The organism is Rathayibacter oskolensis (assembly GCF_900177245.1).
GTDB classification, from domain to species: domain Bacteria; phylum Actinomycetota; class Actinomycetes; order Actinomycetales; family Microbacteriaceae; genus Rathayibacter; species Rathayibacter oskolensis.
Window position 1 is genome coordinate 1 of sequence record NZ_FXBM01000002.1, and the last position, 227,867, is coordinate 227,867.

The window sequence follows — 227,867 nt, forward strand, 5'->3', positions numbered from 1 at the left end:
TCAGCGCCGATGGTACTGCAGGGGGGACCCTGTGGGAGAGTAGGACACCGCCGGACACCATTCACGATGGCCACCCAGACACTGGGTGGCCATCGCTGTTTAACCACCCGGTTCGTTAGGGTGGTCGCACCGCGTGCTCCGGCACGCACTCCCCGTCTCCCGGACGGGTCAACTCCACAGAGCATCACCACGACAGCGAGGTACGCATGGACGACTCAGCTCCCGACCGCAAGGACCGCGGATCGGACAAGCGCGACCAGCGCCCGCCCCGGGCAGGCGGCTCCGGCCGCTCGTCCGCTCCTCGTGATGATGCTCGACAGGGTCGAGGGCCCGATCGCGACGGAGCAGGACGCCCCCGTCGGGAGGGCGACTCCCGTCCCCGGTCAGACGGCGACTCCCGTCCCCGACGCGACGGCGATTCGCGTCCACGTGCCGACGGTGACGCACGACCTCGCCGCGAGGGAGAGTCACGCCCTCGGCGGGAGGGCGACGACCGCCCCCGCACCGACGGTGACTCCCGGCCGCGTCGTGACGGAGACTCGCGACCGCGGAGGGAGGGCGACTTCCGTCCGCGGACAGATGGCGACTCCCGTCCCCGCCGTGACGGCGATTCCGGCCCGCGGCGGGAGGGTGGCTTCCGTCCTCGGACCGATGGCGACTCGCGTCCTCGCCGTGACGGCGACTCCGGCCCGCGGCGCGAGGGTGGCTTCCGTCCTCGGACGGATGGCGACTCGCGTCCTCGCCGTGACGGCGACTCGGGACCGCGGCGTGAGGGTGGCTTCCGTCCTCGGACCGACGGTGACGCCCGTCCCCGACGCGACGGCGACTCCCGGCCGCGCACGGACGGCGACTCGAGGCCGCGCCGCGACGGCGACTCCCGCCCGCAGCGCGGCGCCGACGCACGTGGCGCGCGCGACAGCGGTGCACGCAGCTGGTCGGACGACCGCCGCGGAGGCGGCGACCGAGCCGGCGGTGCCGGTCGCGGACGCGACGGCTTCGCCGGGCGCGGCGCTCCTCGAGAGGAGCCCGAGATCTCGGAGGAGGAGCGCGAGCGGCGCTCGCTCCAGTCGGTGCGACCCCGCCACGACGATCCCGAGCTGCCCGACGACGTGCAGGCGAAGGACCTCGACCGGGTCGCGCGCAACGAGCTCCGGACACTCACTAAAGAGAACGCCGAGTGGGTCGCCATGCATCTGGTGATGGCGGGACGCCTCCTCGAGGAGGACCCCGAGCTCGCGCACCGTCACGTGCTCTCGGCTGCTCGTCGCGCGGGGCGGATCGCGATCGTCCGCGAGTCCCTCGCGATCTCGGCCTACGCCATCGGCGACTACGCGTTGGCGCTGCGGGAGCTGCGCACCTACCGCCGCATCTCGGGCTCCGACGAGCAGGTTCCGCTGATGGTGGACAGCGAGCGCGGCGTCGGTCGCCCCGATCGGGCGCTCGAGCTCGGGCGCTCGATCGACCGCACTGCTCTGAGCCCCGGGGCCCAGGTGTCGCTCGCGATCGCGATGTCGGGCGCGCGTCTCGACCTCGATCAGACCGAGCTCGCCCTCATGGAGCTCGAGATCCCGCAGCTCGATCCGGATCGCGCCTTCTCGTACAGCCCGGCGCTGTTCGCCGCCTACGCGCTCGTGCTCGACGAGCTCGGCCGGACGGCGGAGGCCGCCGAGTGGCAGCGTCGCGCCGACATCGCCGAGCGGGCGGTCTTCGCCGCCGAGGGTGGGGGCGACGACGAGACGATCGAGGTCGTCGAGGAGGAGGGCGTCGCTCTCGACCCCGCCGTCGACGAGCCCACCGCCTCCGACGCACCCGTCCCCGAGGAGCCCGCCGCGCCCGAGGACTCCGTCGAAGCCGACGAGCCCGTCTCCGAAGCGGACGAGCCCGTCTCCGAAGCGGACGAGCCCGTCTCCCATGCAGACGAGCCCGCCGCAGCCGACGCGCCCGACGCCGCCGACACCGCAGACGAGCCCGCCGCGGCCGACGCGTCCGACACCGCCGACACCGACGAGGAGGGCTCCGATGTTCCGAAGCTCGAAGACTGACCCCACGCCGCTCGACGGGCGCGATGCCGTCCTCGCCGATCTCGACGGCGTCGTCTACAAGGGTGCCGACGCGATCCCCTATGCCGTGGAGAGCCTGAACCGAGCCGCCGAGACGCTGCGCGTCGGATACATCACGAACAACGCCTCCCGCACCGACGCCTCGGTCGCGGCGCATCTCTCCGACCTCGGTCTCACCGTGCGTCCGGAGGACGTCGTCACGTCGCCCCAGGCCGCGGTCGTGCTGCTCGCCGATCTGGTGCCGGCCGGTTCGACGGTGCTCGTCGTGGGCGGCGAGGGACTGACCACGGAGGTCGAGCGCGCGGGCTTCGTCGTCACGCGCAGCGCCGAGGAGTCGCCCGCTGCGGTCATCCAGGGGTTCGCCCAGACCGTCGGCTGGGAGCAGCTGGCCGAGGCGTCGTTCGCCCTGCACACCGGCATCCCGTGGGTCGCGACCAACACCGACTGGACCATCCCTGTCGCCCGCGGCATCGCGCCCGGCAACGGCACGCTCGTCTCGGCGGTGCACACCGCGGTCGGCCGCCTCCCCGTCGTCGCGGGAAAGCCCGAGCGGGCGATCTTCGACGCGGCGACCGCGCGCTTCGGATCCTCGAACGCGCTGTTCCTCGGCGACCGTCTCGACACCGACATCGCCGGGGCGAACGCGGCAGGCATGGCCGGCGCACACGTGCTCACCGGCATCGACCGCGCCAAGCAGCTTCTCGCGGCCGAGGCGAAGCTGCGTCCGCAGTACATCCTCGGCGACCTCCGTGAGCTGCACCTGCCCTACCCGGAGACGACGGTCTCGAAGAACGGCACCCACGCGGTGCGCTCGGCGAAGGTGCGTCTCGAGGGCGACTCCGTCGTCATCGTCAGCGCCGGCGACGACCCGACCGATCTCCTCCGTGCCGCGTGCTCGGTGATCTGGAGTTCGGGGCGGGCCATCTACGGGCTCGACGTGCCGGAGTCGCTCTACAGCTGATCCCTGAGGGCGGGCTCCTCCACGCCCTCGCGGCGGAGGAGCCCGCTGAGACGGCCGGCGAGCAGCACCGCGCCGAGTGCGACGAGGGCTCCGTAGGCGAAGGTGGCGCCGAAGACCGCCGCCCCGCCTCCGACCAGCCCGGTGACGCCTGCGGCGAGCAGCCCGGTCAGCGCGAGTGACACCGATCCGCCCGTCGAATCGGCGATCTGCAGGGCGGAGCTGTTGAAGCCCTCGCGTCCCGGGGCCGACAGGGCGAGCGTCAGCGTCCCCATGCGCGGGAACATCGCACCCATCCCGCCTCCCGCGAGGAACCAGCCGACCCCGGCGACGATCGGCGAGAGCGCGAGGACGACGGTGGCCAGGACGACGAGGATCCCGCTCAGCAGGAGCGCCGTGCCCAGGCGCATTGCCGCGCCGTGCGACAGCCGGGTGCCCGGGCGGCCCTGCAGATTCGAGCCGAGGGCCCACGACACCGCACCGGCCGTGAGGGTCGCGCCCGAGAGCCAGGGCGGCAGGCCGTACTGCTCGCTCAGGAGCAGCGGGAGGTAGACCTCCGTGCCGAAGAACGCGGCGGCGACGAGCGCTCGGAGCAGCATCGTCGACGGCAGCACGCCGCGCGCCAGGAGCGTCCCCGCGGGCAGGAGCGCCCGGACCGCCAGGACGACCACCACGATCGCGGCCGCGGCGAGGAGCCAGGCGGCGTCGGGGGCGATCTCGGCGCTCGCACTCAGCACGACGACTCCGGCCGCGACGACGATCGCGCGGAGGACCCGGGCGACGGCACCGCGGTCGAACGGGCGCTGCTCCCGCGGCTCGAGCGCTCGGAGGGTCGGCGCGATGACCGCGCTCGCGACGCCCACCAGGACCACGACTCCCAGGAAGACCCAGTGCCAGCTCACCAGCTCGGCCACGAGGCCCGCGGCGAACGGGCCGATCAGCGAGGGGACGACCCACGCCGCGGCGAACGCGCCGAAGATCCGCGGATGCAGGTCGGCGGGGAAGACGCGGGCGACGAGCACGTAGAGGGTGACGGTGATGCCTCCGCTGCCGAGGCCCTGCAGCAGCCGGGCGGCCACGAAGACCTCCATCGTGCTCGCCGTGCCGGCCGCGATCAGCCCGAGGGTGAAGAGCGCGATCGCCGTGACGAGGGCCGGAGTCGGGCCTCGCCGGTCGGCCGAGGACCCGGCCGTCACCATCCCGACGACGGCCGCGGCGAGTGTCGCGGCGAACGCGAGCGGGTAGAGCGCGCGCCCGTCGAGATCGGCGCTGACGATCGGCATGATCGTCGTCACGGCGAGGGCCTCGAAGGCGCAGAGGAACACGAGGCTCGTCGTGCCCACGGTGGTCAGGAGGAAGGGTGCCGAGGTGAGTCCGCGGCGATCGACGGAACGCACTCTCGCAAGACTACGCCGGAGAAATCGGACGGCACCTCAGCGGTAGACCGCCCAGTCGTCCTTGGTGAGGACGGTCGGTGTCCCGTCGATCTCGACGAGCCAGCCGGCGTCGTCGCGCTGCAGATAGCGGCCCTGCACGATCTCGGGCGCCCAGCCGCCGTCTCTCGACGAGATCCAGCGGACGAAGCGGACGGTGCCTCCGGGGCGGAACAGGGTGCCGTTGTGGTCGCTCATGCAGTGCTCCTCCGGGGGCGATCGCGAGGGAAGCCCCCGTCGCGGCTGAAGAGGGCAGGCGCCCGACCGCTCCGATCGACCCTACGGAGTGGTTCAGCCGGTTAGCCAGTTGAGGACATCGGCCGTGTCTGTGTGCTAGACGTCGCGCCCGTCGCGCAGAGAAGTGGTTCGATGGCTGGGGCGAGCACCCGCTCGGGGCGCCCGCCGACCCCCAGGAAGGCGCGACGCCGTGGATGCCCGACCCGATCTGTTCGCACTGCTCACGCGCCTGCGCTCCGCCGAGCGCGACTACGACGCGCGGGTCGAGCGACGCCTCGGCATCGGCACCTCCGACCTGGCCGCGCTCCGCCTGATCGGCATGGGCGCCGACCGCGACGAGATCGTCCGCGGCGTCGACCTCGCCGGCGCACTCACGATCACGACGGCCGCCGTGTCGCTCCTGGTCGACCGCCTGGTCAGGGCGGGCTACGTCGATCGCGTGCCCGACCCCTCAGACGGTCGGGGCCGCATCCTCTGCCTCACCGAGAGCGCGCAGCACGCGATCGCCGAGACGGACGCGCCGACCTACGGCGCCATCCGCACGATCGCCGAGGCGATCCCCGACGCCGTCGCCGTCAGTTTCGGGGCGCTGCTCGACGAGGTGAGCCGGGTCCTGGAGGGGCAGCCGCCGGCTCTCGCGCCCGAGGCCTGAGCCTCAGCGGGTCAGGCGCTCGATCAGCTCCCGGTAGCGCGCAGCGGTCCGCTCCACGATCTCGTGCGGGAGGCGGGGCGGTGTCCCGCGCCCGTCCCAGTTGTCCGACAGCCAGTCGCGGACGATCTGCTTGTCGAAGGAGCGGCCACGGATCCCCGCGTCGTAGGCCTCCGCGTCCCAGTAGCGCGACGAGTCGCTCGTGAGCACCTCGTCGCCGAGAGTGACGACTCCCGACGCCGGCTCGACGCCGAACTCGAACTTCGTGTCGGCGAGGATCACGCCCCGCGCGAGGGCGATCGTCGCCGCCTCCCGGTAGACGTGCAGGGAGAGGGTGCGCAGCGCCTCCGCCGCCTCGTCGCCCACGAGCTCGACCGTGCGCTCGAACGTGATGTTCTCGTCGTGCTCGCCCTGCGGTGCCTTCCAGGCCGGCGTGTAGATCGGCTCGGGCAGGCGGTCGCCGTCGGCCAGGCCCTCGGGGAGGGCGACGCCGCAGACGGCACCCGTCGAGCGGTACTCCTTCCAGCCGCTGCCCGAGAGGTAGCCGCGGACGACGCACTCGATCGGGAACATGTCGAGGGTGCGCACGAGCATCGCGCGGCCGCGCACCGCCTCCGGGATCTCGCCGGGAAGCAGGTGGTTGGGGACGTCGGCGAGCTGCCCGAACCACCACAGGGACAGCTCGGTGAGCAGCTCGCCCTTGCCGGGGATACCGGGCTCGAGGATGCTGTCGTAGGCGCTCACGCGATCGCTCGCGACCACGAGCATGCGGTCGGCGCCGAGGACGGGATCGGCGTCGTCGGGCGTGTAGAGATCGCGGACCTTGCCGGAGTAGGCGTGCTGCCAGCCGGGCAGGGGCGTCTCGGGGTCGAAGGTCGGGGCGTCGTGAGTCACCCGGCCATTGTCCCCTGTCGGCTCCGGTGGATGCGCGTCCTCCCGAGGTGCCGAGCTGTCAAGCACGCGCGGGGCCGGCCCTGTCGCGCCTACCGTCGGAGCATGACTTCCGAGATTCCGAACGACCAGAACACCGCGAAAGACCAGTACACCTTCGAGGACCCGACGAAGATGTTCGCCGACATCGACACCGAGGAGCAGTACCAGAAGGGCTCCGGCCTGGACTCGAAGATGAAGGACCGCGCCGACCGCGGCGAGGACACCTACCGCGGCTCCGGCCGTCTCGCCGGGCGCAAGGCGCTCATCACCGGAGGCGACTCCGGCATCGGCGCGGCCGTCGCCATCGCCTACGCCCGCGAAGGCGCGGACGTCGCCCTCGTCTACCTCCCCGAGGAGGAGTCGGACGCGCAGGAGATCGTCGCCCTGATCGAGGAGGCCGGCCGCACCGCCGTCGCCATCCCCGGCGACCTCACCGACCACGACTTCACCGTCGGCGCTGTCGCCACGGCGGTCGAGGGCCTCGGCGGGCTCGACATCGTCGTGAACAACGCGGGCAAGCAGCAGTTCGTCGAGGACCTCCTCGAGCTCTCGGACGAGCAGTTCGACGAGACCTTCAAGACGAACGTGTACGCGATGTTCTGGCTGATCAAGGCGGCCCTGCCGCACCTCGCCCCGGGCTCCACGATCATCAGCACCTCGTCGATCCAGGCCTACGCGCCGTCGCCGACGCTGGTCGACTACGCCTCCACCAAGGCGACGATCAACACCTTCTCGAAGGCGCTCTCGCAGCAGCTCGCCCCCAAGGGCATCCGCGTGAACGTCGTCGCGCCCGGCCCGATCTGGACGCCGCTGCAGACCGCGGGCGGCCAGCCGCCCGAGAAGCTGCCCGAGGTCGGCTCCGAGACGCCGCTCGGCCGCTGGGGTCAGCCCTCCGAGCTCGCGTCGGCCTACGTGTTCCTCGCGTCGCCCGAGTCGAGCTACGTGATCGGCGAGACGCTGCACGTCAACGGCGGCATGCCGACGCCGTAACACTCGGCGACTCAGAGAATCCCGGCAGTGCGCGGGAGGCCCGGAGATCCGGTCTCCTCCGCCCACTGCCGGGGTTCTCGCATTTAGTTGTCGTAACAATGGGTCCGGAGATACCGATCTGCGAAAGGCTTTCCCCATGACCGAATCCCTGCCGATCCTCGACCTGTCCCGCCTCGACCAGGGGGAGGAGGAGGCCGCCGCCTTCCGCCGCGACCTCCGCGAGACTACCCACGACGTGGGCTTCTTCTACCTCGTCGGCCACGGCGTGCCGCAGGACCTGCTCGACGACGTCGTCGCGGTGTCGCGACGGTTCTTCGAGCTCCCGGAGGCGGACAAGCTCGCCATCGAGAACACCCTCAGCCCTCAGTTCCGCGGCTACACCCGCTTCGGAGCCGAGCTGACGAACGGCGACATCGACTACCGCGAGCAGGTCGACATCGGCATCGACCGCGACGTCGTCGAGCAGGGGCCCGAGGTGCCCGACTACCAGCGCCTCGAGGGCCCGAACCTCTGGCCCGAGGCGCTGCCGGAGTTCCGCACGCTGTTCGAGCGCTGGCACGCGGAGCTCGCCGCGGTCGCGATCCGACTGCTGCGCACCTGGGCGGTGGCTCTCGACGCTCCCGCCGACGTCTTCGACGAGGCGTTCGCCGAGAAGCCGTTCTCGCTGGTCAAGGTCGTCCGCTACCCGGGCACCTCCGACCCCGAGCCCAAGCAGGGCGTCGGCGCGCACCGCGACGGCGGCGTGCTGACGCTGCTGCTCGTCGAGGAGGGCAAGGGCGGTCTGCAGGTCGAGCACGACGGCCAGTGGATCGAGGCGCCGGCGATGCCCGGTGCGTTCGTCGTCAACATCGGCGAGATGCTCGAGCTGGCGACGGGCGGCTACCTCAAGGCGACGCTGCACCGCGTGATCTCGCCGCTGATCGGCACCGACCGCATCTCGATCCCGTTCTTCTTCAACCCCTCGCTCGACTCGACGATGCCCTCGCTGCCCCTGCCCGAGGAGCTGAAGTCGGGGCTGTCGGTCGACCCGACCAACAGCCCGATCCTCGAGACGTACGGCGAGAACGCGCTGCGCTACCGCCTCCGCGCGCACCCGAACGTCGCCGAGGTGCACCACGCCGACCTGCTGGCGCCGACGAGCTGACCGGCACGGGAAGGGCCCCCGCCTCCGCGATGAGCGGAGGACGGGGGCCCTTCTCAGGGAGGCGCCGGCGCCGCCTGCCTGCCCGAGCGGCGAGCGCGCCGATCTCGACGCGCCCGCCACTCGATCAGCAGGTGGCCGCCGCGGAGGGCACCGTCGCCGTGAAGGCCGGCTGGCCGACGGCCGACCCGGTCACGGTCACGGTGCCGGCCGGAGTCGACTTCAGGCGCGTCGTGAACGCGGCCGAGGCCGAGGATCCGGGGGCGACCGAGGTGAACGACTTCGAGCCGAAGGCGGACTCGACGGTGACGTCCGCCGCGACGGTGTCGTTGTTCTTGACGGTCACCGTGAGGACGACCTTGCCGGCGACGCAGCGCGTCGAGACCACCGGAGCGAGATCGAGCGTGTCGAGCGACACCGCGGCCGAGGCCGACGTGTTCACGAGCGCGTCGGCGTAGCCGTTGTAGGTCGCGGTGACGCTGCCGACACCGGCGGGAACGGTGGCGCTCGCCGAGCCGCCCGCGAGCGGGACGGTGCTCGACCAGGTGCCTCCGGCGAAGGTGACGGTTCCGACGACCTCGCCCTGATCGGCCGCGGCGACCGTCGCGGTCACGGTGCGGCCGTCGGCGGTGACCGTGGTCGTGGAGTCGACGGCGGCGATCCCCGTCCAGTCCTTCATCGCGGTGAGGACGGTCTGCGGGACGCTCACGAACGCTCCGTGGCGGGGGCTGGCCGGCAGACCGCCCTTGGTCGAGACGGTCCAGTCGGCCGACTTCGAGAGGCGCGCGTTCTGCGTGCTCCCCGCGATCGCCGCGCCGCTGGTGACGAAGGCCTTGTAGCCGCCGCTGCCGTAGTTGTCGACGAGGAACGCGTAGCCGTCGCCGTTCGCGGTGGTGTCGTTCGGGTCGCCCGCGTTGAGCTTGATGATCTCGGGCCCCTCACCCGCCTGGCCGGTCTCGAGCGAGGTCATGTTCGTGTCGGTCAGCTGCCACGTCGTCGTCGGGTCGGCGTTCCAGTTCGACGAGGTCGTCGGCGCGGTCAGCACCGTCGACTTCTCGAGGAAGATGTCCTTGCCGGCCTCGAGGGTGCCTGCGGCGCCGCCCTCCTCGTTCTTGGTGAAGCGGTAGTAGTAGTCGCCGATCTTCGTCACCGTCGAGTCGATCCGCGCGTAGCCCGTGTCCTGCCAGGTGGTCGGCGGGTAGGTGAAGGTGCGGAAGTCGCGGGTGATCACCGAGAAGACGCGGGAGTAGAGCTTGTCGGTGTTGGTCTTCGTCGCGTCGGAGTAGAGGCGGGACGAGAAGAAGACGACGTACGACTGCAGGGCGTCGTCCCAGTACGCCTCCGGGGCCCAGGTCATGCCCGCGGCGGGCTGGTTGACCGTGATGCCGGTGTCGACGCCGTTGGTGCGGTCCCAGTGGACCAGGTCGGTCGACTCCCAGACCTCGATCTTGAGGCTGCCGTTCGACTGGGCGGGGCCCCATCCGGTGCCGCACGAGATGCAGAGGTCGGTGGCGACCATGTAGTACTTGTCGCCGTTGTGCGAGCGGAGGATGAACGGGTCGCGCAGCCCCTTCGTGTCGGTGGTGGAGGTGATCACGGCCTTGCCGCCGTTCACCGGCGAGAAGGTGAAGAAGTCGTTGCCCGCCGTCGCCGCCTGGTAGATCTTCTCGTCGCCGTCCGACCTGAAGTACGCCGAGGCGTAGCCCGCGTCGGGTGCCGTGCGGCCGAGCTCGGCGATCGTGAGGGTGAAGGTCCGCGACTCCGAGACTCCGTTGAGCGTCGCCTTCGCGGTGAGGGTGACCGTCTTGTCGCCTGAGCCGTAGGCGGGGCGGGTGACGACTCCGCCGCCCCGGTACGGGTCGGCCGCGCCGACCGCCGGAGCGGTGTAGCCGGTGTTCGTCGGGGTGACGAGCGCCGGGTCGGAGGAGGTCCAGGTGATGGCGGTGCCGTTCTCGGCGCCCGTCACCACGAGGGGCAGGTTCTCGGTGGTGCGGCTCGCGAGGGCGAGGGCGTCGAGGTCGTCGTTGATCGTCGGAGCGAGCACGATCACGTCGAAGGTCAGCGTGCTGCCGACGCTCGTGGTGGCGGTGAGCGTGACCGGGGTGTCCTGCGCGAGGGTGCGCGAGACGACTCCGGTGGTCGAGACCACGGCGGGGTTCGACGACGACCAGGTGAGGGAGACGCCGCTGCTCGTCGCGGGCAGCGTCAGGTTCGACGAGACCCGATCGAGCGACGGGTTGCCGGCGAGGAGCACGGGGAGGACGTCGGAGCGCAGCAGTGCCGAGGTCGCGGCGGACTTGGCGGCCGCGGTCGGCATGCTCGAGCCGACCTGGTCGGCGGTGAGCGCGGTGTCCCAGAACTTGACGTCGGTGACGTCGGCGGTGAGCAGGGCGTCGCCGGTGTAGAGGGAGCGGCCGAGGTAGCCGAGCGTCGAGCCGGACGGGATGATGCTCGCCATCGACTTGCTCGCCGTGACGGTCGAGATCTGCGTGCCGTCGCGGTAGAGGGTGAGCGTCGTGCTCGAACCGGTGCCGGAGCCGACCAGCGTGAGCGTCGTGAAGCCGGGGTTGAGGCCGCCGCCGGCGGGCAGGCGCGTCTCGCCGTTGCCGCTGTCCTTCACGCGGATGCCGGAGAGCACCTGGTTGCTGTAGCCGCCCTCCGAGCTGCGCGGGTTCACGAAGACGTGGTTGCCCAGCTGCGTGGTGTTCCAGGCGCCGACTCCGTCGCCGATCACCCAGCCGAACTGGTTGGCGGCGGTCTGCGTCTTGACGGTGTACTCGACGGCGAAGGAGTTGTCGGTGCCGGTGACGAGGCCCTTCGGCAGCGCCGCGTAGCCGTTGCCCCTGAACCGCGCGACCTGGTCGCCTCCGGCGTCGGCGAACGAGGTGTCGGTGAGGCCGGTCAGGGTGGCGTTGCGCCCGTTGCCCGAGATGTCGAGCAGGCTCGAGCTGGCGTGCGACATGTCGTAGTGCGCGGTGGGTGCGGGCACGTCGGCGGCCTGAGCGGCGACCGGGACGAGGGCGCCTGAGAGGGCGACGCTCGTGCACGCGAGTGCGGAGAGGAGGAGGGAGCGTGCGCGCCTGGGCGCGGCGGCAGAGGGCTCCGGGGAGCGTCGTCTCATCGTCGAGACCTTTCCGGTCGAGGAGGTGCTGGGCCGCCGAGAGGACCTGCTGGCGGCTGGTGTTCACGTTAACATGGGCCCCGTTGCGGGGCTAGGGCCGAATCCGACGACCCGGCTCAGAGCCAGAGCACGACATGCCGCCCGGCGACCCGCTCGACGGCGACCGGCGTGTCGTAGAGCGCCTCGAGGTGGGGTGCCGTCACCACCTCCGCCACCGACCCGTGGTGGACGACCCGCCCGTCGCGGATCGCGACGATCTCGTCGGCGAACTGCGCCGCGACGTTGATGTCGTGCAGGACGACCACGACGGTCGTGCCCCGCTCGTCGACGAGGCGGCGCAGCAGCTTCATCAGCACGACGCCGTGGCGCGGGTCGAGGTTGTTGAGGGGCTCGTCGAGGAGGAGGTGGTCGGTGTCCTGCGCCAGCGCCATCGCGACGAAGGCGCGTTGACGCTGGCCTCCCGAGAGCTCGTCGAGGAAGCGGCCGCGCACCTCCGAGAGATCGAGCGCCGCGATCGCCGCGTCGACCAGCGCGCGGTCCTCGGGCGAGGTGCCCCGGCCTCCGTGCGGGAAACGGCCGTAGGCCACCAGCTCCTCGACGCTCAGGCGGATCGCGAGGTGATTGTCCTGGCGGAGGATCGCGAGGCGGGTCGCGATTTCGCGGGAGCGGGTCGTCGCGACGTCGAGACCGTCGACGGTGACGACTCCCTCGTCGGCTCTCACGAGACGCCCCATCGCGGCCAGCAGCGTCGACTTGCCGGAGCCGTTCGGCCCGATGATCGCGGTGAGACCGGCTCCGATCGCGAGGTCCACGCCGTCGACGGCGACCAGGGAGCCGTGCCTCTTGGTGAGGGAGGTGGTCTGGATCATGTCAGCGGGCCCTTCCGGTCAGGACGAGGAGGAGGAAGAGGAGGCCGCCGACGAACTCGATCACGACGGGCAGCTCGGTGCCGAAACCGAGCACTCGGTCGAGGATCAGCTGCCCTCCGACGAGCGCGACGACGCCGACCAGCACCGCGGCGGGGATGCTGCGCAGATGGCGGTGCCCGACGACTCCGTAGGCGACGTTCGCGACGATCAGCCCGAAGAAGGCGACGGGGCCGACGAGCGCGGTCGAGGCCGCGACCATGACAGCGATCGCGAGGACCACGTGCATCACCGTGCGTCGGTGCTCGACTCCGAGCGACACCGCGGTCGCCTCGCCGAGCGCGAGCACGTCGAGCGAGCGCCGGATCGGCCACAGTGCCGCGATCGCCGCGACGACCAGCACGCCGGTCGGCAGCAGGAGCTCGCGGTCGACCGAGGTGAAGCTCGCGAAGGTCAGGTTCTGCACGATCGCGAAGGTGTCGGGGTCGAGGAGGCGCTGCAGGAACCCCGTCGCGGAGCGCAGCAGCACGCCCAGCACGAGTCCGGCCAGCACGATCACGTGCAGATCGAGTCTGCGCCGCACGAACAGCCAGGAGTAGAGCGCGACGACGACGCCGGTCATCAGCACCAGCTCGACCAGCCAGGTCACCAGCGCGGGCGCCGCGACCAGCAGCGCCGGGCCGATCGCGAAGGCGGTCACCACCTGGATCATCAGGAACACCGCGTCGAAACCCATGATCCCGGGCGTCAGGATGCGGTTGGCGGTGATGGTCTGGAAGAGCACGGTCGCGACTCCGATGGCGGAGGCGGCGATCGCCATCCCCAGCACGGTGCGGCCGCGGAGCCCCAGGGCGTACTCCCAGCGACCGGGGAGATCGGTGAGGAGGTAGAGGCCGACGACCGCGAGGGCGGCCGCGGCGAGCAGGAGGAGGCGGGTGCCGGGCGAGGCGAGGCGCAGGCTCACGGGACGGTCCTCCTGCGCGAGGGGCCGATCAGCAGGCGGAGGAACACGAGTCCGCCGACGATCCCCATCACCAGCGAGATCGGCAGCTCGAAGGGGAACCGGACGGTGCGCCCGATGATGTCGCAGGCGAGGACCAGGGCGGCGCCGAGCAGAGCGACCAGGGGCACGGAGCGGCGCATGCTGTCGCCGACCATCCGGCTCACCAGGTTGGGCACGATGAGGCCGAGGAAGGGCAGCGCCCCGGTGACCACGATCATGACCCCCGTGACCACGGCGATGACGACGACTCCGATCAGCATCACGGCGCGGGTGTCGAGCCCGAGGCCGCGGGCGGTGTCCTCGCCGAGGGCCGCCACGGTGAAGCGGTCGGCGACGATCCAGGCGACGGCCGCGGCGGCCGCCGCGACGTAGAGCATCTCGTAGCGTCCGCGGAGGATCCCCGAGAAGTCGCCGATGCCCCAGTTCAGCAGCTCCTGCTGCGTGTCGGTGCGGTAGGCGAGGAACGTGGTGGCGGCTCCGATCACCCCCGCGTAGAGGATCCCGACGACCGGCACGAGCACACTCGAGCGCGACGGGATGCGCCGCGCCAGGGCGAGGAAGCCGAGGACCCCGGCGAGAGCGCCGACCGACGCGAGGGCCGCCTTCGACCACATCGGCAGGTCGGGCGCGAGGAGGAGGATCGCGAGCAGCGCCAGGGTGGCAGCGTCGGTCGCGCCGGTGGTGCCCGGTTCGACGAGCCGGTTGCGGGTCAGCAGCTGCAGGATCAGGCCGATGACGGCGAAGGCGGACCCCGCGAGCAGCAGGGCGAGGGTGCGCGGCAGCCGGCTCTCGACGAGGACGAAGGCGTCGAGCTCAGCGACGCCGAGGAACAGCGAGAGCGTCGCGAGGGCGGCCACGAGGGCCGTCCCCGCGACGATCAGGGCGCGGGGCGTCACGGAGTCGGGATCGTTCCGCTCTCGAGGCGCGCTCAGGCCCGCATCGCGTCGTGCACCGACTCGAGCACGTTCTGCACGGCGGTGAGGCCGTTGATCACGATGTAGAGCTCGCTGGCGGGGAGGAGGACGATGGCGTCGTCCTGGGCGGCCGGCGTCTGCGCGACGAGGGCGTTGTCGAGGGTCTGCTCGGCCGTGCTGCCCTCGCCGGTGGCGGCACCGCGGTCGAAGGCGAAGATCCACTCCGGTGCCGCCGTGAGGATGAACTCGTTCGTGACGGTGTCACCGTGCGGCGACCCCTCGGCGCCGGGCAGCTCCGACGCCGGGACGGCCGGGGTGAATCCGAGTGCGTCGAAGAAGTAGCCGAAGCGCGAGCCCTCGCCGAAGGCGCCGTACTCGCCGCCCGAGACCGAGAGCACCAGGGCGGTGCCCGACGCCTCGCCGCTGATGGTCGAGACGAGCTCCTCGGTCTCGGCGGCCGCCTCCGCGACCTCGTCCTCGCGGTCGAAGATCTCACCGAGCTGGGTGGCGCGCTCGAGAGCCGCCGCGGGGTCGAAGGTGCCGGCGTAGCTCCCGGTCAGGTCGATCGTGGTGGCGATCTCGGACAGCTCGTCGTACTGTCCTGTGCTGCGCGCCGCGGTGACGATGAGATCGGGCTCGAGCTCGGCGACGGCCTCGAAGTCGGGCTCGAAGAGCGTGCCGACCGTGGGCAGATCGGCGTATTCGGAGAGGTACTCGGGCAGCGTCACGTCGGGGATCGCGACGACGGCGTCGCCGGCGCCGATCGTGTGCAGCGTGTCGAGAGTGGCGATGTCGAAGGTCACGACGGCGGAGGGGGACTGCGGCACCTCGACGGAGTCGCGCGCGACCGTGCGGTCCTCCTGCAGCGACTGCTCGCCGTTCTCGTCGACGAGCGTGAGCGTGGGCTTCGCGTTCTCGACGACGATCGTGGCGGCGCTGCTGGGAGCCGCGCCGGAGCCTCCGGACGAGCAGGCGGAGAGCAGGAGAGCCGCCGCGGCGAGGCCGGCGACGGACAGGGCTGTGTGGTTTCTCAGGATGCGGTTCACGAGGGCAGCCTAACCTAAGCCCAGAGAAGGGTCACCTAACTTCTCGGCGCGCGTCAGATCCCGGTGATCTGGAGGACCGCCGAGACGATTCCGCAGACCACTCCGATGCCGGTGAGCAGCAGGCCGGTCAGACGGAGGACGCGGAACGGCTCGCTCCGGCGGTGCAGGCGGATCCGGCTGGGCTCGTCCTCGCGGTAGTACACGGTGCGGCGGTCGGAGTCGCGCGGGGTCAGCGGGTCGTGCTCGGCGAGCGGCCGCGAGCCCACCTCGCCGGCGTCGCTGATCCAGTGCAGCGCTCGGGGCGGGCCGTCCTCGAGGTAGGCGGTGGTCGTGTGCCAGCGCCCGTCCGCGACCAGGGCGATCAGTGTCGCGGCGAGCACGAGGAGTCCGAGGGGGATGCTGACGAGGGAGAGGACCTCGAGGATCGTCGCCAGCATGCAGGGCTCCCCTCGACGCGTTCCGACCGAGGGTAGCGGGCTCGGGCGGCTGGAAGTCGAGAGAACGCTCAGCCGATGACGGGGGTCTCCTCGGGATAGCGGAACTGCAGGTTCCTCCGCCTGATCGCGAGGGCGGAGGCGAGGCCGATCGGTCCGATCCGTCCGGCGAACATCAGCGCGGCGAGGATGTACTTGCCCGCCGGAGTCAGCTGCTCGCTCAGCCCCACGCTGAGCCCGCAGGTCGCGAACGCCGAGATCACCTCGAAGAGGATGCGGTCGAGCGGTTCGTCGCTCACCAGCATGATCGCAGCGGTGCCGCCGAGCACGAGGGTGGCGCCGAGGAACGTGACGCTGATCGCCACGCGGAGGGCGCCCTGGGGCAGGGTGCGGCCGAAGACCATGACGTCGCGGTCGCCCTTCGCCTCCGCGACGATCGCGAGGAAGAGGATCGCGATCGTCGTGACCTTGATGCCTCCCGCGGTGGAGGCGGAGCCCCCGCCGACGAACATCAGAGCGTCGGTCGCGAGGAGGGTCACCGACTCCGACGCCGCCGGGTCGACGAGGGAGAACCCGCCCGAGCGCATCATGACCGACGCGAAGAGGGCGTGGAAGAGCTTCTCGCCCGTGGACATCCCGCCGATCGTGTCAGGGTTGCCCCACTCCAGCAGGCCCCAGATCAGTGCGCCGACCAGCATCAGCGCCGTGGTGACGGTGAGCGTGAGCTTCGCGTGCAGCGACCAGCGGCGCCAGTGATGGCGGCTCAGCATCAGCACGAGGAACACCGGGAAGCCGAAGCTCCCGACGAACACCCCGATCATGATCGGCACGAGGATCCACAGGTCTCCGTCGAAGGCGGCGAGCCCGCCCTCGTTCGCCGCGAACCCGGCGTTGTTGAACGCCGAGACGGAGTAGAAGACGGCGTGCCAGGCGCCGAGCGGCACCGACTCCTCGGCGAGGATGAAGGCGGGCATCAGGACGGCCGCGAGGGCGCCCTCGATCACAAGGGTCGTCAGCACGACGATCCTCAGAAGCGACTGCACTTCGCCGAGCTTGTTCGTGCCGATGCCCTGCTGCGCGAAGATCCGCGAGCGGACCCCGAAGCTGCGGGTCACCGCCCGCGAGAGCAGAAGTGCGATGGTCACGATCCCCAGGCCGCCGATCTGGATGGCGAGGAGGATGACGAACTGCCCGAAGAAGGACCAGTGCGTCGCGGTGTCGAGCGAGACGAGTCCGGTCACGGTCACGGCGGAGAACGCCGTGAACAGCGCGTCGTGGAAGGGCGTCATCCTGCCGTCGGCGGCCGAGATCGGCAGGGCGAGCAGTGCGGTGAAGAGCACGGCGACGGCGAAGAAGACGGCCAGCGCGAGCACAGCCGGCGAGATCCGCGAGAGCGGGCTCACAGCCATAGCGGCATCCGTCGGCTTCCGGTTCAGGCTGCCGTTCCTCATGGTCGGACTCCGTCAGCCCGTCGCGCCGACGCGCGCTCCGGAGCCCTCGACGACCGGTCGAGGATCGTCGGGCTCTCGTACCAGGGGTCGAACCGCATGTGTCCCACCGTACGGAGGGTGCCGGCCGATATGGTGCGCCTGGTTCCTCCGCAGCTCCGCGGAGGCGGTGCGCTGGTCGTCAGGATCGCCTGGCTCGAAGCGGCGATCCGGAGGCTCGTGCTGGGCGGGCGCTGACCCCGGATCCCCCCGAACGGGCCTTCCGTGCTCGGATCCGGGCCTCGTGCTGGCAGTCTGGCCGCGGCAGCGCGCATCGGGCGCGGTGGTCCTCGGCGAGGAGAGCTTCATGAGCACCATCGAGGGCCGGACGGCCGACGACGGGACCGCCGACGACGGGATGGCCGAGTTCGGCTACCGGCAGTCGCTCGCCCGCAGCATCGGCCGCTTCGGCAGCTTCGCGGCCGGAGTCAGCTACATCTCGATCCTGACCGGCACGTTCCAGCTGTTCGCCTTCGGCTTCGCCAACGGCGGCCCCGCCTACTGGTGGTCGTGGCCGCTGGTGTTCGCCGGCCAGCTCGCGGTGGCCCTGTGCTTCGCCGAGCTGGCGGCGCGCTACCCGGTGGCCGGGTCGGTCTACAACTGGAGCAAGCGCGTGGCCGGGCCGACGGTGAGCTGGCTCGCGGGCTGGATGATGGCCACCGCCTCCGTCGTGACGCTCGCGGCCGTCGTGCTCGCCTACCAGGTGACGCTGCCGCAGATCTGGAGCGGCTTCCAGCTCGTCGGCGACGGCAGCGGCACGAGCGCCGGCGTCAGCGCCGTGATCTGGGGAGCGGTCCTCGTCGCGTTCACGACGGTGGTCAACGCCGTGGGAGTCCGGCTGATGGCGCGGATCAACAGCGCCGGCGTGGTCATCGAGCTCGTCGCCGCGGTGCTGCTCGTGATCGTGCTGGCCGTGAACGTCGTGAACCCGCCGAGCGTGCTGGTCGACACGGCGGGCTACGGCGAGGGCGTCCCGGGAGGGTACGCGGGCGCGTTCCTGATCGCCGCGATCGCCTCCGCCTACGTCATGTACGGCTTCGACACCGCAGGGTCGCTCGGGGAGGAGACGGTCGATCCCCGCCGCACCGGGCCGACCGCGATCCTCCGCGCGGTCGTCGCCTCCTTCGTGATCGGGGGCCTGATCCTGCTCGGCGGCATCCTGGCCGCACCCGACCTCACCGATCCGGCGCTGGCGACGGGCGGCCTGCAGCTCATCGTCCTCCAGGTGCTGGGCGGCCCCCTGGGGCGCGTGTTCCTCGTCTGCGTCGTCGTCGCGATCACGGTCTGCGCGCTCGCCGTGCACACGGCCGGGATCCGGATGGTCTTCGCCATGGCACGCGACAACGCCCTGCCCGCGAGCCGGCTCCTCGCGCGGATCGACCCCCGGCGCCGCACGCCGCTCGCGCCCGCACTCGTCATCGGGGTGCTCGCGGTGCTGATCCTCGCGGTCAACATCGGCACTCCCGAGATCTTCACCGCGGTCACCAGCGTGGCCGTGATCATGATCTACCTGGCCTACCTGCTGGTGACGGTCCCGCTGCTGCTGCGGCGTCTCGCGGGCCGCTGGCCGACTCCGGACGCGCCCGCCGGGTACTTCACTCTGGGGAGGCTGGGGCTGCCCGTGAACATCGTCGCGGTGCTCTGGGGAGCGGCGATGGCGGTGAACCTGGCCTGGCCGCGGGTCGAGGTGTACGGAGACGGACCGCTGCGGTACATCGCATTCGTGGTGATCGGGGGAGTGGTGGCGGTCGGCCTGGGCTGGTACCTGCTGCGGGGCCGGCACCGGCTGGGGACGCTGCCGGAGCACGCGCGCGAGCAGTGAGCCCCGGCACGCGGGACTGAGGACGGACGACGCCCTCTGACCGTTAGCGTGACCGAGGGCGTGCTCGTGTGCACGCGGTCCCCCTCGGGGGATCCCGACGTCGCGGAGGAGGCCGGAGTGCGAGATCGTTCGACCGCGGCGCTGCTCCTGCACGCGACGCTGATCCAGGCCGTCGCGTTCCTCCTGCGTCCCGCCGCGGTCTACCAGGCGATCCAGCTCGACGTGCCGGCCTTCGCGCTCGGCGCGCTCGGCGCCTCCTTCGCCGTCGTGCCGCTCGTGATCGCGCTGCCGGTCGGCGGCCTCGTCGACAGGATCGGCGCGCGGGCGGTGATGGCGTTCGGCTCCCTCGTGACGCTCGCCTCCGCCGCGGTGCTGCTGCTCGCGGGAGGCGGCATCGCGGGCCTGCTCGTCGGCATCGCCCTGCTCGGCGCCGGGCATCTCGGCTGCGTCGTCGCCCAGCAGGCGGTGGTCGCGGGCGGCGCAGCGGGCACTCGCCTCGACAGCCGCTTCGGCTACTACACCTTCGCCGCATCCCTCGGCCAGGCGATCGGGCCGGCGTTCATCCCGGTCTTCGCCGGCGGCGCCGTCCGGCCCGATCCGGAGCCGCTCTTCGTCACCGGAGGCGTGCTCGCCGTGGTGCTGCTCGCGGTGACCGCGGCGGTGCGGTCCTCCCCCCGCCAGGCGTCCGCGCCGTCGCCGGCCGGCTCCACGCTGGGCCTCCTGCGCGTCCCCGGCCTGGCCCGAGCCCTGACGACGAGCGCGGTCGTGGTCGCCGCCGTCGACCTGACCGTCGTCTACCTCCCGGCCCTCGGCGCCGAGCGCGGACTGCCGGCGGGCGTCGTCGGCGCGCTGCTGACCGTGCGCGCGCTCGCGTCGATGACCTCGCGCCTCGTGCTCGGAGTCGTCACCGCCCGCTTCGGACGCACCCGCGTGATGGTGCTCGGCATCCTCGTCTCGGCCGTGTGCCTCGTGCTGGTGGCCCTTGCCGCTCCGACGTCCCTGCTCTTCGTCGCCGTCGCCCTGATGGGCCTGGGCCTGGGGATCGGCCAGCCGATCACGATGTCGTGGCTGATCGAGCGCACCCCCGCCGACAGGCACGGGCGGGCGCTGTCGCTCCGGCTGGCGGGCAACCGCATCGGGCTGATCGCGCTGCCGACGGTGCTCGGAGCGATCGCCGCGGCGGCGGGAGCGGGCGGGGTGCTGGTGGGGACGGGGATCGTGGTCGGCTCGACGCTGGTGCTGCTGCGCGGGGTGCGGCTCGACTGAGGCTCAGCCCGGCCGCAGCCCGCTCACGTGCACGGTTCCAGGCGGGCGACCCGGTCGGAGAGGGTCCCGGTCCCGCCGAGGAGCACCACCGTGCTCGGACGCAGTTCCGCGATGTCGTCGAGGACGGCGGTCGGGACGCAGTCGGGCTGCACGGCGTAGAGCGGGCTGTCGGTGTAGCCGGCCGCCGTCGCGCCGGCGAGGGCGTCGGGGAAGTCCTCTCCCGTGGCGAGGTAGACGGTGCTCGCCGAGGTGAACGCGGCGCTCATGAGCCGCTCGGACGTGTCGTAGCGGTCGACTCCGCCGATCCTGGTCGATCGGACCGGGAGCGACCTCGCGATGCCGTCACTCACGGACAGGGCGCTTCCCGCGATGGTCACCGAGGTCACTCCGAGATCCGCGACGAGTCGCCGCGTCCGAGAGTCCGCGGTCGCCAGGCCCCCGTTCACGAGGAGCACGGGTGCGTCGAGGGAGCCGGCCGCCGCGGCAGCGCTGAGCGCGTCGGGGAACTTCTCCCCGGTCGCGAGCCACGCGGTCGACCACCCGTTGGGGAACGCGTCCCGCACGATCTTGTCGGCCGTGTCGTAGCGGTCGACCCCTCCGATGCGCTGCACGGTGCCGGAGTAGGCCCGCAGCTCGCGCAGCAGGGCGTCGCTGACGCTCGCCGACGAGCCGACGACGACGATCCTGTCGGGAGTCAACCGCGCCAGCTCGTCCCTGACGGGCTGGGACATCGAGTCGCGATCGACGAGGAGCAGCGGTCCGCCCTGCCTCGCGGCGGCGGGAGCGGCGCTCAGCGCGTCGGCGAACCGCTCGCCCGTCGCGATGTAGACCACCGGGACGTCGGGAGCGAAGGTGGCCCTCGAGATCGCGACCGCCGTGCCCTGCCGGTCGACACCGGCGAGGCGCTCGACGGCGACCTCGGTCGCCACGGTGACGACCTGGTCGATGAGGGGATAGCTCCTCGGCGCCACGACTCCGAAGCCGTCCGCACCCTCCCACCGGCCGATGGCCTCGACGTGGACCTCGCCGCCGTCGCTCGGGTAGCACTGCTCCGAGTAGGTGGTGGACTCGAGTCCCGGGAGCGTGTCGACGAGCACACCGTCGAGGAGGATGTCGACGGAGTAGGTGCCGATCGAGTCGAGACCCTGTGCGAAGACCGTCACGCAGAGCTCCAGCGGTCGGCTCGAGCTCGCTCCGGAGAAGTTGTTGACGAAGGGCGGCAGCCGCTCGCCGACGTACTCGACCGGTCGTCCGTACCGGTCGGAGCCGACGAGAGTGGAGGTCGCGGTGATGAAGACATCGCCCGGCCACGGCGCGGGCATCGTGAACTCGTGATACCCGGGTCGGGTGTAGCGCTGCTCGAACACCTCGATCGTCGCCGTGGGGTCTCGGGGATCGATCTGGTGGCCGCGGAGGACGACGTCGCCCTCGGGCCGGGCGCCGTCGGCCAGAGCGAAGGTGAACCCGCCGTACAGCTCCTCGTCGCCGCCGCTCGCCGAGAGATCGATGATCCGCCAGGTCGTCAACGACCCCTCCGAGACCACTGCCTGCGTCCGGACCGCCGGCGCGAACGGCTCGTCGACGGCGCGCGGGATCTGCCAGAACAGGACCGTGTAGGTGCCCGGAGCCAACCCGCTCCAATCCTGCGAGACGTGGCGGTCCGAGCGGATCTCCGTCTCGATCCGGGGCCCGTGCGAGCTGCCGTCGGGGTCGAGCAGTTCGTAGCGGACCCAGCCGCTGACGTCCGCGGTGTCGAGCGTCGCCTCGAAGTCGACGATCACGCGGTCGCCGTAGTCGGAGGTCGTGTACTCCGCGATCGTCAGCGCCGACCCGTCAGGGTTCAGGTTCGACGGTTCGGCGCGGGCGGGCGTGGCGACGACAGTCGTCGCCACGACGACGAGGGCGGCGATCCAGCGGCTGAGAACGGAACGGTTCACGGGCGGTGCGTCCTTCGGGGAGGGGCCGGCGGGGCGGGGATGGGAGGAGGGGAGACGGCGGTCGGGTTCATCGGGGGATCGGCCGCACGCGCCGGGGCGCGGACCTCGTCGGGCGCGCCGGCCACGGTCATGCGGTCGCCCACCGGCTCGTGAACTGCTCGATCCGGTCGACGTGCTCGGCCAGCAGGCCCTGGTCGGGGTCGGTCCTGATCAGCAGCGTCGGAGGCGTCGTCGAGTCGGCCCAGCGGAACGCGTCCCGGCCGAGCACGTCGTCGATCCAGACGATGCAGGTCGGACGCTCGTCCGCGTCGATCCGGTCGATCCACCTCGCCACCGACTGCAGCTTCGGGGTCTCGCCGGTGAACCCCTCCTGCGCGGGGAGGCGGTCGACGAGGGTGACGCGCTCGAAGCGGGCGCCGCTGCCGACGGCGTCCGACAGCGCGGTCGTCACGTCGAGGTGGGCGGACGACGCCCAGGCGAGCCGCCCGAGAGCGCGGATCCTCTCGAGGTGCCGCAGGCGGTCGGGGGTCAGTCGAGCCGTGAACCTCTGCTCGACAGGGTCCAGCGCCACGACCGGATCGAGCACCCCGTCGACATCGACGAGGATCAGCGCCGTCATGGTCGATCCGGGAGACGGAGGAGGTCGGACGACGGCGGCCCGTCGGTCGCCTGATCGTCGAATCCGGTGCCCGCGTTCACTACGAGGCTCCCCTCCGTGGCGTCGGTCGTGCCGATCCGGATCGTCGCCGTCGCACGGGTCGTCCAGTCGCCGCTGCGGACGGCGCCCTCGAGACGGACGAGCCCGTTCGGGCCCCAGCTGTCGTCGACGTGTCCGACGCGCAGGGTCACCCGTCTCGTCACGGTCTCGCCGAGGTGCGAGCCGACCAGCACGACGTCCTGCCCGGGCTCGGGCACCGGACGGCCCCCGGCCGGCGTCGCGAGGATGAGGGGCGCGGCCGAGAACTCGGGCGGCGCCGGTTCGAGCCCGGCCCTCGGGGAGTAGAGCCACGCCTCGGGTCCGGAGTCGGGGAGGACCCGGACGCGGCCGGAGAGCGGCTCGCAGTCGGCGTCGAGGCCGCGCATCTCCGGATAGGTCAGCTCGAGAGCCGTGACCGGCAGTCGGTCCCGACAGGTCCCCCTCCTCAGCACGGTGCCCGCGAAGTGCGACGGCGGCACGGGCGCCCCCGAGTGCACCGAGGTGAGGCGGTACCCCGCCAGCTCCGCCTCGACCGACGCCACCGTTCGGCCGAAACGGCGCTCACGGCCGGTCGCCGTCGAGAGCGCACCCCAGACGAGCACCCGGTGCAGGAGGACCGCACGGGCGGGCGCCGCAGTGTCGGCCATGTCCGTGTCCTCTCGGGGGATCCGTGACGAGGGGCCGCGCCGCACCGTCCGGTCGTTGCGAGCGTAGGGGGTCCGAACTCGGCGCACCAGAGAGAAGAATCACCTGGTCGGGCCGCGAGAACGCCGTGTCACCGGTTCGGTGACGGACGCTGGTCGCGGTGTCGCGGCCCCCTTACTCCTCCCGCACCTCGCTCGCCGACTTGTCCGCCCGCCACCCGCGCCACACGCTGTGCCGCAGCGTCCCGGAGGCGGTCCGCTCGCGGTAGCGCACCTCGCCGACCAGCACCGGTGACACCCAGCGCACCCCGCGCGACTCCTCCACGGGCACCGAGACGGCCGGCTCGTCGGTCGCGTGCTCGGCCAGCCTGTCGACCAGCCCCCGCCGCTCGCGGTCGCTGAAGCCCGTTCCGACGCGGCCCGAGTAGGCGAGCACCCCGTCGGCGTCGGGGATCGCCGTCAGCAGCGACCCCATCAAGCCCTGCAGCCCGCCCTCGCCAGGGCGCCAGCCGACGATCACCACCTCCTGCACGCGGTGGTGGGTGAGCTTGATCCAGTCGCGGGAGCGGGCGCCCGCCTGATAGCGCGCGGAGCGGCGCTTGGCGACGACTCCCTCCAGCCCCAGCGCGAGGCTCGTCGCCATCGCCTCGTCGAGGTCGCCGTCGAACACCGACGGCACGTGCACCCGCTCGTTCTCCTCCACCAGCTGCTCGAGCGCCGCGCGGCGGACGTCGTACTGCCGGCCGGTCAGATCGACGGGGTCCTGCGACAGCAGGTCGAACAGCATCAGGTGCACCGGAGTCGTGCGCGCCGCCGCCTCGATCTCGCGCGGCTTCACGAGCCCGCCCCGCGTCTGCAGCATCCCGAAGTCGGGTCGCCCCTGCGCATCGAGAGCGACGATCTCGCCGTCGAGCACGGCGTCGACGGACACCGCCTCGCTGAGGGGCCCGAGCAGATCGGGGAAGGCCGCCGTCAGGTCGTTGCCGTTGCGGCTGGTCAGGGTGACGACTCCGCCGCTCACGCGCACCAGGGCCCGGTAGCCGTCCCACTTCATCTCGATCGCGGAGTCGGGGTCGATCTCGCCCGCGCGGCCGGCGGTGGCGAGCATCGGGCGGAGGTCGGTGGTCTTCCGGGGCGTCGGTGCGGGCGATGCTGCGACACCGCGCCCCTGAGGCGCGTGCTTGCCCGGGCCTCCCGTCATCAGGTGCAGCAGCCAGTTCTTCTCGTCGCCCTTCCCGCCCTTCGCCCCGGTGTGCAGCAGCGCGTAGCGGCGCGGCTCGCCGCCGAGCCCGCCGTCGGGCCGCCCGGTCAGCACCGCGATCACCTCCTCGCCCTCGCGCCACTTCTCGAGCGCATAGGTGCCCTCGTCCCAGATGCGCACCTCGCCGCCTCCGTACTCCTTCGCCGGGATCGTGCCCTCGAAGGTCGCGTACTCGAGCGGGTGGTCCTCGGTCTGCACCGCGAGCCGGTTGGGGTCGCCGTCGAGCGGTGGGCCCTTCGGCACGGCCCAGCTCACCAGCACCCCGTCGTGCTCGAGGCGGAAGTCGTAGTGCAGCCGGCGCGCGTGGTGCTCCTGGATCACGAAGGTGTCGCCGGAGGTGACGATCCCGGTGCCCGGATCGGGGACCGGCTCCGGGGTCTTCGACGCGTCGCGCATGCTGCGGTAGGCGGCGAGGCGGTCGGCGGAGGCGTCGGTCGCCGCGAAACCGGCCAGGCGCTCCGGAGTCGGCTCGAGACCCGCCCCGCGTGCGGCGAGCACCGGGCGCAGCAGGTCGCCGTCGGTGCGGAGGCGCTCGACCACCTCCTCCGGGGCCAGGTGCCGCAGCTCGCGGGAGCCGAGCTCGTCCCAGGTGCGCGGCGCCGCCACCCGCGGCAGCGCCCGTCCGCGCAGCGAGTACGGCGCGATCGTCGTCTTCGCCGCGCTGTTCTGGCTCCAGTCGACGAGCACCTTCCCGTCGCGGAGGGTCTTCTTCATGTCCGACACGACGAGGTCGCGGTGGTCGGCCTCGAGCACCTTCGCGAGCTCGTGGGCGACGGAGGAGATCTGATCGCTCGACGCCGACGCGTCCAGCGGGCAGTAGAGGTGGATCCCCTTGCTGCCGCTCGTCACAGGGAACGGCTCGAGCCCCATCCCCTCGAGCAGGTCGCGCGCGAAGAACGCGACCTCTGCGCACTCGGCGAGGCCCGCGCCATCTCCCGGATCGAGATCGAGGACGAGGCGGTCGGGAGGTCGGCGCGCGCCGTCGGACGCGAGCCGCCACTGCGGGACGTGCAGCTCGAGCGCCGCCTGCTGTGCGAGCCAGGTGAGACCGGCGACGTCGTCGACGAGGGGGTACTCGACGTCGCGCGACGAGTGGCTGAGCCGCGCCCGGCTGATCCAGTAGGGCGCGGAGGAGGGCAGGTTCTTCTCGAAGAAGACCTCGCCCGGGTGCTCGGTCGTGCCGACGCCGTCGACCCAGCGCTTGCGGGTCACGGGGCGGCGGGCGAGGTGCGGCAGCATCGCGGAGGCGACCGAGGCGTAGTACGCGAGGACGTCGGCCTTGGTGAACCCCGCCTCCGGGTAGACCACCTTGTCGAGGTTGGTGAGCCGGAGGCGCCGCCCGCCCACCGACACGAGCTGCTGCGAGGAGGCCATGCCTCCCATGCTGCCGTCCGCCGGGGCGCGCGGCGAGGGGCTGGACGGGAGCGGCGCCTCGCGGCGTGCTCTCGGCCTCAGTGGATAGCCTGGCGATCCCGCCCCTGAAGGAGACACTCGTGCCCGAGACGATCACCGACATCCCGCTCACCACCATCGACGGCACCGCGTCGACGCTCGCCGACTACGCGCCGGTGAAGCTCATCGTCAATGTCGCCTCCCGCTGCGGGCTCGCTCCGCAGTACGAGAAGCTCGAGGCGCTCCAGAAGACCTACGGCGAGCGCGGGTTCACGGTGCTCGGGTTCCCGAGCAACCAGTTCCTGCAGGAGCTCAGCGACGAGGACCGCATCAAGGAGTACTGCTCGACCACGTGGGGCGTGACCTTCCCGATGTTCGAGAAGGTCAAGGTCAACGGGCGCTCGGCGCACCCGCTCTACGCCGAGCTCACCAAGACCGAGGACGAGAGCGGCAAGGCCGGCCGCGTGAAGTGGAACTTCGAGAAGTTCCTCGTCACCGCCGACGGCACCGTGCACCGCTTCCGCCCGACCGTCGAGCCCGACGACCCGCGGATCGTCGGGCTGATCGAGGAGTCGCTCCCGTCGTAGCGGCTCGAGCGGCCGTCAGCGGGCGCGCAGGCCCGCTGCGGCGCGTGCCTCGGCGGGCTCGACGCCCTCGGGGCAGACGATGTCGGTCACCTCGAAGGGGGTCGCCCGCGTGAACGGGATCATCTCGATCCCGTCGACGTGGCGCAGCATCACGGAGGCGCCCGTCCCGTCGCGCAGGCTCCGCCGCACCTGCCGCAGGAAGATCCCGGCCATCTCGAGCTCCACGGTGAAGGCGCGACCGCTCACGTCGATCCGGCAGCCGAGGACCGGCTGACTCGTCGTCGACACGGTGTCGGGCACGTGGCGGGCCTCGGTCGGCTCCTTCGCCGCGGCGCTCGGGGTGCTCGTGAAGGTGGGCCGGTCGTTCGTTCGCGCGGTCTCGGTCATCATCGTCTCCGTCCGTCGTCGCGACCGGCGGAGCACCGTCGGTCGCTGAGCACGACGCTACGACCTGACCCTGAGACGGGGGGTGGGCTTGACGAGCGCGAGAATGAGAGGCAGACGGCGCGGGTTCAGGAACCCTGATGCTGCTCCTGCGGGCCAGGGGTCACCCGGCCGGCTCGTCCCACCCGCGCTGCGGCGTCGCGCAGGTCCCCCGGAACACGTACTGCGACGGCAGCTTGCGCTGGTGCGACGACCAGTCGATCGCCGGCCGCCGCTGCTCCTGAGGCAGGTACCCGAGCCGGTACACCGCCATCAGCTCCAGCGAGTCGGGCACCGCCAGCAGCGACTCGATCCGCGCCCACGCCCCCGGCACCTCCATCGGGAACGACACGAACTGGATCCCCATCCCGACCTCCACGGTGGTCAGCCACACGTTCTCCATCGCCGCGCCCATGCTGAACACCGAGTAGAACGACGAGAGCTCGCCCGGCCGGTACTCCGAGCGGTCGAGCATCACGCCCAGCAGCAGCGGCGAGGAGGCGACCAGCCGCCTGTTCTCCTCGCCGAGCGTCTGCGGCACCCGCAGCGAGTTCATCAGGAACTGCCCGCGCCGGGTGAACACCTGCTTGGTGAACGGCCGGAGGGGAGCGGGCAGCCGGTCGAAGAGCATGCCGTCGCGTCGCTGCTCCATCTCGTCGGCGCTGAAGCGGAAGTAGGGCTTGTAGCGCTCGAAGAACGTGCCGTTCGACATCGCGGTCGTCATGCTCGCACCGCTGATCTCGGCGATCCGCTCGATCGTGTCCCGCTCCTCCACGAGCACGAAGCGCCAGGGCTGGCTGTTCAGCTGCGACGGCGCACGGCCCGCCACCTCCATCAGCAGCCGCTGGTGCTCCTCCGAGACCGGATCGGGGAGGAAGGCGCCGTTGGTGGTCTTGCGCCGACGGACGACGTCGAGGAATTCCATGACCGCATCCTCCTCCCGCGGGTGCTCGTCTGCCAGGCGCCCAGGCGCCCCGGCGGCCCGGCTGCAGGGCCTCGCCCGAAACGCGATCGTCTTCCTCCCGTCACGGGCGTGACCCCCTTCAGGGAGCGCTCTGTGCTTAGACTGTGGCTCGCCTCCCCCCTCCCGCCGATCCGAGGACGCCATGACACTCCCCCCTGCCCCCGCTCCGGGGCGTCGATCCGCCTCCGCCGCGCAGAAGCCGCGGCTCCCCTGGGTCGACGTGGCGAAGGGGATCGCGATCACCCTCGTCGTCCTCCACCACGCCTGGCAGTTCCTGGGCGCGACGGGCTGGTCGGTCGCCTGGTACGACGCGGTCGACGTGGCGCTGACGACCCTCCGGATGCCCCTGTTCTTCACGGTGTCGGGCCTGCTCGCCGCGTCCATCGTCACGATGGACTTCAAGACCCTGTTCCGCAAGAAGCTCGCACTGCTGCTCTACCTCTACCTCCTGTGGTCACTGGTGCGGACGGTGATCTTCAGCTTCGTCCCCTGGCCGCTGAGCGACTTCGATCCGCTCGGCAACTTCTTCCTCGCCCTCGTCTGGCCCTCGAGCGGCCTCTGGTACCTCTACGCCCTCGTGCTCTTCACGACCATCGCGTGGCTGACCCGCCGGATGCCCCGCTGGATCGTCGTCGGCGCGGCGACCCTGCTCTCGGTCGCGTTCGCCGCCACCTCGCTGAGCACGAACCTGTGGACCTGGGACGCGATGATCGTCTACCTGCCCTTCTTCCTGGCCGGGATGTCGTGGCGCGCCGCCATCATCGACTTCGTGGCCCGCGAGAAGTGGTGGCTGCCGACCGTGCTCATCGTGGCGTACCTGGCCATCGAGGCCGTGGTGCTCCTCACGGGTCGCGGCGTCGGGCTCTCCCGCATCCCGGTGTCGGCGCTCGCCGTCGTCGCCGGCCTGACGCTCTCGGCGCAGATCGCCACGACCTGGGCCGGGAGGGGCCTCAGCACCCTCGGCCGGCAGACGCTGCCGATCTACGTGCAGCACCCGATCGTCATCGCGATCGTGGTCTTCGTGGTCCCGCCGATCCTGCCCGGCTGGGTCGCCCTGTTCGTCGTGGCGGCGTTCGCGATCGCCGTCTCGCTCCTCCTCCACCGCCTCCTGAACCGGTTCCCGGGTGTGTACACCCTGCCGACGGGCCGCAAGCGGCTCGCGACGCCGCCGGAGCAGCCCCTGGGACCGGGCGCGGGCGAGCGCCGGCGCGATCAGACCCGGTCCTGAAGTCCCCGGGCGGCTCGGCCGGTCTGCACACCGGGGCTGCCAGGCGGACGGGATACCCTCGCAGAGTCCGCGCCGGTCGACGAAAGAGTGCATGCCATGAAGACGAGGGTCATCTTCTACCTCATCGGAGGCGTGCTCATCCTCGGCGCGGGGATCTCCTCCGCCACCACGGGCGGGGCGAGCGTCCCCGACCTCATCACGATCGCCTGCGGGGTGCTGATCCTCGCTCTGGCCGGGTGGCAGTACAGCCGCAGTCACGGCGCGGAGGCGGATCCGCCGAAGGGTCCCGACACTCCCGGCAAGCTCTAGCGGAGCCGGAGCCGCGCCCGCGTCACCGGCGCGAGAGCACGAGCGCGGCCAGCACGAACGGCGCCGCCGCGAGCGCGATCAGCGGATGCCTCCGGCCGTGCGTCCCCGCGAAGGGGATCACGGCGAGCGGCAGGGCGGCGGGCGCGAGCGCCCGGGCCGCCCGTGGATCCGAGCGCAGCAGGGCGGCGAACGCGACCGCCGACAGGCTCGCCGTGCAGACGTAGAGCGCGTGGTGGATCCAGTGCCAACGGCCCGTCCGCACGACGCCGGTCGCCACCGCGGCGCCGAGGGCGCAGTTGGCCGTGTAGCCGAGAGCGGCGGCCGTCATCCAGGCACGCCCGCCGCCCTGCGTCATGACGACTCGCGCGTCAGCAGGAGGCGGTACGGAGCGGCCCGCTCCACCCGCCAGCCCTCTGGCGCCACCGCGCGCAGCTCGGGTGCCGTGTAGCTCCGGCGGACCGAGAGCGAGCCGTCGTAGTGGAGGAACGATCCGTTCGCGAGCGGCCGGGTCGCCACGGCGTAGGCGGTGTACGCGAGCCGCGAGCGCTCGATGTCGTTGTGCAGCGCGCGGGGAGCGAGGCGCTCGGTGTCCGCGAGGAGCGACTGCAGCGCCTCCGGAGAGAGGTGGTGCAGCAGGTGGTTCGACACGACGAGGTCGAACCGCGCGCCCTCCGCCACGAGCTCGGTGCTGCTCGCCCGCCGGAACTCCACTCCCGCGGGGGCGGGCCGGGAGGTGGCGAAGGCGTAGGCGCGCTCATCCGGATCCGCGGCGGTCAGCGACAGGCGCAGCCCGTCCTCGCGCGCCCAGCCGGCGAGGGCGCGGGCGATGTCGCCGCCCCCGGAGCCGATGTCGAGCACCCGTGTCGGCCGGTCAGGACTCAGGAGGGGACGCACCCGCGCCCGGTAGAGCCCGCGCCAGCCGGCGACCAGCCGGTTCACCACCGGGAAGCGCGCGTACGTCGCATCGAGCAGCACGCGGTCGGCGGCGGGGTCGTCCATCAGCTCCTCCGCGTGCACCTCGCGTCGCGCGAGGTCGGGCCGGAGGGGCGCACGGACGCTCACACCGCGCTCCGCTTCGTCAGGAGCGCCATCTCGACCGTCAGACCGGGGCCGAACGCCATCGCGCCGATGCGCTCGCCGTCGGCGGCCTCGCCGTGGAGGAGTCGGCGCAGGATGAACAGGACCGTCGCGCTCGACATGTTGCCGTTCGTGCGCAGCACCTCGCGCGAGGGCAGCATCTGCTCGTCGTCGAGGCCGAGCGCGCCCTGCACCCGGTCGAGGATGCTGCGGCCGCCGGGGTGCACGGCCCAGCGGGCGACCTCGCCGACCGAGACGCCCGCCGCGTCGAGAGGCACGGCGAGCGCCTCCGTGATGTTCTTGCCGATGATCGCGGGGACGTAGGTGCTCAGCCGCATCGAGAAGCCGTGGTCGCCGATGGTCCACGCCATCTCGTCCTCGCCCTCGGGGGTGAGGGTCGAGGCGAGGGAGTCGATCTCGAGCACCGGGGTGCCGGGAGCGGCCGGGCGGGCGGTGACGACCGCCGCCGCACCGCCGTCGGCGAAGACCGAGGAGGCGACGATCTGCTCGGGGTCGTTCGAGCTGGTGAGGTGGATGCTGCACAGCTCGACCGCGACCACCAGCACCACGGCCTCGGGGTCGGCCTCGCAGAAGGCCTGCGCGGCGCGCAGCCCCGGGAACGCGCCGTAGCAGCCCATGAAGCCGAGGTGGAAGCGCTGCGTCGACGGAGCGAGGCCGAGCCGGCGCACGAGCTGGTAGTCGGGGCCGGGGGCGTAGAAGCCGGTGCACGACACGGTGACGACGTGCGTGACGTCGGCCGACGCGAACCCGGCGGCGTCGAGGGCGCGGCGGGCCGCCTCCGTGAAGAGCTCCGGTGCCCGGGCCGTGTACAGCGCGTTGCGGGTGGCGGTGCCGGGGTCGAGCAGGTGCCCGGACTCCCGGTCGTAGAAGACGCTGCCGCCCTCGTGCTCGCCGCGGTCGAGCTCGTCGACGACCGTGTTGCGCGTGTCGATCCCGGAGGCGTTGAACGCCGCGCCGATCAGCCGCGACGCGAGGCGGGTGACGCCCGGCTGCTCGGCGAAGAGGTCGCGGATGCCCGCCTGCTGCAGCACTGTCGGCGGGACCGCGGTCTCGATGCTCCGGATGTGGACGCTCACCTGCGGGAACCTATCGCACGTTCCTGCGGGCGAGCGGGGGCCGCGGGGATCAGAGGATCGGCTTCCCGCCGGTCACGGCGATCGTCGACCCGCTCATGTAGCTGGCGTCGTCGGAGGCGAGCAGCACGTAGGCGTGCGCGACCTCCGCCGGCTGGCCGGGGCGGCCGAGCGGGACCTGCTCGCCGAACTCGGCGACGACCTCCTGCGGCATGGTGGAGGGGATCAGCGGCGTCCAGATCGGGCCGGGGGCGACGCTGTTCGCGCGGATGCCCTTCGAGCCGAGCGCCTGGGCGAGCGAGGCGGTCATGCTGAGCATCGCCGCCTTCGTCGCCGCGTAGGGGAGCAGCTGGTACGACGGCTGGTCCGACTGGACGGAGCTCGTCGCGATGATCGAGGCACCGGAGGCCAGGTGCGGCAGCGCGGCCTTGACCAGGTGGAAGTAGGCGCTGAGGTTCGTGGCCAGGGTGCGGTCCCACTCCTCGTCGGGGATGTCGGTGACCTCCTCGCGGCTCATCTGGAACGCGGCGTTGCTGACGAGGACCTCGAGGTGCCCGAGCGTGTCGATCGTCGTGGCGACGACCTCGCGGCAGTGGGCGGCGTCGCGCAGGTCGCCCGGGAGCAGGAGCGCCTCGCGGCCGGCCTCCCGCACCCACGTCGCCGTGTCCTCCGCGTCCTCGTGCTCGTCGAGGTACGAGATCGCGACGTCGGCGCCCTCGCGGGCGAAGGCGATGGCGACGGCCTTGCCGATCCCGCTGTCGGCGCCGGTGACCAGCGCGACCTTGCCGCTGAGGCGGCCCGTGCCGCGGTAGCTGGTCTCGCCGTGGTCGGCCTTCGGCGTGAGCTCGGCCTCGGTGCCGGGCGGAGTCTGCTCGGGTGATTCCGGAGTCATGGCGGTCCTCTCGTCTGGTGCTTCCATGCAACAGGGTCCGGCGGCGCCTCCCCAGGGGCTTGACGGCCCCGTCAACCCCGCGACAGCGGAGGGGCCGAGGCCCTTCAATGAGTGCACTGCCGCTACTCCGCGGCCATCCGAGGAGGCCCCCATGAGCATGCCCAGCGACCGCGACGGCTCCGACACGAACCGGACCGAGCGTCTGCCCGACACGTCGGCCCACGCCAGCACGGCGTCCGCGACCGGCAGCGTCCCCTCGAGCACGTCCGCCAGCACGTCGGAGTCCGACGCCGCCCACCGCGCTCCGCTCGACCAGGACTCGGCCGAGGCGAAGCAGGCCCGGGCCGCCGCGCGGAAGGACATCCACCAGCGCGAGCGCGAGCGCTTCGGCGGGCTCAAGATCGGCTGCGCGTTCTTCGGCTGGCTCGCGGCCACCGGCCTCGCGGTGATCCTCACCGCGCTCGTCACGGCGATCGGAGCGGCCGTCGTCGGCACGCAGGACGTCGGCGCCGATCTCGCCGCCGACCCCGCCGCCTACGGGTGGGTCGGCGCGATCGCGCTGCTGGTGATCCTCCTCGTCGCCTACTACTCGGGCGGTTACGTCGCCGGGCGCATGGCCCGCTTCAACGGAGCGAAGCAAGGCGTCGCCGTATGGGCGTGGGCGGTCGTCGTCGCGATCCTCGTGGGCATCGCCTCCGCCATCACCGGCGGCAGCGAGGTGCTGTCGGCGATCAGCGGCTTCCCGACCATCCCGCTCGACGCTGGTGACGCCACGGTCGCCGCGATCGTGACGGCGCTCGCCGCGCTGGTCGTCGCGCTGATCGGTGCGGTGCTCGGCGGCCTTGCCGGCATGCGCTTCCACCGCCGCGTCGACCGCGAGGGCCTCTCGGGCCTGGCCGTCTGACCCCTGGCGTACGCTCGACCGGTGCGCGCTCGACGGCTCTCCCTCGACCTGGCCGAGTGGCGTCCGCCGCACCGGCTCGAGGCGCTCCGCGACGAGTACCTCGGCTTCCTCGACCTGCACGGTGAGGAGGCACTCGAGCGCGGCAGAGGGCCGGAGCACGTCACGGCCAGCTGATTCGTGCTCTCGCCGGAGCTCGACCGGGTGCTGCTCTGCTTCCACCGCAAGGGCCGGTTCTGGGTCCAGCTCGGCGGGCACATCGAGGCGGGTGACCCCTCCGTCGCCGATGCCGCCGCGCGGGAGGCCCAGGAGGAGAGCGGCCTGCGCGAGCTGAGGATGCTCGGGCGGCTGCCGGTCGACGTCGACCGGCACGGGCTGGGCGGCGGCTTCGGGCGCTGCAGCCGGCACTGGGATGTGGGCTATGCGGCGATCGCCGACCCCGCGGAGCCGGTGGTCGTCAGCGACGAGAGCGACGACGTGGCCTGGTGGCCGGTCGATGCGCTGCCGGACGACGTGCCTCCGGGGTTCGCGGCCCGGCTCGGCGGCGCCGTCGAGGCCGCTCGGGAGTCACCGCGTCCGCGTCCGTGAGGCACGATGGGGCGATGAGCACTGCGGAGCGCCCCGTCGTCGTCCTCGCCGGCGCGAGCGGATTCCTCGGCACCGACCTCGCCCGTCGATTCGAGGGCGACGGCTGGAGGGTGCGGCGCATCGGCCGCTCCGGCGCCGACGCGCAATGGGGAGACGCCGCGGGCGTCACGCGGGCGCTCGACGGCGTGCGGCTGCTCGTGAACCTCGCCGGGAAGAGCGTCGACTGCCGTTACACGGCCGCGAACCGCGCCGAGATCCTCCGCTCGCGCGTCGAGACGACCCGGGAGCTGCATCGGGCGGTCACCGCGGCGGCGTCGCCTCCGCCCGTCTGGATGAACGCGAGCACGGCGACGATCTACCGTCACGAGGAGGAGCGCGCCAACACCGAGCGCGACGGCGTGCTCGGCGAGGGCTTCTCGGTAGACGTCGCCCGGGCGTGGGAGTCGGCGTTCTTCGCGGGCGCGACCCTGGGCACGCGCCGGGTGGCGCTGCGGATGGCCATCGTGCTCGGCGACGGGCCGGCGACGGCGATCCTGCTGCGGCTCGCGCGCCTCGGCCTCGGCGGTCCGCAGTACGACGGGCGGTGGCCGGCCACCCGAGCGCGGCGCGAGGCCGGGGTGCACCACGAGTACCGGCCGACGCACGGGCGGCAGCACTTCAGCTGGATCCACGTCGAGGACGTGTACCGCTCGATCCGGTTCCTCGAGGAGGCGGACCTCGAGGGCCCCGTCAACCTCGCGTCACCGAATCCCAGCGACAACACCGAGCTGTCGCGGCTGCTGCGCGCCGCCGTCGGGCGCCGCGTGGGCGTACCGGCTCCCCGCTTCGTCCTCGAGCCGGCCACCCTGCTGCTCCGGACCGAGCCCGAGCTCCTCCTCAAGAGCCGCTGGGTCGTCCCCGCCCGCCTCGAGGACGCCGGCTTCGCCTTCGCCCACCCCCACCTGGCCGCGGCCCTCCGCGACGTCGCCGCCCCCTCCCGCTGATCGCACCCTGCGCTGGGCCTGGATCTCGAGTGTCTGAAAGTTGTCGTACTCGAGTGTCGAGTACGACAACTTCTGCGGAGTGGACCTCGCTCTGCCGGGAACAGGCTCGAGCGGTCAGGACTTGGCGACGCGCGCCGCGATGTCGCGACGGTACTGCCCGCCGTCGAGGTGGATCAGGTCGAGCGCCCGGTAGGCGCGCTCCCGCGCCTCCGTGAAGTCGGCCCCGCGGGCCACCACGTTCAGCACCCGTCCGCCCGTTGCCACGTAGCGCCCGTCGACCAGCTGCGTCGCGGCGTGCGCGAGGGTGACCCCGGGCACGGCCTCCGCCGCCTCCAGCCCGCTCAGCGCGCGGCCGGTGACCGCGTTCTCGGGGTAGCCCTCGCTCGCGAGCACGACCGTGACGGCGACCTCGTCGGTGAAGGCGGGCCACGGGACGGAGGCGAGCGACCCGGTCGCCGCCGCGAAGAGCAGGGCCGAGAGCGGTGATGCGAGGCGGGGCAGGACGACCTGTGTCTCGGGGTCGCCGAAGCGGGCGTTGAACTCGATCACCCGGATGCCCGCGCGCGTGACGATCAGCCCGCAGTAGAGGAGTCCGACGAAGGGCGTCCGCTCGCGCTCGAGCTGCCGGATGGTCGGGATGGCGACGGTGTCGATGACCTCGTCGACGAAGGCGCGCTCGCTGGGCCAGCGGTCGGCGAGCCAGGGGAGCGGCGAGTAGGCGCCCATCCCGCCCGTGTTCGGGCCCTCGTCGCCGTCGCCGAGGCGCTTGTAGTCCTGGGCGGGGGAGAGGGGGACGACGTCGTGGCCGTCGGAGAGGAGGAAGAGCGACACCTCCTGGCCCGCCAGGAACTCCTCGATCAGCACGTCCCCCTGCTGCAGCCAGAACTCGGCGTGCGCGACGGCGGCGCTGCGCGACTCCGTCACCAGCACGCCCTTGCCCGCCGCGAGCCCGTCGGCCTTGACGACGTAGGGGGCGCCGAACTCGTCGATGACGCGGTTCGCGTCGACCAGGGTCGAGACGCGGGTGGCGCGCCCGGTGGGCACGCGGGCCATGTCCATCACGCGCTTCGCGAAGGTCTTGGAGCCCTCGAGGGCGGCGGCGGCGCGGTCGGGGCCGAAGGTCGCGATGCGGCGCTGGCGGAGCGCGTCCGCGACTCCGGCGACGAGCGGTGCCTCGGGGCCGATCACGACGAGCTCGATGCCCTGCTCGAGCGCGAACTCGGTCACCAGGCGCGGGCTGTTGGTGTCGAAGTGGATGACCTCGACGTCGCGGGCGATGCCGGCGTTGCCGGGGGCTGCGATGATCTCGTGCTGCTCCTGCTCCGCGAGGAGGGCGGTGATGATGGCGTGCTCACGGGCACCCGAGCCGAGGACGAGGATCTTCACCCTGACAGGATAGGCCCGGCCCCCGGAACGCCGACCGCCGCCCGTCCCGGGACGACACCGGCCGCGATCACGGAGCAGGACCCGCCGCGACTCCCGGCAGGATGGACGCATGGCCAAGGGACGCATCGACGAGCAGAGCGGGCAGGCGGCGGTGCGCGCGGCGCTCGCCGGAGCGGTCGACCGCTCCACGACGGCCACGGCGGTCAGGTTCCTCCTCCAGATCATCGAGACGACCGTCCCCGGTCGCAGCGTCGAGGTCCGCGTCCCGCCGTTCGGAGCGGCCCAGTGCGTGGAGGGGCCCGGTCACACCCGCGGCACCCCGCCGAACGTCATCGAGATGGACGCCGCGACCTGGCTCGCGCTGGCGACCGGCGCTCTGCCCTGGGTCGAGGGGCTCGCGAGCGGCAGGATCCACGCCTCGGGTGTCCGTGCCGATCTCACGCCGTTCCTCCCCATCCTCCGCGTCGTCTGATCGCGGGGAGGGAGGCGCCGGAGAGCGCGCTGATCGGCACCGATCGACGTCTCCCGCGATCCCGCGGACGGCGCATTAACTTCTCGTAAACGCAGCCGCCCCCTCTGCCGGAGGGTTTGACGCGGACCCCCGCGTCCGCTTGTCTGGGAAAGTTCCCCCACTGCGGCAGGAGTCCTCTCCGAGTCGCCGCTCGATTCTTGGAGTCCTCCGCCAGATGCGCACCCCCGACCACGGCCGACGAGGCCTCTCCCGACTCCTCTCCGCGGCGGCCATCAGCGCCGTCGCCGGAGCGGCCATGCTGGGCGCCGCGCCCGCGCAGGCCGCCGACGAGAGCGTCATCGACGTCTACACGATGAACGACTTCCACGGCCGCCTCGAGGCGACCGCCGGCGCCTCCGTCTCGCAGAGCACCGCAGGAGCCGCCTCGATCGCCTCGGCGTTCGCGACCCTGAAGGCCGAGAACCCCGACAACTCCATCCTGGTGTCGGCGGGCGACAACGTCGGTGCGTCGACCTTCACCTCGCTGGTGCAGGACGACAACCCGACCATCGACGCGCTCAACGAGATCGGCCTGAGCGCGACGGCGATCGGCAACCACGAGCTCGACCACGGCCGCGAGGACCTCGACGGGCGCATCATCCCGCGCGCCGACTACGAGCACATCTCGGCGAACCTCCTCGAGAAGGGCACCGACGAGCACGCCTACGCCCCCTCCTACGTGCAGGACTTCGACGGCGTGAAGGTCGGATTCATCGGTGCCGTCACCGAGGACCTGCCGTACCTCGTCAGCCCCGACGGCATCGCGACGCTCGACGTCGCCTCGATCGTCGACTCCGTGAACGACGAGACCGCGCGCCTCCAGGACGGCATCGACGACAGCGCCGACGCCTCGATCCCCGTCGCGGACAAGAACCTCGAGGCCGACGTCGTCATCGCCGTCATGCACGAGGGCGCCGCCTCGCCCGACGTCAGCTTCACCGACCCGGCGTCGGTGTTCGGCTCGATCGTGAACGGGATCGGCGGGAACGTCGACGCCATCGTCTCCGGCCACACTCACCAGGCCTACAGCCAGGAGGTGACGGTCGACGGCAACACCCTCCCCGTCATCCAGACCGGCAGCTACGGCACCTACCTCGGCCACCTCGAGCTGACCGTCGACACCGCGACGAAGGATCTCACCTCGATCACCTCGAACCTCGTCGACCTCCTCACTCCCGTCGAGGTCACGAACCCCACGACGGGCGTCGTCTCGACCGTCTACCAGCCGATCTACAGCGCCGACTCGACCCCCGTCGGCCAGTCGGTCGCCGCGCTCGTGCAGGACGCCGTCGACGTCGCGAACGTCGAGGGAGCCGTCTCGATCGGCTCCGTCACCGGTGACATCCGCCGCGGCGTCCAGTCCGACGGCAGCGAGAACCGCGGTGCCGAGTCGACGATCGGCAACCTCGTCGCCGATGCTCAGCTGTGGGCGACGCAGGAGGATCTCGGGACGCAGATCGCGTTCATGAATCCCGGCGGCATCCGTCAGGACATCACCTACGCCTCCAGCGGTGAGGGCGACGCCGACGGCAACGTCACCTACCGCGAGGCCGCCATCGTGCAGCCCTTCGCCAACACGCTCGTCACCGAGACGCTGACCGGCGCGCAGATCAAGACCGTCCTCGAGCAGCAGTGGCAGCCGGGCAAGTCGCGACCGGAGCTGCACCTCGGCATCTCGGCCGACCTCTCGTACACCTACGACCCGACCGCCGAGGTGGGATCGCACATCACGGGCGTGTTCTTCCAGGGTGAGCCGATCGCCGATGACGCCACCTTCAAGATCGTCACGAACTCGTTCCTCGCGGCGGGCGGCGACAACTTCACCGAGCTGGGCAACGGGACCGACAAGGCCGACTCCGGCCGCGTCGACCTGACCGCGTTCACCGACTACATGGCGGCGTACTCGCCGGTCTCGCCCGACCCCGCGTCGCGCTCGATCGGCATCGTCGAGACGAGCGAAGAGGGCGCCGAGACGCTGAGCTACGAGCTCTCCTCGCTCGACGTCAACAACTCCGCCGTCCGCGACGACGAGGTCCAGGTGCTGATCGACGGTCAGCAGGTGACCACGGCGCCGATCGACCACAGCGTCGTCGACACGACCGACGAGCAGGGCCGCGCCTCGGTGAGCTTCTCGGTGAGCGAGCTGTCCGCGGGTGACCACGAGCTCGAGTTCGCCCTGCCGACCACGGGCGTCTCGGTCCTCTACACGCTGACCGTGACGGACGCAGCCGGCCCGGGCACCACGCCCGAGCCCACGCCCACCCCGTCCGAGACCGTGATCCCCACGTCTCCGTCGACGCCGGCTCCTGCCGTCCACGCCCCGACGACGCCGACGAAGCACCTCGCCGCGACCGGCATCGACGCGACTCCCGCCTTCGCAGCGGGCATCGCGGCCCTGCTCCTCGGCCTGGGGATGTCGGCGGCGCGCCTGCGCCGACGCACCCTGACGAAGTAGCGGCGACCCGCACGCAGAAGGCCCCGCGAGGATTCGCGGGGCCTTCTGCGTGCCCGGGGAGATGCAGGAACGCCGCCTCCCACCCGGGAGACGGCGTTCGAACGCGATGAGGTGCTGTCGCTGAGCGCGGGGCTCAGTGCTGGGCGGGGACCTGACGGTAGCCGTCGCGGCTGGCGACGAGCACCGTCGACACCGTGCCCCACGCGGCGAGGGCGCTGAGGACGACGAGGATTGCGATGCTCATGAGTGTTCTGCCTTTCGTTGTGGCGGGGTCTGGTCCGTCCGCCTCTGATGCTCTGTACAACGTCTACTGTGCCCCCGGCTGTTCCTTAGGACAATCGATGAGTTCTTGGCCTGACGTGTAGCTTTGCTTCATGGACGTGCGGCGACTGGAACTGCTCAGAGAGCTCTCGATGCGGCGCTCGATCACGGCGGTGGCGGAGGCGACCCACCGCACCCCCTCCGCCGTCTCGCAGCAGCTGAAGGTGCTGGAGCGCGAGGCCGGCGTCCCCCTGATCGAGCGATCGGGACGGGGGGTCGTGCTCACCGCCGCCGGCCGCGAACTCGCGCGCAGCGCCACCGAGATCGCCATCGCGCTCGAGCGCGCGGACGCGGTGTGGCAGACCTTCAAGAACAACCCGATCGGCGAGGTGACGATCGCGACCTTCCCGACGGCCGGGCAGATGCTCCTCCCGAACGCTCTGGTCGCTCTGCGCAGCGTCGAGGGTCTCGTGGTGCAGTGCGAGGACGTCGATCCGGGAACGGACGAGTTCGCCGATCTGACCGCCGACTTCGACATCGTGCTCGGCCACTCGCCGAACGGCCGCAGCGCCTGGGCCGGGCGAGGGCTGGCGATGGCCGAGCTGATGGTCGAACCGCTCGACATCGCTCTGCCGCTCGACCACCGCCTCGCCGACCGGCCGACGGTGACGGCCGCCGACCTCGTCGGCGAGACCTGGATCGGCGTGCCGGACGGGTTCCCCTTCGAGCGGATCATGCAGGAGATCGAGACCGCGTCGGGCGGGCCGGTGCGAGTGGAGCAGCGCTTCGCCTCGACGAGGGTGACGGAGGCGTTCGTGGCGGCGGGCCTGGGCATCGCCGTCCTCCCGCGCTACACGGCGGGGATGGCGGGGATCGTCGTCAAGCCGCTGCGCGGGGTCAGCTCGGTCCGGCACATCGTCGCTCTGATGCGCCCCGACCGGGCCGAGCGCCTGTCGGTGCGGACGGTCGTGCGCGAGCTGCGCGCGCAGGCCGGTCGCCTCGTGCACGCGATGTGATCGCGCCTCCGGCCGGCGCGTCGGGGGAGCAGGAGCCGGGACCGCAAGAGGTCCGCGGGGATCCGTCTGCGGGGGACAATGGAGCCATGACCGATCCGCTCGACTCCTCGCCGCGACCCGACGACGTCGAGATCATCCGCGAAGAGGTCGAGATGCGCCGGTCGCCCCGGGTGTGGCGCATCCTCGCGCTGGGCGCGGGGCTCGGCGCGATCACGGCGTTCGTGCTCACCTTCGCCCTGCCCGAGACCGAGGGCTTCTCGACGGGTCAGATCTTCGGCTTCAGCCTGCTGCTGTTCATCACGCTGTTCGGCGCTCTCGCCGGCCTGGTCGTCGTGATCCTCGATCGAGTCGTCGGTCGCCGGGTCGTGCGGGTGGCCGCGGAGCGGACGGTCGCGCGGGAGTCGGCGGCCGACACGTCGGAGCCGCTCGAGACGCCGGACTCGCTCGAGACGCCCGGCCCCGCCGAGACGCCCGGCGCCGGCGACGAGCCGGACGTCCCCGCGCGCTAGTGGTCAGCGGCCCTTGCGGGTCGTCCGGCGCGCCTGGTTCTGCGTGGCGCGCTTCGCCTTCTGCGCCTTCGAGACCCGGCGCGCGATGAAGGTCAGGATGAACGGCAGCAAGCGGTAGATCACGGGGACTCCTCGTCTGGGTGCGCTCGGTATCGCGCACGACAACGATCATGCGGGGTCGGCGGCCCTCCGATCACCCGCTTGCGCGCCGGCGAGGGGTGTGCGGGTCGCGCGGCCGTCAGCTGAGCTGCGTGCGCTCGACCCAGTCCAGGTACTCCGGAGTCACGGTGCCGGTCACGTAGTCGCCCGTGAAGCAGCTCGTCTCGAGATCGGTGACGTCCGACCCCTCCAGGATCGCCGCCTTCATGTCGGCGACCTCCTGGTAGATCAGGTAGTCGGCGCCGATCGCCTCCGAGATCTCGGGGATCCTGCGGTTGTGGGCGACCAGCTCCTGCCGCGAGGGCATGTTGATCCCGTAGACGTGCGGGTAGCGCACGGGGGGCGCGGCGGAGGCGAAGGTGACGGTGTTCGCGCCGGCCGTCCTCGCCATCTCGACGATCTCCTTCGAGGTCGTCCCGCGCACGATCGAGTCGTCGACGATCAGCACGTTCTTGCCCTTGAACTCGCTCGACATCGCGTTGAGCTTCTGGCGCACCGACTTCTTGCGCACCGCCTGGCCCGGCATGATGAACGTCCGGCCGACGTAGCGGTTCTTGTAGAAGCCCTCGCGGTAGGGGATCCCGAGCTTCTGCGCGACCTGCATCGCAGCCGGGCGCGAGGAGTCCGGGATCGGCATGACGACGTCGATCGCACCGCCCGGCGTGTAGGCGGCGATGGTGTCGGCGAGCCGGTCGCCCAGGCGCAGGCGCGCCTCGTACACCGAGATGCCCGACAGCACGGAGTCGGGGCGGGCGAGGTAGACGTACTCGAACGAGCAGGGGATGAGGCGCGGGTTCTTCGCGCACTGGCGGCTCGTCATCCGCCCGTCGGGGGTGATGAAGATCGCCTCGCCGGGGGCGACGTCGCGCACGATCTCGAAGCCCTGGGCCTCGAGCACGAGCGATTCGGAGGCGACCACCCAGTCGTCGGGCGCCGCGACGTTCGAGCGGCGGCCCACGATGAGCGGGCGGATGCCGAACGGGTCGCGGAATGCGAGCAGGCCGTGACCGGCGATGAGCGCGATGGTGGCGTAGGAGCCCTCGACGCGCTCGTGGACGCGCGCGACGGCGTCGAAGACCTCGTCGGCGTCGAGGTCGCGGCCCGAGATCGACGCCTGCAGCTCGTTCGCCAGGACGTTGACCAGGAGCTCGGTGTCGGAGGTCGTGTTGAGGTGGCGGCGGTCGACGCGGAAGAGCTCCTCGGTGAGCTCGCGCGTGTTCGTCAGGTTGCCGTTGTGGATGAGGATGATGCCGTAGGGCGCGTTCACGTAGAACGGCTGCGCCTCCTCCTCGCGCTCGGCGTTGCCCTTCGTCGCGTAGCGGACGTGGCCGAGGCCCATCGTGCCGATGAGCGAGCGCATGTCGCGGGTGCGGAACGCCTCCCTGACCTGCCCCGCCGCCTTCTTGATGTGCAGCGTGCTGCCGTCGGCCGTCGCGATGCCCGTCGAGTCCTGGCCGCGGTGCTGCAGGAGGGAGAGGCTGTCGTAGATGGACTGGTTGACGGGTCCCGAGGAGACGATTCCAACGATTCCGCACATGCCGGATGGGCTCCCAAGGGGATGCTGAGGGGGATGGACGGTCCATCCTGGCACGCGGGCGGCGCATCCCCTAATGGTTCGCCCTCGGCGGATCAGCCGGTCGCGTGAGCGCGGTCGGGCTCCGGTCGGGCGCATCCGCCAGCCGATCCGCAGGGCCTCGACGGCCGGAGTAGACCGGTCGATCCGGTGCGTTCGGCCCCGTTCCGGGGTGTCTCCCGGAATCTCGACGGGGGAGGCAGTGGGTAGGGTCGTCGCGTGACGAATGAGACGAGCAGCTACGCCCGCGCAGGAGTCGACACGGCGGCGGGTGATCTCGCGGTCGAGCTGATGAAGGCGGCCGTGTCGGCGACCCACGACCGCAACGTGCTCGGCGGAGTGGGCGGTTTCGCCGGCCTCTACGACGTGTCGTTCCTGAAGGAGTTCCGCGCGCCCCTGCTCGCGACCTCGACCGACGGAGTCGGCACGAAGGTCGCGATCGCGCAGGCGATCGACAAGCACGACACCATCGGCCAGGACCTCGTCGGCATGGTCGTCGACGACATCGTCGTGGTCGGCGCCCGGCCGCTGTTCATGACCGACTACATCGCCTGCGGCAAGGTCGTGCCCGCGAGGATCGCCGACATCGTCGCCGGGATCGCCCGGGCCTGCTCCGCCACCGGCACGGCGCTCGTCGGCGGCGAGACCGCCGAGCACCCGGGCCTGCTCGGGCCCGACGACTACGACGTCGCGGGAGCGGCCGTCGGAGCGGTCGAGGCGGATGCGGTGCTCGGCGCCGATCGGGTGCGCGACGGCGACCTCGTGATCGCGATGGCCTCCTCCGGTCTGCACTCGAACGGCTTCTCGCTGGTGCGGCACATCCTCGCCGAGAAGCGGATCGGCTTCACCGACCGCTCCGACGAGCTGGGCGGGGTCGTCGGCGAGGTGCTCCTCGAGCCGACGCGCCTCTACACCGCGCCGCTGCTCGCGGTGCTCGACGACGACGCGCTCGGGTCGGCCGTCCACTCGATCAGCCACGTGACGGGAGGCGGCATCGCGGCCAACCTCGCCCGGGTCCTGCCGCGCGGCTCCTGGGTCGAGCTCGACCGGGCGTCGTGGAGCCCCGCCGACGTCTTCCGCGCGCTCGCGGCGATGTCGGGTGCCACGCTCGAGAGCACCGAGGGCACGTGGAACCTCGGCATCGGGATGTTCGCCGTGGTCTCCGACGACGCCGCCTCCGCGGTGATCGCGGCCCTCGAGCGCTCGGGAGTGCCGTCGTGGGTCGCGGGTCGCGTCACGATCGGCGAGCGCGGGCTCGACGGCTTCGAGCAGGGCGCCAAGGGCGTCGACGGAGGCGCGGTGCGGCTCGTCGGCTCCTACGCCGGCTGACCCGGAGACCGTGAGCGCGCGGCTCAGGCCGAGCGGCCGCGCATCCCCGAGCCCTGCCGGCGCTCGGCGCCGTGCTCGCGCTCCCAGGCGTGCTCGTGCCGGGTCAGCAGCCGCGACCCCCACGCGCACAGGACGAACGCGGTCGCCGTCGCCAGCAGCGCGGCGATCCAGGTCGACGCGTCGCGGCTGACGAGCAGGTTCGCGGAGGCGACCAGCACGCCGAACGCCGATCCGGTGCTCGTGCCGAGGACGAAGGCGCGGTCGCTGCGGCTGACCGCGCGGGCCGACACCATCCCGGCGACGGCTCCTGCGCCGCCGGCGACTCCGATGCCCGCTCCGGAGGCGATGCCCATCAGCATCCCGAAGCTCACGAGCGCAGCGGCGTCGAGCGACCCCGACAGCAGGGCGGCCGGCAGGTACAGCACGAGGGCGACCGCGGCGCCCACGGCGCCGCCGACCAGGATCGCGCCGACCAGCAGCGCGGCAGTGACACAGCTGATCCGTGCCACAGGGCGCACGGATCCTTCGGGTTCGAACATCGCGGCTCCATCGACGCGAGCCCGCGGGTCGTTCCACGGGCCGTCCTCGGACCCTACGCCAGCGCGGCCCGTCGCGGGAGCACCCCCGCGGACCCGTCGTGAGACGGGCGGGGATCGGCGGAGGTCAGGGGACGAGCCCGCGGTCCATCCAGAAGAGGCCGAGCGCTGCGACGGCGGCCGTCTCGACGATCGCGCCGGAGCGGACCAGGTCGGCGACCTCGCGGTCCGAGAACCACCGTTGGACCATGTCCTGCTCGGTGGCCTCGCGCTCGTGCTCACCGTGCTCGAGATCCTCCGCGAGGAAGATCTCGACCGACTGGGCCACGAAGCCGTAGGCCTCGTTCAGCCGCCCGAGGTGACGGAGGCGGCCCGCCCGCAGTCCCGTCTCCTCGCGCAGCTCGGCTCGGGCGAGCGCCTCGGCGTCGCCCCCGGCCGACCCGTGCGGCCAGCCTCCGGCCGGGAACTCCCACGCCCGCCGCCCGATGGGATAGCGGTACTGCTCCACGAGCCAGAACCCGTCGCCCTCGCGCGGCAGGACGAGCGCGTAGTCGGCGCGTTCGACGACCGAGTACACGCCGGTGCTGCCGCCGGGCCAGAGCACCTCGTCCTCCCGGACGCGGATCCACGGAGTCTCGTAGGCGATGCGCGTCGACAGCTGCTCGACGATCGGCGCCGCCCCGAGCGCCCGCGGACGCCTCTCGGCGTCACGCACGCTTCTGGTGCTGCTCCTCGACGAAGTCGGTGTCGTCGCCCTCGTCGTCCGAGGGGTCGATCCACTTGGAGTAGTCCGGCTCGTCCGGGTGGCTGAGCTCGCGCTCGAGCGCACTGTAATCGACCGCCGGGCTGAACGACTTCAGCTCACGAGCGATCTTGGTGTTCTTTGCCTTCTGACGGCCGCGCCCCATGGGTGACCCCCTCACGATGACAGGCCAGACGGGCGGTGAGCCAGCTGGGGAAAAGAAGCAGACAGAGAAGAATGAAATCTAGCCGGTAGTTTAGCAGACGGGCCATCCGCCACTCCGGGCCGTCAGCCGCCGGACGAGAGCCGCCCCTCGACCCCGTTGGGAGCACCGTGACCCGTGCTCTCGATCCGCGCTCTGCCGTGGTGATCGGTGCCGGCCAGGCGGGGCTCTCCGTGGCCTACTACCTGCGCCGTCTGGGGCTGCGACCGGGCTCCGACTTCGTCGTCCTCGACCGCGGGCCGCTGCCGGGAGGGGCCTGGCAGTTCCGCTGGGAAGCGCTCCGGCTCGGCTCCGCGCACCGCGTGCACGACCTTCCCGGCATGGACACGATCGGCCTCTCCTTCGCCACGGCCGACCGCCGACGGCCCGCGAGGGACGTCGTCACGGAGTACTACCGGCGCTACGAGGACGCCTTCGAGCTCGCGGTGCAGCGACCGGAGGCGGTGCGCAGCGTCACGAGTGCGACGCCGGGCGACCGCTCGGCGGATCTTCTCGTCGAGACGGAGCGGACGACCGAGCGGACCCGGCTCCTCGTGAACGCGACCGGCACCTGGGGCTCGCCGTTCGTGCCGTACTACCCCGGGCGCGAGCGCTTCCGCGGGACCCAGGTCGACACCACCGAGTACGTGCGGGCCGCGGACTTCGCCGATCAGCAGGTGATCGTCGTGGGAGGCGGGACGTCGGCGATCGGGTTCCTCCTCGAGCTCGAGCGCGTCGCCCGCTCGGTCACCTGGGCGACCAGGCGGCCCGTCAGCTACCGCGACGGCGAGCAGCTCGCCCTGGAGTCGGCCGTCGAGGCGGTCGCGGAGCAGGACCGCGCGGCCCGGGCAGGGCGCGCGCTCCCGAGCATCGTCAGCGGCACCGGGGTGCAGCGCACGCGTCGGGTGGTCGCGGGGATCGAGCGGGGTGTCCTGCGCGAGCACGAGATGTTCCGCTCCCTCGAGGAGGACGGCGTGCGCTGGCAGGACGGGTCGTTCAGCCGCGCCGACGCCGTCATCTGGGCGACCGGGTTCCGCCCCGAGCTCCGGCATCTCGCGCCGCTCGGGCTGCGCGAGCGCGAGGGCGGCGTCGCGGTCGTCGACGGCGCCTCCGTCACCGATCCGCGCGTCTTCTTCGCGGGCTACGGGCCGACGGCGTCGACGATCGGAGCCAACCGCTCCGGTCGCCGGATCGCCCGCGCGGTCGTCGCGCGGCTGTCCTGAGGGCGGAGCGTCGGCCTCGTCAGACCCTTCCGTCCCAGTCCACGGGCACCACGGAGCCGCGGTACCGGATCCCGTCGACGCGGATCGCGCCGGCCAGCGCGGGCGTGAGCGGCGCGACGGCGAGGGTGCCGCCTCCGGGAGCGAGACCCAGGGCGGCGGTCAGCACCGCCACCGCCGCAGCGGCCGACCACGCCTGCGGCCGGCACGACGACGGGTAGGGGACCGGAGCGGGCGCCTCGGCGGCCGGATCGCCCGAGTGCAGCTCGGGCATGCGGTAGCCGAACCCCTCGGCGGCGGCGAGGAGCCCGCGCGAGAGGAGCGTCGCCTCGGCCCCGAAGCCCTCTCGGGCGAGGCCGGTGACGGCGATGGCGGTGTCGTGGGCCCAGACCGAGCCCCCGTGGTACGAGAGCGGCCAGTAGCCGGACGAGTCGGTCGACAGGGTGCGCAGGCCGTACCCCGACGCGAGCTCCGGCGACACCAGCAGCTCCGCGACCCGCGTCGCGTGCTCGCGCGAGAGGATCCCGGTGCCGAGCAGGTGCCCGATGTTGCTGGTCACGGTGTCGACCGGGCGCTTCCGGGCGTCGAGGGCGATCGCCGGGTGGCCGCCGTCGGGGGTCGCGATCCAGAACGCCTCGGCGAAGCGGGCTCGGAGGGCGGTGGCGTACTCGCGCCACTCGGCGCCGTCGCGGCCGAAGTGCTCGAGCAGCGCCGCGCCACCGACGGCCGCCTCGTGGGCGTAGCCCTGCACCTCGCAGAGCGCGATCGGGCCCTCGGCGAGCGAGCCGTCGCGCCACTGGATCGAGTCGCCCGAGTCCTTCCAGCCCTGGTTGGCGAGGCCGTGCCCCGTCGTGTCGATGTACTCGAGCAGACCGTCGCCATCGGAGTCGCCGGAGTCGCGCAGCCAGCGCAGCGCCGCCTCGAGCGCCGGCAGCAGCGCCTCGACCTCGTCGTCGGGCAGTCCCCAGCGCCACGCGTCGTGCAGGAGGCAGATCCAGAGCGCCGTCGCGTCGACGGTGCCGAAGTAGAGCGGGGGCAGCGACACGCCCTCGCCGGGGATCTCGAGCGTCGTCGCCCGCAGCTCGTGCATGATCTTGCCGGGCTGCTCCGCCGTCTCGGGGTCGTCGCGGGTGCCCTGCAGCCCGGCCAGCACTCGGAGGGTGGAGCCCGCCAGCTCCGTTCCGAGCGGGAGCAGCATCCGCGCCGCCCAGATCGAGTCGCGGCCGAACAGCGTGAAGAACCACGGGGCGCCGGCGGCGAGGAACGGGTCGCCCGGGCGATCGGCGGTCACCATCCGCAGCGCGTCGAGGTCGTCGAGAGCGGCGCGGCACCAGGAGGCGAGACGCGAGTCGCCGGTCTCGACGGTCGTTCCGAGCCACTCGGCCGGGCCGGGTGCCGCGGCCACGACGGCGGCGCTGTCGGTCACGTCGATCCTCCACGCGACCTCCACCGAGCCGCGTGCGGGGACCACCACGTCCCAGCCCACGGTGGCCGCTGCCGCGCCCTCGATCACGGCGCCGACCGCCGTCACGACGGCGCGCGCGGTGGCGTGGCTCCACTCGAGGGAGTCGCCGTCGACGGTCGTCGCGATCGCGACCTCGTCGCGGAGCCCCGCCTTCACGACGTGCACGAGCGAGAAGTCGGCCTCGAGCGCGAGCTCGATCCGGGTGGCGACCGGTTCGGGCAGCGCCGACTCGAGCCGGAGCGTCTCGTGCAGCGATCCGGCCGACACGGTCCGGGTGCGGACCAGGCGGATCAGCGGGTCGGCGGACGGGTCGTCGAGGTGCCGGGTGAGTGCGGTGAAGCGCGCGGAGGAGGCGCCGTCGCGAGCGGCCGAGACGGGCTCCGGCCGGTGCCCGCCGACGAGGAGCCGGGCGCCCGCGAGCACTCGGACGTCACCGTGGTAGAGGCCGTGGATCGGCAGTCCGCCGAGCTCGCCCGCCTCGTCGGACCAGAGCTGGGACGGGGCGCGGAGCAGGACGACGGCGTCGTGGAGGAGCGGCTGGAGGGGCGGGCGGTTCTGGTCGTCGCGCTCGGTCGTCACGGTCGACTCCTCACTGAATCGTCGGTACGGCAACGGCGTCGGGCGGTCTCCCGGTTGACACCACCGCGGTCGGAGGTAATGTAGCACCCGGATTGGATCGATCAAATCGGGACTTGAACGCCTTGGTTTGAACGATCAAAGCCGCTCGCCGTCGAGGAGGACGCATGGCACTGCCGACCGTCGCAGACGTCGCCCGCGTCGCCGGAGTCTCGCGGCAGACCGTCTCGAACGTGCTGAACAGCCCCGCGATCGTGCGCGACGCCACCCGCGAGCGGGTCGAGAAGGCCATCGCCGAGCTGAAGTACCGCCCGCACGCCTCCGCCCGCCGCCTGCGCACGCGCAAGTCGGGCACGATCGGCGTCCGGATGGACCGGGTGCTCGACGGCGTCTCGGGCAGCCTGCTCGACCGGTTCCTCCACGCGGTCACCGAGCAGGCCGACGCCCGCGGCATGCGCATCCTGCTCTACACGGCGAGGACTCCGGAGGAGGAGATCGCGCAGATCGGACGGCTGCGCGACGGAGCCGATGTCGACGCCTTCGTGCTCACCTCGACGTTCTACGGCGACCCGCGCACGGCCTGGCTGATCGCCGAGGGCGTCCCCTTCGTGACCTTCGGCCGGCCCTGGGGAGTCGACGACGAGAACGACCCGCAGCACCTGTGGGTCGACGTCGACGGCGCCTCCGGAGTGGCCCAGGCGACCGAGCACCTCGTCGCGAGCGGCAGCACGCACATCGCGTGGCTCGGCTGGCCCGACGGCTCGGCGACCGGCGACGACCGTCGCAGCGGCTGGGAGCGGGTGCTGCGCGAGCGGGCGCCCCTCGCCCCACTGACGGTCGCCTCCGCGGAGGACGACGTGCAGAGGTCCCGAACGGCCGCGATCGCGCTCCTCCGGGACTCCCCGGAGGTCGACGGGCTCGTCTGCGCGTCCGACTCCCTCGCTCTCGGCGCCTCGATGGCGGCGATCGCCGTCGGACGGCCGCAGCTGCCGATCGTGGGCTTCGACAACACCCCGGTCGCAGCGGCGGTCGGCCTCTCGAGCGTCGAGCAGGACCTCGACGCGGTCGCCGCCGGCGCGCTCGAGCTGCTGCTCGGCGAGGACGGGGACGACATCGTCCACCGCGACCTCGCCCCCGGCGAGGCGCACCGCCTCATCGAGCCGCACCTCGTGGTGCGGACCCCGCCCACGCACCAGCCCTGACTCCCCACCGACCCCGACCTCCGGCCCGCTCGGCGCGGCCGGCGCACCTCCACCCCACCCCCACGAAAGGCCAGATCATGACACCCACCCACACCGCGGCACGATGGGGTGCCGCGCTGCTCGCGAGCGCGACGATGCTCACGCTCGCCGCCTGCTCCAGCGGAGGCGCTACCGACGGGTCGAGCGACTCGGCCGGCCTCACGGTGATGATCGGCTCCTCCGGAGACGCCGAGACCACCGCGGTCACCGACGCGGTGACCAGCTGGGGCGAGGAGAACGGCACCGAGGTCGACGTGGTCGCCGCGAGCGACCTGACGCAGCAGCTCGGGCAGGGGTTCTCGGGCGGCAACCCGCCCGACCTCTTCTACATGAGCTGGGACCAGTTCCAGACCTACGCGAGCAACCGCTACCTCGAGCCGTACGCTCAGGACGCCGAGAACGCCGACGCCTTCTACCCGGCTCTGCGCGACGCGTTCACCTACGACGACCAGTTCTACTGCGAGCCCAAGGACTTCTCGACGCTGGGGCTCGTCATCAACACCGACCTCTGGGCGGCGGCCGGGCTCACCGACGCCGACATCCCGACCGACTGGGCCTCGCTCGAGTCCGCCGCGACGACGCTGACGGCCGACGGCGTCGCCGGGCTCTCGTTCGGCGCCGAGTACGCCCGCATCGGCACCTTCATGAACCAGGCCGGCGGCTCGCTTCTGTCGGAGGACGGTGAGACGGTCACGGCGGACACCCCCGAGAACGTCGCCGGCCTCGCCGAGGTGAAGAAGCTCCTCACCGACGGCACGCTGAAGTTCCCGGCCGACCTCGACTCCGGCTGGTCGGGCGAGGCGTTCGGCAAGGGCGCCGCCGCGATGGTCATCGAGGGCCCCTGGATCAACGGCGCGCTCGCGGCCGACTACCCCGACGTGAACTACACGGTGGCCGAGCTCCCCGCGGGCCCGGGCGGGAAGTCGACCTTCACGTTCAGCAACTGCTGGGGCATCCCGGTCGGCAGCGAGACCGCCGAGCAGGCCGAGTCGCTCGTGACCGCGCTCACGTCGGACGAGCAGCAGCTCGCCTTCTCGGACGCCTTCGGCGTGATCCCCTCGACCGAGACAGGAGCCGCGGAGTACGCGACGAAGTACCCCGAGAACGCGGCGTTCGTGACGGGCAACGACTACGCCGTCAGCCCCGTCGCGTTCGCGGGTGCGGCCACCGTGATCACCGACTTCAACTCGGCGCTCGAGGGACTGGCGACCGGCGATCCGGAGGCGATCCTCGCCGACCTGCAGACCAACCTGCAGGACGCGCTCGACACCGCCAACGCGCAGTAGTCCGACTCCGGGAGGCGGCGGACCCGACCGCCGCCCCCCGGGCCCACCCGCACACGAATCGTCGAAGGAGACGCATCGATGAGCACCACCGTCGCCCCGCGGAGGCGCCGCTCCGGCATCCGCGGGCACGAGGCCCGCTACGGCTGGCTCTTCACCCTGCCGGCGATCCTCGTGGTCGGCGTGTTCCTCGTCGTGCCCATCGGGCTCGCGCTCTGGGTGAGCGTCAGCAACTGGAACGGCCTCGGCTCGCCGCTCGGTCCGACGGCGCAGTTCGTCGGCACCGACAACTACCGGGCCGTGCTGATCGACTCGGGACTCGCGCAGAAGGACTTCGGCACCGCGATCCGCAACAACGTCTACTACGTGCTGCTCGTCGTCCCGTTGCAGACCGCGCTCGCGCTGTTCCTCGCCGTGCAGGTCAACCGGCGCGTGCTGCGCGGGCGCGGCTTCTTCCGCACCGCGTTCTACTTCCCCTCCGTCACCTCCTCGATCGCCATCACGGTGATCTTCCTGTTCCTCTTCAGCGCCTCGGGCGTCGTCAACGCGGTGCTCGGCTGGTTCGGGGCCGACGGCCCGACCTGGATGGCCGATCCGACCGGAGTCCTGCACACCCTCCTCGGGCTGATCGGCCTCGACGGAACGGGCTTCGGCGGCGCGGCCCCGCTCGGACTCACCTGGTGGGACTGGCTGTCGGGCCCCTCCGTCGCGATGTGCGTGCTGATCACCATGGCGATCTTCACGACCTCGGGCACCTTCATGCTGCTGTTCCTCGCGGCACTGCAGAACATCGGGTCCGAGATCGACGAGGCCGCGCTGATGGACGGCGCAGGTCCGCTGCGGAAGTTCTTCTCGGTGACGCTGCCGATGCTGCGGCCGACCCTCTTCACCGTGCTCACCCTCGGCCTCATCGGCACCTGGCAGGTGTTCGACCAGATCTACCTCACCGGAGGCGGGTCGCCGGGCAAGACGCTGCTCACGCCGGCGTTCCTCGCCTACGAGTCGTCGTTCACCGATCTGCGCTGGGGCCAGGGCGCCGCGATCGCGTTCATCCTGTTCTTCATCATCGTCGTCCTCACGCTGCTGCAGCGCGCCCTCCTCCGCGAGAAGGGCGAGCCGCGGCGCCGGGCCGCCCGCGCCGACGCCGCGACGACCCTCACCACGGGAGGTGTGCGATGAGCACGCTCGTCGACTCCGGCACCGCAGCCACCGCCGACACCGGGCACGAGGAGCCGCCGACGCGGATCCCGCACCGGCGCGTCCACCTCGGCGCCCGCGGTCGCGCCTCCCTGATCGGCGGGTACCTGCTGCTGATCGGACTGGCGCTGGTCTACATCTACCCGTTCCTGATCTCGGTCGCCTCGTCGTTCAAGACCGACTCCGATGCGACCGCCAACCCGCTGTCGCTGCTCCCCGCGACCTGGTCGTTCGCCTCCTACGAGCGCCTGTTCACCGATGTGCCGCTGCCGCTCTGGACGCTCAACTCGGTGATCGTCACGGTGGTCGTGACCGTCGGACGGGTCTTCTTCGACTCGCTCGCGGGCTACGCGCTCTCACGGCTGCGCTTCCGCGGTCGGGGGCTGCTCTTCGCGCTGTTCATCGGCGTCATGAGCGTGCCGGGCGTGGTGCTGCTGATCCCGCGGTTCCTGATCCTCAAGCAGCTCGGGCTCTACGACAGCTACGCGGGGATGATCGTGCCGTTGATCGTGGACGCCGCGGGCATCTTCATCATGAAGCAGTTCTTCGACTCGATCCCCGCGTCGATCGAGGAGGCCGCGCGGATCGACGGCGCGGGGGTGTTCCGCACGTTCCGATCGATCGTGGTGCCCATGGCGCGGCCGGCGATCGTGACGCTGTTCATCCTGTCGTTCCAGGGCTCGTGGAACGAGTTCTCGCACTTCGTCGTGTCGAGGCAGTCGCCGGAGTTGAACACGCTGACCACCGGAGTCGCCTCGCTCGTGTCGGGTCAGCTCGGCACCGGCAACCAGTACCCGCTGCAGCTCGCAGCTGCGGTGCTGATGTCGATCCCGGTCGCCGTGCTCTTCTTCGTCTTCCAGAAGCGGATCATGAACACGACGGAGGGCGCCGAGAAGGGCTGAGCCGCGGACGGAGCGAAGGGGGCGCCCCGCCGATGCGGAGCGCCCCCTTCGCTCGTCCTGCCGCTACTTCGCGAGGAACTCGAGGACGACCCGGTTCCACTCCTCCGCGTGGCTGACGTTGACGCCGTGCGGGGCGCCGGCGACGACGTGCAGCTCGGAGCCGGGGATCGCGGCATGCGTCCGCGCGCCGGAGCCCTCGAACGGGACGGTGGCGTCCCCGTCGCCGTGGATGACGAGCGCGGGGACCGAGACCTTCGGCAGGTCCTCGCGGAAGTCGGTGGTCGCGAACGCGGTCATGCAGGCCAGCGCCGCGATCTTCGACGACTGCTTCGCGAGGGCGAGCGCGTCCTGGCGCTGCGCCTCCGTCACCTTCAGCTCGCCGTCGACCGAGAAGAACTCGGTCGTGAACTGCTCGTAGAACGAGTCCTGGTCCTTGGTGAGTCCGGCGGTCATCCCGGCGGCGGCCGACTTCTCGAGCGGGCCGTCGGGGTTGTCGTCGGTCTTCATCAGGTACGGCGGCACTGCAGAGGCGAAGACGACGCTGCGGAGGCGCTCGGCGCCGTACTTCGAGAAGTAGCGGGCGACCTCGCCGCCGCCCATCGAGAAGCCGACGAGCGTCACGTCCTGCAGGTCGAGCTCGGTGAGGAGCGTGTGCAGGTCCTCGGTGAGGGTGTCGTAGGTGTAGCCGGTCAGCGGCTTGTCGCTGCGGCCGAATCCGCGACGGTCGTACGTGACGACCCGGTAGCCGGCGGCCGCGAACGCCGGGACCTGCTCGCTCCACGACTCGCCCGAGAGGGGCCAGCCGTGGATCAGGACGATCGGACGGCCCGAGCCGCCGGTGTCGTCGACGTGCAGGTCGGTGTCCTTGAAGAGCCCGTGGTGGGCGGTGATCTCTGCCATGAGTCGTGCTCCTTCCGGCGCCGAGCCTCGGCGTCATCGTCTGTTCGAAGCAGTCTGACCACGCGGATGGGGAGGACGCCGAGAGGGGAGGGACCCTTGACAGCCCGGCGCGGAACTGGCAGCCCTCAGGGCGTCGAGGCGCTCGCGAGGACGGCAGCCGCGAGCTGCTCGAGGGCGGCCCGCAGCCCGGCGAACGCGGGATCGGCCGGTCCGAGCCGGGTCTCGAGGACCGCGTTCGCGGTGGCGACGACGACCGGGAGCGCCGTCGAGAAGGCGACCACCGGGCGGCGGAGGGGGGCGGGGACCCGGACGAGGAGCTCGAGCCGGGAGCTCTGCGCGCGCGTCCGGAGGGTCGAGGCGGCACCGCCGGGGAGTGCGGCGAAGCGGCCTCGGGAGAGCTGCTCCGCCACTCCCCTCGCCGAGAGCGCGGCCGTGCCCTCGAGCGGGACGAGCAGCAGGACGAGGCCGGGTGCGACCGAGGAGGGCCTGCGGAGGGACGCCGCGCCGTGGGCGAGACGGCGGACCGCGAAGCCCGGTTCGGCGGCCTCGTCGGCGTGCAGCAGCAGCGGAGCGGGTGCGTCGGCATCGACTCCGCGCTCGGCGAGCCACGCCAGGGCGAGGGAGTCGGTCAGGGTGGTCATGCGGGGCGGGAGGGGGTGGGCGAGCGGTTCATGGAGGCTCTCGGTGCGGAGGCGGTTCGGGTGTCGCCGGAAGTGAGCAACCATCACTTTACCCGCGCTTGCTCATCCCCGCGCCCCCCGTCGCGGCGCGTCCCCTCCCGGACGCACGAATGCCGCCCCGGCGCGGACACGAGTCCACGGGCGGGGCGGCATCCGGGTGCTGCCGGTTACTGGAATCCGCCGCCGCGGTCCTCCGGGTCCTCGATCGGGTCGGAGTCGGGCGCGTCGAGGGAGTACGTCACGTGGACGGACTCGCCGACCTCCTTCGCCGAGACGGAGGTGTAGACCAGGTGCGTCTCCTGGCCGTCGACCGCCGCATAGACGTCGACCTCCTTCTCGTAGCCGCCGTCGGTGCTGACGCGGGTCTCGGTCTGGCCGTCGAACGGCCCGCCCTGGAAGAAGGCGAGATAGCTCTCGCCGTCGGAGAGTGCGCGGATGTCATTGCTCATGCCCCTAGTCCTACCACTGCGAGCAGAGCGTCCGCGCGGCCTTGCCCTCGGCCTACGGTGGAGGGATGACCGTCGTGAGTGCTGAGCCGATCGAGATCCTGCGCCGGCGCACGAGCGCCAAGTGGCGCCTGTTCGCCGCCGACGTGCTGCCGCTGTTCGTCGCCGAGACCGACTACCCGCTCGCCCCCGTGATCGCCGAGCGGGTCGTCGAGCGCGTGCGCGCCTCCGACACCGGCTACGCGTTCGGGCCCGGTCCCCTCGCGGGGGCGTTCGCCGCGTTCGCCGAGCGCCGCTGGGGCTGGCAGGTCGATCCGGCGCACGTGCGGAGCGCGACCGATGTGAGCGTCGCGATCGTCGAGACGCTGCGCGTCCTCCTCGCTCCCGGCAGCCGGGTGGTCGTCACGCCGCCGGTGTACGCGCCGTTCTTCGAGCTGATCCCGGAGGCGGGGCACGAGGTGGTCGAGGTCGCGCTGCTCGAGGAGTCGGGCGCCCACCGACTCGATCTCGGCGGCATCGAGCGCGCCCTCGCGGCCGGGGCCGCGGCGGTCCTGCTGTGCAACCCGCACAATCCCCTCGGGCTGGCGCATCCGGCCGCCGAGCTCGCCGAGCTGGCGGTGCTCGCCGAGCGCTACGGCGCGCTCGTCGTCTCGGACGAGATCCACGGGCCGCTGGCCCGATCGAGCGACGGCTTCACGCCGTTCCTCTCGGTCTCGGAGGCGGCGGCCAGGGTGGGCGTGGGCGTCACCTCCGCGAGCAAGGGCTGGAACCTCGCGGGGCTCAAGTGCGCCCTCATCGTGACCGCCGACGAGCGCCTCCGTGCGGTGCTCGAGCGGATGCCGGAGGAGGTCGCCTGGCGGACGGGCCTGCTCGGACTGCACGCGAGCGTCGCCGCGTTCGAGGAGGCGGAGGACTGGCTCGACGGCGTGATCGCGTCGGTCCGCGAGAGCGGAGCCCTGCTCGAGACCCTGCTCGCCCGGCAGCTCCCCGTGGCCCGCTACCGACCGCCGGGGGCGGGCTACCTCGCCTGGATCGACCTGCGCGGAGCCGGGCTGGGGGACGACCCCGCCGCGGTGATCCTGGCGGAGGGTCGCGTGGCGCTCACCTCGGGACTCGACTTCGGTCGCGAGGGACGCGGCTTCGTGCGGCTGAACCTCGCCTGCGCTCCCGAGGTGCTCGAGGAGGCGGTGTCCCGCATCGCCGCGGTGGCGCGCTGAGGGGCGCCCGCGCCTCCGCCCGGAGGTGGGCGAGAACGTAGGATGACGGGGATGACCATCGGACGCCGCATCTTCCTCTCGGGGGCCGCCTCGGGGGTCGGCCTCCTGGTCCTCGCGGGGTGCACGCCGCCGCGTCCGACACCGACGCGATCCGTCACCGAGGCGCCCGTCCCCACTCCGAGCACCACGGCCGTCCCGACGCCCGCCGCCTTCGTGCGCTCCGACTGGGGCGCCGATCCCTACGCTCTCGGCGCCGCCTCCTACCTGGCGGTCGGGGCGACGCCCGAGCACCGCGAGGACCTCGCGCAGAACGTGCTCGACCGTCTCTTCTTCGCGGGCGAGGCCACCGACACCGACGCGCCGGCGACGCTGCAGGGCGCGTGGAACTCCGGTGTCCGAGCGGCCGGTGAGATCGCCGCGATCGCCGCGGACGGTGAGCGCATCGCGATCATCGGAGGGGGGCTCTCGGGTGCCGTCGCGGCGCGCCGCCTCGTCGACGCCGGCTACGACGTGACGCTCGTCGAGGCGCGCGAGCGCGTCGGCGGCCGCATCGCCACCACCACTCCCGACGGCTGGCCGATCGCGGTCGACAGCGGCGCCTGGGCCCTCGTCGGGGCCGGCCCCGCGCTGCGGGAGAGCGTCCTCGACGCGGGCGTCTCCACCTCCGCCGTCGACCTGGCGACGGTGCTCTCGGTGACCGACGACGGTGCCGAGGTGGACACCGGCTCCACCGGACCCGACGCGCTCACGCGCGCCCTCGAATGGGGCGCCGAGCAGTCGCGCGACCTTCCGCTGGCCGAGGCGCTCGCCGGGTCCGGAGCGCCGGATCCCGCGAGCGCGGAGGCGGGAAGCGGCGACGGCGACTCGCAGCGGGTCGCCGCCTACCTGGCGGGCGGTGCCGCCCTGCGCACGGGCGCGGCCGCCGCCGAGCTGTCGAGCTGGTACGGGCTGGGCGACGCGTCGGCCGCGGTCACCGCGGAGGAGCTGAGCGACGCCTCCGACGACGCCGACGCCGTCGTCACCGACGGTCTCGCGCCGCTCGTCGAGACGCTCCTCGCCGACGTCGAGGTGTCGCTGCGGGCCGCCGTCAGCGGCATCGGCTACGACGAGGACGGCGCGAGCATCCGGCTCGCGACGGGGGAGTCGTTCACGGCCGACCGGGTGCTCGTGACCGTCCCGATCGGCGTGCTCAAGACCGACGCGATCGTGTTCGACCCCGCACTCCCGTTCGCGCACCGCACCGCCATCGCCGCCCTCGGCTCCGGTGTCGTCGACTCGCTCTGGCTGCGCTTCGACGAGCCGTTCTGGGACACCGGGGCGGTGACCGCGGCACGCTGGTCGCTGATCGGCTCGGACGCGGGCATCACCGAGTGGGTGAACCTCGAGCCGGTCACGGGAGAGGCCGTGCTCGTCGGGCTCGTCGGCGCCGATCAGGCTCTGTCGCTGCAGGCGCTGAGCGACGACGAACTGCTCAGGGTCGCGCAGACGGCGCTGGAGCCGTTCGCCGCCGTCTCCGGCTGAGCTGCTCGCGCAGGCGCGACAGCGGTCCTCGCCACTCGGTCGTCCTGGGTGCTCCGAAGGGGCGCACCCGGCTGAGCGCGACGACGAAGGCGGCGATGCCCGAGATCAGGCCGAGGACGATCACGTCGTAGAGGACGAAGGCGACCGGCCCGTCGACCTGACCGGGGTCGAGGAAGAAGTAGGGGTACCAGCCGATCAGCGCGCCGCGCACCAGCGTGACGACTCCCCAGACGATCGGGAAGCCGAGGACGGCGAGGGCCGCACGCCAGCGCACGGGCCGCCGGCCGGGCCCGAGGAGCCAGTCGAGGACCGCGAGCGACGGGATGACGAAGTGCAGCAGTGCGCTCGACCACGGCACGTCGACGCGCACGCCGCGGTTGTTCGCCTCGACGGCGATCAGGCCGAAGACGATGCCCGAGACGACGAGATAGGTGAGCACGATCGCGCGGAGGGTGCTGAGCCACCGCGGCTCCCGCTCCCGGGCGAGCGCGACCAACCCGGAGAGGCCGAGGACGACGACTCCGGCCATGTTCGACTGCGTCGTGAAGTAGGCGAAGAAGTTGTCGATCTGGAAGGCGCGGAACCCGAGCGTGTAGAGGAAGTCGGCGACGAGTCCGACGACACCCAGGCCCGCGAGCGCGAGTCGGAGGATCGCGAACGCCTTCCGCACACCCGCTCCGATCCGTCGCACCCCGCCCGGCGGGCCGGACCACCGTGTGATTCTACGGTCGCCTCGATCGGAGCTCCCCGATCGGGCGACCGCTGACCGGGAGGTCCGGGATAGCGTGCACTATGCCGTTCACGCCGAGTCACGCCGTCGTCGCTCTGGCGTTCTCGAACGGCCGCGTGCCGGCCGCCGCCGTCGCCATCGGCGCCATGGCCCCCGACATCGGGCTCTACCTGCCCGTGCGGTGGGCGCGGGAGTCGACCCATTCGCTCCTCGGCGTCGTGACGCTCGACCTGCTCCTCGGCGCGGTGGGTCTGCTCCTCTGGAGCGTGCTGCTCGCGCCGGCCTGGCGCGATCTCGCCCCGTGGCTGGTCAGGGTGCGCCTGCGACCCCCGCCGCGCCGGCCGCGGGGCGCGCGGGCGTGGGCCACGACGCTGCTCCTGTCGGCGGCGGGGCTCGTCATCGGCTCGGCCACCCACGTGCTGTGGGACGGCTTCACCCACGCGGGCGGGCCGTTCGTCGCCGCCGTCCCGTTCCTGCAGGAGGAGTTCGGACCCTTCCCCGGATACAAGTGGGCGCAGTACGCGAGCGGGGTGCTCGGGCTGCTGGGGCTCGGGATCGGCGCGGCGGTCTGGTACGTCACTCGGCGCCCGCACCTCGTCGAGGCCGACGCCCGGGGCCCGATCCGCCTCGCGGCCTGGAGTGCGGTGCTCGCGGCGGCGATCCTCCCAGCCGGCATCGTGCTCTCGAGCACCGGGCTCGATCCGCTCGAGGAGGCGTACCGCTCCTTCGTGGTCGACGCCGCGATCCTCACGGTGGCCTGGACCAGCGCCGCGGTGGTCGTGGTCGCCGCGCTCTGGCGGCTCGGAGTGGCCGCGGCGCCCCTGCCTGGGGTGGACGCGGATCCGTCGTGAGGAGGATGCGGCAGTCCATAGCCTGCCGATAGCTTCGAGGTGGCCCGTTGGGGCGGGCCGCCTTCGGGGGAAGGCACAAGGGGAAATCGAGGGCCCGCAGGCTGAGCCGCGGGCCCTCTACCCGTCCCGGCGAGGGCCCAGGGGCCGTGCGGTCAGCGGCGCTTGGCGCGGGCGCGTGCCGCCGCCGAGGGGCGCGGCTGGGGGCTGCGCGGGGCGCCCTCCCCGGCGGCACCCTTCGGGAGCACCGAGGCGGGCGGGATCGGCCGGCGAGTGACCGGGCGGACCGGTTCGCCGCGACGCGTCTGGCCGGGGATCGGGCGCGAGCGCCGGCCGTAGATCAGCTCGGACGAGTCGAGGAGCCAGGGCACCAGCGCGACCGTCACGCCGTGCACCAGGAGCAGCTTCTGGCGGATCCGACGCGACTTGTGGTTGTGGAGCGGGGTCTCCCACCAGTGCCCGACGATGTACTGCGGCATGTAGACCGTGATGATCTCGGAGCCGTGCTCGAGGCGGTGCATCTTGATGTACTTGATGAGCGGGTACGAGATGTCGCGGTAGGGCGACGCGATGCAGCGCAGCGGGACCTCGATGTCCATCCGCGCCCAGTCGGCCTTGAGCTGCGCGGTCTGCGCGTCGTCGATGGAGGAGTGGACCGCCTCCAGGGTCTCGTGCCGCGCGGCGATGGCGTAGTCGAGGGCCTTGAGGGTCGGCTTGTTCATCCGGCCCACCAGCACGATCGCGTGGTCGCCGTTGGCGCCGAAGGTCGTGGTCGGGTCGACCTCGATCTCCTTCTCGACGTCGCGGTAGTAGCGGTAGACGCCCGCCATCAGGAATCCGAGGATCGGCATCACCAGGTAGACGAGCCAGGCGCCGTGGGTGAACTTGGTGATCGTGACCACCACGAGCACGGCGAAGGTCAGGGTCGCGCCGAACAGGTTGATGCCGAGGCTCGTGTAGACGGTCCGGGAGCCCTCGCCGTTGCGGATCATGCGGATCCAGTGCTTCACCATGCCCGACTGGCCCAGCGTGAACGAGACGAAGACGCCGATGATGTAGAGCTGCACCAGGCTCGTGAGCGAGGCCTGGTAGACGAGCAGGATGATCGCCGCGACGAGCGCGAGGATGATCACGCCGTTGGAGTAGATGAGGCGGTCGCCGCGGGTGTTCAGCGACTTCGGGGCGTAGCCGTCGCGCGCGAGGACCGAGCCGAGCAGCGGGAAGCCGTTGAAGGCCGTGTTCGCGGCGAGCAGCAGCACCGCGGCGGTGGCGGCCTGGATCACGAAGAACAGGATCGTGTTGTTGCCGAAGGTGGCGGCGGCGACCTGCGCGATGACCGAGCGCTGCGGCGTCGTCGCGCAGTCGGCGAAGCCGACCAGGTCGCACGCCCTCTCGGCGTAGTGCACGTTCGAGAGGAGCGCGAGCGCCGTGAGACCGATGAACAGCGTGATCGCGATGCCGCCCATCGCGACGAGGGTGCGCTGTGCGTTCTTGACCTTGGGCACGCGGAAGGCGGGCACGCCGTTCGAGATGGCCTCGACTCCGGTGAGGGCGGCGCACCCGCTGGCGAACGAGCGCAGGAGGAGCAGGATGACGGCGGCCTGGGTGAGCTGCTCGCCCTCGACGGTGTAGCCCGCCGACTCCGCGACCGGGGTGTCGCCGAACGCCGTCCGGGCGAGACCCACGACGACCATCACGAAGACGCTCGCGACGAAGAGGTAGGTGGGGACGGCGAAGGCCTTGCTCGACTCCGAGACGCCGCGGAGGTTGACGGCGGCCAGGAGCACGACGAAGAGGATCGCGAGCTCGACCCGCAGTGGCGCGAGCTCGGGGATGGCCGAGATGATGTTGTCGACTCCGGAGGCGACAGAGACGGCGACCGTGAGGACGTAGTCGACGAGGAGCGCGGCCGCGACGGTCAGCCCGGCCGTCTCGCCGATGTTGGTGCGCGCGACCTCGTAGTCGCCGCCTCCCGAGGGGTAGGCCTTGATGAGCTGCCGGTAGCTGAGGACGACGACCACGAGGAGCACGACCACGCAGGCGGCGACCCACGGAGCGAAGGTGAGGAAGGAGAGTCCGCCGAGCAGCAGGATCATCAGCAGCTCCTGCGGCGCGTAGGCCACGGAGGAGAGCGGATCGCTCGCGAAGATGGGGAGCGCGAGGCGCTTCTGCAGCAGCTGTCCCTCGAGCTTGTCGCTCGGCAGCGGCTCACCGATGAAGAAGTGCTTCGCGGTGCGGAGCTCGTTGGGATCGGTGGGTAATTCCTCCGCGTCGGACGGGGGGACCTCGTGTGTCACGAGCGACGACACTACTCCGTGGCAAGGGCGAGTCAAGCCGCGTGGACGCTGGGCGAGAGGCCCCTGAACCCGCGCTGTGACCGGGGCTTCCTCCGGGTGGGCCGGGGTGTCTCCGTTCGGGTCACCGAAAAGGGGACATCGAGGGTAATCACCCCCGTACTGGGTACGCTCCCGATGCTGTGAAATCACCCGAAGTCTGTTGAAGTCGGGAGTGAGTCACTCCGATGGGGGGAGCCGGCGGCGCTCAGGCCCGTCGACGCTCGGTGCGATTCGACCGCCACGCCGCCTCCCGGCCCGTACCCGAGCCCCGCAGCAGCGGCGCGGGCGCCCGTTCGAGGCGTCCGCTCCTGGCCAGAACCGCACCACCGACCCGTCGGCCCAGACGCCGACAGAATCGACGGAACCCGTGTCCTCCCCTCGTACCGATCAGGCCACCGCGCCGCCGGCCCGATCCCTCCTCCGCCGTGCCGCGGCCCTCGTGACGGCGTTCGCCGTCGTCGGCGGCCTCGCGCTCGCCGGCTCCGCCCCGGCCCAGGCCGCCACCTCCGGCCGCTACCTCGTGACGGTCGACTCGAAGTCGGTCTCGCAGCAGCTCGTCGACGCGCTCGGCATCGCCGACGAGATCCAGTACGAGGGAGGCGTCGCCGGCTTCACCGCGACCCTCACCGAGCGCCAGAAGGCGATCCTCGAGTCCGACTCCCGCATCCTCGGCGTCGCCGCCGCGGATCAGGTCGTCGAGGGCCAGGCGCAGACCATCCCCTCGCACGTGCTCACCGCCGAGGCCGACAAGGCCCCCGTGCGCGCCGGCGACGGGGTCTCGAACTACAACGGCCCCGCGGTCGCCGTGATCGACTCGGGCGTCAGCGCCCACCCCGACTACAACCTGGCCAAGCAGGTCAACTGCTTCGGCTCCGGATCGGCGGAGGACGCCAACGGCCACGGCACCGGAGTGTCGGGCTACATGGCGGCGCTCGACAACAGCGTCGGCTCCGTCGGCATCGCGCCCGGTGCGCCGATCTACTCGGTGCGTGCGCTCGACAAGAACAACCGCGGCGACACCTCCACCCTGATGTGCGCCCTCGACTGGGTGTCGGCGAACGCGAAGACCTACAACATCAAGGTCGTCAACATGTCGCTCGCCACCTACGGCACCGACGACGGCAACTGCGGCCGCTCGAACGGCGACGTGATCCACCAGGCGATCTGCGAGCTCGAGAGCAAGGGCATCGTCACTGTCGGCTCGGCCGGCAACACGACCGAGGACCTCGCGGGCTGGATCCCCGCCGCGTACAACGAGACGCTGGCCGTGACCAACATCGCGAACTACGACGGCAAGCCCGGCGGGCTCGGCTCGGCGCCCTGCGGCGTCCAGACCCGCGACGACACCCCCTCGAACACCAGCAACTTCGCGGCGTCGGCCTCCGACCAGGCCCACACCATCGCCGCTCCCGGCATGTGCCCGTACACCACCAAGAAGGGTGGCGGGTTCGCCTACATCCAGTCGGGCACCAGCATGGCGGCCGCTGCGGTCTCCGGCGTCGTCCTCGACTGCCTGAGCTCCGGCGGATCGTGCGTCGGCAAGAGCCCGGCCCAGGTGCGCGCCCAGGTCATCGCCCAGGCGAAGGCCGCGACCAACCGAGGCCGCACCTTCCAGGGCGACCCGACCCGCGGAACCGCCGGCCGCTACTTCGGCTACATGGTGAGCACCGTCCCGACCGGAAGCGCTCCGGAGCCCACGGCGACTCCGACCGCGTCGCCGACGGCGACTCCGACGTCGACCCCGAAGCCCACGGCGACGCCGACGGCCACCCCGACGCCGACCCCGACCTCCACCGCGGTGAGGGACACGGAGAAGCCGACCGTGCGCATCACCTCGCCCGCGTCGGGCACGACGATCTCGGGCTCGATCCGACTCGTCGCCTCCGCGAGCGACAACGTGGGAGTGACGGCCGTCGCGTTCTACGCGGGCTCGACCAAGCTCGGCAACGGAGTGAAGCAGTCGAACGGGACGTGGACGCTCTCGGCGAGCTCGGCCTCGTACCCGAACGGCAGCTACCAGGTGACGGCCAAGGCGCAGGACAAGGCGGCGAACGTGGGCACCAGCGCCGCGATCACGCTGCGCGTCGCGAACTAGCGGTTCGCCGGTAGCAAGCACTGACGAAGGGGAGTGAGGGTGTGCCGCGTGCACACCCTCACTCCCCTTCTCGCGTGCGTCAGGCGCGCGTGGCCGCGCCGATCAGGTGCGACAGGCTGTCGCGGAGGGCGACGAGGTCGTCGAGGGGGAGGTCGAGCCGCTCGACGATCCGCGGGGGGACCAGCAGGGCCTGCTCGCGCAGGGCCGCCCCCTGGGCGGTGAGGGCGACGTCGAGACGCCGCTCGTCGTCGGCGCTGCGGGTGCGGGTGACGTGGCCGCTCGCCTCCAGGCGCTTCACGAGCGGGCTGAGCGTCGCCGGCTCGAGGTGCAAGGCGGCGCCGAGATCGCCGAGAGAGCGCGGACTGCGCTCCCAGAGCGCCAGCATCACGAGGTACTGCGGGTGCGTGAGCCCCAGCGGCTCGAGGACGGGCCGGTACAGCCCGATGACGGTGCGCGCCGCCACGGCGAGCGAGAAGCAGACCTGGTTCTGCAGGGCGAGCGGGTCGGGTTCCACGCGATCATCCTCTCACTCCCATCGAGCGCTAATCATTAGTACTATAATCAATATGCGCAAGAAGCCGGGCTCCCTCTACCAGCGCTTCAACGCGCGCCTCTTCCCCTGGATCGGCCCGCCGCCGCTCGGTCCCTACGACCAGCCCGAACCCGAGGCGCCCGCCGGCCGCGCGTGCCCGCTCTGCGGTCGCCCGATGTCCGAGCACTCGATCGACCGCTCAGGCCCGCGCACGCAGCTCTACTGCCCGACCGACCCGGCCTGACCCTCGCCGCACGTCCCCTTTCGAGGGCCACCACTTCGCGGGGCGCTGGGCAGAGGATGAGGCATGAACCGTCTGCGCTCCGACTCCAGCCGTGTCGTCCAGTACTCCCGTTTCGGCGGTGTGGACGTGCTCGAGATCGCCGAGGTCGAGAGGCCGAGGCCCGGGAGGGGCGAGGTGCTCGTCGAGGTGCTCTCGGCAGGGGTGAACCACATGGAGGCGTTCATCCGGCAGGGGATGTTCGACTCCGATCACTCGGCGGTCTTCCCGATGCGCCAGGGGACCGACTTCGCCGGGATCGTCGTCGGCCTCGGCGAGGGCGTGGGCGACCTGCGCCTGCGCAGCGAGGTCGTCGGCCACGCCCTGGTCGGCTCGCACGGCACGCACGTCGTCGTCCCCCGCGAGAACCTGGTGGCCAAGCCGGCGTCGGTCAGCTGGGAGGTGGGCGGGGCCCTCTTCCTCGCCGGAGTCACCGCCTGGCGCGCCCTCGAGGCGACCCGCGTCCGCGAGGGCGACACCGTCGTGGTCTCGGCCGCGGCGGGAGGCGTCGGGAGTCTCGAGATCCAGCTCGCGAAGCTCCGCGGCGCCACCGTCCTCGGCACCTGCGGGGAGCGCAACTTCGACTACCTGCGGCAGATCGGCGTGAAGCCGATCGTCTACGGCGACGGGATCGCCGACCGCATCCGGGCCGCGGCGCCGGGCGGCGCGACCGTGTTCCTCGACAACTTCGGCGGGGACAACGCCGCGCTCGCGGAGGAGCTCGGCGTCGAGGAGGGCCGGTTCCACTCCAGCGACGACCGCAAGGAGATCGAGCTGCGCGCCGTCTGGCCGGCGCCCGAGACCGCCCGGCGCGACACCGAGATCCTCGGCGAGCTGGTCGGGCTCGTCGGCGCGCAGAAGCTGCGGGTCCTCGTGTCGGGCTTCCACCCGTTCGACCACGTGCAGGACGCGTTCGACGACCTCGAGAAGCGGCACTCGCGCGGCAAGATCGTGCTCGGGATGAACCCGGTCGACTCCGCTCGGGTGACCAAGGCGCGCGATATCCACGAGGCGCGCGCGTAGCCGCCGCCAGAATGGACCCCGGAGGCGCGGCGTGCGCGCCCCGGGGAGGGGAGCGCGGTGGAGGAACCCGTCGTCGCGATCATCTGGATCGTCTCGTTCGTCGTCGTCACCGTCATCGTGACAGGCCTGTCGGGGCGGGCGAACTGGTCGGCTCCGGTCGCGCTCGTGCTCGTGGGGGCGCTCGCCTCCTTCGTCCCCGGGATCCCCGAGGTCGTGGTGGAGCCGGACGTCGTGCTCTACGGGATCCTGCCGCCGCTGCTCTACGCGGCGGCGATCCGCACCTCGGTCCTCGACGTCCGCGCCCGCGGCGACAGCATCCTCCTGCTCTCGGTCGGCCTCGTGGTCTTCACGGTGCTCGTGGTCGGCTCGGTGGCCTGGGCCGTCGTGCCCGCGATCTCGATCGCGGCGGCGCTCGCGTTCGGGGCGATCGTGGCGCCGACCGACGCGGTGGCGGTGACCGCGATCGCGGGGCGGCTGCGCCTCCCGAGACGCATGCTGACCGTGCTCGAGGGCGAGAGCCTGCTCAACGACGCGACCGCGCTGGTGGCGCTGAACGCCTCCCTCCTCGCGATCGTGAGCACCGTGACGCCAGGGCGGATCGCGCTCGACTTCGTGCTGGCCGTGGTGGTCGGCGGAGGCGTCGGCGTGATCGTCGCCGTCGTGCTCGGCTTCGTGCGCAAGCAGGTCTCGTCGTCGGTGCTCGACACGAGCCTCTCGCTGGTGACGCCCTACATCGCCTTCATCCCGGCGCAGCTGCTGCACGGCTCCGGTGTCCTCGCCGTCGTCGTCGCGGGGCTCGCCCTCGGCTTCCGCTCGCCGGTGATCCAGTCGGCGCAGGCACGCATCGCGGAGTCGCTGAACTGGCGCACGATCCAGTTCCTGCTCGAGAACGCGGTGTTCCTCTTCATCGGGCTGAGCCTCTCGTCGGTCGTCGAGGCGACGGCCGACTCGGGCATCGGCGTCTGGGACACGGTCGGCATCAGCGCGGCGGTCCTCGCGGCGCTCATCGGCAGCCGCGTGCTGTGGATGTGCATGACGACGCTGCTGTTCCGGCACGGGCCGCAGAGGCTGCAGCAGCGCGGCTGGACCTGGCCGACGGCGATCGGCGTCTCGTTCGCGGGGATCCGCGGCGTGGTCACGCTCGCGGCGGCCTTCCTCCTCCCCGAGGAGACCCCGCAGAGGGCCTTCCTGCAGTTCCTCGCGTTCGTCGTCGTGGCGGGAACGCTGATCGAGGGGCTCGCGCTGCCGCGCCTGGTCCGCGCACTCAAGCTCCCGCCTCCGAACGAGATGCAGGAGCACGTCGAGAAGCAGATGCTGCTGGCCGAGGCGCAGACGGCGGGCCTCGCGCGGCTCGACGAGGAGCCCCAGGACGGGATCGAGGAGCGAGTCCTCGATCGGCTGCGGCGCAACGCCACGTTCCTCGCCGACGCGCTCGAGAACCCGCCGGCCGACGGGGAGCCGCTCACCCGCTCCTACAACCGGCTGCGCCGGGTCATGATCGCGGCCGAGAGGGAGGCGGTGCTCAAGGCGCGCGCGGAGGGCCGGTACCAGGAGCCGGCCGTGGTCAGCGCCCTCGCGTTCCTCGACGTCGAGGAGGAGGCGCTCGCGGTCGGTCGGCAGTAGCTCGCGGAAGCAGAATCCTATAGGATCGATTCTGTTCGGCGGAAGCGCCGCACGACTCGATGATGAGGAGCCGACGAGCATGACCCGTCTCTGGAACGAACCGGCGGACTTCGCCGACGACATGGTGGACGGCTTCGTCCGCGCCAACGGCCGCTGGGTCCGCAAGGTCGCCGGAGGCGTCTCGCGCTCCACCCGCTCGGAGGAGCCGGAGGTCGCCGTCGTCATCGGAGGCGGCTCCGGCCACTACCCCGCCTTCGCCGGACTGGTCGGGCCGGGCCTCGCGCACGGCGCCGCGATGGGCAACCTCTTCGCCTCGCCCTCGGCACACCAGGTCGAGTCCGTGATCCGGGCGAGCGAGCAGGGCCGGGGCGTCCTGCTCAGCTACGGCAACTACGCGGGCGACGTGCTGCACTTCACCGCCGCTCAGGACGTGGTGCGCGCCGAGGGCATCGACTGCCGCACGGTCACCGTCACCGACGACATCTTCAGCGCCCCTCCCGCCGAGGCGCACAAGCGCCGCGGCATCGCGGGCGACCTCACCGTCTTCAAGGTCGCGGGCGCGGCGGCCGCGGCCGGCTACGGCATCGACGACGTCGAGCGCGTCGCCGTCGCGACGAACGACCGCACCCGCTCGCTCGGTGTCGCCTTCACCGGCTGCACCCTGCCCGGTGCCGACGAGCCGCTGTTCACCGTCCCGGAGGGCCGCATGGCGGTCGGGCTCGGCATCCACGGCGAGCCGGGGATCGACGAGGTCGACATCCCGAGCGCCGCCGAGCTGGGCGAGCTGTTCGTCACCCACCTGCTCGCCGAGGCCGAGATCCCCGAGGGGGTCACGGTCGAGGGCGCCCGGGTCGTGCCGGTCCTGAACGGGCTCGGCTCGGTCAAGAGCGAGGAGCTCTTCGTCGTCTACAGCACGATCGCCGATCGGCTGGAGGAGCGCGGAGTCACCCTGGTCGACCCGCAGGTCGGCGAGTTCTGCACCAGCTTCGACATGGCCGGCGTCTCGCTCACCCTGTTCTGGGTCGACGACGAGCTCGAGACGCTCTGGACGGCTCCGAGCGACACGCCCGCCTACCGCACCGGCTCGGTCGACGGCGGCGCGCTCGTCGCCGTGGCCGCCTCCTCGGACGAGGTCGAGGAGGAGGAGCTGCCCGAGGCGAGCGAGGAGTCGCGCGCCGCCGCGTCCCGCCTCGCCGACGCGCTCGACACCGTGCGCGGGGTCATCGACGCGAACGCCGACGAGCTCGGACGCCTCGACGCCATCGCCGGCGACGGCGACCACGGCATCGGCATGAAGCGCGGCGCACGCGCGGCGGCCGAGGAGGCCGCGGCCGTCCGCGACCGCGGGGCCGGCGCCGCCTCGCTGCTGGCCCGCGCGGGCGACGCCTGGTCGGACCGGGCGGGCGGCACCTCCGGAGCGCTCTGGGGCGTGATCCTGAACAAGCTCGGCGGCGCGCTCGGCGACGATCGTGCCGTGACCGCCCAGGACGTCAGCGCCGGCGCGACCGCCGCCTCCGACGCGGTGCGCGCCTACGGCAAGGCGACGGTGGGCGACAAGACCATGGTCGACGCGCTCGTGCCGTTCGTGGACACGCTGGCCGAGCGGGTCGCGGCGGGCGACGGCCTCGCCGACGCCTGGACCGCCGCGGCCGGTGCCGCGCGCACGGCCGCGGACGCCACCTCCGAGCTGATGCCCGGACTCGGACGCGCGCGCTCGCACGGCGAGAAGTCGCTCGGCACGCCCGATCCCGGAGCCGTCTCGTTCGCGCTGATCGTCGAGGCGATCGCCCCCCTGCTGACCACCACTGCGAAGACGACGAAGGAGACACCGTGAGCACCACCTGGAGGATCGTCATCGGCTCGGACGATGCCGGCTACGACTACAAGGAGATCCTGAAGCGCGATCTCGAGGGCGACGACCGCGTCGTCTCGGTGGTCGACGTCGGAGTCGACGCCGACGGGCACACCGCCTACCCGACCGTCGCGACGACGGCGGCCGAGATGGTGGCGCGCGGCGAGGCCGACCGCGCCCTGCTGATCTGCGGCACCGGCCTCGGCGTCGCGATCGCGGCGAACAAGGTCGAGGGGATCCGCGCCGCGACGGCCCACGACAGCTACTCGGTCGAGCGCAGCGTGCTCTCGAACGACGCGCAGGTGCTCTGCATGGGGCAGCGGGTGGTCGGCATCGAGCTCGCGCGCCGCAACGTGCGCGAGTGGCTCGGCTACGTGTTCGACACGTCGAGCGCCTCGGCCGAGAAGGTCGCCGAGATCGTCGCCTACGAGAAGGCCTAGCCGGGGGAGCCGAGGGGGCCCCGTTCCGGGGCGCCCTCACCGGGGGCTGTCCTATGCTTTCGAGCGGGCCCGCCAGCCCCTCTGCCGTTCGAATCCGCGAGGCCCCTGATGACCGACCCCGTGTTCCGACTGACCGGCTCGGAGTCGATCGAGCGGCGCGGTCTGCGCGACCACGTCTACGACCGCGTGCTCGACGTGCTCCTCGGGCCCGACATCGAACCGGGCATGCGCCTGTCGATCGATGCGGTGTCGCGCGAGCTCGGCGTCTCGCCGACGCCCGTGCGGGAGGCGCTCGTGCAGCTCGAGCGCACCGGCCTGGTCACCCGCGTGGCCAACAAGGGCTACCGCGTCGCGCCTCCGCTCGCCGACGACCAGCTCGACGCGCTCTTCGACGCGCGCCTGGTGCTCGAGAGCGGAGCGGCCGCACTGGCCTCGGCCCACGAGGCGGCGCTGGTGCCGCGGCTGCAGGCGGCGCTCGCCGAGCACGAGGCGATGACCGCCGTGGTGCGCGCCGCGTCGACGACGGGGGAGCTGCCGGTCGCGCTGCTGCGCGAGTACTTCACGGTCGACTGGAACTTCCACCACCTGATCTTCGAGGGGACGCACAACCCGTTCCTCATCGACATGTCCGAGGCGATCTCGACCCGCGTGCACCGCATGCGGCAGACGGTGCAGACCGGCGTGAGCGACGCCGACGAGGCGGTGCTCGAGCACCGGGCGATCGTGGACGCGTTCGCGTCGGGCCCGGAGGCGGCGGCCGCGGCGATGCGGGCGCACATCGAGCGGGTGCGCGAGCGCTCGCGGCGCGACTCCGTGCGCTGAGACCGAGAAGGGCCCGGCCGCGGGGAGCGACCGGGCCCTTCTCGAGGGATCAGCGGGTCAGTGCTGCGCCTGCACGCTCGTGGTCTCGAGCAGCTCGTCCGCCTTGGCGCCGCGGAAGAACTTGGTGCTGAACATCATCGCCGAGGCGAGGAACGCGAAGACGCCGAGCGAGACGATGCCCCAGACCCCGCTGTCGGTCGGGATCGCCTCGTTGAAGCCGTTGCGCATCAGCGGCGCGACGAATCCGCCCAGGTTTCCGAGCGAGTTGATCAGGCCGATGCCGGCCGCTGCGGCCGCACCCGTGAGGAACGCGGTCGGGTAGGCCCAGGTGATCGGTCCGACCGAGAGGAAGCTCGCCACCGCCAGAGTGATGAACAGCAGGCCGATGATCGGCTGCTCCGTCGCTCCGGCCCAGGCCGAGCCGAAGATCGACAGGCCGGTGAAGATGTAGAACATCGCACCCCAGGAGCGACGACGGCGGATGGTGTTCGCGTGCTGGCCCACGAAGTAGCAGGCGAACAGGCCGACGAGCCACGGGATGGCCGAGACGAGACCGACCTGGAATCCCACGTCCTGGCCGATCAGGTTCGCGACCTGCTGCGGGAGGTAGAAGGTCGTGCCGTAGACCGCGATCTGCAGGCAGAAGTAGATGATCGTGAAGTACCAGACCTTCCAGCTGGCCATCGCGCGCCAGATGCCCGTCGGGCCGTCGGCCTGGCGCACGGTGTCCTCGCGCTCCATCGCCGCCGTCAACGAGTCCTTCTCGCCCTGCGTCAGCCACTTCGCCTTCTGCGGATGGTTCGTCAGGAACTTCAGCGCCGCGAATCCGGCGATCACCGCCAGCAGACCCTCGGTGAAGAACATGACCTGCCACCCCTCCCACGGGGTGATCTGGTTGCCGATGCTGATCAGGCCACCGCTGAGGGGTGCGCCGAGCATCTGCGAGAACGGCTGCGCCAGGTAGAAGATCGCGAACATCTGCACGCGGACCTTGTTGGGGAACCACTCCGACAGGAACATGATGACGCCCGGGAACAGGCCCGCCTCGGTCACGCCGAGGAGGAAGCGCAGGATGATGAACATCGTGTCGCCGGTCGTGAACGCGAACGCGGCCGCCACGATGCCCCAGGTCACCGCGATGCGGGCGAGCCAGAACCTCGCGCCGAAGCGCTTGAGCAGCAGGTTGCTCGGGATCTCGAAGATCGCGTAGCCGATGAAGAAGATGCCGGCGCCGAGGGCGAAGGCTCCGTCCGAGATGCCGCGGTCGACCGACAGCGCCTCCTCGGCGAACCCGACGTTGGTGCGATCGAGGAACGCGACGAAGTAGAGGATGACGAGCATCGGCATGAGATGCCGGGACGCCTTGGAGATGGCGGACTTCAGGGCTGGATCACGAGTGGATCCGAGAGCCGCGGACGGCGAGGGGTTGGACAAGGCACTCTCCTTTGAGGGTTGACCGGGGGACGCAGGGAAGGGAGGTCAGGGGCCCAGTGCGGGCAGGATCTGGGCGGCGCCGACTCCGACGAGGAGGACGCCGACGGCGAGGAAGAGGATGCGGCCGATCGACCACGTTCCGACGAGCTTGTTCATGAGGGTTCCGATCCGGGGCTGGGTGTCAGTGCATGTAGAGGCCGCCGTCGACGTTCAGGGTCTGGCCCGTCACGAATCCGGCGTCCTCGCTGATGAGGTAGGCGATGGCCGCGGCGATGTCGCGCGGGGTCCCGATGCGGGGGAGGACGCCGTCGGCGGCCATGGCCGTCTTCCGCTCCTCGCTGAGGGTGCCGCCCATGATGTCGGTGTCGATCGGGCCGGGGGAGACGGCGTTGACCGTGATCCCCTGGTGTCCGAGCTCACGGGCGACGCTGCGGGTGAAGCCGATGACTCCGGCCTTCGCCGCCGAGTAGGCGGTCTTGCTGAAGGTGCCGCCGCCGCGCTGGGCCGAGACGGAGGAGAGGCTGACGACCCGCCCGACTCCGCGGGTCACCATCGACTCGACCGCGCGGCGGGTGCTGAAGTGCACGCCGTTGAGGTTGACGTCGATGACGCGCTGCCACTCCTCGGGAGTGACCTCGAGGTACGAGACCGGCGAGGCGATCCCGGCGAGGTTGACCAGGGCGACGACGGGAGGCAGCGCCGCCTCGAGCGCGTCGAAGGCGGCGCGGACCTGGGCGTCGTCGGCGACGTTCGCCCCGGCTCCGGCGGCCTGCACGCCGTGCTGCTCGGCGATCTCGGCCGCCACCTCCTGCGCGGCCTCGGCCTGCAGATCGATGACGCCGACGTTCCAGCCCTGCTCGGCGAGGTGGTGGGCGGTGTAGCGGCCGATGCCGCGGGGCGAGGCGGCGCCGGTGAGGACGACGGTGCGCGATTCGGGGAACATGGGTGCCTTTCTGACGACGGTGTCGGAGGGGGTGCGCTGAGCTCAGGCGATCGGGGCGGGGCCCAGCTCGTCCATGAGCTTCTTGATCGCGACGTAGGCGCGGTTGCGGTAGGCGATGAGCTCGGAGGTCCGATCGGCGGGCACGTCGAGGTAGCCGGCGCCCGACTTGGTGCCGAACTTGCCGGCGTCGACCAGCGCGGCCAGCGACTCCGGAGTCGCGAAGCGCTCGGGCCAGCGGGTCTGCAGCGAGGCGTAGCAGAAGGCGTAGACGTCGAGCCCGGCCATGTCGGCGATCGCGAACGGACCGAAGACCGGGAGGCGGAAGCCGAAGGTGGTGCGGACGATCGTGTCGATGTCCTCGGGGGTCGCGATGCCCTCCTCGACGATCTGCGTCGCCTCGTGGAACAGCGCGTACTGCAGGCGGTTGAGCACGAAGCCGGTCGAGTCCTTGACCCGCGCGGTCTCCTTGCCGGTAGCCGCGACGATCTCCTCGGCCAGCGCGATCGCGCTCTCGGAGGTGCCGGCGTGCGGGATGAGCTCGACCCCGGGGATGAACGGCGCCGGGTTCGAGAAGTGCACGCCCAGGAAGCGCTCGGGGCCGGTGACCGCCTCGGCGAGCGAGCCGATCAGGATGGTGGAGGTGTTCGATCCGATGACCGCGTCGGCGCGGGCCGCCGCGCTGATGCGGCGGAGGGTCTCGTGCTTGATCTCGATCTTCTCGGGCACCGCCTCCTCGATGAAGTCGGCGTCAGCGACGGCCTCCTCGATCGAGACGGCGGGCGAGAGGTTCGCGCGGATGCGCTCGACGGCGTCCTCGGGGAACAGGCCGTCGGCGACGAACTGGGCGGTCTCGGTGAGGAGGCGCTCGTAGTTGCTGCGGGCGATCTCCTCGGAGATGTCGGCGATGACGACGGTGGCGCCAGAGAGCGCGAGCACCTGGGCCATGCCTCCGCCCATGTATCCGGAGCCGACGACGGCGATTCTGCGTTCGGTCATGACAGAGCTTCCTTACTTCGAGGTCCGCGCTGCGCGGGGCAGCAGCGAGCGGATGTAGGTCTGGTTGGTGCCGCACATGCCGAGGCTGTCGCCTCCGTAGTGCTCGGCGAGGATGATGCCGCGGAAGCCGCCCTCTACCGCGTCGCGCATCACCTGGCGGTAGTTGATGAGACCGGCCTCCATGGTCGAGGGGACCGAGGTCGCCCACGAGCCGTCGGCCGACTCGTCGCGCGTGTAGTTCTTCACGTGCATGTAGTTGGCGTAGGGGAGCGTCTTGGCGAACAGCTCGCGCCAGTTCTCGACGGGGCGGTGCAGCCGGATGAGGTTCGCGACGTCGGGGTTGAGGCCGACGTTGTCCAGCCCCACCTCCTCGACGAAGCGGACCGCGCTGTCGGCGGTGCCGAGGTAGGTGTCCTCGTAGAGCTCGAGGGCGAGCGGCAGCCCGACGTCGGCGGCGTGCTTGCCGAGCTCGCGGATGCGGCTGACGGCGGCGTTCCACACGTCGGGGTCGTCGGGGTCCTTCGGGCCCTCGGCGGTCCAGAACCACAGCGCGCGCTTCTGCGCCTCGCTGAACGGCTGGTGCAGGCCGGTCGAGAAGACCTGCATGCCCCACTCCGCGGCGGCGTCGATCGTGCGGTGCGCGTAGGCGAGGTTCTTCTCCTCGTGGCCCGGCATGATCACGCTCTGGCGCTGCAGGTGCACCGAGGGGATGCCGATCCCGTGCGAGCGGGCGATGCTCAGGAACTCGTCGCGTCGCGAGGGCTCCAGGTCGGCGGGCCGCACGTGGCTGTCGGCCAGCTCGGCGAGGGTGAAGCCGACCTGCTCGACCTGGGCGAACATGTCGTCCCAGACCTCGGGGGCCGCGTCGTGCAGGGCGACGCCCTCCCGCGAGACGGGAGGGATGCCGTGCAGGCAGGTGGCGATCGGCCAGGTCTCGGCCGTCCAGGTGTCGGGGTTCCAGTCGACGGTGTCCCAGGTCTGGGCTCCGCCACCGATCGTGCGTTCGGTCATCGTGCTCCCTTGCACTCGGGCGTCCCACTCTGGACGCACAAAAGATCCTATAGGAAATATAGTCCGGATCTCGCGAAGCGCAAGGGGATGGGCGAAGGCGCGGCGGTGGCGCCCGGACGCGCCGATGGCGAGGGCCCCGGGGGATCCTCGCCATCGGCGCTGGTGGAGCGGTGTCAGTCGAGCGTCGAGCGGACCGCCGCACGAGCCTGCTCGAGCGCGTCGCGCAGCGAGTCGACGCTGGCCTGCGACACGGCACCCTGCGATGCCGCTGTGCGCAGCTCCGCACGCAGCTCGTCGCGGAACTCGGTGAGGAGCACCTCCGCGTCGCGCAGCGCGAGTCGCGAGGCCGTGCGCGCATCGGCCGCGGCCGGAGCGCGCGGCGCCTCGGGGGCCGCCTGCACGGGCGGCTCCTCGCTCGAGTGCTCGGGCGTGCGGGAGTCGAACGTGCCGCGGGCGTCGCGGGCGGCGCTCGCCAGATCGGCGCGCAGGCTCTTCATCGCCTCGGCGACGCCGAGCCTGACCTCGTCGGCCAGCCGGCGCACGGAGTCGGTGAGCTCGTCCTCGATGTCGCCCAGGTCGGTCGCGCGGTTTGCGAGCTCGGCGCGGCCGGCGTCGGTGATGGAGTAGACGGTCTTGCGGCCGTCGGCCTCCTTGGTGACGAGTCCCTCCTCCTCGAGCTTGGCGAGGCGCGGGTAGACCGTGCCGGCGCTCGGGGCGTAGGTGCCGCCGAAGCGGTCGCTGAGCGCCTGGATGAGCTCGTAGCCGTGCTTCGGGGCCTCGGCGAGGAGGCTGAGCAGGTAGAGACGCAGGCGTCCGTGCGCGAAGACGGGGCTCACAGTGCGCCCCCGTCCATCGGGCGCTGATCGCCCGAGGGCGAGCCCGCGTCGGGCGATCCCCAGCCGGCGTGCTCGTCGACGCGAGCCGGCGCGGCCGCGCGGCGGACGACGGTGACGTCTCCCGAGACCGAGTTGGCTGCGACGTCGACCCACTTCGAGTCGAGCGAGCCGGTGGTCGAGGTGTAGCCGCGGCCGAAGGTGCCGCGCACGACGGCGCCGTCGAGCTGCAGGGTGCCCGAGACGGTGTTGATGCGGTAGCGGGCGCCGAGGCCCTCGTCGATCCTGACGGTCAGGTCGCCGCCGACGGTGTTCGCCTGGATCTGGTCGGGGGTGCCCTCGGCGTCGACGAAGACGCTGCCCGAGACTCCGTCGACCGAGAAGCGCGTGAGGGCGCCGGCCGCGGTGACGTCGCCCGAGACGGTGTGCGCCGAGACGCGACCGGTGTGGTTGCGCACCGAGAGCTCGCCGTGGACGGTGTTCACCACGATGTCGCCGTGCAGCCCGTCGATGACGACGTCGCCGCCGACGGTCGAGACGCGGGCGTCGCTGTGCAGGCCCGACACGAGGCCGTCGGCCGAGACGGTGTCGAACGCCAGGGCCACGCCGCGGGGGACGAGCACGCTGACGTCGGCGCGGTCGCCGCGACGGCCGAGGCCCTTCACCACGTCGACGACGGTGTCCCAGCGCAGCTGGATGTGGTCGATCTCGAGACGGTCGCCGTCCATCGAGATCTTCAGGGGGCGTCCGCTGACGCTGTGGACCTCGATGCGGGCGGTCGGCTCGTCGTGGCCGATGACGTCGATCTGCCCGCCGACCAGGGCGATCTTGACCGAGCGGACGACGTCGAGATCGACGACCTTCGATTCGCCCGCTTGCACGAGCCATTTCTCGAGAGACATGTGCTCCTCCTCTCCGCCCGTAGGGGCGGTCTGACACGCGATATAGCGCGAGTTGATGGAAGTCACGATATATCGCGTTCGACCGGTCGGCAAGGGCGCCCAGCATCTCGGGAGGAGGCGCTCGACCCTGACGCTGCGTCGACGCCTACGGTCGGAGCCGTCGCCGGCACCCGCGGAGGACCCCGGTCGCTCTGGTAGACCGGGGGCATGGATCCGATCGAGGCGCTGAACGAGATCGCCGCTCTGCTCGAGCGCGAACGGGCGTCGAAGTACCGGGCGAAGGCGTTCCGGCGCGCGATCGCGGTGCTCGAGGCGATGCCCGCGGCCGAGCGGAGCGACCTGGCGGCCGTGCGCCGCGCGGCGGGCATCGGCGACACCACCTTCACCGTGATCAGCCAGGCGCAGGACGGCCGCGTCCCCGACTACCTCGCCGACCTGCGCGGGACCGCGTCGCTGCCGCAGAGCGCGCTGCGCAGCCGCCTCCGGGGCGATCTGCACAGCCACAGCGAGTGGTCGGACGGGGCGACCCCCGTCGCCGCGATGGTGGAGGCGGCGCTGGCGCTCGGGCACCAGTACCTCGCCCTCACCGACCACTCCCCGCGCCTGCGGGTCGCGCGGGGGCTGAGCGCGGAGCGGCTCGAGGAGCAGCTCGAGCACCTCGCGACCCTCGAGACGGGCTCGCTGCGCCTGCTCAGCGGGATCGAGGTCGACGTGCTCGACGACGGCGCCCTCGACCAGACCGACGACCTGCTCGACCGCCTCGACGTCGTGGTCGCGAGCGCCCACTCCACCCTGCGGATGCCGAGCCGGGAGATGACGGCGCGGCTCGTCGCGGCCGCGTCCGACCCGCGGACGGACGTGCTCGGTCACGTCACCGGGCGGCTCGTGAGCGGGGAGCGGGGCACCCGGCCCCCCTCGACGTTCGACGCGGGCGCGGTGTTCAGGGCGTGCGCCGATCACGGCACCGCGGTCGAGATCAACTCCCGCCCCGAACGGGAGGACCCGCCGGACGAGCTGATCGCCCTCGCCCTCGAGGCGGGCTGCCTGTTCGCGATCGACAGCGACGCCCACGCTCCCGGCCAGCTCGGGCTCCTCGACTACGGGGCCGAGCGTGCGGAGCGGCTCGGGGTGCCCGAGGAGCGCATCGTGACGACGTGGCCGCTGGACCGACTGCTGGCCTGGACGCGCAGCGAATGATCGGCGCGAGGTGCTTGACAAGCGGGTGTACCGCGGGGAACGTGCGCGCGCAAGTGGTGAAATCACAGGCACCGCCTTGGCAAGCTCGGAGCCGCTCCCTCCCTTCCGACAGATCCAGGTGAACCGTGGCCACGCAGACCGTCCTCGATGCCGTGCGCAGTGCTCCGACCCTCCTCGAGGCGATCCGGGCGGCCGACGAGCTCACCATCGCGGCGGTGAGCGACGGAGGCGGCCGCGCGGTGCGCCTGCTCACCCGGGCGGCGCTCGACCCCTCCGATCAGCTGACGGCCATCGCCGCGGTGCACTCCCTCGCCCAGGTCTTCGACGAGGAGGCGGACCTCGCGCTCCTCGCGCTCCTCGCCGACGACCGAGCGTTCATCCGCGAGCACGCGGCCTGGGCCTTCGGCGGACGCCTGCCGCGAGCGGGCGCGATCGGGCCCCTCGTCGAGATGCTCGGAGACGGCGGCTTCGCGGGCATGCTCGCGCAGCGCACCCTCCTGCTCTGGGCGTCGTCGACGCCCGACCTCCTCGCCCTCGCGCTCGAGGGCGCGCTGATCGGCGAGCGCGAGCCCAGTCGCCGCGCCCGGTACGTCGAGACGATCGGTCTCGTCCCGGGGGCGATCGCCGAGCGCACCCTCCTCCGCGTCGCCGCCGCCGGCAGCGAGGCCTTCGAGACCCGGGCCGCCGCCACCGACGCGCTGGGCGAGCGCACCTCTGACGAGGCGACCATGCTGCTCGCCCGCCTCGCCGACGAGCGCGGCGCTCTCGCTCCGATCGCCCGCCTGGCACTCGACGACCGCTCCACCGCGACTCCGGACGCGGGCGCCACCGTCGCCCAGCTGTTCGTGCACGCCGACATCGACGGCACCCTCACCCGGGTGGGCGCGGGCGACAACGGCGGCATCGCGACCCTCCTCGTCCGCCTCGGCGACGCCCTCGGCGATGAGGTCGGGATCGACCGCGTGCTCACCCTCTCGCGCGGCACCCCGGCCGAGGCGGAGCGCGCGCTCGCCGAGCTCCCCGCCTCCGGGCACGGGTTCGCCCCGGTGCCGTTCGCCGGCCCGCCCGTGCCGATGCCCGAGGCCTGGCCCCGTCGGATCGCCGCCGAGCGCGGGATCCGCCGCATCCTCCGCGCGGCCGGCCGCGTCGACGTCCTGCATCTGCGCATGGCCGACGTGGGCTCGCTCGCGGCCGCGGCCGTCGCGCGAGAGCTCGACATCCCCGTCGTCTTCACGGTCGCGCCCGACCCGCACGCGCTGATCGCGGGACTCGACGCCGCGGGCACCCTCTCGCGGGCCGACTTCGGCGACCGCGACAGCGCCGAGCACTTCTGGTTCCGGGTGCGGCTCGTGCAGCGCCTCGCCGCCGACGCGGCGCACACCGTGCTCTTCCCCCGGGCGGATCTCGCGACGAGCATGCGCGAGCTGATCGGCATCGACATCACCGCGCACCCCGAGCGCCACACCATCGTCCCCGAGGGGATCGACGTGCGCCTCGTCGAGCGCGGCGAGGAGGCGGCGCGCGCCGCCGCCGCCGGGGAGCCGGTCGCGCTCGACGAGGGCGGCGACCTCGCCTCGCTCGACCGCGTCCTGGCCGCGCTCCCCGAGGAGCGGCGCGGACTCCCGCTGCTGCTCAGTGTCGGACGACTGCACAGGGTGAAGGGCATGGCGAGCCTCGCGGAGGCCTGGGCCGGCGACCCGGCGCTGCGGACGCGCGCGAACCTCCTGCTCGTGGGCGGCGATCTCGAGGACCCGAGCCCCGACGAGCGCGAGCAGCTCGACCGCATCGAGGCCGTCGCCTCCGACGGGCTCCTCCTCGCGGGTCACCGGCCCAACGGCACCGTCGCCCGCTGGCTCGGCGCCGTCCGCCACGGCCGCCCCGGCTTCGCGGCGCCGTCCGGCGCCTACGTGTGCGCGAGCGTCAAGGAGGAGTTCGGCATCGCGCTCCTGGAGGCGCTCGCCGCGGGTCTCGTCGTCGTCGCCCCCGACGCGGGCGGCCCGGTCACCTACGTCGAGGACGGCGTCACCGGCTTCCTCGTCGACACCTCCGACCGAGACGCGCTCGCCGGTGCGGCTGCCGACGCCCTCGACCTCGCCGGCGGCCCGCTGGGCGAGCACGCCGCGGCCCGCGGCAGGGCGATGGTCCGCGAGCGCTACACCGTCCAGGCGATGGCGCACGCGCTCTCGGGCGTCTACGCCCGCGCGACGGCCGAGCAGGAGCGGCCCCTCCGCTCCGGACTCGTCCTGGGCGCCTCATGACCCTGCTGATCGTCAGCCCCGACTACGCCTCGCACCTGCTCCCGCTCGCGACGCTCGGCACGGCGTGGCGCGACGCCGGCGAGCGCGTGGTGGTGGCGACGGGCGACGCGACCCGCGCGATCGTCGACGGGTTCGGGTTCGACCACGTCCCGCTCCGGCTGGGCCGCGGCTCGAACGCGGGCACGATCCGCGCCGAGGAGCAGGCGCCCGACGAGGGGGCGTCGCTCCGCGGCTTCTTCGACGCGACCCGCCTCGGCATGGTGCCGACACTGCGCTACCAGGCCCGGGAGCGGCTCACCGACCTGCTCTGGGATCCGGCCGGTGTCTCCTCGCGACTCCGCGAGATCCTCGACGAGGTGCAGCCGGACGCGATCGTGGTCGACCACCTCGCCTTCACCGCTCGCGTCGCGCTGCGTGCTCTCGGGGTGCCCTACGGCGACGTCGTGCTCGGGCACCCGAGCGCGCTCACCGTCCCCGGGGAGGTCTACGGGTTCCCGCCGATCTGGCCCGACGCCTTCGCCCCGTCGCCCGAGGATCTCGCCGAGCTGCGGGCGCTCTGCGAGGAGGTCCGCGACTCCTTCACGACCGAGTGGAACGCGGCGCTCGCCGCACTGGACCCGTCGGTGGAGCGCAGCGCCGACGCCTTCGCCGAGACGGGTGACGTCCTGCTGCTGAACTACCCGGGCGAGCTGCACGACCCTGCACGCACGGCGCAGCTGCCTCCGCACGCCTTCCTCGGCTCGGCCGTGCGGGAGGAGCCGGCCGACAGCGAGGTCGAGGAGTGGCTCGCCGCCTCCGACGACCCGCTCGTGTACGTGAGCTTCGGCAGCTTCCTGTCGGTCCGCGACGACGTGCTCGAGCGCGTGGTCGCCGCGCTGTCGTCGGTCGAGGTGGCCGGGCGGCCGGTGCGGGTCGCACTCGCCTCGGGAGCCTCCCCGGTCTCGTCCCTCGGCGACGTGCCCGCCGGCTGGCTCGTGCGCGGATTCCTCCCGCAGGTCACGCTGCTCCGCCACGCCGACCTCGCGATCACGCACGGCGGCAACAACAGCGTCACGGAGTCGATGGCGGCGGGGGTGCCGCTGGTCGTGCTCCCCTTCTCGACCGACCAGTTCGCGGGAGCCGCCGCGCTCGAGGACTCGGGCTTCGCCGAGGTGCTCGACCCGAACTCCGCGGGAGCCGACGAGCTCGCCGCCGCCGCCCGCCGGATGCTGGCGCTCGACGGCGACGCCCGACGACGCCTCCGTGCCCTCTCTGCCGATCTGCGCGAGGCACCGGGGCCGGAGCGCGCCTTCCGCGCCCTCTCGGGCAGCATCGCGCGCCGCTGACCGGAGCCGCAGCGGATGCCGGAGGACGACGAGCGCTGGCTGGTCATCGGGGGGCGCCGGTGGCGGCGCACCGACCCCAGCCTCCCCGACGAGCTCGTGGCGGCGCTGACCTCGCACCTCGGCCGGGGCCGCTCGGGGGTGCGCGCCGCGAAGGGCGACCCGGAGGCGGTCGCCGCTGCCCGGCGGCGCGTCGGCCTCGCGAAGCACGGCCTCGGCGAGCGCGGCCCGGCCTGGTGGGACGAGCCGGAGCGGGACAGGCTCGACCGGGCGCGCTCGGCGCTGCGCGATCTCGAGGCCCTCGACGCGCCTGACGCCTAGCGCGTCCCCGTCCACCAGAGGGCGGTGGAGGTGCCGTCGCCCACGCCGTAGAGGACGAGGTTGCCGTCGGTCTGCATCGCCAGGGTGGTGTCGTTCCAGCGCTTCCCGGAGCCGGTGTTCGAGGCCCACAGGGCTGCTCCGCCGTTGTAGACGACGAGGTTGCTGTCGCCCTGCAGGGCGATCTTGCTCGCCCCTCTGCCCGCCGTCCCGCTGCTCCAGGTCGCGGTCGAGCTGCGGTAGACGACGAGGTTGCCGTCCGTCTGGTAGACGGCCTTGTAGCGCCCGTTCACGAGGCAGAGTCCGCCGTTGGGGAAGTCCCGGCTCGAGACCGAGGTCGACACCGTGGAGCGACCCGCCGAGCACGAGAGGGTGTCGGCTGCCGCGCTGGAGGCGACCGCGCCGCTGAGCAGAGTCGCCGCCAGCATCGACGCGCCCAGCAGTGAGGCGCCGCGCCGCCCCGGTCGAGTGCTTCTCTTCGTCATCGTCCGTGTCCTTCGCTGTCTTCGCACGCGAGCAGTTCTCACGTTCGAGTGACCATACCGATATGGCACACTGGCGGACGGCGGTGGCGTGGCCCGTCCCGCACGGGACGAAGAGGAGTACCGGATGCGAGAGGTCCTGCGGTGACGACGACGGCGCTGCCGATGCGGTACCCCGACTCCGGATCGAGCGCCGTGATGACGCGCCGGGGCTGGTGGCTCCTCGTCCTCGCCGTCGTCCTTCCCGGCTCCGCCCAGGTGCTCGCCGGGTCGAGGCGCCTCGGTCGCCTCGGCGTGGCGGCGACCCTCGCGCTCTGGGCGGCGCTCGCCCTCCTGGCGGGCGCAGCCCTCGTCCTCCCGACCGCTCTCCTCACCCTCCTCACCTCTGACGTCCCGCTCCTCGTCCTCCAGGCGCTCCTCGTCTTCTACGGACTGCTCTGGGCGATCCTGACCCTCGACACCCTGCGGCTCGTCTGCCTGATCAGGGTCGGGCCGACCGCGCGACCGCTGATCGCGGCCGCCGCGGCCCTGGCGATCGTCCTCTCCGCGGGGTCGACCGGGTACACCGCGCACCTGGTGGGAGTGTCGAGGGGGCTGCTCTCGACCGTCTTCGGCGACAGTGCGGCGGTCGCGCCGGTCGACGGGCGCTCCACGGTCCTGCTGCTCGGGGGCGACGCCGGAGAGGATCGCGACGGGCTGCGCCCCGACAGCATCTCGGTGGTGTCGATCGATGAGCAGACCGGGGAGGCGGTCGTCATCGGCCTGCCCCGCGACCTCCAGAAGTTCCCGTTCCCCGCCGACTCCCCGCTGGCGGAGCTCTATCCCGACGGCTATCCGGCGGAGGACTGCGCCGTCGACACCTGCCAGCTCAACTCCGTCTACACCGAGGTGCAGCTGAAGGAGCCGGAGCTCTACCCGGACGCCGAGGCGAGGGGGAGCTCACCGGGCATCGAGGGCATGCGCGACGCGGTGAGCGGCGTGCTCGGTGTGCCGGTGCAGTACTTCGTGCTCATCGACATGCAGGGCTTCGCCGATCTGATCGACGCCCTCGGAGGAGTGGACATCACCTACACCGGGTCGGAGGACCTCCCCTTCGGCGGTGTGCTGGACGAGGAGGGGCGGCTGCAGGGGGTCAACGCCTGGCTCACCCCCGGGGCGCACCACCTCGACGGCTCCAACGCTCTCGCCTACGCCCGCTCGCGGTACGGCAGCGGCGGCGGCGACTACGACCGGATGCTGCGCCAGCGCGAGGTGCAGAACGCGATCCTCGAGCGCCTCGATCCGCTGAACGTCCTCGCGAGGTTCCCGGCGCTCGCGCGGACCGCCTCGAGCGTCCTCACGACCGATGTGCCGCGGGGCGCGCTGGGCTCCCTCCTCGCGCTCGCCCTCCGAGCGAGCGCGCAGCCCGTCGGCACGCTCGAACTGGTGCCGCCCCTGGTGATCCCGAGCGACCCCGACTACGACGCCATCCGGGCCGACGTCGCGGCGCTCCTGTCGGGTGCGCGGTGACGGGCCCCTCGCGGACGTCGCCCGTCTCAGTGCAGGAGAGGCTCAGCGCAGGAGACGCTCAGTGCAGGAGCGACTCGGCGAGCGAGACGGCGCCGCGCACGCCCGACTCGTCGCCGAGCGCCGGCCGCACGATGCGGAGGCGCCCGCCCGCCGTTCCTGTGGCGCCCGGTGCGCCCATGAGGCGCTCCACCTCGGCCTCGACCGCGGGCACCAGGCCGGGCGTCTTCGAGACTCCGCCGCCGAGGATCGCCAGGCGCACCCCGGTCACGTAGGCCAGCGTCGTCACGAGCTGCGCGAGGTAGTAGGAGCTGAAGCGGAGGTTCGCGGCCGCGTCGTCCGGATCGAGGCGCGAGCCGTCGACTCCCCAGCGCGCCGCGATCGCCGGGCCCGCGACGAGCCCCTCGACGCAGTCGCCGTGGAAGGGGCACGTGCCGGCGAAGCGGTCCTCCGGGTGCCGGCGGGGCAGCAGATGGGCGACCTCGGGCCAGCCGCTGCCCGCAAGGAGGCGGCCGTCGGCGATGATGCCGCCGCCGACTCCGGTGCCGACCGTGAGGTAGGCGAAGTCGGGCTCGCCCACGGCGGCGCCCCAGCGCGCCTCGCCGAGCGCCGCTCCGTTGACGTCGGTGACGAGGGCGAGCGGGGCGCCCGGAGCGGCCGCTCGGAGCGGGGCGAGCACGTCGGCCCCCTCCCACCCCCGCTTGGGCGTCGAGGTGAGGCGCCCGTAGCCGGGAGACGCGGGGTCGATGTCGAGGGGGCCGAAGGAGGCGACGCCGACGGCCGCGACCGTGCCGTCCGCTCCGTGGCCGCGCACGAACTCGGCGAGCTCGCCGAGCGTCTCCTCCGGGCCGCGCGTCGGGAGGGTCGTCGTCGCGAGGAGGCGATCGGGAGCGGCCGCGGCCGCCACGGCGGCGACGACCTTCGTCCCTCCGGTCTCGATGCCGACGAGGAGGGCGCGGCCCGAGGTGCTCGCGAGGCCTGAGGTGCTCACGTGATCAGCAGGCGGTGACGGTGCTCACCGCGCGCGACAGGGTCAGCTCGCTGCCGAGCACGAACGCGGTGTCGACGTGCAGGCGCTTCAGCGAGTCGACCGTCTCGCCGGGGACGCAGGCCGGGTAGCTCAGCGAGATCGGGTAGCCCTGCGCCGCCGCGACCGTCGCTCCCGAGAGGGCGTCGGCGAAGCCCTCGCCCGAGGCGAGGTAGGTGGTGTCGACGAGCGGGGCCGGCGGGTACGCCTCGTTCACCAGGCGGCTCGTCGCGTAGCGGCTCGGTCCGCCGATGCGCGTCGTCTCGTCGACGGCACCGGAGGAGACCAGGTCGGCCTCGATGCCGGCCGAGATCGACGGCTCCTGGCCGATGACGACGGCGGTCGTCGCGTCGAGGCGTTCCACCGCATCCGTTGTCGCGGCGTCGAGGCCGTCCTTCGCGCCGTCGACGAGGAGCACCGCCGAACCGGACCGGCCGGCGACGGGAGCGACCGAGAGGGCGTCGGGGAAGTTGCCCCCGGTGGCCAGGAAGACCTCGTCGGCCGTCGAGAACGGGAACGCCCCGGCGACCAGCTGTCGCGAGGTGTCGTAGCGGTCGGTGCCGCCGACGCGATCGATCTCGCCGACGAGGGCCTCGATCTGGGAGTAGACCGCGGTCGACACCGTCAGCGCGCTGCCGACGACGACCGTCTTCAGCGGCGCGAGGCGCGTGATCTCGCTCGCGACCGCGGCCGGCAGCACGTCGGGGTCGGTCAGCAGGAGCGCGCCGCCCTGGACGGCGGCGGCCGGTCCGGCGCTCAGCGCGTCGGCCCAGCCCGCGCCACTGGCGATGTAGAGCACGGGCACGCCGGGCTCGAAGGCCTGCGTGGTCGCGACGGAGGTGCCGTAGCGGTCGCTGCCCTGCACGCGCTGCGACGAGAAGAAGTAGGGGCTCGGCGTGAAGTCGATGCCTGAGACGGCGCTCTCGCCCACCTCGACGTCCTGGGCGGAGCCGACCCAGTCGGTGTCCTGCCAGAACTCGTCGCCGACGGAGGGGACGCCGGAGCCGGCGGGCTGCTCGAGGACGCGGACGACGTAGGAGCCGGACGGGAGGGTGGGGAGGGTGTAGTCGCCGGTGGCTCCGGCGTCGACGGTCGTGGTCGTCGAGGCGGCGAGGACGGAGTCCTCGAGATCGGCGTCGATCGACCACGCCTGCACGACGTAGCGGTGGCTGCCGGGCACGCTCGCGGGCGAGGTGATCCTTCCGGTGACCTGCGCGGAGGCGGCCTCGGCGGCGACGGCCGGAGCGGCGAGCCCGGTCACGGCGAGCGCTCCGATCGCGAGCGAGGAGAGGGAGAGCGCGAGCAGTCGGGCAGCGGGCCGACGGCGGAGAGGAGTCACAGGGGTGCTTTCTGGTCGTCGCGGCGGGCCGCGGAGGACACGATGTTCTGAATGCTAATGGGCGGGGACTCGGGCCCCGTCCCCCGTCCGGGTGGGATCGGCTGGGTCAGCAGGTGGTCAGTCGAGCGACGGCCGGCGAGAGGGTGGGCGTGCCGCCGAGCAGCGTCACGTCGTCCAGGTAGAGCGACTGGAGCTGCACCCGGGTGGCACGCGGGACGCATCCGGGCTCGCTGAGGTACAGCCTCGCTCCCCAGCCGGACACGACGGGTCCGGCCGCCAGGGCGTCGGCGAAACCCGTTGCGGAGGCGAGATAGACCCTGTTGTTGCCGAGGCTCGACGGGTAGCGGGCGTTGAGGAGCCTGCTCGTGTCGTGACGGTCCGCGCCGCCGATGCGGTCGACGCGATCGACGAGCCCCGACTCCGTCAGGTCGGATTCGATCCCGGCCGAGATCGAGGGGGTGCTCCCCAGCAGCTGGCCGACTCCGGGAGACAGGCGCTCGAGGGCCCGTCGTGTCGGTTCGTCGAGGGATCCGCGAGCGCCGTCGACCAGGAGCACGGGTTCACTGCGGCTCCCGGCGATCGGGGCGACCGAGAGGGCGTCGGGGAACGCGGTGCCGGTCGCGAGGAACACGGTGTCGTACTCGCCCTCGAAGGCGTCCTCGACGAGGAGCCGCGAGGTCTCGTAGCGGTCGGCGCCGGCGATGCGCTCGACCGGTGCGTCCGTGAGAGCGTCGACGCTCCTCCGAACGGCCTCGCTCACCGACCCGGGGCCGCCGACGACGACGATGCGGTCGGGTTCGAGGCGGGTGATCTCGTCGGCGACCACCGCGGGCAGGGTCCTCGGATCGGTGAGCAGCAGCGCGCCGCTCTGGTGGCTGGCCGCGGGCCCGGCGCTCAGCGCATCGGGCCAGTTCTCTCCGCTGGCGAGGTACAGCACGGGCATGTAGCCCGGGCCGTAGTCGGATCGCGTCAGCTCGACCGCGGTCGCGTAGCGATCACCGCCGGCGATCCGCTCGACGTGCGAATCGTAGGCCGTCGGCGTGAAGTCGATGTCGGCGAGCCCGTCCACGTCGAGGAAGGTGTTCGAGTACTTGTCCGCCGAGTTCGTCTCGGGGTAGTACTCGGCGTCGTAGTCCGGATACCCGGCTCCGACGATGCGGAACACGTAGGTGCCGACGGGCAGCTGCTCCGCTCCGGCGAACGACCAGGGCGTGGCGACCCCGGGAGTCGCCCGGACCCGGGCGGTGGCGAGACGGTACACCTCGGTCTCGCCCAGCCACCAGGCTTCGACGACGAACTCGGGGGCGGTGACACCCGGGATCGCTGCCGCGGTCACGTCGCCCGAGATCGGGGCCGTGCGTCCGAGGAAGAGGGAGAGGTCGTCGTCGCCGGCCTCGAGGCGGTAGGCGTCCTCCTCGATCGGAGTGCTGCCCGACCAGGTCGGATACCAGGTCGGGTCGTCGACGACCTCGGCTCGGAGGGCGTAGCTGTGCCCGCCGGGCAGGCTCATCGAGTACTCCGCTCCCGTCACGATCTGCTTCACGACGACCGAGTCCTCGTTCACGGCCTGCACTCGGTAGGCCTCGCCGCTCGGCTCGGGGTGCGCCTCGTCGGCGTCATCGACGTAGATGGTGCCCGAGAGCACGATCGAGTCGGCGGCAGCGGCAGCGGCGGGAGAGCCCGCCGAGAAGCCCCCGAGCAGCGCGAGGGCAACTGCGGCGGCGCCTCCGGCCGCGGGGAGGAACGGGCGTCGCGAACGGCGGCGGTCGGTGTGCACGGGAGACCTCTCGTGGTCCTGGTCGGAGCCTGGCGGTGCGCCGGCGGCGGAGGGCCTCTCGACTGCTCCGAATGCTAGCCGCGGCCTCCCGCGGCCGCCCGCTTCCCGGCTGCGACTGAGCAGAACCACTCCGTGCCGGCGGAGCCTGCCGCGATCAGCAGACCGTGAGCGACTCCAGAGCCGCCGACAGCGTGAGCCTGCTGCCCAGCAGCGTCACGTAGTCGAGGTCGTGGTCCTGCATCTCGGCGCGGGTGGCGCGCGGGAGGCAGGTCGACTCGCTCAGGTAGAGCGGAGCGCCGACCGCCGCGGCGACCGGGCCGACGGCGAGGGCGTCGGCGAAGCCTCCGGCCGCGGCGAGGAACACCTCGTCGGTGAGGGGAGACGGAGGATAGGCGTCGTTGAGCAGGCGGCTCGTGTCGTGCCGGTCGGTGCCCGCGATGCGCGCGACGTTCTGCACGAGACTCGACGCCTCCAGGCTGGTCTGGACGCCCTGCGAGATCGAGGGCGTGCCGCCGAGGAGGCGCCCATCGGTCGCGCCGAGCGCGGCCAGGGCCGCCCTGGTCGGCTCGTCGAGCGACCCCTTCGCGCCGTCGACCAGGAGCACCGGCTGCTTCAGACGGCCGGCGATCGGGGCGACCGACAGCGCATCGGGGAAGTTCGTGCCGGTGGCGAGGAACACGGTGTCGTAGGAGCCGTCGGGGAAGGCGTCGGCGACCAGCTTGCGCGAGGTGTCGTAGCGGTCGGAGCCCGCGATGCGCTCGACCTCGGCGTCCGTCAGAGCGTCGATCTCGGCGAGGACGGCGTCGCTCACCGAGAGCGAGCTGCCCACGACGACGATGCGCTGCGGCTCGAGGCGCACGATCTCGGCGGCCACCACCTCGGGCAGCTCGTCGGGATCGGTCAGCAGCAGCGCTCCGTTCTGGACGGCAGCGGCCGGGCCGGCGCTGAGCGCGTCGGGCCAGTTGCCGCCGCTGGCGACGTAGAGGACGGGCACCGTGTCGAACGTCGACGTCGTGACCGCGACTCCGGTCGCGTACCGGTCGGAGCCCGAGAGGCGCGTGACGGCCGACCCGTAGGTCCTCGGCGCGAAGTCGACTCCCGTGCGCCCGGCGACGGGGACCGTCGTGAGCGCCCTCTCGTCGAGGCGGGGGAGGTTCGAGTAGTACTGGTCGTCGTAGCTCGGGTAGCCGTCCTCGGCCGAGCGGAACACATAGGTCCCGGTGGGGAGGGCGGAGTCGCCGTCGAGCGCCCAGGGCACCGCGGTGCCCGGAGCGCCGGCGGCCGACGTCTCGTCGAACGGGTAGAAGGCGCCGCCGTCGGCCTCGTACCACCAGGCCTCGACCTCGAGGGCCGTGGTCGAGACTCCCGCGATCGCCGCAGCGGTCACGGCGCCCGACACCGGCGCCGTGCGCGGGAGGGTGATCGTGATCCCCGCCGTGCTGACGGCCAGGGGATCCGCCTCGAGGTCGATCGGGGTGTCGTCGCCGAACCAGACGGGGTACCAGGCGGAGGCGCCGACCACCTCGGCGCGGAGGTAGTAGTTCTCGCCTCCCGGCAGGGTGATCGAGAACGCCGACTCCGTCGTGACCGTCTGCACGGTCTCGAACGCGTCGTTCTCGACCCGGATGCTGTAGGCCGCCCCGACGGGGGCGGGGTGCGCGTCGTCGACGCCCTCGAGCGCGATCGTGCCCGACAGGACGACCTCGGCGGCCGCGTCGTCGGCCGTCACGGTCTCGCGGGCGACCTTCTGCCCCGCCGAGAGGGAGTCGCGGTCGGCGATCGGGGCGGGAGCCGGCGCGGCCGACGCGGGACCGGCGGCGAGTCCGGTCGCGAGCAGTGCGGCGACGAGGCCGAGTGCGGAGGTGAGGGGGGCGAGGGGCCGGCGGCGGCGTGTGGTCACAGCAGATCTTTCGAGAGGATCCGCGGCGGACCGCGGCGGACACGGTGCCTGAATGCTAGCCGTCGATGTCCTTCGAGGTCGCCCGCCGAGACGCCGTCCCGCCCCCCATCAGGGGCACGCTGCCGGTCGGGCGGATGGAGCGCTGGATGCGGGCGCTGATCTCCCTCAGCTGGCGGCGCTGGGCGTTCGTGAGGGGGTCGAGGACGAGCCTCCTGACCGTCTGCTCGTGCACGGGGGTCGCGCGGGCGAAGACGGCGTGACCGTCGTCAGTGAGGCCCGCCAGGGTGGACCGCCCGTCGTCCGGGTCGGGGCGCCGCGCCACCCACCCGCGCCCCTCGAGCCGGGACACCGCCCTCGACAGCCGCGACAGCGAGCTGTTCGAGTACTCGGCGAGCGTGCTCATGCGCAGAGCGCGGCCGGGTGCGCCGGCCAGCGCATAGAGGATCCCGTATTCGAAGTGCGTCAGATCGACCTCACGGGCGAGGGCGGCGTCGAGCGCCGGCGGGAGCCACTCCAGCACCGTCGCGAAGGCGGTCCAGCTCTCGAGGTCGGCGCCGTCGAGTGCTCGGTGATCGTCAGGTCCAGCCATCCTCCGAGGATACCGGTTGCTTGACTGAGCAAGGAACGGCCGTTAGCGTTCTGCTTGCTCAGGCAAGTAAGCGACGACACTTTCCGACAGAACGGAACACCTCCATGGATCTCCAGCTCGCGGCCTCCCGCGTCTTCATCAGCGGCTCCACGCAGGGGATCGGCTTCGCGATCGCGCGGGCTTTCCTCCGGGAGGGCGCCGAGGTGGTGGTCAACGGCCGGGACGAGCGCAGGGTCGAGGAGTCGGTGCAGAGGCTCGGGCGGGAGGTCACGGGCGCCGTCGTGTCGGGGATCGCGGCCGACCTCGCGGACGCCTCCGAGACCGGGCGCCTGATCGGTGCGATCGGCGACGTCGACGTGCTCGTGAACAACGCCGGGCTCTTCGAGGTGGCGCCGTTCGCCGACATCACCGACGCCGACTGGTCGCGGTTCTTCGACGTCAACGTGATGAGCGGGGTGCGCCTGTCGCGGGCGCTGCTCCCGCGGATGATCGATGCCGGTCGGGGCCGCGTCCTGTTCGTCGGGAGCGAGTCGGGCGTGAACGTCCCGGGCGACATGACGCACTACGGAGTGACGAAGGCGGCCGTGCTCGCTCTGGGCAACGGTCTCGCGAAGCTCACCCGGGGGACGGGCGTGACGGTGAACACGATCCTCGGTGGACCGACCTACTCCGACGGCGTGGCCGACGCCGTCCGGCACCTCGCCTCGGCGAACGGGCTGCCGGAGGAGCAGATGAGGGCGGCGATCATCGCCGCGAACCGCACATCGCTCCTCGAGCGGTTCATCGAGCCGGAGGAGATCGCGAGCCTCGCCGTCTATCTCGCGAGCCCGCTCGCCTCGGCGACGAACGGGGCGGCGATCCGCGCCGATGGGGGCGTGCTGACGGCGATGCTCTGACCTGCGTGTGCGGCTTCCGGGGTGCAGCTTCCGATGCGGGCGTGCCCTTGGACACCGGGGGAGATCGGGCATGCGGCCGACGTTCGTCGAGAGGTGGGTCCCGATACGCCGCCGGCGGCGGCTACTCGACCAGCAGGCGGGGCGGGCGACGAGCGACGAGCGCTTCCCCTCCGCTGCCTGCTGGTCGAGTAAGCGGGCGCGCAGCGGCGTATCGAGACCCGCGTCGCGCGGGTGGCTCAGAAGGGTGGTGGGTCGTCGAAGTGTGGGCGTGGGGGTGGTTCGGGTGGTCGGCCGGGGAGGGCGGGTGGCCGGGTGGTGACGCGGCGTCCGGTGGGGGTGGTCCATTCGGCGGTGCCGTCGGGGTGGAGGGTGTAGGTCCAGCGGTCGCCGTGGCGGACGTGGTGGTGGGCGACGCAGAGGCTCGCGAGGTTGTGGAGGGTGGTGGGGCCGCCGTTGCGCCATTCGATCGTGTGGTCGGCTTCGGCGCGGGAGGCGGGGCGGGTGCAGCCGGGGAAGCGACAGGTCTGATCGCGCAGCTGGAGGTGGAGCCGCATCCGCGGGGGCGGAAGGCGGTGGGTGCGTCCGACGGAGTTGACGGTGCCGGTCTGCGGGTCGGTGAGGACCCGGGTGAAGGAGGCGCCAGCGGCGACCAGCTCGCGGGCGAGGTCGGCGGGGACGGGTCCGTAGCCGTCGAGGTCCGCGGCGGTGTCGTCGAGTCCCGCCGCGGTGCTCGCGGGCAGGGTCAACCGGATCTCAGCGCGCACTCCGGGCACGAAGGCGGGCGCCGGGCGGTCGGCGTCGCGGTCGACGGGGGTCGTGCCGGTGACGTCGCCATCGCAGAGGAGGTCGGTCAGCGCGTCGGCGCGCAGTTGCGCGAGGGTGCGCTCCTCGCCTCCGCTGCTGCCGGTGCTGCCGTCATCACTGCCGTCGCGGAGGAGGCGTGCGATCCGGTCGAGGCGGTCGAACGCGCCGAGCGCGGCCGGCGCCGGGAGGTGGGCGCAGAGCGTGGCCATCCCGTCCACCTCCGCACCGACCCAGACGGCGCGGTCTCGGCGCGCGAGGGAGTGCCGCTCGGTGAGGGGCTGCTCGTGCAGCTCCTCCCGCCATCGCGCCAGGGCGCGTCGCAGCTGGGTCGGCGTCATTCCGAGCGCAGCCTCCGCGGCGCGCGTGTCGAGTGCGGCTCGCGAGGTGACGGGGAGGGTGGCCGCGATGGCGCAGATCAGCCGGCCGGAGTCTCAGTGGATCCGGGCTTCGGCGAGAGCGGCGCGGGTCGCCGGCAGGTCTTCGAGGAGCAGTTGCGCCTGCTCGAGCCGGCGCGACGCGACCGGCTCCGACACTCCGAGAGCGACCGCGAACTCGGCGCGGATGGACCGCTCGACCAGATCACGCGACTCGCTGCGCGTGCGGCCCCGAGCGAACGCCTCCGGGCACGCGAGCGCCGCCCGGTACGCCGCGTGGAGCTCCTCCGCGGCCTGCAGGAGGATCGGTGCGATCGAGCGCGAGAGCACGCCCGCGCGGTCGCTGTGCTCGCGCACGCCGGCGAGCGCCGCCTCCGCCGCTCCTGCATCGTCCGTCATACACGTATTGAACCAGGGACCACCGACACCAGGAGGCTCGTGGCCACCCTCCCGGACACGACGTCACCGATCCGCCCCTGTGGAGGAGTGGACGAGCGGTGCAGAAGCGCCCGCCGCCGCACAGCACCCCACGCCGCACAGCGCCCGCACCGCCCCTCAGCCCGTGAAGCGGCTCCCCACCAGGCTCTCCGAGACCTCCCACAGCCGGCGCGCGTCGTCCGCGCTGCGCATCGGAGCCCACAGCTCCCGACGGGCGGCCGGCCCTCCGATCACGCGGGTCGGGCCGTAGAACCCGCCGCCCTCCGCGGCGATCGCCGCCAGCAGGGCAGGCTGCGCCGCACTCTCGACGGTGCCCGCGACGCCGATCCGCGCGAGGCCCCGGATCAACCGGCGGCTGCCCATTTCCTTCCGGCGCCCGAGGCCCGGCTGCGCGGCCAGCAGATTCGTCGGCGACACCCCGGGGTGCGCGAGAGTGCTGGTGATCCCCCAGCCGGCCGCGCGGCTCCGGGCGTCGAGCTCGAGTGCGAAGAGGGCGACCGCGATCTTCGACTGCACGTACGCCGTCATCACGCGGTAGTCCTTCTCGGAGTTCAGGTCGTCCCAGACGATCGAGCCGCTGCGTGCGGCGATGCTCGTCTGGTGCACGACCCGCGCGCCGCCGTCGCGCAGGAGCGGCAGCAGCCCCAGGGTCAGCGCGAAGTGCCCGACATGGTTGGTCCCGAACTGCAGCTCGAAGCCGTCCTCGGTCACCTGCCGCTCGGGCGGCTGCATCACTCCGGCGTTGTTGATCAGCAGGTCGACGGGGCGACCCTCCTCGAGGAGGCGCTCGACCAGCGCCGAGACGGAGCGGAGCGAGGACAGGTCGAGCGAGCGCGTGCTCACCGTCGCCCCCGGGGCCGCACGGCGGATCCCCTCGACGGCCGCCTCGCCCTTCGCGGCCGACCGGACGGGGAGGACGACCTCGGCTCCGGCGCGGGCGAGGCGGGTGGCGATGACCCGCCCGATGCCGTCGCTCGCGCCGGTGACGACGGCGAGCCTCCCGGTCAGATCGGGCAGGGTGATCTCGGCGGTGCGTGACATGGCGACTCCTCGGTCGGTGGCTGCGGTCGGCCGCTGGGGCCGTCTGATCCCATGCTCGGCCGGTCCGCCGAGCGGAGGCAGGGCCCGCCGATCCGTGGATCCGCGATCCACCGGTCGCGACGCTCAGACCAGCGATCCGACCACCGAGAGCAGCTCGAGCTTCTCGGCGCTCTCGCTGCCGGGCACCGCCGTGTAGACGAGGAGCCGGTGCGACTGCTCCGGATCGAGCAGCGTCTGGCACTCGAGCTCGATCAGCCCCACCGACGGGTGCACGAAGCGCTTCGTCGCCGGCGGCCGGAGTCCGGCCTCGTGCGCGTCCCACAGCGTGCGGAACTCCTCGCTCCTCGCCGCCACGAGCTCGACGAGCTGCGCCGCCCGGGAGCCCGGTCCGCGCAGGGTGGCGATCTCGCGGAGGCCCGCGACGTAGACCCGGGAGAGGAGCGCCCGATCCTCCTCGGCGTACGACTCCCGCACCGCCGGGTCGGTGAACCAGCGGTAGCCGATGCTGCGCGCGGGCCCGGTGCGCTCGGACGCGTCTCCGGTGAGCGCCGCGCCGAGCGGTGTCTGCCTCAGGGTCTCGCCGAGCTCGGTGATGATCTCGGCGGGGGTGTCCTGCAGGCGGTCGAGGATCCGCAGCAGCCCCGGCGCGATGTGGTCGCCGGCGACTCCGCGCGGCGGGGGAGTGTGGCCGGCGAGGCGGAAGACGTGGTCGCGCTCACCGAGCGAGAGGTGCAGGCCCTGCGCGATCGACGCGATCATCTGCTCCGACGGCTGCGGCCCCGTGCCGCGTTCGAGGCGCGCGTAGTAGTCGGTCGACATGTGGCAGAGGCCTGCCGCCTCCTCGCGTCGGAGCCCCGCGGTGCGGCGGCGCTGCCCGCGGGTGAGCCCCACGTCCTCGGGCTGCAGCGACTCGCGCCTGCGTCGGAGGAACGTCGCCAGTCCGTCGCGATCGATCACGGGTCCACCTCTCGTCGGGGCCGAGGGCGGCCCCCTCCGTTTCTACCGCGGCGGCCGCTGGGCTGCCACGGCCCGGCGATCCACCCCTCCGGAGGCGCCGCCCCGCTCAGAGCGAGCGCGCCAGCAGCAGCGCCGCCCGCCGCAGGGCCGCCACGTCGGCGGGTGCGCCCCGATGCTGCGACTCCCAGTAGTACGACGACACGAACCGGGCGAACGACAGGGCCTGGGCGAGCGAGTGGTCGACGCCCGCCGCCTCGGTGAAGCGACGGGCCCAGTCGCCGAGGAGCCGGAGCGGATCCTCCGCCTCGATGGCGGTGGGGAGGAGGCCGCGGACGACCGTGTGCGCCTCGTTCGCCGCCGTCCCGACGAGGAGCGCCGGGTCGACGGCCACCCACCGATCGGGGGCCGCCTGCAGGATGTTCGACAGGCTGAGATCGCCGTGGGTGAGGGTCGTCGTGCCGTCGGCGGCGAGCTGCCGGATGATCTCGGTCGCCAGCTTCAGGTGCTGCTCCGGCAGAGCGGTGCCCGCTCGTCGCGCGTCCTCGTGCTGAGCGCGCAGCTGCCTGATCCAGCCGGAGGTCTGCCCGGCGAGACGGGGAGCGCCGGACGGTGGGGTCGCGGCCGCCAGTTCCGTGGTGAGCCGTCCGGCGATCGACATCGCCGCGCCCCTGTCCGCCGTCTCGGCGAGCGAGGGGCCGTCGATCCACTCCAGCAGCACGGCCCGCCGAGCGGAGTCGGCCTCGAGGAGGGTCACCGCTCCCCGGCCGCCGAACGCGCTCAGCGCCGCCGCCTCGGCGTCCATCGACATCACGGGGCTCACCAGCTTGAGGGCGGCCCGGACGCCGCTGGGAGTGACGACGGGCACCACGAGCGAGGTCGCGCCCGCCCTCGCCGTGCCGACCGCCTCCAGGTGCCACTCGGCGGACAGCTCCGTCCACACGCCGGGGAGGCGCTCGAGCCACTCGGCCGCCGAGGGGTCCCGTCGGGTGATCTCCGCCCGGAACCTCGCACCGACCGCCCGGGGGATCTCCATACCGGCATCCTCCCGCATCACCCGCTCCCGACGCTGCGGCCCGAGCGTCAGGAGCGCAGGCGCAGCCCGTCGAGCAGCAGGCGCACCATTGGGTTGGGCGAGCCGTCGGCCGACGGCGCGCGGTGGCTCAGGTCGCCGATCGCCTGGAGCAGCTCGAGCGGGTCGACGCCGGCGCGGATGGCGCCCTCCTCCTCCGCCGCCTCGAGGAGCGAGCGGATCGCGGGGCCGAGCGTGGACGTGAAGGCGGCGGGGAGGCTGTCGAACGCCGGGTCGCCCGAGCGCAGCGCGGCCGAGAGGCCCTGCTTGGTCGCGACGAACTCCGTGAAGCGGGTGACCCACAGGTCGAGTGCCGTCCCGGCGTCGTGCTCGGTCAGGAGGTCGGCGGCAGCGGCCGCGGTCGCGTCGATCTCGCTGGTGAACACGGCCGCGACGAGTGCCGCCCGGTTCGGGAAGTGCCGGTAGAGGGTGCCCACGCCCACCCCCGCCTCCGCGGCGATCTCGCGCGCCGGCGCGTCGACTCCCGAGCGCGCGAAGACGGTGCGGGCGGCGACGATCAGCGTGCTCAGGTTCTGCAGGGCGTCGGCGCGGGTCGGACGCGGGGCGGCGGCGTTCACGGAGGCGTGTCCTTGCCTTTCCGGAACAATGTTCCGTATAGTCGGTGAGAGCGGAACGGTGTTCCGCAACGGACTCTACCGGAGGAACTCATGCAGTACCGCACTCTCGGCCGCACCGGCATCAAGGTGACCCCCTACGCCCTCGGGGCGATGATGCTCGGCTCGTTCGGCAACCCCGAGCGCTCGGAGGGCGTGCGGATCATCCACCGCGCTCTCGACGCCGGGATCACCGTCATCGACACCGCCGACCGCTACGGCGACTCCGAGGAGGTCGTGGGCGAGGCGCTGGTCGGCCGTCGCGACCAGGTCGTGCTCGCGACGAAGTTCTGGGGGCCCGTCGACGACGATGTGAACCACCGCGGTGCGTCCCGCCGGTGGATCATGCAGGCCGTCGAGCGCTCGCTGCGGAACCTCCGGACCGACCACATCGACCTCTACCAGCTGCACCGGCCCGACACCGAGACCGACGTCGAGGAGACGCTCTCGGCCCTCACCGATCTGGTCCGGCAGGGCAAGGTCCGCGCGATCGGCACCTCCTCCATGCGCGGCTCCGAGATCGTCGAGGCGCAGTGGGCGTCCGAGCGCCGCGGGTTCGAGCGCTTCCGCACCGAGCAGCCGAACTACTCGATCCTCGACCGTGAGATCGAGCGCGAGATCCTCCCCACCCTCCAGCGCTACGGGATGGGCGCCCTCGTCTACAGCCCGCTCGCCGGCGGCGCGCTCTCCGGCCGGTACCGCGCGGGGCAGGCGAACGACAACTTCCGCGCGAGCACGGGGATGACCCACTTCCGCGACGATCGCCGACTCGCCGCGATCGAGCAGCTGATCGCGCTGTCGGAGGAGGTCGGCATCCCCCTCACGCACCTGGCGATGGCCTTCACCGTCGCGCACCCGGGAGTCACCTCGGCGATCGCCGGACCCCGCACGATGGAGCAGCTGGAGGACACGCTCGCCGGCGCCGAGGTGTCGCTGTCGGACGAGATCCTCGACCGCATCGACGCGATCGTCGCGCCCGGCGAGAGCATCGGCGCGATGGACATGGTCTACCGCGGACCCGAGGTCGCCGATGCGTCCCTCCGGCGCCGACCCGCAGCGGACCGCAGCGCGCGGTGACCCTCGCGGGACGGCCTTCGAGCACGAGGCGTGCGCGCGGGCCGTCCCCTACGCGGCGATGATGCGCCCGACGGCGGGTATCGCAGGATCCGCGCGTGCCAGACTGGGGCCGAGCGTGCTCCACCCCGCATGATCCTCCGCGGGGCCCGGAGCCACTGGACCCGGTCCGCTCATCCGAACCCTTCCGCAGGAGGACTCGAATGACCGAAACCGCTGTGCTCTCCACCGCACCCGGCCGAACCCCCGTCGCCAAGTCGATCCTGATGTGCCGCCCCGAGCACTTCACCGTCGTCTACCGGATCAATCCGTGGATGGACCCGGCGATCCCCACCGACACCGCGCTCGCGCTCCGCCAGTGGCAGACGCTGTACGACACCTACGTGGGCCTGGGCTTCGACGTGCAGCTGATCGACCCGGAGCCGGGCCTGCCCGACATGGTCTACGCGGCGAACGGCGGCTTCGTGATCGACGGCATCGCCTACGGCGCCTCCTTCACCTATCCCGAGCGCCAGCCGGAGGGCCCCACCTACATGCGCTGGTTCGGCGAGGCCGGCTTCGACGTGCGCGTCCCCGAGGAGGTCAACGAGGGCGAGGGAGACTTCCTCCTCGTCGGCGAGCGCATCCTCGCGGGCACCGGATTCCGCTCCGCCTCGGACTCGCACGCCGAGGTGGCGCGGGTCTTCGGCCGCGAGGTGGTGACCCTCGAGCTCGTGAATCCGTCGTTCTACCACCTCGACACGGCGATCGCGGTGCTCGACGACACGACCATCGCCTACCTCCCGAGCGCGTTCAGCGACGAGGGCAACCGCGTCCTCCGCGAGCTCTACCCCGACGCGATCCTCGTCTCGGAGGAGGACGCCTCGGTGCTCGGGCTCAACTCGTTCTCGGACGGACTCAACGTGGTCATCGCCGCCCGGGCGACCGGCTTCGAGCGCCAGCTGCGCGAGCGCGGCTACAACCCGATCGGCGTCGACCTCTCCGAGCTGCTGCTCGGAGGCGGCGGCGTCAAGTGCTGCACGCTCGAGCTGCGGCGCTGACGCCGAGATCGTCCGGAGGAGGAACGACATGAGCATCACCGACACCGCGAACCGCTCCGCCACCCTCATCGCCGAGGAGGAGGCGCACGCCGCGCACAACTACCACCCGCTGCCGGTCGTCGCCGCGACCGGCGAGGGCGCCTGGATCACCGACGTCGAGGGGCGCCGCTACCTCGACTGCCTGGCCGCCTACTCCGCCGTCAACTTCGGGCACTCGCACCCGGTGCTGCTGGAGGCGGCGCGCGCGCAGCTCGCGCGCGTCACCCTGACGAGCCGCGCGTTCCACAACGACAGACTCGGCCCGTTCGTGACGGCGCTCGCCGCCCTCGCGGGCAAGGACATGGTCCTCCCGATGAACACCGGCGCGGAGGCGGTGGAGTCGGGCATCAAGGTCGCCCGCGCCTGGGGCTACCGCGTGAAGGGCGTCACTCCCGGCCGCGCGAACATCATCGTCGCGGCGGGCAACTTCCACGGCCGCACGACCACGATCATCTCGTTCAGCGACGACGCGGAGGCGCGCGAGGGCTTCGCGCCCTTCACCCCCGGGTTCCGCACCGTCCCGTTCGGTGACGCGGAGGCGCTCGAGGCCGCGATCGACGACGACACCGTCGCCGTGCTGATCGAGCCGATCCAGGGCGAGGCCGGCATCGTCGTGCCGCCCGCCGGCTACCTGCCCGCCGTGCGCGAGATCACCTCGCGACGGGGCGTCCTCTTCATCGCCGACGAGATCCAGTCCGGCCTCGGCCGCACCGGCGCGACCTTCGCCTGCGACCTGGTCGGCGTCGTCCCCGACGTGTACCTGCTGGGCAAGGCCCTCGGCGGCGGCATCGTCCCCGTCTCGGCCGTCGTCGCGAACGCCGACGTGCTGGGCGTCCTGCAGCCCGGGCAGCACGGCTCGACCTTCGGAGGCAATCCGCTCGCCGCCGCCGTGGGCCTCGCGGTCGTCGAGATGCTCGCCACGGGCGAGTACCAGGCGATGGCCCGAGCGCGGGGAGAGCAGCTGCATGCGCGGCTGACGAAGCTGGTCGGCCGGGGGGTCGTCGCCGTCCGCGGCGCGGGCCTCTGGGCAGGCATCGACATCGACCCGTCGCTCGCCTCGGGCCGCGAGGTCTGCGAGGCGCTGATGGCACGCGGCGTGCTGGCGAAGGACACCCACGGCTCCACGATCCGCCTCGCGCCCCCGCTGGTCGTCACCGCCGACGAGATCGACTTCGCCGTCGACGAGCTCGAGGCCGTGCTGGCCTCCCTGCGCTGACGCCGCAGCAGGTCCGTGTGAACAATTCAGGATGGATTCGCGACCGCGGGCCGGGATCCGCGTGATTCCGGTCGCGGTCTCGCATCCATCCTGAATTGTCGACACGGAGGAACCTGGTCGTCCCGTCGGACCTCGATATCGGCGTCTCGTCGGTCGGTCCCAGCGAACGCTGCCATGCTAGGAGCAGCAGCCGCGGACGACAGATCGTTCCGCGCACCCCGATCGCCCTCGCGACCACCCGCACCGCCTCTTCCGCGCACGTCCGCCGGAGGGGCACGGCGGGCGCGAGACACCTCTACCGAGAACTCCGCAGCACCGCGCACTCCGCACGCCCCGGACTCCTCCCTCACCGGAAAGCACTCATGAGAAACACCCGAACCGCCAAGCCCGCACGCCACCACCTCGAACTCCCCACCCCGAAGCCGCTCGAGAAGGGCGGGATGCGCATCACCCCGCTCGGTGGCCTCGGCGAGATCGGTCGCAACATGACCGTCTTCGAGCACAAGGGCAAGCTGCTCATCGTCGACTGCGGCGTCCTCTTCCCCGAGGAGAACCAGCCCGGCATCGACGTGATCCTGCCCGACTTCGCCGCGATCCGCTCGCGTCTGAAGGACGTCGAGGCGATCGTCCTCACCCACGGCCACGAGGACCACATCGGAGGCGTCCCCTACCTCCTGAAGGAGCGGGGCGACATCCCGATCATCGCCTCCACCTTCACGCTCGCGCTCATCAGCGCCAAGCTCCAGGAGCACCGCATCACTCCGCGCACCCGCCCGGTGCGCGAGGGCGACCGCATCGACGCCGGCGTCTTCGACCTCGAGTTCCTCGCGGTGAACCACTCGATCCCCGACGGCCTCGCCGTCGCGATCCGCACCGAGGCCGGCCTCGTGCTGCACACGGGCGACTTCAAGATGGACCAGTTCCCGCTCGACGGTCGCACCACCGACCTGCCCGGCTTCGCCCGGCTGGGCGACGAGGGAGTCGACCTCTTCCTCGTCGACTCCACGAACGCCGACGTGCCCGGGTTCGCGATCTCGGAGGGGGACCTCGCCCCCGCGATCGACCAGGTGTTCCGCACCGCCCCGCGCCGCATCGTCGTCTCGAGCTTCGCCAGCCACGTGCACCGCATCCAGCAGGTGCTCGACGCCGCGCAGAAGCACGGGCGCAAGGTCGCCTTCGTCGGGCGCTCGATGGTGCGCAACATGGGCATCGCCGCCGAGCTCGGCTACCTCAAGATCCCGGCCGGCCTCGTGGTCGACATGAAGGTGCTCGAGAAGCTGCCCGCGACCGAGATCGTCATGATCTGCACCGGTTCGCAGGGCGAGCCGATGGCCGCGCTCTCGCGGATGGCCAACAAGGACCACATCATCGACATCGGCCCGGGCGACACCGTGCTGCTCGCCAGCTCGCTGATCCCCGGCAACGAGAACGCGATCTACCGCATCATCAACGCGTTCACCCGCTGGGGTGCGACCGTCGTGCACAAGGGCAACGCCAAGGTGCACGTCTCGGGTCACGCCAGCGCGGGCGAGCTCGCCTACTGCTACAACATCCTCCGTCCCACCGCGGTGCTGCCCGTGCACGGCGAGTGGCGCCACCTCACGGCGAACGCCGCGATCGCGACACGCACCGGGATCGACGAGAAGAACGTCTTCGTCATCGAGGACGGCGTCTCGATCGACCTCGTGAAGGGGAGCTCGCGCGTCAGCGGCCGCATCCCGGCCGACCAGATCCTCGTCGACGGCACCACGATGGGCGTCGCCACCGAGGACGCCATGATCGACCGCCGCGTGCTCGCGGAGGAGGGGGCCATCACGGTCCTCGCGATCGTCGACCTCGACCGCGGCACGCTCGGCGAGCCGGTCGAGTTCTTCACCCGCGGCTTCGTCGAGGAGCCGGGCTGGAAGGACAACGCGAGCAAGGCGATCGACGACGCCGTCCTGCAGGCGGCCGGCAAGCCGACCGACCGCGAGGCCATCGAGGCGCTGATCACCCGCACCCTGGGCCGCTGGCTGACCCGTCGCCACCGCCGGAACCCGGTCATCACGACCATCGTCGTCGAGGAGTGAGCCGTCGGGCGGGAGCATCGCGCTCCCGCCCGCTGTGGTTCGGGCAGGTCTGGATGCGCCGTCTTCGGCGGCTACTCGACCAGGGAGGCTCCGCTGGCTGCGTGCGCCCACAGGTGCGCTCGGTAAACTCGCAGGGATGTCTCCGAACCCGCTCCGGCGCGCCCTCGCGCGTGCCGCTGCGGCGTTCCCGAACCGGCTGCTCCTCACGAAGCGCGCCTCGGGCACGAACGGCTGGCTGAGCTCGTGGGGCACCAACGCCCACGGCGAGATCGCCGGCTGCCCGCCGCCACGGGTCTGATCCGCGCCCGCCCCTCTCCGGAGCCAGCGGTCGCGTCTCCCGACTCCCCTCCCTCCGGAAGAGACCCATGACGCATCCGCACACCCCCCTGCCCGCCGATCAGGCACCGCACGCCATCTGGCGCGGCCTCCACCAGACCCTGCAGAAGGACACCGTCGGCGGGGCCTTCCTCCTCACCGCGACGCTGCTCGCGCTGATCATCGCCAACAGCCCGGCCTCGGGGCTCTACGACGCCGTCCGCGACTTCTCCTTCGGCCCCGAGTCGCTGCACCTGAACCTCAGCGTCGGCGCGTGGGCGGCCGACGGGCTCCTGGCGATCTTCTTCTTCGTGGTCGGCCTCGAGCTCAAGGAGGAGTTCGTCGCCGGCTCGCTCCGCAACCCCCGCACCGCGGTCGTCCCGATCGTCGCGGCCGTCGGCGGCGTAGCGGTCCCCGCACTGATCTTCGTCCTGGTCAACCTGCCCCGCGGAGGCGCCGCGCTCGACGGCTGGGCGATCCCCGCGGCGACCGACATCGCGTTCGCGGTGGCCGTCATCGCCGTGGTGGGCAAGTTCCTGCCTCCGGCGCTGCGGACGTTCCTGCTGACCCTCGCGGTCGTCGACGACCTGCTCGCGATCACGATCATCGCCGTCTTCTACACCGCGGGGATCGACGCGCTCATGCTCGGGCTCGCACTGATCCCGCTCGCTGTCTTCGCGGTCTGCGTGCAGCGGGGCGTCCGCGCCTGGTGGGTCCTCATCCCGCTGGCCGTGGCGACCTGGGCGCTCGTCCACGCCTCCGGGGTGCACGCGACCGTCGCCGGGGTGCTGCTCGGGTTCACGGTGCCGGTCGTCGCGAAGGCCCGCGCGCGGGTCGAGGCGGGCACCGACTCCGAGGGCCGCCCCCTCTACGACGGTCTCGCCGCGCACTTCGCCGACCGCTGGAGCGTGCTCTCGACCGCCTTCGCGGTGCCGGTGTTCGCGTTCTTCTCGGCCGGAGTCACGGTGGGCGGCCTCTCGGGTCTGGCGGAGTCGTTCCAGGACTCCATCGCGCTCGGCATCGTCGCCGGCCTCGTCCTCGGCAAGGCGATCGGCATCACGGGCAGCACGTTCCTGCTCACGCGGTTCCGCGGGATCGTGATCGACCCCTCCCTCCGCTGGATCGACATGATCGGGATGTCGTTCGTCGCGGGGATCGGCTTCACGGTCTCGCTCCTCGTCGGCGAGCTGTCGTACGGCGCCGGCAGCGAGGCCGACGACCACGTCAAGGTCGGGGTCCTCGCCGGTTCGCTCCTCGCCGCGATCATCGGAGGCGCGATCCTCACGATCCGCAACCGCCACTACCGCCGCGCGGGAGCCGTCGCGAGCTGACCCGCTCCCCGCCTCCCGGCGGAGCCTTCCACGCCGGACCGCGGCGGGCCATACTCGCCTCCGAGAGGAAGGCGGCTGCGGGATGACGAGCACGGTGTCGCAACTCCGACACGAGCTGCGGCACCGCGTGCGGCCGATGCCGGGGCGGGATCCGGCCGAGAAGGGCCGGACCACCACTCCTCTCGAGCTGCTCTACGACCTCACCTACGTCGTGGCGTTCGGTGCGGCGGCGGATCTCCTCGCCGAGCACCTGGCGGAGGGCACGGTGTGGCCGGCGCTCGGTGCGTACGCGTTCGCCGTGTGGGCCGTGAGCTGGGCCTGGCTCAACTCGACCTGGTTCGCCTCCGCCTACGGGAACGACGACCTGCTCGTGCGGCTCGCCACGATCGTGCAGATGATCGGGGTCGTCGTCCTGACGTTCGGGCTCCCGATGAGCTTCGAGCTGGCGGCGCACGGCGAGAGCCCCAACAACCTCCTCCTCGTCGTCGGCTACCTCGTGATGCGACTGCCGCTGATCGCGCTCTGGCTGCGAGCGGGGGCCCAGGACCGGGAGCACCGCCGGAACGCTCTCTCGTACATCGCGATCATCGGAACGGCGCAGGTCGGCTGGCTGCTGACCACGCTGGTGCCCGGTCCCGTCGCGCTGACAGTGGTCGCGCTGGTCGTCCTCGCCCTCGCCGAGATGATCGCTCCGGTGATCGCCGCGAAGCGGTACGGCTTCTCCCCCTGGAACGCCGGGCATCTCGCGGAACGGTTCTCGCTCCTCACCCTGATCACGATCGGCGAGGTCGTCGCCGGTACCACTGCGGCCGTCGGCGCGCTGACTCAGGAGCAGGGCTGGACCGTCGAGGCGGTGCTGATCGTGGCCTCCGGGCTCGTCATCGCGGCCTGCGTCTGGTGGACGTACTTCCTGGTCCCCTCGCGCCTCGTGCTCGAGAACCGACCAGAGCGCACCGTCGCCTGGCGATACGCGCACCTGCCGCTGTTCGGCTCGATCGCCGCGATCGGCGCGGGACTGCACCTGACGACGATCGCGGTGGAGCGGGGCGGAGTCTCGCTCCTGGGGATCGCGCTCGCCCTCGCCGCGCCGCTAGCGGTGACCATCGTGCTCGTCTTCTCGACCTGGAGCGTGCTGCTCCGCTCCTACGACCTCGCGCACCTGCCGCTGCTGGTGCTCACGCTCACGCCGCTCGTGGTGGCCGTGATCGTGGGTGCGAGCGTCCGCCCGGGGGAGGCGCTCGATCTCGACGAGCGCGGCGGCCTCACCTCGCTGAGCGTGGTCGTCGCGCTCGTGGCTCTGGCTGCGGTGATCGAGGTCGTCGGACACGAGGCCGTCGGGTACAGGCACACTCTCGCGGCGCTGGAGCGGCATCCGCTGCACCCGTCAGTCCGGGAGGGAGTCGACTCGGTATGAGCCCGCGCCTGCCGACGATCACGTCGTCGGGGCGGGCCGCTCGTTCCGAGGCATCCTCCCTCAGACGTCGACCGACCGGCGCACCGGCGCGAAGGTCGGCGGCTTGTCCGGGCGGAGGAACTCCGCGATCAGGTCGTGGCAGAGCCGGGGCTTCTCGACGAGCACGCCGTGAGAGGCGTGCGGCACGACCGCGAGCTCGCCGAGCGGCAGGGCTCGGTAGAGCTCGAGGATGTGCTCGAGCGGCATGTCGTCGTCGTCACCCACGAGCACCAGGACGGGGAGGCGGATCGAGGCGAGGTCGGTGAGGGTGAGGGTCGGGCCGAGCTCGTGCATCCGCCGCAGCTTCTCGAGGACGACCGGGTAGTGGTCGAGGCCGTCGGGCGAGACCTCGGCGTACGCCTCCGCCAGGAACGCCGGGACCTCGGAGTCGAGAGTCTCGGCGGGCCAGCCGTCGAGCGAGAAGACCCCCGAGACGAACACCAGCTGCGACACCAGATCGGGCCGTCGATGCGCGACGAGGAGGGCCACGACCGCACCGTCGCTGTAGCCGAGGAGGGGGGACGGCCCTGTGCCGTGCTCCTCGAGGAACGCGATCGTCTCGTCGGCCATCCCCTCGAAGGTCATCGGCGCCTCGGTGTCGGGCGTGCGGCCGTGGCCGCGTCGATCCGGGGTCAGCACGCGGTACGAGTCGGCGAAGGAGGCGGCGATCGCCGTCAGCGCCCGCGAGTCGGTTCCTCCGGGGTGCAGCATCGCGAACAGCGGTCCTGCTCCGTACTCCGAGAAGGCCGGCGCCGCGTCGTCCACGCTCTCATCCTCATCGCACCTGTCACCACGCGCAACGGCCGGACGTGACCGGGCAGGTGCCGCTTGTCGCGGCGGGCCGGGTGCGAGAGGCTGACCGGGGGTCGCCGGAGGTGCCGGTGCACGGGAGGGAGGCAGGCCGTGCGCACGCTCACCGCAGGACTCTTCATGTCGGTCGACGGGGTCGTCGAATCGCCGAACCTCTTCCAGTTCGACAGCTTCGACGCCGAGCTGGGCGCGATGATGGGGCGGATGATCGGGTCGGTCGAGACCGCGGTGCTCGGTCGCGCCGGCTACGAGGAGTGGTCGGAGTACTGGCCCACCGTGGCCGCAGACGACCCGTTCGGCGCGTTCATCAACCCGATCGAGAAGTACGTGGCGTCGACGACGCTCACCGGCCCGCTCGGCTGGAACGCCACCCTGATCGAGGGCGACGCCGCCGCGTTCCTCACTCGGCTGAAGCAGACCGACGGAGGCGACATCTCGCTCTTCTCGAGCATCTCGCTCACGCGGGAGCTGCTCTTCGCCGGGGTCCTCGACGAGCTGACCCTGATGATGCACCCCGTGGTGGCGGGCGCCGGCCGCCGCCTCTTCGAGGAGGGCGACCCGATGACGAGGCTCGAACTGCGCGACTCCCTGGTCACCAGCGCCGGCAACGCGGTGCTGACCTACGCGGTCCGCGACTTCTGAACGACACCCCGGACCACGACCTCGAGGAGACGACCATGACCGCGATCGACGACTACATCGCCGCGCAGCCCGAGGCGATGCGCCCGGTCTGCACCGCCCTCGCCGCCGTGCTCGACGGGAGCCTCGAGCGCGCAGAGGGGACGCTCTGGCACGGTCACCCGGTGTGGATGATCGGCAAGACCCCCGTCGCCGGCTTCAAGGCAGCGTCGAAGGCCGTCACCGTGATGCTGTGGCGCGGTCAGGACATCGATGCGCCCGGTCTGGCGCCCGCAGGGTCCTTCCGGATGGCGAACGCGAAGATCGCGACCGTCGACCAGGTCGACGCCGAGCAGCTCGGCGCGTGGCTCCGGGAAGCGGAGGCGCTCGAGCAGTAGCGGTCGCTGGTCTGGTGCCGGAGCGCAGTGCGCCCCGAAGCGATCGGCCGTTAGGGAACCGTAAGGATGTCGGTGTTCCGGGCCTCCGGGACGCGTGGGGCGAGTAGAAACGTCCAGTGACCTCCTCCGTAGTCCGCGGCGACGCCGACGCCCTCGAACCCTCGCCGCTGCGTTCCGCGCGCCCCGGAGGCCTGCGGGCGTGGCTGCTCGAGGGGCTCCGCGACAACGCGGGCACGCACCCCGGGCCGCACTCCTCCGCCGAGAAGACGCACTCGTGGTGGCGGGTGATGTGCCTGACCGGCGTCGACTACTTCTCGACCCTCGGCTACCAGCCGGCGATCGCGGCGCTCGCCGCGGGGCTGCTCTCGCCGCTCGCGACGATCGTGCTGGTGCTGCTCACCCTCTTCGGCGCGCTGCCCGTCTACCGCCGCGTGGCGAAGGAGAGCTTCCGCGGCGAGGGCTCGATCGCGATGCTCGAGCGGCTCCTGCCCTGGTGGGGCGGCAAGCTCTTCGTGCTGGTGCTGCTGGGCTTCGCGGCCACCGACTTCATGATCACCATCACCCTGAGCGCGGCCGACGCGACCGCGCACGCGGTCGAGAACCCCTTCGCTCCGGAGTGGTTCCACGGCGCGGAGGTGCCGCTCACCCTGGGCCTGATCACCCTGCTCGCCGTCGTGTTCCTCCGCGGCTTCAAGGAGGCGATCTCGATCGCGGTCGTGCTCGTCGCCGCGTTCCTCGTGCTCAACGCCGTCGTCATCGTCGTGGCTCTCGGGCACGTCGCCGAGAACCCGGTCGTCGTCAGCGACTGGTGGTCGGCGCTCAACGCGCAGCACGGCAATCCGCTGATCATGGTCGGCATCGCGCTGATCGTGTTCCCCAAGCTCGCGCTGGGTCTCTCGGGCTTCGAGACCGGGGTGGCGGTGATGCCGCAGATCCGCGGCGAGGCGGGCGACACCGAGGCGAACCCGGCCGGCCGGATCCGCGGCGCCAAGCGGCTGCTGATCACCGCCGCGATCACGATGTCGGCGTTCCTGATCACGTCGAGCTTCGTGACCACGCTGCTGATCCCGCAGGCCGAGTTCCGGTCGGGAGGCGAGGCGAACGGCCGCGCCCTCGCCTACCTCGCGCACGAGTACCTCGGCGAGGCGTTCGGCACCGTCTACGACATCAGCACGATCTGCATCCTCTGGTTCGCGGGCGCCTCGGCGATGGCGGGGCTGCTGAACATCGTTCCGCGCTACCTCCCCCGCTACGGGATGGCGCCGCAGTGGGCGGCCGCCGTGCGACCGCTGGTGCTCGTGTTCACGGCCGTGGCGTTCATCATCACGATCCTGTTCGAGGCCGACGTCGACGCCCAGGGCGGCGCCTACGCGACCGGTGTGCTCGTGCTGATCACCTCCGCCTCCGTCGCCGTGTTCCTGTCGGCCAAGCGCAAGCGGCAGCGCAAGCGCGCGATCGGCTTCGCGGTCATCGCGCTGGTCTTCGTCTACACGACGGTCGTCAACGTCGTCGAGCGGCCGGACGGCGTGCGGATCGCGGGGGTCTTCATCCTCGGCATCCTCGTCGTCTCGCTCGTCTCGCGGGTGCACCGCTCGTTCCAGCTGCGCGCCACCTCGGTGACCTTCGACGCCGCCGCGCTCGACTTCGTCACGTCCGACGCCGACGACTACGGCGTGATCCGCGTCCTCGCGAACGAGCCCGACGACGGGTCCGAGAGCGAGTACCGGCAGAAGCTCGCCGAGGAGCACCGGCACAGCAACCTGCCGATGCGCTCCCCCGTGCTGTTCCTCGAGGTGCAGGCGACCGACTCGTCCGACTTCGAGGAGGATCTGCTGGTGCGCGGCGAGGTGCGGCACGGGTTCCGGGTGCTGACGGTCACCTCCGGCAACATCCCGAACACGATCGCGACGGTGATGCTCGAGATCCGCGACCTGACCGGAGTGATCCCCGAGGTCTACTTCGAGTGGACGGAGGGCGACCCGCTGACCAACATGTTCCGGTTCCTGATCACCGGCACCGGCGAGGTCGCGCCCGTCACCCGCGAGGTGCTCCGCCGCTCCGAGCCGCGCCGTTCGCGCCGGCCGGGCGTGCACGTCGGCTGACGCTGGGCCGGCCTCGGGGCGGGTCCGGCTCGTCGGACCCGGGCCGGCCCGCCCGACCGGAGGCGTCAGTCGCGCACCGTCGACAGCGGCTCGGTGATGCTCTCGAGGCTGCGGCGCTCGGCGTCGACGCCGAAGACCAGGGCGACGACTCCGCCGACGACCATCACCGCGGCTCCGACGAAGTAGCCGACGGTGAGAGGTCCGCGGTCGCTGCCGTCGCCGATCAGCACGCCGTAGAGGGTCGGCGCGACCGCGCCGGCGATCTGGCCGAGGGTGAAGAAGTACGAGATGGCCTGGCTGCGCAGCTCGAGCGGGAAGATCTCGCTGACGGTCAGGTAGGCGCTCGAGGCGCCGGCGGAGGCGAAGAAGAACGAGACGCACCAGAGCACGACCTGCGTCGTCGCCGTCAGCACGTCCATGCTGAACAGCAGCGCCGAGAGGGCGAGCACCGCGCCCGAGGCGCCGTAGGTGAGGAAGATCATCTTCCGCCGGCCCCACACGTCGAACAGGTGGCCGAGCACCAGCGGTCCGACCAGGTTGCCGATCGCGAACGGGAAGAAGAAGTACGAGACCGCGCTCTGCTCCACTCCGTAGAAGTTCTCGAGCACCAGGGCGTAGGTGAAGAAGATCGCGTTGTAGAGGAACGACTGCGTGATCATCATGGTCGCGCCCACCAGCGTCCGCTTCGGGTACTGCCTGATCAGCACGCGCGCGATGGTGCGGAACGGGATGTTCTCGGTGGCCTTCACGGTGATCGCCTTCGAGTCGTCGACCGGCTCGATGGTGCCGCCCTCGGCCTTCACCCGGCGCTCGATCTCGTCGACCGTCCGCTCCGCCTCCTCCTCGCGCCCGTGCGTCATCAGCCAGCGCGGGCTCTCGGGGATGTGCCGGCGGAGGTAGATGATCGCGAGGCCGAGGATCGGCCCCAGGAAGAACCCGAGCCGCCAGCCGATGTTCTCGGCGAAGATCTGGTCGTTGAGGAAGAACAGGTTCGCCGCGGAGCCCAGCGCCGCGCCTCCCCAGTAGGTGCCGTTGATCGCGATGTCGACGCGGCCGCGGTACTTCGAGGGGATCAGCTCGTCGATCGCGGAGTTGATCGCGGCGTACTCACCGCCGATGCCCATGCCCGCGAAGAAGCGGAACACGGCGAGGAACAGGTAGTTCGGCGCGAGCCCGGCGAGGCCGCTCGCGACGAGGTAGATCACGAGAGTGAGGATGAAGAGCTTGCGGCGGCCGAGCCTGTCGCTGAGCCGCCCGAAGATCAGGGCGCCGACGATCTGGCCGACCAGGTACACCGTGCCGAGCACGCCGACCTGGGCGGCGTCGAGGTCGAACTCCTTCGCGAAGCCGGCGGAGGCGACGATCTGGATCTCGAGTCCGTCGAGGACCCACGAGAAGCCCAGCCCCACCACGATCGACCAGTGGAAGCGCGTCCACGGGAGCCGGTCGATGCGGGCCGGGACGAGACTGCGCACGGGACCTTTCGCCTCCGACTCGCGCGAGTCGGTCGTACCTGTCGACATGAGAACGCCCTCCTGTCGCCCCGGCGTCGCCCTGGAGGAACGCGGTCCCGGTCGCGGCGAGACGACGATAATCCCGCGAGGCCGTGAATATCGACGGGCTATGAACCCCTTGTCTGAGAAAGCGCGCGGGTGTATTCGCACGCAGCGCCGGGGTACTGTCGCCGGCATGGTGACGTCCCTCCGTGCTCACCTCGACGCTCAGCTGCCCGGGCCGGAGGCGGCGGATCTCGAGCGCACGCTCCACGAGCTGCGGAAGGGGGTCGCCCGGGTGCTCGGCGACGAGCTGACCGGCCTCTACCTCACCGGGTCGTTCGCGCTCGGCTGCGGCGACGAGGCGAGCGACGTCGACGTGATCGTCGTGAGCCGCAGAGCCCTCACGCCGGGGGAGAGCGCGGCGGCGCGCGCCCTCCACTCCGCCCTGCCCGACCTGCCCCTGCGCGCGGCGGGGCGACTCGAGGTCGGCTGGACCACCGCCTCCGCCCTGCGTCGGCCGCCCGGCGCCACCGGCTCGTGGCTGTACGTCGACAACGGCTCGCGCGAGCTCGTGGAGTCCTCGCACGACGACTCCTGGAACACGCGATGGCTGCTGCGGCACCGCGGGATCGCGCTGGCGGGTCCGCCCGCCGCGGCGCTCGTGCCCGAGCCCGATCCCCGCGAGCTGCGCAGGGAGGCGCTCCGTCAGGCGGAGTCGCGTGCCGCATGGATCCGCGACGAGCCCGAGGTGCTGCTCGACGGCTGGGCGCAGCCGTACGCGGTGCTGACCGTCGCGAGGCTGATGTGGACGGCGACGACGGGCTCGATCGCGGGCAAGGAGGAGGCGGCGCGGTGGCTCGGCAGCGAGGCCCCCGGATTCCGCCGGGTGCTCGACGCCTCGGTCGGCTACCGGCGGCGCCCCTTCGATCCGGGGGCGAACCGGGCGGATCCGGCGCTCGCGGTGCCCGCCGCCGCCTTCATCGCCTGGGCCCTGGCCGAGGTGCGCACACGCGTCGAGACCCCGCCGTCAACCGCCCCGCGCGATCCTGCCGCCCTTGGCTACGGTGGGCGGATGATCGACGCGACGCCTGCGGGCACCCCTTCCTACATCCTCAGCGAGGGTCCCGTCTGGGACGGCGGGACCAGCCGCCTCACCTGGGTCGACATCGAGGCGGGCGCGGTGCTCTCGGCGCCGCTCACGGCCGAGGGAGTGGGCGCGATCACGCGCTCGGACGTGGGCGAGCAGGTCGGCTGCGCCCTCCCGCTCGGCGACGGACGCGTGCTCGTCGCCCTGACCCGCCGGCTCGCGATCCTCGAGGTCGACGGATCGCTGACGCGGGGGTCGGAGCTGCTGCCGGAGGGGCACCGCTTCAACGACGGCTCGATCGACCCGCAGGGCCGGCTGGTCGTGGGATCGCTCACGCTGGGCGAGTCCGTGGGTGACGACGTCCTCCTCCGGATCGAGCACGACGGCTCGGTGACCGTGCTCGATCACGACCTGAAGCTCTCGAACGGGTTGGCCTGGTCGCCCGACGGCTCGGTGATGTACTCGGTCGACACGGAGTCGGGTGTCGTCTACCGCCGCCCCTACCCCGACGGGGCGCGCGAGACCTTCCTCGAACTCGAGGAGGGCGTGTTCGTCGACGGGATGACCGTCGACTCCGAGGGTCGGCTCTGGTGCGCGATCTGGGGTGGCAGCGGCGTGCGCGTGTACGACGCGGAGGGGCGACGCGTCGAGGGCGAGGGAATCGCGGTCGACGCCCCGCACGTCTCGAGCATCGCCTTCGCGGGGGAGTCGCTCGACGTCGCCGTCCTCTCGTCGGCCTCGCGCGACCTGTCGGCCGAGGAGCGAGCCGCGCATCCGTCGGCCGGGGCGCTGTGGCTCGCGCGACCGGGCGCCCGGGGGCTTCCCGCGACGCGGTGGGTCGAGACGCGGCTGCCCTGAGGCGCGCGCCCGGGGCGGCGGGCTCTCCCGGGCCGGTACGTCGAGTGCGCGAAAGTTGTCGTACTCGGGCGTCGAGTACGACAACTCGTGAGCAGTGGGGTGCCCGGAGCCGTCAGACCAGACGGCGGGACGACTCCGTCAGCAGCCGGAACCAGCGGGCACCGTAGCCGTCGATGCCGAGCGTCACCGTGCCGTCGGCGCCCGGCGTCACCGACTCCCCGCCGAGGGAGTCGACGAGATGGGCGCCCCGCGAGGCGTCCGGGAGTCGCAGCGTGACCGTGCGCGGAGTCGACGCGAAGTTGTGGACGGCGACGGTCGTCCCCGTCGATGCCGACACGAGGTGCGCGAAGACCGACGGCTCCGCCGAGGGCAGGTGGGTGTACTCGCCCCAGCCGATCTCCGGCGAGCGGCGGTAGAGCCACGCGAGCGCCTGCACGTGCGCGAGCAGCGAATCCGGCGACTTCCGCTGATCGGCGACGTTCACGTGCTCGGGCGAGAAACCGCCCTCGGTGACCGCGGCGACCAGCTCCGACGCGTCGGCGCGCGAGAAGCCGCCGTTGCGGGCGCCGCTCCACTGCATCGGCGTGCGCACACCGCTCCGCCCGGGGATCGCCGCGTTCTCGCCCATCCCGATCTCCTCGCCGTAGTAGAGAACCGGCGCGCCGGGCAGCGAGAACAGGAGGCTGTAGACCATCCGGATCCGTCGCGGGTCGCCGTCGAGCATCGGCGGGAGTCGGCGGACGATGCCGCGCCCGTGGATCCGCTGCGACGCCTCCGGAGCGAACGCCGCGAAGACCTCGTCGCGCTCGTCGTCGGCGAGCTGATCGAGGGTCAGCTCGTCGTGATTGCGGACGAAGTTCGCCCACTGGCTGCCGACGGCGATCGCGGGGCGGCTCGCGAGGGCCTCGACGAGCGGCGCCGCCTCCTCGCGGGCGAGGGCGAGGTAGAGCCGCTGGTTGCCGATGAAGTCGAACTGCATCGACAGCTCGTCGGCGTCCTGCCCGCCGAAGAACGCGAGCTGCTGGTCGCGCGAGACGTTCACCTCGCCCAGCATCATCGCGTCGCCGGAGCGGCGCGACAGGCAGCCGCGCAGTTGGCGGAGCCACTCGTGCTCGTCGGCGGCTCCGGGAGTGATCAGGAACGGGACCGCGTCGACCCGGAAGCCGTCGATGCCCAGCTGGAGCCAGAACCCGATCAGCTTCGCGATCTCGTCGCGCACCCGCGGGTTGTCGGTGTTCAGATCGGGCTGGTGCCGGTAGAAGCTGTGCAGGTAGTACTGGCCGGCCTGCTCGTCGAAGAACCAGACGCCGTCCTCGGCGTCGGGGAACACGTTGGCGGGCTGATCCGCCGGCGGCTCGTCGCGCCAGAGGTAGTAGTCGCGGTAGGGGCTGTCCGGGGAGGATCGCGCCGCCTGGAACCACGGGTGCTGGTCGCTGGTGTGGTTGACGACCAGATCGACGATCACGCGCATCCCGCGGTCGCGGGCGGTGCGGACGACCTCGACGACGTCTCCGTGGTGGCCGTAGCGCCGGTCGACCCCGAAGAAGTCGCTGATGTCGTAGCCGTTGTCCCTGCCGGGCGACGGGTAGAACGGCGCGAGCCACAGGCAGCTGACACCGAGCTCGGCGAGGTGGTCGATGCGGTGCGCCAGGCCCTCCAGGTCGCCGACGCCGTCGTCGTCCCAGTCCATGAAGGTCTTGACGTCGAGGTTGTAGTAGACGGCGGAGCGCCACCACAGGTCGCTGGTGTCGGTGACCCTCATGCGGTCGCCTCCGCGGTCTGCTGCGGGAGGTGGGGGGCGTGGGTCACGGGGCGGCTCCGGGGGTCGGGGGCGGTCGTCCTCCGTCGAAGATAGGTGGGTGCGGCATCGGCGTCTCCTCGTTGACTTCTCAGGTTCGGGCCGGTGCCGCGATACGCCCTTGGAGGTTGCACCACCAGCGGGGGCAGGCGGGGATCCGTCCTCGGAGACCGGCCGGTGCCGGTGCGTCGGTCCTGCTGTCCGAGTAGCCCGCCGAGCGGGCGTATCGAGATCCCCTGCCGCCGGCGGTGGGGCTGCCGCGCTGGAGCCGCCCTCAGCGGGCCGCGCGGGTGCGGCGGGTGTTCTCGCGCTGCAGGGCCTCGACGAGCTCGGGCTTCGTCATGCGCGAGCGGCCCGAGATGTCGAGGCGCTTGGCGAGATCGAGCAGGTGCGCCTTCGTGGCGGTGGCGTCGACTCCGCCCGCCGTCTCGCCCCGGCCGTCGGGACCGCCCTCGGCCGCACGGGAGTCGGACGGGCCGTTCTCGGCCTTGCGCTCCCAGTGGTCGCCGACCTTCTCGTACTCGTGCTTCAGCGCGGCGAAGGCGGTGCGGTGGGCGCGTTCACCCTCCCCGTAGCTCTCGACGGCCGAGTCGTGCGCGGCCGACCAGAGGGCCTGCGCGTGCTCGTCCGACCGCTCGATCGTCGACGGGATCTCTTCTCCGGAACCGGATGTGCGGGGCACGGCGCGCCTCCTTCTCGTGGCCGCGGGGCGTCAGCCCAGCAGGCGCTCCTGGACGAAGTCGCTGGCGAACTTGCCGGCCGGGTCCCACGCCGAGCGCAGCGAGCGCCAGTCGGCGAGGTGGGGGTAGAGCGGGGCGATCCGGTCGGCGCGGGCGAGGAAGTGCTTGCCCCAGTGCGGGCGGGCGCCGAGCGGCAGCAGCGCGCCCTCGACCGCGGGCAGCACGGCGTCGACTCCGGCGCGGTCCTTGGCGAACGTGAAGTGCACGCCGACGCTGTCGCGACCCTGCGCGGGGGAGAGCCACTGGACGTCGCCGGCCATGGTGCGGAGCTCCGTGATCAGCAGCACCTCGTCGATCCGCTCGCCGATCGCGCGGAGCGCCACGATCGCCTCGCGGATGTTCTCGCGCGGCACCATGTACTCGCTCTGGATCTCGTCGCCGGCGCTCGGCTCGCGGTCGAGCCGGAAGTGCGGGAGCCGCTCGGACCACGGTCCGACGGACCCGCCGAAGGGGTTGAGGTTCGAGTCGACGCCCTCCGACACCGCGAAGAGGCTGGCGGAGGCGGCGATCGCGCCGAGATGCGTCGCGTCGACGTCCGCCACCGACCCGTTCTCGACCTTGGTCTTCAGCCACAGCTGCTCGACGGTCGGGCTCGACCAGTGCGTCATGAGGCTGACGCTGTAGGCGGAGGAGGTGATCGCGTCGAAGTCGTCGAGCACGCGGTCCCAGGGCAGGTCGACGAAGGCGTCCTGGCGCACGTCGAACGTCGGCTGGATGTCGAGGGTCACGCGGGTGACGATGCCGAAGGCTCCGAGTCCGACGACGAGCCCCTCGAATCCGGGCTCGCCGCGGCGGATGGTGCGCAGCGAGCCGTCGGAGGTGACGAGCTCGAGGGCGGAGACGGCCGAGGAGAGGTTCGCGTTGCGGTCACCCGACCCGTGGGTTCCGGTCGAGATCGCGCCGGCCACCGAGATGTGCGGCAGCGAGCCCATGTTGTGCAGGGCGTAGCCGTTCGCGTGCAGGTGCGAGGCGACGATGCCGTAGCGGGTGGCGCCCGGGACGGTGATCGTGTTCGCCTCGGCGTCGATGACCGGCTCGAAGGCCAGCCGGCCGAGGTGCAGCAGGGCGCCGGGGGTGTCGGGGAGGGAGTTGAAGGAGTGCCGCGTGCCGAGGGCGCGCACGCGGTCATTCTCGCGGACGAGGCGCTGCACCTCCTCGATCGACTCGGGCTCGATGATGTCGGCGGCGCGGTACTCGTAGGTGCCCGCCCAGTTGCTCCGTTGCGTCATCCCTCCATTCTGCCTCCTCCAGGCCCGGTTTGTTGCCATCCACAACGAATCCGGCACCGGGCCCTCGGGTGCGTCAGTAGTCGATGCGGCCCTCGCGGTCGTGGAACTCGCCGGTGGGGCCGTCGGGACCCACGAGCGCGAGCGCGACGGTCGCGTCGGTGCCCTCGGTGACGGTCTGGTGCCCGCCGTGGCCGTTGAAGTCGGTCGCCGTGTAGCCGGGGTCGCTCGCGTTGATGCGGAATCCGGGCAGGTTCTTGGCGTACTGCACGGTCAGCGTGATGACCGCGGCCTTCGACGCCGCGTAGGGGATCGCCTGCACCGGGTACTCGTCGCGGCCCTCCGTCGCGAGCGCCCTGGGCCAGCCGACCCCGGAGGCGACGTTCACGACGACCGGAGCGGGCGACTCCCGGAGCAGCGGCAGGGCCGCCTGGGTGACGCGCACGATGCCGACGACGTTCGTCTCGAGGACCCTCGCCATCGCCTCCGGAGAGAGGTCGTCGACACCGAACGAGGTGCCGAGGATCCCCGCGTTGTTCACGAGGACGTCGAGGGCGGGAAGGGAGGCGAGGGCGGCGTCCACGCTCGCCTGGTCGGTGACGTCGAGCTGCACGACGTGGGCGCCGAGCGCCTCGACGGCCGCGCCCTTCCCGGGATCGCGCATCCCTGCGTAGACGGTGTGGCCGGCCTCGAGGAGGCGGCGGGCGGTCTCGAGTCCGAGGCTCTTGTTGGCCCCGGTGATCAGTGTCGTTGTCATGCCTCCATGCTGTGCCTCCCGATCGCGATCGCCCAGGTACCGCTCGACAGGGGGACTGCCGGTACCAGGACCGCGGCGGTGGGGAAGGAGGAGCATGGGGGCATGAGCGAATTCGCGAGCGTGCTGAGATCGTGGCGCGAGCGCGTCCGACCCGCGGAGGTCGGGCTGCCCGCGGGGGCCGGCCGGCGCACGTCGGGACTGCGCCGCGAGGAGCTCGCCGCCCTCGCCGGCGTCAGCGTCGACTACATCGTGCGACTCGAGCAGGGCCGTGCGGTGAACCCCTCGGGGCAGCTGCTGGGCGCTCTGGCCATCGCCCTCCGGCTGACGCAGGACGAGCGCGACCACCTGTTCCGGGTCGCGGGAGTCGCCCCGCCGACCCGCGCGCAGGTGCCGCAGCACATCACGGCCGGGGTGCAGCGCATCGTCGACCGTCTGGGTGACGTACCGCTCGCCGTCTTCACCGCAGCCCACGACATCCTGCTCTGGAACCCGCTCTGGGCCGCGATCAACGGCGACCCGTCGCGCGTCACCGGGCTCGACCGCAATCTCGTCTGGCGCCACTTCACGCAGGGGCACGAGGGCACCGACTTCGACGATCGGCACGAGGAGGAGTTCGCGGCCGACCTCGTCGCCGACCTGCGCGCCGCCGTGGGCCGCTACCCCGACGATGCCGCGCTCGCCCACCTGGTCGTGCGGCTGCAGGCGGCCTCGCCCGACTTCGCCGCGCGCTGGTCGCAGGCGCACGTCGCCGAGCACCGCGCGAGCCGCAAGACGGTCACGAGCACGCCCGTCGGGCCGATCGCCGTCGACTGCGACGTGCTCTCGGTCCCCGGCGGCGACCTGCGGATCGTCGTCTACACGGTGGTGCCGGGCTCGGTCGACGAGGCGCGGCTCGATCTGCTGCGCGTCACGGGGCTGCAGGAGCTGACGCCCGCCCGGGGCTGACCGGGTAGCCGCTGACTGCGCGGATCCGGCTCTTGCGGAACCGGCGGTTCGGTCGTAATGTGCAACAACATGGTTGTAGATGAACTCTCCGACGCCGACGTCAACCGGATGTTCCGGGCGCTGGCCGACGCGACCCGGCGCGACATCGTCCGGCGGACACTCCGGGAAGAGGTCTCCGTCTCGGTGCTCGCCGACCGCTACGACATGTCGTTCGCGGCGGTGCAGAAGCACGTCGCCGTGCTCGAGGAGGCGATGCTCGTGACCAAGCGACCGCTCGGCCGCGAGCGCCTGGTGCGCGGCAATCCCGAGCGCCTCCGCGAGGCCCAGCGCCTGCTCGACGGGTTCGAGGCGATCTGGCGCGGTCGCATCGACCGCCTCGACGCGATGCTCGCGGGCGACGCCGACGACGCAACTCCGAACACCCCCGCCTGATCCCCTCCATCGAAAGGCCCGTCATGCCCATCACCTCCGTCGAGAAGGATCTCGACCGCCTCACGCTCACGATCGTCGCCGACTTCGACGCCCCGCTCCAGCGTGTCTGGGACGCCTACGTCGACCCGAGGCAGATCGAGCGCTTCTGGGGTCCGCCGACCTACCCGGCCACGTTCCTCCGCCACGACGCCGAAGTGGGCGGCCGCAGCGTCTACCGGATGACCGGGCCCGAGGGGGACCAGCACTACGGCTGCTGGGACTGGACCGCCCTCGACCGACCGCGCTCGTTCGAGGTGATCGACCGGTTCGCCGACGAGACGGGCGCACCGAACCCCGACCTGCCCGCCACGCGCGCAGTCTTCGCTTTCGATGAGACCCCGGGCGGCACCCGGCTCACCACGATCTCGTCCTTCGACTCGCTCGACCAGCTCGAGCAGCTCGTCGCGATGGGGATGGTGGAGGGCACCCGCGAGGCGATGGACCAGATCGACGCGGTCGTCGCCGACCTCGCCGCCTTCGCGGCCGACCGCGTCGTCGAGGCGCAGATCCTGAGCGACACCCAGGTGCGGGTGTCGCGGGTGATCCGGGGCAGCGTCGAGCAGGTCTGGCGCGCGCACAACGATGCGGAGCTGATGCAGCGCTGGCTGCTCGGACCCGACGGCTGGTCGATGCCCGTCTGCGAGGTCGCCACCGAGGTCGGCCGGAGCTACCGCTATGAATGGCAGCGCGACGGCGGCGAGGAGCGGTTCGGCTTCACGGGCGAGCTCCTCGAGTCGGAGGAGCCCTTCAGGGCGGTCACCACCGAGGCGATGATCGGGACGGACTTCCCCGCGACGCTCAACGAGATGACCCTGACCGCGACGGGCGACGGGACGCTGCTGACCCTGGTCATCACCTACGCCGACGCCGCCCAGCGCGACGCCGTTCTCGCGACCGGGATGACCGACGGCATGGAGACGAGCTACGCCCGCCTCGAGGGCCTGCTGGCCTCGACCCCCGTGACGGCCGGCTGAGCCTCACCCTCCGCCGAGGGAACCCGTTTACGCCGAAACACCGCGCAGAACGCGGCACCTCGGCGAGAACGGGTTCCCTCGCGGGGGAGGGGGCTGTCAGGAGGCGGCGTCAGGAGGCGCGGCGCGCGGCCAGGCCCGCGACGATCGTCTCGACTCCCCAGTCGAACGCCGCGTCGGCTCCGTCGGTGAACGCCTCGCTGACGGCGTCGGTGAGCGGGAACCGCGCGGCGTCGATCCGCTGGTGCCGTCTCGCGGCGGTGTAGCGCTCGGGCGCCGACAGGCGGTGCTGCTCCTCGATCACGCTGCCGGTGACGAACGCGGTGAGCGTCTGCATCGCCCGCAGCGCGTCGACGAGCTCGAACCCGGCCTCGGTGAGGCGGCGCAGCGGCACCTCCATCGAGCCGATCGCCTCGTCGTCGGTGAGGTAGGTGCCCGAGAAGAGCCTGGCCCCGTCGCGGTAACGGAGCAGGACCGCGCGCAGGTGGGCGGCGGTCGCGCGCAGGAATTCGGCCCAGTCGGTCGGCGACTCGTCGACTCCGACGATCTCGCGCATCATCACGGTCGCCATCTCGTCGGCCAGGGCCGACATGTCGGGCAGGTGGTAGTAGAGGGCGCCGGCGCGCACTCCGAGCCGCTCCGCGAGCGCGCGCGCGGTGATCGCGGCCAGCCCGCCCTCGGCGAGGAGGTCGAACGAGGCCTGGACGATCGCGTCCTTCGTGAGCTTCGCCATGGCGCTCCTTGACTTTTGAACGGTGTTCAGCAAAGGTAGCAGCAGTTCGAGTTGAACACCGTTCAAAACTAGGAGGAACCATGAGAGCCGCCGTCGTCACCGACTTCGCCACTCCGCCCCGCTTCGCCGACTTCCGCGAGCCGGAGCCCCGCGAGGGCTTCGTCCCTGTGCGGATGCTCGCCGCCGGAGTGCACCGGATCGTCCGCTCGCTCGCTGCGGGCGCCCACTACGGCTCGGGGGACGAGCTGCCCTTCGTGCCCGGAGTCGACGGCGTCGGAGTCCTCGAGGACGGCACGCGCGTCTACACCGGCGGCTCGCCCGATCCCTTCGGGACCTTCGCCGAGCGGACCCTCGTCCCCGCCGGCTTCGCGGTGCCGGTGCCGGACGGGCTCAGCAGCGTCGACGCGGCGGGGATCGTGAACCCGGCGATGTCGGCCTGGATGCCCCTCGTGGGCGCGGCGGCGCTGCGGCCGGGGCAGACGGTCCTCGTGCTCGGCGCGACCGGCGCCTCCGGCTCGCTCGCCGTGCGCATCGCGCTGCACCTGGGCGCCGGCCGGGTGATCGCGGCGGGCCGCAACGAGGAGGCGCTCGCGCGGGTCGCGGAGGACGACCGCGTCGTGCCCGTGCGCATCGGCGGCGACCTCGCCGCGAGCCTCCGCGGTGCCGCCCCCGACGGCATCGACGTGGTACTCGACTACCTCTGGGGCCCCGTGGCCGAGGCGGCGCTCGAGGCGCTGCGCCGCACGGGCCTCGGGCACACTGCGGCGAGCACAACCTACGTCCAGCTCGGCGCCCTCGCGGGCACGCGGGTCTCGCTCGACGCGTCGCTGCTGCGCTCGTCCTCGCTCTCGATCACGGGCAGCGGCGCGGGATCGATCGACCCGCGGCTCCTGCTGGCCGAACTGCCCGAGATCCTGGCGCTCGCCGCAGAGGGCGGCCTCGCGCTCCCCCTCCGCGCCGTCCCCCTCGCCGACCTCGAGGCGGCGTGGTCGTCGACCGACCGCCTCGTGGCCGTGATCTGACCGCGCCGCGGCGAGCCGCTCCCGTCGAGTGCGGTCAGGCGGCGGGGAGCGCCAGCCGGAACCGGGCGCCGGGGCCACCCGTCAGGCAGACGAGGTCACCGCCGAGGGCGCGGGCGAGGCCGCGGGCGATCGGCAGGCCGAGCCCCGAGCCGCCGTCGGCGCGGTTGCGGGCGTCGTCGAGGCGGACGAGACGATCGAAGACCCGCTCGCGGTCCTCCTCCGCGATGCCGGGACCGTCGTCGTCCACGGTCAGCGCGACCCGGCCGGCGTCGACCACCGCCGTCACCTCGATCCGCGAGCGGGCGAAGCGGGCGGCGTTCTCGAGCAGATTGCCGAGGATCTGCCCGAGCCGGTCGGCGTCCCCCAGCACGGGAGGCACCTCCCCGGCCCGGTGCAGCGCCACCGCGAGATCAGGGCGGTGCAGCTGAAGGCGCTCGATCGCCGCCTGCGCGACGGCGAGCGGGTCGAGAGGCCGCGGTTCGAGGGCGAGTCCTTCGTCGAGCCGTGCCATCAGCAGCATGTCCTGGATAAGCCGGCCCGCGCGGAGCGACTCGCGCACCACGTGCGCCGACAGCCGCTCGCGATCCTCGCTCGAGCCGTCGGCTCTGACCAGGGCGTCGGCCGCGGCCTGGATCCCGGTGATCGGCGTGCGCAGCTCGTGGGCAGCGTCGGACACGAAGGCCCGCAGGCGCAGCTCGGCCGCCACGGCCGTGCGCTCGGCCTCCTCGAGGTCGTCGAGCATCTCGTCGAAGGCGGCGGCGGTGCGACCGAGCTCGGTGCTCGGTCGCGAGGGTCGGAGGCGGCGCCCGCGATCACCGTGGGCGATCGAGCGGGCGACCGCGGTCATCCGCTCGAGCGGTCTCAGGGTCGCGCGCACCACGACGGTCAGGGCGATCGCGGCGAGGAGGAGGAACGCGGCCGAGGACGCGAGGAGGATCCCGTTCAGCGACGCGAGGGTCGAGCTGACGGAGCTCGCGTCGCTCGTGAGGGTGAGCTCGGTGCCGTCGCTGAGCGTCGACTCCAGGGTGATCAGCTGGTCGTCGCCCGAGACGCTGCTCGAGAGGACCGTGACGGACGCGTCGGTCGCGGCCCGCGGTTCGGGAGTCGGTGCGCCGGAGGGCGGGCCAGGCGGGGCCTCGCCCAGCTGATCGGCCGCGGCCGGCCCGGCCCGCAACTGCTCCGGGCTCGGGCCGGCCACGACCGCCTCGCCCTCGGGACTCGTGATCCGCACCGAGACCCCCTGCGCCGACAGGCGGGAGGCGAGCTCGTCGTCGTCGATCGTGCCGACGAGCGCCGCAGCGGCCGCCGCCCGGTCGGCGAGCCGCTCCTCGATCTGGTCGCGCAGGCGGTCGCCGAGGACCGCCTGGACCGTGGCCGTGAGGGCGAGCAGGAGCACGGCCAGCAGCGCGACGACGGCGACGACGGTGCGCAGTCGGAGGGAGCCCGTGCGGAGTGGAGCAGGCGCGCCGCCGGTCACGGGTCGACCCGGTAGCCGAGACCGCGCACGGTGTGGATGAGTCGCTCGCCGTGCGCCTCCATCTTCTTGCGGAGGGAGCTGAGGTGCACCTCGACGAGGTTCGGATCGACGTGGTCGTAGCCCCAGACCTGCGTCAGGATCTGCGTCTTGCTGAGGGTGCGGCCGCGGCTGCCGGCGAGGAACGCGAGGAGCCTGAACTCCGTCGCGGTCAGGTCGAGCGGGGCGTCGCCGCGCCGGGCGCGTCCGGAGTCGGGATCGACGACGAGGTCGCCGATCTCGATGACGGACGGGACCCTGCCGCGCCGCCGCAGGACGGCGGTCACCCGGGCGACCAGCTCGGCGAGCACGAACGGCTTGACCACGTAGTCGTCCACTCCCTCGTCGAACCCGCGGAGGCGGTCGTCGACCGCGTCGCGGGCGGTCAGCATGATCACGGCGGCATCGCTCGAGCGGCGGATGCGCTCGGCGAGCACGATTCCGCTCGGGCCGGGGAGCATCCAGTCGAGGATCACGAGGTCGGGGGAGAAGGCGAGGAGCTCGCGGGCGAGGTCCTCGCCGGTCGCCAGGCCGCGCACCGTGAAGCGCTCGCCGCGCAGGGCGGCCTCGACGGAAGCGCGGATGGCGTCGTCGTCCTCGATGAGGAGGACACGGGCGGGAGGCGGCATGCTCCGACCGTAGGGGCGCGGTCTCGGCGTGCACCCCTCATCGGCTGTGCAGGGCCTGTTCTTAAGCGGCGCTTCAGACTCGGCTCCGACTCTCGAAGAGAACCGGCCGCACCCGATCCCGAACGGGGTCGGCACCGGGCCGGACCGAGGAGAGAACCATGAGCGAGACCACGACACCGAAGGGCTCGGGCTTCGGGCCGCGCCGCCTCCGGGGCCGCATGATCGCGGCTTGCATCGCCGCCGGAGCACTCGGGCTGGCGGGCCTCGGAGCGACCGCGGCGTTCGCCGACGGGACGGGGACGCCGACTCCGTCGGTGTCGGCCGGCGCGACGCCGCTCCAGACGCCGGGGGCGGGCGACGGCGCGCCTGGTGCGCGGGCGACCGGCGACGGCACGGCGCCGACCCCGCCCGGGCCGGCGGGATGCGGACCGGCCGGGCCGGGCGCGGCGGGGCTGCCGACGCCTCCGGCCGGCGGCGAGGCGCCGACTCCGCCTGCGGTGCCTAGTGAGGGCGAGGCGCCGACTCCGCCTGCGGCGCCTGCTGATGGCGAGGCGCCGACTCCGCCTGCGGTGCCTGGTGACGGCGAGGCGCCGACTCCGCCTGCTGCGCCCAGCGGCGACGAGGCTCCTACTCCTCCCGCCGACGGCGAGCTGCCCACGCCTCCGGCTGCACCCGCCGAGGGCGACGCCCCGACCGGCAGCTGACTCCTCCGCCGAGGGAACCCGTTCGCGTCGAGACACCGCGCCGGAAGCGGCACCTCGGCGAGAACGGGTTCCCTCGCAGGTGCGGCCCGGGACGGGTCGGCACGCACGGACGGCCCGGAGAACCGAGGTCCTCCGGGCCGTGCGTGTCGTTCAGTCGATCAGCGTTCAGCGGATCAGCGGAGCAGCGGTCAGCGCGCGGTGCGGCGCCTGCGGGTGAGGCCGAGCGCGAGCGCTCCGCCGGCCATCAGCGCGAGGGCGGCCGCGGCGGCCCAGCCCGTCTCGACTCCGGTGCTCGCCAGTCCCGAGCCGGGGCGCGTCGGCGTGGTGCCGGCAGCGGGGGCTGCGGTCGCGGTCGGGTGCGCGGTCGGTGCGACGGTCGGCCCGGCGGTGGGCGCGGTCGTCGGCTCAACGGTCGGCTCCGCGGTCGGCGCGACGGTCGGCTCCGTGGTCGGCGTCGCGGTCGGCTCGACGGTCGGCGTGGCGGTGGGCTCCGGAGTCGCAGCGGACCCGAACACCTCCTCGGCCGATCCCAGCGAGGCGAACACCGTCTCGCCGTTGGCGTCGTCCACTCCGTCGTTGTCGGTCACCACGAACACCTCGCCCGACCCGGTGATGCCGAGGCCCTCGAGCTTCTCCTGGGTCCAGCCGTTGCCGGCCTCGAGCACAGGCAGCACGTCGGCCGCGAGCGTCTTCTCGAGCACGGGGAGCTCCTCGCCGACGGCGGCACCGGCGGCGGTGGGCAGGTCGACCGTGTAGACGGCCTTGAGCGCCGCATCCGGGCCGTTGCGCTTGTCGCGCTCGATCACGGCGAGGGTGCCCGCCGGGGTCAGCGTGATCTCGGAGAGGCCGTTCCAGTCGCCCTCGGCGCCGGACGCCGGCTCGAGCGGGTAGCCGAAGAAGCTCCAGCTCTCGGCCGCGACGTCGTAGCGTCCGAGACGGACGACGCCGTCGGCGTCGGTCGAGGCCTCGCGCTGCAGCGCAGTCCAGACGATGTCGCCCTCGGCGCCGCTCTCGATGGTCACGCCCTCGAAGCCCTGCGAGCCGAGCGCGTCGGCCACCTCCGCGGGGAGGGTGATGCGCTGCTGCACGGCGCCGTCGGCGTCGAGCTCGAGCAGTGCGTTCTCGGGGCCGGTGGCGCCCTCGGTGACGGCCCAGAAGCCGCCCTCGGTGCGCGCCGCGATGCCCTCGAGGTCGAGGGCTGCGGGCTCACCCGCCTCCGTCACGGTGAACGACGAGTCGATCAGCGCGGGAGAGACGGAGGTGTCGATCGAGTAGACCTCGCTCGGCGCGTAGGCGCTGTCGCTGACCGCGAACAGGCGGTCGTCGTCGGCGGGGTCGGTCGACAGGCCCGAGAGCGCGCCCCAGGGGAGGGGCGAGTCGTCGACGTCGGCCGAGACGATGCTCGGGAACGCGGGCGAGGAGGCGCCGAGCTCGTAGACCTGGACGCTCGCGCGCACGGCCGCCTCAGCGTCGTCGGTCTCGCTCGAGACGACGAGCAGGTCGCGCTCGGGCAGGGCGAGGAGCCCCTCCGGCCCCGGCGTCGACGGCAGCACCTGCACGAAGCGCGGCTCGGTCGGGTCGGACACGTCGTAGACCGCGACGAAGTTCGCGCGCTCGGCCCCGACGAAGACGTAGGGCACGCCGTCGAAGGTCGCCGAGAGCAGGCCCTCGGGCTCCGAGCCCTTGGCGTCGGAGCGCCCGTCGGGGTAGAGGCCGACGCTCACCGCGAGGTGATCGAACGAGTTGCCGGCGTCCCAGGTGACGGCGCCGGTGGCCGCGTCGAGGATCGACCAGCCGCGGGTCCCGCCCTTCCAGTCGCCCTCGTTGGCGATGGCGATGTGGTCGTCGCCGACCCAGCCGATCGCGTCGGGCTCACGCGGCACGTCGGTGATCGAGTCGGTCAGCGAGATGTGGTCGTCGTCGAGGGTGTCGATCCCGGTCACGGAGGCGGTGCCCGCGGAGTAGGACGCGGTCACGGTCCGGGTGGCCAGGTCGACGATCGCGACGGCGTTGTTCTCCTGCAGGGTCACCGCGACGGCGGTGTCGCCGGGGTTGATCGAGACGTACTCGGGCTCCGGGTCGCTCGGGGTGTCGAGCCCCGCGAGTCCGGTCATGTCGATGTGCTCGGCGACCCACGTGGTGGGGTCTCCCGCGAGGTCCATCACCACGAGCTCGCCGGCGGGCAGCTGCGGGAGGTCGCCCTCCTCGCCGCCCTCGGGGGTGAACTCCTCGTCGCGCTGGTTCTCGATCGCGATGACGGCGGTGTCGCCCGCGGTCGTCACGTCGATGGAGTCGGGCTGGCCGCCGAGCTCGATGGTCGCGACGGGCGCGAGGTCGTCGGCGTGCAGGACGCTGACGTGACCCGACGGGTTCGCGAAGTCGCCGTCGCTGGTGTCGACGACCGCGAGGACGTACTCGCCGGTCGCGTAGACCGAGGTGGGCTCGCCTCCGACGCCCACGCCGCCGAGCGGCTCCGGAGCGTCGGGGTCGCTGATGTCGAGCACGTTGATGCGCTGACCGGCCGAGTCGGTCGAGTAGACGAGGCGGCCGTCGGGCGACGCGCTCGAGATCTCGGCGACGGCGGCGTCGACGGCCGGGTCGGCGGCGTTGAGGTAGGCGGGCACGGTGGCGATGCGGGTGAAGAACGAGTCTCCCGCGGCGGAGGCGGGGAGGGCTGCGCCGAGGGTGCAGCTCGCGAGAGTGAGGGCGATCGCGGCGCCGGCGGCGCGACGGGGGGCGGGGTGACGGGGCACGGGTCTCCTGAGACGATTCGAAGGGAACCCGCCCACGCTCGCGGGCCGAGGTGAACAATCGGGCGTCCCGAGGTGTCCGGACGGCGAACGCGCGGAGACGCCCTCGGCGGCGGCCTCAGCCCCCGAGGCCGCCCGCCGCCGAGCCCCAGGCCGCCAGGGCCGCGCGCACGCGCTCGTCGCGCGCCAGCCCGAGCGCCTCGGCGTAGCCCTCCTCGAGCACGTCGTCGATGCGCACGCGCGCCGCGGTCTCGGAGGAGCGCACCGCCGCCTCGACCATCGCGAGGCTCCGCACGTTCGAGTGCACCTCTCCCGAGGGCGTCGCCCCCGTCTGCAGCGCCGAGACGAACTCCGCGAGCGAGCCGGCGATCTCCGTCGGCACCGGCTCGAACGCGGCGACCTGCACCTCGTCCGCGTCGCGCGCCTGCCACTCGGGTGCGCCCTCGCCGTCCCAGTGCGCCGTGCCGCTGGCGCCGTTCACGCGCCAGTCGCCGTTCCACGACGTCTCGAGACCGTCGGCGCACCAGCTGCCCGTGTAGGTGAAGCGCACCCCGTCGGCGAACTCGAAGACGGCACTCGCCGCGGCGCCGTCGGCGTACCAGCTCCAGCCCGGGTTGTACTCCTCGCAGTACACGGCCACGGGGTCGCGGTCGAGGAGGTAGCGGGCGGCGTCGAACGCGTGGATCGCCATGTCGACGAGCAGCACATGCGCCATCTCGTCGCGGAAGCCTCCGAAGCGCGGTGCCTTGGCGAACGACACGGAGGCGGTGCCCAGCTGCCCGAGCCCCGCGATCTGCTCGCGGAACGCGGCGATCGAGGCGTAGTAACGGCGCGACTGGCTCGTCATCAGCAGCCGCTCCGCCACCTCGGCGGTCGCCGCGAGGATCAGCGACTCCGCGATCGTCGGGGCGATCGGCTTCTCGGACAGCACCGGCAGCCCCGCGAACAGCGCCTCGGAGCTGACCGGCAGGTGCGCGCGGGGCACCGTCACGTTGACGACCGCGTCGGCGCCGGTGCGGGCCGCGACCTCGGCGACGGAACTGCCGACCGCGAGCGGCGCGACTCCCTCCTCCTCGCCGGCCCGCGTGGCCAGATCGACGTCGAGGTCGACGAGGCCGACCAGCTCGGCATCGGGGGAGTCGCGGATCGTGCGGATCCAGGCGCGCCCCATCGCGCCGGCGCCCACCTGGACGATGCGCACCGTCATCGGACGAGCGCTCCCTGGTAGTCCTGGCCGTTGTAGAAGTCCTCGGTCTCGTAGCGCTGCAGCACGGGGAGGCTGCGGGCGGGACGCGAGCTGCGCGCCCACTCCACGCCGTTCGCGATCACGCGGCGCACGTGCTCGTGGTGGTAGACGGGGTAGTCCTGATCGCCGGGCGAGAAGAAGAAGATGCGCCCGTGGCCGCGCTTGTAGGTCATGCCCGAGCGGAACACCTCGCCGCCCGAGAACGTCGAGAGGAACACCAGCTCGTCGGGGGCGGGGACGTCGAAGAACTCGCCGTACATCTCCTGCTGCGGGATCACGAAGGGGTGCGGCACGCCCTGCGCGATGGGGTGCGTGGGGTCGACGGTCCAGACCAGCTCGCGGTCCTCCTCCGAGCGCCAGCGCAGCGTGCAGGTGGTGCCCATCAGCTTGCCGAAGATCTTCGACCAGTGGCCGGAGTGGAGCACCAGCAGGCCCATGCCGGCGAGGACGTGGCGGTGCACGCGCTCGACGATCGCGTCGTCGACGTCGCCGTGCGCCATGTGCCCCCACCAGACGAGGACGTCGGTGGCGTCGAGGACGTCCTCGGTGAGGCCGTGCTCGGGCTCGTCGAGCGTGGTGGTGCTGACGACGGCGCGCTCGCCGAGGTTCTCGAGGATGCCCTCGGCGATGGTCGTGTGCATGCCGTCGGGGTAGATCGCTCTGACCTTCTCCTCGACCTGCTCGTGGCGGTTCTCGCCCCAGACGAGGACGCGGACGGGGGATGCGGGTGTGGTCACGGGGGTTCCTTCTTCATCGATGGAGAGAGGGGTGCTCAGCGCGCGGTTAAGCGCTTTACCGTTTCTCGCTCCTAGAATGCGGGAGACCCCCGCCCTGCGTCAACCACGCACCGGCGCACCGATCGCGAGGAGGCGCCGTGGCCACCATGCGAGACGTCGCGCGCCTGGCCGGGGTGTCGATGACCACTGTGTCGTTCGTGGTCAACGACACGAAGCCGGTCTCGCCGCAGACGCGCGAGCGGGTCAGGGAGGCGATGCGCGAGCTCGGCTACCGCCCGAACGCCGTCGCCCGCGCGCTCGCCCGCCGCCGCTCCCTCATCGTCGCGGTCGTGTACCCGCTGGTCTCGAGCCGGCCGCTGAACACGGCCACGTCCTTCCTCACCGGCGCCGCCGAGGCGGCGGCCGAGAACGGCTACTCGATCGTCCTCTGGCCGACGGTGGGCGGGTCGGAGCGGTTGGCCGACCTGCGCTCGGACGGGCTGATCGACGGCGTGGTGCTGATGCAGGTGACCTCGGAGGACGAGCGGGTCGCGATCCTCCGCGACTCCGGCACACCCTTCGCGCTGATCGGCCGCACCCGCGACCCGTCGGCCCTCGACTGGGTCGACATCGACTTCGAGGGCATGGTCGAGGAGGCGCTCGAGCGGCTGGCCGGGCTCGGCCACACCCGGATCGCCCTGGTCCTCGGCGCCGAGGGCTCCGACTTCGGCCCCTACGCGCGCACCAGGGAGGCGTTCGAGCGGGGGTGCGCGGCGCGCGGACTCACCGGCTCCCTCCTCCGCTGCGACGAGTCGCCGGCCGGCGGTCGCGCGCTGGCGCGGTCGCTCGACGCGAGCGCGCTGACGGCGGCCGTCGTCATCAACGGAGGCGCCGCCGTCGGCTTCGCGCACGAGCTGCGGCACCGCGGGGTGAGCGTTCCCGGCGACCTGTCGATCGTGCTGCTCGCCTCCGACCCCGACGTCGCCGACCTGGCCGACCCGACCCTCGACCTGCTGGTCGGCCCCGGTCACGCGCTCGGCCGCCGCGCCGTCGAGGCGCTGCTGGCGCGGCTCGCCGACCCCGCCGCGCCGCTCCTCCAGGAGCGCATCGGCGGCCCGTGGCGCCCCGGCGGCTCGGTCGGGGCCCCGCGCTCCTGACCCTCTGGCGAGGGTTCGCCTCCTCGACAGGGCTCCGCCCACTTATGTCCCGTATCGCGAAGTCTTATGTGTGTTTCAGACGCATCGCTGTGATACTGAGGCGAAGCCGCCCCCGGCTCCCCACCGTGACATCGACGTCAGAAAGGTTGGACATGTCAGAGCAGCGTCGCTTCCCTGTCCGCAGATCCGCTTACCTCGCCCTCCCCGCCGTCGCGGCCGTGCTCCTCGCCGGCTGCTCGGGATCGCCTTCGGGTGAGAGCTCCGACGGCTCGACCTCGTTCTCGCTCACCTACGCGAAGTCCAACACCATCGCCAGCCCGTTCGAGATCCTCGCCCAGGACTACATGGACAGCCACGAGGGTGTCGAGATCACCCTCTCGCCCCAGCCCAATGACACCTACGGCGATGCCATCCGCACCCAGCTCCAGGCGGGTAACGCCCCCGACGTCATGGAGACCGAGGCCGGATCGGGCCAGAGCCGGAGCGTCATCCCTCTCGCCGAGGCCGGCTTCCTCGAGCCGATCCCGGACGCCGCCGACGTCATCCCGCCGGGCAGTGAGAGCAGCTACACCTTCGACGACGCGATCTACGGGCTGCCGCTGGGCGTCTCGTACGCGGGCCTGATCCTCAACCAGACCGCGACCGACGCCGCAGGCCTCTCGACGTTCCCGACCGACCTCGACTCGCTCGAGGCTGCGTGCGCCACGGCGGCCGACGCCGGCAAGTCGATGTTCGTGGTCGCCGGCGGTGCCGCGCCCAACGCGGGCATCACCGCTCTGGTCATCTCGGCCACCCGCGTGTTCGCCGAGACTCCCGACTGGAACGAGCAGCGCGCTGCGGGCGAGGTCACCTTCGCCGACAGCGACGGCTGGAAGGACACCCTGCAGACGGTGCTCGACCTCGAGGAGGCCGGCTGCTTCCAGGCCGGAGTCGAGGGTGCGGGCTTCGACGCCATCACCAACAACATGACCTCCGGCGCCTCGCTCTCGTTCTTCGGCCCTCTCGGGTCCGCTTCCGAGCTCGCGAAGGCGGCTCCCGACCAGACGTTCGTCGCCCAGGCGTTCCCGCCGGCGTCCGAGGGTGACAAGCCCTACGGCGTCGCGAGCCCGACCTACTCGCTCTCGATCAACGCCAAGTCGGCCAACAAGGAGGCAGCGAGCGAGTTCCTCGACTGGCTGGCCGCTCCTGAGCAGTCGACCGCCTTCGCCGACGCCTCCGGCGGCCTCCCCGTCGCGGGCCTCGCCGACATGGACTTCACCGGGGGTACCTACGAGGGAGTGTCCGACCTGCTGAAGAACGGCGACTACACACCGCTGCCCAACCAGGCCTGGGCCAACGCGTCCGTCTACGACGCCATGGCGACCGGTGTGCAGGGACTGCTCACCGGCCAGTCGACCATCGACCAGGTGCTCAGCTCGATGGACGCCGCCTGGGACTAGTGATCCCGGGCCCGCCCGGCTGCTCGTCGGCCGGGCGGGACGCCCCGCTCACCCCGATCGCGTACGAATCCCGCTGACGACGACGTAGCAGAGGACCCGATGACATCGACTGTGAATGACGCGACGACAGGACTCGTCGTCCCGCCCAGGAAGCCGAAGGGTCCACTCGACCGGGTGACCCACCCGCCGCGTCGCAAGAAGGGCCTGCTGCAGCTCGGTCACTGGTGGTGGGCGCTGCCCGGCATCCTGATGGTGATCGCCATCCACTACGTCTCGACCAGCGTCGGCGCCTTCTTCGCCTTCACGGACTGGACGGGCATCGGCGGCTTCGACTGGGTCGGCTTCGACAACTTCGCCCGGATCTTCGCCGACCCCAGCAAGATCGGCGCGCTGCTGAACACGCTGTTCCTCGCCTTCGCCTCGGTGGTCCTCTCGAACATCGCCGGCCTCGGCCTCGCGATCGGGCTGAACCGGCTCCTCAAGACCCGCTACATCCTCCGCACCCTCTTCTTCATGCCGGTGGTGCTCAGCCCGCTCGCCACGTCGTACATCTGGAAGTTCATCTTCCAGTTCGACGGCCCGCTCAACGTGGTCCTGCAGGGCGTCGGCCTCGGCTCGATGGCCCGCTCCTGGTTGGCCGACCCTGTCTGGGCGATCTGGGCGGTGCTGATCGTCGTCGTCTGGCAGAACATCGGCTTCGCGATGGTCATCTACGCGGCGGGCCTCGCCTCCGTCCCGATCGAGATCGAAGAGGCCGCGGCGATCGACGGTGCCAACCTCTGGACGCGGTTCCTCCACGTGACCCTGCCGTCGATCCGCCCCTCCGTCGCGATCGCGACGACCCTCGGGCTGGTGAACGGGCTCCGCATCTTCGACCAGATCATGGCCCTCACCGGAGGCGGCCCGGCAGGCGCCACCGCCACCCTCGCCACCGAGGTCTACAAGCAGGCGTTCAGCCTCGGGCAGTTCGGCAACGGTGCCGCGCTCGCGCTGATCCTCACCCTCATCATCCTGTTCTTCGCAGTCGTCCAGCAGCGGGTCACGCAGGACCGAACCGGCAAGGAGTGACATGTTCCGCTACACGAGATGGACCGCCGTCCGCGAGGTCTCGCTCTGGGTCGTCGCCCTGGTCTACCTCCTCCCCTTCTACTTCCTCATCGCCATCTCTCTGAAGCCCGACGACGAGGTGTTCAGCACCTCCCGGCTCGCGCCGCCGACCTCGCCGACGATCCAGAACTTCGTCGACGTCCTCTCGGCGACCGGCCAGTCGAACGTGCTGCTCGGCCTGCTCAACAGCGCGATCATCACCGCGGGCAGCATCCTCGCGATGGTGCTGCTCGGCTCCCTGACCGGCTACGTGATCTCGCGCAGCACGCGCCGCTGGAGCCGCGGCGCCTACCTGCTGTTCCTGATCGCGATCGTGCTCCCGACCCAGCTCGGCACCGTGCCGCTCTACATCGGAGCCCGCTCGATCGGGCTCACCGGCTCGGTCTGGGGGATGATCATCCTCTACAGCGGGATGCTCCTGCCGCTGGCGATCTTCCTCTACGCGGGCTTCTTCCGCGGGCTCGGCACCGAGTACGAGGAGGCCGCCTCGATCGACGGGGCGACGCGGACGCAGATCTTCTTCCGCGTCGTGCTGCCCCTGATGTCGCCCGCGACAGGAACCGTGGCGATCCTCGCCGGCCTCATCGTCTGGAACGACTTCTTCACGTCGCTGATCTTCCTCGGCGGCTCCACCAGCCAGACGTTGCCGGTCGCCATGTACTACTACATCGGCTCGCTGGTCTCGCAGTGGAACCAGATCTTCGCGATCGTCATCATCTCGATGATCCCGATCCTCGCCTTCTACCTCTTCGCTCAGAAGCGCTTCATCCAGGGCTTCGCCGGAGGCCTCAAGGGATGAGCGCCGCAGAGGCGAGCACCGTCGAGGAGCCGACGGGCGACCGCCGCGCCGACTTCGCCCGGTTCGTCGAGCTGTTCTACACCCGCAAGCGGGTCGGGGAGGCGTTCGCCTTCCTGGTCGCCGACGACTACCGCCAGCACAATCCGAACATCCCCGACGGGCCGGCGATCGCCGTCGAGATGCTCACCCCGAAGTTCGACGGCTCGCCCGAGGCGCGATTCTCCGTGCAGCGCACCCTCGTCGACGGCGACCTGGCCGTGGTGCACCTCCGCGCCTCCCGCCCCGGTGCGCCCGACACCGCCGTCGCCGACTTCTACCGCTTCGAGGGCGACCGGATCGTCGAGCACTGGGACGTGCTGCAGGCGGTCCCTGAGACGCCGGTCCACGACCATCCCCTGTTCTGACAGAAACCCAGGAGACCCCATGTACCAGTTAGCACCCAACATCGAACTCCTCTTCACCGAGGCCGGCGCCGACTACGCCGATCGGGTCCGCGCGGCCGCGGCGGCGGGCTTCACGGCCGTCGAGATGTGGGGGCCGACGGGCGTCGATGCTCCTGCCAAGCCCAAGGACGTGCCCGCGCTCGCGGCGGCGCTGGAGGAGACCGGGCTCGTGCTCACCGCGCAGCTCTCGGAGCCGCGCACCCAGTTCATGATCCCGCCGTTCGACGACTCGCCGTTCTTCAACGCCCTCGACGGCGGCGTCGAGATCGCGCAGCAACTGAAGTGCACCAGGATGGTCGTGGGCAGCGGCACGGGCTTCGGCGGCAGCAAGCGCCAGGTGCAGCTGGACAAGCTCGCCGACATCTACCGACGGGCGATCGCGCAGATCGAGGGCTCCGGCATCACCCTCGTGCTCGAGCCGGTCAACGTCCGCGTCGACCACCCCGGCTCGCTCCTGGACCGCACCGCCGAGGCCGCCTACGTCGCCCGCCAGGTCGGCTCGCCCTTCTTCGGCGTGCTCTACGACCTCTACCACTCGACCGTCGAGGGCGAGGACCCGGCGACCGAGCTCACCGCCGCCGCCGACGTCATCCGCTACGTGCAGATCGCCGACGCTCCGGGTCGCGGTGAGCCGGGCACCGGGGACATCGACTGGCCGGCCCGCCTCGCCGACCTGCGCGCTTCCGGCTACGACGGCCCGATCGGCCTGGAGTACTACCCGGAGACCGAGTCCGCGGCGTCGGTCGAGCGGATCAAGGAGTGGGCGGCCCAGGCATGACGGACGCAGGCATGAGTCGCTACCCCGAGCGCGTCGACGTCGCGATCGTCGGCAGCGGCCCCACCGGCGCCGCCTACGCCCGCATTCTCACCGAGACCTCGCCCGGCACCACGATCGCGATGTTCGAGCTCGGCCCCACTGTCACCTCGCCGGCCGGTGCGCACGTCAAGAACATCGAGGACCGCGACGAGCGCACCCGTGCCCAGCACCTCTCGGAGGGCTCGGCGGCCGGAGCCCCGACCATCAGCAACCCCGGGGGCGTGAAGGCCGGCATGCGCGCGGCCCGAGCCGGCACCTTCCTCCTCGACAAGCACTACCGGCTCGAGGGCGAGGACGGCCTGCCCGCCGTCGCGATGTCGAGCAACGTCGGCGGCATGGCGGCCCACTGGACCGGCGCCTGCCCGCGCCCCGGCGGCTCGGAGCGGATCGCCTTCCTCCCGGACCTCGACGAGCTGCTCGGCGAGGCGGAGCGCCTGCTCGGAGTCACGACGCACGCGTTCGACGGCGCGCCGTTCGGGGACCTGGTGCGCGAGCGCCTCGCCGAAGCGGTCGACGAGGGCCGCGTCGCCGAGACTGCGGTGCAGCCGATGCCGCTCGCCGCGCACCGCCGCGACGACGGCCGACTCGTGTGGTCCGGCTCGGATGTGGTGCTCGGCGACGAGACCCGCGCCAACCCCGACTTCACGCTCTTCGACGAGTCGCAGGTCGTCCGGGTCGTTCTCGGAGCCGACGGCCGCGCCTCGGGAGTCGAGGTGCGGGACGTCCGCACCGGCGCCAGAAGCACCGTCGTGGCCCGCGCCGTCGTGGTCGCCGCCGACGCGTTGCGCACCCCGCAGCTGCTCTGGGCGTCGGGCGTCCGCCCGCCGGCCCTCGGCCGCACACTCAACGACCAGGCGCAGATCGTCTTCGCCGTCCGGATCCGCGACGCGGCCGATGTCGTCCAAGCGGTCGACTCCGGCGCCGCCACCGGCCTCAGCGAGCAGAGCGGCGTCACCTGGGTGCCCTTCGTCGACGAGCTGCCCTTCCACGGGCAGATCATGCAGCTGGACGCCTCGCCCGTGCCGATCGCGGAGGACGACCCGGCCGCACCCGGCTCGATCGTGGGCCTCGGCCTGTTCTGCGCCAAGGACCTGCAGTCGAGCGACCGCGTCGAGTTCTCGGACGACGAGCTCGACGAGACAGGCCTGCCCGCGCCGGTGATCCACTACACGCTCACTGCGCGCGACCACGAGACGATCGGGCGCGCCTGTACCGAGATCGTGCGGCTCGGCCGGGCGATCGGCGAGCCGCTCGACGACCGCGCGTTCGTGATGCCGCTCGGCTCCTCTTTGCACTACCAGGGCACCACACGGATGGGCGAGCACGACGACGGCGAGAGCGTCTGCGACACCGACAGCGAGGTCTGGGGAGTCCCTGGCCTGTTCCTCGGCGGCAACGGCGTGATCCCCACGGCGACCGCCTGCAACCCGACGCTCACCTCGGTCGGGCTCGCCGTCCGCGGCGCCCGTCGCATCGCCGACCGGCTCGCCCGCTCCTGACCACCCGACTCCCCACACCAGACGACGACGTCGGGCTGCTGCCCGGCGAGATGGAGGTACTCCCGTGATACCCGACCGCATCATCGAGAGCGGAACGCTCACCAGCCAGGGCGGCCGCGTCGCCGTCGAGGTCCGCATCCCGTGGTACCGCGCACTGCCGGGGTCGTGCATCGCGGGCGCCGGACTCACCGTCGACGGCGTCACCGCCCCGGAGGAGTCGCTGCGCTGGAGCATGAACGGCCGCGAGTTCCGCTTCGAGGAGCTCATCGACGCCACCGACGAGTGGTGGTTCCCGCTCGACTCCGCCGTCCTCTCGGGTGACCTCCCGCTCGCCGATTCCGACGCCGACCACGAGGTCGCCGTCGATCTGACGCTGTACATCCCGTACATCGTCACCGACCACGGCGTGCTCCACATCGAGGAGCACGGCACTGCGACCATGAAGGCGGCCCAGTCATGACCCCCGGCACACCGATCCAGGGAGTGACGCTCTACAGCTTCACCCGCGCCTTCCACGCCCGCGAGTACGACCTCGAGCAGCTGATCCGCAAGGTCGCGACCGACGGCTACGGCCCGGGCCTCGAGATCATCGGCTTCTCCAGCTTCCGCGGCTTCCCCGAGATCGAGGACTCCTTCGCCGGGTGGTTCAAGGACCTGGTCGTCGAGACCGGCCTCGTGCAGACCTCGCTCGCGGTGAACGCCGACGTGGGTCTGCGCCGCGACCGCCTGCTCGACCAGGACGAGCTGATCGCCTACATGGAGCGCCAGATCGTCGCCGCGGCGACCCTCGGCTTCCCGATCGCGCGCGTGCAGATCTCGCTGACGCCGGATTCGATGGAGGCGCTCCTCCCCGTCGCCGAGAAGCACGGCGTCACCCTCGCGCTCGAGGTGCACGCCGATCAGTACGCCTCGCACCCGCGGATCCTCGCGCTGCGGGACCGCTTCGCGCAGCTCGACTCCCCGCTGCTCGGCTTCACCGCCGACTGGGGGGCGACCGTCTCGGCGTTCGCGCCGTCGCTGCTGGAGGCCTACCGCCGCCGCGGCGCGAGCGACGAGCTGCTGCGCGCCGTCGTCGACCTGTGGAACGGCTTCTACGCCGAGGGCCCGCCCGCGAACCAGGAGGTGCACGGCCAGCGCTTCGGGGCGTTCATCGGCCTCGCGCACCGCTTCGGCCGGCCGGACCTCGGCATCGACTTCGCGATCAACGGCACCGGCCTCTTCGGCCCCGCGAGGGTCGAGGACTGGCTCGAGATCATGCCGTTCGTGCGCCACGTGCACGGCAAGTTCTTCGGCATCGACGAGAACGCGGAGGAGCCGTCCGTCCCCGTGCGCGACCTCGTCCGCCTGCTCGTCGAGCAGGGCTACACCGGCGCGATCTCGAGCGAGTACGAGGGCTGGCACTGGAACTTCTGGCAGGACCCGTTCGAGATCATCCGCGACGAGCAGGCCGTTCAGCGCTCGGCGGCCGAGGCCGCGGGCTCTCGGATGACGACCGACGCCGAGGCGGCGCGCGCCCAGCTCGCGCGGCACCTCGCCGCCCCGGTCCGCGCGTGACCGCGCGCCGCACCGCACCCCTGGTCACTCCCACCGTCATCACCACCGACGAAAGAGATCTCCCATGACAGACACGCAGACCACCACCGCGACGTCGGACGGCATCGCCGGAACCGGCATCGAGCTCGGCACGACGCTCTACTCGATGACGAGCGAGTTCGCGGCCGGCCAGTACACGCCCGAGACGCTGATCAAGGCCGTGCACGACGAGGGCATCGGCCCGGGCGTCGAGTTCAACATCGCGCAGCTGCTGCGCACCTACCCCGACGTCGACGACGAGTTCGTGAAGCTCTGGTTCGACTCGCTCGAGAAGTACGGCCTCGAGGCGAGCGCCGTCGGCACCAACCTCGACATGGGGCGCCGCAAGGAGCGCGACATGAGCCCCGACGAGGAGCACGACTTCCTCGCCCGCCAGCTCGAGACGGCCCACACGCTCGGCTTCTCGAAGGTCGTCATCCGCTCGCACGGCAAGGAGCTGCTGCGCAGCCTCCTCCCGATCGCGGAGAAGTACGACCTCAAGCTCGGCTACGAGATCCACGCGCCGTCGGGGCCCAACAACCCGCAGGTGCTGCAGATGCGCGAGATGTACGACGAGCTGCAGTCCGACCGGCTCGGCTTCACGGCGGACTTCTCGTCGACCATGCACAGCCTCTCGCCGACCCTTCTGCGCACCCTGTCGCAGATGGGGATGGACGAGAGGCACTTCCCCGTGATGGACGAGATCTGGCACGAGCCGACTCCGATGCACGTGCGCAACCAGAAGTTCGAGGACTACCTCTCGGGCGAGGGCGTCGACTTCCTCCGCTTCGGGCCGTTCACACGCCTGGCCTTCAACATGCACGGGCTGGTGCCCCCGGAGGAGTGGCTCGACATCATGCCGCAGATCTTCCACGTGCACGCCAAGTTCTACGACATCGGCGCCGACGGCGAGGAGCCGGCGATGGACATACCGCGCATCGTGAAGCAGTTCGTCGACGGCGGCTACACCGGCTACCTCTCCAGCGAATGGGAGGGCCACGCCTTCTCCGACCTGGGCGAGTCCGACCCGATCGACCTGGTGAAGAAGCAGCATGCGCTGATGCGCACGGCGATCGAGGATGCCGTCGCCGCGTCGTCCGCCTCCGCCGACCCGTCCTCCCGCGAGCAGTAAGGAACCGTCATGGCCACGCACAACTCCCTCTTCGCCCCCGAGGACGTCCGCCGCACCGATGACGGCCTCGCCGTCTCGGTCCAGCTCCCCTGGTACCGCAGCCTCTGGCTCTCCGCGGTCTCGGACGTCGGCGCCACCGTCGACGGCGTCCAGATCCCGCGCGAGCGCCTGCGCTTCGAGCTGCAGGGGAGGAGCTACCGCATCGAGGAGCTCGAGGACCAGTGGGAGACCCTCTGGTTCGTCGCCGACCGCCCCGACGTCGTGATCGCGCTCGACGACCCGCCGGCCGCCGGCGCTGCCGTGGAGGTCGAGATCGTCCTCACGATGCGCCTGCTCTACATGCAGATCGCTCCGCAGCGCTATGTCACCAACCGCGTGACCGTCGCCCGCGAGGCCGTGCTCGCGTAGCCGTGCTCGCGTAGCCGTCGGGCGAGTGAGGGCACGGCGGCCTCAGCGCACGGCGCGGGTGAGCGCTGCGGCGGCGAGGTCGAGGTGGGCGCGGGTCACGGCGGCCGGGTCCTCGTCGGGGAGCCACTCGTGGCCGCCCCACTCACTGGTGAGGGTGCCGCGGAAGCCGGAGTCGCGGAGCAGGGGCGCGAGCGCCTCGAGCGGCGAGGTGATGCGGCCGTCGGCGTCGTCGAGGTCCCAGAACTTGAGGTGGACGCCCGTGGTCAGCGGGAGCAGGGGGATCAGCTCGCGCGGTTGAGTGCGGCCGAAGCGGATCAGCAGGTCCATGAAGAGGACGTGCGCGCGCGGGGGAACGGCGCCGGAGCGCAGGACGCGGACGACCTCCTCGCCGGTCTCGGGGGCGAGCCACTCGTCGGCGAGGCGCGCGACGAAGTCGACGGGAAGGCCGGCGGCGGCGAGCTCTGCGAGGTAGCTGGTGGGCAGCGCCGGCATCAGGAGGCTGACGTCGAGGGCGAGGCGGATCCGCGGGTCGTCGAGGTCTGCGATCGTCGCGAGGTTCGCCGCGATGTCGGGTCGGGCGGGCGACTGCTGACCCTGGATCTCCTCCTGCAGCACCAGATCGAGCTCGTGCAGCTGAGGGAGCAGCGCCTCGAGCAGAGGCGCGCCGGCCTGGCCGAGAGGGAGCCGCACCGAGCGGGCGCCGAGCCACCGGGCGGCGCGCAGCTGAGGGAGGAGGAACGCCAGGCGCTCGTCGTGCGAGCGCCGCCGGGTCGGCGTGACGAAGTCGTCGAGGCTCGCGCCGAAGACCTCGACGCGCACGCCCGCGTCCGCGAGGCGCTCGGCGAGGCCCTCGGACTCGTACTGAGTGGCCGCGGGGAAGGAGCGGAGCACCTGGCCTGCCTCGAGCTCGACGACCTCGGCGACGCCGGCAGTGCCGATGCTCGCGACGATCTCGGCGGCGGTGCGGGTGGCGCGCTGGAACTCGACGGTCCAGTTGAACGTGCTCGCGGCCAGGGTCCAGTCGGCGGGGAGAGCTGCATCGGTCATTGCCCCTTTGTACCGTTCGTGCGACACTTCTGTCGACTTCCGAAAGAAGATCCGCCCGTCACGAGGAGGAAGAGCACCCGATGTCGACCGCCCTGCGCGAGGACGCGCTGCAGAGGACGGCCGATGGTGTCGAGCTCGCCATCGGACTGCCGTGGATCCGCTCGCTCGCGCTCAATTGCGTGCTCGGGCTGGAGGTGCTGATCGACGGCGAGCCGGTCGAGAGTGTCTGCGCGCTCGTCGACGGGCGACTCGTCGAGCTGGCGGCGCTCGCGGAGGAGCCCGGCTGGTGGTTCCTGCAGGACCGGCTCCGGCTCGCCGCTCCAGGCTCGCCCGCACCGGGCGAGCATCGGGTCGAGGTGGCGATGGAGCTGCTGATTCCCTACCTCTCGGCCGGCGGAGAGCGCCCGCTGATAGTGCCGATCCGGCTGTCCGAGCACCTCAAAGTCTGATTGCGACAGAAGAGTGCTCTGATAAGGCTTAAGTGGTACGCTCGGTGGGACGCCGGGGTCAGCACGACCCGTTCGCCGCCTCTGACGGAGGCTGCGGCACACACGGTCGCGTCGATCATCCGATCGATCGGGTGCCCCTCATGACTCGTTCCTCCTCTTCTCCTGCTCCGTCCGCCACCGCGCCCGAGACGCCCGTCCTCTCGCCGCTCCGGCTCCGGCTGCTCGTCGGCTCCCTGCTCGCGGTGTCCTTCCTCGGCGCTCTCGACCACACCGTCGTCTCGACCTCGCTCGCCACGATCGCCGGCGACATCGGCGCGCTGGATCAGATGAGCTGGGTGATCGTCGCCTACACGCTCGCGAGCACCGTGCTGCTGCCGGTCCTCGGCCGCTTCGGCGACCAGGTCGGCCCGCGCCGCGTCTTCCTCGCCTCGCTCGTGCTCTTCCTGCTCGCCTCGCTGGTCTGCGGCTTCGCGACCGACCTGCCGCAGCTCATCGCGGCGCGAGTCGTGCAGGGGATGAGCTCGGCCGGGCTGCAGCTGATGTCGCAGACGATCGTCGCGACCGTCACGACGCCCCGCGACCGCCCGCGGGTCATGAGCATCGTCGGCGCTGCCTTCCCGCTCGCGATCCTGATCGGCCCCGTGCTCGGCGGCCTGATCACCGACACCATCGGCTGGCCCTGGATCTTCTGGATCAACCTGCCGGTCGGCACCGCCGCGCTCGTCCTCGCGGTCTGGGCGATCCCGGCGCTCCCGCCGCGGGGCCGGCGCCGCTTCGACGGAGCGGGTGCCGTCGCCCTGACGGTCGCGCTGGTCGGCCTGGTCGTGGGAGTGACCCGCGTCGGCGCCGGCCTGGACGCGATCACCGTGTCCGCCTTCGCGGTGGCGGTGATCGCAGCCGCGGTGCTGGTCGTCGTCGAGCGCCGCACCGACGTGCCGATCCTGCCGCTGCACCTGCTGCGCGACCGCACCGTCGCCTGCGCCATCGCCCTCTCGGCGATCATCGGCGTCGGCCTGTTCTCGATCGTCTCCTACGTCCCGACCTTCATCCAGATGGCCTACCGGACCACCGCCACCGTCTCGGGGCTCGTGCCGATCGCCACGGTGTTCGGGATGCTCGTCGCCAACATCGCCTCGGGCTGGATCATCAGCCGCTCCGGCCGCTACCGGGCGTTCCCGCTGGTCGGCACGTCGCTGGCGACCGTCGGCCTCGCCGCGATGGCCTTCGTGCCGCACGGCGCTCCGCTCGTCGTTCCGATGGCGCTGATGGCCGTCGTCGGCATCGGCACCGGCTGCTTCATGAGCCTGATCGTGGTGCTCGCGCAGAGCGGTGTCGCGCCGGGCGAGATCGGCGCGATCACCGCGACGTCGAACCTCGTGCGGCAGATGGGCTCGACCGTCGGCACGGCGGCGATCGGCGGTGCGCTCGGTGCCGGCGTCGCTGCGCTCCTGCCCGCGGGGCTGGACGCCGCCCGGGCGACCCCCGAGGCGATCCGCTCGGCGGATGCGGCGACCCAGGAGGCGGTCGCCTCCGCCTACGCCGACGTGATGGCGCCGATCTTCCTCGTGCTCGCCGGCGTCTACGCCCTCGGGATCGTCGTCTCGGCGCTTCTGCCGCCCGCCCGCCTCTCCGACGAGCGCCCTGCCGCAGCGACCGCTCCGGCATCGGCTCCCACCTCGACCTCCACCCCCACGTCCTCGACCGCCGACCGCCCGGCGTGACACCGTCGTCCGCCGCCGGCCCCCACCCTCAGGAGCATCCCGTGACCAGCACCAGCACCACCCGCACGACCCCCGTCGCCGTGATCATCGGCAGCGGCCCCATCGGCTCCGCGTACGCCCGGATCCTGCTCGAGTCGACCGACGACCTCCGCGTGGTCATGCTCGAGGCCGGGCCGCAGGTCACCGAGCGCCCCGGCGAGAGCGTGCGCAACATCGCAGACCCCGACGAGAAGGAGCGGGCGCGCGAGCGCTCGCAGGGTCCGCAGGCGGGGGAGCACCGCGAGTCGCTCGGCATCCCGGCCGCCGCGGTGGTCGAGGGCATGTTCACCGCGCGGCAGGGCACGCACCTGCTCGACTTCGGCGGGGCGGGCGCCGCGCACACCGAGACCTTCCCGGCCGCCGCGGCGTCGACGAACGTCGGCGGGATGGGCGCGCACTGGACCTGCGCGATTCCGCGCCCCGCCGGCTCCGAGCGGGTGCCGTTCCTCGACGAGGCCGAGTGGGACGGGCTGATCGCGACGGCGGAGGGCCTGCTGCACGCGCAGGCCGCCGCGTTCGCCGACTCCGGCATCGGCGCAGCGCTGCGCGCACTGCTCGCGGAGGAGTTCGGCGCCGAGCTGCCGGCGGACGCCGGCGTCGGGACCCTGCCGGTGGCTGGCGACCCGCAGCCCGACGGCACCATGCGCTGGGCCGGCGCCGACGTCGTGCTCGGCCCGCTGATCGACCCCGCATCGCCGCTCTCGCAGCGGTTCGAGCTGCGCGACCTGCACCTCGTCCGTCGCATCCTGCTCGAGGGCACGACCGCGGTCGGCGTCCGTGTCGAGGACCTGCGCAACGGCGAGGTCGAGGATCTGCCCGCCAATCTCGTCGTCGTGGCCGCGGATGCCTTCCGCACCCCGCAACTGCTCTGGGCCTCGGGTGTGCGGCCGGCGGCGCTCGGTCGCTATCTGACCGAGCACCCGGTGGTCATCTCGACCGTCTCGCTCGACGGGGAGTCGATGACGCGGTTCGCGACCCGCGACGACCTGGCGCGCGAGAAGGCGGCGCGCGCCCTGAACCCGGCCGACCCGATCTCCGCGGTCAACCGCATCCCGTTCTCCGAGCCCGGCCACCCCTTCTCCCTGCAGGTGATGTACGCCGAGGACCCGCCCTTCCCTCTGTCGCCCGACCACCCCGAGCACGGCAACGAGTGGGGCTACGTGAACATGGGCTACGGCATGCGCAAGCAGCCGCGAGTCGAGGACGGCGTCTCGTTCGACGACGACGAGCTCGACTACCGGGGCTTCCCGAACATGACCGTCGAGTACGCGCTCGGCGAGCAGGAGCTCGCTGAGATCGCCGACGCCACCGAGCACCTCCGGCGCGCAGGGGAGGCGCTCGGAGTCTTCATCGCCGAGCCGCGCCTGCTCCCGCCGGGATCGAGCCTGCACTACATGGGCACGACCCGCATGGGTGCCGTCGACGACGGTACGTCGGTCGTCGACCCGGCATCGCGGGTCTGGGGGTACGAGGGCCTGGTGGTCGGCGGCAACGGAGTGATCCCGACGGCGACCTCGATGAACCCGACGCTGATGAGCGTGGCGCTGGCCGTCCGGGGTGCTCGGGAGGCCGCGAAGGAGCTGTCGCCGAACACCGCTTCTGCTTCAGATCGACGCTGACCTCAGCGTCGTAGACATAAGTGACCCGTGCGCTGACCTATCATCGATCATGGCCACCTCTTCTTCACTGCGCTTCGCCGCGCAGACCGACTCGACGACGAGCCTGCTCGCCATCGTCGACCTCGTCCGCACCGGCGCGGCGCGGACGAAGCCCGAGCTCGGGCGCGCCACCGGCCTCGGCCGCGGGGTCATCACTCAGCGCCTCGACCAGGCCACCGAGATGGGCTACCTCGAGGAGTCGACGTTCGGCCCCTCCTCGGGAGGGCGAGCGCCTCGCACTCTCCGGTTCCGCGCCGAGCGCGGGCTGATCCTGGTCTGCGCGGCCGGCGCGCTGCACCTGCGCGTCGGCGTAGCCGATCTCGACGGTGTCGTGCTCGCCCGCGACCACCGCGACTGGGACATCGCGGCCGGGCCGGTCGCGACCATCGAGGCCGCGACGACCATGCTCGACGCGCTTCTCGCCGAGCGCGACGACGACGTGCCCGTCTGGGGAGTCGGCATCGGGCTGCCGGGCCCCGTCGAGTTCGACAGCGGCCGCCCGGTCGCCCCTCCGATCATGCCCGGCTGGAACGGCTACGACGTGCGCACGCCCTTCGTCGAGCGCTACGGAGCGCCCGTCTGGGTCGACAACGACTCCAACCTGCTGGCGCTCAGCGAGCGTCGTCGCCAGCGCTGGGGTACCCGCGCCGACCTCATCTACTTCAAGGTCGGCACCGGCATCGGCGCTGCGCTGCTGACCCGCGGTGTCCTGCACCGCGGCGCCTCCGGAGCGGCCGGCGACATCGGCCACGTCAGGGTCGCCGAGGGCACCCACCTCTGCCGATGCGGCAAGATCGGCTGCCTGGAGGCCGAGGCGGGCGGCTGGGCGCTCGTCCGCGACGCCCGTGCGGCCGTCGCGGAGGGACGCAGCGCCGCGCTGGCCGCGCTGCTCGAGGAGTCGGGAGACATCACTCCGGTCGACATCTCGATCGCCGCCCAGAACGGCGATCCCGTCTCGATCGAGCTGATCCAGCTCTCGGCCCGTCTCGCCGGCGAATCGGTCGCCACGCTCGTCAACGTGTTCAACCCGGCCGCGATCGTCCTGGGCGGAGCGGTCGCCGCCTCAGGCGAGATGTTCCTGGCCGGTGTGCGCCAGCGCGTCTACGAGCTGTCGCTGCCGTTGGCGACGCGCGATCTCCAGATGGTCCGCTCCGTCGGCGACGAGGACGAGCCGCTGACCGGTGGTGCGGAGATGGTGCGCGAGCAGCTGTTCGACGTCTCGTTCCCGCGGTGGATCGCGGACGGGCGCCCGGGCGTCTCGGCGATGAGCGTCAGCAGCTGACGATGCCGCTCCCGATGGCGCTGATCGGCGCGGGCATGAGCGGGCTCGGAATCCACGTTCCGCTGCTTCGCTCGGTGAGCGGGCTGGAACTCGTCGCGGTCGTCGCGCACTCGGGGGCCGGAGCCGCTCGCGCAGCCACCGCCGCCGTGCCGGTGGTCGCGTCGATCGCCGAGCTGGCCGGCCTCTCGCCGCGTCCGGTCGTCGCGATCGTGGCGACCCCCGACCGGCTGCACGTGGCGCACGTGTCCATGCTGCTCGATCTCGGTATCGGGGCCGTCGTCGAGAAGCCGCTCGCAGGCACCCCCGAGCAGGCGAGGATGCTCGCCCGACGGGCCGAGAAGGCGGGGCTCCCGCTGGTCGGCTTCCTCAACCGCCGCTGGGACGGCGACCTCCTGACGCTCCGCTCGGTGCTCGAAAAGGGGCTCGTCGGCGAGCCGGTGCTGTTCGAGTCGACGATCGCGCGCTGGGTCGAGGGAGCGGCGCCCGGGTGGCGGGGCGAGGCCCTCCCGAGCGGCGTCGACGGCGTCCTCGGCGGTTTCGGCAGCCATCTCGTCGACCAGGCGGTGTCGCTGTTCGGGCCCGTCGAGCGGGTGTTCGCCGAGGTCGGCAGCCGCCGGGGCGCGAGCGCCGTGCCGGACGACGCGTTCCTCCTCCTGCGTCACGAGAGCAGCATGCGCTCGCATCTGCGCATGACCATGGTCAGCAGTGTCGAGCAGCCGCGGTTCCGGCTGCAGGGGCTCGCCGGCGCCTTCGAGAAGCACGGCTTCGACGGCCAGCAGGAGGCGCTGGTGCGCCGCGGCGAGGATCCGCTCGCCCCCGCGTACGGCCGCGAGCCGGCCGAGTTCTGGGGATCGCTGCACACGACCGAGGGTGTCGAGCGCGTCGAGACACGACCGGGCGCGTGGCGGGAGTTCTACGTGGGACTCGCCGCGCACCTCCGGGGCGGGCCGTCGCCGGTCCCGATGGTCGACGTCATGCACGGGCTCGATGTGCTGCACGCAGCGCGCCGGTCGGCCGACTCGGGGGAGTCGGTGCTGCTCGAGAGCTGAGCTCCGCCGACTCCCCCGAGTGCGGGCCTCAGCCCCGCCCCTGCACCGCGTACGGGTTGAGCAGCGCGTCCTTGATCTCGTCGGGCACGCCCTCCTCGGTCGCGCTCGGGCCGTCGGCCGGAGGGAACGACTCCGTCATCGACATCGGCATCGCGCTGTTGCGGTAGAAGTTGTTCGAGCCGAGCGAGGGCTTCCAGGTGTTGGGCTCCCAGTCGGGCACGTAGTTGCGGTAGCCGCCCGTGTTCATCTCGATGCGCAGCGTCGAGGGGTCGCGGAAGTAGAGGAAGTTCTGCTCGCCGATCCCGTGGATCGAGGGGCCGTACTCCATGGGAACGCCGTTCTCCATGAGGATGTCGGCGGCCTGCAGCAGATCCTCGCGCTGGTCGACCCAGAACGCGTAGTGGTTCACGCGTCCGGGGCGCGAGGAGCCGTCGAGGACGACGCCCAGGTCGTGCGACTTCTCGTTGGTGGTGAGCACCGAGAAGACCGAGATCGGAGCCTCGTCGAGCACGGTGCGCGCCATGATGCGGAAGCCCAGGACGTCGTTGTACCACTTCGCGAAGCCGTCCACGTCGCGCGAGGCGATGGTGACGTGGTCGAGCTGACGGGGCGCGCCGAGGTGGCGGCTGCGGCGCGAGGGGCGGTCGGGGTAGATCGAGCCGGCGTCGCCCTCGGCGTGGAAGTGCTCGACGTCCCAGTGCAGGGTCATCGAGTGGCCGTAGGGTCCGACGAAGCGGTAGGCGCGGCCGATGCCGGCGCCCTCGAACCACTCGCCGCCCGAGCCCGCCTCCTCGATGCGGCGCGCCGCCTCCTCGAGGGCCTCGGCACTCGAGGTGCGCCACGCCATGGTCTCGAGCGACGGCTCGTCGCCGGCGACGATCACCACGCTGTAGCGGTAGTAGTCGCCCCAGCAGCGCAGGTAGACGGCGTCGTCGGTGCGGTCGACGACCGTGAGTCCCACCTGCTCCTCGTAGAAGCGCACGCTGGCCTCGACGTCGGGTGCGGTGATGGTCACGAACGACAGATGGGAGAGCAGCTTGATCATCGTTGATCCTTTCCTGGGCGGGAGACGAGGCGGGACGACCTCGACGGTCGACGCGGCGTGCCCCCACTCTCGTGACGCCGGGGTCCATCAGGGAACACGCAGTTGCCTATCGCTCGCATCACTTCTGCCGATGCGGCACGGTATCCGTCCCGTCGATCCGCGGCATCGCCGAATCGATGTGGCGGATCGCCCGGGGCACCGACAGAGTGAAGGAGCGGCGACGACGCCGCAGGATGCGGAAGGACCGTCACCGATGACGCTGCGACCCGAGGACGCGCTCGTCCGCTTCGGCCTGGTGCGCTACTGCGCGACCGACGGCGCCCCCACCCTCGGTGTCTTCTCCGAGGGGCGAGTCCATCGACTCGACCTCGACGAGCTCGGCGTCGCCGACGCCCACGAGGTCTTCGCCCGCTGGGGCGAGATCGAGGAGGCCGTGCGCGCTGTCCCGACCGCCTCCGAGGGAGTCGCGCTCGACGAGGTCGAGCTGCTCGCCCCCGTCGCTCCCCGGCAGCTGCTGCAGACCGGCGCCAACTACCGGACGCACGTGATCGGCCTGGTCGTGGGACATCGCTCGCCCGACGACCCGCGCCCGGTCGAGCAGGTCCGCGAGGAGGCCGCCGCGATGATGGACAGGCGCGCCGCTCACGGCGAGCCGTACTTCTTCATCGGCCTCCCGCAGACCGTCGTCGCCGCCGACTCCGATCTGGTGCTGCCGGCGGCCAGCGACAAGCACGACTGGGAGCTCGAGCTCGCGGTCGTCATCGGCACGGAGGCGTTCCGCGTCGCACCCGAGGACGCCCTCGACCACGTGTGGGGCTACACGATCGTCAACGACGTCAGCACCCGCGACCTGATCTTCCGCAAGGACATGCCCGAGATCGGCACCGACTGGTTCCGTGCCAAGAACTCGCCCGGCTTCAACCCGACCGGTCCCTTCGCGGTGCCCGCCTCCGAGTTCGCCGACGGGCCGTTCGAGCTCCGCCTCGACCTCAACGGCGAGACGATGCAGGACGCCGACACGGGTGATCTGCTCTTCGACATCCCCCGGCTGATCTCGGCCGCGTCGCAGACCATCCCCCTCCTCCCGGGAGACCTGCTGCTCACCGGCAGCCCCGCAGGCAACGGTCAGGCGCGCGGCATCTTCCTGTCGGCGGGCGACGTCGTCGAGGGCTCGATCACGGGCCTGGGCACCCAGCGCTTCCGCTGCGTGGCGGAGGAGACGCGATGACCACGCCTGCCACCCGCGAGCCCGCGGCCCTCGACCGCACCGACCCGGCCGAGGAGGTGCGCCGCTCGGCCGACGCCCACCGCAACTGGGGACGGTGGGGCGAGGACGACCGCATCGGCACGGCCAACTTGATCACCGACGAGCGCCGCCTCGCCGCGGCCCGACTCGTCACCCGCGGCGCCGCCTTCAGCCTCGCCCAGCGCTTCGACGCCGAGGGCCCGCAGAACGGCTGGCGCCGCCGCACCAACCCCGTCCACACGATGCTCGACACGGGGCTCGACGCCGAGTTCGGCGACCAGGGCTTCCCGCACGGCATCGGCGGCGCGGACGACGTGGTGGCGATGCCGCTGCAGGCCTCGACCCAGTGGGACGGCCTCGGGCACATCTTCGACCGAGGCAAGGCCTGGAACGGCCGGTCGGCAGGGCGGGTCGTGACGAGCGAGGGCGACCAGCTCACCGGCATCGAGCACGTCAGTGCCGTGCTGAACGGCCGCGGCGTGCTGCTCGACGTCGGAGGCGCTCTCCGCGAGGGCGGGGAGCTGCCCGACGGCTACGCGATCACGATCGACGACCTCGAGCGCACGATCGCCGAGCAGGGCCCGAGCTCGCAGGTCGGCGAGGGCGACCTGCTGCTCGTGCGCACCGGCCGTCTCGCCCGCGCCAAGCGCGAGGGCTGGAACGGCTATGCGGGAGGCCCCAGCGCGGGGCTCTCGTTCACCACCGCCGGCTGGCTGCGCGAGCGCGATGTCGCGGCGGTGGCCACCGACACATGGGGCTTCGAGGTGCGGCCGAACGAGTTCGACGAGGCGTTCCAGCCGTTGCACCAGGTCGCCATCCCGAACATGGGCCTGACCATCGGCGAGATGTGGGACCTCGACGCCCTCGCGGCCGACTGCCGCGGCGACGGCAGGTGGGAGTTCCTCCTCGTCGCTGCGCCCATCCCCTTCACCGGCGCCGTCGGCGCGCCCGTGAACCCCATCGCGATCAAGTAGTCGCACACTCTCTAAGGAGCCGGTCCATGCCAGCACTCTCCTCCGTCGGCATCGTCGGGGCCGGTTTCGCCGGTCTCGCCGCTGCGATCCTGCTGCGCGAGGGAGGGGTCGACGTCGACCTCCTCGACTCGCGCGACGGCCTCTCCGACATCGGGTCGGGCATCACGATCCAGGGCAACGCCTGCCGCACCCTCGCCCGGTTGGGAGTCTGGGACGAGGTGCTTGAGCGGTCGTACCCCGCCGACGTGCTCGGGCTGCGCGCCCCCGATCCGCAGGCGACGGTGGTCGCCCTCATCCCCGACGCGAAGACGGGCGGCCCCGACTTCCCCGCGACGATCGGGATGTACCGCCCCGAGCTCGCCCGGATCCTGCTCGCCCGCGCCGAGGAGCTCGGCACGACCGTGCGCTGGTCGACCCTCGTCGACGGCCTCGAGGACGACGGCGACGGGGTCACCCTGCACTCGACGTCGAACGGCGAGCGCCTCACCGACCGCTACGACCTGGTGATCGGGGCCGACGGCCTGCACTCGGCCGTGCGCTCGATGATCGGCATCGAGACGACTCCCGAGCGCAACGGGATGGGCATCTGGCGGGCCTTCGTGCCCCGGCCCGACGAGGTCACCCACACCGACCTCGTCTACGGCGGCCCCTGCTACATCGCGGGCTACTGCCCGACGAGCGAGGACCGCATGTACGCCTACCTCGTCGAGGACGCGCAGGACCGCACCCTGCTCTCGCCCGAGGAGCAGGTGGCCACCATGAAGCAGCTCGCCCAGGCCTATCACGGGCCGTGGGACGAGGTGCGCGAGAGCATCGACGACACCTCCCGGGTCAACTACACCTGGTTCACCAGCCACCTCATCGACGGGCCGTGGAACCGCGGCCGCGTCGTCGTGATCGGCGACGCCGCCCACAGCTGCCCGCCCACCGTCGCCCAGGGCGCGGCCATGGCGCTCGAGGACGCCCTGGTGCTCTCGGAGCTGCTGCTCGCCGCCGACGCGGTCGACGACTCCGTCTTCGCCGCCTTCACCGAGCGCCGTCTCGGCCGCGCGCGCGAGGTGGTCGGGGCCTCGGTGCAGTTGTGCGACTGGCTCTTCGCGCACGACCGCACCGCGGACGTCCCCGGGCTGATGCGCCGGGTCGCCGCGGTCGTGGGGCAGCCGGCATGAGTGTCGTCGATGTGCACGCCCACGTGCTCCTGCCCGGCCTGCAGGCGGCGGTCGCCGAGCGCGACCCAGCGGGCGCAGCGGCGGCGCAGGCTCTCGACGCCCTGCGTCAGGGTCCGGAGTCGCTGCGCGTCTCGGGAGGCATGATCCGCGAGCGGTTCGAGCGCCTCACCGTGCTCGAGCGGCGCCTCGCCGACATGGACGCGGGCGGCATCGATGTGCAGATCGTGTCGCCGTCGCCCTCGCACTACTACCCGTGGGCCGACGCGGCGCTCGCCGAGTGGTCGGCGCGGGAGGCGAACCGCCTGGTGGCCGAGCTGGTCGGCCGGGCGCCCTCGCGCCTGCGCGGCTTGGGCCTCATCGCGGCGCAGCACCCGGAGCTCTGCGTCGAGCTGCTCGACGACGCCCTCGCGCAGGGGCTGGCGGGAGTCGAGATCTCGTCGACCGCGAACGGCGTCGAGCTCTCGGACCGCCGCCTCGACCCCTTCTGGGCCCGCGCCGAGGAGTCGCGCGCCGTGCTGTTCCTGCACCCCTTCGGCTGCACGCTCGACGAGCGGATCGACACCCACTACCTCTCGAACATCGTCGGCCAGCCCACCGAGAACGCGATCGCGCTCTCGCACCTGATCTTCGGGGGCGTCCTCGACCGCTTCCCCGGGCTGCGAGTCGTCGCCGCGCACGGCGGCGGCTACCTGCCGACCTCGATCGGCCGCAGCGATCACGGCTGGCGGGTGCGTCCGGAGGCGCGCTCGTGCGAGAACCCGCCATCGAGCTACCTGCGCCGCCTGTACTTCGACTCGCTGACCCACTCGCCCGCCGAGCTGCGCGCGCTGGTCGCCGTCGCCGGCTCCGGTCGGGTGCTGCTCGGCTCCGACTACCCGTTCGACATGGGCGTCGACGACCCGGTGGGCGCGGCCCGCGAGGCGGGCCTGCGCCCCGACACGCTCGACGCGCTGCTCGGCGGCAACGCCTCCGCGCTCTTCGCGCTCGAGGCGGTCGCGCGGTGAGGCTCGCTCGCTGGAGCCTGGCGGACGGCTCGGCCGGCGAGGGGCTCGTCGTCGACGATCACGTCGTCTCCTTCGTCGACGGCCTGACGGTGCTCGACGTCGTCCGCGGAGGTCTGGCGGAGGCGCTGCGCCGCGGCGACTCGCTCGTCGCGGGCCCGCGGTCGGCACTCGATTCGGTGCGGCTGCGCACCCCGCTCGATCCGCCGAGCATCCGCGACTTCGTCGCCTTCGAGGAGCACGTCGAGGGAGTCGTCCGCAGCGTCGACTCGTCGGAGGGCGTCGTGCCCGAGTGGTACGAGGCGCCGACCTTCTACTTCACCAACCCGCACACGCTGCTGGCAACGGGTGAGGAGCTCGTGCCGCCCGCCTCCGAGCGCCTCGACTTCGAGCTCGAGGTCGCGGCCGTCATCGGAGGCACGGGGCCGTCGCGCTCGCTCGACGCCTCGGCTGCCCACGAGCGGATCTTCGGCTACGCCGTCTTCAACGACTGGTCGGCGCGCGACGTGCAGGCCCGCGAGATGAAGGTGCGGCTCGGGCCGTGCAAGGGGAAGGACTTCGGCAGCACGCTCGGGCCGTGGCTCACCACGGCCGACGAGGTCGCGGACCGCCACGATCCGGAGGGGTTCCTCGACCTGGCCATGACCGTCACGGTCAACGGCGTCGAGATCGGCCGCGACACGCTCGCCGACATGGGCTGGCCGTTCGCCGAGCTGGTGGCGTATGCCTCGCGCGACTCGCGCCTCGTCGCGGGCGACGTGCTCGGATCGGGCACCGCGGGCACCGGGTGTCTGGCGGAGCTGTGGGGGCGCGCGGGATCGCTGACGCCTCCGCCGCTGACTCTCGGCGATGAGGTGACCATGACGGTCGAGCGGCTGGGCGCGATCACGACCGTGGTCGGAGCGCCGCAGCCGGTGCCGCTCGTGCCGCGCGCGCGGCGGCGCCCGGGGTCGCCGGCGGCGCAGGCCCGCACCGCGCACTGAGCGCGCGGTGGAGACGTGTCCGCGACGGCTGCCGCGGATCAGCCCGCGTTCGGCAGCAGCACCTCGACCCGACCCTCGGTGACGCGTGTCTCGAACCACGGCTGCGGCGACGTCGCGGGCCCACGCAGCACCTCGCCGGTCTCGAGCGAGTAGGCGCTCGCGTGCCAGGGGCACGTGATGCATGCCTCGTCGTCGCCGGCGTCGCTGAGCTCGCCCTCGTCGAGCGGGCCCACGAGCCTGTTCTGCGGCAGGTCGTCGAGAGCGCCGAGGGGCTGCCAGCCCTCCGGGAAGCGGTGCGGAACGTCCTCGGCGCTGGATGTACGACGCCGCGGAGAGACCCGTCGCGACCACGTTGGCCGCCGCGTGGACGAGCCCGACGCGCATCTGCTGCTCGTGCAGCTCCGACCAGTCGGTGTGTCCGGCGGCCGCGGTCGGCAGGACACTGCCCACTCCCACGCCGACGAGGGTGCGTGCCGCACGGTCGTTGCCGGGCAGCAGGTCGAGCACGGCCGCCGACACCCAGGCGCCGGTCGGCACGAGGACGAGCAGCGGATGCACGGGGTGGCCGACCGGCACGCCGTGCAGAAGGTCCCGCACGGGCTGCGGCCGGATGACCGAGTTCACGACCGTCTTCACCCGGCCGACGAGCGGATCGAGGGCGGCGACGTTCTCGAGGCGGCTGACGAGTCCGACGAGCTTCACTCGCGCATTTCTCAGCGCACCGCGTGGCGGCCGCGGCGACAAGGGGATTGCGGGTGCGGGCTCGGACTCGTCTGCCGCGCGGACGAGGCAGGTGCACCCGGGAATGGCCGGGGGTGCACCTGCGCTCGCCTCGCCAGGTGGCGCGCTACTCCTGGATGAAGGCCAGCAGGTCGGGGTTGATGACGTCGGCGTGGACCGTCAGCATGCCGTGGGGGTAGCCCTCGTAGATCTTGAGCGTCGAGTTCTGCAGCAGCTCGTGCTGCTTCAGCGCGGCGTCCTCGTAGGGCACGACCTGGTCGTCGTCGCCCTGGGTGACGAGGACCGGGACGGTGATGGCCTCGAGGTCCTCGGTCTGGTCGGTCTCGGAGAACGCGGTGATGCCCTCGTAGTGCGCGAGCGCTCCGCCGGTCATGCCCTGACGCCACCAGTTGTCGATCACGGGCTGGGAGACGGTCGCGCCGGGGCGGTTGAAGCCGTAGAAGGGGCCGGACGCGACGGCCTGGAAGAACTCGGCGCGGTTGGCGGCGAGCGCCTCGCGGAAGCCGTCGAAGACGGAGATCGGCGTGCCCTCGGGGTTCGACTCGGTCTGCACCATCAGCGGGGGCACGGACGACACGAGGATCGCCTTGGCCACGCGGCCCTGCGGCTCGCCGTACCGGGCGACGTAGCGGGCGACCTGACCGCCTCCGGTGGAGTGGCCGATGTGGACGGCGTTCTGCAGGTCGAGGTGCTCGACCACGGCGTTGACGTCGCTCGCGTAGTGGTCCATGTCGTGGCCGGTGCCGACCTGGGCCGACCTGCCGTGGCCGCGGCGGTCGCTGGCGATGACGCGGTAGCCGTGGGCGTGGAAGAACAGCATCTGCGCGTCCCAGTCGTCCGACGACAGCGGCCAGCCGTGGTGGAACACGATGGGCTGGGCGTCGGTGCTGCCCCAGTCCTTGTAGTAGATGTCGACGCCATCGTCAGTGGTGATGAACGGCATGATCCAACCTCCGTGCTCAGGGTGAAGTCTCTCCGCGGGAGGGGAGAGCAGCTCCACGATAGAGGCGGGGGAGCGCTCTCTGGGCGGCGGATCCCGACGTTCCGACTTCTGTCCGGACCCGTTCAGATGCCATACGGATTCGTGTCTGAACGGCCGTTCCGTCGCGCGGCCAGGACGCAGGACGGCGGAGGTCGCCGGCTCCTGGGAAAGCGGATCACGCTGCGCACGGCATCGATAAGGTTATCGGTTGGGTGTCACACTGATAACATTACCGACGTGCGTGACGCTCTCGACAATCCGTTCAGTCCCGGTTCCGACGCCGTCCCCGAGATCTGGGCGGGGCGGACGCAGCAGCTGAGCGACTGGCGGGACATCCTCCGCCCCCGCCTCCTCCGCGGTCTGCCCGAGCGGGGCCGCACGATCCTCGGCGAGCCGGGCCTCGGCAAGTCGTCCCTGGTGCGCCGGATCGCGCAGGACGCCGCGGCCGGTGGCGACTGGGTGACTCCGCAGCTGCGCATCCCGTCGGGGTCGGACCCCGTGAAGCTCGTGGCGGCCGCGCTGCTGGCCCTCGCCGACACCGCGGGTCTCGCGACAGCGCGGGAGAAGCGGATCGCAGGCCTCCTGGAGCGTGTGCAGTCGGTCGCCGCGTCCGGGATCTCGCTCACCGTCCGCGGTCAGGAGGGACCGGAGCCGCACGTCGCGCTGACCGAGCTTCTCGTCGAGCTGGGCCGGGCAGCGATCGCGCGCGGTGTCGTCGTGCTCGTGCACCTCGACGAGGTGCAGAACATCGCCGACGAGAGCGCCCTCTCGCAGCTCCTGATCGCGCTCGGCGACGCCATCACTCACGAAGAGATCGTCACCCTGCCCGGAGGCGCCCGGTCAGCCGGTTCCTGCCACTCGCGGTCTACCTGACCGGGCTCCCCGATTTCGAGGACCGCGCCGGCGGGCAGAAGGGCGCGACCTTCGCACGCCGCTTCAAGACGACGGTGCTGACGGCGATCGACGACGACGACATCGTCGCGGCGCTGCAGGACTTCGTCCTGCCCGGGTGGGAGGTGCCGGACGGCGAGGGCCGGATCCGCATGGAGGCCGACGCGGTCGCGGCGATCGTCGACCTCTGCCGCGGCGAGCCGTTCCTGTTCCAGCTCGCCGGCGAGAGCGCCTGGTACGCGGGCACCGACGCGACCATCACCCGACGCGAGGTGCTCGCGGGGTGGCGCGGCGCTCAGCGGGAGGCGGCGGCGCACGTCGAGCGGATCCTCGGCCGGCTGCCTCCGCGCGAGCGCACCTTCCTCGAGGCGATGGCCGAGCTGCCCGCGCGGGACCGGACGCTCACCCGGATCGCCCGCTCGCTCGGCCTGTCGAAGGCGACCGAGGTCGGCACGACGGCTCAGCGCCTCGACACGGTGCGGGGGATCATCGACCGCGGGAAGCTGTACGGGTTCAGGCACCGGGCGATCGAGGCGTACGTGACGAGTGAATGGCCGCGGGTGGAGTGAGGGCAACCCCCTCCTCGACGGACGAGGACGTCAGAGATCGGATCCCCTGGGCCTGGAGTCGTTCTCCGTGCTCGGCCATCGTGGTTCATCCGGTCGCCGCCGAGGCGCGACCAGGAGGAGTCATCGAGGGTCCTGGGCCGAGAGCAGGGCGTTCAGTTCAGCCTCGACCGCGGTGATCTCCTTCGTGCTCTCCGCCATCTCGAACGACAGTATCGATGGCACAAGGAGAACTGTCGCTCTGCCCGGAGCTCTTCTCAGCAGACGAGCTCCTGCCAGGAGTAGAGGCGGCATCACTACCGGCGGTAGGGCGACGATCAGTGCCATCACCGATTCTTCCCCCAGCGGGGGTGAAGTGAATCCGGAGGTGAGAACCGAGGCGATCCACGCTAGTGCCAGTGCCGTATAGAGCAAGCCGGCGAGCCGTGTCCGGCGCTTCCAGTCTCGAACCCGGAAATACTCGAAGACGATGCATGGAACGAAGAAGATGTAGTACGCGAAGGTGTACAGAGACGCGATCAAGACGAAAGTGGCGACGATGAGGAGCCCGGCGCCCACAGTGATGTCTTCCCACCGGCTCGAGGCGGTTCCGAGAATCACGACGACCACGACGCCCGCGGTTCCGGCGCCCGCCGCGGCCAGAACCCCCGAGGTCTTCACGAGCAGCAGTGCGCTCAAGGGAGGCACGGGCTTCGCCCTGTAGGGCGTGAAGCCGTAATCCTCGAGTGCTTCCTCCAGCGATCTCTTCTGAGCGCTGAGATCGAGGCTCAGTTGCTCTTTCCTGAAAGTCAGTTCTGTCACCCCGCGGGGCTCGCTGATCGCTCGTCCAGCCATGATCGTGACACACGCGATGAGCAGCAGCAGCAGCGCCGTTCCGGGCGCCTGCTGAATCCGCGTGGCGGCAAGGGAGAGGGATGTCGCTCCGGCCAGGACCGCGATGCTCTGGGCATCGCGTGCGACGAAGAATGCCCGCGCGGATCGAGACCATGAGGACCGGTCTCCGATCTGCAATGCGGCCAGGGCGACATTGATGGTCGCGACCAGAACCAGCAGGGCAGTCGCGACCACCACTGCGTCCGCGTCGGAGACTCCGAGGCTCAGATCCCCCTGTATCCGCAGGTCGGTCGCCTGCCCATCGGCAAGAGTGGACAGGACTGTGAACAAGCGCACGAAGAACTCGAAATTGACGATCAGTTCTGCCAAGGAGAAGAGGACGGCGGCCAGCTGGAGGGTCCTCCGAACGCTCTGGGCCAGAGACGCCCTTCGCGCCTCCTGCTCGGATCGGAGTGCTCCGAAGCCGATGGCCTCAGGCGGTGACTCGGCACCATCCATCGACTCGTCCGATCGGGGTTCGGACGGAGTGGGGAGAACCGAGGTCGACGCGCGGAGGTCGTCCCCTCGCCTGCGTTGCACCCATCGGTGAAAGGGCCGCAGTATCGACACCTCTTCGCGGCCCCGGCGGGAGTCGAACTGCTCACGAGCGCTGCGCTTGGCCCTCATTCCCCGTCGATCACCCGCCCGTGCTTCCGGAACTGCTGCCGCATCCACTGGTGCCCCGGGTCGTCGTTGTGCATCGGGTGCCACCACAGGGCGCCCGAGAGACGCAGCGCGTCGAACGGCAGCGGCAGCACGCGGAGGTCGCCGCCGGCGAGCATGCGGTCGGCGAGCCGCTTCTGCACGATGCCGATCCGGTCGGTCCCGACGATGAAGTAGGGCAGGGCGAGGAATCCCTCGACGACCACGTCGACCCGTGGCTCGATGCCGATCGTCTCGAGCTGGCGCGAGGCGGCGGTGAAGGCGCTGCGGGTCTTGTAGGTGAAGACCCACGGGAGGCGGTGCAGATCCTCCAGGGTCAGGGCCTCGCCGACGGACTCGTTGCCGGCCCAGACGACCGCGAGCCAGTCGTCCTCGTAGAGGTCCATCGAGGGGAGGTCGCTCGCGAAGCCGCGCGGCAGGAGCATGCCGTCGACGTTGCGGAGGGTGTTCATCGGGTCCTCGACGATGGCCGGGTTGTGCAGGTTGAAGCGGAAGCGCACGTGCGGGGCCGTCTCGCGGACGGCCAGTGAGACGCGACTGCCGACGATCGCGAACGAGTAGTCCGAGCCGTAGAGGCTGAACTCGCGCGGCGAGGTGGCGGGGTCGAACAGCGCGGCGGTCGAGAAGACCATGCGCGTCGCCTCCAGAGCCGAGCTGGTCTGATCGATGAGTCGGATCGCGAGCGGCGTCAGCCGATAGGTGTTGCCGTCGCGGGTGAGGATCTGGTCGTCGAAGTGGATCCGCAACCGGGCGAGGGAGGCGCTCACCGCCGGCTGGCTGAGGCCGAGGCTCTGCGCCGCCCGCGTCACACTGCGCTCGGCGAGCAGCGCATCGAGCACCACCAGCAGGTTCATGTCGGGCCGGGGGCTCATCCGCCCGGTGCTCATGCGGTCACGACCGTGCGCTCACGCTCACGCGGTGTCCATGATCGGGTGCTCATGGTTCCTCCTCGGGGCGCGTCGGTGCGCCTCCCCTCACGGTAGCGCGGCGTCATCCCTCGAGCGTCGCCTCGATCCCGCGCATCAGCGCGTGCTGGCGGCGCAGCTGCTCGATGGAGCGCCACGGGTCGCGGTCGCCCTCGTACTCGCTCGACAGGTAGCCGGTGTAGCCGCCGTCGTGCAGAGCCTGCAGCACCGGCCGCCACGGGATGTTCTGGTCGACGAGCTCGTCGTCGATGTCGTGGAACTTGGCCTGGACGAACACGACGTGGTCGATCACGTCGAGCAGGTCTCGCGGATCCACTCCGATGCCGTCGAGGAACGCCGGCCGTGTCTCGCGGGTCTCGCCGGGGCGGAGGGGGATCGGCCGGTCCTGGAAGATGCCGGTGTCGATCAGCAAGCCGAAGTGCTTCGTGCCGGTGCGCTCGATGAAGGCGAGGTAGTCGTCGACGACGGGGTGCTTGATGGGCGTCGGCGAGTGGATCTCGGGGCAGATGACGACGTCGAGCTCCTCGGCGGTCGAGAGGCTGCGCTCGACGACCTCGGTCCAGATCGGGTGCGGCACGAGGTCGCTCGAGACGACCCCGATCTTCGGCCGCACGAAGCGGAAGCCGAGCTGCGAGGCGAGCCGCAGGTCGCGGGTGAGGATCGCGGTCCCCTCCTCGACCGTCATGTCCCGGTCGCGGTGGAGGCGGGTGTCGATCCACGAGCCGTAGTTGGTCGGCTCGAGCCGGTGCCGCTCGAGGGAGGCGAACCACGCGTCGATCCACGCGGTGGTCGGCCCCGGGTAGCCGGGCACGTGGCCCTCGCCGAGGATCTCGACGCCGGTCGCACCGAGATCGGCGACGATGCTCAGCGCCTCCTCGAGACCGAGGACGGTGCCGTAGTCGCCCATGAAGCTGTAGAGGGACACTCCGTACTTGAAGCCGCTGGTTGAAGCGCTCATCGGACGATCGTCACCTTCCTGGTGCTGCGGTACCGCGACGGCTGGTGCTCGATCGGGATGTAGGAGGCGCGGAGCAGCAGCTCGACCTCGACCTCGTGGACTCCCGGGGCGAGGCCGCCGGGATGCGGGACGGTGACGACTCCCGGTTCCTCGAGCTGCCAGCGCAGGCCGTCGCTCAGCCGCAGCTCGTCGATGCCGATGTCGCGGCCGTCGAAGCGCCAGAGCGGGGTGTCGTGGTCGACGTCGACGACATCGTCGACGCGCACCGAGACTCCGTCGATGAGGCTCGCGGCCAGCCCCCGGTACGAGGGCATGCGCAGGTGCAGCCGGAAGCCGGTCACCTCGTCGCCCTCGCGGACGTTCGTGAAGCCCTGCGATTGGATGAGCTCTCTCTCCAGGAACATCGTCGTCCTCTCCGTCGAGTCGTGCTGCGGCTCGTGCCGTAGTTGTGTCGAATTCAGACAACACTATGTCGTGAAGAAACAGAAGCGAAGGGGGCGCATCCATCTCGGCGAAGCGCGGCATCACCGATCACGTCTTCGCAGGCGCCGCACCCGTGACCAGGATGGAGGGAGCCCAGCTCGACCGGAGGATCGCCGATGATCACCACGCCCACTCGCCGCGCCGTCGTCGTCGGCTACGCCAGGACCCCGTTCGCGCGGTACCTGGGCCGGTTCGCCTCCCTCCCCGCCACCGCCCTCGGCACGCACGCCGTCACGGCGGCGCTGTCGCGCTCGGGGGTCTCGCCCGACGACATCGAGGTCGTGCTGATGGGCCAGGTGCTGCAGGCCGGCGCCGGCCAGAATCCGGCACGGCAGACCGCCCGGGGTGCCGGGATCCCGCTGCACGTGCCGGCGATGACGCTCAACGCCGTCTGCCTCTCGGGCTCGGAGGCGGTGGCCGACGCCGCCCGCCGCATCGTCCTCGGCGAGATCGACGTCGCGGTGGCCGGTGGGCAGGAGTCGATGTCGCTCGCGCCCCATGTGTGGCCCGACTCCCGGCGCGGACGGCGTTTCGGCGAGGTGGTGATGCTCGACACGATGGAGCACGACGGGCTGAGCGACGCGTTCGAGCACCGCTCGATGGGCGCCTCCACCGAGGAGGAGAACGGCCGGCTCGGCCTGGGACGCGCCGAGCAGGACTCGTTCGCCGCCTCCTCCCACGCTCGAGCGGCAGCGTCGGCCGAGGTGCTGGCCGAGGAGATCGAGCCGGTCGCCACGACGGGACGCGACGCCTCCGTCGTGTCGGCCGACGACGGCGTGCGGCCCGAGACGACCGCGACCGTGCTCGCCGCGCTCCGCCCGGCCTTCGCTGCCGACGGCACGATCACGGCCGGCAACTCGTCGCAGATCACCGACGGCGCCGCGGCGCTCGTGCTGATGGAGGAGGCGCAGGCGCAGCGCCGCGGCCTCCGCCCGCTCGCGCGCATCGAGGCGGCCGCGATGGTCGCCGGGCCGGGGCTGACGCTGCACTCGCAGCCGTCGGCCGCGATCCTCCGGGCGCTCGAGCGGACCCCGTGGGGCGCCTCCGATCTCGCGGCCGTCGAGATCAACGAGGCGTTCGCGGCCGTCGCCGTGCAGTCGACCGCCGATCTCGGCGTCGACCCCTCGATCGTGAACCCCCACGGAGGGGCGATCGCTCTCGGCCACCCGATCGGGGCCTCCGGAGCCCGCATCGTGGGCCACCTCGCCCGCCGCCTGGCCGCGCTCGGGCCCGGTTCGGTCGGCGCGGCAGGCATCTGCGGAGGCGGGGGCCAGGGCTCGGCTCTGATCCTCTCCGCGGTGGGCTGAGCCGTGTCCGCACCCGTCTCGGTGGCGGGCCGGCTCCTGTCGATCCTCGATGTCTTCGCGGAGCCCGGCACGCGCGCGTCGCTCAGCCTGTCCGAGATCGCGCAGCGCACCGACCTGCCCGTCTCGACGACCCATCGGATGCTCGCCGAGCTCGTCGACTGGGGCGGACTCGTGCGCCGCGACGACGGCCGCTACACACTCGGGCTGCGCCTCTGGGAGCTGGGGACGCGCGTGCCCGCCACCCGCTCGCTGCGCGCGATCGCGCTGCCGTTCCTCGAGGACCTCTACGAGGCGACGCACCAGCACGTGCACCTCGCGGTGCTCGACGGCTCCGAGGCGCTCTACATCGAGAAGCTCTCGGCGCACCGCGCGGTTCCGGTGGTGTCGCGGGTGGGCGCGCGGCTGCCGCTGCACTCGACCGGCGTCGGGCTCGTCCTGCTCGCCCACGCGATGCCCGACGACCTCGACGAGTACGTCGCACGCGACCTGCCGCGATTCCTTCCGGGCACGGTCACGTCGGCTCAGGTGCTGCGGAGGCGCCTCGCCGAGATCAGGCAGAGCGGCGTCGCCCGCTCGTCGGAGGAGATGACCGCGGGCACGAGCTCGGTCGCGGCGCCGATCCGCGACCGCGCGTCCCGGGTCGTCGCCGCGCTCTCGGTCGTGACGGGCTCGGAGCCCCGCCAGGGCGATGCGCTGGAGCGCGAGGTGCGGGCCGCGGCGGCCGGGGTGAGCCGGGCGCTGGGGTACCGGCGCTCGGTGGTCGCGTGAGCGGCATTCCTGCCCAGAACTGTGGGGAGCCGCTTTTTCCACTGGATGGAAACGACCCGCCCCGCGATCGCACCGATGTCGAGCATGGTGATGTCCCTGTCACCGTCGCGAGGAACCCCGTGCCCCCACACTCCACACAGGTCGCCGTCATCGGCGCCGGGCCCGCGGGCCTCCTGCTCAGCTGGGCGCTCCGACGCGCCGGCATCGACTCCGTCGTCCTCGAGAACCGCTCGCGCGAGTACGTGCTGTCGCGCATCCGCGCCGGTGTCCTCGAGCAGAGCTCGGTCGACGTGCTCACGGAGCTCGGCCTGGGCGAGCGGATCGCCAGCGACGGGATGCGCCACCGGGGCATCTACCTGCAGGGCCCCGACGCGAACGGCGTCAGCCGCCGCCATCACGTCGACTTCGACGAGCTCATCGGTCGCACCGTCACGGTCTACGGGCAGCAGGAGGTGGTGAAGGACCTGATCGCGGCGCACGAGGCCGAGGGCAGCGACATCCGCTACGGCGTCTCCTCCGTCGAGCTGCACGATCTCGACGGCGAGCACCCGGCGGTCACCTACCGGCACGGAGGCGAGGAGCACCGGCTCGAGGCCTCGTACGTCGTCGGCGCCGACGGCTTCCACGGCATCAGCCGACCGAGCATCCCGGCCGACGAGCGCGCCGAGCTCGACCGTGCCTACCCGTACGCCTGGCTGGGGGTCCTGGCCGACGTCGCCCCCTCGACCGACGAGCTGATCTACGCGCTGCACACCGACGGCTTCGCGATGCACTCGATGCGCAGCTCCTCGGTGTCTCGCCTCTACCTGCAGGTCGACCCCGATGACGACATCGCCGCCTGGCCCGACGAGCGCATCTGGGAGGCGCTGCAGACGCGGCTGGGCGTCGAGGGCTGGACCCTGCACGAGGGGCCGATCACCGAGAAGTCGATCACGCCGATGCGCAGCTTCGTCTCGTCGCGACTGGCCCACGGACGACTGTTCCTGGTGGGCGACGCCGGCCACATCGTGCCGCCGACCGGCGCCAAGGGGCTCAACTCGGCCATCGCCGACGTCGTCCTGCTGGTGCGGGGACTGATCGCCGCCGTCGGGGGCGATGACGCGCTGCTCGAGGGCTACGAGGCCGCCGCGCTCTCGCGGCAGTGGCGGGTGCAGCAGTTCTCGGTGTGGATGACCGAGCTGCTGCATCGACCGCCGGCGACCGTGAGCGGCGAGTTCGACTTCCACGCGCAGCTCGGACGCCTCGGGTACGTCGTCGACTCGGTGCACGCCCGGCGCTCCCTGGCCGAGCAGTACACGGGGCTCCCGCTGTGAGCGCGCCGCTGAGCCGGCCGCCGCTGGGACAGGCCGAGATCTCGGAGGAGATCGCCGCCGTCCAGGAGGACGCCCGGCGCCGTGTCGTCGAGGGCGGTGCGCCCGAGCTGCACCCGCGCCGCGACTACCCGCCCTACCGGAGCACGGTGCTGCGCCATCCGACCCACGAGCTGGTGCGGGCCGATCCCGAGGAGATCGAGCTCACCTCGCCCGCCTTCGGCCACACCGACGTCGACGAGTACGAGAGCGACCTCACCGTCCAGCACGCCGGCGAGCCGCTCGGCGAGCGCATCACCGTCTCGGGCCGGGTGCTCGACGGAGACGGTCGCCCCGTTGCCGGGCAGCTGGTCGAGCTGTGGCAGGCGAACGCGTCCGGCCGCTACGTGCACAAGCGCGACCAGCACCCGGCCCCGCTCGACCCCAACTTCACCGGTGTCGGGAGGCTCATCACGGGCGCCGACGGCGGCTACCGATTCACCACGATCAAGCCGGGCGCCTACCCGTGGCGCAACCACCGCAACGCGTGGCGCCCCGCGCACATCCACTTCTCGTTCTTCGGCACCGCATTCACCCAGCGCCTGATCACGCAGATGTACTTCCCTGGAGACCCGCTGTTCGCGCTCGACCCGATCCTGCAGTCGATCGCCGACCCCGCCGCCCGCGAGCGGCTCGTCGGCGCCTACGACCACGACAGCAGCACCCCCGAGTTCTCGCTCGGCTACCGCTGGGACGTCGTGCTCACCGGATCGCGGTCGACGCCGCTCGAGGGGGAGGAAGAGCATGTCTGAGCCGCGCGCCACGGCGCAGACGCCGTCGCAGACGGTCGGCCCGTTCTTCGGCTACGCGCTGCCCTACGACGGGGGCCCCGAGCTGGTCGCGCCGTCGCACCCGGCGGCCATCCGCCTCCGCGGCACGATCACCGACGGGGCAGGCGATCCCGTGCCCGACGCTATCGTCGAGATCTGGCAGCGCGACGCCGAGGGTCGCGTGCCGACTGCGCGGGGGAGCCTGCTGCGCGACGGCATCGCCTTCACGGGATTCGGACGCACCGCCACCACGCGCTCCGGTGAGTACGCCTTCACCACGGTGCGCCCGGGAGCCCCCGACGGCGCGGAACCGTTCGTCGTCGTCACGGTCTTCGCGCGCGGCGTCACCCACCACCTGAGCACCCGCGCCTACTTCGCTGGCGACGACTCCACCGACCGCCTGCTGCGCTCGCTCGATCCGGTGCGTCGGCGCACCCTGCTCGTCGTCGACGAGGGCGACGCGACGGGGCTGCCTGTCGTCCGGTTCGACATCCGGCTGCAGGGCGAGGGCGAGACCGTCTTCCTCGACCTCTCGGGAGGACTCGATGGCTGAGCGGAGGAGCCTCGTCGACCCACTCGCCTCGCCGTCGATCCGCGAGGCGACCGGGGACGAGGCGCTGCTCGGGGCGATGATCGACGCCGAGCTGGCACTCGCCGCCGCTCTCGCCGACGAGGGCGTCGTCGACGTCGACCTCGCCCCGCACGCCGGGGCGATCCGAGCCGCCGTGCTCGCGCAGCTCGACGCGATCGCCGACGAGGCCCGCGCGGGAGGCAACCCCGTGATCCCGCTCGTGCCGCGCCTCCGGAACGCCGCCGATGCGCTGGTACCGGGGTCGGGCTCCACGCTCCACCTCGGTGCGACCAGCCAGGACATCGTCGACACCGCGACGATGATCCGCGCGGCGGCCGTGCTCGAGCGGATCGACGCCGAGCTGGTCCGGCTGGGCCACTCCCTCGCCGAGCTCGCCGATCGGCACCGGGGCACGCCCACGGTCGGCCGCACGCTCGGCCAGCACGCGGCCCCCACGGTGTTCGGTGCGGTCGCCGCCTCGAGGCTGGGCGGTGTGACCTCGGCGCTCGCCGCGGTCCGCCGCGCTCGGACATCGCTTCCCGCACAGCTCGGCGGGGCCGTCGGCACCCTCGCGACGCTGGTCGCCGTCGTCGGCCAGCGCTCGGGGCAGTCAGGCGCCCTCGAATGCACCCTGCGGGTCGTCGACGGATTCGCCGCCCGCGTGGGCCTGCGCGCCCGCGCCGTCTGGCACACCGACCGCACGCCCGTCGTCGAGCTGGCCTCGGCGCTCGGACTCGCCGCCGGAGCCGCGGGCGCCGTCGCGCTCGACGTCACCGTGCTCGCCCGCACCGAGACCGGCGAGCTCACCGAGAGTCTCGGCGAGGGCGAGGGCGGTTCGTCGGCGATGCCGCACAAGCGCAATCCGATCGGCGCCGTGCTGGTCGTCGCCGCCGCCCGGCAGGCTCCCGGACTCGTCGGCGCGCTCTTCTCGGCGCTCGCCGCCGAGGACCAGCGCCCCAGCGGCTCCTGGCACGCCGAGTGGCGCCCGCTGCAGCAGCTGCAGGAGTCGGCGCTCGCCGCGGTCACCGGTGCCGCCGACCTCGCCGGGTCGCTCGAGGTGCACGTCGAGACGATGCGCGAGCAGCTCGTCTCGGGCGACGGCTCCGCCTTCAGCGAGGACGTGGCGGTCCTGCTCGGCGAGCATCTCGGCCGTCCGGAGGCGTTCGCGCTGCTCGCTCGGGCGTCCCACGAGAGCACCGCCACCGGTCGGCCCCTGCGCGTCGTGGTCTCGGGCATGATCGGCTCTCTGGGCGACGACTCCCTGCAGGAGCGCGTCGCGCGCGCCTTCGAGCCCTCGGCCTCGCCGGGAGTGGCCGGCGCGTGGATCGACGCGGCGGTCGCGCGGTTCGCCGCGGTGCGCGGCTCCGGCGCTCCCTCCGCGGGCTCCGACCGGGAGGCCGCCTCATGACCGTCCCCGTGCTCGCCGGACTCACGACCGCGACGACCTCGTCCCGGGCCGACACCCCTCTGCTGGTGCTCGGCCCCTCACTCGGCACCACCACCCGGTTGTGGGAGGCGTGCCTGCCCGAGCTGGCGCGCTCGTTCCGAGTGCTGCGCTTCGACCTCCCCGGGCACGGGCGCAGCCCCGCCGCCTCCGAACCTTTCACGATCGACGAGCTGGCGCAGGCGGTGCTCGTCCTCGTCGACGCGGCCGGGGGCGGCGCCTTCCACTACGCGGGCATCTCGCTGGGCGGCGCGATCGGCCTGCAGCTCGCGGCCGACGCTCCCGAGCGGCTCGCCTCCCTCACCGTCGTCTGCTCGGCGCCCCGGATCGGCACTCCCGACGGCTGGGCCGAGCGGGCCGAGCGCGCCCGCCGCGGGGGCACCGCCTCCCTGGTCACGCTCAGCGCCGAGCGGTGGTTCGCGCCCGACTTCGTGCGCCTCGCCCCCGACACCGTCGGTGCCGCGCTGGGCGAGCTGGTCGATGTCGACGACGAGTCCTACGCGCTGTGCTGCGAGGCGCTCGCGGGCCCGGGGGAGCGGACGGTCACGAGCGAGGTCCTGCTCGTCGCCGGCGCGGTCGACGCCGCGATGCCGCTCGAGAGCGTGCGCGAGCAGGCCGAGGCGATGCCCCGCGCCCGCGTCGAGGTGCTCGACGGAGTCGCGCACCTGCCCGGCTACGAGGCGCCCGCACGACTGGCCGCGATCGTCGCGCGCCACGCCTCCGCGGGCACGTCGACCCGCCGGGCCGTGCTCGGCGACGCGCACGTCGCCGCCGCCGCAGCGCGCGTCACGCCCGAGACCGCCGACTTCCAGGAGTTCCTCACGCGCTACGCCTGGGGTGAGGTGTGGACGAGGCCCGGTCTCGCCCGACGCGAGCGCAGCATGATCACCCTCGCTGCGCTGGTGGCGCTGCGCGCCGAGGATGAGATCCCGATGCACCTGCGCGGTGCGCTGCGCAACGGCGTCACCCGCGCCGAGCTCTCGGAGGTGCTGCTGCACACCGCGCTCTACGCGGGGCTGCCGGCCGCCAACTCCGCGTTCGCGCGCCTCCGCGAGGTGCTGGCCGAGCTCGGCGGCACCGACTCCGGCGCCACCGACCCCGGCGGCACCGACCCCACGACCACGAACGACGAAGCAGAGGACCGACGATGACGGTGGACAAGAGCCGAGCGAGCGCGGCGGTCGCCGTCGCGGACATCCCCGACGGAGCCTCGATCGCGGTGGGCGGCTTCGGCCTGGTCGGCGTGCCGATCGTGCTGATCCGCGCGCTCCTCGCCCAGGGCACGACGGGCCTGTCGGTGGTCTCGAACAACTGCGGGGTCGACGGCTGGGGTCTCGGCGAGCTGCTCGCAGCGGGCCGGATCGACCGCGTCACCGCCTCCTACATCGGCGAGAACAAGGACTTCGCGCGCCGCTACCTCGGCGGCGAACTGGAGGTCGAGCTGACCCCTCAGGGCACGCTCGCCGAGCGGCTGCGCGCCGGTGGCAGCGGCATCCCCGCCTTCTTTACCGCCAGCGGCGTCGGCACGATGGTCGCCGAGGGCGGGCTCCCCTGGCGCTACGGCGCCGACGGCAGTGTCGTCGTGCGGAGCGACCCCAAGGAGGTACGCGTCTTCGAGTCGCTCGGGAAGCCCGCGCAGTACGTGCTCGAGGAGGCGATAGTCACCGACTTCGCGTTCGTGCGCGCCGCTCGTGGCGACCGCCACGGCAACCTCGTCTTCGCGAGGTCGGCACGCAACTTCAACCCGCCGGCTGCGATGGCGGGGCGCATCACGATCGCCGAGGTCGACGAGCTCGTCGAGCCGGGCGTGCTCGATCCCGACGACATCCACCTGCCGGGCATCTACGTCGACCGCATCGTCGAGCTCTCGGCCGACGAGGCCGCCGACCTGCCGATCGAGAAGCGCACCGTGAGGCCCCGCGCCTCGCGAGAGGAGGTTCGCGCATGACCCCGCTCACCCGTGACGAGATGGCTGCCCGCGCGGCTCTCGAACTCACCGACGGCGCCTACGTGAACCTCGGAATCGGGCTGCCGACGCTCATCCCCAACCACATCCCCGACGGCGTCGAGGTGATCCTCCACTCCGAGAACGGCGTGCTGGGTGTCGGGCCCTACCCGTGGGAGGGCGAGGAGGATCCCACCCTCATCAACGCGGGCAAGGAGACCATCACCGTGAACTCAGGCGCCGCCTACTTCGACTCCGCGCAGAGCTTCGCGATGATCCGCAGCGGTCGCGTCGACGTGGCCGTGCTGGGCGCGATGCAGGTCTCGGTGCACGGGGACATCGCCAACTGGGCGGTGCCCGGGCGCATGGTCAAGGGCATGGGAGGCGCGATGGACCTCGTCCACGGCGCCGACACGGTCATCGTGCTGATGGAGCACGTGACGAAGACCGGCGAGCACAAGATCGTGCCCGAGTGCCTCCTGCCCCTCACCGGACGCCGGGTCGTCGACCGCATCGTGACCGACCTCGCCGTGATCGACGTGACCGAGGAGGGGCTGGTGCTGCGCGAGACGGCGCCCGGTGTCACCGTCGCCGAGGTGCAGGCCGCGACCGGTGCTCCCCTGATCGTGGCCGTCGCGGAGTCGACACGATGACGCAGCTGCGCGAGGTCGTCGTCTGCGAGCCGCTGCGCACCCCCATCGGCCGCCTCGGCGGAGCGCTGCGCACGGTCGCTCCGTCCGAGCTCGCCGCCACCGTGCTGCGTGCGCTCGTCGAACGCACAGGACTCGACGGGGGCGACGTCGACGACGTGATCCTCGGTCAGGGCTACCCCACGGCCGAGGCCCCGCCGATCGGACGCGTCGCCGCCCTCGATGCAGGCCTTCCGATCACGGTCGGCGGCGCCCAGGTCGACCGGCGCTGCGGGTCCGGGCTGCAGGCCGTGCTCGACGCCGCGATGCAGATCCAGACCGGGGTCAGCGATCTCTGCCTCGCGGGCGGAGTCGACTCGATGAGCCAGGCGCCGCTCTACACGGTCGAGGGGCGCTGGGGCGTGCCGGGTACCGGCGGCCTGCTCCTCCGTGACGCACTGGGTCGCGGTCGCGAGACAGCGGGGGGCCGGAACCACCCGGTCCCCGGCGGGATGCTCGAGACAGCGGAGAACCTCCGTCGCGAGTACGGGATCGCACGGGAGGCGCAGGACGCGCTGGCCCTGCGCTCGCACCGGCGCGCGGTCGCCGCGATCGACGCGGGTCTGTTCGCCGACGAGATCGTGCCTGTCGCGGTGCTCGGCCGTCGCGGCGCCTCCGTGCTGGTCGAGCGCGATGAGGGCCCGCGCGCCGACACCACGCTCGACGCGTTGGCGCGGCTCTCGCCCGTGCGGCACGACCTCGACGACGCGGCCACGGTGACCGCCGGCAACGCCTCCGGTCAGAACGACGCCGCTGCCGTGTGCATCGTCACGACTCCCGAGCGGGCCACGCAGCTGGGCCTGCGTCCGCTGGTCCGGCTCGTCTCGTGGGCCCGTGCCGGCGTCGAACCCGAGCGGATGGGCATCGCGCCCGTCGCCGCGACCGCGCGCGCCCTCGACCGCGTCGGTCTGACCCTGGCCGACATGGACCTCATCGAGCTGAACGAGGCCTTCGCCGCGCAGGTTCTCGCGGTCGGCCGCGAGTGGCGCTTCACCGACGACGACTGGGAGCGCACCAATCCGCTCGGCTCGGGGATCTCGCTCGGCCACCCGGTGGGAGCGACGGGCGCCAGGATGCTCGCGACCGGCTCGCGTCACCTCGCGCGCACGGGGGGCCGTCACCTGCTCGAGACGATGTGCATCGGCGGCGGGCAGGGCCTCGCCGCGGTCTGGGCCGCCTGCGAGTAGCGGATCCTGCCACCCTTGTCGACACAGCTCCAGAAGACGCCTGACGAGACCTCGAGCTGTTCACGCCAGATGTGCGACCACATCGATGAGGAGCAGTCGCTCCGGTCGATCGGACGTGCGATCCGGGTGCGCAGGACGCGGGTGTCCCGGAGTGTGAGTTCCTACGTCCAGTGATGAGTGACGGGCTCGCCGCTCGCGCTCCGGACCAGCGTCCACTTCTCCGTCTCGCCTAACTGATCGTGTTCCTCGCGTGTGGCCGGCGGATGCTTCTCACTCACCGCTGTGCCTGAACCAGGCGATCAGCTCGTCGTCGGTGGACAGCCTGACCAGCTGCACGAGAGCCCAGTTCTCACTGTGGTTCGGTGCGTGCTGGAGTCGGGCCTCCCAGTCCTCCGCATACTCGCGGAGGGAGAGTGCCAGATCGTCGAGAGCGCCGTCGACATCGGCGCCCTCGGAGACGAACGGCCGGTCCTCCGTCAGGGCGATGACTCGGTCGCCCTCGTGCGCGACGGAGATGCGGGGGGCGACCGAGTCATCGCCCTGACGGAGGACCGGCCGTTCGTCAGGGCGATGAGGGGGGGGGGGGGGGGGGGGGGGGGGGGGGGGGGGGGGGGAGACCGTGCGGAGGAAGTAGTCACGGAGACGATCGGCCGACACGTGGTCGTTACGGCGCATGGTCCCGGTTCGCCCGTGCTCGACGGAGTCCAGGACGTCCTTCCGGTGCATGCGAGCGTCAGAGGCAGTCGGCTCGAGGCCCGCCGAGCCTCCTCAGACCGCGGCGAGGCTCGCGTGCATCGCCCGGCGGATCAGGTTGTGCTGCCGCCGCACGAGCGCGATCGGGTCGACCTCCCCGAGGTCGAGGAACGCGTGTCCCTCCCACTCGCTCGACATGTAGCCGCGGAATTCGCCGCGCACGAAGACGTCCACGATCGCCGGGTAGTCGATCGCCGGCTCCTGCCCCTCGTCGTCGATGTCGTAGAACTTCGCGTGCACGTGCAGGATCTGCGGCATGATGTCGGCCCACTCCTCCACGGGCACGTGACCGTGCATGTTGAACGCGAGGAACGCGAACGAGCCGAAGTCGCCCGGGTCGATGCCGCGCGATGACAGATAGCCGAGGAACTCGCCCTGGCGCTCGCGACCGGGGGCGTCCCCGGCCCAGATGCGCTGGAGTGTCGCGGTCGCCTCCTCGTCGAGTCCCATCCGGCGCATCGTGCGGAGGATCGCGGGCGACATCGCGTGCATCGTCGACGAGAAGTCGGCGACGAAGCCCAGCAGCGGTGAATCGAGCTCGGCGTAGAGCTCGCGGATCTCCTGCACAGCCGGTGCGTTGGGGCCCGACGGGGCGTGGATCTCGTAGCCCAGCGCGACGTCGAGCGACTCCGCGAGGGGGAGGAGGCGCTCGAGCAGGGTGCGCCGCGCGCTCTGGATCCGCATGAGCGGGAACCCGAGGCGGTGGGCGCCGCGCAGCAGCTCGGCCGAGAACTCGTACTCCTCGTCGTCGTTCATGTCTCGCGTGCGCAGGCGCCCCATGTCGAGGTTCGCGCCGAAGGCGCTCGCCTCGAAGCCGTGACGGTCGAACGCCGCGCGCCAGGTCGAGACGAAGTCGGGAGTGACGACGGGGTACTCGCGGAGGGTCTGCGACGCGACGATCTCGATCCCGGGGCCGACGCCCTCCTGGGCGACGCGGACGAGCAGCGACTCGAGGTCGTACTGTCCCGCGTTGAGCTCCGAGGTCGCGGAGTAGAGGGTCAGCCCGAGCTTGAACGGCTCGTCCGGCGCGGCGGGCACCGCCTCCACGGTGGTCGTCTCGAGCCGGAGCTCGTCGTGAGTGGGCTCCTCGGCGGTCCGCGCGATGAGATCGCGGGTCTGGTGGACGACCTGGGGCACGTAGGTCTCAGGCTTGATCTGCATGTAGGGCAGGCTCAGTCGAGCGGAGGCGACCACGCGGTGGGTCGACCCTGCGGCGATCGGCGCGTCGAGGGCCAGCACGAGCGTCGCCGCGTCCGAGAGGAACCAGAGGACGTCACACTGCTCGCGCAGCTCGTCGACGCGGTAGGAGCGCCCGGCGAGCTCGAAGCGGAGTCGGTCGGTGCTCACTGGAGAGCCGTTGATCGACACCTCCAGACCGTCGACGGATGACAGCCAGAGGCTGCGGTACCAGGGCAGGTGGAGTAGGAGCGCGGCGCCGTCGGGGTGGACCCGCAGGCTGTGGTCGTCGATCAGGATGTTGTGGGTCGCCATGCCGAGAACCTTATGTCTCATTCAATCAAAAGAGGGCCTCCATACCGAACGTCGATGACCGACATCACCGGAGGCAGATGCGCCGATTTCACCGCGAGCTTTGCTTTATGTCTGAATTCGACTTTAGTGTGTAGAAAAATGACTCTGAGGTCGACAGGCCGCTCACCGATGAGCTGGACCCGCCCGCGCACCTCGCCTCTGGAGGTCCCTATGCCCGACGTCCTCGACGTGCTCATCCTCTCCGGTCACATGACCATCGAGCACGACAACGAGTTCCGCAGCTTCCGCACTCACAATCAGTGGCTCACCACGGTGCTCCAGGACACGGGCCGCTTCCGCGTCCGCGTCACGGAGGACCCCCGTGGCCTCACCTCCGCGATCATCGACCGCTACGACGTGGTGATCGTCGTCTTCGAGGGCCGCGACGGCTACCACGAGAAGGCGACTGGGTTCGGCGCCGAGACCGACGCCGCGCTCCTGCGCTTCGTGCACGACGAGGGCAAGGGCATCGTCTGGTTCCACGGCTCCGCGGTGCAGGAGGACGACTGGGGCTACCCCGAGGAGTACAACGTGATGCGCGGCGCGAAGCTGAGCGTGCCGACCGGTATCCGCCCGCGCCCCTGGGGGGAGGCGCTGCTGACGACCGCCGAGCCGCGCCATGCGATCACCGAGGGCATCTCGAAGACCTGGACCGTCACCGGCGACGACATCCTCACCGGAGTCGAGCTCTACGACGGCGCGGAGGTGCTGATCAGCACCTTCGACGATCTCGAGTCGTACGAGAACGCCCCGGTGTGGCCGATGTCGCACTACCCGGTCGCCATTCCCGAGACCGGACTCGCCGACCTGCCCGGCATGAACACCGATCAGCCCCTCGCCTGGATCAATCGCTACGGAGCCGGCCGTTCGTTCACCATCACCATCGGGCACGACATCGACACGTTCCGGCGCATCGAGTTCATCCGGATGTTCCCGCGCGGAGTCGAGTGGGCGGCTACCGGCGAGGTCACGCTCAGCGGGCCCGACCGCCGAGGCGACCGGCGCTTCCTGCCGTGGCCCTACTACAACCAGGAGGGCTGAGGCTCCCTCTCGCCGCACGCCTCTTCTCCGCGCGATTGAACGGGCGGCGCGCCGCCTGTCAGGGCACGATCGAGTCGATGTAGCCGCCGTCGACCCGCACCGCCGCGCCCGTGGTGGCGGAGGCGAGCGGCGACGCGAGGTAGACGACCATGTTCGCGATCTCCTCCGGCTCGATCAGGCGCTTCAGCAGCGACTGCGGCCGGTGCAGGCGCATGAACTCGCGCTGCGCCTCGTCCCACGGCAGGTCGGAGCCGACGAGGGAGTGGACGAAGTCCTCGACGCCGCCGGTGTGCGTCGGCCCCGCGAGCACGCTGTTCACCGTCACGCCGGTGCCGGCCGCCGTCTTCGCGAAGCCCCTCGAGACTCCGAGCAGCGCCGTCTTCGAGACTCCGTAGTGGATCATCTCGGCCGGGGTGACGACGGCGGAGTCGCTGCCGATGTACATCACGCGGCCCCACCCGCGCTCGGTCATGCCGGGCAGGTAGGCGCGGGTGAGGCGCACGCCGGTCAGCACGTTCACCTCGAAGTAGCGGCGCCACTCGTCGTCGGTGATCTCGAGCGCATCGGCGCTGCCGAAGATCCCGAGGTTGTTGACCAGCACGTCGAGCGCCGGCACGGCGTCGAGCAGGGCGGCCGTGCCGTCGTCGCTCGACACGTCGGCGGCGACGCCCGTGACGGAGGCGCCAGGCGCGGCCGCGCGCACCTCGCCGATCGCGCGGTCCACCGACTCCTGCGAGCGCGCGTTGACGACGACCGCGGCGCCGGCCCGCGCCAGGCCGATCGCGATGGCGAGGCCGATGCCCTGCCCCGATCCGGTCACCAGGGCGGTGCGCCCCTCGAGGTCCAAGCCGATCATCGCCGCTCCGCTCCCGCACGCCCCCGCGGGCGCGCTCCCCGTCGAGCGTGCCACACACGCCGCGCCTCGTGGCCGGCGCGTTCGATCGGTCACGAACGGCGGGCTCCCGCGACTCCAGGGGGCCGATCGCGACGGATCGGACGGCGCCAGCGGGGAAGGGCAGGGGCGCCCGGCGGGCCTTGCGCTCGCGAGCCGCCCGCGCGTACCGTTCTCGGGTACCTCGTCGCGAGCCGCGACGTCGGTGCGGCCACCTCACCGGCCGATCTGGCGGCTCGCGGACACGGGGGCTCCCCGCACGGAAGACGGTCTCTTGCGCATCAGCACCGGTACTGCGTCCACGACGCAGACGCTGCCCTCGCACTGACGACCCCCGTGCCCGCCCGCTGAGGGCGAGGCCCCGCTTCCGGACACCGGGAGCCCGGTGGTCGGCGTGCGCCGACACCATCACCGGGAGCACCATGCCCTCCATCAGCACCACACCCTCCGTCGTCCTCACCGACTGCTCGTTCGCCTGGCCGGACGGCTCGGTCGTCCTCGACCGGGTCACCACAGCCTTCGGGCGGGGGCGCACCGGACTCGTCGGGGCCAACGGCGCCGGCAAGTCGACCCTCGTCCGGCTCGTCACCGGGCGGCTCGCGCCCACGGCCGGAACCGTCTCGACGACCGGGCCGGTCGACCTGCTGCCGCAGAGACTCCGGCGCGGGCCGGACGACACCGTCGCCGACCTGCTCGGGGTCCGCGAGCGCCTCGACGCCCTGCACGCGATCCTGGGCGGCGACGCCGATCCGCGGCACTTCGACGCGCTCGAGGACGACTGGGACGTCGAGTCCCGGGCGGTCGCCGCACTCGCGGAGGCGGGGCTCGATCTCGACGAGGCCGATCTGCGGCGGCCGGTCGCCACGCTCTCGGGCGGGCAGGCGATCCTCACCGCGGTGACGGGCGTCCGCCTCCGCGATCGGCCGATCGCCGTGCTCGACGAGCCGACGAACGACCTCGACCGCCGCTCGCGCGGACTGCTGCTCGCCCTCGTCGACCGGTGGCGCGGCACGCTCGTCGTGGTGAGCCACGACCGCGAGCTCCTCGAGCACGTCGACGAGATCGCGGAGCTGCGCGACGGCTCGCTGCGCACCTCCGGAGGCACGTGGTCGGCGTTCGAGGAGCGCCTGGCGGTCGAGCGCGCGGCCGCCGAGCGCGACCTCCGCGACGCCGACCAGCTGCTGCGCGCCGAGCGCCGGCAGCGCATCGAGGCCGAGACGACGATCGCGCGCCGGGCGAAGGCGGGAGCCCGATCGGCGGAGTCGATGCCGAAGATCATCGCCGACGCGCGCAGGAACAGGGCGGAGTCGACCGCCGGGCGCCTGCGCTCGGGGCACGGCGAGGCGGAGGCGCGCGCCAGGGAGCGGGTCGACGCCGCGTCGCGAGCGGTGCGCGACGACGACGCGGTGCGCATCGAGCTGCCCGATCCCTCGGTGCCCGTCGGGCGCCGCCTGGCCGAGTGGACGGTCCTCGGGCGCACCACCGTGCTGCAGGGGCCCGAGCGGATCGCCGTCGTGGGCGCCAACGGCACGGGCAAGACGACCCTGCTCGAGCAGCTCGTCGGAGCACCCGGGGCGCGACCGCATCCGCTCGTCGACACTCGTGCGACGGCGCTGACCGACCGCATCGGCTGGCTCCCTCAGCGCCGCGACGGGCTGCTCGACGACGAGCGCACCGTGCTCGAGCACGTGTCGAAGGCGGCTCCGTCCGTGCCGACCGGTGAGCTGCGCAACGCCCTGGCCCGCCTGCTGATCAGGGGCACGATCGTCGACCGCACGGCGGCGACGCTGTCGGGAGGGGAGCGGTTCAGGGTGGCGCTCGCCGGCCTCGTTCTCGCGCAGCCGGTCCCGCAGCTGCTCGTGCTCGACGAGCCGACGAACGACCTCGACATGGCGACGACCGACCACCTCGTCGACGTGCTCGCGGCCTGGCGGGGCGGGCTCGTCGTGGTGAGCCATGACGAGACGTTCCTCGAGCGGCTCGGGCTGGACGGGAGGGTGGTGCTCGACGCCGGCTGATCGCTGGTCGACGCCCCGGAGCTCTCTCGTCGGTGACCGCGGTTCTGCCCGTTGTCGCCGGGCGGGCTCCGGGTCTACTCTCAGCGTCAACCCGACGCGTCGTCGGTGAAGTCGAAGTCGACGTCGCCCCGTACCCGACCGCGTGGCGACGACCTCGGCGCCCTTCAGCGACACAGGGGTGCGCCGATCCGGACGTCGTCCCCGGTGCTGGAGCTCCGGTCGACGTCCACTCCGGTCGCCGTCGTCCTTGCTGCGCGCACTCGCCCGTCGGTGCGCGCACTCGTCCGCCGGAGAAGAGGAAGCCGTCGCCGTGCGCACCTCCACCGTGAAGACAGCACTCGCCGTCGTCGTCGTCCTGCTCCTCGCGGGATGCACGTCGGGCCCGACGGCGGACGCGTCGTCCCTCGAGACGAGCGTCGCGATCCAGCCGACGTCCGGAGACCCGGAGCCTGTGGCGTCCACGGCACCCGTCGCCGTCGGGGACGTCGTGACGACGGACAGTGCCGGGCTGTCGGAGGTGACGTTCGCCGACGGCTCCTACACACGCGTCGGTCCCTCCTCGGAGCTGAGGGTCGTCGAGCTGTCCACGGCCGAAGCGCAGCGGACCGTCACCGGTCTCGAGATCGCGGAGACCTGGCACCGGGTGAAGGAGCTCGCCGCCGAGGACGCGACCTACGAGGTGGAGACGCCCGTCGGCACCGCCTCCGTCAGAGGCACCGTCTTCGCGGTCGTGTGCACCTCCGCGACCGAGTGCACCTTCACCGTCCTGGAGGGCGAGGTGGAGGTCGAGCTCGAGGACGGCACGACCGTCACCGTGAACGCCTTCGAACGCCTGACCGTGCCGGGCGAGCAGACCACTCCGTTCCCCGTCGACCTGATCCAGGCGGACGAGTGGATCATGAGGAACCTCGAGCTCGACGAGGTCGACCTGTCCACGATCGCGAGCGCGGCCGGCATCGAGGACTGGCAGGCGAGCACCGCGGGGACGTGGCACGCCGTCTACACCGTCGTCGCGAGCGACATCAGCGCCTACACCGTCGGCGACGTCCTCGAGAGGGACTGGACCGTCGATCCCGGGGAGTGCTCCGGCTCCTCGTGCGCCGTCAGCGTGGTCTCCTCCGGCGGTGCGCCGTTCGTCATGGACGTGTCCGGGGGCGGGCTGACCTGGGGAGCCGAGGAGCCGGCCGCCTGCTACGACGTCGAGCCGCCGTTCGACCTCCGCACGGACTACGGTTTCGACCTCACCACCACGACCACGCTCACCCCCTCGACCGTCTCGGACATCGACGGGGTGCCGACCGTCACACAGCTGACGGGGACCAGGACCGTGCTGCTCGATGAGAAGGTCCCCCCGGACCCGGCCTGCGAAGCCGTGCAGCCGCACACCTCCGCCACCTACTCCGTCACCGTGACCCGCACAGACGGGTGATCGCATCAGACCGGCACTGACCAGCGTCCTCATCGCCGGCGCTACGACGCTCGTCTTCGCGGGCGCGGCGTGGAGCGGCGTCGGCGCGCAGACCGCTGCGCACGCGAGCGACCTGCTGTGGCCCGACGGGTCCGCCGATCGGCGGGTGGTGATCGTCGCGGTCGACGACGACTCCGTGGCCGAGGTGGGGGAGTGGCCGTGGTCTCGGCAGGCGCAGGGCGAGCTGGTCGACGCGGTGGCGGACGCCGGAGCGGCGGTCATCGGCTACGACGTGCTGCTGCCCGGGGACGCCGGTGACGACGACTCCCTCGCGCGCGCGCTGTCGCGGGTGCCGACGGTCGTCGCCGAGGGGTACTCGAGCGCCGTGCGCACCGACCGCGGTCTGCTGTCGGTCTCGGGTGCGGTGGCGCCGGGGCCCGAGATCTCGAGCGCAGCACGGGCGGTGGGGCACGCCGTGATCACGGCCGACACCGACGGAGTGACCCGCACCGTCCCCCTGGTGGTCGCGCCGGCGGGCGAGGACTTCGCGGGCTCGCTCGCGCTCCGGGTCGCGGATCTCGCCGACGGCGCGGTGGATCAGCTCTACGTCCGCCCGGGGATGGTGCAGGTCGGTGGCCTCTCCGTGCCCACGGAGGGTGACGCCGCCGTCCGGGTCCACTGGTCGGCCGGTCTCGAGCCGCGCGGCCCGAGCATCGTCTCGGCAGCCGACCTGCTCGACGGCTCCATCGATCCGGCCGTCCTCGACGGCGCGGTCGTGTTCGTGGGAGCGACGGCCGTCGCGCTCGGCGATCGGCACGTCACCCCTCTGAGGCCGGGGGCGACGACGCCGGGGGTCGTCGTGCAGGCGCAGGTCGCGTCGACGATCCTGTCGAGCGGATGGGTGCTGCCGGTGGCACCCTGGTGGTCGGCCCTCCTCGTCCTGGTGCTGTCGTCCGGCCTCGCTCGGGCCGCCCTCACGCTGAGGCTCCGGTGGGTCGCGGTCGCCGCCGTCGGAGTGCCGGCCCTCTACCTCGTCGCCGCGGTCGTGGTCTTCGGGACGCTCGGGCTGCTCGCCGACACCGTCCGCGTCCCGGTCGCGCTCGTCGGCTCGACCGTCCTCGCAGTGGTCGTCCGGCTGCTGGTCGAGCAGCGGGAGCGCCGCCGCACGATCGACCTGTTCACGCGCTACGTGCCCGAGAGCGTCGCGGAGCATCTGCTGCGCACGGGTCGCGCGCGGGAGGCCGCAGACGGCGAGCGCGTGCGGGTCGGACTCGTCTTCTGCGATCTGCGGGGATTCACTCCGCTGGCCGCGTCCCTGCGACCGGGGCAGGTGCGCGAGATCCTCGACCGGTACTACGACTTCGCCTGCGCCGTCGTCTTCGAGCACCGCGGCACGGTGATGCAGTTCGTCGGGGACGAGGTCTTCGCGGTGTTCGGCGCCCCGGATCCGCTGGACGACCCGGCTTCAGCCGCGAGGGCCTGCGGTCTGGCTCTGCAGGCTCGCGCGGGCGAGCTCGAACGGGAGCTCGCGGCAGCCGGACTGCCGGAGGTGCGCTTCGGGGTCGGCGTCCACGTCGGCGAGGTCGTCGCCGCGCACGTGGGGCCGGTCCGCCGCCGCCAGTACGCGGTCATCGGCGATCCGGTGAACGTCGGCTCGCGGCTCTGCGGGACGGCACGGGCGGGGGAGGTGGTGCTCTCGGTCGCGGTGGCGGAGGGCGCTGTCGGCGGTGACGTCGAGGCGGTCGAGTTGAAGGGAGTGGCCGACCCGGTCGCGATGATCCGGGTGGCGGCGCCGGTGGGCTGGAGCGGCGGGCCGACGGCGACGAGTCCCGCCCCCGCGGACGGGGACGGGACTCGAGGGGAGCCGGCTGCGGCTCATCCGAACCAGACGTAGCCGTTGTAGGCGATGCAGTTCGAGACGGTGCACACGTTCTCAGAGGCCGCTGTCGGCAGGAAGTGCCGGTACCCGGTCATCGTGAAGCTCGAGGAGTCGTACCACTCGACGGTCCCGGCGACGCGGTAGTAGTTGCCCGAGAAGTTGCCCATCAGCCCGGGGTACGCCGTGACCTGCGTCTGACCCGCCTGGAGCCAGACCTCGCTCGAGCGCGAGTCGGTCGCGTAGTTGACCCAGCGGCCGTTCTCCCAGGTCTGGACCTGCCAGGTGATGATGACCTTCTGCAGGGTGTTCGCCCGCACCGAGGCGCTGCGAGTGACGCTGACGGGCGGTCCGTAGATCGTCTTCGGGCCACCAGGGCCCACCGGGCTCTTGTTGATGTAGGTGGTGCCGACCGCGATGCCGCCGACGGGCCCGACCGGGGTCGGGAACGAGTACGCCTGCGCTGCTCCGGCGCCGCCGAAGGCGACGGCCGACGTGACCAGGAGGGAGAGGAGTGCGAGCAGAACGGCACGGCGGGCTCCGCGGCGAGGGCGGTGGGAGGGCTCGGCTCCCGGTGCGGAGGCCTCGTTCGAGGAGTCGAGGATCGGGGGACGGACGAGCGCGGTGGCGGACATCAGGTGGCCTTTCGGAGGAGGGGATCCCACCGGGTATCCGGTGGTGAGAGCAGTCTCTCGGCGAGCCTCTCCGGCCGATGTCGTGGTCTGCACGGCCGCTGTGTCGGGTCGCCGACACAGCACATCGCCCGCCGGGGCCGACCCGCCGAACCGCACGTCGCCCGACGGGGCACACGAAGGAGCGCGCCGTCCCGAGAGGGGACGACGCGCTCCTTCGTGTGTTCGGTTCAGCGGACGGGAGCCGCGGGGCTCGTCCGGATCTCCTCCGCCTGAGGCGCGGCCCAGGCCGAGGCGGTCGCGGCCGCCGGCTGCTGCGCGGTGCGGCGGAGGTTGCGGCGGAACAGGACCAGGAGGGTCGCGACTCCCGCGGTGCCGAGGGCCAGGAGGCCCGAGAGCAGGGCGATCAGGACGGTCGCGGACCCCGTCTCCGAGCCCTGCGTGTCGGTGCGGGAGGTGCCGGTCTCGGCGCGGTCGGCGGTGTCCGCGGCGGGGACGGCCGCGTCGTCACCGGAGACCGCTGCGGTCCCTTCGGCGTCGCTCCCGGATCCCGCCTCGAGGGCGGTGCCGGTCACGGAGTCGTCGGAGCCGACGATCGGGTCCACTCCGTGCTGCTCGAGGAACGAGGCGAGGCCGTCGGTGTCGGTGACGAAGTTGAAGCTCTGCGACTCGCCGGTGATCCCGAAGCTGTTGATGCCGACGACGGCGCCGGTCTCGTCGACCGTCGGACCGCCCGACATCCCGGCGCTGACCTGCGCGTTGATCTCGATGATCGGGACGCCCCCGTCGGTGACCTGCCGACTCGAGACGGTTCCGGTCTTGAAGGAGGCGGACAGGCGCTGGGAGTCGACCACGTTCTGCACGGACGCCGGGAAGCCGATCGAGGTGATGGTGTCACCGACCTCGGCCTCTCCTCCCGACAGAGCGAGCGGCGTCGCGTCCGTCACTCCGGCGACCTTGAGGAGCGCCGCGTCTCCGTCCTCGAAGGACTCGAAGTCGACCACCTGGGCGACGGTGAGCTCGTCGAGCACGGCGTCCTCCACTCCGTCGGGCTGGACGACCTCGACGACGCGGTCGACGTCGCTGCCGTCCTCGTAGCCTTCGACGGTCCACGAGGCGACGGCCTCGTCGAGCAGCTCCTCGGCGCCCACGTCCTCGAGGAAGGAGGAGATGAGGGCCTCCCTGATGCTCGAGTCCGGGTCGACGCAGTGGCCGGCGGTGGCGATGTGCCCCTCGGCGCTGGCGAACCAGCCGGTGCAGGTCGCCGAGACCGAGACCTGGTCCGACCACTCCCAGCCGCCCTCCTCCGTGGGGTAAGCGACGTAGCCCGAGTAGGTGGTGAGCACGTGGACGAGCGAGTCCTCCACTGCTCCGAGAGCCGGAGCGCCGTCGGCGGCGGCGGCGGGAGTGGCGAGTCCGACGGTGGCCGTGAGGCCGAGGGCGGCGGCGGCGAGGACGGTGAGGCGGGTGCGGGGCGTGGTGTTCATGATGACTCCTCTGGGGTGTTGGGGGCCGGTTCTGCGGCGTGGGACAAGAATCCGCCGGGCCGGCCCTGCGGAGTGTTCGCCCGCTGACACAGGAGGAGTCGACTCCCCGACCCGGCCGCGAGGGCGCCGTCGACCGGCGCCGGCCGGGCCTCTCTTGTGCATGCTCGGAGCGGCGGTCAGGATTCAGGCACGCGTCGGCGAGACCGCGCGCAGAGGGAGAGATCGATGCGGATCGTGCTCGAGACGCTGCCGGCCGACGTGCTGCAGACGCTGCAGAGCCGGATGGTCCGCCGCGAGTGGCGCCACGGCGACACGATCGTGTTCCAGGGAGACCCTGGAGGCGGCATCTACTACATCCGGTCGGGTCATGTCGGGGTGAAGGTCGGCACCGCGTACGGCGACTCCGTCACCGTGGCCGTGCTCGGCGCCGGCGAGAGCTTCGGCGAGCTCTCGGTGCTCGATCCCGCTCGTGGCCGCACGGCGAGCGTGGAGGCGCTGGGGCCGACGGTGACGTCCGTCCTCAGCGAGCGGGACTTCACCGAGATGCGCGCCGCGCACCCCGCCGTCGATCGCGCACTCGTCGATGCGCTGGCCCGACGCGTCGTCGATCTCAGCGAGCTGCTCGCGCAGGCGGTGTTCGAGACCGCTGATCGCCGGTGCTCACGACGGGTCCTGCACCTGGCCGAGGTCTTCGCGGCGGAGGGGTCTGACACGGCGGTCGTGCCTCTGACGCAGGGTGACGTCGCGGGGCTCACGGGGGTGACGCGGCCGACGGTGAATCAGGTGCTCGGTCGCATGGCCGGAGCCGGAGTCGTCGCACTCGCCCGAGGGCGGATCGAGGTGCCGAGCATCAGAGCTCTCCGCGCGCACGTGCGGTGATCGCCCGCCCGATCCTGACCGCCCCGGGCGCGGGAGGGAGCGCGCCCCTCAGCCCGAGTGGTGCCGCCCGATCGGCAGCACAAGCGGCGTCCGCGACACCGGGTCCTCGATCACCCGAGACTCCATCCCGAAGACGGCGCGCACCGTGTCGGCCGTGACGACCTCGGCGGGGGTCCCGGAGGCGTAGAGCGCGCCCGCGCGCACCGCGAACAGGTGGTCGGCGTAGCGCGCGGCGAGGTTCAGGTCGTGCAGCACGATCACGATCGTCGTGCCGCGCTCCCGGTTGAGGTCGGTCAGCAGGTCGAGCACCTCGATCTGGTGCGACACGTCGAGATAGGTGGTCGGCTCGTCGAGCAGCAGCACATCGGTGCGCTGCGCCAGCGCCATCGCGATCCAGACCCGCTGCCGCTGCCCGCCCGAGAGCTCGTCGACCGGGCGGTCCGCGATCTCGAGCGTGCCCGTCGCGCGCAGGGCGTCCTCGACCACGGCGTCGTCGTCGGCGGAGGCGCCGCGGCCGAACCAGCCGCGGTGCGGGTACCGGCCGCGGGCGACGAGGTCCGAGACGGCGATCCCCTCCGGAGCGATCGGCGTCTGGGGCAGCAGCCCGACCTGCTGGGCGACCTGCCGGGTCGGGAGGCGGTGGATCGCCTGCCCGTCGAGCAGCACCGCTCCCTCGCGCGGCGTGATCAGCCGCGCCATCGCCCGCAGCAGCGTCGACTTGCCGCACGCGTTCGCGCCGACGATCACGCTGATACCTCCCGTCGGCACCGCGAGCGAGAGACCGTCGACGACCACCCGGTCGTCGTAGGCGAGGGTCACGCCGTCGACGGAGAGCGAGCGGGGTGCTGTCGGGGTCACAGGGAGCCTCCGGTGCGGTTGCGGCGGGCGAGGAGCCAGAGCAGGAACGGTGCGCCGATGGCGCCCGTGACCACTCCGACCGGGAAGCGGGCGCCGCTGAAGACCAGCCCCGCGACGTTCTGGGCGACCAGGTCGGCGGCGAGCACGACGACCACGCCGACGAGGGCGGAGGGGACCAGCAGCGATCGCGCGTCCGGCACGATGCGCCGGGCGATCGGACCCGAGACGAAGGCGACGAACGCGATCGGACCGGTGGCGGCCGTCGCCACGGCGACCAGGCCGACCGCGACCGCGAGCAGCGCCAGGCGGCTCCGGCGCACGTCGAGACCGAGCGCCGTCGCCGACTCGTCGCCGAGCTGCAGCACCGACAGCCGGCCCGCGAGCAGCAGCGCGAGAGGCACGAGCACGAGCATCGAGGCCGCGAGCGGCGGCACCCCGTCCCACAGCGCCGAGTTGAGGCTTCCGGTCAGCCAGCGCAGCGACTCCTGCACGTCCTCGAAGTCGGCGCGCGTCTGCACGAACGCGATGACGCTCTGGAACATCGCGCCCACCCCGATCCCGATCAGGATCAGCCGTGCACCCACGACTCCTCCGCCGTCGGCGAGGGAGGCGATCAGCAGCGCCGTCGCGAGACCCGCCGCGACCGCGATCACCGAGACCGAGGTGCCCGAGAGCCCGAAGAACGCGATGGCGACGACCGCGGCGGCGCTCGCACCCGAGGTGATGCCGATGATGTCGGGGCTGGCGAGGGCGTTGCGGAGCATCGTCTGGAAGATCACGCCGCCCATGCCGAAGCCGAGCCCGACCAGGACGGCGGTGATCGTGCGCGGCAGCCGCAGGGTGCCGACGGTGAAGGAGGCGCCCGGCACGGTCTCGCCGAGCATCACCCGGACGACGTCGACCGGCGAGTAGACCGTGTTGCCCACCGTCAGCGCCACGGTCACCAGGGCGATCGCGAGCAGGGAGAGCACCGCGCAGCCGATCACGGTGCGGCGCCTCCGGCGCCGGCGCCCGGCGACGATCCCGGGAGAGGCGATCCCGGGAGAGCGGAGCGACGTGGCGGCGCTCACAGGGCCCGCACCTTCGAGCGGCGCACGATCGCGATCAGCACGGGGGCGCCGATCAGGGCGGTGACGATGCCGACCTCGACGTCGCTCGGCCGGGCCACGACGCGCCCGAGGACGTCGGCGACGAGCAGGAGCAGCGCGCCGAGCAGCGCCGAGAAGGGGAGCAGCCAGGCGTGCGAGGGCCCCGTGACGCGGCGCGCGAGGTGGGGGACGATCAGGCCGATGAAGCCGATCGGGCCGGCGATCGCGGTGGCGGCGCCGCACAGCAGCACCGCGGCGACACCCGCGACCAGGCGGATCCGTCCCACTCGGCACCCGAGTCCGATCGCGAGATCGTCGCCGAGCGCGAGGGCGTCGAGGCCTCGGGCGCTGCCGAGCGCGAGCGCCGCACCGACGGCGAGGAACGGGAGCACCTGGAGGATGCCCGTGGTCTCGGCGCCGCCGACTCCGCCGACCTGCCAGAAGCGGAAGCGGTTGAGCGTCTCGTCCTGCGTGAGCAGGACGGCGGTGAGGAGCGAGGTCAGCGCGGCGGCCGTGGCGGCGCCCGCGAGGGCGAGCTTGAGCGGGGTCGCGCCCTCGCGGCCGAGCGAGGCGACCGCGTACACGAACGCGCCGGCGGCGGCCGCTCCGACGAAGGCCAGCCAGATGAACTGCGGCAGGCTCGTCGCGCCGATCGTCGAGATGCCCAGGACGACCGCGAGAGACGCCCCGGCGTTCAGCCCGAGGATCCCGGGGTCGGCGAGCGGGTTCCGCGTCATCCCCTGCATCACCGCGCCGGCCAGCCCGAGGGAGGCGCCCACGAGCAGCGCGAGCACCGTGCGAGGGATGCGGCCCTGCACCGCCGCGTCGGCGATCGAGTCGGGATCGGGTGCGGTCAGCGCCGGCCAGATCTCGCCGAACGGGATCTCGCGAGAGCCGTAGACGAGCGAGAGGACGCAGGCGACGACCAGCGCCGCGAGGGCCGCGACGAGCGCGACGGTTCTCGTGCGACCGGCGCCCCGCCCGCGAGTGTCGTCGGTGGCGGGGCGCCGGAGGGGCGTGGAGGAGCCGGCGCTCACGACACCTTGTCGGCGGCGGCGGCGAGGCCCGCGGTGTACTCCTCGAGCACCCACGGGATGCTGAGCAGGTTGGGCGACGAGGTCGCCATCGCCTCGGAGGAGTCGTCGGTCAGCACGTAGACCGATCCGCGCTCGACGGCGGGGATCTTCGAGAGCAGCGGGTCGGCCTGCAGCGCGGCGAGGGTGGTGTCGTCGCCGTAGACGATGAGCACGTCGGCGTCGAGCTGGTCGGCCGTCTCGGAGCTGAGGGTGCCGCTGAACGCCTCGGAGTCGCCGGTGAGGTCGACGACGCTCGGCGCGAGCTCGAGGCCCAGGTCCTCGACGAACTTCACGCGCGCGTCGTTGGCCGTGTAGTAGGTGAACGAGCTGGCGTCGGTGGGGTCGTACCAGCCGTAGGTGAAGGTCTTGCCGGCGAGCGAGGGGTGCTCGGCGACCGCGGCGTCGATGTCGGACTCGACGTCGGCGACCTTCGCCTCCGCCTCGTCCTCGAGGCCGAGCGCGGCGCCGTCGAGCTTCGCCGAGTCCTGCCAGGTCGTGCCCCAGGCCAGGCCCGGGTAGGCGACGGTCGGCGCGATCTGCGACAGGGTGTCGTAGTCCTCCTGCGTCATGCCGGAGTAGGCGCCGAGGATCACGGAGGGCGTGAGATCGGAGATCGCCTCATAGGGGATGCCGTCGGTCTCGTCGAAGAGCGTCGGAGTCTCGTCGCCGGCCGCATCGAGCGCGTCCTTGGTCCAGGCGAGGAGTCCGTCGCCGTCCTCGTCGCCGTAGGAGGCGCGGGTGAAGCCGACCGGGGTCACGCCGAGCGCGAGGGCGACGTCCTGGTTCGTCCAGCTGATCGCGACGACGCGATCGGCCGACTCGACGGTGGTCTCGCCGAAGGCGTGCTCGACGCTGACGGGGAAGCCGGCGCCCGCTCCGGAACCGGACGTCGCATCGTCGGACGCGCCCGCGTCGGCTCCTCCGGAGCAGGCGGTGAGCAGCAGCGCGGTCAGGCCGAGCGAGGCGACGGCGGACAGGCGGAGGGGGGTGCGGGAGGAGGGCACTGACGATCCTTCGGAGGGGGACGGGGTTGCGAAGGTTAACCTAACCTAACTCGGTGGGCGCGCTCAAGGTGAGGCGAGCCTTACCTGCAGTGACCCTCCAGAAGTTGTCGTACTCGGTGGTCGAGTACGACAACTCTCGGAGGGTCGACGGGCGTCTCGACGGTCTGGGCGTCGCGACGCGTCAGAGGGCGCGCAGAACGCGCCGGACGTGCGCGGCGGGCCAGCCCGGCTCGAAGGGCCGCGAGCGCAGGAGCCACCGGTGCAGGACGGCGCCGAGGAGGAGCTCGGCCGCCTCGTCCGCCTCGGCGACGCCTCCGCGACGCAGCCGCTCGGCGACGGCGGCGAGCTGGGGCGTGAGCAGGAGCTCGCGGTACTGCTCGGCGAGCGCGGCGTCGGTCTGGATCGCCGCGGTGAGGGAGCGGAGGAGCGCCTCCCTGGTCGGATCGGTCAGCTCGGCGATCGTCTCGACGAGGAGCAGCTCGAGGTCGGCCGCGAGATCACCGGTGTCGGGGACGACGACGCGCCCGTCCGCGTCGAGACTGTGAGCGAGCAGCGCGTCGAAGAGGATCGCGCCGGTCGACGGCCAGGTGCGGTAGAGCGTCTGCTTGCTCACTCCCGCGCGCGCGGCGATGCCCTCCATCGACAGGGCGCCGCTCTCGGCGAGGGCCAGCGCCGCCGTGTGCACGAGGGTCCGGGTCCGCAGGCGCGCCATGGCTCCGAGGATAGCGGCTGAAACGAGACGGTCCGTCCAGTTCGGGCTAGAGTCGCTGGCATGACTGAGACGTGGATGATCACGGGCGCCGGCCGCGGGCTGGGTCGGGCGCTCACCGAGGCGGCCCTGGAGGCAGGGCACACCGTCGTCGCGACGGTGCGCGGTGGGCACGATCTGCCTCCGCACCCCGGGCTCGTCGTGCACCGGCTCGACGTCCGCGACCGATCGGGAGCCGTCGCGGCGGTGGACCGTGCCGTCGAGGCGTTCGGCGGGCTCGACGTGCTGGTGAACAACGCCGGCCACGGGCTCATCGGGGCCGCCGAGGAGGTCTCGGAGGAGGAGGCGCGCGGCATCCTCGACGCCGATCTGCTCGGGCCGCTGTGGCTGTGCCAGGCGGCTCTGCCCGTGATGCGCCGGCGGGGGAGCGGGCACCTCGTGCAGATCTCGACGGTCGGGGCGGTCGGCACGATGCCGACGCTGGGCCTCTACAACGCCGCGAAGTGGGGGCTCGAGGGGTTCAGCGAGGCCCTGGCCGCCGAGGTCGCCCGCTTCGGGATCCGCGTGACGATCGTCGAGCCCGGCGCCCTCGACACGGACTGGGCGGGCAGCAGTATGCGCTTCGCCGCGCCGATCGCCGCCTACGACGACCTGCGGACGGAGCTGTTCGGCTCGCCGACCGTGCCGTGGCCCGAGGCCGACGGCGGCGAGGGGCTGGCGGCTCAGGAGGCGGCCGCGCTGATCCTCGCGCACGTCGCGTCGGGCGACGACCGCCTCCGCCTCCTGCTCGGCGATGACGCACCCCCGCAGGTCGCGGCGGCGCTCGAGCTGCGCCGCCGCGACTACGAGCGCGACCCCCGCTTCCCGCGGGCCTGAAGCCGGCCGGAGCGTTCCGGCGGCTACCGGATCACCGGAGCATGCCCAGGAGGCGGTGCCTCCGTTCGCGGTCGAGCAGGTCGGCGCGCTCGCGGCGGAGAGCCGCGACGTCGGCCTGGGTGAGGGGGAGGCGCCGGTCGCGGCGACTCCAGGCCACCAGTGCGACTCCGAGGCGGAGGGCGAGACGGTCGAGGAGGCCGAGGGTCCGGCGTCGAGGGAGTCGGGCGAGTGCGGTCGCCCCGAGTGAGGTGTTCACGATGTGTCCTTCTGAGGTGCGCGCGGGCGCGCCGAAGAGCGCCACGAGGGCGCGACGAGGAGCGCGCTGCGGGCGCGCCGGGGCACCGCCGGAGAGGCGGCGCTACGGCACCGCCGACGAGGCGGCGCGGAGGACCCGAGGGTCCTGAACGGGACGACGGTCCGGGCGGCGGAACCGCCCGGCCGGGAGCTTCTTCGGCGCCGTCACCGTTTGAGCGGTGACGAGCGGGAGGCTCGACCGGTCAGTCGGAGAGGGCGCCGGAGAAGCCGGCGGTGGTGAAGTGCGCGAAGTGCTGCATGGTCGGCTCCTTTCGTGGATCGGCTCCGTCGACCGTAGCGGCAGGCGCGTGCGCCTGGCAAGAGCCCGGAGGCAGGGACCGGGCTCAGCGCCCCCGCGGCAGGTAGCGCACCGGAGGCACCGCCGCGCGCACCAGCGCCCGCAGCGACTCCAGCGATCCCGTCACGAGCCCCTGCGCGCGCGCCTGCACGAGGATGTTGCCGATCGCCGTCGCCTCGACCGGACCCGCGAGGACCGGGAGGCCGGTGCGGTCGGCGGTCAGCTGGCAGAGCAGCTCGTTCTGCGAGCCGCCGCCGACGACGTGCACGGCCGCGATCCGCTTGCCCGAGAGCGCGGAGGCCTGCTCGAGCACGGTGGCGTACGCCTCCGCCAGCGACTCGAGGATCGAGCGCACGAACTCGGCTCGGGTGCGCGGCTGCGCGAGCCCGCGCTCGACGCACCACTCGACGATGCGCCCGGGGATGTTGCCGGGCGCCACGAAGCGCTCATCGGCCGCGTCGAAGGTCGTGATCGGCCCGCGGATCGCGGCGGCCTCGGCGAGGAGCACCGCGAGCTCTATGCTCTCGCCGGTCTGCTTCTCCCAGGTGCGGATCGACTCCGACAGCAGCCAGAGCCCCGAGACGTTCTTCAGGAATCGGACACGCCCGTCGACGCCGCCCTCGTTGGTGAAGTTGGCGGCCCGACCCTCCAGCGAGACCACCGGCTTCTCGAGTTCGACGCCGACGAGCGACCAGGTTCCGCTCGAGATGTACGCGATGTCGTCGTCGGTGGACGGCACCGCGACGACGGCCGAGGCCGTGTCGTGGGAGCCGACGGCGACCACTCCGAGCCGCTGCGGCGCGCCGAGCTCGGCGGCGACGGAGGGCAGGAGCGGGCCGAGCGCGGAGCCCGGCTCGATCAGCGGCGCGAGGATCTCGTGCGGAAGGGAGAGGCGCGTGAGGAGCTCCGTGTCCCACGCGCGAGTGAGCGGGTCGAGCAGCCCGGTGGTGGAGGCGTTCGTGATCTCGGTCGCGGCGACCCCCGTCAGCCAGTACCCGATGAGGTCCGGGATGAGGAGGGCGCGGTCGGCGAGCGCGAGCGTCTCCCGCTCTGCCGCGAGCTGGAAGAGCGTGTTGAACGGCAGATGCTGCAGGCCGTTGCGCCGGTAGAGCGCGTCGGCGTCGATGCGGGCGTGCACGTCGGCGACGCCGCGCGCGCTCCGCTCGTCGCGGTAGTGGTAGGGCGTGCCGAGCATCCGCCCCCCGCGCAGCAGCGCGTAGTCGACGGCCCAGGAGTCGACGCCGATCGAGACGACGCCCGGCTCCTCCTTGAGGGCGTTGGTGAGCCCCGCGGTCAGTGATCGGTAGAGCTCGAGGATGTTCCAGTGCAGACCGGAGGCGTCGCCCTCGTGGATCCGCACCGGCTGGTTCGGGAACCGCGCGACGTGGCGCATCCGCAGCTCGTCGTGCCCGACGTAGCCGAGGATCACCCGGCCGCTGGTCGCGCCGAGGTCGACGGCGGCGACGGCCTTCATCGCAGGACTCCCGGGTGGGGAGAGGTCAGGCGCGGGGAGTGCCTGGAGACCGGGATGCGACCCAGTGAGGGTCGCCGTTGCGTCCCCTGGTCTTCCGGAGTCAGGGCTGCCGCCTTTCGGGCGCGGCCGCGGCGTTCCCGCGATGACGATGTCATCGCAGGAAGGCCGCAGCCACGCCCGCATCCACGGGCACGTGCAAGCCGGTGGTGTGCGAGAAGTCGGAGGTGCACAGCGCGAACACGGCGTTCGCGACGTTCTCGGGGACGACCTCGCGCTTGAGGATCGTGCGCTGGGCGTAGAACCTGCCGAGGTCCTCCTCCTCGATGCCGTAGGTCTTGGCGCGGTTCGCGCCCCAGCCGGAGGCGAAGATCCCGGAGCCGCGCACCACGCCGTCGGGGTTGATGCCGTTGACCTTGATGCCGAACTCGCCGAGCTCGGCGGCGAGGAGGCGCACCTGGTGCGCCTGGTCGGCCTTCGTCGCCGAGTAGGCGATGTTGTTGGGCCCGGCGAACACCGAGTTCTTCGACGAGATGTAGACGATGTCGCCGCCCAGCTTCTGGTCGACGAGCACGCGCGCCGCCGCCTTCGAGACGAGGAACGAGCCCTTGGCCATCACGTCGTGCTGCAGGTCCCAGTCGGCCTCCGTGGTGTCGAAGAGCGACTTCGAGAGCGAGAGCCCGGCGTTGTTGACGACGAGGTCGAGCCCGCCGAACGCGAGCACGGTCGCGTCGATCGCGGCCTGCACGGCGGCCTCGTCCGCGACGTTCGCCGCGACTCCGATCGCCACGTCGGTCGAGCCGAGCTCGGCCGCCGCCGCCTGCGCCTTGGCGAGGTCGAGGTCGGCGACGACGACGCAGGCGCCCTCGGCGGCGAGTCGGGTCGCGATGGCCTTGCCGATCCCGGAGGCGGCTCCGGTCACGAGCGCGATGCGGGACGCGAGCGGCTTGGCCTTCGGCATCCGCTGCAGCTTCGCCTCCTCGAGCGCCCAGTACTCGATGCGGAACTTCTCGGCCTCGTCGATCGGCGCGTAGGTCGAGATCGACTCCGCGCCGCGCATCACGTTGATCGCGTTGATGTAGAACTCGCCGGCGACGCGGGCCGTCTGCTTGTTCGCGCCGTAGGAGAACATGCCCACCCCCGGCACCAGCACGATGAGCGGATCGGCGCCGCGGATCGCCGGGCTCTCGGCCGTCGCGTGGGCGTCGTAGTAGGCCTGGTAGTCGGCGCGGTACGCCTCGTGCAGCGCGGGGAGGCGCTCGAGGATCTCGTCGACGGAGGCGCTCGCCGGCAGATCGACCAGCAGCGGCTTCACCTTCGTCCGCAGGAAGTGGTCGGGGCAGGAGGTGCCCAGAGCCGCGAGGCGGGGGTGCTCGGTGCTGGCGAGGAAGTCGAGGACCTCTGCGGCGTCGGTGAAGTGGCCGACCATCGGGCGGTCGTGCGAGGCGACGGCGCGCAGGTGAGCGGCGAGGGCGGCGGCCTTGGCGCGGCGCTCCTCCTCGGGGAGGGCGGCGTAGCCGTCGAGGGCGGGGCCGAAGGGCTCCGGAGTGCCGTGCTCGGCGATGTAGGCGGCGGCGGCGGCGATGATCTCGAGCGAGTTCGCCTCCGCCTCCTCGCTCGTGTCGCCCCAGGCGGTGATGCCGTGGCCGCCGAGGATCGCCCCGATGACCTCGGGGTTCGCCTCCTTGATGGCCGCGATGTCGAGGCCGAGCTGGAATCCGGGGCGGCGCCAGGGGACCCAGGCGACGCGCCCGCCGAAGGCCTCGCCGGTGAGCCGCTCGCCCTCGGCAGCGGTCGCGAAGGCGATCCCGGAGTCGGGGTGCAGGTGGTCGACGTGCGCCGCGTCGACGAGCCCGTGCATCGCGGTGTCGATGGAGGGCGCGGCTCCGCCCTTGCCGTGCAACGTGTAGTCGAAGGCCGCGACCATCTCGTCCTCGCGGTCGAGGCCCGGGTACACGTTCGCGAGCGCGCGGAGGCGGTCGAGCCGCAGCACGGCGAGACCGGCCTCGGTCAAGGTGCCCAGGTCGCCTCCCGAGCCCTTGACCCACATCAGCTCGACGGGCTCGCCCGTGACGGGGTCGGTCTCGACGCCCTTCGCCGAGGTGTTGCCCCCCGCGTAGTTCGTGTTCCTCGGATCGGCGCCGAGGCGGTTCGAGCGGGCGATGAGCTCTGCGGCGGTCGAGGCCATGACTTCTCCGTCTGTCTGAACGAACGTGTTAACTATCACAGAAGCTAACAGCCGAGCACGGGTGCGTCAACGGTCGGCGGGGCGGGTCTCATCGCTCGGAGCCGCACAATGAAGGCTCACGACGACGAACCGACGAGAAAAGGCCGTTCTCGGGCATTCAGCCTTCCAGCCGTCACCGGAGCTCGACCAGCCCACGGAACGGCTCGAGCCGCTCGTCGGACGGCTCGAGCTCGGTGACCATCACGCTGATCGCCGCCCAGTCGAGCGCCCGGGCGAGCGCCGACCGCTCGAGCTTCGACGAGTCGACGAGCAGCACGGTCTCGCTCGACGCGGCCACGAACACCCGCTTCACCTGCGCCTCCTGCAGCGTGACCTCGCTGGTGCCCTCGGTCGAGACCGCCGAGGCCGAGGTGAAGAAGCGGTCGTAGTGCAGCTCGGCGGCGCTCGCGCAGGCGAGAGGGCCGACGAAGCTGTCGGTCTCCTCCTCGAGCTCGCCGCCGATGAGCACCACGCGCGCCCGCGTCGCCCGCGCGGTGCCGTGGTTCTCGAGCGAGTTCGTCGCGATCAGCAGCCCCGGCGACTCGGGGGCGGCGCCGAGCAGCGTGCCGGCGGTCGAGGAGGCGTCCAGCGCGATCGCACCGGCGCTCGGCACCAGGGCCACGGCCTTGCGGGCGATCTCGCGCTTCGCGGCGGCTCCCGCGGCGAGGCGTTCGGCGAAGGGGCGCGGGCGGAGGGCGGCGACGGCTCCTCCGCGGACCCGGCTGAGCCGGCCCTCCGCCTCCAGATCGGCCAGATCGCGGCGGACGGTCATGGTCGAGACGTCGAGCTCGGCGGCCGCGTCATCGAGGCGGATCGCGCCGTCGCGTTCGAGGAGCCCGATCAGCCGGGCGCGCCGTCCCGCGGAGTCCACCGTGGCCATGCCGCTCCTCCTCCGCCGGCGTGGGCCGCCTGCGCGGTCAGCGTAGCGGCGGAGTCGGACATCCGATCCCGGCGGGGAGGGAGCGACCCCTCCCCGCCTCTCTCACTCGCCCCAGGAGGTCTCGAGGTCGATCACCCAGGTGACGCCGAAGCGGTCGCGGATCATGCCGTACAGCGGGGACCACGCGGCCGGCCCGAACGGCACGACGACCGTGGCACCGTCGGCGAGCGTCGTCCAGTAGCCCTGGAGCTCGTCGGCGTCGGTTCCGCGGATCGAGACGAAGACGGGGATCGTGCCCGGCTGGTAGGGCGTGTGCGACGGCACGTCGTAGGCCATGACGCGGAAGCCGGCCTCGGAGGCGACCTGGCCCCACATCAGCTGGTCCGCCTCCTCGGGCGCGGTCACGGTGTGCGCGTCGGAGTAGCTGAGCGCGTCGAGTCGTCCGCCGAAGACGGACTGGTAGAAGGTCAGCGCCTCGCGCGCCTGGCCGCGGAAGTTGAGGTGGGTCGTGGTGGTGATGGTCATGGTCTGCTCCTCGAGATGTCGCCGGGAGCGCCTCCCGGTGACACCGACTCTCGCGGCAGAAGAGGACGTATTCGGTCCTCTTCTCGGATTAGCATCGGCGCATGACCTCGGCCTCCTCCCGTCTGCTCCAGCTGCTCTCGCTCCTGCAGCTGCGTCGCGTGTGGCCGGGGGAGCTGCTGTCGGAGCGTCTCGAGATCACGCCGCGCACGGTGCGCCGCGACATCGACCGGCTGCGCGGGATGGGCTACCGGATCCGTGCGGTCAAGGGCCCGGACGGCGGGTACCGGCTCGAGGCCGGATCGGAGCTTCCTCCGCTGCTCTTCGACGACGAGCAGGCGCTGGCGCTCGCGGTCGCCCTGCAGTCCGTGCCGGTCGCCGGGCTCGAGGAGGCGGCGGGGCGGGCGCTGGCGGCCGTGCGCCAGGTGCTGCCCGAGCGGCTCCGGCATCGGCTCGACGCGCTCCGCTTCACGACGATCGGCCAGGAGGCGCCGCCGGTGGCGCCCGAGGTGCTCGTCGCCCTGTCGGCGGCTGTGCGCGCGCGGGAGGTGCTGCGGTTCGACTACGCCGAGGGGGAGGCGCCGCGCCGCGTCGAGCCGCACCACCTCGTCTCGCGGGATGGTCGGTGGTACCTGGTGGGCTGGGATCTCGAGCGCGACGACTGGCGGGTGTTCCGCGCCGATCGGCTGGTCCCGCGAACGCCCCGCGGCGCTCGCTTCGCACGGCGCGAGCTGCCCGGAGGCTCCGTCGCGGCCTTCCTCGACGCGCGCTTCAGAGGCGGCGAGGTGGGCGGAGGATGGCCGTGTCGCGGGGCCGTGACGCTGCGGCTGCCCGCGCGCGAGGTGCTGCCGTACGCCGACGACGGGGCGGTCGAGGATCTCGGCGACGACCGCTGCAGGCTCTCGCTGGGCGCGTGGTCGTGGGAGGCGCTCGCCGCGTCGTTCGGCCGGTTCGGCGGCGAGATGACCCACGCGGAGCCGGCGGAGCTGGCTGCAGCGTTCGGGGTGCTGGCGCGGCGGTTCGCGGCCGCGGGGGAGCGCTGACGGCCGAGGCTCCTCCACAGGCCCGATCCCGCGTCCGATCGTCCCGTTCACACCTCGACGTGGTCATACTCGGTTGGGTCCGGGCGTACGGTTCCCGCGCTGCTCCACTCGCAGCCCGCATCGCCGGCCTCGGCGACGGCCCTCCGAGATCAGAAACGGGTCCCACCATGTCCTCCCGCGCCCCCGGCTCGCGCCGCTCCTTCCTCGCCACCCTCGCCCTCGCGGGCACGATCCTGGCTGCCCCCGCGGCGGTCGCCGCCTACTCGACGTCGTATCCGGAGGGAGGGACGTGGACCTACGGGGTCAGCAACGGCACCGTCCTGTCGGCCTACAACCACGGGTCGCGGGTCCATCGCGCCTCCGTCTACAACGGGACGACCTACGCCACGGCCTGCAAGAGCCGGAACGTCATGGCGTCGATCAGCGCGCCCGAACGGCCCTACGTCGTGGATCGCGCGTACTACGCCCTCTGCTGAGTCCTGAACCGCCGGAGGGGCGGAGCGCTGCTCCGTCCCTCCCCCTGCCGGGGAGCATCACATGAGAAGCAGAAGTGTCGTCGTCGGCTACGTGCTGGCCGTCGTCCTCGCCGCGGTGTTCGCGTTCCTGTTCGTCCGGTCCTTCGACGCCCGCGGACCGGTCTGGAACGGCGGCTGGCAGCTCCGGGTGTCGGGCGACGCCGAGCCGCGCATGCCTGCGGCTCAGCTCTACAGCGAACTCGACGCGCTGGCGACGAGCCAGAGGATCGACATCGTCCGATCCGTCGAGGACGCCGATGATCCGGCCGCCGTCCGGCACCTGTACGTGGCGGGCGACGCTGCGGCGGCCGACCTGCTCCGACGGGGGTACGCGGCCGTCGACACGTCGGTCTCCACCACGGTCGCACCACTCCTCGAGCTCGGCGCGCTCGATCCCCGGGGTGCGTATCTCATCGGGGGCGCACGCGACGATGCCGAGGCGGTGCTCGCCGTGATCGAGGATGCGGGGTGGTCGGGTGTCGTCGCTCCCTACGCCTCGGGCATCGACCTCGACACCTACCGCGAGTACGGCGACCTGATGCGCTCACTCCTCGTGGCCGCTCTGGGGATCCTCGTCCTGGTCGGCGCGGGCACGGTCCTCCGGAGCCGAGCCCACGGGATCCAGCGCCTGCACGGGGTGGGCCCCGTGGGGCTCCTGCTCAGGGAGTGGCGGTCGCTCGCAGTGCCGGTCGTCGGCCTCTCCCTCCTCGGCCTGACCGCGGTCGCTCTCGCCCTCACCGCCCTGAACGGACTCGCGCAGTTGCCGACGATCTCGGCACTGTTCGCACGCCTCCTCGGACTCCTCCTGCTCGCCGCAGTCGCAGCGCATGTCGTCGGGATCGCCCTGACCGATGGTCGTCGGCTCGTCGACCAGATCACGGGAGAGATCGACGGGTGGTGGGTCCTGCTCGGCGTCTACGCCGTCCGGGTTCCCGCCGTGCTCGTCCTCCTGGCCATCGTCGCTGCGCTCGGGCAGAGCGCGCGCGTCGCCGAGATCGAGGGGCGCAGCCGGGAGTTCTGGAGCACCGCCGAGGACTCGGTGGTCCTCGGGATCAGCGGCTACTCGGGTGAGGGCGAGTACCGCGCCGCCATCCCGGCGTTCGCCGAGCTGGTCGTGTCGCAGGCGTCGCTCGGGCAGGCGGTCCTCGCCGAGCCGACGTTCACCGAGGAGCGGAACGTGCTGCTCGTCGATGAGGGGTACCTCCGGAGCGTCGACGTCATCGGCGCCGGAGGCGCGCGGATCACCGACGTCCCCGATGGCGTCATCACCCTTCTCGAACCGGCCGGCACCACGGCCGAACGCCGGCAGAAGGTCATGGCGGACGTCCGGACCTGGCAGGAGATCCAGTCCGGAGTGGCCGTCCCGTCGCCCGGGACCGTCGACCTGCCGATCGAGGAGCAGACCGTTCCCACGGGCCAGACCCTCTTCACGTTCCGCACCCTCGACGTGGACGTCTTCGAGCGGGAGACCATGGTGAAGGATCCGATCCTGGTGATCGTCCCCTCGATGGACGTCGTCGCTCCCTCCGAGCTCTTCTCCGCGATCTCGCGGGGTGCGGTCGTCTTCACGGCTCCGGACGCCGTCCCCGCCGCAGTGGAGCAGCTCGGTCTCTCCGACATGGTGGCCTCGATCACTCCGGTCGCCTATCAGGCGAACGAGCAGTACCGACGGGCGCTCGGGACGCTGTCGATCAATCTGATCGGTCTGATCAGCGGTGGCCTCGTCGTCCTCCTCACCGGCCTCGTCGCGGCGGCGGTGCTCGTCGAGAAGGATCGCCGGCGCGCGTTCGTCCACCGCTTCTCGGGCCTGGGTCCGCTCTCCGCGCATCGGAGCGGACTGCTCCTCGAGGGAGCGCTGCTGTCGGCGACGCTCGCGCTCGCGGTGGTGCCGCTGTGGTTCCGGGATCCGCAGGACGTCCGGACCGTGCTCGATCTCGGCACGGTCGACACCGAGATGTTCGTCATCGAGCAGACCGCGCTCGCGGTGGGGCTGACCGTGCTCAGTGCGGTGCTCCTCGTCGCGTGCCTCGGACTCGCCCATCTCCGCGCGGCGCGGTCGCGCACCGTCGACTCCTGACTCCCACCTCGGAAGGAACCCCGTGATCCTCGCCACCGACCTCGCCAAGGGCTACGGCCGCCGTCCGCTCTGGAGCGGACTCGACGTGACCGTCGCCTCCGGGAGCACTCTCGCCCTCACCGGAGCGAGCGGCAGCGGCAAGTCGACGCTGCTCAACTGCCTCGGCCTCCTCGACGCGCCCGACTCCGGATCGATCGAGGTCGACGGGGAGGAGCTCACCCGGCTCGGCGCCCACGGCAGGCGGCGCTTCCGGAGGCATCGGCTCGGCTACCTCTTCCAGAGCTACGCCCTCGTCGACACCGCGACCGTCGAGCAGAACCTCGCGATCGCACTGGGGGAGCGGCGCGGCCGGGCGGGACGGTTCGACACCGCCCTCGAACGCGTCGGCCTCGGAGGGCGGGGGCGCGAGCGGGTCTCCCGCCTCAGCGGAGGCGAGCAGCAGCGGGTCGCGCTGGCGCGCCTCCTGGTCAAGAGCCCGACGCTGGTGCTCGCCGACGAGCCGACGGGGGCCCTCGACTCCGAGAACGCCGCGATGGTGCTCGACGTGCTCACCGAACTGGCCGGTCACGGGGCGAGCGTCGTGGTCGCGACCCACGACGACGCCGTCGCCTCCTGGTGCGACGCCCGCCTCCACCTCTCGGCCCCGGTCGCCGCCTGACCGTGCACCCGGTCGAGCGCGGAGTCGAGGGGTTGCCAAGGCGCACCCGGAGGAGTGGGCTGGCAGCACGACAGAGAGAGGTGTCCTATGACGCAGACCTTCCCCGCGTGGTTGCGGGATCAGGAGAAGAGGGACGACGAGGTCGGCGAGTTCGCCCAGACCTTCGCCGACCGCGACGACCTGCCCGAGCACGGCGGCCGCTCGATCTACGAGGGCTACTTCGCGAGCGAGCCGGCCTCCGCCCAGGCCGGGCTCGACCGTGCCTGGATGGAGTTCCAGGCGCATCCGGAGCCGTCCGCCACCTCCGACCAGCCGGAGGGACTCCGATGAGCGACCAGGCCCCGAGCCCCGTGCAGGATCCGGCCGACCAGCCGGACAAGCCCTCGCAGGCCGAGGGCGAGGACGAGCGCGACACCCCCGTCGAGGTGCTGCCGGCCGACGGGAAGCCCTCCCCGGCCGAGGGCTGAGCCCCGGCCCGCTGGTCGGGCGGCTCGCGGGGCGCGGATCTCGATCCGCCGCTCCGCGAGCTGCTCCCGCCGCACCCGCCCGCGCAGCCCCTCGCTCAGCGGCTCGCCGCCGCCATGAGCTCCTGCGCCTCCGCGCTCTCGGGATACAGCGCGAGCACCCGCTCGAGGTCGCGTCGCGCCGGAGCGCGGCGCCCATCCGCCAGGTGCGTCGACGCGCGCTCGTACAGCGCCTCGACGCGCAGCTCGATCGGGCGTGCGCTGGTCACGTTCGGCCGCACCACGCGGTCGAAGGCGTCGAGCGCGCTCTCGATGAGTCCCAGCTCCCGGAGCGCCACGCCCCGCCTGATCAGCACGGCCGCAGAGGCGGCGTCGACGTTGACGACCGGCGCCGAGAACCGGGCGAGGTCGCTCCACCGGGAGCGGGCGGAGTAGAGCGAGGCGAGGGTCGACGCGGCCAGCGTCGACGGCTCGAGGGTCTCGACAGCGGCGGTCGCTCCGGCGGGGTCGTCGGTCGCGGCGAGCTCGGCGTAGAGCAGGCGCAGGGCGGTCGCGTCGAGCGGGACGTCCACGTCGAGGCCCGCGCTCAGCGGCAGGTGGGCCGTGAGCCCGATCCCGTAGCGGCGGAGGAAGGGGTCGGCGGCCGGGTCGTAGCGGGTGCGCACCAGCCAACCGGCCAGCCTGATCGCGCGGTCGTCCTCCGGGCGCCCGAGGGCGTCGCGGACCAGTTCGATCACGGCCGCGAGCCGGGACCCGTCGGGCGAGGACGCGGTCGCCTCGTGCAGCTCCGATGCCGGTGCACCGGCGCGGACGAGCCGGATGAGCGGTCCCTCCCACGGCTGTGCGAGCGGCGAGGGCCGCACGAGACCGGGGCCACCGGGCATCGTCAGCGCGGCGGAGATCCGAGAGCGGCTGCGCGAGCGGTTCAGGGCGGGGCCGACGACGGGATGCAGGCGAGCCCCCGAGAGGCTGCGAAGCTCTCCCTCCTGCCGGAATCCCACTCCCACTGCGTGCCCCTCCCACGGTCCCCGGAGGACAGTACGGCGCCCCCCCGAAAGGCCGAGTTTACGCACGTCGAGCCGAGGTTTCCCCCCGAAAGGGGCCCGACGCGCTGGCGGAGATCGACCGCCGATCCGCGCACGGGTGGCGAGCTGCGTTCTAAGCGGAGGAATTCCTCCGTTTATGCGATACGGTGCTCCCGTGCTCCTCGATCACCGTTCCGACGACTACTCCTCCGCCGTCCGGCCCCGCAACTCGGCGACGACCCAGCGCCCGGCGCGGGTCGCGATCATCCGGAGCCCTGCCGACCTCCCGGCGGCTCTCGAGGAGGTCGCCGCACTCGAGCGGTCCACCGGGCGCGCGCTCGACGTGGTGGTGCAGGCCACGGGCCACGGCGCCGGCGCGGTCGTCGACGAGAGCGCCGTCCTCCTGGACACGTCTCGGCTCGACGACGTCTCCATCGACCCGGAGTCGCGCATCGCGACGGTCGGCGCCGGCGCCACCTGGGCCGACGTCGACGCCGCCGCCGAGCGCCACGGGCTGCTCGGCCTGGCAGGCTCCGCTCCGAGCGTCTCGGTGTCGGGCTACACCTTCGCGGGAGGCATCGGCTGGCTGGTGCGCCGCGACGGCCTCGCGAGCGGCAGCCTCCGCCGGGTGCACTACGTCGACGGGCGCGGACGCTCCCGGATCGCCGCCGACGACGCACCCGAGCGGATCGACCGCGAGGCGCTGTGGGCGTTCCGGGGTGCCGGCGGAGTCGGCATCGCCCACACTCTCGAGTTCGACCTCGCCGCGGTCGACGGCCTCCACGCCGGATCCCTGCTGTGGCACGGACGCGACCTCCCCGGTCTCGTCGCCACCTGGAGGCTCGGGATCGCGGCGGTCGGCGCCGGGGTCTCGACGAGCATCGCGGTGATGCACGTCCCGCCGATGCCGCCGTTCCCGGAGGAGCTCCACGGCTCCGTCGCCGTCCACCTCGCCGTCGCCGATCCCGACGGGCCGGAGGGGGCGGCGCCGCTCCTCGAGGCCATGCGCGCCGTCGCGGTTCCGGTCGTGGACGACTGGGGCCCGAAGGACGCCGCGGGGCTCTCCCGCATCCATCTCGATCCGCCGATCGCGACTCCCGGAGTGGGCGACGCGCGCTGGCTCGACGCCTCCACTCCGGACCTCGCCGACCGCATCCTCGCGGCGGCGGCCGCACCCGGCACTCCGCTGGTCATGGTCGAGATCCGTCACGTCGCCGGTGCGCCGACGCGGCGGGAGGGTGCGGTCGTCCGCCCTCCCGGCGACTTCGTCTTCCACGCCGTGGGCTCGCTGCTCCTGGCCGAGCGTCCGCGCATCGAGGCCGCTCTGGCTGCGCTGCGGGCGACCTGGGCCGACGCCGACACGGGCGTCGCGCCCGGCTCGTGGCTGGACGGAGCGGCCGGCGCGTCGTCGGCGCTGCCCGACGACGTCCTCCGCCGGGCGAGGGCCGTCGCGGACGAGGTCGACCCGGACCACCGCCTCCGCCGGTCGCGTCTTCTCGGGCCGGGCCGTGGCTGAGCCGGCCGGGGGTCCCGCGCGTCAGCCCGTCCGGCGGCGACGCGGCGCTGCGGAGCGCGGCGGGGCCGAGCGCGCATGGTCGCGGACCCGGCCGAGCACGTCCGCGAGGACCTCGACGTCCGCACGCTCCAGCGGCTCGAACAGGAGTCCGTCGAGCACGGCGATGTGGCCGGGGAAGACCCGGGCGAGCAGGTCCCTGCCCCGGTCGGTGATCGTGACCGTGGTGCCGCGCTCGTCGTCGACGGACGGCGCCCGCGTCACCAGGCCGAGCTCCTCGAGCAGCTTGGCCTGGTAGGTGAGACCACTCCGGCTGTAGACGACGCCGTCGGCGAGGTCGGTCATCCGGCTGCTCCCCTCCGGTGCGTCGCCCAGGCGGGCCAGGAGCTGGAACTGCACGTAGCTGAGGTCGCCGGCCTCGCGCAGCTGCTGCTCGACCGCGTGCCGCACGAGGCTGCTGACCTCGATGAGGGCGAAGTAGGCGCCCAGCTCCGTGGGATCGAGGGAACGCGGAGTCTCGGCCATCCCGTCATCATATCTGTGCTGCGAGATCGAAGTACTTGCTGCGAAGTCGAAGCACTGGTAGCGTCCACGACAGATGCTTCAGATTCGAAACACCGACAGGAAGAGATGATCATGAAGGCAGTGCGATTCCACGAGTTCGGCGCCCCGGACGTCCTCCGCTACGAGGACGTCGAGCAGCCCGTCGCGGGGGAGGGCCAGGTGCTCCTGCGCGTGGCCGGATCCGCGGTCAACCCGGCCGACAACGGCATCCGAGGAGGGGACCTGCCGATCCCGGTGACGCTGCCGCACGTGCCGGGCTACGACGTCGCCGGCACCGTCGCGGCCGTCGGCGCGGGGGTGACCGGTCACCGGGTCGGCGATGAGGTCGTCGGCTTCCTCCCCATGGCCGAGAGCGGCTCGGCGGCGCAGTTCGTCGTCGCTCCGGCGGAGGCGCTCGTCGCGGCCCCCACCTCCGTCGACCTCGTCGACGCGGCCGCGCTCCCGTCGGTCGCCCTGACCGCCTGGCAGGCGCTGTTCGACGAGGCCGGTCTGACCGGCGGTCAGCGCGTGCTGATCACGGGCGCGGGAGGAGCGGTGGGCGGGTACGCCGTGCAGCTGGCCCATCGGGCCGGCGCCCACGTGATCGCGACCGCGAGCCCGCGCAGCCGCGACGCCGTGACGGCGGCCGGAGCCGACGAGGTCATCGACCACACGGGCTCGAGCGTCCTCGAGGCCGTGACGGAGCCGGTCGACGTGCTGCTGAACCTCGCGCCGATCAGTCCCGATGAGTTCACCGCACTGGTCTCCCTGGTGCGAAACGGCGGGGTCGTCGTCGCCACCACCGCCTGGATGCCCACGCCCGGCGACGAGGAGCGCGGAGTGCGCGGCGCCGGTGTCTACGTCCGGGCCGACGTGGACGAGCTGAGCGGCCTGGTCGCCCTGGTCGACCGCGGAGAGCTCAGCATCGACGTCGCGCGGCGCGTCCCGCTCAGCGAGCTCCCCGCGATCCACGCGCAGATCGCCGCAGGCTCGCTCCGCGGCAAGGTCGTCGCCGTCCCCGACGCCGACTGAGCGGAGGCGCCGCCCGGCGCATCGGATCAGCCGGGCGGCGCGATTCCGCGGAGGAACACGGCGCGCTGCTGGGCGGCGGCCTCCGGCCAGTCGGGGACGGTCGACATCGGCTGGGCGAGCATCGCTCCGAACCGCACCACCGTCCCGGCGTCGACCTCGCGGCGCACCGAGCCGTCGTCGTGACCGCGCTCGAGGATCGCCTCCATGGTCCGCCGCATCCGCGCCCGCAGCTCGCCGGACTCGGTGCCCTCGGTCATCGGGCCGCCGTGGAGCGGCAGGACCAGTTCGTCCCGGTGGGCGAACGACCGCACGAGGAAGCGCTCGATCGCGTCGTGCCCCGTCTCGCCCGTGGCCAGGGCGTCCTCCGCCTCGGCGAGGATCAGCCGGTAGGCGCGCACCGCCATCGCCTCGAGCAGCGCCTCCCGATCGGGATACCGCCGGTACAGCGTCCCGACGCCCACGCCCGCGTCTGCGGCGATCTGCTCCATCGGCACGAACCGCCCCTGTGCGAGACCCGATCGCGTCGCCGCGGCGAGGAGCCGCTCGGCGTTCTCGGCGGCGTCCTTCCGAAGCCGGCGGGGAGGGTTCTGGGTCATGAGGAGCCATCGTACGCAGGCGACGCTCCGGCTCGGTGCGTCGCCTGCGCGGGCCTCAGACGGTGGTGTACCGCGACGAGTCGGAGGCGCTGCGCTCGACCGCGTCGAGCACGCGCTGCACCTGCAGGGCGTCGGCGAACGACGGAGTCGGCTGCACGCCGTCGGCGATCGCGGTGACCAGGTCGACGACCTGGTGGGTGAACACGTGCTCGTAGCCGAGTCCGTGCCCCGTCGGCCACCAGTTGCCGGCGTAGGGGTGCGAGGGCTCCGTGACCTGGATGCGCCGGAAGCCCTGCGCCTCCTCCGGATCGCTGCCGTCGTAGTACTCGAGCTCGTTCATGCGCTCGAAGTCGAACGCCACGGAGCCGCGCTCGCCGTTGATCTCGATCCGGTTCGCGTTGCGGCGGCCGAGGGCCATCCGCGTCGACTCGAAGACCCCGAGGGCGCCGCCGGCGAAGGTCGCGGTGAAGGCGGCGGCGTCGTCGACCGTGACGGGGCCGCGCTCGGCGCCCTCCGCGGCACGACCGCCGAGGCCCGCCTGCTCGGCGAGCACCGGGCGGTCGCCGACGAAGGTCCGCAGCATCGCCGAGACCCCGTCGATCCCCTGACCCGTGAGCCACTGCGCCGTGTCGATGCTGTGCGCCCCGATGTCGCCGAGCGCGCCGGAGCCGGCCTTGTCCTTGTCGAGACGCCAGGTGAGCGGCGCCTCGGAGGAGCTGAGCCAGTCCTGGAGGTACTGGGCGCGCACGTGGCGGATCTCGCCGAGCCGACCCTCCTCGACGAACCGCTTGGCCAGGGCGAGCGCGGGCGTGCGGCGGTAGCTGAAGCCGCACATCGCGAAGCCCTCGGAGGCGGCGGCCGCCTCGGTCATCTCCTCCGCCTCCGGCACCGAGCGCGCCAGCGGCTTCTCGCAGAGCACGTGCTTGCCCGCCCGGAGCGCCGCGATCGCGATCTCGGCGTGCTGGTCGCCCGGAGTGCAGATGTCGATGAGGTCGATGTCGTCGCGCGCGATGACCGCGCGCCAGTCGGCCGACGACTCCTCGGCGCCCAGATTCTCGGCCGCGGCGGCGGCCCGGCCCTCGTCGCGCCCGACGACGACCGCGAGCTGCGGCCGGAGGGGGAGCTCGAAGAACCGGGGCGCGGTCCGCCACGCGTGCGCGTGGGCCCGGCCCATGAACGCGTGGCCGATCATCGCTACTCGGAGGGTCGGATTCATGGTGGTGCTCCTCACGGGCCGCCCGGGAGGGCGACCGTCACGGCGGTCTCTCGGGCGGACTTCTCGGGCGGGGTTCTCAGGCGGGGTTCTCAGGCGGGGACGGGGGCGAGCTCGCCCGTCGTCGTCTGCAGCGGGACGATCTCGGGACGCTCCGCGGTGCTGGCGATCGTGATGACCGCCTTCTCGTCGCTCGAGCGCAGGATCGCGTCCATGATCTCGAGGACGTGCAGCCCGAGGCGGCCGGTCGCGCGGTGCGGGCGGTCCTCCTCGATCGCCTCGGCGATGTCGGCGAGGCCGATGCCGCGGCCCGTGTCGATGTAGCCCGCGGAGTCGGGGACGCTCTCCCAGTCGCCGTCGCGCACGGCGACCTCGACGGTGTCCGAGAACATGTTGGGGTCGGGGACGGCGATCGTGCCCTCGGTGCCGTAGATCTCGAACTTCGGCGCCCGGCTCTTCCAGACCTCGAAGCTCACCGTCACGGTCGTGGTCACGCCGCTCGCGTGCTCGAGCAGGGCGCTGATGTGCGTGTCGATCGAGACCGCGATCGGGGTGCCGGCGCGCGGACCCGACTCGATGGTCCGCGGTCGCGCCGAGCGGGTCGCGAGCCCGGTCACCCGGACGACGGGACCGAAGAAGTGCACGAGCGCCGTGAGGTAGTAGGGGCCCATGTCGAGCAGGGGGCCGCCTCCCGGCTGGTAGTAGAACTCGGGCGCCGGGTGCCAGCGCTCGTGGCCGGGGGCGGTCCACTGCACCTGCGCGGCGATCGGCTCGCCGATCACTCCGGAGTCGAGGGTGCGGCGAGCGGTCTGGATCCCGGTGCCGAGGACGGTGTCGGGTGCGCTGCCGAAGCGGAGCCCCAGCTCCTCGGCGAGGTCGAGCATCGGCGCCGCCTCCGCGGGGTTCAGCCCCAGCGGCTTCTCGGCGAAGACGTGCTTGCCGGCCTGGAGCGCCCGGGTGCCGATCTCGACGTGCGCCGCCGGGATCGTGAGGTTGAGGACCGCGTCGACCTCGGGGTCGGTGAGCAGTTCGTCGACCGAGAGGGCGCGGACGCCGTTCTCGTCGGCGACCTGCCGGGCCCGCTCCTGGTTGAGATCGGCGACCGCGACGAGGCGGAGGCCCGGGAAGGTGGGGAAGTTGGCGAGGTACTGCTCGCTGATCTTCCCGACTCCGATGATTCCGACTCTCAGCGGGAGGCCCACAGCAGTCCCCTTTCGATGATGGTGCGGACGTTGTGGTCCTGGAGGATCTCGACGCGGTGGCCGGGGGTCGAGACGAAGATGCGGCCGGCGCCCCACTGGCGGGTCCAGATCGCGGGTGAGGTGACGGGCCGGTTCCACGGGTCCCACGGCCGCACCGCCTGCGTGGTGGTGGCGAGCACGTCGTTGTAGTCGTCGTGGAGGACCCAGTACTGCTCGGTGGTGAGCTCGAAGTCGCTGATGCCCCGGGTGATGGGGTGCTCGGCGGCCGCCGGCGTCATCTCGATCAGGTGCGGCACGTAGTTGTCCGACTGCTCGCCCGTGCGCTCGTCGGGGTGCTTGCCGGGGTGCGAGGCGAACTGGCCGCCGATCAGCTGGAGGTAGTCGGAGTTGTTCCGGTACGAGTCCGCGATGCCGCCGTGCCAGCCGGCGAGGCCGGTGCCGCTCTCGACCGCCGCCCGCAGTCCGAGGAACTCGGGCCACTCGATCGAGGTCATGGTGTTGGACTGCACGATCAGGTCGACGGTGCGGAGGTACTCCTCGTCGGCGTAGACGGCGGTCGACTCCTCGACTCGCACCTCGAAGCCGTTCTCGGCCAGGAAGGGCAGGAAGAGCTCGGTCGCCTCGACCGGCTGGTGGCCGTCCCAGCCGCCGCGGACGACGAGCGCCCTCTTGGCGGGGGTGGTGGGAGGGGTGGTGGTCATGGTCGTCCTCAGTGGGCCGGGCGGATGACTCCGCGGTGCGTCGGTGAACCGTCGTGCGCGGCGAACCGTGTTGCGCAACTCGCGCAGCACGAATTCGGGCGTTCGCTCATTCTGCACCGCGCCGGGAGCGCCGGCAAGGCCGATGCGGTTCCGGTCTCCGCAGATCCGCGACTCCACTTGCGCAACTGCCCGTGATCTATGGTGGTCCCATGGACGACAACGCCGTGACGCCGAAGCCGACGATGGCCCTCATCGCCGAGCGCGCGGCGACGAGCGTACCGACCGTGTCGAAGGTGCTCAACGGCGGGACGGACGTCTCGGAGGCGACCAGGATCCGCGTGATGGAGGCGGCGCACGAGCTCGGCTATCGTCGCCGACCGCGCCTGCGACCCCCGGTCGAGGATCCCCGCGCCGCCCAGATCGTCGACGTCGTCGTCGGGCACCTCAACGGCAGCTGGATCGGCCCGGTGCTCGCGGGCATCGAGCAGGAGGCGTCGGCCGCGGGAGTCGATCTCGTCCTCACCCGCTCGCGGCCCGACGGCGCATGGATCAGCCGGCTCCTCCGGCGCCCGTCGCTGGGCGCGATCGTCGTCCTGGTCGACGTCTCGGCGGCGCAGCTGCACCTGCTCACGACCGCCGAGCTTCCCGTCGTGGTCGTCGACCCGGGCACCAGGCCCCCCGCCGACGTGGCCAGCGTCGGGTCCACGAACTGGGACGGCGGACGGATGGCCGCGGAGCACCTCCTCGAGTTCGGGCATCGGCGGATCGGCCTGATCGGAGGCACCCGCTCGGCTCTGTACAGCAGCGCACGCATCGACGGCTTCACCACGGCCCTCCGCGAGGCGGGCGTCTCGATCCCGCGCGAGCGGCTCGCCTACTGCGACTGGAGCCGCGACAGCGCGCGGACCGCGGTCGGCGCGATGCTCGCCGCAGGTGCCGAGCGGCCGACCGCCGTCTTCGCGTGCTCCGACGTCATGGGCCTCGGCGCCTACGAGGCCGCGGACGACGCGGGTCTGCGGATCCCCGACGATCTGAGCGTCGTCGGCTTCGACGACGTCGAGGAGTCGGCCTGGGCCACGCCGCCGATGACGACCGTCCAGCAGCGCATCGGCGAGATGGGAGCCACGGCGTTCCGGATGCTGCACCAGGCCCACCGGTCGGCGACGCCGCTCGCGTCGGGCGCGACGGCCACGCGGATGGAGCTCGAGACCCGCCTGATCCGCCGCGCGTCGGTCGCCGCCGCGCCCTCGGTGGTGGGCGCCGTCTGATCCGCCGCCGGCCGACTCCGTCGCCCCCGGCGGATCGGGGCGATGCGCGCATCGGCCGTGGGCGCGGGTCGCCGTAGCATCGCGGCATGCCCGACGAGCCCCACCTGATCGAGACCACGGCCGCCGACCCCGAGGCCCTCGCCCTGTTCGCCTCCCAGGAGGCGGAGGTGATGCGGCGCTACGGCGGCGACGATCCGGGGCCCCGGCCCCACCCCGGGGCGCCGACGCTCCTCCTCCGTCTCGGCGACGCCGCGGTCGGCTGCGTGGCGCTCTCGGCGGACGGCTCGCTGGGCGAGATCAAGCGCATGTTCGTCGCCGAGTCGGCGCGCGGCAGGGGGCTCAGCCGGCTCCTGCTCGGCGGAGTGGAGGAGCTGGCCCGGCGGCGGGGCGTCGAGACGCTGCGGCTGGTGACCGGGACGGAGCAGCCCGAGGCGATGGCCCTCTACAGCAGCTCCGGGTACCTCCCGATCCCCGGCTTCGGATACTGGGGCGACGAGCCGGCCACCCGCTGCTTCGCCAAGCGGCTCGCGCCGGCGGTGATCGGCGAGCACGCGGAGTGAGCGTGCCGCAGGCGTCTTGTCGACGGACCTCGCCGGCGCTACCGTCGGCGCAGGCGACGACGCCGCACTCGATCGGAGGCACTCGTGGGCAGGCTCATCTACTCCATGATCACCTCGCTCGACGGCTACGCCCTCGACGCCGACGGTGGCTCCGACTTCATCGCGATCGACGACGAGTCGCACCGCTTCTTCGGTGATCAGCTCAGCAGCGTCGGCACGTTCCTCTACGGCCGCCGCATGTACGAGACGATGCTCTTCTGGGAGACGGCCAACCTCGACCCCGCGCACCCTCCGTTCATCGCCGAGTTCGCCCGGCAGTGGCAGGACGCCGACAAGATCGTCTACTCCACGACCCTCCAGGAGGTGTCGAGCGAGCGGACCCGCATCGAGCGGTCGTTCGACCCCGACGCCGTCCGTGCGCTGAAGGACGGGAGTGCGCAGGATCTCACCGTCGACGGCCCGACGCTCGCCGCGCAGGCCGTCCGCGCCGGGCTGGTCGACGAGTACCAGCCCGTCCTCGGCCCCGTGGTGGCGGGAGGCGGCACCCCGTTCTTCCCCGCCGGTGTCCACCTCGACCTGGAGCTCCTCGAGCAGCGCAGCTTCAGCGCGGGCGGTCTCTGGCTCCGTTACGTCCCGCGCAGGGAGGCGTCGAGCTAGACGCCCGATCCGGGAGGCGTCGTCTCGGCTCCGAACTCGAGGAGCTTCGCGAAGAGGTCCTCGATCAGCCAGCGGGTGTCGAACGCCTCGCAGACGCGGATCGAGTGCGGGCCGACGCCGGGCTCGAGGTCGCCGTTCGAGGAGAACCGCGGAGCCGGCCGGGAGCGCCAGCGGCCGCCCGCGGGATTCATCACGGCACCGATCGCCGGGCTATCGCCCAGGGAGCGGAAGTCGAGCGGCCCGTACGAGATGGTGTCGTTGAAGGCGATCAGCTGGTCGACGAGGTAGTCGGCGAGCGGGCTCGTGCCGCGGAGGCGGGTGCGCAGCTCGGCGTGGCCGACTCCGACCATCGAGTAGACGGGCATCGGGATCTGCCAGACGTCGACTCCCGAGGCCATCACCACGTCGGCTGCGGCCACGTCGTTGATGAGGTTGAACTCCGGCTGGTACGAGGGGATCTCGTCGTACGGAGGGCCGCCGACCCACACGACGACCACGTCGTGGGAGGCGATCGCCGGCTCCTCGAGCAGCGCCGAGGCCACATCGGTCAGCGGTCCCAGCACCGCGATCCAGAGGCGGCCCTCGTCGCGCAGCGCCTCCTCGACGATCAGGCGCGAGCCCTCGCTCGGCGAGGGCGTCCGCTCGTCGCTCAGAGCGACCGCCGAGCCGTCGGCGACCGGCGCGCCGGCGCCGACGAGAGCCACCAGCCGATCGATCTCCCGCCGCGACTGCTCCGCGCTGCCCTCGCGGCCGAAGTGCGCGGCGACCAGCCCCCTGATGTCGAGGGTCGCGCTCAGGAGCGCCTGCACGATCGCGAACTGGTCGTCGGCCTCGTTGGCCGCATCGGTGCTGACGATCAGCCGGTGCGGAGGCGGCGGCGTCACGCCGACTCCCGCTGCACCAGCGTGGTCGCCAGGATCGGCTGACGGTCGACGTCGCGCCCCTGGACGACGGCGAGGACCGTCTCGGCGGCGACCCGGCCCATCTCCTCGAGCGGCTGCCGGATCGTGGTGAGCGTCGGATCCGACGTCGTCGCCACCACGACGTCGTCGAAGCCGACGACCGAGATGTCGGCCGGGACGCGGCGGCCGGAGGCCTGCAGCACCCGGATGGCGCCGTTCGCCATCAGGTCGGAGGAGGCGAAGACGCCGTCGAGATCGGGGTGGCGCTGCAGGAGCCGCGCCATCGCGGCGGAGCCGCTCTCGAGGGTGAACTCGCCGTGCACGATAGGGCTGTGATCGATCCCGAGCTCGGTGAGCTCGTCCCGCCAGCCGCGGATGCGGTCGCGGGCGGGCTCCATGTCGTGCGGTCCGGCGATGATCCCGAGCCGGCGCCTCCCGGAGTCGGCCAGGGCGCGCGCGGCGAGCCTGCCGCCTCCGTAGTTGTCGGAGTCGATGACGATCGAGTCGTCGCTGAGGGCGACGCGAGGGCGCCCGACCCAGGCGATCGGCACGGGGGAGTCGGCCAGCGCCTGCGCGAGATGCGTGATCTCGTGCTGCAGGATGATGATCGCCCCGTCGACGGCGCGCGAGCGCAGGAACCGGGGGATCCGGTCTCCGTCGTCGTGGTCGGCCGGCAGGAGCACGGGCTGCACCTCGCCGGCGTAGAGGCCCTTCGCCGCACCCTTGAGCACCGAGGTGAAGAAGGTGCCGGTCAGGCTGTCCAGCTCGTTGAACGCGACGATGAGGGCGATGGCGCCCGCCCGCCCGCCGCGCAGCATCCGCGCGGCGCTGTTCGCCTCGTAGCCGAGCTGCTTCGCGGCGTGCTCGACCGCGGCCGACATCCGCACATCGACGTTCGTCCCGCCGGCGAGGACCCGTGCGGCTGTGGCGCGCGATACGCCCGCCGCCCGAGCGACATCCACGAGCGTGGGTCGAGTCATGCTGTCTTCCTTCTGCACGAGGAGTCGACGCTCGGTCTCAGCGAGACGCCCGTGACGGGCTCTCAGGACCTCGATCTCCAGGCTCCCCCGGGGAGGTCCCCCCGTGGGTCGATCGCGTTCGGTTTGCGAAACTTCTCTCGAATACTAGGGGAGATCGATATCTCACGGTGAGGTCTCGACTCCGGAATCGCTCTTGCATGCGGCGGGAGGGGCGGCTACGGTGGCGGCCAAGAGATCGTTCTCTTGACCGAGGCCCCGAGCTCCGGAACCCCCAGCGAGTCCCCCAACGAAGAGGAACCGTCGTGACACGAAGCGTGCAGCCACAGTCACCAGCCGCGACCGCTCTCCCGGAGGATCCGCTCCGAGCGACAGCAGAGGCCCGGTCCTGATCCGTCGTCTCTGATCGAGCAGCTCCGACCGGGCCGCTCCGATACCCTCCCCCGGAGCATCCGCTCCTGACGCACCCGCCGATCCGTCGGCTCCCTCGAACCGGTGGCACCGCCACCGCCGCACCAGCACCTCACATCCCCTCGAGGCTGAGTGGGACTTCACATCCGATACACCAAGGAGACATTGCAGTGACGCAAACCACCATCTTCCAGTCGGCCTTCTCCCGCCGCGGATTTATCTCGGTCGCCGGCGGCACGCTCGCCGTCGCGACCCTCGCCGCGTGCTCGAGCGGTGGCGGCTCCTCCGACGACCCCAACGCCGAGGTCGCGTTCTGGTCGTTCACCGGCATCAACGCGAAGGACAACGTCACCGAGTACCTCGCGAAGATGCCCGACGCGAAGGTCAAGCTGACCGAGGTCGGCAGCACCGTCGAGACGGCCACCGCCCTCACAGCGGCGCTCGCCGGCGGCAAGGTCCCCGACCTCGTCATGATCCAGAACGACGACCTCCCCCAGTTCGTCGCCAACCCCGGCAACTTCCTCGACCTCCGCACTCTCGGCGGCGACGACGTGGCCAGCGCCTATCTCGACTGGGCCGCGTCCGCCGCCACCGCCGAGGACGGCTCGGTCATCGCGATCCCGACCGACGTCGGCGGACTCGGCTTCGCCTACCGCGCCGACCTCTTCGAGCAGGCCGGTCTGCCGACCGATCCCGCCGAGGTCGCCGCGATGTGGAGCGACTGGCCGGCCTTCATCGCGATGGGCGAGAAGTACACGGCCGCGACCGGCAAGCCGTTCGTCGACAACATCGAGACCAGCGTCTTCTTCTCGACCGTGAACCAGGTCTCCGAGAAGTACTACTCGCCCGACGGCGAGGTCGTCTACGACTCCAACCCGCAGGTCGAGGAGGCCTTCAAGGTCGCCGTCGACACCTACGACGCCGGGATCAGCGCCGGTATCGCCGCGTGGTCGTCGGGCTGGGCTCCCGGCCGCGCCAACGGCGCCTTCGCCGTGACGATCGCACCGTCGTGGATCCTCTCGGGCATCAAGACCGACGCCCCCGACACCGCCGGCAACTGGCGTGTCGCGAGCGTCCCCGGAGTCGGCGGCAACTGGGGCGGCAGCGTCATCGCCATCCCCGCCCGCGCCGCGAACCCCGAGGCCGCGTGGCAGTACATCAAGACGATGATGTCGGCCGAGGGCCAGACGGATCACTTCGAGTCGTCGGGCACCTTCCCCGCCGCCAAGGAGGCCGTCAGCAGCGACGCCGTCCGCGCCTACACCGACCCCTTCTTCGGAGACTCGAAGATCGGCGAGGTCATGGCCACCTCGGTCGAGCAGTTCCCGTCCTTCTACAACGGGCCGGACACGACCGCCATCAACGGCGCGCTGCTCAACACGCTCGTCGAGCTCGAGTCGGGCAACGTCTCGTCGGGCGAGGCCTGGACGACCGCTCTCGCCACGGCCAAGGAGGCCATCGGAGGCTGATCGCCCCACCCACCCGAGTGGCCCGGCGCGACCAGCGCCGGGCCACCTCTTCGACGGAGGTTCCTCACGTGTCAACGGCGACAGCCACACTTCCCCCCAAGCAGCGCAAGCAGCCCAAGGCCCCGGTCCAGAAAGCCCTGCGGATCCGCAACTCCCTCTCGGAGCGGATCGCCCCCTACGCGTACATCGCGCCCTTCTTCCTGATCTTCATCGTCTTCGGGCTGTTCCCCCTCCTCTTCACGTTCTACGTGTCGCTGTTCGACTGGAACCCCATCGGCGAGCAGGTGTTCGTCGGCTTCAAGAACTTCGAGATGCTGTTCGCGGACGGCCGGTTCTGGAACGCCCTGCTGAACACCTTCGGCATCTTCCTGATCTCGACGATCCCGCAGCTGCTGTTCGCTCTCTTCCTCGCGCACCTGCTCAACCACGCGCGGCTGCGCTGGGCGAACTTCTTCCGCATGGCGCTCCTGGTGCCCTACATCACCTCCGTCGCCGCGACCGCGATCGTCTTCGCGCAGATCTTCGACAAGAACTTTGGGCTCATCAACTGGGTGCTCGGGATCTTCGGACTGCCGTCGGTCAACTTCCTCGCGACCAACTACGGCTCGTGGATCCTCATCTCGGCGATGGTCTTCTGGCGCTGGTTCGGCTACAACACGCTGCTCTACCTGGCGGGCCTGCAGTCGCTGCCGCGCGAGATGTTCGAGGCCGCCTCGGTCGACGGCGCCTCGAGCTGGCAGCAGTTCCGGCACCTGACGATCCCGGCGCTGCGCCCGATCATCGTCTTCACCGTGATCATGTCGACCATCGGCGGGCTGCAGATCTTCACGGAGCCGCTGCTCGCCTCTCCTGAATCGGGCCTCACCTGCGGTGCGGGCCGGCAGTGCCAGACGCTGGCGCTGTTCCTCTACGAGCAGGGCTTCAGCCAGTTCAAGTTCGGCTACGGATCCGCGATCGGCGTCGTGCTGTTCGTGATCGTCGTCGTCGTGTCGCTGCTCAACTTCTACCTCTCCACGCGCACCCGGAAGGCGGCCGTCTGATGTCCGATGTGATCGATCAGGCCGCTCCGCAGGCCCTCGCCCCGACGATGAAGACCTCGGCGCTGCCCAAGCGCCGCGGCAAGCCCGGTGGAGTCGGCTGGCCGTCCTACGTGTTCCTCGGCCTCGCCGTCCTGGTGTCGGTGTTCCCGCTCTACTACATGTTCGTCGTCGCCTCCGTGGGTGCCACGGCCGTCACGTCGATCCCGCCGCGCCTGTATCCCGGCACGAACTTCCTGGCCGTCGCCGAGAAGGTCTTCGACACCGTGCCGTTCATCGCCTCGCTCGTGAACAGCGCGTTCGTCTCGCTCACCGTCGCGGTGATCTCGGCGATCCTCTGCGCGATGGCGGGCTTCGCGTTCGCCAAGCTGCAGTTCCCCGGCCGCAACCTGCTGTTCCTCATCGTCCTGCTGACGATGACCGTCCCCGCTCAGCTCAGCGTGATCCCGCAGTACCTGATCGTGTCGTGGCTCGGCTGGGTCGACACGCTGCAGGCGATCATCGTCCCCGGGCTCGCGAGCGCGTTCGGCATCTTCTGGATGCGGCAGCACATGTCGACGACCGTGAGCGACGAGCTCATCCAGGCCGCCCGCATCGACGGCGCGAACTCGTGGCAGCTGTTCTGGCGCATCGCGTTCCCGGTCGTCCGGCCGGCCGCGTTCGTGCTCGGACTGATCACGTTCACCGCCGTGTGGAACGACTTCATGTGGCCGTTCATCGTGCTCAAGTCGCCCGAGCTCTTCACCGTGCAGATCGCGCTGAAGCAGCTCCAGGCGAACCGCTCGATCGATGTCGCCCTGGCGATGGGCGGCTCGTTCATGGCCACCCTGCCGCTGCTGATCGCGTTCTTCTTCGTCGGTCGGCGGATGGTGTCGGGGATCATGGACGGGGCGTTCAAGGGCTGATGCTCCACGACGCCCCCACCGCGCTGCCCGAGACCGGCCCGATCGGTCTCGGGTGGCGGGACACCTCCCTGCCCCCCGCCGAGCGGGCCCGCCTCCTCACCGCGGAGCTGACCCTGGAGGAGAAGGCGGCGCAGCTCGGATCGATCTGGCTCACCGAGTCGGCCGACGACTTCGCGCCCCGACTCGAAGGCGGACCCGAGACGGCCGCCGATCCGTTCGAGGGCGGCCTCGGCCAGCTCACCCGGGTCTTCGGCACCGAGCCGGTCACGGTCGCGGAGGGGGTCCGCCGCCTGCGCGAGCTGCAGGAGCGGGTCGTCGACTCGAACCGGCTCGGGATCCCGGCCATCGCCCACGAGGAGTGCCTCACGGGGCTCGCCGCCTTCGGGGCGACGGCGTTCCCGACGCCGCTCGCCTGGGCGGCGACGTTCGACGAGGACCTCGTCGGCGAGATGGCGGGGGCGATCGGCTCCGACATGCGCGCCCTCGGCATCCACCAGGGGCTCGCCCCGGTCGTCGATGTCGTGAAGGACTACCGCTGGGGCCGCGTCGAGGAGACCCTCGGCGAGGATCCGTACCTCGTCTCGCAGCTCGGAGCCGCCTACGTCGCGGGCCTCGAGAGCGCGGGCATCATCGCGACGCTGAAGCACTTCGCCGGCTACGCGGCGTCGCGCGGCGCCCGCAACCACGCCCCCGTCAGCATGGGCGCCCGCGAGTTCGCCGACACCGTTCTGCCTCCGTTCGAGGCGGCCCTCCGGCACGGAGGCGCCCGCAGCGTCATGACGTCGTACACCGACATCGACGGCGTGCCGAGCAGCTCCAACCGGCACCTGCTGACGGGCATCCTCCGCGAGAAGTGGGGCTTCGAGGGCACCGTGGTCGCCGACTACTGGGCCGTCCCGTTCCTCCACGCGATGCACCACGTGGCGGTCGACGCCGCCGACGCCGGGCGGCTCGCGCTGGGTGCGGGGCTCGACGTCGAGCTGCCGACGACCGCCGCCTACGGCGAGCTGCCCCGGCTGATCCGCGAGGGAGTCGTCGACGAGCGCGACCTCGACCGCTCGGTCCGGCGCCACCTCCGGCACAAGTTCGAGGCGGGGCTGTTCGACGGCGCGCCCCTCGTCCCGGCCGACGCCGAGAGCGTCGACCTCGACAGCGCGCGCAATCGCGGGCTGTCGCTGCAGCTCGCCGAGGAGTCGGTGGTGCTGCTGCGCGACGACGACGCCCTCGCGCGGCTCGCCTCCGGGACCGTCGCCGTCGTCGGGCCCGCGGCCGACCAGTTCCGCAGCCTCATCGGCTGCTACGCGTTCCCGAACCACGTGCTCTCGAAGCACCCCGGGCACGCGCTCGGCATCGAGATCCCGACCCTGCTCACCGCGCTCCGCAAGGAGCTCGGTGCCGACCGGATCCGCTTCGAGACGGGCGGCGCGATCACCTCCGACGACGCCTCCGGCCTCCCGGCCGCCGTCGACGCGGTCCGCGCGAGCGACACCGCGGTCGTGGTGGTCGGCGACATCGCCGGCCTCTTCGGCGACGGCACCTCGGGCGAGGGCTGCGACGCGGCCGACCTGCGCCTGCCCGGCTCGCAGGACGCCCTGGTCGGGGCCGTCATCGAGACCGGGGTGCCGACCGTCGTGGTCGTGCTGTCCGGCCGCCCCTACGCCCTCGGCGACTACGCCGGCGCCCGCGGCATCGTGCAGGCGTTCTTCCCCGGAGCCGACGGGGCCGCGGCGGTCGCCGGCGTGCTCTCGGGGCGGGTCGCGCCGACCGGACGGCTGCCCGTGCAGATCCCGCGTCACCCGGCCGCGTCGACCACCTACCTCCAGCCGGCGCTCGGGCGCTCGAACCCCGGGATCACGGCGCTCGACAACACCCCGCTGTTCCCGTTCGGGTTCGGGCTGAACCGCGGCGCGGTCGTCTACGAGGCGCTCGCCGCGCCTGCGGCGCTCGGCACCGACGGCTCGCTCGACGCGGCGGTGACGATCCGCAACGACGGGGAGTCGACCGTCGAGATCGTCCAGCTCTACGCGGCGTTCCCGACTGCGCCGGTCGTGCGCCCGGTGGTGCAGCTGCTCGGCTACGCCCGCGTGCCGATCGCTGCCGGCGAGAGGCTCGCGGTCCACTTCCACGTGGACGCGGCTCGCCTCGCCGTCACCGGCGAGGACGGGACGCTCGGGGTGGATCCCGGCCCGCTGCGCCTGATCGCCGGCCCGTCGGCCGCCGACGCCGCGGCCACGGCCGACGTCGCGATCACGGGGGAGCGCCGCGTGCTCGGGGAGCGCGCCCTGCGCACTCCCTGGTCGGTCGCCTCCGCCTGACACCCCCGGAGTCGGGTTCCGCAAGGCCCCTCCGACCGAGTCGGCGCTGACATAGCGTGGCTCTGCAGATCCCTCGGCGCGACGGCGCGCGAGGACCACCCCTCGAGGAGAGACATGCCCGCACTGACCGACACCTTCACCCTGTCCAACGGAGTCACGATCCCGAAGATCGGCTTCGGCACCTGGCAGATCCCGGACGGGCCGGAGGCCTACGACGCGGTGACCGAGGCGCTCCGGGTCGGCTACCGCCACCTCGACACCGCCCGCGGCTACGGCAACGAGGCCAGCGTCGCACGCGCCCTCCGCGACAGCGGCGTTCCCCGCGACGAGGTCTTCATCACGACCAAGCTCCCCGCCGAGGTCAAGGACTACGAGGGCGCGAAGGCCAGCTTCGAGACGACGATGGCCGCGCTCGAGCTCGACTACGTCGACCTGTACCTGATCCACGCGCCGTGGCCCTGGTCGGACATGGGATCGGACCACCGCGACGGCAACATCGCGGCGTGGACGGCGATGCAGGAGATCTACGAGGCGAAGCGCTCGCGCGCGATCGGCGTCTCGAACTTCTCGGTGCCCGACCTCGAGTCGCTGATCGCCGCGACCGACGTCGTGCCGCACGCGAACCAGATCCGCTGGTTCGTCGGCAACACCCAGGACGAGACGACGGCCTACTGCCGTGAGGCCGGGATACTCGTCGAGGGCTACTCGCCGCTCGCGACCGGCGGGCTGCTCGACAACTCCGACATCGCGGGGATCGCCGCCGGCTACGGCAAGTCGGTCGCGCAGCTGTGCATCCGCTACCTGCTCGAGAAGGACGTGCTGCCGCTGCCGAAGTCGACGACGCCCTCGCGCATCGCCGAGAACGCCGACGTCGACTTCACGATCTCGCCCGAGGACCTGGCGGCCCTCGACGCCCTCGTCGACACCGAGGCCTGACCCGGCGGCTCCACTGCTCCGAGAACGCAAGAGTTGTCGTACTCGGTGGCCGAGTACGACAACTTCTGGATTGCGGCCCGCCGTCGAGGCGCGGGCACGGCGGCGAGTGTGCAGGAGTTGTCGTACTCGGTGGTCGAGTACGACAACTCCTGCGTTCTCGGCGGAGGGGGCGGGCTCGCGGGACGGGGTGCGGTCAGGCGTCGAAGCGCACCAGGCGCACGCCGTGCGGCTCGACCTCCAGGGGCACGGCGCCGTCGATCACGTCGAGGCGCGCGCCGCTCCAGACGTCGACCGGGGTGCCGGTGACGCCGAGGTCGGCGAGGTGCGCCCTCAGCGTGGTCCCGGCAGCGCCCAGCCAGAACACAGCGCGCCACTCGACGGGGCCCTGCGACGCGGCCCAGACGACGAGGTCGCCGTCGCGCACGATCTCGCGGCTCGAGTCGCTGCTGAGCAGCGCGAGCACGTCGTCGTTCGTGAGCAGCTCGAGGGTGTCGGCCGGAGTGTCGGGCAGATGCCCGCCCATCATCAGCGGTGAGCGCATGATGCACCAGAGCGTCACCAGGGTGCGCTGCTCGGCAGGCGTGAACCGCGAGAGCCGGTCCTCGCCGACGTGGGCGCGGATCCCGATGCGGCCCAGCGGCAGCATGTCGGCGTCGGCCCACGCGCCCAGGCGCTGGTGCGGAGCCCAGCGCGCCGCGCGCTGGAACTGCTCGTGGAGCGCGGACCAGTCGTCCCAGAAGTCGTCCGAGATCCGCCACAGCTGCGCGTTCTGCCGCAGCACGTCGAGGTTCTCGAGCGAGAGCTGCTTGCCCGGCGAGAGGCTCAGGGTCATCGGCCGCCCGGAGGCGTCGACGGCTCGCGATATCGCGGCGATCTCGTCGGCCTGGATCGGCGGGTAGAGCACGTCGTCGAGCTTGACGAAGTCGACCCCCCACGACGCCAGCTGCGCGAGCACCGAGTCGTAGTACTCCTGAGCCCCGGGTGCGGTCATGTCGACGCCGAAGTTGTCGGGGTTCCACGGGCAGACGTTCGAGCGGTCGGCGATGTCGGCGCAGGTCGCGGTCGAGCCGAGGATCGGGAGGCGCTCCTCGGCCGCGCGCCGCGGCACGCCCCGCATCAGGTGCACCCCGAAGCGGAGCCCGAGGGCGTGCACCCGCGCTGCCAGCGCCGTGAACCCGCCCTCTCTCGCGGAGGGGAAGCGGCCGACGGCGGGCTGGGGCCGCCCCCAGTCGTCGAGGACGGGTGCCGACACCTCCCGGTAGTCGGCCGTTCCCGGGTCGGGCTCGTACCACTGGATGTCGACGACGACCGTGTCCCAGCCGTGCGGGAGCAGGTGCTCGGCCAGGAACTCGGCGTTCGCCACGACCTCGGCCTCGGTGACGGAGGCGCCGAAGCAGTCCCAGCTGTTCCAGCCCATCGGCGGGCGGAGGGCGGCGCGGACGCGCTCGGCCCTCACTCCGGGGCTCCCGGGCGCTCGGCGCGGACGACGAGAGAGGCGATCGACCACGCGGGCACCTCGACCCGCAGAGCATCGACGCCCCGCAGCTCCGATGCCACCCGGCGCAGCGGCGACGGCTCGAAGGCCGCGCCCGCGAGGGGATCGCCTCCCTCGAGCACGACCGCGCCGGCGACCACCGCGCCCGCGAACCCCGAGACGTGCGCGGCGACCGCGGCGCCGCCTCCGTTGACGATCGTGACCACGGTCTCCTCCTCGTCGCCCGTTCCGCGGGCGGTGGCTCCCACGGCCACCTCGGGGCTCGGGCGCCGGTCGTCGACGTGATCGTGCACGACGACTCCGTCGTGCCGGACGACGAGGCGGGAGCCGTCGCGCGAGATCTCGACGCGCCGGGGCACGCCGGTCTGCACCCCCTCGAAGATGTACGGGCCGTCGATCTCGTCGCCGAATCCGTCGTCGCGGCGCGACAGGATGAGCGAGCGGTTGCGCCAGCTGCCCGCGATCACCTCGTGGGTCGTGCCGGAGGCGGGATCGCCGAGGACGACGTCGAAGCCCTCGACGCCCGCGAGGCGGGTGGCCGTGAAGGCGAGGTCGCGGGTGTCGGCCGGGATCGCGAGGTGCGCCTCCGGATGCTCGCCGTCGACGACGACGTCGGGCAGTGCGACGCCGTCGGCGACGATGCCGGTGAAGGCCGTGCGCGAGCCGGGGGAGGCGAGACGCGCCGGCCCGAGGCGGGGCTCGGGCTGCTCGCGCACCGGCACTCCGGAGAGACCCACCGGCAGCACCCGCTCGCCGCGGTTCGCCGAGAACAGCGCGTGCACGTCGTACGCCGCCGAGCCGAGCACGGCGTCGTCGGTGAAGTAGATCAGGTCGGGCGTCCACTGCGAGTCGCCGATGCGGGCGAGCAGCGGAGCGTACGACGCCATGCGCACCACGTCGGAGTTGCGCTCGAGGCCGACCATGTAGGCCGCCTCGGCCGTCGCCGAGCGCACGGTCGACCCGCGCGCCGCCCACTCGCCGAGGTAGACGGCGGGGCCGCCGCGCTCGTAGGAGTCGTAGCGCTCGTGGTTCTGCCAGTGCCAGCGCGGCGAGCGGTAGCCGTGCTCGTCGACGACGTCGAGCTCGAGCCGCCGTGCGACCTCCCAGCCGGCCTCGAAGTCGCGACCGAACGGCCACGGACCGGCGGTGCCGATCAGCGCGACGTCGGGGTGCGCCTCCTTCAGGGCGGCGGCGATCTGCTCGAAGCGCTCGGTGAACTGCGCGTCGACCGTGTCCTCGTTGCCGACGCCGAGCATCCGCAGGCCGAACGGCTCGGGGTGGCCCGCCGCCGCGCGCACGCCGCCCCAGCGGGAGTCGGCGTCGCCGTTCGCGTACTCGACGAGGTCGAGCACGTCCTGCACGTACTGCGGCATGCGCCCGATCGGGATCGCCTGCGCGCCTCCCGGCGTGTTCTGGCAGCTGACCCCGGCCGCGACGATCGGCATCGGAGTCGCCCCGAGCCTCTCGCAGAGCAGGAAGTACTCGTGGTAGCCGATCGCCATCGACTGGTGGTAGCCCCAGGTGTTCGGCAGCGGGCGGCGCTGATCGCGCGGGCCGACCGTCGTCTTCCAGTGGTACATGTTGTCGAGCCCGAACCCGTGCACGAGGCAGCCGCCGGGGAAGCGGACGAACGCCGGGTGCAGGGCCCGCAGCGCCTCGACGAGATCGGGACGGAAGAGCACCGGCTCGCCGCTGTCGTCGAGGGGGCGGAGCTCGACGAGGTCGACGTCGACTCCCGAGCCCTCGAGCACGAGCGACATGCGGTGCGCGGCCGGCGCCGCGAGATCGGTCTCGACGGCACTCCACTCGCCGGTGAGCGCGAGGTCGACCGGGGCGACGGAGCCGTCGAGGGCGCGCAGGCCTGCTCGGAGGCGGGCGCCGGGTCCTGCGGCCCTCGCCCGCAACCGCAGGCGCAGCGTCGCGGTCGGCACGGGCATCCCGTCGTCGTTGTAGCCGCCGTTGACGAGCGTCGCGTCGTGCAGGCGCACGTGCGTGGCGTTGGCCGAGCTCACGGGGTCGGCGCTGCGGACCCGGACGTCGCCGGACTCGACCGACCACGCGGTGAGCGGGCCCCAGCCGGGGCGGTCGGCGGGCCCGGCCTCGAAGTCGCCGTTCTTCACGAGGTCGGCGTTCAGCCCGCCGTCGAGGGCGAAGTTGATGTCCTCGAGGAAGAGCCCCCAGAGGTCGGGGCTGACCTCGCGGCCGGTCGGGGAGCCGACGACGACGCCGACGTCGATCGTGCTCACGACGTCGACCGTGCTCGCATCGTCCGTGCTCACGCGAGCTCCAGTGAGAGGGTCGCGAACGAGTGCGGCGGGAGCGTCACGCGCAGCCCCGTCGCCGTCGTCTCGAAGCCGTCGAACGCGACGGGGCTCACGGCGTCCGCGTCGCCCGGGCGGTTGTGCGCGTCGGGCCGGTCGGCGGTGAGGAGGCGACCGGTCGCGCCGGCCACCGATCCGCCGCGGAAGTCGAGGTCGATCTCGAGCGGCGCGTCGAGGTCGACGTTGGTGAGCGAGACGAGGACGCGGCCGTCCCTGGTGCTCGCGGAGGCGGAGGCGACCGGGATCTCGCGGCCGTCGACGGTGTGCGTCGGGCCGACGACCGTGGTCGGCAGGACCGTCGCCTCGTGGTGCCCCTTGTTCATCTCGAAGACGTGGTAGGTGGGGGTGCGCACCATCTCGCCTCCGTCGGGGTCGGTCAGCAGCATCGCCTGCAGCACGTTCACCGTCTGCGCGATGTTCGCCATCGTCAGCCGGTCGGCGAAGGAGTGGAACACGTCGAAGTGCCAGGCCGCGACCATCGCGTCGCGGACGGTGTTCTGCTGGAAGAGGAAGCCGGGGTGCGTGCCGGGCTCGACGTCCCACCACGTGCCCCACTCGTCGAGCACCATCCCGTAGGTCTTCGCGGGGTCGTAGACGTCCATCACCGCGGCGTGCGAGCGCAGGAGCTCCTCGATGCCCTGCGCCGCGACGATGGTGCTCCAGTAGGTGTCGGCGTCGAAGTCGGTGGCGCTGCCCTTCGCCGACCAGCTTCCGCCGATCGTGTAGTAGTGCACCGAGACCGCCTCCCACGGGACGGAGGAGAAGGGGTGCGCCCCGATCTCGGGGATGACCTGCATGAGCGTCTCGGTCCAGGCGGTGTCGGCTCCATCGGCGCCCGCGGCGATGCGGTGCAGCGGAGTGTCGTTGCCGCTCTGGCAGAACGTGCCGAACTGCCGCGCGAGGTCGGCGTAGGCGCCGGCGCGCATGTTGCCGCCGCAGCCCCAGGTCTCGTTGCCGAGGCCCCAGTAGCGCACGGTCCACGGCTCCTCGCGGCCGTTCGCGCGGCGGAGGTCGGCCATCGGGCTCTTCCCCGCACCGGTGAGGTACTCGACCCAGTCGGCCATCTCCTGCACCGTGCCCGAGCCGATGTTGCCCGAGATGTAGGCGTCGGCGCCGAGCAGCTCGCAGAGCGCCATGAACTCGTGCGTGCCGAAGGAGTTGTCCTCGGCCACCCCGCCCCAGAGCGTGTTGATCAGGCCCGGTCGCTCCTCGCGCGGACCGATGCCGTTGGTCCAGTGGTAGCGGTCGGCGAAGCAGCCGCCCGGCCAGCGCAGGTTCGGGATGTCGAGCGCCTTGAGCGCCTCGACCACGTCGAGGCGGATGCCTCCGACGTTCGGCACCGGCGAGCCCTCGCCGACCCAGAAGCCGTCGTAGATGCAGCGCCCCAGGTGCTCGGCGAAGTGCCCGTAGAGGTGCTTGCTGATGGTCGCGCCCGGTCGGTCGAGATCGACGGTGATGGTGGTGTTCACGAAGGACTCCGTTGTGATCGTGGTCGAGGTGGCGGGGCCGGGTCGTGCGCTCAGGCGTCGACGCGGACGAGACGCAGCACGAGCACCCTGTCGGGATGGAAGGTGGGGAGGTCGAGGCCCGCCTCGCGCAGGAGGCTCCCCGAGTACGAGGGCGCGTCGGCGTCGCTGTCGAGCGCGACGGTCGCCTCCAGCCAGTGCGGGCTCAGCCAGCCGGGGCCGAGCGACTCCGGCCGCGCCGCCTCGACGCGGTACCGCGCCTCGGGCAGCAGACCGGGCAGCCGGAGGCGGCGCCGCGAGTCCGCGGACAGAGCGGGCGTCATCACCGTGTAGAGCGCCTCCGAGCCGTCGACGGCGACGACGCCCCGGAGCGAGGGCGCGTCGGGGTCGAAGTCGCCGTCGCCGACGACGCGCCCGGTGGCGAGCAGCCCGCGGTGCTCCTTGAACGAGGCGATCCAGGAGGCGAGGACGCCGGCCTCGTTGTCGGTGAGCTCGCGGATGTCCCACTCGATGCCGAAGTGGCCGAGGAACGCGACGGCGCAGCGCGTGTGCAGGTCGCTGGTGCGGCCGGTGACCGAGGACACCGTCGAGGCGACGTGGGAGCCGAGCATCTCGGGCGGGACGAGGAGCCCCGTCCAGCGGAGCATCCTCGAGCGGTCGAGCGGATCCTGGTTGTCGGAGGTGTGCACCCGGTCGGTGCGCTCGAGGATCCCGAGGTCGACACGTCCGCCGCCCGAGGCGCAGCTCTCGATCTCGAGCTCGGGGTGCCGCGCGCGCAGCTCGTCGAGCAGGCGGTAGAGGGCGAGCGTCTGCTCGTGCACGGCTGCGGTGCCGGTCGCCGGGTGGCCGGCGTCGATCAGATCGCGGTTGTGGTCCCACTTGAGGTAGGCGACGTCGAGGTCGGTGACGAGGCCGTCGAGGGTGCCGAGGATGTGCGCGTACGCGTCGGGGTTGGTGAGGTCGAGGACCTGCTGGAAGCGGAACCGCGGAGGCAGCTCGGCTCGGGCGCGGAGGATCCAGTCGGGGTGCGCGCGGGCGAGATCCGAGTCCTCGTTGATCATCTCGGGCTCGACCCAGAGGCCGAACTCCATGCCCAGGCCGCGGACGTGCTCGGCGAGAGGGCCGAGGCCGTCGGGCCACGAGGAGGGGTCGGGGGTCCAGTCGCCCAGGCCCGCCCGGTCGTCGTCGCGGCCGAGGAACCAGCCGTCGTCGAGGACGTACCGCTCGACGCCGAGAGCGGCGGCGCGGGTGGCGAGCTCGGCGAGGGTGGCGAAGTCCTGATCGAAGTAGACCGCCTCCCAGACGTTCAGGGTGACGGGGCGCGGGCGCCGCGACGAGCGCGATCGAGCCCGGAGGAAGGCGTGGTAGCGGGCGGCGGCGGCGTCGAGGCCCTCGCCGAACGAGCCGTACACCCACGGCGACGTGTAGCTCTCGCCCGAGGCGAGGCGGACCTCGCCAGGCAGGAGCAGCTCGCCGCCGCGGAACGCGAGGTGGCCGTCGGTGCGCTCGACCGCGTGCTCGTGGTCGCCTCCGATGCCGACGTGGCAGACCCAGACCTGGCCGGCTGCCGCGTCGAAGCCCGGGGTGCCGACCGCGACGACCGTGGTCGCGTCGAGCCCCGTGCGGCCGCGACGGGAGGAGCGGGAGTGGGTGCCGACGGCGACCGGGTGCCGCTGGGGGATCTTCTCGGCGGCCCAGCGCCCCGAGAAGTCGAGGATCTCGCGCGCCGCCGTCGGTATGCGCAGCGCGGGATCCACCCCGACGATCTCCAGGTGGTCCGCGCCGTCGTTGCGGACGGTGACCCGGGTCCTGAGGAGACCCTGAGGCGAGAGATCGATCTCCAGGACGACCCCGATCCCCATCTCGTCGTCGCTCGCCTCGACGACCGCCGTGCCGCTCCCGTGCTGCACGACGCCGCCCTCGGCGAGGCTCCCGCCGTCGACCGTGACGGAGGCGACCACCGGCCGCGGCGACCACCCGGCACCCGCGCGGTGCACCCTGAGGCCCGGCAGACCGCTCCATCCGGAGGCGTGCTCGGGCAGGATCGAGGGCTCGTAGGGGACATCGGAGACGCCGTCGATCCCCGTGCGGACAGGCGTTCCGGCGAAGGCGCGGAGCTCGTCGTCGCTCGCGTCGATCCGCGGACCCCAGTGCGCGATCACCGGCACCGCCCCTCCCGTCTGGGTGAGGAGGACGGACACGTCATCAGCGACGAGGTGGATCACCCGCGGGAAGTGCATGCGTTCATTCATACCGTCGATCGAGACGTGAGTACAGTGAGAGATCGATCTCGATCAACGAAGAGGAGCTCCCATCGTGCTGTCGCAGCTGGCCCCGGAGGACACCCGTCTCGAGGGCGGCGTCTTCGATCGCCGCCGCCGTCTGAACCGCGCCTACCTGGTCTCGCTGCAGGATGCGGCGCTGCTGCAGAACTTCCTCCTCGAGGCCGGGATCGGCGACCAGAGCTGGCACCTCACCCCCTCGAAGGACACTCCGGAGTCGCGCGGTCTCGACCGCCACTGGGGCTGGGAGACGCCCGGCGCCCAGCTTCGCGGCCACTTCCTCGGGCACTGGCTCTCGGCCGCCGCGCGCGAGGCCGCGGTGACCGGCGACCGCCTGCTCCTGGCCCGGGTCGACTCCGTGCTCGACGGCCTCGAGGAGTGCCAGGTCGCCAATGGCGACGGCTGGATCTGGGCGATCCCGCCCACCTTCCTCCGCCGCCTCGCCGAGGGACGGCCGATCTGGGCGCCGCAGTACGCGATGCACAAGACGCTGATGGGGCTCGTCGACGTGCACCGCGACCTCGGTGACGAGCGGGCCCTCCGGTTGGCCGTGAACGCCTCCGCCTGGATCCTCGACTGGGTCCGCGGGTTCGACGACGACGCGTTCCAGGTGATCCTCGACGTCGAGACCGGCGGGATGCTCGAGGTCTGGGCCGACCTGCTCGAGGCGACGAGCGATCCCGTCTTCAGCGAGCTGCTCGAGCGCTACTACCGCCGCGACTTCTTCGACGGCCTGCTCGAGGGCCGCGACATGCTGACGAACCGGCACGCGAACACCACCATCCCCGAGGTGCTCGGCGCCGCGCGAGCATACGAGGTCACCGGCGACGAGCGCTGGCGGCGCATCGTCGAGGCCTACTGGGAGCAGGCGGTGACCCTGCGCGGCACGTTCTGCACCGGGGGCCAGACCTCCGGCGAGATCTGGACGCCTCCGTTCGAGTTCGCCGCCCGCCGCGGCGAGAAGACGCAGGAGCACTGCGGGGTCTACAACATGATCCGCCTCGCCGACGTGCTGCTGCGCTGGACCGGCGAGCTCTCCTACGCCGACTACATCGAGCGGAACCTCTACAACGGGATCCTCGCCCAGCAGAACCCCGAGACCGGCATGGTCGCCTACTTCCTCCCGCTCGAGGGCGGAGCCCGCAAGGACTGGGGCAGCCCGACGGAGGACTTCTGGTGCTGCCACGGCACGCTGGTGCAGGCGCACACGCGCCACTCCGGCCTGGTCTTCTACCTGGGTGACGACGGCGAGCTCACCGTCGCGCAGCACATCGGCGCGCGGGCCCGGGTGGCGACTCCGCTCGGCGTGGTGGCCGTGCGGCTCGAGGTGCTCGACGACGCCGGCTACGTCGGGCCCGACGCGAACGCGGGGGAGGCGGGCGACGCGCACCGCCCCTCCGCCTCACGGCTGCGCGTCGAGATCGAGTCGGAGGAGGGGGTCGCCCAGCGGGTCCGCGTGCGGATCCCCGAGTGGGTGACCGGCGAGCCCGCCGTCGCCGGCGACGACCGGGTCGAGCGCGTCGACGGCGCTCTGGTCATCGCCCACCCCGGCGGGCGGACGAGCGTGGACCTCGCCTTCCCCCTCGCCGTGCGCGTCGTGCCGATCCCCGACGAGCCGACCACGGTCGCGTTCGTGGAGGGGCCCGTGGTGCTCGCGGGTCTCGTCGATCGCGAGGTGGCCCTCCGGGGCGAGGTGCCGACGGCCGCGCTGCTGCTCGCTCCCGACAACGAGCGCCAGTGGACGCAGTGGCTCGGCGGGTACCGCACGGTCGGGCAGCCCGCGGCGATCCGCTTCCGCCCGGTGCACGAGATCGTCGACGAACCCTTCTCGCTCTACTTCCCGGTCCTTCCGGCCGGGAGCTGACAGTCAGGACTCCCTCTCCCCATGACCTCCCGCCCGGTGCGTCGATGACCGCC

The 227,867-nt window shown here is 72.2% G+C and carries 209 protein-coding genes and 1 pseudogene (1 of these 210 running past the window's edge); 113 read left to right on the plus strand and 97 right to left on the minus strand.

Annotation, left to right across the window (positions count from 1 at the left end; all coding sequences use genetic code 11):
• Positions 1–1,070: 1,070 nt before the first annotated feature.
• Entirely contained in the window at positions 1,071–2,042 is a 972-nt protein-coding gene (locus B9Y99_RS09165; protein WP_085476334.1) for a hypothetical protein, read from the plus strand.
• On the plus strand, positions 2,020–3,021 hold the full coding sequence (locus B9Y99_RS09170) for an HAD-IIA family hydrolase (protein WP_085476335.1): 1,002 nt from the start codon (positions 2,020–2,022) through the stop codon (positions 3,019–3,021). The genes B9Y99_RS09165 and B9Y99_RS09170 overlap by 23 nt, the downstream gene beginning before the upstream one ends.
• On the opposite strand, the gene B9Y99_RS09175 is transcribed toward B9Y99_RS09170, so the two are convergent.
• On the minus strand, positions 3,012–4,415 hold the full coding sequence (locus B9Y99_RS09175; RefSeq protein WP_085476336.1) for an MFS transporter: 1,404 nt from the start codon (positions 4,413–4,415) through the stop codon (positions 3,012–3,014). The two genes, B9Y99_RS09170 and B9Y99_RS09175, sit on opposite strands and share 10 nt — an antisense overlap.
• Before the next feature lie 36 nt (positions 4,416–4,451).
• Entirely contained in the window at positions 4,452–4,649 is a 198-nt protein-coding gene (locus tag B9Y99_RS09180) for a hypothetical protein (RefSeq protein ID WP_085476337.1), read from the minus strand.
• 229 nt (positions 4,650–4,878) lie between these two features.
• Between B9Y99_RS09180 and B9Y99_RS09185 the strand changes: the two genes are divergently transcribed.
• Complete coding sequence (locus B9Y99_RS09185) at positions 4,879–5,340, plus strand: MarR family winged helix-turn-helix transcriptional regulator (protein WP_085476338.1); 462 nt, start codon at positions 4,879–4,881, stop codon at positions 5,338–5,340.
• Between the two features lie 3 nt (positions 5,341–5,343).
• On the opposite strand, the gene B9Y99_RS09190 is transcribed toward B9Y99_RS09185, so the two are convergent.
• Positions 5,344–6,231 carry a phosphoribosylaminoimidazolesuccinocarboxamide synthase gene (locus B9Y99_RS09190; RefSeq protein ID WP_085476339.1) on the minus strand — a complete coding sequence of 296 codons (888 nt, stop codon included), beginning with the start codon at positions 6,229–6,231 and terminating at the stop codon, positions 5,344–5,346.
• A 102-nt stretch (positions 6,232–6,333) separates the two neighbouring features.
• Here B9Y99_RS09190 and B9Y99_RS09195 point away from each other — a divergent pair, with 102 nt between their 5' ends.
• Together B9Y99_RS09195 and B9Y99_RS09200 are read left to right on the plus strand one after the other, a co-directional pair.
• Positions 6,334–7,260: an SDR family oxidoreductase gene (locus B9Y99_RS09195; protein WP_085476340.1), complete on the plus strand. Its 927-nt coding sequence runs from the start codon at positions 6,334–6,336 to the stop codon at positions 7,258–7,260.
• Positions 7,261–7,396: 136 nt separating this feature from the next.
• Positions 7,397–8,404, plus strand: coding sequence for an isopenicillin N synthase family dioxygenase (locus B9Y99_RS09200; protein ID WP_085476341.1), 1,008 nt, complete (start codon positions 7,397–7,399; stop codon positions 8,402–8,404).
• Between the two features lie 124 nt (positions 8,405–8,528).
• Here B9Y99_RS09200 and B9Y99_RS09205 read toward each other — a convergent pair whose 3' ends face one another.
• The 7 genes from B9Y99_RS09205 to B9Y99_RS09235 all read right to left on the minus strand — a co-directional run bounded on the left by B9Y99_RS09205 (position 8,529) and on the right by B9Y99_RS09235 (position 17,194).
• Entirely contained in the window at positions 8,529–11,522 is a 2,994-nt protein-coding gene (locus tag B9Y99_RS09205) for an immunoglobulin-like domain-containing protein (RefSeq protein ID WP_085476342.1), read from the minus strand.
• A 116-nt stretch (positions 11,523–11,638) separates the two neighbouring features.
• On the minus strand, positions 11,639–12,391 hold the full coding sequence (locus B9Y99_RS09210) for an iron ABC transporter ATP-binding protein (protein ID WP_085476343.1): 753 nt from the start codon (positions 12,389–12,391) through the stop codon (positions 11,639–11,641).
• 1 nt (position 12,392) lies between these two features.
• Positions 12,393–13,352 (minus strand): iron chelate uptake ABC transporter family permease subunit, encoded by a 960-nt coding sequence (locus B9Y99_RS09215; protein WP_085476344.1) that lies wholly within the window; start codon positions 13,350–13,352, stop codon positions 12,393–12,395.
• A complete protein-coding gene (locus B9Y99_RS09220) occupies positions 13,349–14,287 on the minus strand; it encodes an iron chelate uptake ABC transporter family permease subunit (protein ID WP_208856921.1) in 939 nt (312 codons plus the stop codon). The genes B9Y99_RS09215 and B9Y99_RS09220 overlap by 4 nt, the downstream gene beginning before the upstream one ends.
• Before the next feature lie 32 nt (positions 14,288–14,319).
• Complete coding sequence (locus B9Y99_RS09225) at positions 14,320–15,351, minus strand: siderophore ABC transporter substrate-binding protein (protein WP_085476345.1); 1,032 nt, start codon at positions 15,349–15,351, stop codon at positions 14,320–14,322.
• A gap of 53 nt (positions 15,352–15,404) precedes the next feature.
• Positions 15,405–15,788: a hypothetical protein gene (locus B9Y99_RS09230; protein ID WP_085476346.1), complete on the minus strand. Its 384-nt coding sequence runs from the start codon at positions 15,786–15,788 to the stop codon at positions 15,405–15,407.
• Positions 15,789–15,856: 68 nt separating this feature from the next.
• Positions 15,857–17,194 carry a TrkH family potassium uptake protein gene (locus tag B9Y99_RS09235; protein ID WP_244274853.1) on the minus strand — a complete coding sequence of 446 codons (1,338 nt, stop codon included), beginning with the start codon at positions 17,192–17,194 and terminating at the stop codon, positions 15,857–15,859.
• A gap of 385 nt (positions 17,195–17,579) precedes the next feature.
• On the opposite strand from B9Y99_RS09235, the gene B9Y99_RS09240 reads away from it, so the two are divergent.
• Positions 17,580–19,094, plus strand: a complete 1,515-nt coding sequence (locus B9Y99_RS09240) for an APC family permease (protein ID WP_085477326.1) — start codon at positions 17,580–17,582, stop codon at positions 19,092–19,094.
• 117 nt (positions 19,095–19,211) lie between these two features.
• Positions 19,212–20,360 (plus strand): MFS transporter, encoded by a 1,149-nt coding sequence (locus B9Y99_RS09245; RefSeq protein WP_085477327.1) that lies wholly within the window; start codon positions 19,212–19,214, stop codon positions 20,358–20,360.
• Between the two features lie 23 nt (positions 20,361–20,383).
• Here the strand turns inward: B9Y99_RS09245 and B9Y99_RS09250 are convergent, their stop codons facing one another.
• The 4 genes from B9Y99_RS09250 to B9Y99_RS09265 form a co-directional block, all read right to left on the minus strand.
• Positions 20,384–22,297, minus strand: coding sequence for a cell wall-binding repeat-containing protein (locus B9Y99_RS09250; RefSeq protein WP_085476348.1), 1,914 nt, complete (start codon positions 22,295–22,297; stop codon positions 20,384–20,386).
• A 127-nt stretch (positions 22,298–22,424) separates the two neighbouring features.
• Entirely contained in the window at positions 22,425–22,916 is a 492-nt protein-coding gene (locus B9Y99_RS09255; protein ID WP_085476349.1) for an HAD domain-containing protein, read from the minus strand.
• Positions 22,913–23,641: a hypothetical protein gene (locus tag B9Y99_RS09260; protein ID WP_085476350.1), complete on the minus strand. Its 729-nt coding sequence runs from the start codon at positions 23,639–23,641 to the stop codon at positions 22,913–22,915. The genes B9Y99_RS09255 and B9Y99_RS09260 overlap by 4 nt, the downstream gene beginning before the upstream one ends.
• 172 nt (positions 23,642–23,813) lie before the next feature.
• A complete protein-coding gene (locus B9Y99_RS09265; RefSeq protein ID WP_085477328.1) occupies positions 23,814–26,273 on the minus strand; it encodes an ATP-dependent DNA ligase in 2,460 nt (819 codons plus the stop codon).
• Between the two features lie 119 nt (positions 26,274–26,392).
• Here B9Y99_RS09265 and B9Y99_RS09270 point away from each other — a divergent pair, with 119 nt between their 5' ends.
• Complete coding sequence (locus tag B9Y99_RS09270; RefSeq protein ID WP_129587979.1) at positions 26,393–26,878, plus strand: glutathione peroxidase; 486 nt, start codon at positions 26,393–26,395, stop codon at positions 26,876–26,878.
• 15 nt (positions 26,879–26,893) lie between these two features.
• On the opposite strand, the gene B9Y99_RS09275 is transcribed toward B9Y99_RS09270, so the two are convergent.
• Both B9Y99_RS09275 and B9Y99_RS09280 read right to left on the minus strand, forming a co-directional pair.
• The gene (locus B9Y99_RS09275) at positions 26,894–27,265 is read right to left on the minus strand and encodes a hypothetical protein (RefSeq protein ID WP_085476351.1); all 372 of its coding nucleotides are present in this window, start codon (positions 27,263–27,265) and stop codon (positions 26,894–26,896) included.
• 160 nt (positions 27,266–27,425) lie between these two features.
• Positions 27,426–28,226, minus strand: coding sequence for a nitroreductase family protein (locus B9Y99_RS09280; RefSeq protein WP_085476352.1), 801 nt, complete (start codon positions 28,224–28,226; stop codon positions 27,426–27,428).
• 181 nt (positions 28,227–28,407) lie between these two features.
• On the opposite strand from B9Y99_RS09280, the gene B9Y99_RS09285 reads away from it, so the two are divergent.
• Both B9Y99_RS09285 and B9Y99_RS09290 read left to right on the plus strand, forming a co-directional pair.
• The gene (locus B9Y99_RS09285) at positions 28,408–29,493 is read left to right on the plus strand and encodes an acyltransferase family protein (protein ID WP_085476353.1); all 1,086 of its coding nucleotides are present in this window, start codon (positions 28,408–28,410) and stop codon (positions 29,491–29,493) included.
• Positions 29,494–29,589: 96 nt separating this feature from the next.
• Positions 29,590–29,802 (plus strand): hypothetical protein, encoded by a 213-nt coding sequence (locus B9Y99_RS09290; RefSeq protein WP_085476354.1) that lies wholly within the window; start codon positions 29,590–29,592, stop codon positions 29,800–29,802.
• 22 nt (positions 29,803–29,824) lie between these two features.
• Here B9Y99_RS09290 and B9Y99_RS09295 read toward each other — a convergent pair whose 3' ends face one another.
• The 4 genes from B9Y99_RS09295 to B9Y99_RS09310 are packed head-to-tail and all read right to left on the minus strand — an operon-like array spanning position 29,825 to position 32,865.
• Positions 29,825–30,157, minus strand: a complete 333-nt coding sequence (locus tag B9Y99_RS09295) for a hypothetical protein (RefSeq protein WP_085476355.1) — start codon at positions 30,155–30,157, stop codon at positions 29,825–29,827.
• A complete protein-coding gene (locus B9Y99_RS09300) occupies positions 30,154–30,864 on the minus strand; it encodes a class I SAM-dependent methyltransferase (protein ID WP_244274854.1) in 711 nt (236 codons plus the stop codon). Before B9Y99_RS09300 ends, B9Y99_RS09295 begins: the two co-directional genes overlap by 4 nt.
• A complete protein-coding gene (locus tag B9Y99_RS09305) occupies positions 30,861–31,976 on the minus strand; it encodes a type III polyketide synthase (protein ID WP_085476356.1) in 1,116 nt (371 codons plus the stop codon). The genes B9Y99_RS09300 and B9Y99_RS09305 overlap by 4 nt, the downstream gene beginning before the upstream one ends.
• A 49-nt stretch (positions 31,977–32,025) precedes the next feature.
• Positions 32,026–32,865 carry an SDR family oxidoreductase gene (locus tag B9Y99_RS09310; RefSeq protein WP_085476357.1) on the minus strand — a complete coding sequence of 280 codons (840 nt, stop codon included), beginning with the start codon at positions 32,863–32,865 and terminating at the stop codon, positions 32,026–32,028.
• A 151-nt stretch (positions 32,866–33,016) separates the two neighbouring features.
• Between B9Y99_RS09310 and B9Y99_RS09315 the strand changes: the two genes are divergently transcribed.
• From B9Y99_RS09315 to B9Y99_RS09325, 4 genes are read left to right on the plus strand one after another with little or no spacing between them, the layout of a single operon-like run.
• A complete protein-coding gene (locus tag B9Y99_RS09315; RefSeq protein ID WP_085476358.1) occupies positions 33,017–33,769 on the plus strand; it encodes a hypothetical protein in 753 nt (250 codons plus the stop codon).
• Positions 33,770–33,790: 21 nt separating this feature from the next.
• Entirely contained in the window at positions 33,791–33,943 is a 153-nt protein-coding gene (locus B9Y99_RS18760) for a hypothetical protein (protein WP_165759577.1), read from the plus strand.
• A 3-nt stretch (positions 33,944–33,946) separates the two neighbouring features.
• Positions 33,947–34,354: an NUDIX hydrolase gene (locus tag B9Y99_RS09320; protein ID WP_129587980.1), complete on the plus strand. Its 408-nt coding sequence runs from the start codon at positions 33,947–33,949 to the stop codon at positions 34,352–34,354.
• 14 nt (positions 34,355–34,368) lie between these two features.
• Entirely contained in the window at positions 34,369–35,337 is a 969-nt protein-coding gene (locus B9Y99_RS09325; protein WP_085476359.1) for an epimerase, read from the plus strand.
• Between the two features lie 114 nt (positions 35,338–35,451).
• Here B9Y99_RS09325 and purD read toward each other — a convergent pair whose 3' ends face one another.
• The gene (gene purD, locus B9Y99_RS09330; RefSeq protein ID WP_085476360.1) at positions 35,452–36,723 is read right to left on the minus strand and encodes a phosphoribosylamine--glycine ligase; all 1,272 of its coding nucleotides are present in this window, start codon (positions 36,721–36,723) and stop codon (positions 35,452–35,454) included.
• A gap of 109 nt (positions 36,724–36,832) precedes the next feature.
• Between purD and B9Y99_RS09335 the strand changes: the two genes are divergently transcribed.
• From B9Y99_RS09335 to B9Y99_RS09350, 4 genes are all read left to right on the plus strand, one after another.
• Positions 36,833–37,195 (plus strand): sterol carrier family protein, encoded by a 363-nt coding sequence (locus tag B9Y99_RS09335; protein WP_085476361.1) that lies wholly within the window; start codon positions 36,833–36,835, stop codon positions 37,193–37,195.
• A 214-nt stretch (positions 37,196–37,409) separates the two neighbouring features.
• Complete coding sequence (locus B9Y99_RS09340) at positions 37,410–39,689, plus strand: bifunctional metallophosphatase/5'-nucleotidase (protein WP_085476362.1); 2,280 nt, start codon at positions 37,410–37,412, stop codon at positions 39,687–39,689.
• A 374-nt stretch (positions 39,690–40,063) separates the two neighbouring features.
• Positions 40,064–40,966 carry a LysR family transcriptional regulator gene (locus B9Y99_RS09345; RefSeq protein WP_085476363.1) on the plus strand — a complete coding sequence of 301 codons (903 nt, stop codon included), beginning with the start codon at positions 40,064–40,066 and terminating at the stop codon, positions 40,964–40,966.
• Between the two features lie 86 nt (positions 40,967–41,052).
• Positions 41,053–41,475 (plus strand): hypothetical protein, encoded by a 423-nt coding sequence (locus tag B9Y99_RS09350; RefSeq protein WP_085476364.1) that lies wholly within the window; start codon positions 41,053–41,055, stop codon positions 41,473–41,475.
• 238 nt (positions 41,476–41,713) lie between these two features.
• On the opposite strand, the gene purF is transcribed toward B9Y99_RS09350, so the two are convergent.
• On the minus strand, positions 41,714–43,171 hold the full coding sequence (purF, locus tag B9Y99_RS09355) for an amidophosphoribosyltransferase (RefSeq protein WP_085476365.1): 1,458 nt from the start codon (positions 43,169–43,171) through the stop codon (positions 41,714–41,716).
• Positions 43,172–43,426: 255 nt separating this feature from the next.
• On the opposite strand from purF, the gene purM reads away from it, so the two are divergent.
• Entirely contained in the window at positions 43,427–44,536 is a 1,110-nt protein-coding gene (gene purM / locus B9Y99_RS09360) for a phosphoribosylformylglycinamidine cyclo-ligase (RefSeq protein ID WP_085476366.1), read from the plus strand.
• Between the two features lie 23 nt (positions 44,537–44,559).
• Here purM and B9Y99_RS09365 read toward each other — a convergent pair whose 3' ends face one another.
• The 3 genes from B9Y99_RS09365 to B9Y99_RS09375 all read right to left on the minus strand — a co-directional run bounded on the left by B9Y99_RS09365 (position 44,560) and on the right by B9Y99_RS09375 (position 45,980).
• A complete protein-coding gene (locus B9Y99_RS09365) occupies positions 44,560–45,075 on the minus strand; it encodes a hypothetical protein (protein WP_165759578.1) in 516 nt (171 codons plus the stop codon).
• Positions 45,076–45,199: 124 nt separating this feature from the next.
• Complete coding sequence (locus B9Y99_RS09370; RefSeq protein ID WP_208856922.1) at positions 45,200–45,787, minus strand: NUDIX domain-containing protein; 588 nt, start codon at positions 45,785–45,787, stop codon at positions 45,200–45,202.
• Positions 45,780–45,980 (minus strand): DUF3073 domain-containing protein, encoded by a 201-nt coding sequence (locus B9Y99_RS09375; protein ID WP_085476368.1) that lies wholly within the window; start codon positions 45,978–45,980, stop codon positions 45,780–45,782. Before B9Y99_RS09375 ends, B9Y99_RS09370 begins: the two co-directional genes overlap by 8 nt.
• Positions 45,981–46,147: 167 nt before the next feature.
• Between B9Y99_RS09375 and B9Y99_RS09380 the strand changes: the two genes are divergently transcribed.
• A complete protein-coding gene (locus tag B9Y99_RS09380; RefSeq protein ID WP_085476369.1) occupies positions 46,148–47,239 on the plus strand; it encodes an NAD(P)-binding domain-containing protein in 1,092 nt (363 codons plus the stop codon).
• Between the two features lie 19 nt (positions 47,240–47,258).
• Here B9Y99_RS09380 and B9Y99_RS09385 read toward each other — a convergent pair whose 3' ends face one another.
• A complete protein-coding gene (locus B9Y99_RS09385; protein WP_165759579.1) occupies positions 47,259–49,280 on the minus strand; it encodes an amylo-alpha-1,6-glucosidase in 2,022 nt (673 codons plus the stop codon).
• 164 nt (positions 49,281–49,444) lie between these two features.
• Here B9Y99_RS09385 and B9Y99_RS09390 point away from each other — a divergent pair, with 164 nt between their 5' ends.
• From B9Y99_RS09390 to B9Y99_RS09405, 4 genes are all read left to right on the plus strand, one after another.
• The gene (locus tag B9Y99_RS09390; RefSeq protein ID WP_085476371.1) at positions 49,445–50,479 is read left to right on the plus strand and encodes a LacI family DNA-binding transcriptional regulator; all 1,035 of its coding nucleotides are present in this window, start codon (positions 49,445–49,447) and stop codon (positions 50,477–50,479) included.
• Between the two features lie 77 nt (positions 50,480–50,556).
• Complete coding sequence (locus B9Y99_RS09395) at positions 50,557–51,804, plus strand: sugar ABC transporter substrate-binding protein (protein WP_085476372.1); 1,248 nt, start codon at positions 50,557–50,559, stop codon at positions 51,802–51,804.
• Between the two features lie 78 nt (positions 51,805–51,882).
• Positions 51,883–52,980: a carbohydrate ABC transporter permease gene (locus B9Y99_RS09400; RefSeq protein WP_085476373.1), complete on the plus strand. Its 1,098-nt coding sequence runs from the start codon at positions 51,883–51,885 to the stop codon at positions 52,978–52,980.
• Positions 52,977–53,900, plus strand: a complete 924-nt coding sequence (locus tag B9Y99_RS09405; protein ID WP_085476374.1) for a carbohydrate ABC transporter permease — start codon at positions 52,977–52,979, stop codon at positions 53,898–53,900. Before B9Y99_RS09400 ends, B9Y99_RS09405 begins: the two co-directional genes overlap by 4 nt.
• A 63-nt stretch (positions 53,901–53,963) precedes the next feature.
• Here the strand turns inward: B9Y99_RS09405 and B9Y99_RS09410 are convergent, their stop codons facing one another.
• The 3 genes from B9Y99_RS09410 to B9Y99_RS09420 form a co-directional block, all read right to left on the minus strand.
• Positions 53,964–54,800, minus strand: coding sequence for an alpha/beta fold hydrolase (locus tag B9Y99_RS09410; protein WP_085476375.1), 837 nt, complete (start codon positions 54,798–54,800; stop codon positions 53,964–53,966).
• A 125-nt stretch (positions 54,801–54,925) separates the two neighbouring features.
• Positions 54,926–55,441, minus strand: coding sequence for a hypothetical protein (locus B9Y99_RS09415; protein WP_085476376.1), 516 nt, complete (start codon positions 55,439–55,441; stop codon positions 54,926–54,928).
• 206 nt (positions 55,442–55,647) lie between these two features.
• Entirely contained in the window at positions 55,648–55,929 is a 282-nt protein-coding gene (locus tag B9Y99_RS09420; protein WP_085476377.1) for a hypothetical protein, read from the minus strand.
• Positions 55,930–55,994: 65 nt separating this feature from the next.
• Between B9Y99_RS09420 and B9Y99_RS09425 the strand changes: the two genes are divergently transcribed.
• Both B9Y99_RS09425 and B9Y99_RS09430 read left to right on the plus strand, forming a co-directional pair.
• Positions 55,995–57,143 carry a MalY/PatB family protein gene (locus B9Y99_RS09425; RefSeq protein ID WP_085476378.1) on the plus strand — a complete coding sequence of 383 codons (1,149 nt, stop codon included), beginning with the start codon at positions 55,995–55,997 and terminating at the stop codon, positions 57,141–57,143.
• 51 nt (positions 57,144–57,194) lie between these two features.
• Positions 57,195–58,664 carry a flavin monoamine oxidase family protein gene (locus tag B9Y99_RS09430; protein ID WP_129587982.1) on the plus strand — a complete coding sequence of 490 codons (1,470 nt, stop codon included), beginning with the start codon at positions 57,195–57,197 and terminating at the stop codon, positions 58,662–58,664.
• Here B9Y99_RS09430 and B9Y99_RS09435 read toward each other — a convergent pair.
• Positions 58,615–59,334, minus strand: a complete 720-nt coding sequence (locus B9Y99_RS09435; RefSeq protein WP_129587983.1) for a Pr6Pr family membrane protein — start codon at positions 59,332–59,334, stop codon at positions 58,615–58,617. The genes B9Y99_RS09430 and B9Y99_RS09435 overlap by 50 nt on opposite strands.
• Before the next feature lie 122 nt (positions 59,335–59,456).
• Between B9Y99_RS09435 and B9Y99_RS09440 the strand changes: the two genes are divergently transcribed.
• Positions 59,457–60,245, plus strand: a complete 789-nt coding sequence (locus B9Y99_RS09440; protein WP_085476381.1) for a DUF4184 family protein — start codon at positions 59,457–59,459, stop codon at positions 60,243–60,245.
• Positions 60,246–60,397: 152 nt separating this feature from the next.
• Here B9Y99_RS09440 and B9Y99_RS09445 read toward each other — a convergent pair whose 3' ends face one another.
• Positions 60,398–62,458: an APC family permease gene (locus B9Y99_RS09445; RefSeq protein WP_129588044.1), complete on the minus strand. Its 2,061-nt coding sequence runs from the start codon at positions 62,456–62,458 to the stop codon at positions 60,398–60,400.
• A gap of 487 nt (positions 62,459–62,945) precedes the next feature.
• On the opposite strand from B9Y99_RS09445, the gene B9Y99_RS09450 reads away from it, so the two are divergent.
• Positions 62,946–64,673, plus strand: a complete 1,728-nt coding sequence (locus tag B9Y99_RS09450) for a S8 family serine peptidase (RefSeq protein ID WP_129587984.1) — start codon at positions 62,946–62,948, stop codon at positions 64,671–64,673.
• Between the two features lie 79 nt (positions 64,674–64,752).
• Here the strand turns inward: B9Y99_RS09450 and B9Y99_RS09455 are convergent, their stop codons facing one another.
• Positions 64,753–65,187, minus strand: coding sequence for a MarR family winged helix-turn-helix transcriptional regulator (locus B9Y99_RS09455; protein WP_085476383.1), 435 nt, complete (start codon positions 65,185–65,187; stop codon positions 64,753–64,755).
• Between the two features lie 52 nt (positions 65,188–65,239).
• Here B9Y99_RS09455 and B9Y99_RS09460 point away from each other — a divergent pair, with 52 nt between their 5' ends.
• The 6 genes from B9Y99_RS09460 to B9Y99_RS09485 all read left to right on the plus strand — a co-directional run bounded on the left by B9Y99_RS09460 (position 65,240) and on the right by B9Y99_RS09485 (position 71,245).
• Positions 65,240–65,449: a hypothetical protein gene (locus B9Y99_RS09460; RefSeq protein WP_085476384.1), complete on the plus strand. Its 210-nt coding sequence runs from the start codon at positions 65,240–65,242 to the stop codon at positions 65,447–65,449.
• Between the two features lie 63 nt (positions 65,450–65,512).
• On the plus strand, positions 65,513–66,508 hold the full coding sequence (locus B9Y99_RS09465; RefSeq protein WP_085476385.1) for an NADP-dependent oxidoreductase: 996 nt from the start codon (positions 65,513–65,515) through the stop codon (positions 66,506–66,508).
• A gap of 57 nt (positions 66,509–66,565) precedes the next feature.
• On the plus strand, positions 66,566–68,131 hold the full coding sequence (locus B9Y99_RS09470; RefSeq protein ID WP_085476386.1) for a cation:proton antiporter: 1,566 nt from the start codon (positions 66,566–66,568) through the stop codon (positions 68,129–68,131).
• A 79-nt stretch (positions 68,132–68,210) separates the two neighbouring features.
• Positions 68,211–69,965, plus strand: a complete 1,755-nt coding sequence (locus B9Y99_RS09475) for a dihydroxyacetone kinase family protein (protein ID WP_085476387.1) — start codon at positions 68,211–68,213, stop codon at positions 69,963–69,965.
• Positions 69,962–70,423 carry a ribose-5-phosphate isomerase gene (locus B9Y99_RS09480; RefSeq protein ID WP_085476388.1) on the plus strand — a complete coding sequence of 154 codons (462 nt, stop codon included), beginning with the start codon at positions 69,962–69,964 and terminating at the stop codon, positions 70,421–70,423. Before B9Y99_RS09475 ends, B9Y99_RS09480 begins: the two co-directional genes overlap by 4 nt.
• A 108-nt stretch (positions 70,424–70,531) precedes the next feature.
• Positions 70,532–71,245, plus strand: coding sequence for a GntR family transcriptional regulator (locus B9Y99_RS09485; protein ID WP_085476389.1), 714 nt, complete (start codon positions 70,532–70,534; stop codon positions 71,243–71,245).
• Positions 71,246–71,302: 57 nt separating this feature from the next.
• Here the strand turns inward: B9Y99_RS09485 and B9Y99_RS09490 are convergent, their stop codons facing one another.
• From B9Y99_RS09490 to B9Y99_RS09515, 6 genes are all read right to left on the minus strand, one after another.
• Positions 71,303–72,592: an MFS transporter gene (locus B9Y99_RS09490; RefSeq protein WP_129587985.1), complete on the minus strand. Its 1,290-nt coding sequence runs from the start codon at positions 72,590–72,592 to the stop codon at positions 71,303–71,305.
• A gap of 268 nt (positions 72,593–72,860) precedes the next feature.
• Positions 72,861–73,622 carry an SDR family NAD(P)-dependent oxidoreductase gene (locus B9Y99_RS09495; RefSeq protein WP_085476391.1) on the minus strand — a complete coding sequence of 254 codons (762 nt, stop codon included), beginning with the start codon at positions 73,620–73,622 and terminating at the stop codon, positions 72,861–72,863.
• 42 nt (positions 73,623–73,664) lie between these two features.
• Positions 73,665–74,618, minus strand: coding sequence for a 3-hydroxyacyl-CoA dehydrogenase family protein (locus B9Y99_RS09500; protein WP_085476392.1), 954 nt, complete (start codon positions 74,616–74,618; stop codon positions 73,665–73,667).
• 12 nt (positions 74,619–74,630) lie between these two features.
• Positions 74,631–75,629 carry a sugar phosphate isomerase/epimerase family protein gene (locus tag B9Y99_RS09505; protein ID WP_085476393.1) on the minus strand — a complete coding sequence of 333 codons (999 nt, stop codon included), beginning with the start codon at positions 75,627–75,629 and terminating at the stop codon, positions 74,631–74,633.
• Positions 75,630–75,802: 173 nt separating this feature from the next.
• Positions 75,803–76,465, minus strand: coding sequence for a PadR family transcriptional regulator (locus B9Y99_RS09510; RefSeq protein WP_085476394.1), 663 nt, complete (start codon positions 76,463–76,465; stop codon positions 75,803–75,805).
• Positions 76,462–77,364, minus strand: coding sequence for a DUF4097 family beta strand repeat-containing protein (locus B9Y99_RS09515; RefSeq protein WP_244274855.1), 903 nt, complete (start codon positions 77,362–77,364; stop codon positions 76,462–76,464). The genes B9Y99_RS09510 and B9Y99_RS09515 overlap by 4 nt, the downstream gene beginning before the upstream one ends.
• A gap of 207 nt (positions 77,365–77,571) precedes the next feature.
• Between B9Y99_RS09515 and B9Y99_RS09520 the strand changes: the two genes are divergently transcribed.
• From B9Y99_RS09520 to B9Y99_RS09535, 4 genes are all read left to right on the plus strand, one after another.
• Complete coding sequence (locus B9Y99_RS09520) at positions 77,572–78,561, plus strand: PHP domain-containing protein (RefSeq protein ID WP_085476395.1); 990 nt, start codon at positions 77,572–77,574, stop codon at positions 78,559–78,561.
• A gap of 125 nt (positions 78,562–78,686) precedes the next feature.
• Positions 78,687–80,819, plus strand: coding sequence for a glycosyltransferase (locus tag B9Y99_RS09525; RefSeq protein WP_085476396.1), 2,133 nt, complete (start codon positions 78,687–78,689; stop codon positions 80,817–80,819).
• Positions 80,816–82,144 carry a glycosyltransferase gene (locus tag B9Y99_RS09530; protein ID WP_085476397.1) on the plus strand — a complete coding sequence of 443 codons (1,329 nt, stop codon included), beginning with the start codon at positions 80,816–80,818 and terminating at the stop codon, positions 82,142–82,144. Before B9Y99_RS09525 ends, B9Y99_RS09530 begins: the two co-directional genes overlap by 4 nt.
• Before the next feature lie 15 nt (positions 82,145–82,159).
• Positions 82,160–82,462 (plus strand): biopolymer transporter Tol, encoded by a 303-nt coding sequence (locus B9Y99_RS09535; RefSeq protein ID WP_085476398.1) that lies wholly within the window; start codon positions 82,160–82,162, stop codon positions 82,460–82,462.
• Here the strand turns inward: B9Y99_RS09535 and B9Y99_RS09540 are convergent.
• Positions 82,459–82,944, minus strand: a complete 486-nt coding sequence (locus B9Y99_RS09540) for a hypothetical protein (RefSeq protein ID WP_085476399.1) — start codon at positions 82,942–82,944, stop codon at positions 82,459–82,461. The genes B9Y99_RS09535 and B9Y99_RS09540 overlap by 4 nt on opposite strands.
• A gap of 141 nt (positions 82,945–83,085) precedes the next feature.
• On the opposite strand from B9Y99_RS09540, the gene B9Y99_RS09545 reads away from it, so the two are divergent.
• Positions 83,086–84,450 carry an LCP family protein gene (locus B9Y99_RS09545; protein WP_244274856.1) on the plus strand — a complete coding sequence of 455 codons (1,365 nt, stop codon included), beginning with the start codon at positions 83,086–83,088 and terminating at the stop codon, positions 84,448–84,450.
• Between the two features lie 58 nt (positions 84,451–84,508).
• On the opposite strand, the gene B9Y99_RS09550 is transcribed toward B9Y99_RS09545, so the two are convergent.
• The 5 genes from B9Y99_RS09550 to B9Y99_RS09570 all read right to left on the minus strand — a co-directional run bounded on the left by B9Y99_RS09550 (position 84,509) and on the right by B9Y99_RS09570 (position 91,079).
• Positions 84,509–85,438 carry an ROK family protein gene (locus tag B9Y99_RS09550; RefSeq protein WP_085476400.1) on the minus strand — a complete coding sequence of 310 codons (930 nt, stop codon included), beginning with the start codon at positions 85,436–85,438 and terminating at the stop codon, positions 84,509–84,511.
• Positions 85,439–85,442: 4 nt separating this feature from the next.
• Entirely contained in the window at positions 85,443–86,813 is a 1,371-nt protein-coding gene (locus tag B9Y99_RS09555; protein ID WP_085476401.1) for a cell wall-binding repeat-containing protein, read from the minus strand.
• A 106-nt stretch (positions 86,814–86,919) separates the two neighbouring features.
• Positions 86,920–88,590 (minus strand): cell wall-binding repeat-containing protein, encoded by a 1,671-nt coding sequence (locus B9Y99_RS09560; protein ID WP_085476402.1) that lies wholly within the window; start codon positions 88,588–88,590, stop codon positions 86,920–86,922.
• A 154-nt stretch (positions 88,591–88,744) separates the two neighbouring features.
• Positions 88,745–90,490 (minus strand): cell wall-binding repeat-containing protein, encoded by a 1,746-nt coding sequence (locus B9Y99_RS09565; protein ID WP_085476403.1) that lies wholly within the window; start codon positions 90,488–90,490, stop codon positions 88,745–88,747.
• A 55-nt stretch (positions 90,491–90,545) separates the two neighbouring features.
• Entirely contained in the window at positions 90,546–91,079 is a 534-nt protein-coding gene (locus B9Y99_RS09570) for a MarR family winged helix-turn-helix transcriptional regulator (RefSeq protein WP_085476404.1), read from the minus strand.
• Positions 91,080–91,183: 104 nt separating this feature from the next.
• Here B9Y99_RS09570 and B9Y99_RS09575 point away from each other — a divergent pair, with 104 nt between their 5' ends.
• Positions 91,184–91,975 (plus strand): SDR family NAD(P)-dependent oxidoreductase, encoded by a 792-nt coding sequence (locus B9Y99_RS09575; RefSeq protein ID WP_085476405.1) that lies wholly within the window; start codon positions 91,184–91,186, stop codon positions 91,973–91,975.
• A 236-nt stretch (positions 91,976–92,211) separates the two neighbouring features.
• Here B9Y99_RS09575 and B9Y99_RS09580 read toward each other — a convergent pair whose 3' ends face one another.
• From B9Y99_RS09580 to B9Y99_RS09605, 6 genes are all read right to left on the minus strand, one after another.
• On the minus strand, positions 92,212–93,198 hold the full coding sequence (locus B9Y99_RS09580) for an HNH endonuclease signature motif containing protein (RefSeq protein ID WP_342097154.1): 987 nt from the start codon (positions 93,196–93,198) through the stop codon (positions 92,212–92,214).
• 12 nt (positions 93,199–93,210) lie between these two features.
• Positions 93,211–93,552, minus strand: a complete 342-nt coding sequence (locus B9Y99_RS09585; RefSeq protein WP_085476407.1) for a hypothetical protein — start codon at positions 93,550–93,552, stop codon at positions 93,211–93,213.
• Positions 93,553–93,708: 156 nt separating this feature from the next.
• Positions 93,709–94,632: an SDR family oxidoreductase gene (locus tag B9Y99_RS09590; RefSeq protein WP_085476408.1), complete on the minus strand. Its 924-nt coding sequence runs from the start codon at positions 94,630–94,632 to the stop codon at positions 93,709–93,711.
• Positions 94,633–94,755: 123 nt separating this feature from the next.
• Positions 94,756–95,589 (minus strand): helix-turn-helix transcriptional regulator, encoded by an 834-nt coding sequence (locus B9Y99_RS09595; RefSeq protein ID WP_085476409.1) that lies wholly within the window; start codon positions 95,587–95,589, stop codon positions 94,756–94,758.
• 106 nt (positions 95,590–95,695) lie between these two features.
• Positions 95,696–96,622: an aminoglycoside phosphotransferase family protein gene (locus B9Y99_RS09600; RefSeq protein WP_165759580.1), complete on the minus strand. Its 927-nt coding sequence runs from the start codon at positions 96,620–96,622 to the stop codon at positions 95,696–95,698.
• A 47-nt stretch (positions 96,623–96,669) separates the two neighbouring features.
• On the minus strand, positions 96,670–97,236 hold the full coding sequence (locus B9Y99_RS09605; protein ID WP_165759581.1) for a TetR/AcrR family transcriptional regulator: 567 nt from the start codon (positions 97,234–97,236) through the stop codon (positions 96,670–96,672).
• Between the two features lie 90 nt (positions 97,237–97,326).
• On the opposite strand from B9Y99_RS09605, the gene B9Y99_RS09610 reads away from it, so the two are divergent.
• The 7 genes from B9Y99_RS09610 (at position 97,327) to B9Y99_RS09635 (ending at position 105,770) form a co-directional block, all read left to right on the plus strand.
• Complete coding sequence (locus tag B9Y99_RS09610; protein ID WP_085476411.1) at positions 97,327–98,349, plus strand: aldo/keto reductase; 1,023 nt, start codon at positions 97,327–97,329, stop codon at positions 98,347–98,349.
• Positions 98,350–98,549: 200 nt separating this feature from the next.
• A complete protein-coding gene (gene ddaH, locus B9Y99_RS09615) occupies positions 98,550–99,386 on the plus strand; it encodes a dimethylargininase (RefSeq protein WP_085476412.1) in 837 nt (278 codons plus the stop codon).
• A 28-nt stretch (positions 99,387–99,414) separates the two neighbouring features.
• Positions 99,415–100,641: an ornithine--oxo-acid transaminase gene (gene rocD, locus B9Y99_RS09620; protein WP_085476413.1), complete on the plus strand. Its 1,227-nt coding sequence runs from the start codon at positions 99,415–99,417 to the stop codon at positions 100,639–100,641.
• A gap of 440 nt (positions 100,642–101,081) precedes the next feature.
• Positions 101,082–102,710 carry a ribonuclease J gene (locus tag B9Y99_RS09625; RefSeq protein WP_208856967.1) on the plus strand — a complete coding sequence of 543 codons (1,629 nt, stop codon included), beginning with the start codon at positions 101,082–101,084 and terminating at the stop codon, positions 102,708–102,710.
• A 136-nt stretch (positions 102,711–102,846) separates the two neighbouring features.
• The gene (locus B9Y99_RS18765) at positions 102,847–103,008 is read left to right on the plus strand and encodes a hypothetical protein (protein ID WP_165759582.1); all 162 of its coding nucleotides are present in this window, start codon (positions 102,847–102,849) and stop codon (positions 103,006–103,008) included.
• A gap of 67 nt (positions 103,009–103,075) precedes the next feature.
• Positions 103,076–104,356 carry a Na+/H+ antiporter NhaA gene (gene nhaA / locus B9Y99_RS09630; protein WP_085476415.1) on the plus strand — a complete coding sequence of 427 codons (1,281 nt, stop codon included), beginning with the start codon at positions 103,076–103,078 and terminating at the stop codon, positions 104,354–104,356.
• Positions 104,357–104,438: 82 nt separating this feature from the next.
• The gene (locus B9Y99_RS09635) at positions 104,439–105,770 is read left to right on the plus strand and encodes a low temperature requirement protein A (RefSeq protein ID WP_244274857.1); all 1,332 of its coding nucleotides are present in this window, start codon (positions 104,439–104,441) and stop codon (positions 105,768–105,770) included.
• 60 nt (positions 105,771–105,830) lie between these two features.
• Here the strand turns inward: B9Y99_RS09635 and B9Y99_RS09640 are convergent, their stop codons facing one another.
• On the minus strand, positions 105,831–106,574 hold the full coding sequence (locus B9Y99_RS09640) for an alpha/beta fold hydrolase (protein WP_244274858.1): 744 nt from the start codon (positions 106,572–106,574) through the stop codon (positions 105,831–105,833).
• Positions 106,575–106,712: 138 nt separating this feature from the next.
• Here B9Y99_RS09640 and B9Y99_RS09645 point away from each other — a divergent pair, with 138 nt between their 5' ends.
• The 3 genes from B9Y99_RS09645 to B9Y99_RS09655 all read left to right on the plus strand — a co-directional run bounded on the left by B9Y99_RS09645 (position 106,713) and on the right by B9Y99_RS09655 (position 109,737).
• The gene (locus tag B9Y99_RS09645) at positions 106,713–107,261 is read left to right on the plus strand and encodes a dihydrofolate reductase family protein (protein ID WP_085476416.1); all 549 of its coding nucleotides are present in this window, start codon (positions 106,713–106,715) and stop codon (positions 107,259–107,261) included.
• 35 nt (positions 107,262–107,296) lie between these two features.
• Positions 107,297–107,635 (plus strand): DUF1801 domain-containing protein, encoded by a 339-nt coding sequence (locus B9Y99_RS09650; RefSeq protein WP_085476417.1) that lies wholly within the window; start codon positions 107,297–107,299, stop codon positions 107,633–107,635.
• 287 nt (positions 107,636–107,922) lie between these two features.
• Positions 107,923–109,737, plus strand: a complete 1,815-nt coding sequence (locus B9Y99_RS09655) for an APC family permease (protein ID WP_244274951.1) — start codon at positions 107,923–107,925, stop codon at positions 109,735–109,737.
• 65 nt (positions 109,738–109,802) lie between these two features.
• Here B9Y99_RS09655 and B9Y99_RS09660 read toward each other — a convergent pair whose 3' ends face one another.
• Positions 109,803–111,212, minus strand: coding sequence for an MFS transporter (locus B9Y99_RS09660; protein WP_342097149.1), 1,410 nt, complete (start codon positions 111,210–111,212; stop codon positions 109,803–109,805).
• Positions 111,213–111,426: 214 nt separating this feature from the next.
• On the opposite strand from B9Y99_RS09660, the gene B9Y99_RS09665 reads away from it, so the two are divergent.
• On the plus strand, positions 111,427–113,178 hold the full coding sequence (locus B9Y99_RS09665; protein WP_165759583.1) for an SMP-30/gluconolactonase/LRE family protein: 1,752 nt from the start codon (positions 111,427–111,429) through the stop codon (positions 113,176–113,178).
• Between the two features lie 112 nt (positions 113,179–113,290).
• On the opposite strand, the gene B9Y99_RS09670 is transcribed toward B9Y99_RS09665, so the two are convergent.
• The 4 genes from B9Y99_RS09670 to B9Y99_RS09685 form a co-directional block, all read right to left on the minus strand.
• Positions 113,291–114,940, minus strand: a complete 1,650-nt coding sequence (locus tag B9Y99_RS09670) for an alpha-amylase family protein (protein WP_085476419.1) — start codon at positions 114,938–114,940, stop codon at positions 113,291–113,293.
• A 310-nt stretch (positions 114,941–115,250) separates the two neighbouring features.
• Positions 115,251–115,658, minus strand: coding sequence for a ChaB family protein (locus B9Y99_RS09675; RefSeq protein ID WP_085476420.1), 408 nt, complete (start codon positions 115,656–115,658; stop codon positions 115,251–115,253).
• A 30-nt stretch (positions 115,659–115,688) separates the two neighbouring features.
• Positions 115,689–116,945, minus strand: a complete 1,257-nt coding sequence (locus B9Y99_RS09680; protein WP_085476421.1) for a D-arabinono-1,4-lactone oxidase — start codon at positions 116,943–116,945, stop codon at positions 115,689–115,691.
• 73 nt (positions 116,946–117,018) lie between these two features.
• Complete coding sequence (locus B9Y99_RS09685) at positions 117,019–117,699, minus strand: SDR family NAD(P)-dependent oxidoreductase (protein WP_085476422.1); 681 nt, start codon at positions 117,697–117,699, stop codon at positions 117,019–117,021.
• 102 nt (positions 117,700–117,801) lie between these two features.
• Here B9Y99_RS09685 and B9Y99_RS09690 point away from each other — a divergent pair, with 102 nt between their 5' ends.
• The 3 genes from B9Y99_RS09690 (at position 117,802) to B9Y99_RS09700 (ending at position 120,089) form a co-directional block, all read left to right on the plus strand.
• Positions 117,802–118,644 carry a helix-turn-helix domain-containing protein gene (locus tag B9Y99_RS09690; RefSeq protein ID WP_085476423.1) on the plus strand — a complete coding sequence of 281 codons (843 nt, stop codon included), beginning with the start codon at positions 117,802–117,804 and terminating at the stop codon, positions 118,642–118,644.
• A gap of 69 nt (positions 118,645–118,713) precedes the next feature.
• Positions 118,714–119,076: an ArsR/SmtB family transcription factor gene (locus B9Y99_RS09695; RefSeq protein WP_085477338.1), complete on the plus strand. Its 363-nt coding sequence runs from the start codon at positions 118,714–118,716 to the stop codon at positions 119,074–119,076.
• A gap of 23 nt (positions 119,077–119,099) precedes the next feature.
• Complete coding sequence (locus tag B9Y99_RS09700; protein ID WP_085476424.1) at positions 119,100–120,089, plus strand: SRPBCC family protein; 990 nt, start codon at positions 119,100–119,102, stop codon at positions 120,087–120,089.
• 109 nt (positions 120,090–120,198) lie between these two features.
• Here B9Y99_RS09700 and B9Y99_RS09705 read toward each other — a convergent pair whose 3' ends face one another.
• The gene (locus tag B9Y99_RS09705; RefSeq protein WP_085476425.1) at positions 120,199–120,819 is read right to left on the minus strand and encodes a TetR/AcrR family transcriptional regulator C-terminal domain-containing protein; all 621 of its coding nucleotides are present in this window, start codon (positions 120,817–120,819) and stop codon (positions 120,199–120,201) included.
• Between the two features lie 80 nt (positions 120,820–120,899).
• Between B9Y99_RS09705 and B9Y99_RS09710 the strand changes: the two genes are divergently transcribed.
• On the plus strand, positions 120,900–121,841 hold the full coding sequence (locus B9Y99_RS09710) for a quinone oxidoreductase family protein (RefSeq protein ID WP_085476426.1): 942 nt from the start codon (positions 120,900–120,902) through the stop codon (positions 121,839–121,841).
• Positions 121,842–121,875: 34 nt separating this feature from the next.
• Here B9Y99_RS09710 and B9Y99_RS09715 read toward each other — a convergent pair whose 3' ends face one another.
• Together B9Y99_RS09715 and B9Y99_RS09720 are read right to left on the minus strand one after the other, a co-directional pair.
• Positions 121,876–123,318 carry a sensor histidine kinase gene (locus B9Y99_RS09715; protein ID WP_085476427.1) on the minus strand — a complete coding sequence of 481 codons (1,443 nt, stop codon included), beginning with the start codon at positions 123,316–123,318 and terminating at the stop codon, positions 121,876–121,878.
• Complete coding sequence (locus B9Y99_RS09720; protein WP_085476428.1) at positions 123,315–123,983, minus strand: response regulator transcription factor; 669 nt, start codon at positions 123,981–123,983, stop codon at positions 123,315–123,317. The genes B9Y99_RS09715 and B9Y99_RS09720 overlap by 4 nt, the downstream gene beginning before the upstream one ends.
• A gap of 158 nt (positions 123,984–124,141) precedes the next feature.
• On the opposite strand from B9Y99_RS09720, the gene B9Y99_RS18475 reads away from it, so the two are divergent.
• Positions 124,142–124,687, plus strand: coding sequence for a hypothetical protein (locus tag B9Y99_RS18475; RefSeq protein WP_129587986.1), 546 nt, complete (start codon positions 124,142–124,144; stop codon positions 124,685–124,687).
• 188 nt (positions 124,688–124,875) lie between these two features.
• Here the strand turns inward: B9Y99_RS18475 and B9Y99_RS09730 are convergent, their stop codons facing one another.
• The 3 genes from B9Y99_RS09730 to B9Y99_RS09740 all read right to left on the minus strand — a co-directional run bounded on the left by B9Y99_RS09730 (position 124,876) and on the right by B9Y99_RS09740 (position 129,420).
• Positions 124,876–127,440 (minus strand): esterase-like activity of phytase family protein, encoded by a 2,565-nt coding sequence (locus tag B9Y99_RS09730; protein WP_085476430.1) that lies wholly within the window; start codon positions 127,438–127,440, stop codon positions 124,876–124,878.
• A gap of 115 nt (positions 127,441–127,555) precedes the next feature.
• Positions 127,556–128,644, minus strand: a complete 1,089-nt coding sequence (locus tag B9Y99_RS09735) for a Gfo/Idh/MocA family protein (RefSeq protein ID WP_085476431.1) — start codon at positions 128,642–128,644, stop codon at positions 127,556–127,558.
• Entirely contained in the window at positions 128,641–129,420 is a 780-nt protein-coding gene (locus tag B9Y99_RS09740) for a ThuA domain-containing protein (protein WP_085476432.1), read from the minus strand. Before B9Y99_RS09740 ends, B9Y99_RS09735 begins: the two co-directional genes overlap by 4 nt.
• A 146-nt stretch (positions 129,421–129,566) precedes the next feature.
• Between B9Y99_RS09740 and B9Y99_RS09745 the strand changes: the two genes are divergently transcribed.
• From B9Y99_RS09745 to B9Y99_RS09795, 11 genes are all read left to right on the plus strand, one after another.
• On the plus strand, positions 129,567–130,556 hold the full coding sequence (locus tag B9Y99_RS09745) for a LacI family DNA-binding transcriptional regulator (RefSeq protein WP_244274953.1): 990 nt from the start codon (positions 129,567–129,569) through the stop codon (positions 130,554–130,556).
• A gap of 152 nt (positions 130,557–130,708) precedes the next feature.
• A complete protein-coding gene (locus B9Y99_RS09750; RefSeq protein ID WP_085476434.1) occupies positions 130,709–131,995 on the plus strand; it encodes an ABC transporter substrate-binding protein in 1,287 nt (428 codons plus the stop codon).
• 174 nt (positions 131,996–132,169) lie between these two features.
• Complete coding sequence (locus B9Y99_RS09755) at positions 132,170–133,063, plus strand: carbohydrate ABC transporter permease (protein WP_244274859.1); 894 nt, start codon at positions 132,170–132,172, stop codon at positions 133,061–133,063.
• A 1-nt stretch (position 133,064) separates the two neighbouring features.
• Positions 133,065–133,901 carry a carbohydrate ABC transporter permease gene (locus B9Y99_RS09760; RefSeq protein ID WP_085476436.1) on the plus strand — a complete coding sequence of 279 codons (837 nt, stop codon included), beginning with the start codon at positions 133,065–133,067 and terminating at the stop codon, positions 133,899–133,901.
• Positions 133,898–134,305: a nuclear transport factor 2 family protein gene (locus B9Y99_RS09765; protein ID WP_085476437.1), complete on the plus strand. Its 408-nt coding sequence runs from the start codon at positions 133,898–133,900 to the stop codon at positions 134,303–134,305. The genes B9Y99_RS09760 and B9Y99_RS09765 overlap by 4 nt, the downstream gene beginning before the upstream one ends.
• Before the next feature lie 19 nt (positions 134,306–134,324).
• Positions 134,325–135,122, plus strand: a complete 798-nt coding sequence (locus tag B9Y99_RS09770) for a TIM barrel protein (RefSeq protein ID WP_085476438.1) — start codon at positions 134,325–134,327, stop codon at positions 135,120–135,122.
• An 11-nt stretch (positions 135,123–135,133) separates the two neighbouring features.
• On the plus strand, positions 135,134–136,660 hold the full coding sequence (locus B9Y99_RS09775) for a GMC oxidoreductase (RefSeq protein ID WP_085477339.1): 1,527 nt from the start codon (positions 135,134–135,136) through the stop codon (positions 136,658–136,660).
• Positions 136,661–136,724: 64 nt separating this feature from the next.
• Positions 136,725–137,120, plus strand: coding sequence for a C-glycoside deglycosidase beta subunit domain-containing protein (locus B9Y99_RS09780; protein WP_085476439.1), 396 nt, complete (start codon positions 136,725–136,727; stop codon positions 137,118–137,120).
• Positions 137,117–138,214, plus strand: coding sequence for a sugar phosphate isomerase/epimerase family protein (locus tag B9Y99_RS09785; protein WP_085476440.1), 1,098 nt, complete (start codon positions 137,117–137,119; stop codon positions 138,212–138,214). Before B9Y99_RS09780 ends, B9Y99_RS09785 begins: the two co-directional genes overlap by 4 nt.
• Positions 138,215–138,278: 64 nt before the next feature.
• On the plus strand, positions 138,279–139,364 hold the full coding sequence (locus tag B9Y99_RS09790) for a sugar phosphate isomerase/epimerase family protein (RefSeq protein ID WP_085476441.1): 1,086 nt from the start codon (positions 138,279–138,281) through the stop codon (positions 139,362–139,364).
• A 9-nt stretch (positions 139,365–139,373) separates the two neighbouring features.
• The gene (locus tag B9Y99_RS09795; protein WP_085476442.1) at positions 139,374–139,772 is read left to right on the plus strand and encodes a C-glycoside deglycosidase beta subunit domain-containing protein; all 399 of its coding nucleotides are present in this window, start codon (positions 139,374–139,376) and stop codon (positions 139,770–139,772) included.
• A 42-nt stretch (positions 139,773–139,814) separates the two neighbouring features.
• Here the strand turns inward: B9Y99_RS09795 and B9Y99_RS09800 are convergent, their stop codons facing one another.
• The gene (locus B9Y99_RS09800; RefSeq protein WP_085476443.1) at positions 139,815–140,819 is read right to left on the minus strand and encodes an apurinic/apyrimidinic endonuclease family protein; all 1,005 of its coding nucleotides are present in this window, start codon (positions 140,817–140,819) and stop codon (positions 139,815–139,817) included.
• 80 nt (positions 140,820–140,899) lie between these two features.
• Here B9Y99_RS09800 and B9Y99_RS09805 point away from each other — a divergent pair, with 80 nt between their 5' ends.
• The 5 genes from B9Y99_RS09805 to B9Y99_RS09825 all read left to right on the plus strand — a co-directional run bounded on the left by B9Y99_RS09805 (position 140,900) and on the right by B9Y99_RS09825 (position 147,017).
• A complete protein-coding gene (locus tag B9Y99_RS09805) occupies positions 140,900–141,268 on the plus strand; it encodes a hypothetical protein (RefSeq protein ID WP_085476444.1) in 369 nt (122 codons plus the stop codon).
• 140 nt (positions 141,269–141,408) lie between these two features.
• Positions 141,409–142,989: an MFS transporter gene (locus tag B9Y99_RS09810; RefSeq protein WP_085476445.1), complete on the plus strand. Its 1,581-nt coding sequence runs from the start codon at positions 141,409–141,411 to the stop codon at positions 142,987–142,989.
• A gap of 41 nt (positions 142,990–143,030) precedes the next feature.
• The gene (locus B9Y99_RS09815; protein WP_244274860.1) at positions 143,031–144,647 is read left to right on the plus strand and encodes a GMC oxidoreductase; all 1,617 of its coding nucleotides are present in this window, start codon (positions 143,031–143,033) and stop codon (positions 144,645–144,647) included.
• 49 nt (positions 144,648–144,696) lie between these two features.
• Positions 144,697–145,968, plus strand: coding sequence for an ROK family protein (locus tag B9Y99_RS09820; RefSeq protein ID WP_085476446.1), 1,272 nt, complete (start codon positions 144,697–144,699; stop codon positions 145,966–145,968).
• Positions 145,969–145,970: 2 nt separating this feature from the next.
• Positions 145,971–147,017 carry a Gfo/Idh/MocA family protein gene (locus B9Y99_RS09825; RefSeq protein WP_085476447.1) on the plus strand — a complete coding sequence of 349 codons (1,047 nt, stop codon included), beginning with the start codon at positions 145,971–145,973 and terminating at the stop codon, positions 147,015–147,017.
• Between the two features lie 28 nt (positions 147,018–147,045).
• Here the strand turns inward: B9Y99_RS09825 and B9Y99_RS09830 are convergent, their stop codons facing one another.
• Complete coding sequence (locus B9Y99_RS09830; RefSeq protein WP_085476448.1) at positions 147,046–148,062, minus strand: VOC family protein; 1,017 nt, start codon at positions 148,060–148,062, stop codon at positions 147,046–147,048.
• A gap of 253 nt (positions 148,063–148,315) precedes the next feature.
• Here B9Y99_RS09830 and B9Y99_RS09835 point away from each other — a divergent pair, with 253 nt between their 5' ends.
• From B9Y99_RS09835 to B9Y99_RS09855, 5 genes are read left to right on the plus strand one after another with little or no spacing between them, the layout of a single operon-like run.
• Complete coding sequence (locus tag B9Y99_RS09835; protein WP_085476449.1) at positions 148,316–149,290, plus strand: fumarylacetoacetate hydrolase family protein; 975 nt, start codon at positions 148,316–148,318, stop codon at positions 149,288–149,290.
• Complete coding sequence (locus B9Y99_RS09840) at positions 149,287–150,282, plus strand: cyclase family protein (RefSeq protein ID WP_085476450.1); 996 nt, start codon at positions 149,287–149,289, stop codon at positions 150,280–150,282. Before B9Y99_RS09835 ends, B9Y99_RS09840 begins: the two co-directional genes overlap by 4 nt.
• 26 nt (positions 150,283–150,308) lie before the next feature.
• A complete protein-coding gene (locus B9Y99_RS09845; RefSeq protein WP_085476451.1) occupies positions 150,309–151,451 on the plus strand; it encodes an FAD-dependent monooxygenase in 1,143 nt (380 codons plus the stop codon).
• The gene (locus B9Y99_RS09850) at positions 151,448–152,455 is read left to right on the plus strand and encodes an amidohydrolase family protein (RefSeq protein WP_085476452.1); all 1,008 of its coding nucleotides are present in this window, start codon (positions 151,448–151,450) and stop codon (positions 152,453–152,455) included. Before B9Y99_RS09845 ends, B9Y99_RS09850 begins: the two co-directional genes overlap by 4 nt.
• The gene (locus B9Y99_RS09855; RefSeq protein ID WP_085476453.1) at positions 152,452–153,435 is read left to right on the plus strand and encodes a fumarylacetoacetate hydrolase family protein; all 984 of its coding nucleotides are present in this window, start codon (positions 152,452–152,454) and stop codon (positions 153,433–153,435) included. The genes B9Y99_RS09850 and B9Y99_RS09855 overlap by 4 nt, the downstream gene beginning before the upstream one ends.
• Positions 153,436–153,473: 38 nt before the next feature.
• Here B9Y99_RS09855 and B9Y99_RS19405 read toward each other — a convergent pair whose 3' ends face one another.
• The 3 genes and pseudogenes from B9Y99_RS19405 to B9Y99_RS09865 form a co-directional block, all read right to left on the minus strand.
• A complete protein-coding gene (locus tag B9Y99_RS19405; RefSeq protein WP_342097150.1) occupies positions 153,474–153,668 on the minus strand; it encodes a Rieske (2Fe-2S) protein in 195 nt (64 codons plus the stop codon).
• A 127-nt stretch (positions 153,669–153,795) separates the two neighbouring features.
• Positions 153,796–154,137, minus strand: a pseudogene (locus B9Y99_RS19410) (DUF2231 domain-containing protein); the annotation flags it as partial.
• A gap of 145 nt (positions 154,138–154,282) precedes the next feature.
• Complete coding sequence (locus B9Y99_RS09865) at positions 154,283–155,119, minus strand: alpha/beta fold hydrolase (protein WP_085476454.1); 837 nt, start codon at positions 155,117–155,119, stop codon at positions 154,283–154,285.
• A gap of 276 nt (positions 155,120–155,395) precedes the next feature.
• On the opposite strand from B9Y99_RS09865, the gene B9Y99_RS19170 reads away from it, so the two are divergent.
• On the plus strand, positions 155,396–156,031 hold the full coding sequence (locus B9Y99_RS19170) for an AAA family ATPase (protein ID WP_244274861.1): 636 nt from the start codon (positions 155,396–155,398) through the stop codon (positions 156,029–156,031).
• Between the two features lie 74 nt (positions 156,032–156,105).
• Positions 156,106–156,618 carry a hypothetical protein gene (locus B9Y99_RS19175; RefSeq protein ID WP_244274862.1) on the plus strand — a complete coding sequence of 171 codons (513 nt, stop codon included), beginning with the start codon at positions 156,106–156,108 and terminating at the stop codon, positions 156,616–156,618.
• Positions 156,619–156,738: 120 nt separating this feature from the next.
• Here the strand turns inward: B9Y99_RS19175 and B9Y99_RS09875 are convergent, their stop codons facing one another.
• The 4 genes from B9Y99_RS09875 to B9Y99_RS19180 all read right to left on the minus strand — a co-directional run bounded on the left by B9Y99_RS09875 (position 156,739) and on the right by B9Y99_RS19180 (position 160,439).
• On the minus strand, positions 156,739–157,818 hold the full coding sequence (locus B9Y99_RS09875; protein ID WP_129587987.1) for a hypothetical protein: 1,080 nt from the start codon (positions 157,816–157,818) through the stop codon (positions 156,739–156,741).
• A 293-nt stretch (positions 157,819–158,111) separates the two neighbouring features.
• Positions 158,112–159,023 (minus strand): LysR family transcriptional regulator, encoded by a 912-nt coding sequence (locus B9Y99_RS09880; RefSeq protein WP_244274863.1) that lies wholly within the window; start codon positions 159,021–159,023, stop codon positions 158,112–158,114.
• 118 nt (positions 159,024–159,141) lie between these two features.
• The gene (locus B9Y99_RS09885; RefSeq protein WP_244274864.1) at positions 159,142–160,035 is read right to left on the minus strand and encodes a sugar phosphate isomerase/epimerase family protein; all 894 of its coding nucleotides are present in this window, start codon (positions 160,033–160,035) and stop codon (positions 159,142–159,144) included.
• Entirely contained in the window at positions 160,032–160,439 is a 408-nt protein-coding gene (locus tag B9Y99_RS19180; RefSeq protein ID WP_244274865.1) for a C-glycoside deglycosidase beta subunit domain-containing protein, read from the minus strand. The genes B9Y99_RS09885 and B9Y99_RS19180 overlap by 4 nt, the downstream gene beginning before the upstream one ends.
• A gap of 195 nt (positions 160,440–160,634) precedes the next feature.
• Between B9Y99_RS19180 and B9Y99_RS09890 the strand changes: the two genes are divergently transcribed.
• The 10 genes from B9Y99_RS09890 (at position 160,635) to B9Y99_RS09935 (ending at position 170,548) form a co-directional block, all read left to right on the plus strand.
• Positions 160,635–161,825, plus strand: coding sequence for an acetyl-CoA C-acyltransferase (locus tag B9Y99_RS09890; protein WP_085476457.1), 1,191 nt, complete (start codon positions 160,635–160,637; stop codon positions 161,823–161,825).
• Positions 161,826–161,828: 3 nt separating this feature from the next.
• The gene (locus tag B9Y99_RS09895; protein WP_085476458.1) at positions 161,829–162,593 is read left to right on the plus strand and encodes an IclR family transcriptional regulator; all 765 of its coding nucleotides are present in this window, start codon (positions 161,829–161,831) and stop codon (positions 162,591–162,593) included.
• A 119-nt stretch (positions 162,594–162,712) separates the two neighbouring features.
• Positions 162,713–163,906, plus strand: coding sequence for a 4-hydroxybenzoate 3-monooxygenase (locus B9Y99_RS09900; protein ID WP_085476459.1), 1,194 nt, complete (start codon positions 162,713–162,715; stop codon positions 163,904–163,906).
• A complete protein-coding gene (gene pcaH / locus B9Y99_RS09905) occupies positions 163,903–164,694 on the plus strand; it encodes a protocatechuate 3,4-dioxygenase subunit beta (RefSeq protein WP_085476460.1) in 792 nt (263 codons plus the stop codon). Before B9Y99_RS09900 ends, pcaH begins: the two co-directional genes overlap by 4 nt.
• Entirely contained in the window at positions 164,687–165,265 is a 579-nt protein-coding gene (gene pcaG, locus B9Y99_RS09910) for a protocatechuate 3,4-dioxygenase subunit alpha (RefSeq protein ID WP_085476461.1), read from the plus strand. The genes pcaH and pcaG overlap by 8 nt, the downstream gene beginning before the upstream one ends.
• A complete protein-coding gene (locus B9Y99_RS09915; protein ID WP_085476462.1) occupies positions 165,258–166,691 on the plus strand; it encodes a lyase family protein in 1,434 nt (477 codons plus the stop codon). Before pcaG ends, B9Y99_RS09915 begins: the two co-directional genes overlap by 8 nt.
• Positions 166,688–167,878: a bifunctional 3-oxoadipate enol-lactonase/4-carboxymuconolactone decarboxylase PcaDC gene (gene pcaDC / locus B9Y99_RS19185; protein ID WP_085477341.1), complete on the plus strand. Its 1,191-nt coding sequence runs from the start codon at positions 166,688–166,690 to the stop codon at positions 167,876–167,878. The genes B9Y99_RS09915 and pcaDC overlap by 4 nt, the downstream gene beginning before the upstream one ends.
• A complete protein-coding gene (locus tag B9Y99_RS09925; protein WP_208856923.1) occupies positions 167,875–168,675 on the plus strand; it encodes a CoA transferase subunit A in 801 nt (266 codons plus the stop codon). The genes pcaDC and B9Y99_RS09925 overlap by 4 nt, the downstream gene beginning before the upstream one ends.
• Entirely contained in the window at positions 168,672–169,325 is a 654-nt protein-coding gene (locus B9Y99_RS09930; protein ID WP_085476464.1) for a CoA transferase subunit B, read from the plus strand. Before B9Y99_RS09925 ends, B9Y99_RS09930 begins: the two co-directional genes overlap by 4 nt.
• The gene (locus B9Y99_RS09935; RefSeq protein ID WP_208856924.1) at positions 169,322–170,548 is read left to right on the plus strand and encodes an acetyl-CoA C-acetyltransferase; all 1,227 of its coding nucleotides are present in this window, start codon (positions 169,322–169,324) and stop codon (positions 170,546–170,548) included. Before B9Y99_RS09930 ends, B9Y99_RS09935 begins: the two co-directional genes overlap by 4 nt.
• A gap of 768 nt (positions 170,549–171,316) precedes the next feature.
• Here the strand turns inward: B9Y99_RS09935 and B9Y99_RS09945 are convergent.
• A complete protein-coding gene (locus B9Y99_RS09945) occupies positions 171,317–172,792 on the minus strand; it encodes a C-glycoside deglycosidase beta subunit domain-containing protein (protein WP_085476466.1) in 1,476 nt (491 codons plus the stop codon).
• A 210-nt stretch (positions 172,793–173,002) separates the two neighbouring features.
• Between B9Y99_RS09945 and B9Y99_RS09950 the strand changes: the two genes are divergently transcribed.
• Positions 173,003–173,872, plus strand: coding sequence for a ThuA domain-containing protein (locus tag B9Y99_RS09950; protein WP_085476467.1), 870 nt, complete (start codon positions 173,003–173,005; stop codon positions 173,870–173,872).
• Between the two features lie 58 nt (positions 173,873–173,930).
• Here B9Y99_RS09950 and B9Y99_RS09955 read toward each other — a convergent pair whose 3' ends face one another.
• The gene (locus B9Y99_RS09955) at positions 173,931–174,725 is read right to left on the minus strand and encodes an SDR family NAD(P)-dependent oxidoreductase (RefSeq protein WP_085477343.1); all 795 of its coding nucleotides are present in this window, start codon (positions 174,723–174,725) and stop codon (positions 173,931–173,933) included.
• Positions 174,726–175,186: 461 nt separating this feature from the next.
• Here B9Y99_RS09955 and B9Y99_RS09960 point away from each other — a divergent pair, with 461 nt between their 5' ends.
• The 3 genes from B9Y99_RS09960 (at position 175,187) to B9Y99_RS09970 (ending at position 180,084) form a co-directional block, all read left to right on the plus strand.
• Positions 175,187–176,782, plus strand: coding sequence for an ATP-binding cassette domain-containing protein (locus B9Y99_RS09960; RefSeq protein WP_208856925.1), 1,596 nt, complete (start codon positions 175,187–175,189; stop codon positions 176,780–176,782).
• A 310-nt stretch (positions 176,783–177,092) separates the two neighbouring features.
• Positions 177,093–178,211: a FecR domain-containing protein gene (locus tag B9Y99_RS09965; protein ID WP_165759584.1), complete on the plus strand. Its 1,119-nt coding sequence runs from the start codon at positions 177,093–177,095 to the stop codon at positions 178,209–178,211.
• 31 nt (positions 178,212–178,242) lie between these two features.
• Entirely contained in the window at positions 178,243–180,084 is a 1,842-nt protein-coding gene (locus tag B9Y99_RS09970; protein ID WP_342097155.1) for a CHASE2 domain-containing protein, read from the plus strand.
• Here the strand turns inward: B9Y99_RS09970 and B9Y99_RS09975 are convergent.
• Both B9Y99_RS09975 and B9Y99_RS09980 read right to left on the minus strand, forming a co-directional pair.
• Positions 180,066–180,701, minus strand: coding sequence for a hypothetical protein (locus B9Y99_RS09975; protein WP_085476470.1), 636 nt, complete (start codon positions 180,699–180,701; stop codon positions 180,066–180,068). The genes B9Y99_RS09970 and B9Y99_RS09975 overlap by 19 nt on opposite strands.
• 227 nt (positions 180,702–180,928) lie before the next feature.
• Positions 180,929–182,185 (minus strand): S1 family peptidase, encoded by a 1,257-nt coding sequence (locus B9Y99_RS09980; protein WP_165759585.1) that lies wholly within the window; start codon positions 182,183–182,185, stop codon positions 180,929–180,931.
• 225 nt (positions 182,186–182,410) lie between these two features.
• Between B9Y99_RS09980 and B9Y99_RS09985 the strand changes: the two genes are divergently transcribed.
• The gene (locus B9Y99_RS09985) at positions 182,411–183,064 is read left to right on the plus strand and encodes a Crp/Fnr family transcriptional regulator (RefSeq protein ID WP_085476472.1); all 654 of its coding nucleotides are present in this window, start codon (positions 182,411–182,413) and stop codon (positions 183,062–183,064) included.
• 48 nt (positions 183,065–183,112) lie between these two features.
• On the opposite strand, the gene B9Y99_RS09990 is transcribed toward B9Y99_RS09985, so the two are convergent.
• From B9Y99_RS09990 to B9Y99_RS10010, 5 genes are all read right to left on the minus strand, one after another.
• The gene (locus tag B9Y99_RS09990; protein ID WP_085476473.1) at positions 183,113–183,922 is read right to left on the minus strand and encodes an ABC transporter ATP-binding protein; all 810 of its coding nucleotides are present in this window, start codon (positions 183,920–183,922) and stop codon (positions 183,113–183,115) included.
• Complete coding sequence (locus B9Y99_RS09995; RefSeq protein WP_085476474.1) at positions 183,919–184,992, minus strand: FecCD family ABC transporter permease; 1,074 nt, start codon at positions 184,990–184,992, stop codon at positions 183,919–183,921. The genes B9Y99_RS09990 and B9Y99_RS09995 overlap by 4 nt, the downstream gene beginning before the upstream one ends.
• Complete coding sequence (locus B9Y99_RS10000) at positions 184,989–186,047, minus strand: FecCD family ABC transporter permease (RefSeq protein ID WP_085476475.1); 1,059 nt, start codon at positions 186,045–186,047, stop codon at positions 184,989–184,991. The genes B9Y99_RS09995 and B9Y99_RS10000 overlap by 4 nt, the downstream gene beginning before the upstream one ends.
• On the minus strand, positions 186,044–187,090 hold the full coding sequence (locus B9Y99_RS10005) for an iron-siderophore ABC transporter substrate-binding protein (protein WP_085476476.1): 1,047 nt from the start codon (positions 187,088–187,090) through the stop codon (positions 186,044–186,046). The genes B9Y99_RS10000 and B9Y99_RS10005 overlap by 4 nt, the downstream gene beginning before the upstream one ends.
• 181 nt (positions 187,091–187,271) lie before the next feature.
• Positions 187,272–187,802 carry a TetR/AcrR family transcriptional regulator gene (locus tag B9Y99_RS10010; protein ID WP_085476477.1) on the minus strand — a complete coding sequence of 177 codons (531 nt, stop codon included), beginning with the start codon at positions 187,800–187,802 and terminating at the stop codon, positions 187,272–187,274.
• Between the two features lie 60 nt (positions 187,803–187,862).
• Here B9Y99_RS10010 and B9Y99_RS10015 point away from each other — a divergent pair, with 60 nt between their 5' ends.
• Complete coding sequence (locus B9Y99_RS10015) at positions 187,863–188,675, plus strand: SDR family NAD(P)-dependent oxidoreductase (RefSeq protein ID WP_165759586.1); 813 nt, start codon at positions 187,863–187,865, stop codon at positions 188,673–188,675.
• A gap of 31 nt (positions 188,676–188,706) precedes the next feature.
• Here the strand turns inward: B9Y99_RS10015 and B9Y99_RS10020 are convergent, their stop codons facing one another.
• The 5 genes from B9Y99_RS10020 to B9Y99_RS10040 form a co-directional block, all read right to left on the minus strand.
• Entirely contained in the window at positions 188,707–188,931 is a 225-nt protein-coding gene (locus B9Y99_RS10020; RefSeq protein ID WP_085476478.1) for a hypothetical protein, read from the minus strand.
• 382 nt (positions 188,932–189,313) lie between these two features.
• Positions 189,314–190,741, minus strand: coding sequence for a rhamnulokinase (locus B9Y99_RS10025; RefSeq protein ID WP_085476479.1), 1,428 nt, complete (start codon positions 190,739–190,741; stop codon positions 189,314–189,316).
• A gap of 151 nt (positions 190,742–190,892) precedes the next feature.
• On the minus strand, positions 190,893–192,926 hold the full coding sequence (locus tag B9Y99_RS10030; RefSeq protein ID WP_085476480.1) for a bifunctional rhamnulose-1-phosphate aldolase/short-chain dehydrogenase: 2,034 nt from the start codon (positions 192,924–192,926) through the stop codon (positions 190,893–190,895).
• Positions 192,927–193,098: 172 nt separating this feature from the next.
• Positions 193,099–193,845, minus strand: a complete 747-nt coding sequence (locus tag B9Y99_RS10035; RefSeq protein WP_085476481.1) for a DeoR/GlpR family DNA-binding transcription regulator — start codon at positions 193,843–193,845, stop codon at positions 193,099–193,101.
• A gap of 102 nt (positions 193,846–193,947) precedes the next feature.
• Positions 193,948–194,370, minus strand: coding sequence for a VOC family protein (locus B9Y99_RS10040; protein ID WP_085476482.1), 423 nt, complete (start codon positions 194,368–194,370; stop codon positions 193,948–193,950).
• Between the two features lie 101 nt (positions 194,371–194,471).
• Here B9Y99_RS10040 and B9Y99_RS10045 point away from each other — a divergent pair, with 101 nt between their 5' ends.
• From B9Y99_RS10045 to B9Y99_RS18770, 6 genes are all read left to right on the plus strand, one after another.
• Positions 194,472–195,410 (plus strand): helix-turn-helix transcriptional regulator, encoded by a 939-nt coding sequence (locus B9Y99_RS10045; protein ID WP_085476483.1) that lies wholly within the window; start codon positions 194,472–194,474, stop codon positions 195,408–195,410.
• A 167-nt stretch (positions 195,411–195,577) separates the two neighbouring features.
• Complete coding sequence (locus B9Y99_RS10050; protein ID WP_085476484.1) at positions 195,578–195,886, plus strand: lactococcin 972 family bacteriocin; 309 nt, start codon at positions 195,578–195,580, stop codon at positions 195,884–195,886.
• A 61-nt stretch (positions 195,887–195,947) separates the two neighbouring features.
• Positions 195,948–198,002, plus strand: a complete 2,055-nt coding sequence (locus B9Y99_RS10055; RefSeq protein WP_085476485.1) for a hypothetical protein — start codon at positions 195,948–195,950, stop codon at positions 198,000–198,002.
• Positions 198,003–198,024: 22 nt separating this feature from the next.
• Positions 198,025–198,660, plus strand: coding sequence for an ABC transporter ATP-binding protein (locus tag B9Y99_RS10060; RefSeq protein ID WP_085476486.1), 636 nt, complete (start codon positions 198,025–198,027; stop codon positions 198,658–198,660).
• A gap of 87 nt (positions 198,661–198,747) precedes the next feature.
• A complete protein-coding gene (locus B9Y99_RS10065) occupies positions 198,748–198,990 on the plus strand; it encodes a hypothetical protein (protein ID WP_085476487.1) in 243 nt (80 codons plus the stop codon).
• Positions 198,987–199,127 carry a hypothetical protein gene (locus B9Y99_RS18770; protein WP_165759587.1) on the plus strand — a complete coding sequence of 47 codons (141 nt, stop codon included), beginning with the start codon at positions 198,987–198,989 and terminating at the stop codon, positions 199,125–199,127. Before B9Y99_RS10065 ends, B9Y99_RS18770 begins: the two co-directional genes overlap by 4 nt.
• 95 nt (positions 199,128–199,222) lie before the next feature.
• On the opposite strand, the gene B9Y99_RS10070 is transcribed toward B9Y99_RS18770, so the two are convergent.
• Positions 199,223–200,125, minus strand: a complete 903-nt coding sequence (locus B9Y99_RS10070) for a tetratricopeptide repeat protein (protein WP_129587988.1) — start codon at positions 200,123–200,125, stop codon at positions 199,223–199,225.
• A 199-nt stretch (positions 200,126–200,324) separates the two neighbouring features.
• Between B9Y99_RS10070 and B9Y99_RS10075 the strand changes: the two genes are divergently transcribed.
• The gene (locus B9Y99_RS10075; protein ID WP_085476489.1) at positions 200,325–201,665 is read left to right on the plus strand and encodes an FAD-binding oxidoreductase; all 1,341 of its coding nucleotides are present in this window, start codon (positions 200,325–200,327) and stop codon (positions 201,663–201,665) included.
• A 21-nt stretch (positions 201,666–201,686) separates the two neighbouring features.
• Here B9Y99_RS10075 and B9Y99_RS10080 read toward each other — a convergent pair whose 3' ends face one another.
• On the minus strand, positions 201,687–202,187 hold the full coding sequence (locus B9Y99_RS10080) for a MarR family winged helix-turn-helix transcriptional regulator (RefSeq protein WP_085476490.1): 501 nt from the start codon (positions 202,185–202,187) through the stop codon (positions 201,687–201,689).
• Between the two features lie 105 nt (positions 202,188–202,292).
• Here B9Y99_RS10080 and B9Y99_RS10085 point away from each other — a divergent pair, with 105 nt between their 5' ends.
• Complete coding sequence (locus tag B9Y99_RS10085; RefSeq protein ID WP_085476491.1) at positions 202,293–203,237, plus strand: NADP-dependent oxidoreductase; 945 nt, start codon at positions 202,293–202,295, stop codon at positions 203,235–203,237.
• Between the two features lie 26 nt (positions 203,238–203,263).
• On the opposite strand, the gene B9Y99_RS10090 is transcribed toward B9Y99_RS10085, so the two are convergent.
• The 4 genes from B9Y99_RS10090 to B9Y99_RS10105 form a co-directional block, all read right to left on the minus strand.
• Positions 203,264–203,833 carry a TetR/AcrR family transcriptional regulator gene (locus B9Y99_RS10090; RefSeq protein ID WP_085476492.1) on the minus strand — a complete coding sequence of 190 codons (570 nt, stop codon included), beginning with the start codon at positions 203,831–203,833 and terminating at the stop codon, positions 203,264–203,266.
• 55 nt (positions 203,834–203,888) lie between these two features.
• Positions 203,889–205,049 (minus strand): Gfo/Idh/MocA family protein, encoded by a 1,161-nt coding sequence (locus B9Y99_RS10095; protein WP_085476493.1) that lies wholly within the window; start codon positions 205,047–205,049, stop codon positions 203,889–203,891.
• An 89-nt stretch (positions 205,050–205,138) separates the two neighbouring features.
• Positions 205,139–206,248, minus strand: a complete 1,110-nt coding sequence (locus tag B9Y99_RS10100; protein WP_085476494.1) for a Gfo/Idh/MocA family protein — start codon at positions 206,246–206,248, stop codon at positions 205,139–205,141.
• The gene (locus tag B9Y99_RS10105) at positions 206,233–206,949 is read right to left on the minus strand and encodes a ThuA domain-containing protein (RefSeq protein ID WP_085476495.1); all 717 of its coding nucleotides are present in this window, start codon (positions 206,947–206,949) and stop codon (positions 206,233–206,235) included. The genes B9Y99_RS10100 and B9Y99_RS10105 overlap by 16 nt, the downstream gene beginning before the upstream one ends.
• Positions 206,950–207,158: 209 nt before the next feature.
• Between B9Y99_RS10105 and B9Y99_RS10110 the strand changes: the two genes are divergently transcribed.
• The 3 genes from B9Y99_RS10110 (at position 207,159) to B9Y99_RS10120 (ending at position 209,434) form a co-directional block, all read left to right on the plus strand.
• Positions 207,159–208,217, plus strand: coding sequence for a LacI family DNA-binding transcriptional regulator (locus tag B9Y99_RS10110; protein ID WP_085476496.1), 1,059 nt, complete (start codon positions 207,159–207,161; stop codon positions 208,215–208,217).
• A gap of 86 nt (positions 208,218–208,303) precedes the next feature.
• A complete protein-coding gene (locus tag B9Y99_RS10115) occupies positions 208,304–208,777 on the plus strand; it encodes a GNAT family N-acetyltransferase (protein ID WP_085476497.1) in 474 nt (157 codons plus the stop codon).
• A gap of 84 nt (positions 208,778–208,861) precedes the next feature.
• Positions 208,862–209,434, plus strand: coding sequence for a dihydrofolate reductase family protein (locus tag B9Y99_RS10120; protein ID WP_085476498.1), 573 nt, complete (start codon positions 208,862–208,864; stop codon positions 209,432–209,434).
• Here B9Y99_RS10120 and B9Y99_RS10125 read toward each other — a convergent pair.
• Both B9Y99_RS10125 and B9Y99_RS10130 read right to left on the minus strand, forming a co-directional pair.
• Positions 209,431–210,318 carry a nucleoside hydrolase gene (locus tag B9Y99_RS10125; protein ID WP_085476499.1) on the minus strand — a complete coding sequence of 296 codons (888 nt, stop codon included), beginning with the start codon at positions 210,316–210,318 and terminating at the stop codon, positions 209,431–209,433. The genes B9Y99_RS10120 and B9Y99_RS10125 overlap by 4 nt on opposite strands.
• Positions 210,315–211,316: a LacI family DNA-binding transcriptional regulator gene (locus B9Y99_RS10130; protein ID WP_085476500.1), complete on the minus strand. Its 1,002-nt coding sequence runs from the start codon at positions 211,314–211,316 to the stop codon at positions 210,315–210,317. The genes B9Y99_RS10125 and B9Y99_RS10130 overlap by 4 nt, the downstream gene beginning before the upstream one ends.
• A 578-nt stretch (positions 211,317–211,894) precedes the next feature.
• Here B9Y99_RS10130 and B9Y99_RS10135 point away from each other — a divergent pair.
• The 5 genes from B9Y99_RS10135 (at position 211,895) to B9Y99_RS10155 (ending at position 218,386) form a co-directional block, all read left to right on the plus strand.
• Positions 211,895–213,193, plus strand: a complete 1,299-nt coding sequence (locus B9Y99_RS10135; protein WP_208856926.1) for an ABC transporter substrate-binding protein — start codon at positions 211,895–211,897, stop codon at positions 213,191–213,193.
• A gap of 68 nt (positions 213,194–213,261) precedes the next feature.
• Complete coding sequence (locus B9Y99_RS10140) at positions 213,262–214,233, plus strand: carbohydrate ABC transporter permease (protein ID WP_085476502.1); 972 nt, start codon at positions 213,262–213,264, stop codon at positions 214,231–214,233.
• Positions 214,233–215,135: a carbohydrate ABC transporter permease gene (locus B9Y99_RS10145; RefSeq protein WP_244274866.1), complete on the plus strand. Its 903-nt coding sequence runs from the start codon at positions 214,233–214,235 to the stop codon at positions 215,133–215,135. The genes B9Y99_RS10140 and B9Y99_RS10145 overlap by 1 nt, the downstream gene beginning before the upstream one ends.
• On the plus strand, positions 215,135–217,450 hold the full coding sequence (locus tag B9Y99_RS10150; RefSeq protein ID WP_085476503.1) for a beta-glucosidase: 2,316 nt from the start codon (positions 215,135–215,137) through the stop codon (positions 217,448–217,450). The genes B9Y99_RS10145 and B9Y99_RS10150 overlap by 1 nt, the downstream gene beginning before the upstream one ends.
• Positions 217,451–217,564: 114 nt before the next feature.
• Entirely contained in the window at positions 217,565–218,386 is an 822-nt protein-coding gene (locus tag B9Y99_RS10155; protein ID WP_085476504.1) for an aldo/keto reductase, read from the plus strand.
• A gap of 193 nt (positions 218,387–218,579) precedes the next feature.
• On the opposite strand, the gene B9Y99_RS10160 is transcribed toward B9Y99_RS10155, so the two are convergent.
• The 4 genes from B9Y99_RS10160 to B9Y99_RS10175 are packed head-to-tail and all read right to left on the minus strand — an operon-like array spanning position 218,580 to position 225,908.
• On the minus strand, positions 218,580–219,842 hold the full coding sequence (locus B9Y99_RS10160; RefSeq protein WP_244274867.1) for a glycoside hydrolase family 27 protein: 1,263 nt from the start codon (positions 219,840–219,842) through the stop codon (positions 218,580–218,582).
• Positions 219,839–222,160: an alpha-L-arabinofuranosidase C-terminal domain-containing protein gene (locus tag B9Y99_RS10165; RefSeq protein WP_085476505.1), complete on the minus strand. Its 2,322-nt coding sequence runs from the start codon at positions 222,158–222,160 to the stop codon at positions 219,839–219,841. Before B9Y99_RS10165 ends, B9Y99_RS10160 begins: the two co-directional genes overlap by 4 nt.
• Positions 222,157–223,671: an alpha-N-arabinofuranosidase gene (locus B9Y99_RS10170; RefSeq protein ID WP_085476506.1), complete on the minus strand. Its 1,515-nt coding sequence runs from the start codon at positions 223,669–223,671 to the stop codon at positions 222,157–222,159. Before B9Y99_RS10170 ends, B9Y99_RS10165 begins: the two co-directional genes overlap by 4 nt.
• Positions 223,672–223,721: 50 nt before the next feature.
• A complete protein-coding gene (locus B9Y99_RS10175; protein WP_129588047.1) occupies positions 223,722–225,908 on the minus strand; it encodes an alpha-galactosidase in 2,187 nt (728 codons plus the stop codon).
• A 76-nt stretch (positions 225,909–225,984) separates the two neighbouring features.
• Here B9Y99_RS10175 and B9Y99_RS10180 point away from each other — a divergent pair, with 76 nt between their 5' ends.
• Positions 225,985–227,814, plus strand: a complete 1,830-nt coding sequence (locus B9Y99_RS10180) for a beta-L-arabinofuranosidase domain-containing protein (protein ID WP_129587989.1) — start codon at positions 225,985–225,987, stop codon at positions 227,812–227,814.
• A gap of 44 nt (positions 227,815–227,858) precedes the next feature.
• Positions 227,859–227,867, plus strand: the start of a protein-coding gene (locus tag B9Y99_RS10185) for an MFS transporter (RefSeq protein WP_085476509.1). The gene runs 1,245 nt beyond the window's last position; only the first 9 of its 1,254 coding nucleotides appear in the window; its start codon is at positions 227,859–227,861; the stop codon falls past the right edge of the window.

Coding starts and splice junctions, on each gene's coding strand:
- B9Y99_RS09350 (WP_085476364.1), top strand. CDS start 41,053: ATGACCGATCCGCTCGACTCCTCGCCGCGACCCGACGACGTCGAGATC.
- B9Y99_RS10035 (WP_085476481.1), bottom strand. CDS start 193,845: ATGGCCACGGTGGACTCCGCGGGACGGCGCGCCCGGCTGATCGGGCTC.
- B9Y99_RS09850 (WP_085476452.1), top strand. CDS start 151,448: ATGAGTGTCGTCGATGTGCACGCCCACGTGCTCCTGCCCGGCCTGCAG.
- B9Y99_RS09200 (WP_085476341.1), top strand. CDS start 7,397: ATGACCGAATCCCTGCCGATCCTCGACCTGTCCCGCCTCGACCAGGGG.
- B9Y99_RS09325 (WP_085476359.1), top strand. CDS start 34,369: ATGAGCACTGCGGAGCGCCCCGTCGTCGTCCTCGCCGGCGCGAGCGGA.
- B9Y99_RS09705 (WP_085476425.1), bottom strand. CDS start 120,819: ATGGCGAAGCTCACGAAGGACGCGATCGTCCAGGCCTCGTTCGACCTC.
- B9Y99_RS09485 (WP_085476389.1), top strand. CDS start 70,532: ATGACCGACCCCGTGTTCCGACTGACCGGCTCGGAGTCGATCGAGCGG.
- B9Y99_RS09745 (WP_244274953.1), top strand. CDS start 129,567: ATGCGAGACGTCGCGCGCCTGGCCGGGGTGTCGATGACCACTGTGTCG.
- B9Y99_RS09680 (WP_085476421.1), bottom strand. CDS start 116,945: ATGACGCAACGGAGCAACTGGGCGGGCACCTACGAGTACCGCGCCGCC.
- B9Y99_RS09440 (WP_085476381.1), top strand. CDS start 59,457: ATGCCGTTCACGCCGAGTCACGCCGTCGTCGCTCTGGCGTTCTCGAAC.
- B9Y99_RS09885 (WP_244274864.1), bottom strand. CDS start 160,035: ATGAGCGCTTCAACCAGCGGCTTCAAGTACGGAGTGTCCCTCTACAGC.
- B9Y99_RS09840 (WP_085476450.1), top strand. CDS start 149,287: ATGACCACGCCTGCCACCCGCGAGCCCGCGGCCCTCGACCGCACCGAC.
- B9Y99_RS09585 (WP_085476407.1), bottom strand. CDS start 93,552: ATGACGGACGATGCAGGAGCGGCGGAGGCGGCGCTCGCCGGCGTGCGC.
- B9Y99_RS10090 (WP_085476492.1), bottom strand. CDS start 203,833: ATGACCCAGAACCCTCCCCGCCGGCTTCGGAAGGACGCCGCCGAGAAC.
- B9Y99_RS09610 (WP_085476411.1), top strand. CDS start 97,327: ATGCAGTACCGCACTCTCGGCCGCACCGGCATCAAGGTGACCCCCTAC.
- B9Y99_RS09405 (WP_085476374.1), top strand. CDS start 52,977: ATGAGCACGCTCGTCGACTCCGGCACCGCAGCCACCGCCGACACCGGG.
- B9Y99_RS09520 (WP_085476395.1), top strand. CDS start 77,572: ATGGATCCGATCGAGGCGCTGAACGAGATCGCCGCTCTGCTCGAGCGC.
- B9Y99_RS09290 (WP_085476354.1), top strand. CDS start 29,590: ATGAAGACGAGGGTCATCTTCTACCTCATCGGAGGCGTGCTCATCCTC.
- B9Y99_RS10085 (WP_085476491.1), top strand. CDS start 202,293: ATGATCATGAAGGCAGTGCGATTCCACGAGTTCGGCGCCCCGGACGTC.
- nhaA (WP_085476415.1), top strand. CDS start 103,076: ATGACGCATCCGCACACCCCCCTGCCCGCCGATCAGGCACCGCACGCC.
- pcaG (WP_085476461.1), top strand. CDS start 164,687: ATGTCTGAGCCGCGCGCCACGGCGCAGACGCCGTCGCAGACGGTCGGC.
- B9Y99_RS09770 (WP_085476438.1), top strand. CDS start 134,325: ATGTACCAGTTAGCACCCAACATCGAACTCCTCTTCACCGAGGCCGGC.
- pcaDC (WP_085477341.1), top strand. CDS start 166,688: ATGACCGTCCCCGTGCTCGCCGGACTCACGACCGCGACGACCTCGTCC.
- B9Y99_RS10080 (WP_085476490.1), bottom strand. CDS start 202,187: ATGGCCGAGACTCCGCGTTCCCTCGATCCCACGGAGCTGGGCGCCTAC.
- B9Y99_RS09515 (WP_244274855.1), bottom strand. CDS start 77,364: ATGTCTCTCGAGAAATGGCTCGTGCAAGCGGGCGAATCGAAGGTCGTC.
- B9Y99_RS09925 (WP_208856923.1), top strand. CDS start 167,875: ATGACGGTGGACAAGAGCCGAGCGAGCGCGGCGGTCGCCGTCGCGGAC.
- B9Y99_RS09830 (WP_085476448.1), bottom strand. CDS start 148,062: ATGATCAAGCTGCTCTCCCATCTGTCGTTCGTGACCATCACCGCACCC.
- B9Y99_RS10150 (WP_085476503.1), top strand. CDS start 215,135: ATGCTCCACGACGCCCCCACCGCGCTGCCCGAGACCGGCCCGATCGGT.
- B9Y99_RS09945 (WP_085476466.1), bottom strand. CDS start 172,792: ATGGCGACCCACAACATCCTGATCGACGACCACAGCCTGCGGGTCCAC.
- B9Y99_RS10030 (WP_085476480.1), bottom strand. CDS start 192,926: ATGGCCTCGACCGCCGCAGAGCTCATCGCCCGCTCGAACCGCCTCGGC.
- B9Y99_RS09790 (WP_085476441.1), top strand. CDS start 138,279: ATGACAGACACGCAGACCACCACCGCGACGTCGGACGGCATCGCCGGA.
- B9Y99_RS09600 (WP_165759580.1), bottom strand. CDS start 96,622: ATGGAGATCCCCCGGGCGGTCGGTGCGAGGTTCCGGGCGGAGATCACC.
- B9Y99_RS09760 (WP_085476436.1), top strand. CDS start 133,065: ATGTTCCGCTACACGAGATGGACCGCCGTCCGCGAGGTCTCGCTCTGG.
- B9Y99_RS09195 (WP_085476340.1), top strand. CDS start 6,334: ATGACTTCCGAGATTCCGAACGACCAGAACACCGCGAAAGACCAGTAC.
- B9Y99_RS09500 (WP_085476392.1), bottom strand. CDS start 74,618: ATGACCGAACGCAGAATCGCCGTCGTCGGCTCCGGATACATGGGCGGA.
- B9Y99_RS09230 (WP_085476346.1), bottom strand. CDS start 15,788: ATGCTGGCGACGATCCTCGAGGTCCTCTCCCTCGTCAGCATCCCCCTC.
- B9Y99_RS09430 (WP_129587982.1), top strand. CDS start 57,195: ATGACCATCGGACGCCGCATCTTCCTCTCGGGGGCCGCCTCGGGGGTC.
- B9Y99_RS09710 (WP_085476426.1), top strand. CDS start 120,900: ATGAGAGCCGCCGTCGTCACCGACTTCGCCACTCCGCCCCGCTTCGCC.
- B9Y99_RS09425 (WP_085476378.1), top strand. CDS start 55,995: ATGACCGTCGTGAGTGCTGAGCCGATCGAGATCCTGCGCCGGCGCACG.
- B9Y99_RS09235 (WP_244274853.1), bottom strand. CDS start 17,194: ATGGCTGTGAGCCCGCTCTCGCGGATCTCGCCGGCTGTGCTCGCGCTG.
- B9Y99_RS09880 (WP_244274863.1), bottom strand. CDS start 159,023: ATGAGCCCCCGGCCCGACATGAACCTGCTGGTGGTGCTCGATGCGCTG.
- B9Y99_RS10110 (WP_085476496.1), top strand. CDS start 207,159: ATGGACGACAACGCCGTGACGCCGAAGCCGACGATGGCCCTCATCGCC.
- B9Y99_RS09865 (WP_085476454.1), bottom strand. CDS start 155,119: ATGCCGTTCATCACCACTGACGATGGCGTCGACATCTACTACAAGGAC.
- B9Y99_RS09255 (WP_085476349.1), bottom strand. CDS start 22,916: ATGACGGCGCTGATCCTCGTCGATGTCGACGGGGTGCTCGATCCGGTC.
- B9Y99_RS09650 (WP_085476417.1), top strand. CDS start 107,297: ATGACCGCGATCGACGACTACATCGCCGCGCAGCCCGAGGCGATGCGC.
- B9Y99_RS09395 (WP_085476372.1), top strand. CDS start 50,557: ATGACACCCACCCACACCGCGGCACGATGGGGTGCCGCGCTGCTCGCG.
- B9Y99_RS09700 (WP_085476424.1), top strand. CDS start 119,100: ATGCCCATCACCTCCGTCGAGAAGGATCTCGACCGCCTCACGCTCACG.
- B9Y99_RS10115 (WP_085476497.1), top strand. CDS start 208,304: ATGCCCGACGAGCCCCACCTGATCGAGACCACGGCCGCCGACCCCGAG.
- B9Y99_RS18765 (WP_165759582.1), top strand. CDS start 102,847: ATGTCTCCGAACCCGCTCCGGCGCGCCCTCGCGCGTGCCGCTGCGGCG.
- B9Y99_RS10105 (WP_085476495.1), bottom strand. CDS start 206,949: ATGACCACCACCCCTCCCACCACCCCCGCCAAGAGGGCGCTCGTCGTC.
- B9Y99_RS09345 (WP_085476363.1), top strand. CDS start 40,064: ATGGACGTGCGGCGACTGGAACTGCTCAGAGAGCTCTCGATGCGGCGC.
- B9Y99_RS10065 (WP_085476487.1), top strand. CDS start 198,748: ATGACGCAGACCTTCCCCGCGTGGTTGCGGGATCAGGAGAAGAGGGAC.
- ddaH (WP_085476412.1), top strand. CDS start 98,550: ATGACCGAAACCGCTGTGCTCTCCACCGCACCCGGCCGAACCCCCGTC.
- B9Y99_RS09365 (WP_165759578.1), bottom strand. CDS start 45,075: ATGTTCGAACCCGAAGGATCCGTGCGCCCTGTGGCACGGATCAGCTGT.
- purF (WP_085476365.1), bottom strand. CDS start 43,171: ATGTGCGGAATCGTTGGAATCGTCTCCTCGGGACCCGTCAACCAGTCC.
- B9Y99_RS09575 (WP_085476405.1), top strand. CDS start 91,184: ATGGATCTCCAGCTCGCGGCCTCCCGCGTCTTCATCAGCGGCTCCACG.
- B9Y99_RS09315 (WP_085476358.1), top strand. CDS start 33,017: ATGAGCATGCCCAGCGACCGCGACGGCTCCGACACGAACCGGACCGAG.
- B9Y99_RS10145 (WP_244274866.1), top strand. CDS start 214,233: ATGTCCGATGTGATCGATCAGGCCGCTCCGCAGGCCCTCGCCCCGACG.
- B9Y99_RS09685 (WP_085476422.1), bottom strand. CDS start 117,699: ATGACAACGACACTGATCACCGGGGCCAACAAGAGCCTCGGACTCGAG.
- B9Y99_RS09460 (WP_085476384.1), top strand. CDS start 65,240: ATGCGCAAGAAGCCGGGCTCCCTCTACCAGCGCTTCAACGCGCGCCTC.
- B9Y99_RS09375 (WP_085476368.1), bottom strand. CDS start 45,980: ATGGGGCGCGGCCGTCAGAAGGCAAAGAACACCAAGATCGCTCGTGAG.
- B9Y99_RS09960 (WP_208856925.1), top strand. CDS start 175,187: ATGCCCTCCATCAGCACCACACCCTCCGTCGTCCTCACCGACTGCTCG.
- B9Y99_RS09950 (WP_085476467.1), top strand. CDS start 173,003: ATGCCCGACGTCCTCGACGTGCTCATCCTCTCCGGTCACATGACCATC.
- B9Y99_RS09420 (WP_085476377.1), bottom strand. CDS start 55,929: ATGAGCAATGACATCCGCGCACTCTCCGACGGCGAGAGCTATCTCGCC.
- B9Y99_RS09980 (WP_165759585.1), bottom strand. CDS start 182,185: ATGAACACCACGCCCCGCACCCGCCTCACCGTCCTCGCCGCCGCCGCC.
- B9Y99_RS09295 (WP_085476355.1), bottom strand. CDS start 30,157: ATGACGCAGGGCGGCGGGCGTGCCTGGATGACGGCCGCCGCTCTCGGC.
- B9Y99_RS09275 (WP_085476351.1), bottom strand. CDS start 27,265: ATGACCGAGACCGCGCGAACGAACGACCGGCCCACCTTCACGAGCACC.
- rocD (WP_085476413.1), top strand. CDS start 99,415: ATGAGCATCACCGACACCGCGAACCGCTCCGCCACCCTCATCGCCGAG.
- B9Y99_RS10045 (WP_085476483.1), top strand. CDS start 194,472: ATGACCTCGGCCTCCTCCCGTCTGCTCCAGCTGCTCTCGCTCCTGCAG.
- B9Y99_RS09975 (WP_085476470.1), bottom strand. CDS start 180,701: ATGTCCGCCACCGCGCTCGTCCGTCCCCCGATCCTCGACTCCTCGAAC.
- B9Y99_RS10155 (WP_085476504.1), top strand. CDS start 217,565: ATGCCCGCACTGACCGACACCTTCACCCTGTCCAACGGAGTCACGATC.
- B9Y99_RS10010 (WP_085476477.1), bottom strand. CDS start 187,802: ATGGCGCGCCTGCGGACCCGGACCCTCGTGCACACGGCGGCGCTGGCC.
- B9Y99_RS09930 (WP_085476464.1), top strand. CDS start 168,672: ATGACCCCGCTCACCCGTGACGAGATGGCTGCCCGCGCGGCTCTCGAA.
- B9Y99_RS09835 (WP_085476449.1), top strand. CDS start 148,316: ATGACGCTGCGACCCGAGGACGCGCTCGTCCGCTTCGGCCTGGTGCGC.
- B9Y99_RS09820 (WP_085476446.1), top strand. CDS start 144,697: ATGGCCACCTCTTCTTCACTGCGCTTCGCCGCGCAGACCGACTCGACG.
- B9Y99_RS10015 (WP_165759586.1), top strand. CDS start 187,863: ATGACTGAGACGTGGATGATCACGGGCGCCGGCCGCGGGCTGGGTCGG.
- B9Y99_RS09530 (WP_085476397.1), top strand. CDS start 80,816: ATGACCCTGCTGATCGTCAGCCCCGACTACGCCTCGCACCTGCTCCCG.
- B9Y99_RS09735 (WP_085476431.1), bottom strand. CDS start 128,644: ATGACGGTGCGCATCGTCCAGGTGGGCGCCGGCGCGATGGGGCGCGCC.
- B9Y99_RS09210 (WP_085476343.1), bottom strand. CDS start 12,391: ATGATCCAGACCACCTCCCTCACCAAGAGGCACGGCTCCCTGGTCGCC.
- B9Y99_RS09490 (WP_129587985.1), bottom strand. CDS start 72,592: ATGCCGATGCTCGTCATCCTCTACTTCGTCGCGTTCCTCGATCGCACC.
- B9Y99_RS09570 (WP_085476404.1), bottom strand. CDS start 91,079: ATGGCTGGACCTGACGATCACCGAGCACTCGACGGCGCCGACCTCGAG.
- B9Y99_RS09915 (WP_085476462.1), top strand. CDS start 165,258: ATGGCTGAGCGGAGGAGCCTCGTCGACCCACTCGCCTCGCCGTCGATC.
- B9Y99_RS18770 (WP_165759587.1), top strand. CDS start 198,987: ATGAGCGACCAGGCCCCGAGCCCCGTGCAGGATCCGGCCGACCAGCCG.
- B9Y99_RS09805 (WP_085476444.1), top strand. CDS start 140,900: ATGTCGACCGCCCTGCGCGAGGACGCGCTGCAGAGGACGGCCGATGGT.
- B9Y99_RS09285 (WP_085476353.1), top strand. CDS start 28,408: ATGACACTCCCCCCTGCCCCCGCTCCGGGGCGTCGATCCGCCTCCGCC.
- B9Y99_RS09890 (WP_085476457.1), top strand. CDS start 160,635: ATGATCACCACGCCCACTCGCCGCGCCGTCGTCGTCGGCTACGCCAGG.
- B9Y99_RS09535 (WP_085476398.1), top strand. CDS start 82,160: ATGCCGGAGGACGACGAGCGCTGGCTGGTCATCGGGGGGCGCCGGTGG.
- B9Y99_RS09690 (WP_085476423.1), top strand. CDS start 117,802: ATGAGCGAATTCGCGAGCGTGCTGAGATCGTGGCGCGAGCGCGTCCGA.
- B9Y99_RS09825 (WP_085476447.1), top strand. CDS start 145,971: ATGCCGCTCCCGATGGCGCTGATCGGCGCGGGCATGAGCGGGCTCGGA.
- B9Y99_RS09720 (WP_085476428.1), bottom strand. CDS start 123,983: ATGCCGCCTCCCGCCCGTGTCCTCCTCATCGAGGACGACGACGCCATC.
- B9Y99_RS09205 (WP_085476342.1), bottom strand. CDS start 11,522: ATGAGACGACGCTCCCCGGAGCCCTCTGCCGCCGCGCCCAGGCGCGCA.
- B9Y99_RS09540 (WP_085476399.1), bottom strand. CDS start 82,944: ATGACGAAGAGAAGCACTCGACCGGGGCGGCGCGGCGCCTCACTGCTG.
- B9Y99_RS09240 (WP_085477326.1), top strand. CDS start 17,580: ATGAGCACCATCGAGGGCCGGACGGCCGACGACGGGACCGCCGACGAC.
- B9Y99_RS09505 (WP_085476393.1), bottom strand. CDS start 75,629: ATGACCGAACGCACGATCGGTGGCGGAGCCCAGACCTGGGACACCGTC.
- B9Y99_RS09310 (WP_085476357.1), bottom strand. CDS start 32,865: ATGACTCCGGAATCACCCGAGCAGACTCCGCCCGGCACCGAGGCCGAG.
- B9Y99_RS09655 (WP_244274951.1), top strand. CDS start 107,923: ATGTGCCTGACCGGCGTCGACTACTTCTCGACCCTCGGCTACCAGCCG.
- B9Y99_RS10095 (WP_085476493.1), bottom strand. CDS start 205,049: ATGAATCCGACCCTCCGAGTAGCGATGATCGGCCACGCGTTCATGGGC.
- B9Y99_RS09635 (WP_244274857.1), top strand. CDS start 104,439: ATGACGAGCACGGTGTCGCAACTCCGACACGAGCTGCGGCACCGCGTG.
- B9Y99_RS09670 (WP_085476419.1), bottom strand. CDS start 114,940: ATGAGGGTCACCGACACCAGCGACCTGTGGTGGCGCTCCGCCGTCTAC.
- B9Y99_RS19180 (WP_244274865.1), bottom strand. CDS start 160,439: ATGTTCCTGGAGAGAGAGCTCATCCAATCGCAGGGCTTCACGAACGTC.
- B9Y99_RS18475 (WP_129587986.1), top strand. CDS start 124,142: ATGAGCGAGACCACGACACCGAAGGGCTCGGGCTTCGGGCCGCGCCGC.
- B9Y99_RS09170 (WP_085476335.1), top strand. CDS start 2,020: ATGTTCCGAAGCTCGAAGACTGACCCCACGCCGCTCGACGGGCGCGAT.
- B9Y99_RS09810 (WP_085476445.1), top strand. CDS start 141,409: ATGACTCGTTCCTCCTCTTCTCCTGCTCCGTCCGCCACCGCGCCCGAG.
- B9Y99_RS09410 (WP_085476375.1), bottom strand. CDS start 54,800: ATGGCAGAGATCACCGCCCACCACGGGCTCTTCAAGGACACCGACCTG.
- B9Y99_RS09280 (WP_085476352.1), bottom strand. CDS start 28,226: ATGGAATTCCTCGACGTCGTCCGTCGGCGCAAGACCACCAACGGCGCC.
- B9Y99_RS09845 (WP_085476451.1), top strand. CDS start 150,309: ATGCCAGCACTCTCCTCCGTCGGCATCGTCGGGGCCGGTTTCGCCGGT.
- B9Y99_RS09260 (WP_085476350.1), bottom strand. CDS start 23,641: ATGGCCGACACTGCGGCGCCCGCCCGTGCGGTCCTCCTGCACCGGGTG.
- B9Y99_RS09765 (WP_085476437.1), top strand. CDS start 133,898: ATGAGCGCCGCAGAGGCGAGCACCGTCGAGGAGCCGACGGGCGACCGC.
- B9Y99_RS09415 (WP_085476376.1), bottom strand. CDS start 55,441: ATGACCACCCTGACCGACTCCCTCGCCCTGGCGTGGCTCGCCGAGCGC.
- B9Y99_RS09495 (WP_085476391.1), bottom strand. CDS start 73,622: ATGTTCCCCGAATCGCGCACCGTCGTCCTCACCGGCGCCGCCTCGCCC.
- B9Y99_RS09340 (WP_085476362.1), top strand. CDS start 37,410: ATGCGCACCCCCGACCACGGCCGACGAGGCCTCTCCCGACTCCTCTCC.
- B9Y99_RS09465 (WP_085476385.1), top strand. CDS start 65,513: ATGAACCGTCTGCGCTCCGACTCCAGCCGTGTCGTCCAGTACTCCCGT.
- B9Y99_RS09400 (WP_085476373.1), top strand. CDS start 51,883: ATGAGCACCACCGTCGCCCCGCGGAGGCGCCGCTCCGGCATCCGCGGG.
- B9Y99_RS09750 (WP_085476434.1), top strand. CDS start 130,709: ATGTCAGAGCAGCGTCGCTTCCCTGTCCGCAGATCCGCTTACCTCGCC.
- B9Y99_RS09785 (WP_085476440.1), top strand. CDS start 137,117: ATGACCCCCGGCACACCGATCCAGGGAGTGACGCTCTACAGCTTCACC.
- B9Y99_RS09625 (WP_208856967.1), top strand. CDS start 101,082: ATGCGCATCACCCCGCTCGGTGGCCTCGGCGAGATCGGTCGCAACATG.
- B9Y99_RS10040 (WP_085476482.1), bottom strand. CDS start 194,370: ATGACCATCACCACCACGACCCACCTCAACTTCCGCGGCCAGGCGCGC.
- B9Y99_RS09590 (WP_085476408.1), bottom strand. CDS start 94,632: ATGTCACGCACCGCCGAGATCACCCTGCCCGATCTGACCGGGAGGCTC.
- B9Y99_RS09180 (WP_085476337.1), bottom strand. CDS start 4,649: ATGAGCGACCACAACGGCACCCTGTTCCGCCCCGGAGGCACCGTCCGC.
- B9Y99_RS09475 (WP_085476387.1), top strand. CDS start 68,211: ATGACCCGTCTCTGGAACGAACCGGCGGACTTCGCCGACGACATGGTG.
- B9Y99_RS09265 (WP_085477328.1), bottom strand. CDS start 26,273: ATGGCCTCCTCGCAGCAGCTCGTGTCGGTGGGCGGGCGGCGCCTCCGG.
- B9Y99_RS09695 (WP_085477338.1), top strand. CDS start 118,714: ATGGTTGTAGATGAACTCTCCGACGCCGACGTCAACCGGATGTTCCGG.
- B9Y99_RS09795 (WP_085476442.1), top strand. CDS start 139,374: ATGGCCACGCACAACTCCCTCTTCGCCCCCGAGGACGTCCGCCGCACC.
- B9Y99_RS10130 (WP_085476500.1), bottom strand. CDS start 211,316: ATGACTCGACCCACGCTCGTGGATGTCGCTCGGGCGGCGGGCGTATCG.
- B9Y99_RS09800 (WP_085476443.1), bottom strand. CDS start 140,819: ATGACCGATGCAGCTCTCCCCGCCGACTGGACCCTGGCCGCGAGCACG.
- B9Y99_RS09665 (WP_165759583.1), top strand. CDS start 111,427: ATGGTGACGTCCCTCCGTGCTCACCTCGACGCTCAGCTGCCCGGGCCG.
- B9Y99_RS09935 (WP_208856924.1), top strand. CDS start 169,322: ATGACGCAGCTGCGCGAGGTCGTCGTCTGCGAGCCGCTGCGCACCCCC.
- B9Y99_RS09390 (WP_085476371.1), top strand. CDS start 49,445: ATGGCACTGCCGACCGTCGCAGACGTCGCCCGCGTCGCCGGAGTCTCG.
- B9Y99_RS10025 (WP_085476479.1), bottom strand. CDS start 190,741: ATGAAGGCCGTCGCCGCCGTCGACCTCGGCGCGACCAGCGGCCGGGTG.
- B9Y99_RS10055 (WP_085476485.1), top strand. CDS start 195,948: ATGAGAAGCAGAAGTGTCGTCGTCGGCTACGTGCTGGCCGTCGTCCTC.
- B9Y99_RS09985 (WP_085476472.1), top strand. CDS start 182,411: ATGCGGATCGTGCTCGAGACGCTGCCGGCCGACGTGCTGCAGACGCTG.
- B9Y99_RS09335 (WP_085476361.1), top strand. CDS start 36,833: ATGGCCAAGGGACGCATCGACGAGCAGAGCGGGCAGGCGGCGGTGCGC.
- B9Y99_RS10050 (WP_085476484.1), top strand. CDS start 195,578: ATGTCCTCCCGCGCCCCCGGCTCGCGCCGCTCCTTCCTCGCCACCCTC.
- B9Y99_RS09775 (WP_085477339.1), top strand. CDS start 135,134: ATGAGTCGCTACCCCGAGCGCGTCGACGTCGCGATCGTCGGCAGCGGC.
- B9Y99_RS10175 (WP_129588047.1), bottom strand. CDS start 225,908: ATGCACTTCCCGCGGGTGATCCACCTCGTCGCTGATGACGTGTCCGTC.